Raw genomic sequence first — 230,686 nt, 5'->3', positions numbered from 1 at the left:
CGCTGCAATTGATGGCGATGAATGGCTTATCACTTCTTAAGCTTACCCCATGAATGGATTGAGCGAACAGTTCTTTTCCCGTTCCGCTCTCCCCAGTGATTAGCAGGCTGATATCAAGCGCTGCAGCTCTTTTAGCAATGGATATGGTTTGATTCATTTGCGGATCATTACTTATTATATCGGTAAATTGATAACGATTAGTTTTTAAACCATCAATCAATTTTTGTTTTTTTAACCTTACGATCACGGAGGATTGATGTTCTATATTTTTGCCAAGGGTTTGAACCAGGAATTCCTGGTCTTTAATTGAAACCTTCTGTTCTAAAACAAGTGGGTCTGTTCCTGATATTATATTCGATACTGGTTTTTCCAATGTGCCGATAACATGTGACGCCGCTATATTGAGATCTGTAACTTTTCCCTCTTTATCAAGGGTAATTAACGGATCAGGGTATGAATCATATATATAATAAAGGTTTTTCTCCCTTTTTTGTGTATGTGACAATAAGAGTGCTTGTTTGATGCTATCAGCCACCCTCTGAACTAAACTGATGGAAAAAGGATGATAATTCTGTTGATGACTGCTTAAATTCAAAACACCAAGCAGATGCCCCTCAGGGTGATAAATGGGCGATGCGGCACAAGTAAGGAAATGGTTATCCTGATGAAAGTGTTGACTGCCATGAATTAGTACAGGGTTTTTCTCTACTATGGCTGTTCCTATCGCATTTGTTCCTTTTGATTCCTCTAGCCAATTGGCCCCTTTTCTCAGGGAAACATTATCTGCATGTCGAATGAAAGCTGGATCCCCAACTGTTTGGATGATATATCCTTCAGGAGCAGCAAGTAATAAAATGGACTCCAAACCATTAATCGAGCGATAAACTTCTTCTAAAATGGGAGAAGAATGGTACAGGAGTTCCGCATATCGATCGTGGTATTCGGCCAACTCGAATGCACCAAGCATATCTTCCTTATCCATCATGCTTGGCTGAAGTCCCTTCGAAATGCACCGCTGCCATGATTCTTGAATAAATGCCGGTACGGTTCCTTTATCCGCGCTTATATTAACAGACATTGAATAATCCTCCCGTATGTATAATCCAGTAAATCGGCTACTGTTTTTTATTCAATTTCATTAATGAAACTCTATGTAATCCAAAGTTTCAGAGCATTTAGGGTTCGTTCATTCAGTTTAATTATAACAGAAAATTCAGATATCCACCAAAATGAAAACGCATTATGCCAACTACTAAACTTTTTTGTTCCATATCGGTACAACTTCCTGTTCCAATATGGAACAGTTTGCTACCTTCCCATGTCCCCCCAGCATCTTCTTTAGCTGGTTTCATTGGTTTTTTGTTATGGCATAAGTCTTGCATAATTACATGTCGAGAAATAGATTCCTTATGATAAGGGGGGAAAGAATTCAAGTAATCCAGTTTTTAAAGATATTCAGACTTGCTGCAAGTCAGCCAATGAGAATGGTATCAAAAACATAAGATTATGCCTGGTCCTTTTACTTAGAGGAACGCCATTGTCCGAACAAATATCGAACTTAAAATCCAAATGAAAAGGGGTATTATACATGGAACAAACTATTAAGCTAAATCCAAGAGTGCAAGAATTCTTGAAGGGCACTAAAAAGCTTTTGATTAATGGGGAATTGGTGGAAGCTGCTTCAGGAAAAACCTTTGAGACCCTCGATCCTTCAAACGGCAAGGTTTTAGCGGTTGTGAGTGAAGCAGGTCCGGAAGATGTAGATAAAGCAGTCAAAGCAGCCCGTAACGCTTTCGACAATGGTCCATGGAAAAAAATGAGTGCATCGGAACGCAGTCGCCTCATTTATAAATTAGCAGACCTCATGGAGGAACATAAAGAAGCGTTAGCACAATTGGATACCCTGGATAATGGCAAGCCGATTGGCGAAACCACCAATGCCGATGTCCCCCTTGCAATCGATCACTTCCGTTATTATGCTGGATGGACCACTAAGATAGTGGGACAAACAATACCTGTTGCTGGGAATTACTTCAATTATACCCGTCATGAAGCAGTCGGGGTGGTAGGGCAGATCATCCCTTGGAATTTCCCTTTACTTATGGCCGCATGGAAATTAGGCGCAGCCCTTGCAACCGGATGTACGATCGTTTTAAAACCAGCGGAGCAAACCCCGCTTTCAGCATTATATTTAGGTCAATTGGCGCTTGAAGCAGGTTTTCCTCCTGGCGTTCTCAATGTCATACCTGGATTTGGTGAAACAGCAGGGTCACCGCTTGTAGACCATCCAGATGTAGATAAAATTGCCTTTACCGGTTCAACCTCAGTAGGGAAAATGATCATGCGCCAAGCTTCGGGAACCGTGAAAAAAATCTCGTTGGAATTAGGCGGGAAATCACCTAATATCATTCTACCGGATGCAGATATGAGTAAAGCCATTCCTGGAGCTTTAATGGGCATCATGTTTAATCAAGGACAAGTTTGCTGTGCCGGTTCCCGCCTGTACATTCAAAAGAAATCCTATGATAACGTGGTAGCTGACTTAGTGTCCCATGCAAAAAACATTAAACAAGGAGCCGGTCTTGATCCATCTACCCAGATAGGGCCTTTGGTATCCAGTGAACAAATGGAAAGAGTGGGCGGTTATATTGAAAAAGGAAAGTCTGAAGGAGCTGAAGTGGTTACCGGGGGCAATTACGGACAAGGAGAGGGTTATTTTGTAACTCCTACAATATTTGCAGGCGTTGAAGATGAAATGACAATCGCTAAAGAAGAAATCTTCGGTCCTGTTGTAGCTGCGATGCCTTTTGACGATTTGGATGATGTGATAAACCGTGCAAATAACTCAGAATATGGATTGGCTGCAGGTTTATGGACACAGGATGTAAAAAAAGCCCATTATGTGGCTAATGAATTAAAAGCAGGTACAGTTTGGGTAAACTGCTATAACGCATTTGATGCAGCTTCTCCATTTGGCGGTTATAAACAAAGTGGAATCGGTCGGGAAATGGGCAGTTATGCTTTGGATAATTATACGGAAGTCAAAAGTGTATGGATTAACTTAAACTAATAAATAGAGTGAACGCTCCATATGCTCATTTGGCTTAGATATCATGATTGAAGTGCATGTTATCGTTTCCCAATTCGCAAAAAGGATGTACCAAAGTGCGGACTTTGGTACATCCTTTTTCTTGTTTTGTACTTATATGGCATAGACAAAAAGAAGAGACCTTTCCTTTCGAAAGGTCTCTTTGTATCGATTATCGATTATCGATTATCCATTACGTTCGATTTGCATTTTTTCTCTGTTTGCTTTTTCTTTTTCGATATTTTTCTGTCTTGAAATCCCGGCTACCAGGATTCCAATCACCACTATTGCTTCAAATCCATATTTAAGGAAGGGATTTGCAAAGTAGTCGTGCATGAAAGGTTCAGCTACAATCATTTTAGCAGCTGTCCAGCCTAGTATTCCCGCACCAATTATTATGATGAATGGGAAGCGTTCGATCAGTTTCAGGATCAAAGTACTTCCATACATCACTACTGGAATTGATACAAGTAAACCGATTACCACTAAAGTGAAGTTACCATGAGAAGCACCTGCAACAGCTAGGACATTGTCCAATCCCATCAATGCATCTGCAATAATGATGGTTTTTATAGCAGCCCACATAGAGTCTGCAGGCTTCACATCATGTTCTTCTTCATCGATAAGGAGCTTATAAGCAATCCATACAAGAAGTAATCCCCCTATTAAATGCAGTCCTGGCACCTCTAATAGCCAAACAACCAGCAGCGTTGCGATGATCCTTATCACTATTGCCCCGACCGCTCCCCATATTATCACCTTTTTTTGCTGTTCTTTTGGAAGCTTTCTTGCAGCCAATCCAATAAGGATCGCATTATCACCGGCTAGAACCAAATCTATCATAATGATCGCTAAAAGTCCTGAAATGAATTCACCTGTTAAAAAATCCAACACAAACTCCTCCTTTTTACAAAAATAAAGAGACCTCTGCCATAAATGGCAAAGGTCTCGCTAAGCACTAAATGAATTAGGCCAATAAAGCCGGTGGGATTCCCACGTAATGACGACTTTATTTCAGGTTATCCCTGACGCTACTCCCCTTCACGGGAATAAAGAATATGTAATTCTTTTAATATCTTTCCATTAGGAAACTACCAAGAAAAAATATCACTAATTCAGTATACCAAAAATACAAATAAAATAAAGAAAAAAATAATAGATAGTAATGATATTCATGAACTTAACCTTGTCCAAATCCTTTCAACTGATAATTTCAGTCAATCATCCCTTCTAGATATTGGCATAATTCGTTTCCAAGGTTCGGGATATCGCTCAAATCCTTCCCCCATAGATATTGATTACTTAACGTTGCCGCTACCAATTGTCTAAGCGGGATTTCTTCCCTCTCATAACGAAGCCATTGTTCCCTGAAAAATTCAATTGTCTTTATATCATCTTTAACGACATAGACTTTACCCGCAAAGCTTTTACCAATATAACTCCCCTTGGTTTCGTTAACTCTATAAAATCGGATCAGGCCCGAAAAACCTCTTACGATACAGTCGGGCAGCCTGCCTTTCGCCTTATGATATTCCTCCAAGGTAGGCAGGAGACGAGCCTTGAACTTCGAAATACTGTTCAGCGAAATATCGGCCAGGAGGTGATGTACAAAAGGATTCTTAAATCGCTCAAGAACACTTTCCCCATATTGCATCATCTCATTTTGATCAAAAGGTAATGAAGGAATTATTTCCTTTTCGATGGCTTTGCTCAGAAATTGGTTGAAATCCGGATGATCGATTGCCTGTTTTACTTCTTCCAATCCAGATAAAATGCCTAAAGGAGCCAACAAGGTATGTGAACCATTAAGTATCCGTACCTTCCTCATTTGATAAGGTGTCAAATCTTTTACCCAATGCACATTCAATCCGGATTGTTGTAAAGGAAGACGTTGATCAATACAAGGGTCACCTTCAATAGCCCATAAATGGTAGGGTTCTGCCGTATTTAGCAGAGTATCCTTATATCCCAATGCCGCAAATAGGTTTTCCGACTCATTGGCCGGGAATCCTGTAACGATACGGTCTACAAGCGAGTTTAGGAAGAGGTTGTCCCGGTCGACCCACTCAATGAATGACTTTGGTAAATCCCAATCCCTGCTATGCTTAAGAACATATTGCTTCAATGTATCACCATTTCTCTCTAAAAGCTCACATGGAAGCATGATCAGTCCTTTTTTCGCATCCCCGTTGAAATGCAGATAACGATGATACAATAAAGCAGTCAGCTTTCCTGGAAAAGATTCAATCGGCTTTCCTTCTTCCAAAGGAATCGGCTGGTATTTGAGCCCTGCTTCAGTCGTGTTGGAAACTACAAATTCCAATTCAGGATTTTCTGATAGTGCTAAAAATTCCATCCATTCTTCATATGGATCAATTACCTTTGAAAAAACGGAAATGATCTCTGTATGTTCCACTTTCCCGCCTTGGTGAAAACCACGTAACATTAATGTATACAGTCCATCTTGCCGCTTTACTTCCTCTATTTTCCCTTTACCGGCGGGGCGGGGCTGGGTAACTGCAATACTTCCCATGAAATGACCTTGTTTATTACATTCATGAATCATCCAATCAAAGAAGCCTCGAAGAAAATTCCCCTCCCCAATCTGCAATACTTTTATGGGAAGTTCCATCATATGTGAATATTGGACAGCGTTTGTATCTTTACTCAGACGCTTCAGTTGACTTTTATTTATGTTCATGATCAAGGAACTCCTTTCTAATAGAAATATCCAATTCGGTTATGGTTGCCTTATGACAGCATACCTAATGCTCATATTTCGACAATGGCCTTGATCACTTTAGCTTCAGGAGTCAACCAACCTTCAAACTGATTGATCATTTCATCCAAATGTGTGCGGTGTGTAATATACTGGCTCATATCCAACAAATCATTTTTCAGCGTATTCACGACATAATCAAAGTCATCCCTTGTTGCATTACGGCTTCCCATTAATGTAAGCTCTTTACTGTGGAATTCAGGATCATTAAAGGAAATATCCGCTTTAACTAAACCTACATAAATCAATCTTCCGCCGTGAGCAGGATATTTAAATGAATCCATCATTGATTTTGCATTACCTGTCGCATCAAATACCACGCTTGGCATATCTCCATTCGTCAATTGGGCTAATTTCTCCATTGGATTCTCCAAAACGTTCAAAGTATAATCGGCATTTGCCCATTTGCCAGCAAATGCAAGGCGTTCATCATTTACATCCATTGCGATTACCTTCGCACCCTGGTCTTTAGCGAATGCCATGACTCCCAAGCCAATTGGTCCAGCACCAATTACAAGTGCAAATTCCCCTTTATGAATAGCAGCGCGCCTAACTGCGTGAGCCCCGATACTTAAAGGCTCTATCATTGCGGATTGGTCAAGTGTGAGACCCTCGGTTTTCACCAAATGATTATAAGGAACCGTAATCCACTCACTCATGCCGCCTTCAGCATGTACACCCAACACTTTCATATCCGTACAGCAGTTCGTTTTCCCACTTCTGCAAGCCAGGCATTCTCCACATTCCATATAGGGGATTATCGATACTTGATCCCCGACATTAAGCCCAGATTCATTTTCCGGCATCGACTCAATATAACCGGATAATTCATGGCCAAGTATTCGAGGATAGCTAAAAAAGGGTTGATTGCCTCCATAGGCATGAATATCTGTACCGCATATACCTATGCGCCGCACACGAATCAAAGCTTCCCCTGAGTTTGGTACGGGTTTTTCCGACTGTATCATCTTAAATTCAAAAGGTTGTTCACAAACGATACTTTTCACTGATTAACACTCCTTTTAATAACTTGATAGAAATTGTGTATGTATTAGAGAATGACTCCTTCTTTAAAGATGCTTATCTCCCTATATCCGAATTTTTCATTATTCGTTTTCTTTTTACCGGATGAAAGCTCAAGAATGTAGTGGAATAAATCGTCCTTTAATTCATCGATCTTTTGACCTTCTATCAATCGCCCGGCATTATAATCAATCCAGTGCTTTTTACGATCGGCTAAATCCGAATTCGTAGCTATTTTTACAGTTGGCACCGGTCCCCCAAATGGCGTTCCTCTTCCCGTAGTGAATAGAACGATATGTGCGCCGGCTGCTGCCAAAGCCGTCACCGAAATCAGGTCATTTCCAGGAGAATTGATTAAATTCAAACCATGCTTCACCACTCGTTGTCCATATGGGCTTACATCCACTACAGTGGCATGGCCACCTTTTTGCGTGCATCCAAGTGATTTTTCCTCCAGTGTACTTATGCCGCCCTCCTTGTTTCCAGGTGAAGGGTTTTCATAAATTTCCTGATCATGGCGAATGAAATACTGTTTGAAATCATTAATAAGGCCAACGATTTTCTTAAAGGTTTCTTCATCCCTTGCCCTGTTCATCAATATTGTTTCCGCTCCAAACATCTCAGGAACCTCTGTCAATATCGTGGTCCCGCCATTTTCTACTATTAAGTCGGAAACCGCACCAACCAATGGATTAGCGGTAATGCCTGAAAAACCATCGGAACCCCCGCACTTCAAGCCTATTTTCAACTTTGAAACCGGTACGGTCTGGCGTACGAACCCTTCCGCATATTCCACTAATTCCCCCATTAAACGTAAGCCGCTCTCCAATTCATCTTGAACCTCCTGGGCTTTTAAAAATTTAATCCGATTAGGAGGAAATTCGCCTATGGCTTCTTTAAATGATTCGATTTGATTGTTCTCACACCCTAATCCTACAACTAAAACCCCTGCTGCATTTGGATGTTGAGCCAAGGCTGCCAATAGTTTCCGCGTATGGGTCAAATCATCTCCCAATTGAGAACAACCGTAGGGATGGGAAAAGTGATGAACCCCATCGATTTGACGATCTTTAAACTGCTCATTGCCCATTTCAGCGAGAAGTTCACATGTTTTATTGATGCAACCTACCGTATTGATGATCCAGATTTCATTCCGGATACCCACTTCCCCATTTTCACGGATATATCCTTGGAAGGTATGATTCTGACTTGGCTCTTTTGTATCTTGAATGCTAGGTTGATAGGAATAATTCAATATACCATGTAAACCGGATGTTAGATTATGGGTGTGAACCCAATCGCCAATGGAGATATCTTCTTTAGCTTTTCCGATCGAGTAGCCAAATTTGATTACGTCCTCCCCTCTTTTAACCGGTTTCACTAACATCTTATGCCCTTTAGGAATGTCGTCATTTGCCTTGATATGAATCATTCCCCTGTCTTCTGTTTGAATCTGGAGGCTCTGTCCTTTATGAATCCCCTCCAAGGAAATAACAACGTCATCATTTGAATGCGATTGAACAAATTTATTCATTTTGTCCCTCCTTATCATGAGTAAGACGTTCAGAACCAAACGTCACTCCATTCCGAAAGCCCTTTCATTTTTTTCTTGAATTTTTTATTTTTTAAATCTATTTTAATTTTAACATCAATTTATGTAATATAAATTGCGTATTTTGCTATAAATATACTTATTCTTGTTGTATTATACTTTCAGGAGATGAACAAATGAAAAAAATCCATAATGCATTAAACCATGATTTACTTTTCCCATTTTCTTTTGTCTATCAAGATACGAAAAGTCCCCAGAATGAATTGTCCGATCATATGCATGACTATTATGAAATTGTTTATGTTTATAATGGTAAAGGGACCTTTTTTATCGGTGATGTGTTTTATGATATGCAGCAAGGGGATGTATTCCTGATCCCGAATAATACCATTCATAGGGCATTACCGAATAAGGACGACCCTGTCACCTCCACCATTATCTTTTTCAGTCCCACATTAATATATAAAGATGTGGTTGATGATTCTTTTTCATATTTACATTTGTTTGATCTTACAAAAAAGAGTAAGAATTATAAAATATCATTGCCGCAAAAGAAACAAATAAAGATGGAGGAACAGCTACAGCTCATCCTGCAAGAAACAACTAGCCAATCAATGGGCTCGAGGCATGCTTGTATGCTGATCGTTCACCAGATCATACTTGATCTATACCGTACCCGGATAAATGGCAAAGAAGATTTATCCGAGGGCAGCTATAGTTCAGAATGGATCAAAGATATTTTAATCTATATCAATGAACATATTGATGAACCATTAACACTGACGGCACTTGCACAAAAAGCTTTGGTCAGTCCCGCTCACTTCAGCAGGGTTTTTAAGGAAACGACTGGAATTGGCTTAATCGTGTATCTAAACACGAAAAGAATCATCAAGGCAAAGGAACTTTTGCTGGAAACGAATCACACCATTGCCCATATTGCTGAAATGTGTGGTTTTGAAAGCATGCCCCAATTTTATCGTACCTTTAAGAAATACAATGAAAAGACACCAGCTACATTTCGAAAAGAAAATCGGATCCGCTAGGCATGCCTATTAAACATAAAAAATGGAAGTGTCTTCCCTTTGGGAGACACTTCCATTCTAACAATCTATTACGCAGGCTTTACTATCGGTCGTACAAAACGGATGACTGCTAGCGACGCAACGATGGCCAATCCACCAGCAAGCAAGAATGCAACTGTGTATGTGCCTGAGGAATCGACAATGTATCCTGTTAACGTCGGTCCGATGATTCCTGCTGTATTTGCCAAGAAATGCATAAAACCTCCAACAGATCCAACATTACCAGGGTCTACGACATCGTTGACGATTGCCCAGTAAATGGCACCAGTCAAATATAGGAAGAAGACGGAAAGTGCTACAAGCGTTACCGCACTGAACGTCGTGGATACAAGTCCGGCAAAACCGATACATACTGCCGATAAGAACAAACATGTTACAAGCACCAGTTTACGTGAGAATAAAACACCCTTTTGAGCGAATTTTTTAAAGAAGAAATCCGACACGAATCCACCCAAAGCAAGTCCGATGAATCCAAAAATCCAAGGAATCACTGTAATGATACTCATATTTTCCACACTTAGGCCGCGTGCATCCACCAAATAGCTTGGGAACCAAGTTAAGAAAAAGAAGAGAATATAGTTGTAGGAAAAAAAGGCTAGAGCTGTAAATAAAACCGTTTTTTGTTTTAAATAAAAGGTGAACTTCACCTTTTCTTCCGATGTTGCCGCTACATAAGATTTTCCTGTATGTTTCTGTTCCTTTGACTCTTCTGGTTTTTCTTTAACGAACTTCCACCAGCAAACCGCCCATATAAGACCAATCACCATTATAGCAATGAAAGAAACTCTCCATCCATATGAGATGGCAATGAATCCAACTATCGGACCTGCGATGGCGCCACCAAGCGGCGTCCCGCTATTCGTCAAACCAACGACAGATGCCCGTTGATTTGCCGGGAACCAGTTATTGACCATTTTATTGATGGTTGCCGAAAGAGGGCCTTCGCCCATCCCAAACAGGATGCGGATGACTATCATACTGGCAAAACCGACAGCCAGCACAAGTGCACCGCTGAATAAAGACCAAACGATCATCGCCACGAAAAGTGTAAGCTTTGCACCCCATTTATCGGACGCCATGCCTCCAAGGAAGTTAAATACGGCATAACCAACTGAAAAGCTACTAAAGATAATTCCCATCTGTGTTGCTGTTAAGGATAAATCATCTTGGATGAACGGAGCTGCAATGGACAGTGCAGATCGGTCCAGATAATTTATTACCCCTGCCAAGAACAAGAAAACGATAACCATTCCTCTACCATTTGAAAACATAAAGTACCCCCCTATACGTTTCTGTAAATGCAGCAGCATTTTTGGAAACGTTTCCATTTAATAACCAAGAGTAAAGCCTATATGAGCTAACTAAATCGGTTTAGAATCCCCGTAAAAAAAGCGCTTTCTTTTTCACAGGAATTCTTACATCCGGTTCTAGCAAGAATTCCTTGAAAGCAAAGTCGGTTTCAAGCGATGGACGCTTGTATCCTCTTTTCCTGTTTTATTGATTTGACTAAGCAGTAACTCTGCTGCCAAGTTGGCCATTTCAATGGCTGGCTGATTAACCGTTGTGATGGTCGGTGTATAGAAACTTGCATACGGAACATCATCGATTCCTATGACTGCTATGTCATCAGGTATATTGATTTCGTGTTGTTTCATATAACGCAATACTTCATTAAGTACGATATCATTACCTGCCAATATGGCTTGAGGCGGCTTTTCCAATTCGAAAAATTCTGAAAGTGCAACCGGAATTTCATCTGCATTCACTGTTTTTATATAATCAGAATTGAATGGTATCCCATGTGACGCGAGCGAATCCTTGTAACCTTGGATCCGTTCGATTCGAGGACTGATATCGCGTATTATTGAAGTCGTTATGATTGCAATGTTTTCAAAACCCTTTTCAATAAACCGATCGATCGCTAACTTGGAAGCAAGATGATTATCGAGCATGACTGTAGCGATATCCAATTCTTCGATCGTCCTATCCATGAAAACAATCGGGAATTGATCACTCTTCATACGTTGATATAAATCAAGATTGTCCCCTGTGGGGAAAATGATGATCCCATCCACTTGTTTAGCTCTTAGCATTTCAATATAATTCTTTTCCTTTTCAGGATTGTCATCTGCATTGCATACGATAATGTGGAACCCTTGTTCATAAAAGTAGTTTTCTATAGCTCTAATAACTTGCGTTGAAAACGTGTGAAGGATATTGGCAACCACTACCCCAACGGTAAAAGTGGATTTTTGTTTTAAACTGCGCGCTATTATATTAGGCTGATAGTTTAACTCTTCTATTGTTTCTTCAATTTTTTTCCTTGTTTTTTCACTCATATATTCATAGCGTTTGTTCAGGTATTGGGAAACTGTGCTTTTTGATACTTTCGCGTGATTGGCGACATCAGTAATTGTAATGGTTTTCATTTCATTCATTCCTGTCGTGTGATTTCAATTCTCTGCCTAATACCAAAATGGCTTATATATAAGGAATATTCTATTATAATAAGTAAAGCTTTACAATCACCTTCTGATGCAGAAAAAAGACAATTTCCCAACCCGTGGAGCTAATTTAATCACGTTAACTTGTTCGCCTTTTTATTGGACCTGGCTTCAGACGCCCGAGTATGCCATGAAGCCCCCATCGACCGGTACCGTAATTCCTGTGACAAAGCCCGAATAGGATTCATCAACGAGCCAAAGCAAGGTACCAAGTAAATCTTCAGGCTGCCCGAAACGCTTCATGGGTGTTGAAGTAATGATTTTATCAGACCTTGCCGTCAGGCTGCCATCTTCATTAAGCAAAAGATTCCGATTTTGCTTCGTCAAAAAGAATCCTGGAGCAATGGCATTCACCCGTAAACCTTCCTCGGCAAAATGAACAGCCATCCACATGGTAAAATTATTTATCGAAGCTTTGGCGGCACTATATGCTGGTACTTTAGTCATTGGAGCGTAGGCGCTCATGGAAGATACATTTACGATAACTGGTGCTTCCACTTGCAATAATTCTTTTCCAAAAACCTGACTTGCCAAAAATGTACCGGTGAAATTACTGGCAAAAACTTGGGAGAAACCATCTTCATCCAGATCAAAAAATGATTTTCCTTCTGCTTCTTCCCCATATTTCTCTGGAGCTGTAATGGCATCAGGATGATTGCCGCCCGCTCCATTTATTAATAGATCCACTCTTCCGAATGTTTCTATTATTTTCCCTCTCGCATCCTCCAATGAGGTTCTATTCAAAACATCTGCCGCGATTGATATCGCAGTCCCCCCTGCTTGTTCAATGAGTTCGACCACTTCTTGACCTTTTTCTGCCGTTCTGTTCAATATAGCTATCTTGACACCATGACGGGCCAATTCAACAGCCATTTTGGAACATAAAACACCGCTGCCACCAGTGATCACTGCCACCCTGTTCGTTAAGTTTTCATGGATGGGAATCATGATTCCCCACCTGATTTACCAGCTTCATATGCATCCCATAATCCGAGCAAATACATGATTCCCAATGCTCGGTCATATAAACCGTAACCTGGGCGGCAATCTTCACCCCATATATGGCGGCCATGATCCGGTCTGACATAACCAGTATAATTTTGCTTATTCAATTCTTCCACGACGCCCTGTATATTGATGGATCCATCCTGGGTATGATGGGATGTTTCCACAAAGTCGCCATTTTCATAAATCTTCACATTTCTTATATGGGAGAAAGGCGAACGGTTTGCATACTTTTTAGCCACCTGGACCATATCATTTTCAGGGTTTGCCCCCATCGAGCCTGTACACATGGTAAACGCATTCGATGGTGAATCCGAAATCGAGATCAGTTTTTCATAGCTCGACTCTCCGGTGATGATTCTTGGAAGGCCAAAAATGGACCATGGCGGATCATCCGGATGAATAGCCATTTTAATGCCGCAAGCCTCGGCAACAGGTAATATTTCTTTTAGGAATATTTCAAGATTCGCCCATAGTTGCTCTTCGTCCACAGTTTTGTAAGCTTCGAATAATTCAGAGATTTGATCCATCTTTTCTGGTTCCCAACCTGGTAAAGTTAAATCTGAGGCTTCCGTTACCGTACGAATTAAATCTTGTGGATCTAACGTATCCACTTTCGCCTTTTCATAAAACAGGGCAGTTGAGCCATCTTCCAAAGGATGGAACATTTCAGTACGAGTCCAATCAAAGATCGGCATGAAGTTATAACAAATGACTTTCACTCCAGCTTCCGAAAGATTCCGGATCGTCTCTTTGTATTTCTCTATATATATCATGCGATCTTCGTTACCCAATTTAATCGATTCATGGACATTTACACTTTCTACGACATCCGTGTGAAAACCAAATGATTGGATATACTCGATTTCTTTTTTAATTTCTTCCTTTTCCCATACCTCGCCAACAGGTTTTTGGTGTAGTGCCCAGACAATCCCTTTCACTCCGGGAATCTGTTTAATGTGCTCCAATGTAACAGTATCATTGTCTTTCCCGTACCATCTAAATGTAATGTTCATCATGCACCTCCATCATTCCGCAATTTTCTGCATGTATTTTCTGCTTAATTCCACTGCGGCCTCAAAGCCGCCATTCTGATAGGCTTTATTCAAGTCACTGCCGATCCCGATTGCTACCGCGCCTGCATTAAGCCAGTCCTTCATGTTCTCTAAATTAATTCCGCCGGTTGGCATGATCCTTACATTGGGCAGTGGACCATTAACCGACTTGATGAAAGAAGGTTCGAAATGGTTTGCCGGAAATAACTTTAAAACATCACAACCTGCTTCCAATGATGTAGCCATTTCTCTAATTGTCATGCATCCGGGCATATAGGGAATGCCGTATCGATTACAAAGTTCGGCTACGCCATTGACAAAATAGGGACTGACGATAAAATTGGCGCCAGCTAAAATCGCATGTCGTGCCGTTTCAGAATCAAGTACGGAGCCTGCCCCTAAGAGTGCTTCCGTATTTTGCAGTTCTTTGAAAGCTTCTTCAATTCCCTGTGTTGTATAAGTCAATTCGATTGCCTGAACACCGCCTTCCACAGCTGCTTTAGAAAGCTGTACCGCCTCTTTTGCATCCTGTCCCCGGATAACAGCTACAACTTTCGTTTCCGTTATTTGATGTATGATTGAGTGTTTATCCATGATCCCTACCCCCTTAATTAAAAGCGATGATCGCTTTTCGAACTTGTTCGGGATGATTTTCAACAAAATTAAATGCTTCCTGGATATCATCGAGCGAAAATGTATGGGTAACTAAACCTTCATGTCTGAGTTTGCCTTCATTCAAAAGTTTTACCACTTTTGGAAACTGGTCGGTTTGCAATCTAGAGCCTTTCACAGATACTTCCTTTTTAGTGATTGGCAGCTGGGAAACCGCTGAAGGGCGTTCATCAAAACCGAGTACGACAATCCGCCCCGCCGTTGACACGACATCGAAGGACAATTCAAATGTCATCGGCAAGCACACTGCATCAATGACGACGTTGGCCCCTTCGCCATTCGTCCATTCTTCCACTCGTTTTTGAACATCTTCCTTTCCCGCATGGACGGTGATATCAGCGCCGCTTTCTTTAGCGAATTCCAAACGCTCATCACTTAAATCCGTGATCATCACTGATGCTCCTTGAAGCTTTGCCATCTTTAATATGCAAATTCCAATAGGCCCAGCTCCCTGGATTAGCACGGTTTCCCCTTCATCCACTTCGCCTCTCCAAACGGCCTGTGCGCCGATTGTGTATGGCTCCGCCAATACTATTTCATCCCAAGCTAAAGCGGAATCCACAACATGTAATTGTTTCTCGGGAAGGACGAACCATTCCCTCAACCCACCATCTTCATGCACACCAAAAACGGAAAGTTTTCCACAAACATTTTGGCGACCTTTACGGCAGGCGTAACACTCCCCGCAATAACTGATGGGCTCAATAACAACGTGGTCCCCAACTTTTATGCCCGAAACGCCTTGACCTATCTCCACAACTTCTCCCGCTACTTCATGCCCAACGACCCGCGGCAGCGTAGCAAGAGGATTGGTACCATGGTAAATATGCATATCCGATCCGCAAATCCCGACTCTTTTTACTTTTACAAGGACATCCGTCGAGTTCGAAATGCGTGGTTTTTCCACTTCTTGAATGATAAGTTCATGAGCTTTCCGTACTTGAACCGCTTTCATTTCTCCACCTGCTTTGTAAGAAATTCGTAAACACTTGATGCTATCGTAATACCTTGTTTCATGTTTTTTTCTTCATTGATTTGTTCAATCTCTCCCGGTACATATACGCGATCGAACCCTGGAGCAGGTTCAACCTGTTGCAGTTCTTCGATCATTCGATCCATTTGCTCTAAGAATATATCTGAATCCGTAAAGAACGAAGGATTAATTACACAAAAATAATGTCCAAGCTTCCGTTTCTTATCAAGATCTTCATACATTTTCCCAATGTGCGGGCCAAATGCCGCACCGGCCAATAATCCAGAAAACACATCTACAATTACGGATAAACCATAGCCTTTCGGGCCTCCGAAAGTGGAAAGGGAAACGACTTTATTCGGATCTGTGACATTAGCTCCATTTTCATCCACTCCCCATCCTTCAGGGATTTCCTTTCCTTCCTCTCGTGCCTGGAGGATTTTCCCCAGTGCAACATTGGATGTTGCCATATCAAGGATAAAGGGTTTCTTCGTTTTGGCAGGAACTCCGTAAGCGATTGGATTGGTGCCAAGAAATGATGTTTTTCCCCCGAACGGGACCACAATTTTATCGGTATGTGACATTGCGATTCCAATCAACTTTGCATCTGCGGCTTTTTGAACGAAATAGCTTAGTGCTCCGCAATGGCTGCTATTAAAAACAGTCACCATGCCCACGCCATTATCTCTAGCCATTTCGATCGCATGGTCCATGGCCACGTCACCTATCACATGACCAAATCCATCATCTCCATCAACCACACCGGTAACGGGCCCTGTCTTTTGGAAGGAAATCTGTGCATCGGGATTTATGCCTCCTGCCAGTAACCGGTTCACATAATGCTCTGTTCGTAAAACGCCATGAGAATTGACATTTCTGAGATCTGCATGAACCAATACTTCCGCGATTTTCCCGGCATTTTCTTCATTTAAACCCACTTTGGTCAGCTGTTGTATGACTAATCGTTTTGCTTCCTCGGCTTGAATCGTTACTGTTGCCATTTCCTTCCCTCGTTTCTTTCAGTCATCTATCTTTCTATAACGGCCTCATTCTGTATGAAAGGCATTACTTCATCCAAATATGGTAATCCTTCATTGTCCCCTGCAACAGTTGTGACAAGAGCTCCTACACCATTTGCGAATGTCAATCTTTCATCAATGGATAAGCCATGAAGATATCCGTAAATATAACCGGCATCATAACCATCTCCCGCTCCAACAGTGTCCAGGGGCATAACAGGGAAGGCTTCTTTTTCATGCCATTCATTTTTGGTATGAAGTTTTGAACCATGTTTCCCGTCCTTGATGACAAGCTGATCAATATCATTCACCTTCGCGAATTTTGCCAAAGATTCTTTAGAGTCAGTCCCGATGATCAACCTTATTTCATCTAAACCTGTAAGCAAAATATCAATATATGGAAAAATATCATAATAAACTGATCTTGCTTCCTCGATGGACCATAGCTTTAAGCGAATATTCGGATCAAAAGAAACAGGTATATTTTTTTGTTTTGCAATGTCCATTACCCTCTTGGCAATATCCACATTTTTGGGATCTATAGCCAAAAATACTCCAGTAAGGTGGACTATATCAATCTCTTCAAACATCTTTTCTGTTATATCTTCCGGTTTTAAAGTTAAAATGGGAGATTGATAGCGGTAATAAAATGTCTTTCCGGAACCATCTTCCCGGATTTCTTTAAAGTTAAGGGATGTTGGATATCCATTTACAAAGGCAACATCACTCATGTCCACGCCTTCCCCACGAGCGAAATTATAGATAACTCTGCCGAACTCGTCCTTGCCTAAACGGCTTATCCATTTTGCCCGCATGCCTAGCCTTGCACAGCCAATTGCAAAATTCAGTTCAGCGCCTCCTACTTTTCGCTCAAAACGGGTTACGAATCTTAAAGGTCCTGTTTCTTCCGGATTTAGCGTAATCATGGCGTCGCCCAGCGTTAAAACACCATATTTTGATGACAATACAGTACCTCCTTCTTTCGAACAATCACAAATAAAAAGAAAAACATTTGATCATATCACTTTCATTATGCTTCATTGCTAAATCGATTTAGTTAATTACTAAACCGGTTTGGTAAATCATAAGGAAATTGTAAATGAAAACCCTACCAAAAACAATAGAAAAGTTTGATAATTTGTAATTTTATTTTTATTTGAATATATTTCAGCTAAATTCATGATAAAAACCCATATTAAGGTAAAGTGGAAGGGGGTATTTCTTTCCTATTTTTTAATGATTTAGAGTTTCTGGTTTTTCATCCTCGGGCTTTCAATCAAATTTTACTCTTTGCTATTAATTTAGTGAAAGTTGTATAATATATCAATTGTTAAATAAGTTTGAAAGGTTGTTTGGAATGAGTTTTTTGAAAATATACATCTTACTTACCGGAATAATGATCACGTGGGGGTTAAATGTCTCAGTTATTAAAATTTTAGTTGCGCATACGCAGCCCGTAACAATCACTTCTTTGAGAATTTTCACTGCTTCTCTTATCGTCATTATTATTCTTTTCTTCTTTGGATTAATACGTCTTCCTAAAAAAAGTGAACTTCTTTACGTTTTTGGAGGAGCACTTTTGAGTGTCGTTTTTCATCATTATTTTTTAGCTGAGGGATTGACGAAGACTTCCGCCTCAAATGCTGGACTGATTTTGGGCATGGGGCCAATATTGACTGTCATCTTGACCATGATATTCTTTCGTAAAAAGCCCACTTTAATCCGGCTTCTTGGCTTTATATGCGGTGCGCTAGGCGTGAGTTTTACCGTTATGGCAGGAAGTGGAGGACTTCATTCTATTAATCTGGGAGATGTGGATATTTTACTTTCCATTCTTTCACAGGCACTGAGTTTCATACTCATTAATAAAGCCTCAAAAACTATGGATCCACGATTACTAACCGGCTACATGATGCTTATCGGGTCTTTTATTCTTTTTGCCATCAGCTTATGGAAGGAACCAGAGGGCTTATCTTCACTGGCAACGGCACCGCCATCCATCTGGGGAGCTTTTTTGTTCTCTGCTATTTTTGCCACTGCCCTCGGGCACATGAGCTATAATTATGCCATTGGTAAGGTAGGCGCAGCCGAATCATCGATATTTCTTAACTTAAACACCTTATTCTCTTTGTTAGGGGCAGCATTTTTCCTTAATGAAGCCATAGTTCCTGCACATTTCATTGGACTTATATTCATTGTTTCAGGAGTATTGCTTGGCTCCGGTGCAATAGAAATATGGATTCTTCAACGGAAAAATAAACGCATATCTGCCTAACGGCTACAGCAAAACCTGGTTTTCGTGCTTTATAAAAATAGAGACCCTATGACACTACCATCCCTTTTAAAAATGGCTTAGCAGTGTCATAGGGTCTTATTATTTATTGTTCATCCTCTCTCCATCTACAGATAATAATTAACCTTGAAACATACTTGCAGAATAATAATTGGGGATTCATACCCGTTACAATATACCCGGAAATTTGCATGGACATGTCCATTGAAGTGTGCCCATTAAGACAAGCCTTTTTGTCAGTTGTGGCCCTTTTCTTTCTGAGAAACCTCCTTGAAGACATATTGTCTACTTAATATTGGTTTTGATGAATCAATAAAAATAAAAGAGACTGTCCATGGGTTACAGACAGCCTGAGATTTCAGTCAGCTTATAAAGTAAATCAATTAGCCCAGAGCGCAAACAAGCCTTCTGTTACACCCAATTTGTATATATAATAAAGTCCGAATGAAAAACTTATAGCTCCCGCCAGTTTGATGAAGATTCGGTTTAAAACGATGTCCTTTCCATTCAAAGCAAACGGTATGCCTAGTAAAGTTGTAAAGCACAGCATGCCAATAATTGTGCCCGCGCCAAATATAATTATATAGATGGATCCTTCGCCTATACCGGTTACGGTCGACATCGTTAAAATGACCATTGCGGCACTGCCTGCGAGACCATGGACGAACCCAATTAAAGCAGACACCAAAAAAGGACGAAATCTATCTTTGTCGTTCGTGATATTAGGGCGAGCTTTAAATAAGCTTTTCGCCCCTAGCATAACAAGCATAATGCCAACACCGAATTCCAGCGTCATGCTTAACGACTCTGGAATTTCCCCTTTCATCCAAATAAACAGCATACCTATAAGAAACAGCGTACATGTATGGCCTATTCCCCAATACACCCCCGTTAGAGTGGAACGCGATAATTTTTTCGTATTTCCTGCCGTGGTTGCTACCGCAATAACATGATCCGGCTCTAATGAATGCTTTATCCCCAATAGGAATCCAAATGTAAGAATCGACACCAAACTCATTTCTCTACCACCCCCCCGAGACACTTCCATACTTCTTCATACACCTTTTTAAGAGGTATATTGTTCTGTACGGCAATTTTACGGCAATCTTCATATTCCGGTGCCTGCTGCAAGGTCAATCCCTCATGGATCCCTCTCTTCATCGTCACTTCCCCCCATTGAGTATTCACATTGAAAAAAGAGCGCTCAAGCCGGTGCACGGTAAGAGGATAGTAGCGTATACCGAGAGTCGTCGTTTCAGCAAATAATATCTTCTTCATTTTCGAAATCACCTGCTGTGAACAGAGAAGTTGCAATAACACCCCCGGTCGATTTTTTTTCATAAAGATTGGTGTATAAAATACATCATTTGCTCCTGATTCAAACAACAAATCCATTACATGACCAAGCCATTCACCGGAAATATCATCTAGATTCACTTCCATTTTTACCATTTGTTCATCAAGATGCTCATGATCAGGTGGGCGCTTCATTGGATCTCCCCTATAATAATGCGTAGGACGTTCGGATGATTTTCGAATGTTTTTGTTCCCGCACCATAGCCAATCGATTCGACGGTCATGGGTGGAAGCGAGCCGAAATTTTCAGCTAAAACCGCAGCGATGGCCGCACCGGTCGGCGTTGCTAATTCAGAACGAATATCGTTTGAGGCAATCGGTACCCCCTTTAATATTTCAAGAGTGGCAGGTGCAGGAACAGGATATATGCCGTGATCAATATGTATATGTCCAGATCCCGTGGGAATGGCTGATGACTGAACTGATTCAATACCTAGCTGATCGATTAAAATTGCAGCCCCGATTATATCTATTATTGAGTCTACCGCTCCTACCTCGTGAAAGTGAACTTTATCAAGAGGAAGCCCGTGTATGTGCCCTTCCGCTTCACCAATCTTCTTAAAAATGGCGAGTGACATGTTTGTTACGGATTCATTAAAGTTCGCCTCATTGATAGCTTCTACAATTTGTTTGTAGGTCCGGCTGCCATGATGATTGTGAGGTACATGGCTATGGTTGTGTTCATGTCCATGACTGTGGCTGTGTCCATGACTGTTTTCATGTCCATGGCTGTGGCTGTGTTCATGTGTTTGCTCTGATTTACTGGTAAGAATGACATCAAATTTAGTACTCGTAATGCCATTTTTGACGACCTTCCCCCATGACAGATTATATTCTTCATCTATGTTCAGCTTTTTTAACTCTTCTTCCATTTGTACAGGGTCTGCGCCTGCATCAATCAACGCGCCAATAACCATATCTCCGCTTATGCCGGAAAAGCAGTCAAAATATAAAGTCCTCATCACAATTGACCTCCTTTTTATGTACAAGTTTGTATATAATCGCTGCATTGTAGGCTGCACCAAATCCATTATCTATGTTCACAACACTTACACCCGATGCGCATGAATTTAGCATCGATAAAAGTGCCGATAAACCGTTAAAATTAGCACCGTAACCAATACTTGTCGGCACAGCAATAATTGGATTCGTGACAAGGCCTCCTAACACACTTGGAAGTGCCCCTTCCATCCCCGCGACACAAACTGATACGGTAGCCCCTCGTATCTCGTCAATATTATCAAGGAGGCGGTGCAGACCAGCAACACCTACATCGTATATACGCCTGACTGGAATACCTAGAGTTTCGGCCGTCACGGCAGCTTCTTCAGCAACGGACAAATCCGATGTCCCGGCGCACACAATTGCAATATATGAACCAACTGATTTCGGCTTTTCTTTAACCCAAGCAAGTGTCCGTGCCATATCGTTGTACTCAAAATCACTACATTCTTTTTGTACAAATACTGCTTTTTCCCGAGAAATACGAGTCACAAGCACAGAATCATTCCTTGTTCGCAGTGATTGTACAATCGTTAAGATTTGTTCAGCTGTTTTCCCTTCTCCAAACACAATTTCGGGAAAGCCTTGTCTCCTTTTACGATGATGATCGATTTTTACAAACCCTAAATTTTCATAGGATGCAAGTTTTCCCTTCGCTTCCGCAACTGTCAATGAACCCTTTTGAACCTGCTCCAAAATATCGTCAATCATAACATTTCTTCCTTTTTAAGCGCCATATTCATACTTCCGCTTGTATAGCCCGTGAGATCCATTGATACATACTTATAACCAAATTGCTTCAGCCGTTTCGTGATCGCCACATGGTATTGAAGCACTCGCGGCATATCAGCGGGTTCAACTTCAATTCGGGCAGTATCCTCATTCGTCCTGACTCTTACCTGATGAATATCCAGTGATTTTATGTACGCCTCTGATTTATCCACTTTGGTCAATTTTTCCTTCGTAATGATATCGCCATATGCTATTCGTGAGGATAGGCAAGCAAATGAAGGTTTATCCCAGGTTGGCAAACCGGCTTGCTTGGACAATACTCTTATTTCTTCTTTGAATAAATCGGCTTCTAGAAGAGGTCCCCTGATTCCTTTTTCTTTAGCTGCTTTCATGCCTGGACGAAATTCATTAGCATCATCAGCGATAACTCCATAAATAATATTATTAAATTCATATTCTTCAAGAATAGGGAGCAGGTGGTCAAATAAACTACTTTTACAAAAGTAACAGCGATTCTGATTGTTTTCTTTATATCCAGGAATGGCCAACTCCGAAGTTTGAATGACACGATGGTTGGCACCAATCCATTTTGTTAGCATAATGGCTTCTTTCAACTCACTCGACGGATAGGTTTCCGAATCTGCTGTAATGGCTAACACATTATCATAACCCAGAGTATCAATAGCGACTTTTAGCAAAAACGTGCTATCCACCCCTCCTGAAAAAGCGACCACAACCGACTCCATTTTTTGGAGAATACCCTGCAGATTACTGTACTTTTCTAGTAACATAGCTCTTTTCCCCTTTCTGGTTTGTCTTAATTTATCTACTGTCCGCCAGCAATAACACCCTTGATGGAAATTTAACGGATACATCAAATTGGTAGGAAGGAGGAAATAACATACAGTCATACTTTCATTTCCAGCGCCTATTGAACTGATATTAATATAAGCGTCGGACTGCTTTAGCTTTTTTGTACGATAGCCGAGAATTTTTTTGCCGTTTCTGCCAGCCTGGTGTAATCTTCACCTGTAATCAATTTCGCAGGATTGATCAATGAACCGCCAAGTCCCGCCGCGATGGCACCTGCCTTAAAAAATGAAGCGAGGTTGTCAAGGTTGACACCGCCAGTTGGCATTAGAGGGATGTGAGGAAGCGGCCCATTAAGATTTTTAAAGTAACTAACACCCAATGCAGCTACGGGGAAAACTTTGATAATGTCAGCTCCATGCTCATAAGCAGTCAATATTTCGGTTGGTGTGAGCGCACCTGGGATGCTAATAACGCCATAGCGCTTCGCCATTTTAATCGTTTTTACATTGACGGTTGGAGAAAAGATAAATTCCGCCCCTGCCATTATGACCGCACGGGCCGTTTCAGGATCCAATACTGTACCGGCACCTGCTATGATATCATCACCAAACTCCGCTTTTACTCTTTCAATCAAATGGCAAACTTTAGGTGTTTCTACTGTAATTTCGAGTGTTCGGATGCCTCCTTCTTTCAGGGCTCGTGCGATTGGTATAATTTGATCGGGGCGTGCACCGCGAATGACGGCGACCAGCTTCCCATGTTTAAGCTCTTCTAGTTTAGTCATTTTTTCCACCTTTCTACCTTGTCACATCATCTGCGCCGCCACTCATGAACAATTCGAGATCGGCACGGACCGGCAAACCCTCAACATCGCCATTTACCATCGTTGCCATTGCACCCATGGCATTTCCACGCCTTGCAGCTTCATCTAGCGGCAGTCCATCAAGCAGTCCGGAAAGTACACCGGATGCAAAAGCATCCCCAGCACCGATGGGATCAACGACCCGTTCCACATAAAATCCAGGAACGTATGTTTTCGGAACAGACGGGGCGGAAATTAAAGAGCCTTCTTTGCCCAATTTCAGCAAAACTGTTTCGACTCCGAGTTGATGAAAATGATCGACAAATTTCTCCGGAGTATGGGAACCGAATAAAAATTCGGCTTCGGCCACTCCAGGCATGACGATGTCACTTTCCGAGGCGTACTTCGTTATGAAGTGACGTGCTTCATTTTCATCACCCCATATTTTCAAGCGAATATTCGGATCAAAGACGATTTTTGTTCCGGTTTCTTTAGCAATGCGGATCGCTTTATCCAAGAGCGACTGACACGAATTCCCGAGTGCAGGAGTAATCCCGGTAATATGGAGATAAGCGGCGTCTTGAATGGCAAGATCAGATAGTAATTCAGGCGTCATTTTACTTGCTGCCGAATCTTTCCGATAATAATAAACTCGAGTATCATTTAGCCGTCTTAATTCTTTAAAAAAGACTCCGGTAGGCGCATCAGGGTCTCGCGTCACATACGAAACATCAACGCCTTCACCGCGAATAAACGATTGCATGGCATCACCAAATTCATCCTCGCCAAGCCGGCTTATCCAACGCGACCTATGACCTAGGCGGCTTAATCCGATCGCGACATTGGATTCCGCACCGCCAAACTTCATCGAAAAAGATCTGGCGTGGCGAAGCGGCCCTTCTTCATTCGGGGTAAACAAAGTCATTGTTTCTCCGATAGTTACAACATCCATGTCATCATCTTCTTTCTCTCTTGTCAGGCTTTTACGTAGTTAGAAAGTGTGCCGATCCTCTCAATACTGACGTTCATCCGGTCACCGTTTTTCAACCAGATTTTCGGATTCCGTCCCATTCCAACGCCAGGTGGCGTGCCTGTTGCAATCAAATCACCTGGCTTTAGTGTCATGGACTGTGATAAAAATGATATGATTTTCGGAACCGTAAAAATTAGGTTGCTTGTATTTGAATCCTGCATAATTTCACCGTTTAATTCAAGCGAAATCGCTAAATTGTGAGGATCACCCACTTCATCTTGTGTAACGACAACAGGACCAAATGGAGCAAATGTGTCCGCCGTTTTGCCTCTTGACCACTGGCCGTCCTGAAATTGCAAATCTCGGGCGCTGATATCATTCATGATCGTGTAGCCAAAGACGTAGTCATCTGCCTCTTCTTCTGACACATGTTTAGCTTCTCTACCAATGACAAACGCAAGCTCTGCTTCAAAGTCGACCTCGGTTGAATTAATCGGGATTTCAATCGCATCATTATGTCCGGCAATGGCATTAGCATATTTTGAAAAAATGACCGGTGATTCAGGAGGTTCCATCCCGGTTTCCTTGCAATGATCAAAATAGTTAAGTCCTACGCAAATGATTTTATCCGGCTTTGCGATTGGCGGCAGGATCTTTACTTCTGACAGTTTGAATATTGCATCGTCATTTACCCGTTGCTCGATTAACTGTTCAGCACGTGAACGCAACTCGCTGCCTCGTTCTATGAATTTTTTCATGCAAGCAGGAAATTCTTCTGGACCGAGGGCCGTTAAGCTAATAATTTGATCATCTTTAACAAGACCGATGTGCTGTTCGGTTTGCACGGAAAAAGTTGTTATTTTCATATTTTTCCCCTTTCTTAAGTTAATGCGTATGGTGTTTTTTCTCCTTTTAAGACCTGAACGATATTTCTTGCTGCTTTTTGACGAAGTTCAACCATCGCTTCCTCAGAATACCAGGCGCTGTGCGGCGTAATGATGACATTTTCCATTGTGAGTAGCGGGCTATCGATTCGGACCGGCTCATTTTCTGTCACATCAAGTGCAGCACCTGCAATTATCCCTTTTTCAAGTGCATAGGAAAGTGCTTTTTCATCGATTATCGGTCCACGTGCCGTGTTAATGATGACCGCATTACTCTTCATTTCTTTAAGGCGCTCCTCATTGATCAGGTGGTATGTATCATCAATTAAGGGCACATGGATCGACAAATAATCGGCTTCGCCTATAATTTCATCGAGATCCATTTTTTGAACCCCGACAGCAGCCATGTCTGCCGCCGATACGAAAGGGTCATAAGCAGCAGTTTTAAAGCCGAGCGGTTTCACCTTTTCAATGAAACGGCGCGGAATCCGGCCAAAGCCTAGAACCCCAACCGTTTGTTCGTTAAAACGATGAATCGGGACACACACTTTAAAGTCCCAGTTACCTTTTTTCACTTCCTTGTTTAACAGTGTCACTTTCCGCGCCGACGAAAGTAAAAGTGCCAATGCATGATTCGATACTTCTTCCATGCCATAATCCGGTACATTGGCGACAGTAATCCCCTTTTCTTTAGCCGCATGGAGATCAATTGTATTGACGCCAACACCATAACGGGAAATGATTTTCGTGTTTTCAAGCGACTCAATGACTCGGCGTGAGATAGGAGCATATTGATTTAAAATTGCATCCACTTCTTTTGCCTGCTCCATTACTTCTTCTTCAGTTTTGCATTGCGCTTTGATGAATTCGATTTCAAGACCGCTTTCTTGAAAAATCGCTTCTTCATATTTCAAATGTTCAAATTCGTAATCCGTTAATAAAATTTTAAAGGACATTTGGGCTCAACTCCTTTTTAGTAATAAATACGTAAATATCAGAGGGGTTCCCTCACGTTAATCTCATTATTTAACTGCTGCCCTTTCAATTTTCGCAATTCCGAGTCCTTTTGCACCGAGTTTCGATGTTTTTGCTTCTGGATAGTATCGTTCGATCATTTGAATACCAATTGCTGCACGGCGTACACGTTCTTGAGCGAGTGAGATGTTCGTACTTTCCCATTGTTTTCCTGAAGGGTATACATCTGGGTGATTACGAAGACCAAATTTGATGTAAACTGGCGCCAATACACGGATTATTTCCGGTATTTCATAATAGCGAAGAAAGCCTCCAAAGGTATCCGGAACTTCAACGTATAAATCAATTGGAATGTCTATTGATTGTCGGATCGCTGCAAGTTTAGACAGCGTTAATGCAGGTGGCACGTTGTAGGTATCCGCTCCGATGTCTTCCATTAATTTAACGGATACTGGATTGGCTGAACCCATTTGAACCGATACTTTAACAACAAAGTCTTCCGGAAGCTGTCCATATTTTTTCATTTCTTTCGTTAAAAGTAGGAGTCCTTCATCCGCAACTAACGCACCGCGAAGACCAAGTGCAGCTCCTCTTTTCAAGTCTTCCATGGCATAAACAAGCTGGTCGGATCCTTCATGGCGGATTCCCTGAGATTTACCTCCTGGCGTAATAGGTCCCGCACTGACATCCCATGAACCCCTGGGACCGACAAACAAACTGAGCTCCATGCCGCGCTCTGCTGTCATTTCACACATTTCTTTAATTTCTTCATCCGTTTGAAGCATGATGCCGCTGCCCTGAGATATTCGGTGAATAGTCAAACCGAGTCGGTCAATTTCTTTCAATGTTTCTTTTAGGGCAGCTGGACCTTCTACACTTGGTAGTTCAATGCGGTATTGAGCTCCATCTGGAAATGTTTTCGTCGATGTAGGAAGTTCTTTAAGATCAGTAGATGGGTAGCCTAATTGTTCGAGCAAGTCGCGTGATTCTTTCATTTTTGGACGCCTTCTTTCATATCTATATTTTTTAAGAGAGCAGCTACTTTGTCACTCAAATCAGCAGGGTATACATCGCATGGTGCACGGTGTCCAGCCGCAACGTCAAACCAGCGCTGATGAACGGCTTCTTTCATGGCTGTAAAAAATGTCGGACCGTAATTGTACACATCCATCAGTTTTGAAATCACTTGATGATTTTTCTGTGCTTCAGCGAGATCCCCTTTATGATACGATTCATATAAATGAACGGATATTTCCGGGGCAAAGACAGCGCTTCCATTAATGCTCCCAGCTGCACCAATCATTTGAGCCGGAAGCAAATGCTCGTCAAACGCAGAGAAGACTCTGAAATCACTGCGAACTTCCTTCACTTCCGCCAGCACTTGACGAAGGTGGCCGAAATCACTGACCGTCTCTTTAATACCCGCAATGTTTGAATGATCTTGGGCTAATTTTTTAATCAATTCGATTGATAAATTTTGTCCTGTCAAGAGCGGGATGTTATAAATGAAAACTTGCAGATTAGTATGATTCGCTACGCTGGAAAAATGTCGATATAATTGCTCGTCAGACAGCTTCCAGTAATATGGGTTGACTACGAGAATGCCGTTCGCTCCATGCTCTTCTGCATAAGAAGTCAGTTCATGCACCTCTTTTAAAGCAGTATGCCCGACTCCGACCATAACTGGCACTCGTCCGTTAATGTGCTTTATCATTTCGCGTACATATAATTTTCTTTCTTCTGTTGTAAGTGATGAGAACTCACCTGAACTTCCCATCAACAAAATACCGTCAATATTCCGTGAGATTAATAGGTCGATATACCTTCTGTTCAGCTCCATATCCAGGTTTCCCGTTTCATCAAATAAGGTGACTACCGGTGGAATTATGCCATGAAAGTCCATTATTTTCCCTCCTTTAATTACCATTCAGCGATACTTCCGTCTTCATTACGCCAAATTGGATTTTTCCAATCATGTCCGGTTTCTGCTGCCTGCTTCACTTTTTCTTCATCAATTTCCACTCCAAGTCCCGGTTTATCCGGAATGTTCACATAACCATTTTCATAATCGAATAATTCTGGATTTTTTATATAATCGAGAATGTCCATGCCTTCGTTGTAATGAATACCAAGGCTTTGCTCCTGAATAATGAAATTCGGTGTCGTTGCGTCCAAATGAATGGATGAAGCAAGAGTCATCGGACCGAGCGGGCAGTGCGGCGCAATCGCTACATCATACGCTTCTGCCATTGCGGCAATTTTTTTTCCTTCTAAAATACCACCTGTATGAGACAAATCCGGTTGAATTATATCGACATAACCATCTTGAAGTAGCTGTTTAAAGCCCCAGCGAGTATACATTCTTTCTCCCGTCGCAATCGGACACGTAGTATGCCAGGCAATCTCACGAAGTGCTTCATTGTTTTCCGGGAGCACCGGTTCTTCAATGAACATTGGACGATATGGTTCGAGTTCTTTCACAATCACCTTTGCCATCGTTTTATGAATCCTCCCGTGAAAATCCACACCGATGCCAAAGTCGCTGCCAACCGCTTCCCTGATTGAAGCAACGCGTTCGATGACCGCTTCTACTTTCGAAAAGCTATCTATGTAATTCATTTCTTCTGATGCGTTCATTTTGACAGCAAGGAAGCCCTCTTTCTGTTTTTCTATTGCGGCTGCAACGACATCCACCGGTCGATCTCCTCCGACCCATGAGTACACTTTAATTTTTTGACGTGCTTTGCCGCCGAGCATTTGGTATACAGGAATATCGAAGTATTTTCCTTTTATATCCCATAGTGCCTGCTCAATACCGGAAATGGCACTCATTAAAATTGGGCCACCGCGGTAAAATCCACCTCGATAAAGCGTTTGCCAGATATCTTCAATGTCGTTCGGATTTCTCCCGATCAAATAATCAGTCAGTTCGTTAACTGCTGCTTTAACAGTTTCAGCACGGCCTTCCACGACAGGCTCTCCCCATCCGGAAATTCCTTCATCCGTATCGATTTTTAAAAACAGCCAGCGGGGCGGAACTTTGTATAAAGAAATTTTTATGATTTTCATCAAGCACCTCGCAATGTTTTTTTTTGAAGAAAGAGAGATTTTCAAACATGGAAACCTCCCTTGCACTTGTTAAGAACCTTTAATAAAAACCGTTTTTATGGCTGTATAAAATTCTTTCGCCGCTTCACCTTGCTCTCGCGAACCCGTGCTTGATGCTTTCATGCCTCCAAATGGGGCTTGCAACTCTACGCCAGCGCTTTCTGCGTTAATGCGGACAAGACCTGCTTCAATTTCATCAATGAATTCCAAAATTGAACTAATATTTGATGTGAAGATTGATGCACTCAATCCGTACTTCGTATTATTTGCCAAGTCAATCGCTTCGACCAGATCGGTTGCTTTCATAAGCGCAATAACTGGTCCAAAAATTTCTGCCTGTGCAATCTCCATTTCGGACGTCACGTCTTCAAAAATCGCTGGTGTGATGAAAAAGCCCCTATCATAGTCTCCGCCAGTTAATATCTCCCCGCCATGTATGAGTTTTGCGCCCTCCTGCTTGCCTTTTTCAATGTACTCTGTCACCGTTTTGAACTGGCTTTCGCTTGCACATGGGCCCATCCAAATACCCTCTTGAAGACCGTTGCCTACTGTAATTTTCGCTGCTGCCTTTACCAGTTTTTGTTTGAATTCATCATAGACGGACGATTCAACGACAACACGACTTGAAGCTGTGCATTTCTGGCCGGAAGAACGAAATCCACCGCTGATGACCGCCTCGACAGCTTGGTCGATGTTTGCATCTTTCGTTACGATGACTGGATTCTTGCCACCCATTTCAAGCTGATATTTTATCCCGCGGGCGGAAGCTGATTTTGCGACGCTCTGACCGACACTTTCAGAACCGGTAAATGTGATCGCATTTAAAAGCGGATGATCTATGAGTCCTTGACCGATGATCGACCCCTTACCGGTAATGAAGTTCACTACGCCTTCCGGGAAGCCTGCTTTTGTGAAACATTCCATCACTTTCGCTGCAGTAACGGCTCCCTCCGTAGCCGGTTTCCATACGATTGAGTTGCCATATACAAGAGCAGGAGCCATTTTCCAGATGGGAATTGCAACCGGGAAGTTCCATGGTGTGATTATCCCGACAACACCAAGTGGACTGCGTTTCGTAAACATTAGGGCATCTTTATCGGATGATGGAATAACATCGCCGTCTTTCCGCATCCCTTCCCCAGCATAGTAACGCAGGATTGCAACACCCCGTGCCGTTTCACCTTTTGCTTCCGGTAACGTTTTACCCATTTCTCGAGTCATGGTTTCGGCAATTTCATCTAGATTTTCTTCCAATATATTGGCCGTTTTGAAAAGAATTTGTCCACGTGCAGACTGCCCGAGCCTGCGCCAATCCCTCTTTGCTTTATGCGCAGAAGCTACAGCTTTGTTCAAGTCATCTTCCGTTGAACTTTGAACATAGCCAACCGGTTCTTTGTCCGCAGGATTAATGCTTTCGATTGTATTTCCAGAAGATGCATTCACCCACTCATTATTAATGAAATTTTTATATGTTTTCGTTGCAAATGTAGTTGATATCATAATCTTTAGCTCCTTTTTCGTTTTAGAATGTCGGTCCAATTCTCCATATACCAAAGTCATGCTGCTTTAATATCTCAGCTTTTGTTAGTTTACCGTTAGAAACATGTTGAATTTCTTCCATGATGCGCCTGCCCACTTCATCTACGGTTTCTAAACCATCGACGATCGTACCGGCATTTAAATCCATATTTTCATTCATCCTGTCGAACATTGGGGTATTAGTTGAGATTTTTATGACGGGTGAAATAGGAGAACCCGTTGGTGTGCCTCTTCCACTTGTAAAGAGAACGATTTGGGCACCGCCTGCGACCATTCCCGTTAATTGCTCAATGTCGTGGCCAGGCGTATCCATCCATACAAGCCCTTTTTTTGTGGGTACCTGGGCATAATCAATGACCTCTTCCAGTCTGGTTGTGCCTGATTTTGTCGCTGCCCCCAGAGATTTTTCTTCGAGTGAGCTGAGACCTCCCTCAATGTTTCCCGGACTCGGATTTCCGGTGCGGATATCTACGCCCATTTGAATCGAGCGGTCTTCCATCATTTTAATAACCGCATAAGCTTTTTTGGCTACCTGGTCGTTTGCCGCCCGGTTAGCAATCAAATGCTCTGCACCGATGAGTTCAGTCGTTTCCGCTAATATTGCGGTTCCCCCCTGCTGAACAACCAAATCGCTTGTACGTCCGACTGCCGGGTTAGCCGATAAGCCGGAGCATGCATCCGACCCACCGCATTCTGTGCCGACAATCAGCTCGCTAAAATCACATAATTCCCGCTGCATCATCGAGGCATCCTGGACCATTTTGACCGCAATTTTAGCTACTTCGGCAATGGTTTGAAGAGTGCCGCCATGTTCCTGAATCGATACCGTTTCCACTGGTTTACCGCATTTGGCAATTTCATCTCCAATACGGTGCGCCTGATGTGTTTCACAGCCAAGTCCGAGTACTATGACACCATATACATTTGGATTCATGCCCATTCCCGCATAGGTTCTGGCCGTTTGATCATAATCAGAGCCAACTTGCGCACAGCCATGCTGATGAATGAATGTGACGGTTCCGCTCACCAATTCTGTGACTCGCTGAGCTGTTTGAGTTGCGCATGTTATCGTTGGCAAGATCAGTACATGATTCCGGACACCGACGCGGCCATCCGGACGGCGGTAGCCCCAAAACTCCATTTTTTCATTCAGCAATTTTGTCACCCCTTCCCCTCTTTCCTTCTAAATTGTGTACGTGAACATGTGCACCAGCGGGAATATAAGCAGAGGCTGCACCTATGACCTCGCCATATTTAATTATGTCCGCTCCTTGTTCGATGGCTTTGACTGCGAACTTATGCCCAAAACTGATCGGCTCAATAATGGGGACGACAAGTTCTTCAATGCCTGTCTTCACAACTACTGATGTGTTTTCAGGGATTTCGGATAAAGCGACAGCTACACTATCTTTCATACTTAAGTAAAGTGTTTTATACTCGCTCATTTTGTCACCCCTTAAATTGTTTGAACGGCTTTACTTTGGATAACCGGGTTGTTCAATACTCCAATCCCTGGTATTTCGATTTCGATTCGGTCATCGCCTTTCAATGTAAATTCATTTGGCGGAACCACGCATGTACCTGTAAGTAAAACTGATCCGTCAAAAACAGTGTTATCTAAGACTAAATAGTCGACAAGTTCTTCCAATTTTCGTTTCAGTTGGTTTACTTTCGCTTCACCTTCAAATACTTTTTCTTCATTTCGATAAATACGGCACATGATTTTAAGCTCATATGGATCCGGAACAGCCTCTTTTAACAAGATGGCCGGTCCAATGGAGCAAGAATTTTTCCATACCTTTGCCTGTGGAAGATAAAGCGGATTTTCACCTTCAATATCTCGGCAGCTCATGTCATTACCTGCGATATATCCGAGTACCGTTCCCTCTTTATCGATGACCAAACCAAGCTCCGGCTCCGGAATTTGCCATTTTGAATCTGAACGCAAGTATACCGGATCATTCGGGCCCACGGTTCTTGCTGCAGTCGATTTAAAGAAAATCTCAGGACGCACTGCATCATAAACTTTGTCATAGAATGTTTGGCGGTCCAGCTTTCCTTGCGTAGCTTCGTAGTTACGTGCTTCCTTGCTTTTTTTATAGGTAACACCAGATGCCCATACTTCCGGTGCGTCGATAGGAGTTGTTAATTGAAGACCTTCCAATGGCTGCTGTTCCCCTTCATCGGCAATTTGTTTTACAATGTCAAACGCTGTTCTGTTATCATGACGTGCCGTTGTAATCAACGACATAAAATCCGTAAATGGAAGGTCCACCACATTGTTTTCGTTTGTCACGGCAGCAAGTTGTTTCTTATTTTCTTTTACATAGCGAATAATTCTCATTTTCTAGTTCCTCCTAAAATGGCAGGCCTCATTTATATTTTTTGATATTCATAACCGAGCTCCTGCGAAATTTTACTGCTGCATTCCTTTAAGAGACGTACATAATACTCATGTGTTTCTTCATTTACTTTAGAAGCAGGCATCGATACACTCATTGCAGCGATTACCTTGCCTGAATAATCTTTTATCGGTACAGCAAGACAGAAAATGCCCGGTTCGTTTTCCTCATTATCCATTGAATAGCCATTAATGCGTGCTTTTTCGATTTCCGCTAAAAACTGGTCCTTGGATCTAATCGATCTTTCGGTCGGTCCAGTATAATCATAGCCGTCCAAGAGCAAATCCAGTTCACTGTCCGTTTTGGTTGCAACAAGAGATTTGCCAACTGCACTCGTATGAATCGGAACACGCCGGCCAATACGGGAATAGAGGACCGTTACCCCAGTGCCCTCCACTTTATCGACATAGACACCTTCCTGCCCGTCTAATATGACAAGGTGCAGCGTTAAATTCGTTGTTGCTGAAAGCCATTCAAGGTGTTTTCTTGCTACGTTGCGCAAATCGAGATGGGTCACAACAACGCTTCCCCTCTCCAATAGCTTTAATCCTAGCGAGTATTTTCCATTTTCTTCGCCTTGTGAAATATAGTGATGCTCCTGTAAGGTTTTTAATAGTGAATGAACCGTACTTTTATGTAAATTCATTCGTTTGCTTATCTCTGTGATAGTTAGTTCACGCTCACGCTCATCAAATAAATCCAATATTTTCAAGGCACGCTCCACCGATTGGATGATAGGCATCGTTCCTCACTCCTTTTATCATTCTGTCTACCTTTATCTTATCGGATTTATGACGAGCATTCCTCACTTTATTTCTACTTTTTTTTCCTGGATTATAATATCTTGTTCATAATCAAGTACCGCATCCTCAATGACAGCGATTGGAACAACACCATTTGCTGCATCTGTATGTCCAAACATCCTGTTGCTGGCCGCAACCATTTTTTGTCTAACTTTCATCCGCTGCTTGCGTTCAGCTGCCAATGATTGTCTTTCTTCTTTAAAATGATCCGCAAAATCATGAATAACCTTTCCAGAATGAAGTTGAGTAGAATCGACAAAATCAATCCGTCGATCACGAAGCTGAAGGTGAATTACATCCCCTGATTTAAGTAAACCAATGCCGCCGTCTTCATACGCTTCCGGTGTCATATGTCCTATGGCAGCACCATATGTGACTCCTGAATAACGGCCGTCGCTAATGATTGTAGCGATTTTTTTCATAACACGATTTGCATTGATGTGTTGCATTGGTGTAAACATTTCCGGCATTCCGAATGCAACTGGCCCCTGCCCTGAGATAATAACCGCAATTTTCAATGTGCCTTCTTCAACCATCCTGTCAAATAACTCCCCATAAGTAGCGGTTTTTAGAAGAGACCATTCCGGCTCATTGTTGTATTTAAGAGATTCTAGCAATAGATTATGTTCGAAAAGCTTTTGCTCTTTTATTTTTGAAAGCAGATTTGAATCGAGCAGGCTTTTATTTGCATCATCTTCATTTTCGTAATAAAGGACAAATGCAAGCTTATCATCGAATTGGTCAAGCTGTGGTGTCGGCATTCCGCTGATTTTTACAACGGCGCTTTCAAAGAAGTTTCCTTTTAATACATCAACACCGCTGAATCCGCGGCGTGGATTGGATAAAATGACCTGATTTTTCTTTACATTAACCGCTTTTAGGCTACTTGTGATCGAAAGACGTTCTTTCCAAGTTTTTGCTGCGACAGTCGGCGCATCCTGATCCATTGGTACACCATTCTCAATAAGTTCATGAAAAAGTGTTTCCATTCCTCTGCTTTTCCCGCTGCAACACTGCATCGCAAGTGAATAAATGTCCCTTCCTTCTGTCAAACTGTAATCAAATAAGTCAGGAATTGGATGTGAATGATGAATGCGGTCAAGGTCCCATAAACTGAATTTGAATCCTGCATAAAGCATGCCTGCGACAATATGCATCATTAAGTTAGTAGAACCACCCGAAGCGCTGTGAATACGGATTGCATTTTTTATGTTCGCAGCGACAATGTTGGCCACGCCGTAGCGCTCTTCGTTTATCATGCCGGCAAAGCTATCAAGCACCGAGTTAATCTGGCGTTGTGTTGGTGGATCGGTTAACAGCTCCACGGCTGGATGAACGAGACCCATGCCTGCCACTAAATGACGTGAACTATTCCCTGTACCATTGAAGGCACATACACCTCCCTGCCCGTCACATGTTGCTACAGCAAGTCTCATTTCAAAGTATTTATGCTGTTCCTTCGTCAATATTCCTCGTTCATAGGCCCGTTCAAAAACGCCCTGAAATGCAGTATTCGATGAACATTGCAATATATATGCCATCGTATCTCGTAAATCAACGGCTACATCAGTAGCTCCTTTACTTTCCGCTTTTTTCGCAAGAGTTTCCAATTCTTCAATCACGTCAGCTGGAATCGAACCGCCTTCCAATACGTGAGCAGGTGCGAATGTTGCGAAAAAGGGTGCTTCACCACGGTTTCGGCGAACACGATCAACATGTGCGAGTGCACTTACAACACCAAGAGGCTGCTTATCACACCCTTGAATGACGAATGCACCATGATAACTGTGAGCTTCTAGCTGATTGACAACCATTTGTGCAACCGCGTTTCGGCTCTGGAGAGAGTAACTCATTCCTTGATTGTTTTGCGCAGTGCCATCACACATCACCGGTGTCGAGAAATGAAACGGCACGCCGCCGTTTTGCCAGATGCGGATTGCTGCCCGTGCTGACGTTTGGTAATCCATTATATGGGCCGGATGATCGGACGAACCACCGATTATTGCAATACGCGGGGCATTCCTCTCGAGCCGCATATAAATTTCTTCAAGCGTCCAATCAGGCTTGCCCCCTTCATATGTGGGGCCAAGCGTCAGCTTCGAACGGTCCAACAGACCCGCAACCGTAATGGGTTCATTTGCTTTTCCCTGTACATTATCGCGGTAAGGGTTTATTTCGTTATCAATTAGTGGATATAGGTGTGTCATTTCAGCACTCCTTTTCTGATTTCAATGAATTCTTCCATTCTCTAAAAATACTAAAGAAGGTTTTTAGTCTAGTGCCAATTCTTCTGGTTCTGACAGGATTTCTAAATTTTTGTTTTTTAAAGCTTCTTCCATCATGCTTTCAGAAATCCAAATTTCACCGATTTCGAGCGTATTTTTTATTCTTACCACTCTCACCTTATTCAAATTGAAGGCATTGCACGTTTTGATAGCAGCTTTAACAGCTAATTCCTGCGTATCTAAAAACATCGGGAGCTTTACTACATCTGTCACTGTGCTTGTGAGTGCATTGGCATAGCCTTTTTCCCATTCGATTTCATTCATGACTGCCTTCGTCGTCATATCAGCCATGCCGATGCCATTTGCATTACCGTGAGTTTTTTCAGTAAGTCCAAGTACAACGGTCCGTGTAACCTCTGGCCCCCCGGTAGCATATGGAGTGGCGAAGTTACCCGTAATATTCGGATCCATTCCATCCCCCGAAATATCCTTTCCGAGTTCATTTACAATAAGTACGTCGATCGAATCGAAATTGATTTTTGGCATCAATGATTTTGCTTCAAGCAATAGTCCCGGTTCCGCTTCCTCCAGTTCCTCTGCTGGGACTGCGACGATTTTCGCTGGTTTATCATAGGCATTTTCAATAGTCGCAAGACCAAATATGATGGGAGCTTTTGTCAAGGAAATCTTCGCCATCTCAGGGACATGTTCCGCCATATACTTAAAGCTGTATGCATGTGCAGCTTCGGCTCCCTTTTGCTTGCCTAAACCGATTGTAATCATTTTCATAAGTCCGCTTTCAACCGGTCCACGAAATGCCGTATGTGGTTTAATCCGATTAATGACTATGATTTTATCAGATTCATATGCAAGCTTATCAATATAGACAGGGAGCCCATTTGGCAATTCATCCAGTTTAATAACTTCCATCGATGACAGTATTGGCGCTTTAACCGCTTCTTCTGAAATACCCAACTGAAGCAACACATCGATTTGGCCTTCCGCTGTGGCACCCCCATGACTTCCCATTGCAGGGACTATAAAAGGATTGCCGCCAGCCTCCATAACGGCAGCTACCGTTTCTCTTACTAATATAGGAAGGTCCGCTACCCCTCTGCTTCCTACTGCAATTGCCACACTGTCATCTTCATTTATTCTTGATAAGACACCTGCTTCTTTTATCGCCTTCTTCACCTCACCAGCTACATCAGCGATTTGAGGTGTACGAAATTTCTGCCTCACTTTGACCATTTTCGGTAATTGGATTTCACGTAAAAGTTCAGAGATAATATCCATTTTCTATCCTCCAAAACAGTCATGATTATTTACCGCGTACTTTTTCAACTTCGCTCATCATTTCCTCTACAAGATCCGGCCCGAATTTCTGAGCATATTCGTCCGTCACTGGTTGAATGGCTTTCTTCATTTTTTCAATTTCTTCCGGCTCTACTTCATTGATTTTCATTCCTTCTTCTTTTAGATACTTAAGTGCCTTTTCATTTTCTTTTTGGTTAACTTCCCGTTGATACTTTCCAGCCTCTTGTGCAGCCTCACTCATGATTTCTTGCTCTTGTTCTGATAGGTCATCCCAGAACTTTTTACTTACAAGGAATACAAATGGTGTATAAACATGATTTGTAAGACTTAAGTATTCTTGCACTTCATTATATTTTTGCGTTTGAATTGTTGCGAGTGGATTCTCCTGACCATCAACAGTGCCTGTTTCCAGTGCAGTAAATACTTCTGAGAAGGCCATCGGCGATGGATTCGCCCCTAACTTTGAAAATGCATCTAAATGCACTTCATTTTGCATGGTACGAAGTTTAAGCCCTTTGAAATCTTCAGCCGTTTTAACAGGGTGTTTACTGTTGGTTAAGTTTCGGAAACCATTTTCCCAGTATCCCAAACCTACTAAATCATGTTCCGGTAATTTATCCAAAAGTTTTTTACCTACTGCACCATCAAGTACTGTATAAGCTTCCTCTTCATTATTAAAGACAAATGGGAAGTCATAAATTCCAAATTCCTTAATCATACCAACAAGTGGTGAGGTTGAAGGAACAGTTACTTCCTGTAAGCCACCTTGAAGAGCTTCTGTCATTTTCTGATCATCTCCGAGGGTGGCATCAAAAAAGTTTTGGACTTTCATTTTCCCCCCGCTTTTTTCTTCAACCAGTTCTTTAAATTTCTCCATTCCTTTTCCTTGTGGATGCATTTTACTATTTCCGATCCCTGCTTTGATTGTTCTTTCCTGTATACCGTCAGCTGAAGCGCTTTCATTTTGTCCGCTTCCACAAGCGCTTAATAGTAGTAATGAAGGCAGTAAAACTCCAACCGCCAAACGTTTGAACAAATTATTCATTTTCATTTTCCTCCTATAAAATAAGATGAATTCCAGCATACAGACCCAAATACTTGTTTAATTCCGTTAGGAGGTAAACCATTCTAGAGGAACCAGCACTAAGGAAGGAAACAAAATCAACAAGATCAATACAATCACTTCAACGAGCAAGAAAGGCCAAATCCCCTTCATGATATCTTCCATACTGATCTTACTTATGCCGCACATGACATTTAATACGGTTCCGACCGGTGGTGTAAGTAAACCGATGGCGTTATTCAGGATAAACAGGACACCAAAGTAAACTGGATCAATACCTGCAGCGACCACCAATGGCATCAATACAGGTGTTAGAATAAGGATTGTCGGCGTCATATCCATAGCAGTTCCAACTACGATGACCAATAAGTTTATCATTATTAACAGAAGGAATGGATGATCCATAAATGGCTCCAGCAATCCAATCACCTGACCAGGTAAATCGGCTACAGTTATCAGCCAGGATGACACGAGTGCTGCGGCGACCAGAAACATGACAACACTCGTCATTTTTCCTGCATGAACAAAGACCTCATACAAATCTTTCACTTTCATTTCTCGATAGATTACAAGACCGACAAATATGGCGTAGACTGCAGCCACCACTGCCGCTTCAGTCGGTGTGAATAAACCGAATTTCAATCCACCAATGATAATGATGGGCAGGAATAGAGCCCAAACGCCTTGACGAAGAGAAATAAGAATTTCTTTTGTTGAAGCTCGGGGGTTAACGGCGACTTTATCTTTTCGTGCAACAATGGCCCAGGTAACCGTAAGTCCAACCGCTAGTAAAATACCAGGAACGATTCCTGCCATAAACAGCTTTGTAATGGACACACCACTTGCGACACCGAAAATGATAAAGCCAATACTTGGCGGAATGATCGGGGCAATGATACCACCGGATGCAATCAACCCACTTGACCGGTTCACATCATAACCTGACTTCACCATCATTGGAATTAATATAGCCCCAAGCGCTGCTGTATCGGCAACAGCAGATCCTGATAAACTTGCAAACAACACACTCGCAATAATCGCAACATAGCCAAGGCCTCCCTTGATATGGCCAACCAAGTTCATTGCCATCTCAACGATACGCCGTGATAATCCGCCCCTATTCATCGCCTCCCCTGCAAGCATAAAGAACGGTATGGCCATTAGAGGGAAGTTATCAGCGCCACTGATTAGATTTTGTGCGATTATTTGACTATCAAAAATACCAAGGAAGTACATTAACACTACACTACTCACAAGTAAGGCAAAGGCAATAGGTATTCCAAGTCCCATGGCTCCCAGTAAAGATCCGACAAATACACCTATCATCCCTGTTTCTCCTCCTTGACAATCCTAATACCTGAAGCAAATTCATCAGTATGGAGAGAAATTAGCTCTTCTGACTCACTTATCATCACCAATTCTTCGTCTTTAATTTTATTGAAGAAAATCCGATACAAATTGAAAATGATCATACTGCCCATTGAAACACTCACAAGAATACCTGTCCCATATACAAATGCCAGTGGCATGCCTGTGGCTGGTGCAGTACTATCTATGTTTATCAATGTCATTTTCCAGCTGCCATCCAGGATCAGGAATAGAACGAATAACATCATCAAATCACTAATAACAAGAACCACTTTTTTCATCTTATTCGGGAGCCGTTTAATGACCATGTCGACACCTAAGTGTTCTTTGTTTTTGAAAGCTCCGATGGCGCCGAGGAACGTCAACCAAATAAAGAGATACCTTGACATTTCTTCTGACCAGGTAATCCCTGAATTAAAGAAATAACGAAGTACTACATTACCAAACACGAGTACGACCATAATTGCTAAAGCTGCTGCCATAATAATGTTCAACGAATTTTCTAGGGTTCTGGAAATTTTATTCACCTATACATCTCCCCCTTCCTATCTAAAGCGCCTGCTTCATTCTGCTTTTATTTTTCCGACAAGCTCCTCGGCCCAGTCATTTTCCTCAAAAACTTCATCATAAACAGGTTGAGATGCTTTTAACATTTTTTGTGAAAAGTCTTCGTCAGGCTTAGTGAATTTGATTCCATTATCCTTAAGATATGCTTTGTCATCTTCATAACTTTTTTCCATCAAATCAAACTCATATGCTGCCGACTCTTTTGCTGCTTTTTGAATGATGGTTTGTTGCTCCTTTGTCAGCCCTTTATAGAATTTGCTATTGATAATGTAAATATTGGGACTGAACATATGCTTGGATTCTAGTACATCACTTTGAACTTCATTCCACCCCGAGGATCTCAGCGTGGCAATGGGATTATCTTGAGCATCCACTACCTTTTGTTCAAGTGCGGTGAAAACTTCTGAAATTGGTAATGGACTAACGTTTGCCCCCAATGATTCACCTAGTTTTATGTAATTCGGAATGTTCGGCATTCTGAGTCGAAGTCCATCAAAATCTTTCATACTCTTAATTGGACGATTACTCGAAAACATCCTAAATCCATTTGCACTCCATGCGAGCGGTGTCACTCCATGTTTTGGATCAAGCTCTTCTGTCAATTCTTCTCCGATAGGTCCATTCAATACCTTCTTTACATGATCATAATCCCTAAATAGGAAGGGCCATTCCGGAACACCCATTTTTGGAAGGTCCGACTGCATAATTAGTCCTGGAACACCCATTTCAATCGTTCCGTTTCTGACGCCGTCATAAAATTCTTTTTCTGCACCTAAAGTACTGTTCGCATAAATCCGAACCTCTAGTTCACCATTACTCTCTTTTTCCACTATTTTTTCGAATTTTTCTCTCAAGGCAATGTTTTGAGGATGATTTTCAGCAAAATAATTTGCCACTTTTATCGTTTTCTTTTCAACGCCAGATCCACTGGCCTTTTCTCCCTCACCTCCACCACATCCTGATAAAAGTAATGCTGCTGCAAGAGTTAAGCTTGTGGAGAATACAAAAGGCTTTCTTTTTTTCAATAAAAACCCTCCCAAAAGTTATTTTGTAAGCGTTATCATTTATGACTGATTTTAAGAACTTCTCCTCACCCTTGTATAAGCCAAAGTTAAATTGTTTTATATTATAAAACTCCGTTTTTGTTTTATTCGGAGTAAGGAAAACACTTCACTTCTAGTTGCGTTTCAAGTAGATTCATGACTCTTTAAACAATTACTTTTAATAACATGAAGGTTAATTTGTTCTATAATATAAAACTCAGTTTTTAAATTTGAAATCTTACGTTGATTATAAGCTTCCATTTTTACTAATGTCAAACCATTTTTTGAATTTTATAACAATTTAACAAATCCTCTATTTTTCACTAATTAATAATTAGAGAATCAAGATTTATAGAATTAGAATGGGAAAGATGAATTTTTCTATACTAAGATATCTATAGGATAGAGAATCGAACATAACAATAAGGTTTACCTTAAAATACATTCCTCTACTTTTAATTGAGCTTTTAAGTCGGGAATTTTATTTTTCCTGCTGAAAAATCTGTCTTTAAGAATTTATTTTTCTTGTTTGACCTTGCGCTTCATAAAAGTGGTAATCGTTTGTATATTTTAACCCGTGTCTTTCCTACAAAAGTTATTTTCCATTTTTAAAGATTTATACTTTTTTCTCTTTTGAAAAATTACAATCCATTACTTATATTGAGATCATTTCATTATGAACCTCTTTCCAACAGGTTAAAGACATAAAAACTCCACCCGAAGCTTTTAAAGTCTCATTAAATATATTCAATTATTACCGATATATAAAACATGGTTAATATATAACACGGGGAAGGAATAAACAAAGATGAATAAACTCAGTACGAAAATAGGTTTTGTTCTTTTAACAGGCATGATCATTACATTAATTGGAAGTTTACTATTGATGTATAAAAGTACAAATGATACGGTTGAGAAAACAATCGCTATGAGCAGCTTAGACATCGCAAGCAACATCGCTCAAGGAATAAATCCAACATCTTATGCTGATTTTTTAATTAATCAATCCGAAACCTCTACATATTGGGAGATACGCGAACAGTTAGACGATTATAAACAAAAAACTGGAGCATTATATGTATATACATTGGGGATTAACGAAAGTAGCGAAAAAGTACATATTCTTATAGATGGAATGGGGAAGGAAGATAAAAAAGCATCTCCCATTTTAACCCCTACAACCGTAACTTCATATCAGGATGTAGAAAGCGTCATGAGGGGAAAGGTTTCTACCACTTCCATCGTTCATGATCCTGAATATGGTGACTATTTATCCGTTTTTGTTCCCATAAAGAAAGGAGACAAGGTCATTGGAATACTAGGAGTGGATATTGATGCCAGTAAAGTCGATGCTACGACCGGCAAGGTACTGGGTGGCATCCTTCCCCTGATGATAATAATCAATGTAATCCTAATGGCAATCGTTGTGGGTGCATTAATATGGTTCTTGACTAGAAAGTTAAGCCCCCTTCTCAAGGTCAGCATGGCTGCAAAGGAAATCTCAAATGGAAATTTATTTTCAGCCAATAAACTGATTAGCAACACAAGGGTTAAGGGAAACGACGAAATCAAGGTTTTAGTGAAATCCTTTGAAGAAATGATCACCAATACAACTATGATCGTCAACTCCATGAAAAGCTCGTCATTCCAGCTATTGGAATCATCAAATGATATCGAACACAAAATCAAAGAAATGGATACTTCCACACAATATATCGTTAAAGGCATTCAGCAAGTTGCAGGAGCTGCGGAAGTACAATTGCACAGAAGTGAAGAATCCTCGAGGGTCATCGAGGAAATGACCATAGGGATACAAAAAATTGCCGAAGCTTCTTCAGAAGTCAGCGAACAGACAAATCATGTTTCAGCTAGAATGTCCATTGGAAATAAAGATATAAATGAACTCTCAAATCAAATTCTGCAAGTAAAAGATGTTATGCTGCAAACAAGTTCAGAAATAAAGAAATTGGACGAACAAGCAAATGAGATTGTGAATATTGTACATTTAATTACGGGTATTGCCGAGCAAACAAACCTGCTGTCATTAAATGCGGCAATTGAAGCTGCTAGAGCCGGTGAACAGGGTAAAGGTTTTGCGGTGGTATCGAACGAGGTACGGAAATTGGCAGTAGGCACGAAGGAATCTGCGATCAATATACAAGAGTCCCTACTTCATTTTAAATCCATCATAAATGAATCAGTGAAAATGATGGAAACTGGAACTAAAGAGGTAGAGGAAGGGACAAAATTTGTCCTGAATACAAGAGAAACATTTAAACAGACCATAAAATCTTTTGAGCATGTTAGTGATCAGATTCAAGAAATATCCGCCATTACAGAGCAAATGGCAGCAAGTTCTCAAGAAATCAATGCTTCGATAGAAGATTTTGCAGGGTTAACAAGGGAAACGGCAGTGGCTTCAAAGCAAGTGGCACAATCAACCGATCAACAAGCGAAATCCATGGAGGACATCTCCTTCTCAACCTCTTCGATGGCAAAGCTCGCTAATGACCTGGAAACATCTGTTGAACAGTTTAACGCGTAATAAGCTTGAACTACATTCTATTACTATATCAAGAAAGGGATTTTGCTATTAATGCAAAATCCCTTTTTTATTTACTTTGTTGATTTTAGTTTCAAATCACCATCATAAGGTATATGTTCAACTGTTATCGTTATATCTTTGCCCTCTTTATCTTTACCGATTCGTTTATAAGTGAATTTATTTTCATTGAGCTCCGTAAGTTCAAGAACTGCACCATACTTATTTTCCCCTTGTGAAACATGGGCTCTAATCTTATTTCCATGAACAACATCGTAATAGCCGTAATCACCACGGCTTTCACCGGTTTTAGCATCAAAAAATTCATACTTATTTGTTTTATCATCATATTTTGCCAGACCTAAATAATTCGAGTTATAGCTTGAAACATCATTTCCCTTTTCATCCAATGCCACTGTACCTTTCCATGTGGTGCTTGATAAAATTTTGTCTCCATCAACGTCTGTAACTACATCTCCTGTGTAAGTTTCCAAATTTTTGTCTGGATCAGTAAAGGAAAGTTCTGTTTCAGTATAAGGAATATGATCGACAAACACTTCTACGTCGTTACCATTTGCATCTTTGCCCATTCTTTTATAAGTAAACATATCCTTATTCAGTTCTGTTATTTCAACAACGGCTTGGTAACCCATTGATTCTGAAATTAATACTCGAATCTTGCCATTCGTGATAAAGAAAGTTCCTTTATCACCTCGACTTTTTTTAGTATTTTTATCAAAAAATTCATATCTCGATGCTTCATCGTCATATTTAGCTAGACCAATGAAACTTGCATTCTCCTTTGTTAAGTCATTATTATTTTTATCATAAACTTTTGTTCCTTGCCAATTCGTGCTAGTAAGAATTTTATTCATTTCCTCTCCGGCGGTTAACTTATTTTCTTGTTTCCTTTGATTTGCAGTTTGTTCCTGCTTCTGAGCATTTTTATTGTCTTGTGCGTTTGTGTTACATCCTGTTATGGCCAATGTTAACCCAAGTAGTATAGCTGATGAAATTTTTGCTTTTTTATTCATTTTTTCGTCTCCTCATCATATTGTGGTTTTTTTGTAGTGCAATTGACATTACAAATTGAAAGTATAGCGATCTGGTTATTTTGCTCCTGCCGTAAGTAAAATTTGTTCGATTTCCTTAAACCCTTTCTCGCGGGCATGTTGTAAAGGTGTCATACTACTATTATCGGGGATGTTGACATCTGCCCCATGATCTATTAGCAATTGCACTGTTTGCTGCTGGTTCCCGTCACCATCATTTAAAATGATAGCTTCTAGTAAAGCGGTCCAACCGAGATCATTCACATGATTCACATCAATATCAGTTTTTGTAAGAAGCTCTTTAATAACCTCTACATAACCATGTTCAGAAGCAGGGATTAAAGCCGTTCCTCCATAACGGTTGGTTATAGTGGGGTCTGCACCCGCTTCAATCGCAAGTTTAAGTATTTCTACATAACCTTCAGCACCGGCATACAAGAAGGGGCTATTTTTCATGTCATCCTGCATGTTGACGTCTGCACCCGCTTCAATAAGGATTTTTGCCGTCTCTACATCATTGTTATAAGTCGCAATCATAGTGGCGGTTCGCCCTTCTGAGTCCTGTGTATTTATATCTGCACCTTGCTCAATCAAGCTTCTTATTCTTTCCGTTTCTTTACGTTCTACAGCTTGAATCAATTGTTCATTCATTCCCTTTCCTGTCTCCTTTTCTTGTTTATTTAGCTCTACTTCATTATCCAAGACACAGCCTTGAAGGATGAAAAGGCTTCCGATGACAATCGTTAGCCGTCTCCACATGAAACACACCATCCTTTCCCTGTTTGTACTTCATAGACGCAAAAGGATTTCCCGTCATTCTTATGTAGCAAATTGACATGTTCTTTAGGGTCCATGATGATTTTTTTCTCCCTTTTATTTTTAGCTGCTTACTTATTCCGTCTTCATAATGTTAATGCTTAACCTTAAACTCCCTCTAAACAATTTCTTAAAAAATGATTAACTTATTAATAAATTTTCTTAATGTTTATAAAAAAAAACCGCCACCTTCGTGACGGGTCCTTAACATGCTATTTAAACATTAAAGCGATACCCCGCTCCCCAAACGGTTTCCAAAAATTTAGGATGTGCAGGATTTCTTTCAATTTTTTCACGTAGCTTCCTGATATGGACGGTGACAGTCGAAACATCTGCAGCCGATTCCAATCCCCAAATATTTTCATAAAGCTGCTCTTTACTTAGTACTTGATTCGGGTGCATGACAAAAAACACTAAAGTATCGAATTCCTTTGTTGTAAACGGGACCACTTCTCCGTTTATGTGAACTCTGCGTGCTGACTTATCTATTGAAATTCCATGAACATAGATTGAATTAGATTTGGGGTGACTTCCTGATAAACGTTCATACCGCGCTATATGCGCTTTCACCCTTGCAACTAGTTCACCTGGACTAAATGGCTTTGTAATATAATCATCTGCCCCTAGACCAAGCCCCCGAATTTTATCGATATCTTCCTTTTTGGCGGATACAAGCAAAATCGGGATATTCTTGACAGCACGTATTTGTTTACATATCTCAAACCCATTCAACCCTGGAAGCATGATATCCAAAATGATTAAATGATAATTTCCTTGAAGGGCCTGTTGGAGACCTGCATCACCAGTATGTTGAATATCGACACTAAAATCATTAATTTCCAAATAGTCCCTTTGCAATTCAGCAATACTGACTTCGTCTTCAATAAGTAATATCTTTTTCACATTTCCTCACCTTTCTTTATGGAAAAAAAGACGCTTGTACCTTTTCCTATCTCGCTAGTAGCCCAAATATCTCCACCATGTTCGCCGATAATTTTTTTTGCAATCGCAAGTCCTAAACCACTTCCACCTGTCCGAGAATTTCTAGATTCCTCAGCCCGATAAAAGCGGTTAAATATATAAGGCAAAGCAGAAGATTCTATTCCATAGCCATTATCTGTTACTTGTACAACAACATCATATAGTCCTTCATGCAGAGAAATGGAAATGTGTTTTTCATCTTTATTCATATACTTTACACAATTGCTGATCAGGTTGGCCAATACACGTTTCAGTTTCTCTCTATCCGCCGTCACGTATATTGGCTTATTCACCTGATGAAGTTCAATCTGGATCCCTAGTTGAAGTAAATCCAGTTGAAGTTCATCTACGTAGTCTTTTAAATACTTATCTAATCTGACCGTTTCAAAAGTGAATGGTTCTTTTTTCAAATCCAACTTGGAAAATAAAAATAATTCATCTATCAATGAATCCATATCTCTTGCTTTTAGGTATACAGTCGATAAATACTTGTCCATTTTCTGTGGGGTGTTTGCTACTCCGTCTTTAATCCCCTCAACATATCCCATAATCGAAGTGATCGGTGTCTTCAAATCATGAGAAATATTGGAGAGAAGCTCTTTGCGATTTTCCTCATACTGAAGCTGAATGTTTACGGACTCTTTTAATTTTTTTCTCATTTCCTCAAACGCTCTATTCAATTGTCCGATTTCATCATTTGAAGTCGCTTTAATTTCAAAGTTTAAATCTCCTGATTTTATCCGCTCTGTGCCTTCTTTAAGAATTGAGATCGGTTTGATGATGCTACGTGAAACTAAATAATTTAAAAGTCCAATAATCATTACAAACAGTAATAACAATAAAGTGAACAAAATGGGAAAGAGCTCTCGAGTCAGCTCGGCATATGAACTTGCCTTTCTCAATACAAAAATACTTCCTTCACTTTTATCCGAAAAATAATAATCAAACTTCACATAAGTGAAAAAAGAGTCTTTCATTTTGATTGTGTCCCGCGTATTGATGTTCGTTTCTTCGAACTTAGGAAGTGATTGTATCAAGCCTAGCTTATCTAGTGTTTGGGACGCATACTCAATGTTTTTGCCTTTTCTAACGACAATCTTAATATCTCCATGTTCAATCTTCTTCAGCTGTTCTTCGTTTAGAAGCTGCTCAGGGTTATTTTTTGCCAAAAGCTTCAAATCGAGAAACACACTTTCCTCGACTGCAGTCAAAGGTTTTTGGAGATAAGATTTTTTGTATAAATGCTCTATCGCTTTTACATCACCTGTTATCGCAAAAATAAGTAAAAATCCAGCTGCTAAAAACAAAGTGATGGAAATAAGAATTACGCCAACGTAGGACAACAGAAACCTCATTTTAATTGACAAATATTTTCACCCCGTATCGATCTCTCGTTTATTCTTTTATAGAAAAGTTGTTTATCTGCTGTTCTTGCATAAAAAAATGTTTCCCACACTACCTTTTCTTAGTATTAAAAAAAACATATCACACAAATCTTAAAATTTTCTAAAATACACAGAAAAAATCCTATTCTATTGTAGATCTATATTTTTTTATTTGAAAAACTGGAATCTGAAAACCGCTCCTTTTCCGCCGACTGTCTGCGAAACCTCCTAGACGCAAGCATCCAGCAGGGTCCAGCTAGCGAGTTATTAGGCAGGGGTGTCGAATATTTCTTCAATCTTTTGAGGTTTTTAAAACAATAAGAACCATGAAGAGCGAGTGTATCTATTTAAGAAACGTTCCAACTTGATTTCAGAAATCCGCTCCCTTTCCGCCGACTGTCTGCCAAGCCTCCTCGACGCAAGCGTCTGTGGGGTCTCGGCTTAGCTTGTTTTTTGTTAAAATATTTTTTAAACCTACCTTTTATAATAATGATATTATTCATAAATTATCCAAGAATTATATAAAGCTGCACTTCAGTATTTATAATTAATTACTATCCATTCAATTTGATGTTTTATCTTCACAAAGATACGAAATTAATTAGGCGAAACCTTTATCAAGTACACGGAAAAGACCATTAAGGTTTATTAGTTTACTATTTGTCCAGAGTTTGTGAGACATAGAGAAAAAGCGAACTTCCCCTTAAGGAAAGTCCGCTTTTTACAAATTTCAAGAAAAGTTCACCTGTTCTTCTCATTAATTTGGTGAAACGATCATTTGGTCATCCAATCTAATATCGTCAATCGACCAAAACCAATTATTTTTAGCATTATGCATTCTCCATTGTAATTTCATAGAGGCAGCATCTTCAGGAACCTTAATCGATTTAACTTCATACTTATTCAAAACATGTCCATTTTTATTATCCGAAGCAGCTTTATTGTCATAAACAAGGACTTGTTGTTTTTCCCCATTATCAAAGACAGCAGTTACTTCAGCTGTTTGCGTTCCTTCTTGTTTATAGTGGGATGCAAATCCTAGGTATAGATCTTTTGCACCATCAACTTTTACAGAAGGTGAAGTTAAAGTACTATCAAAAAACCCTTTTGCTGCTGGTGAACCGTTATCATCCCATTCATCAGGATCCGCTACTGCTATAACTCCTTGACCAAGTTCAAATTTGTTACGCTCCTGGTCTTCTGCTTTTGTCCAAAAGTCCTTTGTTGTGAAGCTCCAACCTTGCCACTCTTCTGTACCAGCTGGCATATTCGAGCTATTTGTAACCGACCAGCCATTAGGAGCTGTATGGCTCCACCCGAGAATGGAACTTGGAATGTTTTCATTCACTGCTGGTTTTAATGCAGACTCTAATTGGTCAAAACTTTCTCCAAGCATCATGTTGACGAATACATTTATATTCTTGGAGCCATTTATTTGGCCTCCTCCGTAAGCAGTAATCTTGAATTGTGAAGAACCCGAAACCTCCTTGCTAGGTGTAGCTTTTATTGGCAACATTTTTTCTTCAGTTCCTGATAGCTCAAACTCAAGTTCATTGTGCTCCACACTCCAACCTTCAGGTGCATCAACTTTAATTTTCCCTTTCACACTTTCCCTTCCATAATTTTTCATCTTCACTTGGAGTGCAGTCGATTCACCTTCCGTTACTAAAGAAGGAGAAGCTTGTACCGAGACCATTTCCAGGGCTTTTGTCTGACCATCAGCCAGTAACACCCTTTTACTGCTATTGTTAAATGAATCTAGTGCTTGTACCTTAATTTCATAATCAGTACCTGGCTTAAGTCCAGCAACAGGGAACTCTAAATTCTTTGGCACAGGATCATAATAGAATTCAGAAAATGCGGTGAAATCTGCGTCCAGCTCCCCTGTTTCCTTGTTTTTGGCTGTAATGTGATAAGAATGTACGAGTACGTTATCTTTTGCCTGTGGAAATGTTACATTTAAACTTCTTAGTGTCGATTTTTCTTCTGCAATCGAAGCCTTGTCTTTAACTGCAAAAACCGGTGGTAACTGATCTCGATCGTCTGTATATTTAAATTTATTTTTTTTAGAAGGATTCTTTATTACCCATGGTTTTCCTGTCCAATCGTCTTTATGAAAGTCACGTTTTTTAATGACAACTTCATTATTATAAACTTCTACAATCATTCCTTGACTAATAACCCGATATCCTTCTGGATGGAACCCTTGAAGTTTGCCTGGCTCCAATTCCAAATAACTTACAGAAGAAGTGCCAACTGACGTAAAGTCTTTTTGATGAATCGTTCTAGGGTCTTCGAGTGGATAATGAGAATGGCCTGAAAATGTGATAACCTGTGGATGTTTCTTTAAAGTATCATATAAAAGTTCTTTATTTTCCTGAGTTCCCCACAAGTCACTTCCATACACAGTGTCTTTAATGTGTTGATGAAGAAAAACAAAGATTGGTTGGTCCGGATTCTCTTTTTCTGCTGCAGCTAACTTTTCACCTAGCCAGTTAATTTGATTAACAGAATATAAACCATGCGTATTACCATTTTCTGGACTTAACGTAATGAAATCATATCCATTTACTTTTTTATGATAGTAAAGAGAATCCATTCCTGTTTTCTCGAGAAAACGATCTTGTGCCTTTTCAACGGAAAGTCCATTCCAATAATCATGGTTCCCCATTGTAAACATAGATTGGATATCACCTTGTTTCTTCTCATTATAAATGGAGAAGAACTTATCATATTCAGTAGCGTATCCATAGTCCGTTAAATCCCCAACGACAACAAAAGCATCCTGTCTAGGCGCAGCTTTATTTAATTGATCCATGGCTGTTCTGAACTTGTTCATATCAGCTGTTGATCCATCATCAATATGTACATCACTGATTACTGGAAAAACGAGCTCTGGTTTACGTTTATTATCTGAATTTGAAGATTCCGAGAATGCTTGTACACTTGATAAAGAAGTTGTTAATCCTACCGTTACAACTGTCAGCATTGCTGCAAATTTATTTTTCCCTTTCAAAATCAATACCTCCTATTTATCGTTTAGCTAATTATGTATTTTTTTAACAGATCGACAAATATCCTCCTTGTTTATCAATTTTTATGGTGTTTACCAATTAAAATAGTAACTTTACATTATTAATAAAATATAAGACCAATGTAATTTATATATTAATAAAGCCAAAAAAAGGACTAAGGCCAGTATTCGTTCCATTCACTTTTGTCTCGTTTTTGGTATTGATTTGACTTTTCTTAATGGGAATGGGGTACTATCCCTTAACTAGGTAGTTACCCGTAAAATGGTAATATTTATACAGATGGTAAATGATTCCATAGTACATAGAAATACCAATTTTCATATGGTAAAGTCTAGAAGAAGGAAAGGAGAGAGGTTATTATAAAAAAATTATTAAATATTGTGATGGTAATAACTCTTGTCTTTGGACTGTTTTTTGCGATTGCACCGATGAATAAAGCATTTGCCTTGTCCTACGATTATACAAACCCTTATTCAACAGGTTGTGCTTCTAAAAGCCCAATCACCTATGAAACAGAATATATCTATAAAAACGGTGTGAAAATTGGATATGTGCAGCTAAAAGGAAGTGCGTATTGTCATACGGCGTGGGGTTACTTAAAGTTTTATTCGTCTGCTCCTTATGATTATTATGCAAATGTTTGGGTGGACAGTTTTAATGGCACGACTAAGAGAGCATTTACAAGTTGTGCTAGTTCCGGTGGAAACGGATGGATAATGAAAGGTCAGACGTCCTGTTATACTGCACAATTATGGAATTTAGATCCGTATAATGCTTTGGCCAAAGCAGGTATTTATTCTTCAAGTGGGGCTCTAATTATTTCTGCGAACACCGGTCGTTATTAAGTTATTAATGCAAACTTCCTGTTAAAGACTTTCTCGGTGTAATGCCATTGTTGCCATCTTTCCCATTTTGCCTACTATGAAAAGTCCATTTCGCAGTTCAATGCGTGATCAATTTTTTTTGTTAACAACCCCATGAATCTTAATGGCTTTTTTCATTTCATCTCATGAATTTGGAACGAGATACGTATGCTGTTTATACATATCCCGTTCCAATCCTGAATCAATGGAGTTCTACTTACAATTGAAGCGATCGTTTTCTTGCTTCCCACGTCACGGATTTTCATATTTTGCTGTCCTCCCCACCTTGATCATTATTCTAAGTATTCATAAGTTAAATACCAATTCCTTCTATAAGTTAAATCTATTGTAAAAACTGACTATAAAAGGTTGAAACTTTTGAAATTAAATAATACTAAAAAAGATGAATCCAGCCCTATACCGTATCCATTTCCTTTGATTATCCATGTATTCAAAAAAATATTTCTAAATTGGCCTTGCAATAGAAAGGATTCCTTGTTATATTACAGTCAATTAAATATTTTCTTACTTCATACTTTTGAAGTGAGGATAGAGGAGCAAAGACCATTAGTACACATTTTGAGGAGAATGAGATCCTATGACTATTGTGGAAAGGGGAATTTGCCGAAGCGGAAAGAATCTCATGTTCTTGAAGCTGGTTCTGCTATTGAATAAATACAGGACTGTCATATAGGAAACTATATGGAGGGCTATCTTACGCGCTGAAACGATTTTTTTGATAAATATTGTTTCTACTGCAGCAGCGAACCCTCGTTGTTGCTTTTTTGCGTTTACTCCTGAATGGCCCTAACCACCTCTGAATTTTTTAAAAAATATTATACAAAAGGGTGTGTAGTTATGAATTTTGGCCAAGTTTTAACCGCAATGGTTACCCCGTTTAATCATAATAATGAGGTTGATTTTAACGCTACGAGAACTTTAGTAAACTATTTAATTGCTAATGGTTCTGATGGATTAGTTGTAGCTGGTACAACTGGAGAGTCTCCTACATTAACAACAGAAGAGAAACTAGATTTATTCAAAATTGTTGTTGAAGTTGTTGATGGAAGAGTTCCAGTCATAGCTGGAACTGGCTCAAATAACACGAAAGCTTCTATCAACTTAACTAAGCAAGCAGAGGCAGCAGGAGTCGACGGAATAATGCTCGTTACCCCATACTATAACAAGCCGTCTCAAGAAGGATTATTTCAGCACTTTAAGGCTATTGCCCAATCAACATCTTTACCGGTAATGCTCTATAATATTCCAGGACGAAGTGTTGTAAACATGTCAGTAGAGACGATTGTTAACCTCTCAAAAATTAACAATATTGTGGCAGTAAAAGAGGCAAGTGGTGACTTAGATGCCATGGCACAAATCATTAGCAAAACAACTGGTGATTTCACATTGTACAGCGGCGATGATGGGTTAACATTACCGGTTCTAGCCATCGGTGGAACAGGCATTGTTTCGGTATCTTCACATATAATTGGAAATGAAATGCAAGAAATGATAAATAGCTTTAAAAATGGCGATGTCCATGGTGCTGCTTCTACACATCGTAACCTTCTTCCAATTATGAAAGCATTATTTGCGGCACCAAGCCCAACACCGGTAAAATCAGCATTAAATATGCGAGGGTTAAATGTTGGAGGTGTCCGCTTACCACTGGTCCCTTTAAACAATGAAGAAAAATTAGCACTACAAATAGCTCTACAACCTAGTAACGAAGAAGCTGTTTTGTTAAATAAATAAAGATAATGATTCATTCAGCTATACTTTAATACCGATTTTCTAATTAAAGACCATAATAAACGGGATAAAATTTTAAAAAGCAGTGCAACTCATAAAGAGTGCACTGCTTTTTAATCGATGCACGGCTCAGTGCTTAAACTAGTTGAGCAATATAATGATTTTATAAGATTAAGGGCAAAAAGCAGAATTTCCATTTTCAAGAAAAAAAACACATGGTGTTTACAGTAGGAATAATAAATTTCAAATTTCTATAGCAATGATTTTATCGGGATAGATCATAAGCTTGTATTTTTAGTGATGTTGATATGTAATTATTGAAAGACAGAGTGTACCTTCTCAATTTTCTTGAAGTGATAAGAAAAATCTTAAATGACTGGTTCATTAGGATCCAATCTATAATAGCTTTGACGTCCACATTAAATATTTAAAATGAGAGAAGGATATTTTCATGAATGAAATATAATCGCATTTAAAGTTCTACTTAGAAATGGATTTATATTTACTAATATAACTTGATAATGAATAAATAGCCTACGTCTCTCTTTAGAAATGGCTATTTTTTTTGACAAAATTTTTTATCCAAACCCTTTTATTTCATGGTCTGAAGTTGATGTTCTTCATTTTGATCCTTGCTGAAGACTTGTATGTTTCCAAATTTAAGGACTTCATTTTTTTATTCCTTCTTCTACCTTTTCTCTCTCACTTGTCTATCAAAAAGCGTTCGTAAAAGTGTACTTTTACGAACGGGACTTTTCTTCCCATATAGGTAAAACAGTTGAATATTTAATTTCTCTGAGAGCTAGGCTAGTTTGAATTTTTGTAATGCCTAGTTTATTTAACTTTCTAATAAATATTTCTAAATCCTTCCGATCTTTGTTAGCCACTTTTAGAAGATAATCATACTCACCTGTTAAACAATGACACTCTAATACTTCTGACATAGAAGCTAATGCCTTTTCCAAAACTTCCAGTTCTTCAGCTTGATGTATATTCGTACTAATAAAAATGAAACATAATAAATCAAAACCTAGCTTCTCCTGGTTTAAAATTGCTACTTGTGCATTAATAAATCCTTCATTTTCCAAACGTTTTATCCTTGAATGTATAGCTGGTGGAGATAACTTGACACGCTTTGCAAGCTCAGTATTACTTAACTGTGCATCCTTTTGCAGTAAATCTAAAATTTGAATATCAACATTATCTAGAACCTTGCTTACGATAGATTCCACTTATAGTCACTCCTTTTACAAATGTTCCAAAAACGGTATCATCTAATAGCCAAAACTTAATTTAATTCTGTATATCAGCCATATTTTTTAATATTATTTTAAGTTTCTTCTATTATACAAAATAACATATCAACTAACGAACTAAAATGTTAAAATTATTAGTAATTAATTATGAAAATTGAAATGTCATTGTGCACAATGGCTTCGATCTTTTTTCACTTAAACTGTGAAAGATGAAAAGGAGCAAAATGAAATGCAATATTATTATTTTTCGTTATTACTTTTAACAAGTTTGTTATGGGGTGGAAACTTTGTCGTTGGAAAGTCGCTTGTCGAACATGCTTCTCCGATGACGTTGACGACTTTAAGGTGGATTATTGCTATTAGTTGTCTTTTGCCATTTGTATGGTGGAAAGAAAGAAAGATATTTCCCCCTCGTAGTGCAATCCTTCCATTATTTTTGATGGGGATTACAGGTGTGTTTCTATTTAATCTATTACAATTTATAGCGTTAGAGAAAACTTCCGCCACTAATGTTGGGTTAATATCAACATTAAACATGATTTCAATTGCTATTTTTTCATTTTTCTTTTTAAAAGAAAGAATTAATATTCTACAAATGTTTTCTATGTTTTTTTCGCTTATTGGCGTAATACTTGTACTTTCAAAAGGAAATATTGATCTATTCCTTTCATTACGATTTAATACAGGTGATTTATATATGATGGCTGCTGTATGCGTTTGGGGAATATATTCCGTTTGTAGCAAATGGGCAATGATAACAACAACACCCATGATGTCTACATTATATTCTGGTATATTTGGACTTATAGTTCTTCTTCCGTTTAATTTTTCTACTTTTACAGTGTCTAATATAAATACTTCTTTCATACAATCTATTTTATATACAGGCGTTATCTCAACTGTAGCATGTATGGTACTTTGGAACATTGGTGTACAAAAATTAGGTACAACAACATCAGGTATTTTCTTGAATTTCAATCCTATTTTTACTGCAATTTTAGCCTTTCTATTATTAGGTGAAAAAATGACGTGGGTACAAGGAATTGGTAGTGGTATTGTGATTATAGGTTGTTATTTGTTCTCGTATTTTAAAGCAAAGGTGATTTTCAAAAAGAATTCTAGACAATCGCAGATTCAAGCATGATTTTTTTTCAAAGTCTAAAAACATAATATCTCTCGTGATTAATTTTCTATATATACAAAAAAGGCCTGATCCAAGGTGGATACAGGCTCATTTGTTCAAAAACTTTCCGGATAAGGAATTAATAAAAAAGTGCTAATTTTAACATCTTACATGCTTGCGTTTAAAACCAAGCTTTCCTTTATCGACTTCTTTTTGAATACTTTCGTAAGCATTTAGAAAGCTGCTTTTTTTCTTGTCCCGTTTGACTTCTACTATTCCTATTGCCTTTGCGGTCTCGACTGCCTTTTCATGGAGTGGCAAATATGAAATCCCCACGGTGTATAGAAAATTATTCATAGCGGATTTCGTTCGTTCTGGCGAATCGTGAATCGTATTTTTCACAAGGTCAAGCATATTGGAAATCTTGCTTTCTGAAAATTCAACGTCTAGTCGATTCCCTAAAAGCCAACAGTAGCAACTCCAGCCCGCTGACATTCTCAGCATGGCCCTCCTATTTGCAAAAACGGGTCCATTGTCGTAAAAGCGGGGGATAATAGGTTCGTGAAATAGGCATATTCAAAATGGAGCTGCTCCTGAATAAGCTTTAATTCTGCTTGGACTTCTTCATTTAAGGCATATTCCAGCTGACCAATCACCAGTAATCGCTGGGCTTTATCCCGGACAAGAACAGGCTCTTCCGGCAGATTAATATGTAACGCAGAAACCCCCGATTCTTTCACCGTAACATTTTGGTCCTTTTGCGAAATATACTTGCTCAATTCAACTAAAAAGTGCGGCGAATTCACCAGAGTATATTGTTCGCTTATATTATTTACTTCCTGGGAAGGTTCTTTTTTATGAAGACCTCTATATTCGGCAGGTGTTAGATTGTACATTTCCTTAAAAGCCTTGTTAAAAGCTTTCACATTTGGAAAACCATTATTTAACGAGACTTTCATGATGGTATGATCGGTATATAACAGCTCATGAACAGCTGATTTCAAACGGATTTGTTTTACATATTGTGAAAAGCTGACACCAACAGCCTGCTTGAAATAACGGGACAAATAGTATAGGGATAAAATATTGCCGTTTGGCAATCTCTTCAAAAGACATTTGTTTACGATAATTTTTTTCAATAAAAGTAAGGATGTCCCTAATTCTTTCATCCTTCATTTCAATAAATCGATTCTGCCCGAGATGTGTGGTTTTGAAATTTCGGATAAGGAGTGTAACTAACTTGTAAATCAGACTGTTGATTTCAAGTTCACTTCCATCCTGCTCTTGGTAATGTGCGATCAAAATTTCAGCCAAGAGTTGACGGATCTGATCAATTAGAAGATATAGCCCATTATCCTCTTTGGATGAATGGCAGTCGAAATAACACACATGAATATCCTGATAAAGCTGCTCGATGGAATTTAGGGAATTTGCAGCAATAGTACTACATTATCTTCATGCCCCTTAACGGTATGAACCTCATTAGCATTAATTTTTAGCAGGAGATCATTTTCCGCCAAATGCCTGGAATCTTGATTGACGATAACTTCAACTTCTCCCCGAATTACGAAAAGAATTTCTATTCCTAAATGGATATGCTGTGAGTGATGGCGAATATTTTGCAAACTGATTTGATAAGAATCTCCTATTACTGGTTCAGACATGAACATTCACCTTTTTTACTGGGATTTTACCACTGCCCATCAAGCTTTAGCAAATCATTATCATACGCTATTTTATATGTAAATGTGATGGTAAGTAAGGTTTTTAATTCTATTAGTAAGGAAAAGCCGCAACTCCCCGCTTATTGAAGTAAAGCAGTTATCAAATTAGTGAGGGACTATAATACAGTCAGAAATTAAGCACCGGTTTAGTTAATATATTAATTTTTCAAAACCAGTGCTTTGGATATTGTCTTGTTTGAAATAAGTTATTATAAATCATCGATATAAAAACTAATAATAAGGTACCTAATACAATTGAAAACAGGAATCCCCAACCAGCTTGGGAATTAATAGAAACAAGGGCACTTGCCGCTGCGGGGGGGTGAACAGTCTTTGTACAAGTCATTATAATCAATACAATAGCCAATGTTAGACCGATAATGAGCAGGCTTTTACCAAAGATGCTCCAAATGATAAGAGCTGATGTAGTAGAGATAATATGTCCTCCAATAACATTACGTGGTTGAGACAAGAGACTTTTATGCGCACCAAAAACAATAACACAGCTCGCCCCAAGAGGAGCTAATGCCATAGGATATCCTAAATGGACAGCTATAAAACTAATAATGATAATAGCAATGAGACCACCTATAGCTGATACAAAGGAATCCATATAATCAATTCTGTCTTTTTCTCTAGCTTCGCCCTTCATTTTCTTTAAATATGCTGTTAAACCTATATTTTGTTGATTGCTCCAACTTTTTTCAAGACTCTTTTCGAATTCCATAAATTATGTTTTCCTCGCGTTTTCTAAGTAAGTCGACAAGTCGACAGGGTTTTTACATATTGTTATCTTACAGGAAAACAATGAATTTTAAAATATATATCTGAATTTTCATTTTTTGTTTTCCATAAAACAGGTAACAATTTCCCTTATGTCTGTGAGCATGGCGCTTAGGGTTCCTAGTACTTTGTTAATTCATTTAGGCTTTACCGTTATTAAAGAGTATAGATTAGTATCAAACGAAACATCATTTTGGTACATATAATCTCTCAATATCCCTTCTTTTTTGAAGCCTAAATTTGTCAGCAACTTATTGGATGCTTTATTTTCAATAAAAACAATTGCTCCAATACGCGTTAAGTCAAGCTCTTTAAAACCATAGGAAATCACCTTACGGACAGCTTCTGTTGCATAACCGCTGCCCCAATAATTTGGGAAAAGTGCATAGCTCAGTTCTGCTCTCTTATGTTCATGGAACCATTCTTGAAATCCAATCGTTCCAATAATGCCATCCTTTCCTTTCAATTCAATTCCCCATTTAATTCCGCGCTTTTCATCGAAATTCTTTGAAAAATTCCTAATGATTTGCTTCACCTGATCTGTATTTGTTAATGGAGGTTGCCCATAGTATCGTAATACATCTGGATTGGAAAAACATTTTAATAAATCTAATGCATCCCCTTCAGCCAATTCTCTTAACACCAACCGTTTTGTCTCTAATATTGGAAACATTTTCCACTCCCTTTGCTAAAACCAGTTCTGTTTCTTTCCAGAGGCACACCTCAATAACACCGTACGTACTACCTTGACATATATCAGACTTCCATTTTAAAAAAAGGTCAACCAGTATACACCGGCTAACCTTATAATTAACGCATCCCTTAGCTTTATAACAGCTTGATTACTTATCCTATTTCATTTATTAGGATTTGCCGTTATGTTCCATAGTTATGACGACATTTCCCTTCTTGTGTCCTTTCTCTACATATTTATGGGCTTGAACCATTTCTTCAAACGCAAAATATCTGTCAATGACCACTTCTAACTTCCCCGCTTCAACAAGTTCTTTGAGGAAGTTTAGAGCTTCGGGGGGTTCAGGTGAATTTTGACTCAATATCAGCTTCTTGCCGGTTGTCAATTTAGTCCATAGCATTCGAACACCGGGTAACGGCTTGGCGATATTTAGATAAGTTCCGTCCTTCTTCAGCGATTTCATACAAGCTAAAAACGGACTCTTGTTTACCGCTTCAAAAATAACATCGTAGGTCTCACCATTTTCCGGGCAGGAAGCCAAACAGAGAGGGGAACTGTAAAGCTTCGTGACCGAATATCCCCCATTGTTACCGTTGTCGCTTTTACTTTTACCAGTATTTCATTTTCCTTAGGAGAAGGTTTTTCTACCTCTTTCAGATGAAGAACGTCGGGGGGACCGTACTTGGTGTACGATTGCTTTCATTAATCCTCCTCCAATTCGTCATATTCACTTAATATCTACGAATCTTCAAAAACTGTACTTGAACTATACTGCTCCGCCAGTTTAAAATACTAAATCTAAACGCGTTTACAATAGCTTACTCGCCTTCATTTACCTTCATGCCTCTAATAAGAACTTCGGCCACTTCAGGACGTGTAAACTCAAGTGGCGGGACAAGGCCGTTCCGGAGCATTTCCCTGACTTTGGTCCCGCTTAATATAAACCTATCTTCATCTTTATGGGGACATGTTTTCAGGGAAGCCATATTCAAACATTTTTTGCAGTAAAAGCTATGTTCAAAGAAAAGAGGTTTTATGCCAATTTTCAGCGGATCAAACTGGCTAAAGATTTCTTGGGCATCATATGTGCCATAATAATTGCCTACACCCGCATGATCTCGGCCGACAATAAAATGCGTGCACCCATAATTCTTTCGGACAATTGCATGAAATACTGCTTCCCTGGGCCCTGCATAGCGCATTGCTGCTGGGTATATGGCAAGTAAAACCCTATCCATTGGATAGTAGCCTTTTAGTAAGGCTTGATAGCTTTCCATCCGAACATCCGCAGGTATATCATCTTTTTTCGTTTCACCGACAAGAGGATGCAATAATAGTCCATCAACGGTTTCCAATGCTGTTTTTTGCAAGTATTCATGTGCACGGTGTACTGGGTTCCTCGTTTGAAAACCGACAACAGTATTCCAACCTAAATCCGTGAACATCTTTCTCGTTTCGGAAGGGCTCATATGAAATTTCCCGAATGGCTCATGCGATGACCTATTTATTAAATAAATTGGTCCGGCAACATAGATATCCCCTTGTCCAAACAGCTTTTTAACCCCAGGGTGATTGGGATCGTCTGTTTTGTATACGAGTTTTGCTTCCTCCAGTTTATCGTATTCAAACGTTTCTTCCACCTGTATGATACCAGCAAGTTCCCCGTCATCACTGTATAAAGCGACCTCATCGCCGATGTTCAGCCGACTTGCCTCTTCCTTCGTGACAGGAAGAGTGATCGGTATCGTCCATGGCAAGCCATTTGCCAGATGCATATCTTTGATGACACTTCGGTAATCCTCTTTTCCCATGAATCCTACAAGCGGGCTGAACGCTCCGTTTGAAATCATTTCCAGATCGGAAACATTCCATTTCGAGAGGGTCAGGGACGATAAGGATTTACACTTTTCCAAGTATTCCACACGGTCATTTCCTGATAATTCACGTTGAATCAGTTTCCCGCCATGTGGATCGATACTGGTTCTTTGAACCTTCATTTATAACCCCTCAATCATTTGATTTGGTTTGTTTCATATTCATTTTTCCAAATTCGGCCATGTCGATGTTAAAGACCATTATCCTTTAAATAGTTCATGACCTGCTGTACACATTCTTCAATGGTGTATTGACTGGTTTCAATTAGTATCTCCGGATTTTCCGGTTCTTCATATGGAGCCGAAACGCCTGTGAAGGAGGTGATTTCCCCACTTCTAGCTTTCTTGTACAATCCTTTGGGATCCCTTTTTTCGCAGGCTTCGATGGGACACTTTACATAAATCTCAATAAACTCATCCTGTTGTACTTTTTTTCTTACTTCCTCCCTGTCACTCGCATAAGGCGAAATGAAAGTGGCCAACACTACTATTCCGCTATCCACAAATAGTTTGGAGACCTCTCCGATTCGCCTTATATTCTCTTTACGGTCACCAGAGCTGAAACCAAGGTCTTCATTTAATCCATTCCGTAGATTGTCTCCATCCAAAATATATGTCGAAATTCCCATCGCATGCAGTCTTCCCTCGACCATATTGGCGATGGTGGACTTACCTGACCCTGATAAACCAGTAAACCAAAGAATATAGCTTTTATGTCCGTTCTGAGCTTGCCTAAGCTCTTTCGTAATGGAAAAAGGATGTTGATGGATATTCTCTTGTTTACTCACACTATCTCCCCTTTAATCTTTATGGAACCCCTTTTTGTTGTTCCGGATGACAAATACCAAAGAACCTGCCCACCCGATCAATATCAGCATATATATGACGGTGACCCAATGATCCTGAAGAGACCATGTGGCAAGCAGCGTTCGAGCATTCGTCAAAATGATAAAACCCCCGACAAGGACTCCCAATAAATAAGATGGCAATTTCGTAACGATCCATGCAGCAATCGGGGCAGCAATAATCCCTCCTACCATCAGGGAGGTTACCCAAAACCAGTTCACTTCCTGCCAACCTAATGCAATGAGAAACCCTAGCGTTGCGGAAACAGCAATTGCAAACTCACTAGTGTCAACTGTACCGACCACTTTTCTGGCAGGAACACCTTCTTGTGACAATAGGACAGGAGTTGTGATAGGACCCCAACCGCCCCCACCCGTTGCATCTGCGAAGCCCGCTATCAACCCCAAGGTGATCGATTTTTTTCTTGTAAGATTAATTGATTTCTTTTCACTTTTTGTCTTAGACGTTCTTAAAAAGCGGAAAAGCACATACACACCAAGAATCAGCAGAAAAATCGAAATGTATGGCTTTATCAGATCACCCGGTAAGTTACTTAAAAAACACGCTCCTGCAAATGCCCCAACTGATCCAGGTATGATTAATTTGAAAAGGGCCTGGCGGTCGACATTCCCGAACTTCATATGAGAAATGCCTGATGCGGCCGTTGTCACGACTTCTGAAAGATGAACGGATGCAGAGGCCACTGCCGGTGCGATTCCGAATGTCAGCAACATCGATGTGGATGTAACCCCATATGCCATACCTAATGACCCATCGATCAGCTGAGCCAGAAATCCGATAAACGCAAATATAATGAGTTTTCTCATTTTCTCCTCCTACAAAGCATTCCATTTTTTATAACGTACCTGTTGTCCCTTGTTCTGTATCAACCAATGAATTTACGCTCGTCCACTGTCGATCAACGCAATGAAGTCCTTCCTGACAAAAGCTTTAATGCATGACAGTCCCTATTATTAAGGAAAATGAATGATTTCTATAAGGTATGCAAAGAGCTTTATGTATGTTATAGACTCATATATGAAATTGGAAAATTCATTTGTCCACCCTCCGAGGTTCCTTGATGAAAGCCAGGCTCCTCCAACAACTAAAGAAGCCCCTGTTTTATAAAAACAGGGACCTCCTTTACATCTTGCTCACCTATTGTTGTTTCCTAAGTTCATTTACCAATAATTGTTTCATTTTGGCATGATGTCGATTAACCACCAGCCTATTTTCCATTTTAATGCGGCCTTCATGCTTTTTAGAGCCCATTTCTGTATGAATCCTATATAGTAATAGCGGTTGAGGCACAAAGTGAAATTTGAAATTTTGCAGGATCCGCAACCATAAATCATAATCGTGTGTGTATAGAAGCGACTCATCAAATATTCCGATGAGCTCAAATACCTTTCTGTGAATCATGACCGAGCAGCCATTAATAATATTTCCTCTGATCATTGCTTTAATAAGTTCAAGCTGATTAGGTGGGTATATCCCTATAATCGGAGTAATGATTTCGCCATTATCATCAATGCAGTAATAACTGGTATAACTGAATCGTGCATCTTCCCTTACCATTGCTTCCAACTGGATCTCTGTCTTTTCAGGGTAAAAGATATCATCGGAACTAAGCCAGCATACATAATCACCTGTTGCATTTTTGATGCCGGTATTCAATGCACTGGCCGTTCCCCCATTTTCCTTTTTGATATAAATTATTTTATCCAGAAACGGAACGATTTTTTCTGAATATAATGTAGAACCATCATTGACTACGATAATCTCAATATTTTTGTAGGTTTGGTTGAACAAGCTCTCCAAAGCTTTATCGATATATGGACAATTATAGAATGGAACAACAATCGATACTTTAGCCATCTATGAACCGCCTTTCAATTGATTACCATGTATTTTTTTAGCATCAAGGGCTATCCGTTTTAATAAGAATCATTCATTTTCATATTAATATTCATATTCATTACACACTTATTAAGATATGAACTATTCCCAATCGAGCCATCCCAAATTAAAACGGCTATAAATCCAATTAGTTAATCATACGTATATTACATGGCTCTTTTTCACATCCATTCAAAATGGATCGATTTGTGATAATTGTTTCCTTGAAAGGTAAAGTCCATCCTAAATATCAGACCTGTTGCTCCATTATTTTTGAGGAGGGGAAAAATGAATATATTGTTTGTTTTTTATGTTCCAAGCGGTGGAGTGGAAACATTAAATCGGCAACGATTCGCCGCCCTGAAAAAATACGGTATCGATGCCCATTATCTATATTATGAAAACAGAAGGAATTTCTTGAATGACCACAGTGCCCCTACATTTATTACGAACGATGATGCTGAAATCAAAAAAATATTGGAAGATGGAGATTATTCCGCTATCGTTGTCGTTTCAGATTTCAATACTTTACCGAGATTCAGGTCTATGGGGTATAAAGGAAAGATGATTATCGAAATCCAGGGTTACGGTCCAAAAAGTGTGGCAAGATCGGCACTTTCAAATGCCATCCCAGATGTCAATGCCCATGCAGATGGATTCCTTAACCCAAAGACTCCTCATATCATGCAATTATTGGATGAACTTTACCCAACGTTTCCAAAGTTCAGTTTTAATAATTGTTTTGATACAAGTCAATTCTGCTACAAGCCAGTACCTTTAGATGGCTATAGAAAAGTGGCTTGGATAGGAAGGATTGAAGATAATAAAAATTGGAGTGAATTCCTCAAGATCGGTTATCAACTAATTAACAATCATAATCCGAAAATACAATTACTTATGTTCGAAGATCCCACGTTAAGTGACCCTAACGAAAGAGATAAATTCAATGAATTAATAAAACGGTTAGATTTAAGCTCAAAGCTTACTCTGCACGCAAATGTCCCAAATTCCCAAATGGCTGATTTTTTCTCTGAAATTGGGGATTCCGGAGGCTTTTTATGTTCCACTTCAAAAGTGGAAGGAGCCCCTTACGCACTCCTTGAAGCGATGAGTTGCAGATGCCCTGTGCTGACGACGGATTCAGATGGGGTAAGGAGCTCAATCATTCATAATCGAACGGGAAAGTTTTACTCTTTAGGAAATATTGATAATGCAGTCAGAGAGGCAAAGGATTTAATGAATAACCAGACAAGGAGGGAAAGCATCCGGTCAAATGCCCTTGAGCACGTCAAAACTCATTTTAGTCCTGATTTGTATGCTGAAAACTTCATCAATATGCTGGAGTCCTTAGGAATAGATTCCAAGTGAAAAGAAACCGCCGGAATTTTTTCATTCCGGCGGTTTCTTTTTTTTATAGGGGACTTTCATATTAGAAACTAGTTTAAGGCGCTCTGTTCCAGTTTGAACTTTTCCAATTGCTTTTGCTCGTCTACTGTAAGTGATTGAAGTTTTATATAAAGAAGTTGCTTAGCAAAATCATATAGTTCCAAATCCAATGCGTTATATTTTTTAATCAAGTTTATTAACTCTGATGGCACTTCCTCTTTTGCCAATCGATTTTTTGTAATATTTTTTCTAGTATAATGGATGTCTCCCCAGGCATATTCCTTTTTCAGGCAAAAAAGTGTTTCATTGAACAACTCAGTGACTCCCACCACAGCAAATGTCTTTAGGTTTTCCTTTGCTTTTTCAATGTCAGGAATCTCCTGGCTGCCGCATACCATCAATGTTTGTAAATTGGGTGCTTCAGGCCCTTTGACTACAAACTCCTCCAAAGTCATGTCTTTTACCATTTCATAGCCAGGATAATCCTTTAAAAAATAATAGGAAGAAATGACACGGTCTACCGGGTCACGTAACATCGTAAAATAATTGAATGGCCTTGAAAACTCCTGATGTATCCCATAGAAATAATGACCTGTAACCGCTTTGATATTCCTCTTTTCCGCTTCCGTTAATTCGTCCATTTTCATCACCTTCATTTGGAAAGAGTCATGATCAAATATTTCGTTAAGCTTGTATTGTTTTTTAAATATTTCATCTAAAGTCGTTCCCCCTGTTTTGGGGATATGCATAAATATATCGAGACCTACAGACATAAATGATTCCCTCCATTTATTGTTATAAATATAGCGTGCTATAAATTCTCCACAATTTTTCTAAGAATTGGCCGGTAATGGGTTTCAATCGTAAGAATATCTTTTAACATTTCAGGCTGGAATCTGCTTGTACCCGATTCCTCATGCTGTCTGAATTTCGTTAAGACTTCATCTAGATAATATATCTTATAGCCGTTTACTAATAGCCTAAGCCACATTTCATAATCATGTGTATAGCGATGATAAGAATTAAAGTAACCGACTTTCTCAAAAATGACTTTCTTTATAATAACAGTACAACCATTTATTGCATTATAAAGTAAAAAAGTATGATACACTTCCTTTATGTCTGTAAAGCGTTTTCCATTCCAAGGAATTAACAATTGGTCTTTGTTATCAATACAATCATAATTTGTAAAACTTGCTTCTGCTTGATGGCTAATCATAAAAGATATTTGTTTAGAAATCTTTTCAGGCAGAAAATAATCATCCGAGCTTAACCATGCGATATATTCCCCCGTAGCAGCACGTATCCCATGATTCAATGCCGTAGCAGTTCCCCCGTTCTCTTTTCTTAAATAACGGATTTGCTCCAGGAACGGCTCGATTTTTTCTGTAAAAATTGTCGAACCGTCATCGACGACAATGACCTCTATATTCTTATATGTTTGATCAAGCGCACTTTGAATGGCTTGATCTATATAGGAACAATTATAAAATGGAATAATGATTGATACTTTCGGCTCCATTGCCTACCCTCCTTAAAACATTCTACATAAAGTATTTTTCCAACTGCCTACAATTGATTTCAGCACTTTTCCATTAATTCACGATGAAAGGCAAGGATGTCCATTAAAGATGATTCAAGTGGGATATTTGGCTTCCATCCTAAATTCACTAGCTTAATAGGATCGATTGCCGAATTATTTTTGATTAAATCTTTTCGTTGTGAATTGATCTTGATATCACCTTTTGTTACCGACCTATAGCCTTCTATGATTTCTTCTAAAGAACGATTATAACCTGAAGCAACATCATACGTTTCACCAGGCTGCCCCCTTCTCAAAAGAAGGTCATAAGCTCTCACTGCATCTCTTACATCCAGAAAATCACGTTGGACTTTCGGATTATCGACCTCTAGAACCTTATCCGTTCCCTTCTTTTCCATCTCTACAATTTTTTTTGCAAAAATGGAACAAACCCCATTGGATAATCCAGGTCCAATTAGATTGGATGGTTTTGCAATGATGATGTCCATGTCATATAAAACCGCCCATGAATGTGCTATAAGTACTTGAAGTGTTTTACTTAAACTATAAGGATGGGGAATGGAAGAGATCGAACCAGGATCAATTTGAAGAGCTGAGCCAACTATCACCATTTTACAGGTCGGATTTTCTTTGCGAATTGCATCAATTAAATATGCAGTGGACATGGTATTTGCCTCCAGTGTCGATACGGGTTCCGACCATGACTCCCCAACGTGGTTTTGTCCGGCTAAATGAAGAAGGTACTGAGGTTTGGTCCTTTTTATGAGGTTGTTTACATCGTTTCCATTTGTCAGATCACAGCATTCTGCATGTATCTTACCTTCGAAATTCATCTTCTTTCTTGAAACCGCCGTAATATCAAATCCTGATTTCAGGAAGTGTGCGCATGCATGCCGTCCTGTAAACCCACTAGCCCCCGTGATCATTAATTTCCCTTTTTGATTCATTGATTTCTCATCCAATCATTATTGATATTAATAACCGCTTTAATTAACTCAAGGTTATCCGGATATTCATTAAAAAAAGGCTCCCGGATATAATGGTATTCATCTGACACACTTGGTCAGCATGAAAGTCGCTCGTAACACATCAAAACGTTATAGTTCTAAAATCACCATTAGCAGTTATTTACGAATCCATTGTAATCATAAACACAGTCTCTTTATTACACTATGTTTAAACCCCTTTATTGCTATGGGCTACTCTCTCCTTCTATTAACAAAAGGGCAAATTCTGCTGATTTATTAATTATTAAAATATCGTTAAAGGATAATTTTCCACTCAAATGGATCACATTAGTCCCAATGTGAATGTTTAGTCAGTCTCGATATGTTGTTGATGCATACAATAATAACGAAAACAAACGAGCTACCGTATTCTTAGTATCTGGCAAATGGCATTAATGCCCTAACGCCGGGTTTGGCTGCCAAAATTTTAAGAAATGGTAATGTGAAAAATTGACGGAACCGTAACCACCCCGGCGGCAGATTATGCGGAAATGTTCGAAACAACAGATGGGAATCCTATCGATTTCGGATACTTCGTTACGCTGTCAGAAAATAAAGTTCTTATAGCAAATGGTCAAGATGACTAAATACTGGGAATTTCACAAAACCTGCCTTCTTAGCAGATAGCGGGGAGCTTCGATGGAAACACAAGTACTTGACTACAGAATGGGGTGAAATTTTGTATAAAAAAACCATAATTCCTTCTGTATTAGACACTGGGGGTAAAGAGTCGTGCCGAAACTGACAGAACTTAGGCCAGTATTAAATCCTGAATGGAATGCTACCCTCGAATATCAACCTCGCAGTAGCCGACCTGAATGGGTTTGCCATAGGACTATTAGGGAAACTGTTAGTTAGAGATGATGGTAGTTGCGAAGTTAATGGCTACTGTATGCCAAATGATGAAGGAATAGCGACAAAAGCTAGACAAGGATATCGGGTACTTGATCGCACAGGCACAAATCAAATATTGGTATTGTTTAATTCAGTACTGATAAATAATTCCAATAATGTTGAGGATTATAAGAAGTTAGCTAGTTTGAAAGAACAAGGCTACCTTACTGAAGAAGAATTTCTAATCGAAAAACAAAAGCTATTAAACTCATGAGAATCTGATTTCTATTGTTTGCATACTAATAAGCACCATGAAACTACTCGTATTCATTTACTCTAACCCTGCCGGGCAGATTTAGTATTTTTGATGGAATGCCCTTTATCGTATGATATGCATCCCGCTAATCAGGATTTGGAGTGATTATGGGCTGATTACAATTCATGGGAAATTTAGTAAATACAAGACTATTAAATAATATAATTGAAAAAATTTAATCTTTTTTAAAATAAATTGATAACTTGTCCACTACAAAAACATAAAACATTAATATACTGAGGTATCCCTTCAGAAAGAGGTGTTAATTATGGGAAAATTTTTAGACGCTCAGATTTCGCAGAACATTAGTTTAAGTGGAGGAATTGCCATTCCAGTGTCCTCCACTCCCGCGCTTTTCGGGACATTGGGCCTAAACACATCAGGTGCTGGACCTAACCTTCGTGTTCAATTCACGGCTACTGTTGCCCTTAGCTCTTTAGCTGCTGTAATAGTCCCCGTCACCATCCAAATTTACAGAGGCGTAGGACCAGGACGTGTTCTTGTATATTCAGCTATAGAAACAGCACCAGCTGCAGGCGCCTTATTAGTTGCATCTAGAAATATAATCACTGTAAACGGTGCTGACTATAGACCACCTAATCCAGGGTCTTTGGTTTATCAAGCGTTTATTAGTATACCTGGCGGGATACCAATTGCACCAACTCGTACAGGCCCTGAAAGTTTTAACGTGGCTGCATTCTCCGACTAATTACGTACGTTAAAAGGATATCAAGCCAAAATATTCACCAAATATGTCTGGTCATTCTTAAGAAAACAGTAATTAGAATTAAGCAGTGAGCACAACAGTTTCAAAAAGTGCTCACTGTTTATTTCCAGTTGAAAATATACATATCACTTGAAAACAGAAATAAAAGCTATTTCCAGGATTTTGCCTATCAGGAATATTGGAATAAGAAGACACCCGTCTATAACATAAGTTTATCTCCTGAATACTTATATAAAAACGAATTTGGAATGATTAATTTCTAAGTACTAACGGATGGGAGATATATTCATGAAAATACTACTTGCCACTTTTTGGATGACTCCACATGTGGGTGGCGTATGGAACTATATGCAGCAATTAAAAGAAAAGCTTGATTCTTTTGGACATGAGGTCGACTTATTAGGTTATGGGGAAGGCTATAAATATGTTCACATTATTAATGAAAATCGAAGGATAGAAAAAGATAAACTGATTCCTCTAAGTACAGCAAAATTATTAGAACAAAACTACTCATCTAAATATGCAGACCCAGTGGTCAAATATTATGAGCTTCTTTGTTATTTTTATGAGTTAGGTGTTCGAAATTTAGGATTGGAAAAATATGATTTAATTCATACACAAGATGTTTTTTCAACAGTTTGCATAAATCGGATAAAACCCAAAACGACAGCATTAGTCGCAACCCTTCATGGCTGCGTTGCTCATGAGATGAAGCATTATGTCACCCACGTTCATAAAACCCCAACATCAAACCTAGCCTGCGGATATTTTGATAAACTCGAATTTGACGGGGCTACGTCTGCTGAAATTACAATCGTGGCAAATGAATGGATGAAGAATACTTTAACGAGGGAGTTTCACGTACCTGCAAAACAACTTAAAGTGTACCACTATGGTTACGAAACTGAATCCTTCCTTAAACGAATGAATGAAATAACCGACATCCAACGCCCAACTGATAAGAAAGTGATTATCTATACAGGTCGCCTGAATGAGTATAAAGGTGTGCATCATTTGATAGGCGCACTCTCGGAATTAAAAAGAACAAGAGATGATTGGGTTTGCTGGATTGTTGGGGATGGTCCCAAAGAATTGGAGTTGAAAAACAAAAGCAAAGCGGAGGGCTTGGAAAGTGATGTAATCTTTATGGGAAGGCGGGATGATGTTCCTTATTTATTATCTCTTTCGGATATCTTCGTTCTTCCAACATTGATGGAAAATCAGCCGTTGTCTGTAATAGAAGCGCAAATTTCCGGAAAAGCAGTCATTGCCAGTGATGTGGGAGGAGTACCAGAAATCATCGAACATGGAATTACAGGTGTATTATCACCTGCGGGGGATGAACAGATGTTAACCATGCATATCAATTATTTATTGGAGAATGAGTCCTATATGAAAACCCTTGGTTTAAATGCCCAAAAATGGGGGCTGGAACATTGGTCACCCGATAAAGCCGTTCAAAAGGTGCTAGGTGTATATGAAAATGCACTTTGCAAAAAGAGAAATAAATGATGTCTACAGGAAAGAAGTGCTGACCACTTATTGCGTCAGCACTTCTTTCCTTTTTCCTTTCTTTTTTGGCAATGCTAGGTACCTGTTTAAGCCATTATTGACCGAATAACATACAATACTAAAAACATAAAAAGGAGTATGATGCATGAAGGCTATCGTGACAGGAGGAGCTGGGTTCATCGGTTCCCATCTCGTTGAAGAACTTATCTTAAATGGTGCCGAGGTACATGTATTGGATAACATGATATCCGGACACAAAGAATATGTACATCCAAATGCCATCATCCATACTGAAGATATATGCAGTGAGGCAGCTGTCCAAATCATCGCGAGGGAAAAGCCGGATGTCGTTTTCCATTTGGCTGCACAAGCTGATGTGAGCCGTTCCATACTTGAACCCCAATATGATGCTGATGTGAACATTAATGGAACAATTAATATTCTTCGGGCTTGTCATGAATCTTCTGTAAGTAAACTGATCTTTTCTTCAACCTCAGGAGTTTATGGCAATTTACAGAAAGAACTGATTGCAGAAGATGACCCGACAGGACCCATTTCATATTATGGTTTATCAAAACTGACTGCCGAATCTTATATCCGCCTGTTTCATCAGTTATATGGGCTCCCCTATACGATTCTCCGTTATGGAAACGTTTATGGGCCGAGACAAACAGCAAAAGGTGAAGGCGGAGTCGTCGCAGTCTTTTTGGAAAAACTCAAAAAAGGGATTCCTTTAAGCATTCACGGTGATGGTGAACAAACTCGTGATTTTATATATGTGAAAGATATAGTGCATGCTAACATCGCTTCGGTGAATCGTGGTAATCAAGAAACGATCCAGGTCAGCACTGCACAGAAAACATCAGTAAATCAACTATTGGAAATGCTAACACAAATTCATGGTTCAAAAGTGAGTACACTCCATTCAGCCGCAAGAACAGGAGATATCAAACACAGCTGCCTTGATAACAGGAAAGCACGGCAATCGCTGAATTGGTATCCAAAGACTGATATTTTCAAAGGGTTATCCGAAACCTATTCCTTCTCGAGTAAGAAGTAGTTACAATGATATCCCCCATGCTCCCCTTTAAAACCGCTACCACATCGTGTATGTATCTCTACCTTTACACCTCATACCGCTGCTACATTCAAAATTAAAGACGCGCTAAAAAAGGTTACGTTTTCAATCTATCATTTCTCCCGAAAACCTAAATTTTCGGGAGAATATTAGTGATCATTTTCTGGACCGTTTATAAAAAGGATTCCATAGAAAACGATGTTTTCTTAAAATCCTTCGTATAGTATTCATAAGTTAAACTATTTCTAAAGTATTACTCTATTTATTAATCCTCAACAAAATGATAGCGCTTTCATAAAGAAAAAACGTTTCACCTTTACACTCAAAAAACTCAACGACTTTCGTTACTTATATTCCCCTCGGCTCTATATAATATCAACTTTACATTTTTGTTTTAAAGAAAAAGACCCCTCGGATAGTAAACTTTTTACATTGTTTGGATCAAACTGTTCTCATCCAAAGCGATGCGAAGTTTCCTACACGAAGAGATCTTTACATAACATGACCATTTTCAGCCTGTACGAAATCTAGTTTTTTGGTCGACGAATGGATTACACCATTCAACCAATCGACTTGTTTTCTTCCTTTTTCTTCATCCAATCTCTTAATTCCACCAACATTTCTTCGTAAGTAGGCAGTTTGTATTGAAAATCATTTCTTGTATTTTTAATGGTTCGATCTAAATTAATAAATGAATCCGGAATAATTTCCAAATCATTTTTCTCAAAGATTTCAGAAATCAATTTTAATAAGGCAAACTTTGAGATTTTCTCCTCTGAGCCTAAATGATATAACCCAGTAATGTTCTTTTGGATCATCGTGTCCAGTGCCTTAGCAAGCTCAAGAGTCGTTACACCATTCCAGAGCACTTTTTCGTATCCTTTTATTTCTCCCTTTTGCTTCATGAACCAAAGCAATAAACCAATACCATTTTCTTTTAGTTCAGGGCCTATTATGGAGGTTCGTATAGTCAAATGTTTTTCACTGATGATTTCTCCCAAATGTTTTGATTGGCCATAAATCGTGGAACTGTCGGGTACATCATCCTCAGTATAATCTCCTTTTGTCCCTGAAAATACACAATCTGTACTGATATGAATCAATCTTCCATTATTGCGTTCAGTCAATTTAACGAGCTGATGGGGAAAAACACTATTAACCTGAAAAGCGAGTTTCGTATTATCACTAGCATGCTCATTTAAAATGCCGATACAATTAATCGTAATGTCAGGTTTAACTTTATCCATGATTTCCTCTAAACTCGTTACATCGGTTACATCCAGATATAGTCCCTTTTTATCATTCGGATCCCTTGACGTATAGGTCACCTGATACTTCGGGTCCTGTGTGAAATACTCCTTTATGACATGGCCTGCCATCCCTTGTCCACCAAGGACTAGTACCTTCATGTTAAATAAAGCCCCCATTCTTTAACATTTCCTCAATCTGTGCTTTATCCATAAGTCCTGTGCCAGAGTTATAGTCTTCTAAACTAACCGGCTGGTATTTTGAGTAATGTTCTTTTATCCCATCTATGTGAATGGCTGGCAATATGACATAATACTCATCGTCATAGGCAATGGCCGTTGTGCTTTCATATTCTGAAAGCAGGATCTCATGGAGTTTTTCACCAGGGCGGATGCCCAGGACTTCTACACCTACATTTGTTTTCCCGGATGCTTCTATCAGCACTTCAGCTAAGTCAATAATTTTACAAGATGGCATTTTCATCACGAATATTTCTCCGCCAATGCTTTCAAAGGTTGCCTTAAATACCAATTTAATAGCTTCTTCAATGGTTAGAAAGAATCTTGTCATATTTAAGTCCGTTATGCCGATTCTTCCCTTTTCTTTTATTTGCTTTTTGAATACATGAATGACACTTCCATTTGTGCCCAGCACGTTTCCGCCCCTGATACAAACAAATCTTGTTTTTGTGTTTAATGTATTAGCGTGTATGATCAGTCTTTCAGCCATTGCCTTTGATAGACCATAAAAATTGGATGGATTCGAAGCTTTGTCTGTAGATATGTTCACTACAGAATGAACATTACAGCTTATAGCTGCCTCTATTACATTCTGTGTTCCAATTACGTTCGTCTTTAAAGCTTCAATGGGTTGATCTTCACATACAGGAACATGCTTTAAAGCTGCCAAGTGGAAGATATAATCAACGCCTTGGCATGCTTCCAATAATGCTTCCTTCTCTTTAACATCCCCGATTATGAACTGCAATTTCGGGTTATTATCAAACTCTTGCTTCATTGTAAATTGATTGGACTCATTTCTTGAAAAAATCCTTATTTCACGAGGTTCAAAATCCAGTAGTTGTCTTACCAATTCATATCCCCATGAGCCTGTACCGCCTGTTACCAAAATTGTTCGATTCTTAATCAATTTCATGGCCTCCCAGTATTATTTTAAGCACTTTATCTGAAACGTTTTTATGGTCGTAGCCTTCTGGAAAAGTCCAGTCTTTTTGCTGGTTAACCATAATCTTCACACAATTGACGATTTGTTTAGCATTAATTCCCGATAACATATTGCTGCCCGACTCAATTGTTTCAGGCCTTTCCGTTGTTTTTCGTATCGTAACTGCAGGAACATGGAACAAGCAGCATTCCTCTTGAACGGTTCCACTATCTGTAAGCACACAAAAAGCGCTTTTTTCAAGCTTAACGAAATCGAAGAAACCAAATGGCTCATGAAATTCAATTAATGGGTGCACTTCTAATTTGGGACTGAGTTCAATACGGGATTTTGTCCGGGGATGTAAGCTGCATATGATTCTCTTTTGATAGGTTTCGGCAACCATATTAATGCCTTTCATAATTTCCATCAAACGGTCTTCATAGTCAACATTTTCGGCTCGATGGGCAGTTACGAGGAAATAATCTTCCTTATTCAAATTCAATTTGTCCAAAATTCCACTTTGCTCGATCTCATTGTTGTAATGGTTCAAAACCTCGTAAATTGGGTTTCCCGATAAATATATCCTTTTGCTTGGGATACCTTCATTCAAAAGATTCTCTTTACTTTGAGGAGTGTAAGGTAAATTCAGGCTTGATACAGCATCAATGATCTTTCGATTTTTCTCCTCTGGCACTTCCAGGTCAAAACAACGGTTCCCTGCTTCCATATGAATGACGGGGATGCCCATCCGCTCTGCTAAGATGGAGCTGAGCCCAGAGTTTGTATCCCCCAACACTAATACTTTGTCAGGCTTTTCTTTTAATATGATTGTTTCTAAATTCTTATAAATGGCTGCTAACTGCTCGCCGAGGGTTTGCTGTTGATTCAACAAGACATAATCAGGGGTTCTAACCTGTAGCTGTTGGAAGAATATTTCACTTAAGGATGAGGTGAAATTTTGTCCAGTGTGCACTAGAATATGTGAATCGGCATACTGATCCAATTTCTTGATTATTAGACTTAATCTGATGATTTCAGGTCGAGTCCCTAAGATCGTCATTACTTTCACGATTTACACTCCTTACTATTTTCTGGTATATGGCCTCTCCGTCTACCCTTTATTGTATGCACTGCCAATCCTATTGATATAGGCTAACCTATTAGATTTCGGTCTATTTAAACAAATAACCGCCTTTGTAAACTGCACTTCCGACCCTGGCCTAGGGCCATTTATAGACTTTTTTTCATAAAAAAAGACATGGAACAAACTCCAGGTCATTTTTGGTAGAACATCTGCCTCAATACCCAATTATATAAAGTAATGCTGAAGCATTATCTTCCTTTGGGAAAGGTAAATGTTTCATCCATTTTTCAATTCCCTTGTTTATTACCCTTTGAAATTGAATTGCTCCAACCTATTAAAAAAGCTATATGTCCTTGTGAGGACATATAGCTTTTTATCATTTTTGGAATTGTAATTGATGCAGATTGGCAAAAATGCCCCCCTGCTTAAGTAAGTCATCGTGACCGCCCTCTTCAGCAATTCCTTCTTCCGTAACAACCACGATTTTGTCAGCGTTTCGAATGGTTGCCAATCGGTGTGCGATGATCAATGTAGTTCTGTTTTCAGCTAGTTCTGTAAGAGCCTGCTGAATTATTCTTTCCGTCTCAGTATCGAGTGCAGAGGTTGCCTCATCGAGTATTAATATTGGCGGATTCTTCAAAAACATCCTTGCTATTGCAATTCGTTGTTTCTGTCCTCCGGATAATTTCAAGCCCCGTTCACCTATTTGAGTCTCATAGCCTTCTGGAAGTCCTTCAATGAAAGTCTCTAAATGGGCTTTCCTAGCGGCTTCTTGAATTTGTTCATCCGATGCATCAAGCATTCCGTACGCAATGTTCTCTTTTACTGTTCCAGTGAAAAGAAACACGTCTTGCTGGACTATGCCAATTTGTGAGCGCAATGACTTTTTCGTCATCTCACGAATATCAATTCCATCAATGGATATTGAACCGGCCTTAACATCATAAAATCTTGGGATCAATGAACATATTGTCGTTTTCCCAGCTCCTGAAGGCCCGACAAAAGCAATGGTCTCACCAGCTTTGATTGTAAGATCAATACCTTTTAAAACTGGCTTTTTGTCTTCATAGTTAAAAGAAACATCTTTAAAGGAAATATCCCCTAAAAGGGTGGTTACCTCTATTGCATCCTTTTTATCGACGACATCAGGCGCGACATCCAGAAGTTCCGTAAAACGCTTAAAGCCGGCCATCCCTTTTGGATAGAGTTCCATCAATGCACTGATTTTGTCGATCGGCTTAAACAATACGTTAACATATAAGACGAATGCAACCAGTTCACCATAAGAGAGCTGCCCATGAAAAGTTAGCCAAGCTCCAATCACCAACACGGCAAGGGTCATAAACCTCGTCATCATGTAAATGCCCGATAAGCTAAAGGACATAACCTTATATCCAAGAAGTTTCGCTTTACGGAATCTGCGATTATTAGTAGCAAATCTTTTCATTTCATATGTTTCATTAGTAAAGGATTGTACAACCCTCACTCCTGAGACGCTATCTTCCACACGGGCATTTACATCTGCAACTTCTGTATACATTTTCTTCCAGGCTTTATTCATCTTTAAATTACTTATGACAATTAATAAAACGAGGAACGGTAAAATACAAACCGATACGAGTGCCAATTTCACATTGATTGTCAACATAATCCAAAATGCGCCTATAAAAGTCATGAAGGCAATGAATAAATCCTCGGGACCATGGTGAGCAAGTTCACCAATATCGAAAAGATCATTGGTTATGCGGCTCATGATATGGCCAGTTTTCGTGTTATCAAAAAAACGAAAAGATTGTTTCTGCACATGCTCAAATAATTCTTCACGCATATCAGTCTCGATATTGATACCCAATTTGTGACCCCAATACCCTACGATGAACTGTAAGAAGGTACTAATGATATAAAGGAGGAACAAACCTGCACTTACCGAAACAATTGCAGACCAGTCGTCGCCAGGCAGCAGTGTATCTATAAACCACTGAACAGCTAGCGGAAATGCAAGTTCAAGTACAGCAACGACCACTGCACTGAAGAAGTCAATAATGAATAACCGCTTATGCGGCAGGTAATATGAAGCAAAACGTCGAATCATCAAATTTTTCTCCTTTTTTACATATATTAAGGAGTATAATTCCATATTCAACATTCAGCAAGCATTTCAGAAACCGCATGTTCATATTATGGTAAAATCATCTATATAAATCAGCCCAACCCGGCTCATACATTCTATTAAATTAAGGAGTGAATCCAGTGTAAAAAGTAACCATTCTAAATATCCATGAACATTATTTTCGTAAAAGGATGGTATTCATGAAAAACACATCGTTTCGATGCCTTTGGATCGGTCAGGCGTTTGCAAATCTAGGGGATATATTTTATGTAGTCGGGTTGATTTCACTATTATATACTGGATCTGCTTTTTATTTGAGTTTGCTTCCGTTCACTACAACGATATTTCGGTTTATCAGCAGTTTACTCTCCCCCCTTGTCATTGACAGGTTTCCTTTAAAGAGGATCCTTGTACAATCTCAATGGTGGAAAACTATCTTACTCGTTGGCCTCGGAATCTATATAACAAGTTTTAATCATGGTTTTTCTGTTGCCGTCATTTTCTTCATTGCCTCCATTTCATTATTGGATGGAGTCGCTGCCCCGGTCAGCGCAGCTTTGGTTCCTCAATTAGTTCCAAAAGAAGAACGGATGAAAGCGAATGGTTTCTTGAATGTTATCACCCAGACCATCTTTGTAGCAGGATGGCCATTAGGTTCTGTCTTATTGATAAGTACCAACAGCAGTTTCATTATTTGGCTTACGGTCTTGCTTTTTGCCGTTTCAACAATCTATACAGTGAGAATCGAAGTCTCAGAACGAACGCTGGACTCTGTTGCTCCGTCAAACTGGGGTTCTATTAAATCAGGATGGGTTGTGATTCGCCAAACCCCAACTATCCGTACACTCATTTCCATTGATTTTATAACTACTTTAGCTTCAAGCGTGTGGGTGGCTGCCGTTATCTATCTATATGTAGAACAGAACCTGCAACTAGGTGAGGAGTGGTGGGGATATATTAACACAAGCTACTTTGTCGGCATGATATTCAGCGGATTGATCGTCATCCGTTTTGCCAAGTTACTAGAAAGACATATAGGATTCTTCATCACTGTCGGGCTATTTCTCAGTTCAATGCTAACCCTGCTTTTTGGAACTACCAGTATTCCTGCTTTGGCTTTGCTGCTGGCATGCCTGTACGGTCTCCCGGAACAAATCCGGGAAGTGATCTACACCAAGCTATTCCAAGACCATGCTTCGGAAAAGACTCTTGCAAAAATTCATGCCGTTTGGGGAGCGGTCATCAATCTTACATTTGCCGTCTCTGTCTTACTATTAGGCTATATAACGGAAACATACAGTGTGAAAACAACGTTCCAATTTTCTTCCACCCTGATTATACTTGCCTTTCTTTATGCAATTTTTAAAAAGAAAGACTTACAGGAAAAAAAACGTGAGCATTCGATGCCAAATCAATCATCAAATATTCCTAGATGATGCATTCCATTCGGTTAACCGTTAAAGTAAAGGAGCCTTGGTTTTCCATGGCTCCTTTTTTTTAAGGCCCGTCGAACAATATTGTCTCTCTTTAAAATCTTGCTCGGTGTGATTGGCTTGCCCCTGATAAACGTTGCACAACCAAACGAAGGGGGAAAATATATAACACTCATTCTATTTGATAATCCAGATATTCTTATCTATAAACTCCCAATTCTGAGGGAATTCCAAACCAATCTGCCAATAAGTTGCACCTATCAGTTCATATGCATCAATCATTTCATACTTTGCGCTTATCGATCGAATATCTTCAAACCAAACCACATGATTCGAATTTTCTCTTTGATAAGCATAGTTAGGTGAAGCCGCAGACGTGTCAAAAGTTATTTCAGCGCCAGTTGCAATGGCAAGATTTTGGGCATTTTGAGCTGATAAAGCTTTCGTCTCGTGGCTTGGTACTACCCAATCGTATCCATACATAGGAAATGCCGACTGCAATTTATATTCAGGAATATTCGTCAAAGCATAACGAAGAACCTCGCCCATCCACCAAAGTGGGGAAATGGGTTCAGGCGGGCCAGTAGGATATCCATAATCAATGGTCATCACGGCAACAAGGTCGGCTGCCTCTCCGATCCCCCGATAATCATGGCCGCCTACAATTCGATTTTCAGGATTATCCGCTGTTTTTGCGTGTACGTTCACATGAAGGATCAGTTCGTTCAACCCCTCCTTTAATTCTTTTAAAAAAAGCACATAATCGGAACGCCGAGCAGGTGGAATGAATTCGATGTCCATACTGACACCCCCATACCCTTTCTCCCTAACGAAATTCAGCATACTATTGATTAAATTCGCTCTGTATACTGTACTAGCAAGGACATCACCCGCCAAATCAGCATCAAAATCACCATCTTGAAAGTTCCGGATCATCAGTAGCGGCTTCACCCCAGTTTGCTCGCATTTCGCGATAAGCGGGAGATCATCACCATCAACGTAAGCATTTCCTTCCCTTGTAAACGAATAAGCTACAATGGCTAAATATGATAATTTATCACCATTCTCCTCAAGTGTTTCAAATACTGTTCCACCTGAAGTAGGAAAGGCAAACCCCAGCGTAATCAATTGATTTTTGTAAAGAGACGGAATTAAAATTTCCGTGCCGACTTTAAGCGAGTTTGCAACGATTCCTGGATTGGCTTCCATGATTGCCGCTGCACTCGTTCCAAAACGACTGCCGATTCCAGTAAGGGTATCCTGACTTTTAATTAGATACCTTCGATTCACCGCTTTTTCATCAGGTATATACAATGCCAGGCCAGGAACCAAAGCAGTTGATTCCAAACCGTTGACTTCAATTAACCTCGATGGTTCAATTTTATTTTTTCTGGCAATTTCCCAAAGGCTGTCACCTTTTTTCACAATAATGATCGTCATTCATAACCCTCCAAACTCCCTCCAAAAAAGTTTATGTTATTCAGGTAATTGGATAGAACGAATTATCATATTTCCTTGATGTTATCCTGTTTTTTTATATAATAAAGGATCACTAAAAAAAGAGGCTGTCCAAAGGGACAACCCCACGCTATTTTCGTTTCACATGCTTCCATTCATTAAAGAAAATTCTTAATATCGTAGAACTTCCCATTCTCCAAATCTTCCGATTCAAGTAGCTGCAAAAGTTTATCTGCCACAAATTCAGGGCTTCTTAACATGCCCTTCTCTTTATATTCATGAAATTTGTCTCGATCGGAAAAGTCCCGTTCGTCTGCTGACCGGATTGTCCCTTGCATCTCCGTATCCATTACTCCAGGTGAAAAAGATATGAGAGACGTAGGGAAAGACGCTTTATCCTGCTCCACCCCTGCAACCCGTGTAAACATCTCTAGCCCAGCCTTAGTACTGCAATAGGCTGCCCATCCATGATATGGATTTTTTGCTGCACCTGATGATATGTTCACCATTACCTTCTTTCTGTTCCAGTCCTTTGTCTGTTTAATGAATTCATCAGCCAATACGATGGGTGCCATGAAATTCACCCGCATGCTTGTTTCCAAATTCACCATACCAAGCTTTCCTACCGGCTTTATCGGTTCAATAACGCCTGCATTATTAATGAAGCAAATGTCACTTGTATCATCGACAGCAGCAAGAATTTCATTGACTAAGGAAGGTAACTTTTCAGTTTCATTCAAGTCCATCGAAATAAATGTAAGTTTCTTCCCTGATCGGTCAGCCAGCCGCTGCATTTCAGTATTGGCTGTACGGGAAACTAAAATGCAATGATCACTCGTATGCAAACATCCTTTGGCGATGGCAGCACCTAAACCTTTTGAAGCTCCTGTGATTATAAACGTTTTCACGGCTTTTCCCCCTTTTATGGATATAAACTATTGTACCAAAATCGAGTTCGGAAGTGGCTCACCACAAACCATGATTTTAATATAAGACATAGTTATACTCTATGGTTTTTTACTGTATTATGATATCAAGCTCCGTACTTGTTTTAAAATTGTAGACAGCCTCAATTTTTGAGTTTGTAGACTAAAGAAGTTCCATCTAAATTAAAGCAAAGTTGATGGGAACGGAAGGTGCGAGACTCCTGCGGGAAAAGCGAGTGCCTAGAGAGGTAATCAACGATTTTTGCAAACTCAATTAATAACAATTTTGTCTACAACTGAAAGGGAGCGGATTTCTGGACAACTGTAACATAAAAAAAACTGCAGGCAAACTCCATTTCTCGAATTTGTCTACAGCCTGAGCAAACCAAGTAGTAATGGTCCGTTTAGTTTAAACTTTATAATATTGGTGATACCAGCCTTGCAATGGACTCTTTAAAACGAATCCACTTTGAACGCTTTTCAAACTCTTCAATTGTAAGCTGCCTGCATACTTCGACATCCTTATAAAAAATCCTTGTCAGTGTTTCGGCCATTCCTTCATCATAAATGAAGGCATTGACTTCAAAGTTCAATTTAAAACTACGGACATCAATGTTAGCTGTCCCCACCGAGGAGACCTCTTCGTCCACCACGATCATCTTAGCATGAATAAAACCGTTATCATAGATGTATATCTTAGCTCCCGCTCTTAATAACTGCCCTGCATTGAAAGTTGTTGCCCAATAAACGAAAAGGTGATCAGGTTTATTCGGAATCATGATTTTCACATCTAACCCTGATAAGCTGGCAATCCTGAGTGCATCCAATAAACTTGCATCCGGTATGAAGTAAGGTGTTTGAATGAGAATCGATTTTTTTGCTGAAGAAATTAATTTAATATAGCCATTTTTAATTTGTTCCCATTCAGAATCCGGCCCACTTGTCACTATTTGCAAATCTATATTTCCTTGAGGCTTTACAATAGGGAAATAATGAGGCTGATACGTTATATCATGGTGCTTTGATGCCTGATTCCAATCCAGGATGAAACGGGTTTGAATGGCTTTGACAGCCGATCCCTTTATCCGAAGGTGTGTATCACGCCAAAAACCGAATTTTGGATTAAGCCCTAAATACTCATCTCCAACATTAAAGCCTCCAACATACCCAATTTTCCCATCTATGATGACGAGCTTTCGATGGTTACGGAAATTCAGGCGTAAATTTATAAATTTTAATTTGGATGGAAAGAATGCCTCCACTCGTCCTCCAGCCTGCCTAAATTCCCTGAAGAAACGTTGAGTCATCCCTCTGGAACCCAGCTCGTCATATAACAGCCGAACTTTGACGCCTTCATTCGCTTTTTTAGTCAAAGCTTCAATGAATCGTTTACCCAGGCCGTCCCTTTGAATGATGTAATATTGTATATGTATATGGTTTTCGGCCGCTTCAATATCTTTAAAAAGCTGGTCAAACTTATTTTTCCCTTCCGTAAAAATATCGACTTGATTATCTTCAGTAAGCACGGCATCATTATTCCGGAGATGCATATAAATCAAATCACGATAATTACTTGAAGAAGCATTTCGAAAAGGGAAATGATCCGTTGAAAGCTCTTCCATCTGTTTATCAAGGATTTCTTCAATCCCGATCTTCTTCTTGTCCTCCCATTGGAATAAGTGTGCGTGCCTTAAACTTGTTCCGAAAAGGAGATATAAAATAAAACCGGCTACAGGCAGAAAATATAACACCAATAACCAAGCCCAGGTCGTGCTCGCTTCCCTTCTTTCAAAAAATATGACAATCGTGGCAAATAAAATATTTAGAATGATGACGAGGCCGAGCAAAACCGATGTAACATGCGTAAATTCCATAGCATACCCTCACTCAATTTTTATCCCTTTAAGGATACCATGCAAATTCTTTATATCAAAGGATTTGCTTATCAGAAATGAAAACAGAGAATTCACAAAAATGGACCTCTTCCTGTAGAGGCCCATTTAAAAAAATACATCCACCCCGGACACTGAAATTTCTCAGATTGGTCAGGTTGTCTTATAATCATTGTCCTAAAAATTCCAATTAACAATAATATAATTGCTTACCGGCTTTTCACTAATAAATTCACAGCTTCTTTAACTAGCTCTTCGGGATTCTTTTCTCCGGATTCATTAGCCTCGCGGACGCATTCTACAAGATTGGAACTTACTATTACCCCAATTGTCCTATCGATTGCAGATCTAGTGGCAGATAACTGCGTTACTACATCTCTGCAATCTTTGTTTTCCTCCATCATCTTCAATATCCCACGAAGCTGTCCTTCAATTCGCTTCACTCTATTTTTAACCTGCTTATCATACTCCATGTGAGGCCTCCTACCCTGCCTATTACTTATGAATCGTATCTAGACATCCATTACAAAACCCATTCAGTTGAACAAAGGCTTTATAAAGAATATTACAATTTATAATACATACCACTAAGGTATAATTGTCAAGTGCCAATATCCAATAATAAGCTCCAATATGTAATTTCTATTTTTGTACAAGGAGACTTTGTGCAACTGCCTCAGAAAACTCGATCGTCATTTGGGGAACGTAGGTTTTTAACAAAGCATTGACTATTGGGGCTTTGGCACCTTTTGCCGTAATCGACAGGCAGCCAGTCATTTTAGCCTGTCCAAATCCGTACTGTTCCGCTAAAAAATAGCCATGCCCATCAAATTTTTCATTTAATCCCTTAAGTTTAAATGTTACCTTATCAGGTTCAATCCATTCTAATATATTCACTTCAAGTTTAATTTTCTTCTTCATTAATCCCAAATCGCTTTTAAACTCCCAAATAAGTGTTTCCTCATTTATCATCTCATGATTGATATATCCTGGGACAAGAGGTGCCCAACGGTCAATGACACTGACAAATCCCCATACTGTTTTTATTGAAACAGGTAAAATGATACTATGTACACCTTCTGACAAAGCAAATCCCCCTTAATCATTCTACTTACATCTTTTTAATGTATGGCTGAACAATAATGAATAGAACGGTAAGATTAGATTCTTAAACAAAATTCTCCCGGTGGTAGCAAAGAATCGCCCCTCTGCAATATAGGGACGATTCTTTTTTGACTTATTAATCTGACGCAAATTCAACCGTATACATATTCAATCTTGGATCTGGGTTAATCCAGGCGCTTTCAAACACGAAGACCACTTTATAATTTGCGTAATCGGTATAAGTGACATAGTACATCCCTTCTTGCTCCACTTCACTTACTGGTTCACCAATCAATTCCTTCAGCATGGATAAATGGATGGTTTGCAATTCCGGATCAAAATCATCAATGGCGGTAATCGTCTTTCTGCCTGTTGAACCGTCATAGATGAATCGGACATTACGGCTCCAGCAATTGGCTGCAACGGTACTTAAATCTTCCGGTGAACCCCAGGCTTTCTCCACTTTCTTCAACGAATCACCTACAGAAAATGGTCCACTGCTAATGGATTGTTGGGATTCGTAGGCTAAACCCATGATCTGCCTAATCAAAAGGTCTGGCGTGGTTTGCGATGATATTGGATCTGATGAAGCAAATGCAGCCTGCCCACTAAACATGAGAAATGCGAGCATTAGAAATGTAACGCTTCGGATAAAACGATTCACTTCTTTCAAAGTATCCTCCTTTTCCACCTGGAAATGACTGATTAAATTAGATTAAATATCTTAAAAAAACTGAAAAATTGCCATTCCATTTGGTTTTACCTTTACCATTAATATTCAACGGAACTTTGGACACATACCATCCGTTCAAAAAAAAATCTTTAAAAGTAATATTAATACGGATTAAGCCGCTTCAAGTGAGCCACATTTTTTAATGTAAATCTCCTGATATAAAACTGGTCCTAAAAAAGACTTAGGCAGTTAACTTGATGGTGCCTTCTTTATCCGAACGGGCAAAAAAAATGTTGACAGCGTTTTCTTATGAAGATAGTATAATTATTACAAGTTAACGATGGTGGAGATTTGGAGACTCATGCTTTAATAGGACCTTTTAAACATAAAGGGTTGCTATTTTGGTATGAGTTTTTTTATGTGTCATCATCAATACTTTACTTAATTAGGCTCAAAAATATCATATTAAGGAGGAATTGGATGCTCAAATTTTTTAAGCCAGCTCTACCGGTTGAAAGATTACCTGAAGGAAAAATTGATTCTGAATATAAGAAACTAAGATTACAAGTTTTCATCGGTATCTTCATTGGTTATGCAGCGTATTATCTAATTCGTAAAAACTTTTCCATGGCAATGCCATATTTAAAGGAGGAAGGCTTTTCAACTGGAGAGCTGGGTCTTGCATTATCAGCCATTTCGATTTCATATGGGATAAGTAAGTTTGTAATGGGAACTGTGTCAGACCGAAGCAATGCAAGGTATTTCTTGCCAGTAGGTTTGATACTTGCTGGAATCGTCAGCTTACTTATGGGTCTTGTTCCATTTTTCACATCATCCGTTACGATTATGTTTATCATGTTATTCATTAATGGATGGTTTCAAGGAATGGGCTGGCCTCCATCAGGCAGAGTGCTCGTTCACTGGTTCAGTGTGAGTGAAAGAGGAGGGAAAACGGCAATATGGAATGTTGCCCACAACGTGGGTGGTGGCTTAATGGCACCATTGGCGATTGCAGGTGTCTCCATCTTTGCAACAATAATGGGTCCTTCATATGCAGGTTATGAAGGGATTTTTATACTACCTGCTCTAGTTGCCATATTAATAGCAATCATTTCATTTTTCTTAATACGTGATACACCACAATCAGTTGGATTACCACCGATTGAAGAGTATCGTAATGATTTTCCAAATAAAATGAAAAAAACGTTTGAAACAGAATTGACTACAAAAGAGATATTATTTAAATATGTATTGAATAATAAATGGGTCTGGGCGATTGCGATTGCAAACATCTTTGTTTATTTCGTCCGTTATGGGGTACTTGATTGGGCACCAACCTATTTAAGCGAAGAAAAAGGCTTTAACATGGACGAGTCCAGTACGGCTTATTTCTTATACGAATGGGCAGGCATTCCGGGAACTTTATTATGCGGTTATATCTCGGATAAGGTTTTTAAAGGACGTCGTGGACCGGCGGGGGTTGTCTTTATGCTAGGAGTATTAATCGCAGTCCTTGTATACTGGTTTAACCCTGCAGGCAACCCAATGATCGATATTATTTCCCTAATTGCGATTGGGTTCTTAATTTATGGACCTGTAATGTTAATAGGTCTGCAAGCACTGGATTTAGTTCCTAAAAAAGCTGCAGGCACTGCAGCAGGACTGACTGGCTTATTTGGTTATTTAGGTGGATCTGTAGCGGCTAATGCTATTATGGGATATGTAGTTGACTTTGCAGGCTGGAATGCAGGGTTTACTTTAATAACAATTTCTTGTGTTCTGGCAGTAGTGGTATTTGCGTTTACATGGAATGTTCGTGGACAGGAAGTTGTAAAGGGCTAATACAGGCATATTATTGAGCTAAAACTTCCCCATCCCCCTTAGATATTCTAAGGGAGATGGGTTTTTTATGAATAGTTAAATGCTTACAAGATTAGATCGACGATCAAAAATAACCGAATATTCAGTTTTTAATACCCGCAAGAAGTTGACAAACTGTCGGGTAACATTTCATATGTATATTATTAATGACTATGCCTTAAAACCAACGGTTCTAAAGGCATAGTCATTATATCAAAAATCAGATAGATTAATGCTTTCTACTAATATACTGGTTATTGCCGATCAAAAAGGGAAGCTCCCGCTATGCCGGGCTTTGTCATCTCATAAGGATTTAGAATCAGATCCAATTCTTCCTCTGTCAGTACATCATATTGTAAACAAAGTTCGCGAACTGATTTGCCTTTTAATATCGCTTCCCGCGCAATACGTGAAACCACTTCGTATCCAAGGTGCGGATTGACTGCTGTAATCACTCCAACACTTTGTTCGACATAATCTTTTAAATGTTGCTCATTTGCTTCAATGCCTTCTAAACAATAATCTGTAAAGACATTGAAAGCATTGTTCATAATGCTGATTGACTGCAATAAGTTGAATACAAGCACAGGCTCCATTACATTCAATTCTAGTTGTCCTGCTTCTGATGCTAAGCAAATCGTATTATCGTTCCCGATCACTTGGAAAGCGACTTGGTTAATCAATTCTGGCATTACTGGATTTACTTTTCCTGGCATGATGGATGAACCTGGTTGACGAGCTGGAAGTGTGATTTCCCCTAATCCCGCTCTTGGTCCTGAAGCCATCAAACGTAAATCATTTGCAATTTTAGACATATTCATCATACATACTTTCAATGAAGCTGACACTTCAGTATAAGCATCCGTATTTTGAGTTGCATCTACTAAATGTTCTGCTCCTACAAGCGGCAAGTTACTGATCTCAGCTAAATATGTAACAACATTTTCAATGTAACGCGGATCTGCGTTCAATCCCGTTCCCACTGCTGTTGCTCCCATATTCACTTCATATAAATGTTGACGTGATTGACTGATTCGTTTTATATCGCGATCCAACACACGACTGTAAGCCTCAAATTCTTGACCGAGGCGAATTGGCACTGCGTCCTGAAGATGTGTGCGTCCCATTTTGATAACATGATCAAATTGTTTTGCTTTATTCTTTAAGACCGTACTCATCTTGGTCATCGTTTGCAACAATTGCTCTAAAAGCCGTAGTGTTGATAAATGAATGGCAGTAGGGAATACGTCATTGGTTGATTGCGACATGTTAACATGGCTATTTGGACTAACATGTACATAATCACCTTTATTGTGTCCCATAAGTTCTAACGCACGGTTGGCAACGATTTCATTAATGTTCATATTCATTGATGTCCCCGCGCCGCCTTGAATTGGGTCAACGATGAAATATTCATGCCACTTTCCATCAATCACTTCTTCAGAAGCTTTGACGATAGCGCTTCCAATACCATCATATAACCGTTTGGTATCCATATTTGCTAAAGCGGCCGCTTTTTTAATCATCGCTAGTGCACGAATCATTTCTTCATTGACTTTGTAACCGGTAATCGGAAAATTTTCTACTGCGCGTAGAGTTTGTATTCCATAATAAACATCTGCCGGAATTTCCTTTTCCCCAAGAAAGTCTTTCTCGATTCGGTATGTTCTCTCTTCTATCAACATTTCCTCTTGCCCCTTTGTTTGTTCTAGAATGTGATGTCCTCTGCAATCGGTGTTTCCATCATTTCCTTCACTTTTTTAGGATCCCGTGTCTTGGCTAAAATCCACATCAACTTAGGAATGATGGCTTCTGTATTCATATTTCTCGAACGAATGATGACATTCTTGTTCACTTTTCGTCCCACTTCGTAAATATCCATATCTTCCCCTTCTTCTAAACATTGGGTAGTAATGACTACGGATATTCCACATTGTACTAACTCATTCAATTTCTCTAAAATATTTCTTCCTTGAAAGGGAATACCACCGCTTCCATAACTTTCAATTACGATTCCCCGACATTGATTTTTCAGGAAATCGAAGAATTCAGGCTTAATACCGGGATGCAGCTTGACCAAAGCAACATCAGTACATAGGGAAGCATCTAACTTAGCTTCCTTATTCTTTGGTGAATGAACTGGCTTTAGATACTCAATTTTATCTTTGAGTATGGTAGCAATATAAGGATAGTTAATACTTTCAAACGAATCATAGCTTTTCGTTCTCAATTTAATGGCCCTCGTACCCTGGATGACTCTACCATCAAAAACAACATATACTCCGCCAATATCTTCACAAGCAAACCGGATCGCATCAGAGATATTTCTTTTGGCATCTGTCTTTTTAAAGGCAATTGGGACCTGAGAACCTGTAATGACGATTGGTTTCCCTAAATCTTGTAACATATATGAGAGCGCAGCTGAAGTGTAAGCCATTGTATCTGTTCCATGGGTAATCACAAAGCCATCGTAATCATGGTAGTGCTCATGGATGGATTGTGCCATTTCTGTCCAATCTTCCGGCTGCATATTTGTACTATCAATATTCATCAAAGGCTTACTATCAATCTTGCATAGTAAATCCAATCCCGGTAGGTGACCTAAAATTTCGTCAGCTTTCATCTCTGGAACCAGTCCATTTTTTCCTTCTAACGATGCAATTGTACCACCTGTAGTAATCAACATCAACTTCTTGATTTTTGACTTCAACTTCTCCAATTTACTACCCCCTATATAGCCTCCCTGTTTTACAATCATTCTTATCATTTCAGAAAAGGATGTTTCGCTGCAAATGTACATGTTTCGCGTACACCACATGTTATTATAGTCATGTTTCATAGTGAAATCAAGCTAAAATTATTCATTACGCGTACACTTATTTCAGTTTAATGTTATAATGGATTTATATAAAAGGAGAGTAATAAGAATGATTTTAAATAGATTGACTACATTAAGGAAGGCCAAAAGATGGTCTTTGCAATATACCGCTGACAGACTTGGAATCGCCAAGAGTACCTATGCAGGTTACGAATCGGGCCACCGCCGCCCTTCATTAGAAACGATTAATTTATTGGCAGGCCTATATGATACATCCACTGATTACATTCTAGGTCGAGTAGATCATCCAGCTAAAGATCTTACCACAGAATCACCTCAAGTCATGGAATTAACGGATTTACCAAATATGGAGCTTGTTGTTGATGGAATCTCTCTTTCTGAAGAGGAGACGATTCAATTCATCGCTTTTATTAGAGCAAAACGAGAAGTGGAAATAAATCGCGATAAACAAAATGAAACATAGCAGAAATTGGATCAAGACTTGTATATGGGGAACGAACCGTACTTCATCAGGTTCTTATACCTGGCAGATTTATATCTAAAGCTGTAAAAATTCCAGGGTTATAACCAGTTAGGATAAGTCGGTTCTGATAAATTAATTTCGCCCTTTTTAGACGTTACCCTTAATTATTTCTGGATGACAATGCAGATTATACTTACTAACCCGTCTTAGTGACTTGAGACTAATGATGCCCCGAGCTGAAAAATTTAAGTTTTATTATTTATATAGAAGAAAGTCGGCTTATTATTTAGCTTACTTCCTTTTCCAACAAGGTATGATAAATATCTGTTCCCCTCTTGATTTATTAGTAATGAAAGAAAAAACCATAGCAAAAGCTCATGGTTTTCCCCCCCCATATATACATGAAATATCAATATATTAAGGCATCTCGTCTTCTTTTTCCCGATTTTTAAAAGCTTCATGTGTGACAATATCCTCGATTTGTTCATACTGCCGGCTGTGTTCCTTCTCTTCGCTAATTCTATTATTAGGTAAATTTCCTGGATGGCCTTTTTCTTTGTGATTAAAATTTTTACCACGGCTCATACTCATTTCTCTCCTTTCTATTCATTGTTTTTTTAGTTTTCCCAAGCAAACAAATATTATGATTTAATTTCTCCTATTACTGTTTTTGCAGCGGTTTCTTTTTCAGCCTAAGAGATAAGATAACTCGAGTTTGAATAATGAGCTCAAAAAGAACAGGAACCGCCTGATTATGACGCTTCCTGTTCCTTTTAGTTAGGGTCTATTTGCTACCTACATACCTTATAACAGTACAAAGGCTAGGAGGATACCACCACGGAAGGTCGCCACTTTCTTGAAATGTCTTCAATATGATGTGGTGCCGTTCTGCAGCACCCTCCAATTAAACGCGCCCCTTCATGGTGCCATTCTTCAGATTTCAGGTCGAGCCTGTTACATGATTCTTGACCATGCCATGTTTTAGTTTCTGGATTATATGTTTCACCTGAATTCGGATAAACAATGATTGGTTTATCCGTGTTTGCACGCAATACCTGGATGGCTTCCGTGATACATGATACTGGCGCACAGTTGATGCCGATTGCTGCAATTTGCTCACTGTCCCCAAACAATCTTGTACACTCCTCGAGTAATGTACCGTCACTTATCGCTTTTTCATTTTTCAATGAAAAGGACAGCCAAGCATACACTTCTGGATAATCCTTCAATAATGAATATAATACTTTTGCTTCTTGCAGGGAAGGAATCGTTTCAAAAGCTAAAAGGTCAGCTCCTGCTTCAATCAACGCTGATATTCGTGAGCGATGAAAAGCCGTTAAAGTTTCATCCGAAACACCATAGTTTCCTACATACTCTGAACCATCCGCAAGATAAGCCCCATAAGGGCCAACAGATGCAGCAACCAATGGCTTAGGCCTAAGCGTTTGATTTTCTTCCTTCCAAAAATCATCTCTTGCTTTTCTTGCGAGTAAAACCGTTTTCCGGATTAGCTCCAAAGCCTCTTTTTCTTGTATTCCGCGGAGGGCGAAACCTTCAACAGTGGCTTGGTAGCTAGCCGTAATCGCACAGTCCGCTCCAGCACGAAAATAGTCAGAATGCACTTGATAAATCACTTCTGGATTTTCAAGTAATACACGTGCAGACCAGAGCGGGTCGTCCAAATCACATCCATGCCCCTCTAGCTCTGTAGCTAAAGCTCCGTCCAAAATCATGACTGAATGATCTCGTAAAATAGCGTCAATAGGGTTAGTTTTATTGTTCATGATCTACTCCTCTTTTCTTTATGGTTTTGTGTCATATAATAACTTCCATAGCAAAACAAAATAAATGGAATGCCACAATATAGTGCAATTCGTTGTGTAGGATCAAATGCAATGCCTATGCAAGAAGCCAGGCATAGCATAAAAGAAACGATTGGTACGAGTGGATATAATGGCGTTCGATAAGCCAAGTCATTTACTGAATTTCCTTCTTTTATATATCGTCTGCGAAATAGAAACTGTGACACGCTAATACTCATCCAAACTACAACCACGGCTAGTCCAGAAATGGATACAAGCACTATGTAAACAGTATCCGGTGCAATAATACTCGAGAACAGGGCTAAACAGCCGCCCAACATACTGAATAGGACTGCATTTATCGGAACTCCCCGTTTTGTCAATTTTGCAAATATTGGTGATATAGTTTCCTTATCTGCAAGTGACCAAAGCATTCTGGATGATGCATACAATCCTGAGTTTGCAGCAGACAAAATGGCAGTTAATATAACAAAGTTCATAATATCCGCTGCATATGGCACACCAATCCGTTCAAGAACTGCCACAAAGGGGCTTTCTAATACGCTTGCATCCGAAATAGGCAATAATGCGGATAATACAACGATGGTTCCTACAAAAAAGATAATCAATCTCCATAATGTCATACGGATTGCCTTTGGTATCGTTTTTTCTGGATTCACAGTCTCTCCAGCTGCAATTCCGATTAATTCAGTTCCAGAGAATGCGAAATTCACCGCAAGCATCGTCATTATAATGGCAAAAGCACCATTCGGAAATAAACCTTCACTTGTAAAATTGGAGAACGGAGCGGATTGTGAATGAATTATTGGAATGAAACCTAGCATTGCTGCTGCTCCCAAAATAATAAAAATCACAATGGCAAATACCTTTATAGACGCAAACCAGAATTCGGATTCAGCGAAAAATTTAACGGTCCACGCATTTAATGCCAAGACCAATATGGCAAATAGTGCACTCCATATCCAGACATTGATTGATGGAAACCATCTCTGCATCAACAAACCTGCAGCCGTGAATTCCGAACCTAGTGCAACAGTCCAAGTTAGCCAATACAACCAAGCTACTGTATACCCTGTCCCAGGACCTATGTATTTAGCTGAGTAGCTATGAAACGCACCTGTCTCGGGCATATGTACTGCCAGTTCACCTAGACATAGCATGACTAGATAAACCACTAATGCCCCAATCAGATACGAAAGGATGGTGCCGAATGGGCCAGCCTGTTGAATCGTATAACCCGAACTTAAGAATAAACCTGTTCCAATCACCCCGCCAAGCGATAGCATTATTATATGCCTTGCCTGCATTTCCCTTTGAAAATCATGCTTCCTTTTGTTCTCCATTCTTACTCTCCTTTATCTTGCATCCAGAAAAAACGAAAACGCACTCTAAAAAAGAGTGCGTTACTGACAAATAAACACGTACGGTCTTATCTATCAAGGTTTCACCCCCTGGAATTAGCACAGTGTCATTGCAGACCTGTTGCTGAGGTTTCATAGGGCCAGTCCCTCCACCTCTCTGGATAAGAAATTATTTTTTTATAACTTTATCAATCTATGAATAAATTGTCAAGTTTTGTTTCGGTTTGTAAAGACTTCCTTTAAAGTCCAAACGATCATCGATCTTTGGCATAGATATGAACTTGTTTTTGGAACAGTCGCTTACAGTATTAGAATTGCAGATAATGCTAACCGGGAATAATTTAAAAAAATGACGACACCTTAAAAGATGACGCCATTTTTCTTTCTTATTCCTTAAGGTCGTTCAATTTCAAATAATTCCCCTAGTTTTGTATAAGTATGACCCGCTAATCTTGCTACAGGTTTTAGCCCATTCTGGTCAATTCGGCCATTATGGTAAATATCCTGCTCTATATGATAGCAGACTATTTTCCCTATCAATAAATCACAACCAGGTTTATTCTTGGAGCCTGCCAATGGTATCGCATGCTCTAATATACATTCAAAGCGTACCTTCGCTTCTTGCAATCCTGGTACCGATACCTTATCACTAACCGCCTGAGTGAAATTGGTAAGACCCAATTCACTTTCGTCAGACGGAAGTTCCTTGGCCGTTCGATTTGCATCAGCAACATTATCTTCATCAGTGATATGAACAACGAATTCACCTGTTTGAATTGCATTTCGGGCCGTGTCCTTTGAAACTCCTTCTTTCCGTTGAACAGAAATGGAAATCATCGGAGGATTGGAACTGACTATGTTAAAAAAACTGAACGGCGCTATATTGATTGTACCGGTTTCGGATTGTGTCGTAACCAGGGCTATTGGTCTCGGTATGATGCTTCCAGTCAAAAACTTATAATTTTCCCGTTCAGTAAGACTTTCAGGATTAACTGAAATCATCTTCATCCCTCTCATTCTTATAAAAAGTTCTTTTGAAACCATGAACTTGCTGCATCAACCTCTGAACGTGTTAACTGATGACCGTAATTTTCCCAGTGAACATCCACCGCAGCACCAGCTTGCAGTAAAAGTTGATTAAGTTCATCAGTTTCTGCTGCCGGGCAAATCGGATCGTTTTTACCTGCAGCAATGAATACAGGTATATCCGATAGGGACGGCAAAGCAATCCCGCGTCTAGGCACCATTGGATGATGAAGAATCGCTCCTTTTAAAGCCCCTTCGAAATGGAACATCAAACTTGCTGCTATGTTTGCACCATTAGAATAACCTAATGCCACCACTCTGTCACGATCGAAGTCATATTGTCCGGACGCTGATTCCAAGAAGTCATAAAGCTCCTTCGTACGGAAAATCAAATCTTCTTCATCAAAAACTCCTTCAGCCAGCCGGCGGAAATAACGGGGCATTCCGTTTTCAAGTACATTTCCCCGTACGCTGAGTACGGATGATCCCGGTGAAACCATTTCCGATAATGGCAAAAGATCCGTTTCCGTTCCTCCAGTGCCATGTAAAAGCAAAAGCAACGGTGCATCTGGATTACTTCCTTTTTGAAAAATATGCTTCATCATTTATCCTCCTCTAGTACCCTCGGCACTGCCGGCAGTAACGTTTTCTCCATGATTTCCCTTTTTTCTTCAAGCCATGGCGGCAGCATTAATTTACTACCCATCTTTTCCTTCGTTTCATCATGAGCAAAGCCAGGTGGATCTGTGGCAACTTCAAAGAGTATGCCTCCATCTTCCCTGAAATAAATGGCATCGAAGTATTGACGGTCTTTAAAGGGGGTCACGCCATAGCCATGGTTTGCGATATGCTCCCTCCATTCTTTATGATCTTCATTATCGCTTGCACGCCATGCAAGATGATGGACAGTTCCCACTCCGATTTTCCCATTTGGCAAAACCGTTTTTTTAACATCTATCAAATTTCCGATGTCCGATGTGGATTTAAAGCGGATGAAATCGCCCTCTTCCCCCATCTTTTGCAACCCCATCACTTCCTCTAATAGTTCCATCGTTTTTATCGGTTTCGACGTCAATAATACAGCACCGCCGAATCCCTTGATCGCCTTTTCAGCTGGTACACCGCCGAATGACCACTCGCTATTTTTACCTTCTTTACGCTCAACCAGTTCAAGTTGCAAACCATGTGGGTCCTGAAATCCCAGATAATCCTCGCCGAAGCGTGAGATCTTTTCAAAGTCGATATTAAATTTACCCAAGCGCGTTTCCCAGAAGCCCATTGAACCTTCCGGAACGGCATATGTTGTAATCCCCACTTGTCCGGAGCCAATTGTCCCTCGGTATGCCCCAGGCCAAGGAAAGAAAGTAATGATAGTGCCCGGTGAACCTGAATCATCTCCGAAATATAAATGATAGGTGCCTGGATCATCAAAATTAACGGTTTTCTTCACCATACGCATCCCCAGCACTCCAGCATAAAAATCCACATTCTCTTGAGGATTGCCTACAATTGCGGTTATATGATGTATTCCTGCATTTTGCTTTTGCATGCCGATTACTTCCTTTCCCGTTGATTAATTTGTTGATTTTGTATTCAGTGGTTTTAAATTCGATTCAATATCCTTTCTTTTTGATTCTAAAAATGGCGGCAGGGCAAGGTTCTCACCTAGGTGCTGCTCTGCTTCATCCACTGCAAAACCAGGTCCATCAGTAGCTAGTTCAAATAATATGCCATTCGGCTCCCTAAAATAAAGTGAACGAAAATAAAAGCGGTCCACATATCCAGAGTTCACGAATTTTGATTCACTAATTTTTTCTATCCATTTTCTCAGCTCTTCTTCATTATCAACCCGAAAGGCAACATGATGTACTCCACCCCTCCCCAACCTTTCCCGAGGAATGTCATTCCTTTCTTCAATATGAAGTTCCGCTCCTGTTCCTCCCTCACCTGTCTCGTAAACGACAATTGGATTTTGCCCCCTAATTGAAGATGGATATGTGCCTGATTTCCTGAACCCCAATACCTCGGAAAGAACACTTTCTGTTTGTTCAATATTAGGTACAGTAAGTTTTACCGGTCCTAATCCAAGGATGGAAAACTCTTTCGGTACCGGGCTTCCATCCCATGGTGATCCTCCTTGAACGCCGTTATTATCCTGATCGGAAACCAGAAGTAGCCTCTGCCCTTCAGGATCTTTAAAAGAAAGCACCTTCCTTTCAAAACGGCTCGATATTTCATCATGCTCAACATTGAATTCCACAAACCGTTTTTTCCAATATCCTAGAGCTTCATCATCTCTCACCCTTAAAGAAATTTCTGAAATGCTATTGTTTCCCTCATGAGTGCGGGCAGCATTGGGAATTTCAAAAAACGTCAATTCCGTACCCGGAGAACCGATTTGATCTCCATAAAATAAGTGATACACACGAACATCATCTTGATTCACCGTTTTTTTGATTAATCGCATTCCTAAGACTTTTGTGTAGAAATCAAAGTTATTTCCCGCTTTAGCTGTAATGGCCGAAACATGATGTAATCCTTTTAATTCCATCCTTACCACTCCTATCTTTATAAATCTCCCCTTACGGAGATGAATTAATCCGTAAATAATATCTCGAATTCAAGGTATTTAACCGAACATATAATACTTTTAATACAAATATCTTGATTTAAAGATAAATGACAGCGGTAAATTTGTCAACCATTTTCATTCAAATAATTTCACCCTTATACACTTTTCATAAAATAATAAAATCAGGTCAAAATAAGTCGGTATAATGAATGGAGGTATGATATATGGCTAAAGATTTTTTTAGCGCAATTGAAGATAGACGCTCTTATTATTCCCTTAGCAAGGAACGTGTTGTCCCTAATAAAAGGATTAAAGAAGTTATCGATCATGCCGTTCAATATTCCCCTTCCGCTTTCAATTCCCAAAGTGCAAGAGTGATTGTTTTAACTGGTCAAAGCCACGACCAATTATGGGATATCACGAAGAACACATTAAGAAAAGCTGTCGGTGACAAAGATTTTGAAAAAACGGAAGAAAAAATGAAGTCATTTATAAATGGTTATGGTACGGTTTTATTCTTTGAAGACCAGGCCATTATAACAAGGCTTCAAGAACAATTCAAAACGTATGCCGAAAACTTTCCGATTTGGTCGAACCAATCCTCTGCCATTTTACAATTTGTCGTATGGACTTCCTTGGAAATTGAGGGGTTTGGTGCAAGCCTTCAGCATTATAATCCTTTAATCGATGACGAAGTGAGAAAGACATGGGATATATCCCGCGATTGGAAACTCATCGCTCAGATGCCCTTTGGAAAACCCACTGCAGAGCCGGGCGATAAAGACTTCTCACCACTTGAAGAACGAGTGAAATATTATCAATGAGACAATAGGGGCTGGCTCTACATACCGAGCCAGCCCTTTCATTTATTTCACTTTAGTAATCCGGAAATGTTGCAAAAAATCTTGAAAATACAATGCAGCAAAGCCTATATATACTACAACCGGCATGATTTTGATTTCCTCACTGACGTTAAACACGTACATTTCACTTCCCCCCAGTAACCTATTGAATTGGTGAAGAACGCCCTGGTAGCCATTCCTTCAAATAATATGGGAGTTCACCGGAATATTGTTTAGCAGCATGTCCACTTTTCAGTAGGCTATATGTCTTATCCTTACATGTTAAATGCTCCATTACCGGATAAATCATTTCCTGTGGGACCAATCGATCATACTTACTTGCAATGACCAAAACATTAGCATCAATTTTCGATAGCTTCGCTTTTTTCCCCCTTACCTTAAAACCACCATTAACTAAGCGATTTTTTATCAAGAGGTCTTTGGTTATTTGTTTGGCAGCTGCGCCGGATAACGGCACATGCCCATTGGCCCACGCATTGAAGCGGCGCCAATTCTTAACGTATTCCTCATCATCCGCTTGATTCAATAACGATAAATACGGTGATATATAGATAGGTGATGTAATTAAACGGATTCCATATTTAACAGCACTGGCTGGAATTGTTTGATAAATATCAATCGTTTCATCGAAATTCGCGGTACCTTCTTTTAATGCTTCCTGCCACTGATCAAAAAATTCTGAGGCACTGAAATCTACCGGTGTAACGGAGAGAATCAAATTTTTGATTGGCTCGTCTGCAATGGCAGCATATATTGCGGCTATTGTACCGCCGAGGCAAAATCCCATTACTGTAATTTCTGATGCCCCAGAGTGGCGTAATGCACGCTGCACTCCTTTTTGAATATAATCGGCGATATAATCTTCGATCGATATTTCGCCATCTTCAAAACCTGGACTTCCAAAATCAAGCAAATATACATCAAAACCTTCATTTACAAAAGCTTCTATTAAACTATTCCCTGGGGACAGATCAAGAATCAAAGGTGTATTGATTAGTGAATATATAAGAAAAACCGGCACATCATATTTTTTTTGTGCCGACGGATAATACCAAAGCGATGATTTGTTTTTTTTCCACACCGATATTTTAGGCGTCAGTCCCATTTTAGGCATCGGCTGATTTGGAATATCCAAAAAATGTTTCCACTTAGGTATGGTTTTGGATTGATTTTTCGGCACTTTCCGTTTAGACATTTGAATTCCCCTGTCTAAAAGAATCAAACTCAGGCAACTGTGAACTTATCAATAAGGAATCATTTAAGAAATTCGATATCCTTTTTTTACTCCCTTCCATTTCAATGGAATTCCAATTTGACTTCTGTTTCTTACTTCGGGATGAAAAAGCATTGCGTTTATTGCGAACTGAAGAATTACCTCTGACGTTCCCGCCCCTATCCTCAACAAGTGTAGAGAGCAAATCTTCTAACCTATCAATTTTATCTTCGAGCTGGATCACTAATTTCGCGATTCCCGCCACATCTTTTTTTGTTGGGTAATTCATGATGATGGACATTCTTTCCGAGGCTTCCTGCATTCTATTTATTCTTGGAATCTGCATTTGGGCATTGTCGCTTACTGCTTCTATTAACTCACGATTATTTAGCAAATCCTGAATTTTCCCATTAAGCTGTTGTTCTTTTTGTGCGCCTAGTAATTTAAGCCCTTTATAAAAATTTGATTTTTCCGCCATATATTTCTTCCTTCCTTTCTCCTCCGTTTACACTAATGCCGATATCCCACCGTCAATGATCAAAACATGACCAACCATATAGTCAGAAGCCTGTGAGGCTAAAAATACGGCAGCTCCCTTTAAATCATTTTCATCGCCAAACCTGCCAGCCGGAGTTTTACCTAATATGTCATAGTTGGATTTTCCAAGAATTTCCTTTGTGATTTTAGTCGGGAAAAATCCAGGTGCAATTGCATTGACTTGGATGCCGTATCTAGCAAGTTTAACTCCTAAATCCTTCGTCATTGTAATGATGGCACCCTTACTGGTGTTATAAGCTATCGTATCCAATAACTCGGGAAACGTCCCGCCAAGACCCGTCACAGATGCAATATTTATTATTTTTCCGGAATTTTGCTTCTTCATGACCTTCGCAACAGCCTGTGAAAACAGGAATGTACCTGTAACATTGACATTCAATACTTTTTCCCACTTATCCTTAGGAAGATCCAAAAGAGGACCTGACCAGGAGGTACCGCTATTATTGACAAGAATATCAATCGTGCCAAATTGTGCAACCGTTTCCTGGACGACATGGTCGATGGCACTTTCATCCGTGATATCACATTCAAAGGCAACGGCATTAACACCCATCAGTTGCAAATCATCACATACCTCCTTACATACAGGAAGATTTCGTGAAGCAATGACTATATTTGCACCAGCCTCCCCCAACGCCATGGCGATCTGTTTGCCCAGTCCTCTGCCGCCGCCGGTAATGATAGCCGTTTTATTAGTCAAATCGAACATATTTCTCAATGTAGTCAACTTTTCAGCCCTTCCTTAATGAAGTATTATTTATATAAAACCGTCTATATCATTATAGAAAAGCCTATCCAATATTGTGCTTAAAATAGCCTGATGCCTCTGCCTTTGTTTCATCAACAGTATCCTTTATATCAATATTGCCTATCCGTTCGACCGCTAAGGTCGGCTTTGAATTGGCATACTGAAAACTTAACTTGACCCACTGCTGTATGATTACTCCTCGAGTGAGCAAAATCGAATACTTAACCTGTTTAATCGTTTACACTATAGAAATGGTAAGGAGGTAAAAAAATGACGATACATCAGTTTCATTTAACCGCAGAGTGGCCAGGCGGCAGAAATGATATCGGCACAATTCATTCAGGGAATCTTCTAACACAGATAAGTATTCCTACTGAAATGGAGGGACCAGGGATCGGCACTAATCCCGATGAAATGCTGCTTGGGGCGGCATCGACCTGCTATATCATTACTTTTGCTGCCATGTTAGAGCGAGCCCATATAGAAAAGGTGAGCTTGACCATGCAATCGGAAGCGTTAGTGGATGTTACGAATGGTGTATTCACCTACAAGAAAATCATTCATCGCCCTGAACTTATATTAGTACCGGGCACTTCAGAAAAAGTGGTTGAAAAAGCGAGGAAACTTGCTGAAAAAGCTGAAGCTTCATGTATGATCTCCAGGGCGATCAAAGGGAATGTAGCGGTGGAATTGAATGCGGCAATTTCCATAGCACAGTAACCTTGAACAAAAAAAGTGCCTAACCCTATATCGGTTTAGGCACTTTTTGAACTATTGAATGGCGTTCATTTTATTTTCAACCTCGCGGCACACTTCATCAGCCGTTAAACCATTTGCTTCAATGATAGACGCTTTTAATGAAGTATCGCTTATACCCATTACATTACTTTCCAAACCTGTTACCACACAACAATCCACGTTTTTTGCGTCAGCTTCTTGTTTAATCTCCACAACATCAAAACCTTTTTCACGAAGTGCTTCCTGAATATTCGTTAATGATTCTTCAACACCGATTTTTGACATCAACACACACCTCCTCTACCTTCTAACCTGTCCTTTTCACCTTCAATATATGTATAAGATGCAAAGGAAAAAGGGAAAGTAATATCGAGGTGATAAACATGAATGGAAAAAACAAGAAAGATGCTTCACAAACCCGTTTAGGGTCTTCTCAGGTAGAGGGGCAAGGTACCACTACGAAAGAAACCGGGTCCTTCACTCAACCCTCTTCACTTAAAAAGCAAAAGCGTTCTTGATAAGAATCCTAAAACAACCATGGAATTCCGTCTTCATGATACGCAAAAAAAAACGCTTGGTTTATCCGCCAAGCGTTTTCCACTGCATGACCCTGTGTTGCTTTAGTTTGACGATCAGGACTTCCCTTATATATTTTGCTTTCTGATTTCCCGTTGGATCTTTAGATCATTCAATCGATCCCCATCAATTGTTTTTGGATCCAGTTTTGCTTTATCGGCCCCAGCCGGGTTTAAATCACTTGCCCTTAAATTATTATTGCGAGCTGCTTGCTCGTTCCATTTGGTCATCTTGGTCTCCTCCTCAGTCCTTATCCTTCCCAATCCTAATAATATTCATGAATACACCCCATCCTTTATTGCCAAGATACTAATGGAGGTGGTTTAATTGGAACCAAACAGACCCGGCAATAAGAATGTACCGGATTTTAAAGAGTTGAACGACCGTATCATCAGAGAAGCATCACAGAGTCCCCGTTTAGTGATTAAAACAAATTTGGATGCAAAGAATGTAAAAGATGAGAACCCTTATTCCAATCGAATTAACAGTGAAGGATTTGCTGATTTTTTTGAGGAATAAAACAAACCACTTTGTACAATTAGGACGTTGATTTCCACTCCAGGCACTCGCTTTCCGCGGGCGGTCCGGGAGCCTCCTCGGCGCCTTTGCGCCTGCGGGGTCTCCCCGGGACTCGCTTTTCCCGCAGGAGTCTCGCACCTTCCGTTCCAATCAACTTTGTTTTAAATTTAGATAAAATCCCTTTTGTCTACAAACTGAAACCGGCTTAATAAGCCGGTTAATTTTAAAAATATTTTTTCTTCCAAAAAATGAATGCCGTCGTCCCCGCCAATGTTATGGCAATTAATAATGTAAATATGAATGCAAACCGATTATGTTCAAATGGCAGTTCCACATTCATTCCGTAGAAACTTGCCACCATCGTCGGCAGCGTCAATATAATGGTCACGGAAGTTAGAAACTTCATGGCATTATTGACATTATTGGAAATGATCGAAGCGAATGCATCCATCATACCGCTAAGAATGGATAGATACACTTCTGCCATTTCAACTGCCTGAGCATTTTCGATGATTACATCCTCAAGCAATTCTTTATCTTCTTCATACATTTTCAAATAATTAAAACGGAGAATCTTATCAAGTACTACCCGATTGGATTTTAATGATGTCGTAAAATAAACCAAGCTTTTTTCCAAAGCCAGGAAAGTGTATAATTCTTTATTTTTCATGGACTGATGCAATTCACGTTCCGCTTCATTAGTCATCTTGTTGATTTGCTTCAGGTAACGTAAATAATAGGATGAAATCTCAAATAGTAATTGTAAGGCAAACCTTGTTTTCTTATTGGTGAAAAATCCTTTTATCTTATTGTTTTTGAAATTCGCCAATATCGGTGTTTCTTTCAAAGATACCGTAATGAAACAGTCTTTGGTAAAAATCATCCCTATAGGTATTGTTTCAAAAATCGGTAAGTTGGCTTCGTCCCTGGTCAAATATGGGAAATCGACAATAATTAAAACATTATCATCCTCTTTTTCAATTCGAGGCCTTTCCTCATCATCCAACGGATCTTTCATGAAATTGATCGGTAACTTCAAAGTCGTGCATATATAATCTATTTCAGCTTCTGTGGGCGCGACAATGTTCACCCAGGAACCTTTTGTCATTTCCTCGATCTTGTTTAGGTGTCGGTTTTCATCCGTCTTGTAGATTTCAATCATTTCTTGACCTCCTCTTCTATAGAGAAAGCCTTATTTACCTTCTTCGAGTAGATACTCAGGGAGAATAACAGTCTCGACTTCTAGCATCATATTGGCTTCCTCTTGCTTTCTGGGTTCAGGATCATAAGAACTGCTGCTCACTCGTATCCACTTCCTTTCGATTCTTTAATCTTAATCCTTATTCTTTTAAAGCACAATAACGAATTTAATACCTTGGTTCCCTGTTTTGAATTCGCAATTGTCAGTTTTTAACGCTTGAAAAATATAATAAAAACTACCACAAAAAAACACTTGGGTTTCCCCAAGCGTCTGATAACTTTATCCATGTTTAGCCTTATTATAATAGTGAACACCATACATGGCGCCTTCATCTACCATTTTATTGTCGTCATGATCATATGGATCAGGGTGACCTGCCTTTTCAATTACAGGATCCAGCTCTGAAGCCGTCCTATTCCAAAAGCCTACTGTTTTTGCTTTTGCATTGGACCATATATCCTTCACTTTTCCTCTGTTCGTTTTATTCGATAAAAATGAGACTCCGGCAACTCCGACTCCTAGTAATACCACGTTTCTTCCTAATGCCATCATTACCTTCCCCCTTATTTATTGGCTTGCTATATATATACCCAACGCCAATTAATGTAAACCTTTATTTATATGGAGGAATTTGATAAAAGAAATTAGGTTTCATTATTTCATTATTATATGGCTGATGAAAAACGTGGGTTGTGGCTGGAGAAACCGGCGGAATTAACCAGGTCCAGTCCCCAGTAACTTTCCGGTTACAAGTGGTTTCTTTTTCTTCGAATTTCTTGAATTGTTTAGCTGCTGTATGGTGATCAACAATGCTGACTCCGTGTTTTTTATACGAATGAAGGACTGCTTCATTCAGTTCGATAAGGGCTCGATCTTTCCATAAACTTGAATCACGTTTAATATCCAAGCCCATCCTCTCCCCGATTGCCGGTAGCATGTTGTAGCGTTCTTCATCAGCAAGGTTCCTGGCACCGATTTCCGTTCCCATGTACCACCCATTAAATGGTGCAGCTGAATACGTAATACCGCCAATTTCCAGCCTCATGCCAGATATGATTGGAACTGCATACCATTTGATTTGAAGTTCTTTGAACCATGTCAGTTCAGGGTGGGTGATTTGAACTTCTTTAACGAGGCTTTTAGGTATATCATGTAAACTAGGTGGTTTTCCGTCCAATTGGACTACTAGGGGTAAAATATCGAAACGTCCGAATTTCCCTTCCCATCCCAATGCCATACATTGCTTGGTGAATGCTATTGAACTTGAATCGCCGACTACGCCATGTTCCGTCTCATACCCTGCATACCGAATAAGCTGATGATTCCAAATATCCACTTTTCGATCATGATCTTTTTGTTTGAAAATTGTAATCACAGGTCTGATGCTCCCATTATTCGTTGCATATTCGATATGCTCAAAGAGAGCCGATACAATTTCTTCTTCGCTTTGAATCATCCTTTTATCAATCACCCTCAGCGACTCCCAAAAAAAGCGCCCTATGCAACGATTGCTATTACGCCAAGCTAATTTAGCACCATAAACCAATTCTTCATATGTATGTTCATATCTGCCTGTTTCATCTATTTCCTTTTTGATTTGTTCAATCCTGCCATCCATGTCCTCTTCCGTTTTCGATAATTCCGGATAACTTGTCCTAATAAAGGATACGGCCTCTTGCAGTAAATCACTCATCTTTCCCACGAACCCTTCCATTTGTAAAACTTTGACTTCAATATTAAAATAACATATTTTTCACGGTATCCCTAAAGAACACATTTTTTAAAAGTGCATTTTTTTAAAAATGTGGCAATTACGAGGCGAAATTCTTTTCATGATACTTAAAGTAAGCTCATAAATTTCTTATACTTTAACATCTCTAGTAACTAAATAATTATCGGTAAAGTTGTTACATATGAGGTAAATGCATTATAATATATTAATAATGAGGTGATAAGATGAATAATACGACACTTTGTCCACGATTTGAAAAAGGAATGCAAATCTTGAGTAAACGCTGGACTGGATTGATTGTCAATCAATTACTTAATGGCCCTCAACGGTTTTGTAATATTGAATCTGCATTCCCGATAAGCGGCAGGATTCTTTCCGAACGTTTAAAGGACTTGGAAATTGAAGGTATTGTTAAAAGGGACGTATATCCAGAGACACCGGTCAGGATTGAATATTCTTTAACTGAAAAAGGCAAGGCTCTTGCACCGGTTATGAACGAAATTCAAAATTGGGCACAAGAATGGCTCGAACCAATACAGGAACAATGATACAGGCATTAACTGAAAAGGAGGAAGCTCCGCCAGCTGGCGGACTTCCTCCTTTTTTGTTTAAGCGCCAGCGACTAGTGGTATATTTTTTACAGATAGAATAACACTAGGATTATTCCAAATTTATGGGCGGTGAATTCATGAAACAAGCAGATTGCATTATTATTGGTGGAGGTATAGCCGGTATTCAGGCAGCTATACAGCTCGGAAGATATAAACATGATATTATCGTCATTGATTCTGCTCAAGGCCGCTCTTCCATTGCCAAGGCTTACCATAACATTCTTGGATGGCCGGATGGGGTAAGCGGGAAACAATTAAGGACGCTTGGCAGACAGCACGCTGAAAAATTCGGTGTCGAATTCTTGGATGATACAGTGACATCTCTTGAAAAAAAACAGGACAAGTTTTTTATCCAAACAAAGAATGACAGGGAATATCAAGCAAAAATGATTTTTCTCGGTACCGGCATTACCGATAACATTCCTCCAATCAAAAACATCTATCCAACTCTTGGGACATCCACATATATATGCCCTGACTGTGATGGGTATGAGATCATGGATAAGCAAACCGTTGTTCTTGGAGGCGGAAATACGGGTGCGGGCATGGCCCTTACACTTTTATATTGGTCAAAAGATATCATTTACGTAAATCATTTGAAATCAAAAATTGATGATGATTATAGGGAAAAATTAAAGAAAAATCAGATTCCCGTAATCGAAGAAGAAGTTTGTGAGGTTCATGTCGACGACAAACAGCAGCTAACGGGCATACAATTAGTCTCCGGTAAAATAATCGAGGCTGAAAAAGCATTCACGGCGTTTAAAGGGAACAAACTAAATAATGACCTAGCTCTAAAATTAGGTGTGGAAGTCAATGAAAACAAACATGTCGTGATTCATCCCCGGACTAAAGAAACGAATATTAAAGGAGTCTGGGCAGGCGGTGACCTCGTTGCCCATTCAGAACAAGTCACTATTTCAATGGGGGATGGCACCCAAGCAGCGATATGGATTCATAAGAGGCTGTTAGGCCAGCCACTTCCTTACGATTGACAGCATAACGGAAAATTAAAAGGCGGCCTGTTCACCAGGCCGCCTAAAACATTGGTATTTATAAGCTTTTCCACGTCAGACATTCAATACACATCTACATTCGATTCCTTCCCTTAAAAACTTTAACCAAAATGAGAATGACCGCGATGATAAGCAAGATATGTATAAAGCCTGCAGCCACTTTAAAGACTAAACCAAGAACCCATAATAATATTATTACACCAATAATCGTCCAAATCATGATACTCCCCCTTTCTTCCCATTCTTTAAGGGTTTTTATTAATAAAAAGTTACATTAAAATATTTGCATACATTTAAATTACCCATATCTTTCTTTAACAAACCCTTACCTATTTTTTTACATAAAACTGTAAATGCTGTAAATGATAATAAAGAAATAAGGAATCTTCCATAAAGAAAAACATTTACAAGGAAGAGACTTTCAGGTTTTAAATGTTCTACAGTTCTTCATGAGGCAAAAAAACAAAAGAAGGAGTCGTTCATTCATGAAAAAGTTTTTAGTCATCTGTTTAACAGCCTGTTCCCTATTCATAGTCAACCTGAATCACTCAGCTGCAGAGGAAAATAAAGCACAAACGGAACGTGTACAATTCACTGATGCTCAAAAATCTGAAATCGCCAAGATCCAAAAGCAAATACTCGCTGACAAAAAGATATTGATCCAAAAATATGTCGAGTATGGTGCGCTTTCAAAAGAAGAGGCCGATAAAATGGTTGCACATTTTGAAAAACATTATAAAATGATGGAAGAACATAATTTCCAAATACCGCAGCACCGCCCACATACACGACACATGCATAAGTAATTGTAAGTTTTTTGCCTATATATCCTGATGATCCGACCTGATGAAGAGGCCGGATTTTTTTCATTTCTTTCGTCCTTGATAAATAAACCTTACGCGTTTACCATTTACTAAAGGATTTATATTTCTCTTTAGCGAAATACATAACTATGAGAAATGAAAGGGTGAAAAGGATGAACAAAATAGGTATAACAGCAAGAGACTTATTTCACTTGAAATCAGTGACCGATCCAAAGCTATCACCGGATGGCAGTATGGCGGTTTATGTCCAAACCAGAATCGATGAAAAAACGGAAAGATACATTTCCAATCTGTTTATGTTCAGCCTGATTACGAATGAAACAAAGCAATGGACGTTTGGGGATAATCGTGATACATCACCAGCCTGGTCCCCCGACGGCAAGCATATCGCCTTTATATCAGACAGATCAGGGAAAAAACAAGTCCACATTATTGGGAGCATTGGTGGGGAAGCTCGCCAGTTGACCCATTTCGTTAACGGCGCATCAAAACCTATTTGGTCTCCTTGTTCCACCAAGTTGCTGCTTTCTACCGGGTTAAAGGAAGACGAAAACCTTAATACTGTTAAGGAAAATGATTTGACCAAGGAAGTAAATAGGTATGACCGAATTAAATATAAATGGGATGGAAGAGGCTATTTTGATCAGTTATATCAGCAGCTGGTTATAGTGGACATTTTTAAGGGAGAATCCACATTGCTAACGGAAAACAATGTTGATCATCAACCAAATGCATGGTCCCCAGACGGACAGCATATTGCTTACATAAGCGGGGATGCAGAAAGAAGTGATGATGAACTTTTTTCCGATATTTTCATCATGGACCTTGAAACGAAATCTTTAGAGAAGATAACGGATAGTACAGGTTTCTTTAGAGATCCGAAATGGTCTCCAAATGGCGAATATCTATCTTTCATTGGCCATAATAAAGAATTTGCCGGGGCCACCTTTTCAAATATCTGGTTATATTCCATTATCGATCAAACGACTCAGTGTTTGACCGATGGATGGGACGTCCAAATAGGCGATTCCGCAATTGGGGATTTCCAAATCGGAGCCGTCGACCCAGGTATTTTGTGGACTAACGATAGCCAAGGTTTTTACTTTTTAATAAGTGATTACGGAAATACTGGAGTATATTATGGTTCGATTGAAGGAGCCATGTATCCATCAATCCTTGACCCGCAGCATATATACGGCCTGACTATAGATCCCGAAAGCCACCGTGCTGTCGTGGCCATCAGTACACCTGTTCATCCCGGCGATCTTTTCGCTTATAACCTTACCAATGGCGATAAGGAACAAATCAGTTTTGTTAATGAGGATTTTTTGAAGGATAAACATTTGTCCACGGCTGAACCAATTACATTCCAATCCGTTGATGGACTTACCATCCACGGCTGGATCATGAGACCGACCGATTTTGATGGTAATCAAAAATATCCGCTCATTTTAGAAATCCACGGCGGTCCGCATATGATGTATGCCAATACCTATGTTCATGAATTCCAGACCTTGGCTAATGAAGGGTATACTGTATTGTTCACTAACCCGCGCGGGAGTGTAGGGTATGGCCAAGACTTCGTAAATGCCTGCCGGGGCGATTATGGAGGCATGGATTATAAAGACTTAATGGCTGGAGTTGATCACGTTTTAGCTACGTATGATTTTATAGACCATGAAGATTTAGGGGTATCCGGAGGAAGTTATGGAGGGTTCATGACAAATTGGATCATCGGACATACCAACCGCTTCAAGGCCGCTGTTACTCAGCGTTGCATTAGTAACTGGCTAAGTTTTTATGGAGTCAGCGACATCGGCTATTATTTTACAGAGTGGGAAGTTGGCGGCGATATCGTTAACTCTGCCGAAAAATTATGGCAGCACTCTCCATTAAAATATGTTTCCGATGTGAATACCCCTTTACTTTTACTTCACGGTGATAAGGACTTCCGCTGTCCCATTGAACAGAGCGAACAATTTTTTGTCGCCTTAAAACGTCAAAATAAAGAAGCGGTACTTGTTTCCTTCCCAGATGAAACTCATGAAGTATCCCGAAGCGGATCTCCAAAAATGCGCTTGCAACATGTTGAGGAAATCAAAGGATGGTTTAATAAATATCTTTAAAAACAAAAACTCTGTTAGCAAAAGCTAACAGAGTTTTTGTTTTTTAGTGTTGAATTTGGTCTCTGTCTTCGGAAATTGAACTTAAAGCATTTCCCGCAATTGAATTTGTCTGTTGGTGTACAGCAAGATCACCTAATGCCACGACTCCGACCAGCTTGTCATTCTCAAGGATAGGGAGCCTTCTGATTTGTTCGGTAGCCATTAACTCCTCAGCTTCCTCCACTGACATATCAGGCGTACCTGTTACAAGATTGGTGGAAATGACATCGGTAATTCTAGTCGAATTCGGCTTTTTCTCGGCAACACAGCGAATGACGATATCCCTGTCTGTAATAACACCAATTAAATGGTTATTCTCCAATACAGGAATGACACCAACATCATCATTCTTCATTTTGACTGCTGCTTCATATATGTTATCTTCCGCAGTGCAACAGTCAACGTCTGTTGTCATGATATCTCTTAAATTAGTCACGGAAATCCCTCCATTTTTCATAAGTTGCTTGTTTATTTTTGACTTCTGAAGAGAAATTATTCATGAAACTTCGTCACTCTTCATTCCACATATTTCCCGTGATCCGGTTTAGCTAATGAATCGAATTCCTTTGCAAGCTTCGCTAAACCCATTTCAAGTTCTTTCCCTTCAACAGGATAACCATGTCCCGTTATGGCAACAGTCGGCTTCAGACTTTCCAATAACCTTACCGATTCTTTGGCAGCCACCCAATCGGTTGTCAAATACCGCGGTGGGCCTGCTATTTCCTTCTCCTGAGTGATAACCTTGTATAGGGAATCTTGCCTGACATTCACAAAAGCATCTCCAGCAATCAAACTTCGGTCACTTTCACGGAAGAGTGATATATGTCCTTTCGAATGGCCAGGGGTGTGAACCCATTTCCAATCGTGAAGCCCGGGAACACTATGATCATCAGGCAATGGCTGAACTTTTTCATCAAGGTTTATTCCCTCATTCGGAAATACCCATGAAATTTTAGCGACCATTCCCCCTTCAACAGTAGGATCAGGTTCGGGGTAATTTTCCTGTCCCGTTAAATAAGGCATTTCTTTAATGTGGGCATAGACAGGAGCATCCCAATACTCCATTAACTCAATCAGTGCACCAACATGATCGAAATGTCCATGTGTCAAAATAATCGCGGCAGGTGGATTTTGCGGTCCGTATATTTCTTCAGCAGTTTTCTTTATTACCTCTGCTGAACGCGGCATCCCTGCATCTATCAATACCCATTTATCATCTTTGGGTGACCCTATAAAAATTACATTAACGATTTGGACAGACAGACAATATATATCCTCATTTATGATCTGTACATCTCCACTGGAAACTGAAGTCATTGGCATGAATTTTTTATTCAAATGATTATCATCCATTTATAATCCTCCTAATTTGAACATACTGTTTTTTTAAAGGATACCCTGTACGAGAAAATAAAAAACAACCTATAATTTATATAGGCTGTTTCAGACAGTAAGAAAGATTCGAAAGCGAGTTTGCCTACAGTTCTTTAAAAAAGTTGCAGATGATTTCAAATCCGCTCCCTTTCCGCCCCACCTTTTGTAGGCGTTGATTTCCACTCCAGGCACTCGCTTTCCGGGGGCGGTCCGGAAGCCTCCTCGGCGTCTTTGCGCCTGTGGTGTCTCCCTTGGACACGCTTTTCCCGCAGGTGTCTCGCACCATCCGTTCCAATCAACTTAGCTTTAAAATCCCTTTCCGCCGACTGTCTTCCAAACCTCCTCTCCGCAAGCATCTAGCGGGTCTCGACTAGCCAGTTATTCGGCAGGAGTGTCTCAAATTTCTTCAATCCCAATGAGTTTTCAGTTCATATAAACGGTAAAAATACATGAGGATAACCAGGTCTTGTTTTAAATTCATGGTAATCTTCCCTTGATTAAATCGTGAAAAGGATTCGAAATGAGACCATTCCGAACACCATTAGGTGGAGTTTGTCTACAGTTTTTTTATTTTAAAAGGTTACAGTTGATTCCAGCCTGACTTTTTTCGTCAGTCACGGTACCTTTTTTCGGCCGATCATGCAGTTTTTCGGCCTTCACAGCACTTTTTTCAACCGTCCACGCAGTTATTCGACCTTCACTTCATTAAATCCGCTCCCTTTCCGCCGACTGTGTGCCAAGCATCTATCGGGGTCTCGCCTAGCCAGTTAAACCGAGTCTTCTTTTAAAATTATGGTTCGGGGTGCGACATTCCCGAACCATCTATGTCAACAAACTGATGAAACAACCTATAATTCATTTTCTCAGTATACATCCCGCCGGGTAAATACTGTAAAAGATACGATTAAAGCAAGCGCCCACCAAACGAGCAGAGTAATGACGGAGGATAGTAAAGTCATCCCTTCAATCGGTGGAGCCGTCCCGCTAATGTAAGCGGTCAATTTCAAATTCACCATAAAGAAATATTTCGCTGATTCCCATGATGAAACCATATTGTTCAATATAGCCCCGGAAATCAATGCAGCCAGCATGATGCCCATGCCTGCAGGGGTGCTTCTCACTAAAACCGAAAGCATGAAAGAAAGGGTACCTACAACAACTGCCACCAGCCAGACAAGTCCCAAGTCCATCAATAGGAATTTCCATTGTTCCACTAACCTTACTTGACTGACATCCACGTCTGCCCCATTCAATTCGAATCCGGTTATTACAGGGGCCCCCCATCCTTGATATCCGAAAACGATACCTGATAATAGGTAAGATAATAAGGCTGTCATCGCCACGATAATCGAAACCGATAATAATAATGTTACATATTTGCTCAATAAGATTTTCCAGCGCTCCACTGGCCGGGTCAACAAAAGCTTGATCGTCCCTTGACTGCTTTCGGAGGAAACCATATCACTAGCCACAATCATGATCAACAGCGGAATGAACAAATCGATTGCATTTTCCAAAAACATGCGTGTAAAGGTGGCTGCGCCTGGTTCTGAGGGGTTGATATCATGATCTAGATAATATTGCTGCTGCTTCAGACTTACTTGCAGCTGTTCACGCCACTCATCGAGCATCCTATTCGAGCCCAATCGATTTTGAGTATCAATGATTTGCTGCTGAAGAGCTGCACGCCAATCATCGGTTCCCAACTTCTCCCGCTGCTCTTCCACTTGTTTGTATTGGGCATATGTAAACATCAGCACTAAAATCCCCACGATGATACCGATTATGATTAACCGTTTCTTTGCCAACAACTTCATCATTTCATTTTGGATCAAGTTATTCAATGCCTGCACCTCCGACACCGGTAACTTGCAAAAACAATTCTTCCAATCCCGGGAGCTTACGATTCATTTCATGCACCCTCACCCCTGCTTGGTTAAGTGCAGCATTCCATTCGGGTGTTTTGAGTTCATCATAGGCTGTAATGATATATTTTTGATCTAAGGTAATTTCGGTGAAGCCGCTAAGAATTTCCGCTCCCTTTTGTATAGGTTCCACCCGCCAAAATATCCGCTCCTGCGTGGATAATAAGCTTTCCACCGTATCCGTTTTGATAATTCCCCCCCCTTTAATAATTGCGACCCGGTCACAAAGTTGCTGTATTTCACCTAATAAGTGTGAAGAAACCAGAACGCTCATACCTTCTTCTTCAGCCAACTTTCTGATGAATTGCCGCATTTCACGGATTCCGGCAGGATCTAGACCATTGGTCGGTTCATCCAAAATCAACAGCTTAGGGCTGTTCAGCATTGCCTGTGCGATTCCTAAGCGTTGCCTCATACCTAACGAATAGGTCTTCACTTTATCGTGAATTCTCGCTTGCAGACCGACGAGTTCAACAACCTCGATCATTCTTGTTTCATCAACTTCAGGTAACATTCTTGCAAAGTGGAGCAAATTATTCCACCCGCTCAAAAAAGGATACAACTCTGGATTTTCAACGATGCAGCCCATTTGCTTCATAGCCTTCGTAAATTCCTGACGAACATCATACCCGCATATATGGATGGAACCTGAGGATGGCTTAATCAAACCGACCAACATGCGTATCGTCGTCGTCTTGCCTGCTCCATTCGGTCCTAAAAAGCCGAAAACCTCACCTTCATTTAGCTCAAAATCTATTCCTTTAATAATTTCCCTTTTGCCAATCCTTTTTCTCAAGTCCCTGACAGACAATGTCACCTGTTTCATCGTTCCACATCCTCCCATTTTATTAAAGGAGCAACTCTATCAGCAATTAAACGGTACCCCTTCTTATTAGGGTGAAATTTATCCGAATACAAATACTCATTTACCGACAATTGAAATAAATCAAATGTTGGAACGAAAATTGCATTTTGATAAAGAGCCACGACTTCTGCCGTTTCATTATTCCAGTCACGAACAATGCGGTTCGTATCAAAGTCTTCATCCAAATCTATAAACGGATTATACAGCCCAAGCAATAAAATGGTAGCTGCATCATTGACTTTATTGATATCTTTAAAAATTTCATGTAAATTTCCCAAGAAATTCTTTTGTGATACAGATATAGCTTCACGATCATATTCAAGCAGGGTCTGGCCTTTTTGAAATAAATCGTTACCCCCGATTGTAACTAAAATAACATCAGCTGCCTGGATTTGGCGCTTCACTTCCGGTTGTTTCACTTGCTGCACCAATTCTTTAGACACTTGTCCATTAATTCCGAGGTTATGAATGATTGGCTTTCTATTGTACTCACTCTTCAAATCTTCAACAACAAGTCCAACGTAGCCTTTCCCTGTTTCATCACCTGTGCCACGTGTCAATGAATCGCCTAATGCCACTACCGTAAAATCATCAGGAAGATCATTTTTAATGGGGGTTTCTTCAATTACTTCTCTATCGGAAGTTCCTTTTCCGTAATGGTCAGTAATCGCCCATCCAAGGCAAAATAAAAAAAACAGGCCGATAAGAGCTGATACGATGGTAGCAGCCAACACTTTTGGTTTGCTCAAAACACTCACCCTTCCATTCATTCTCTACCTTCCATTAAATCATATTATTTCCAAAAACAAAAAACTGATTGTTCTGGTTAAAAATTCCAATCAATAAAAGCATTTCCTTTTTAAAAGTACTAATAAAAAAAGGCGGAAAGGGATTACAAAAGGGGTTCTATCTAATTTTTTATAACAAAGTTGATTGGAGCAAGTGCCCTACGTTCCAATCAACGTTTAAATTGTACAAACCCTTAAAATACTCTTAATCGAGTTTGTCTACAGTCTGAGGGATTAAATGAATCCTATCGTCTTTTCTGCTTGATCATTTAGCAGGCCTTCTCTAAAACTTGTATAGAGAAAAATAAAAAAAACCTCTTCACCATGAAAGGTAAAGAGGTTTCTCGCTATATTTTCCATCATTTTTCTATTGTACCTATGGGTTTTCCCAATACTTTTAATTTTATATCTAACCTCATGAGCCATATTGTAAGCAGCATCCCGATCAGCGTGAGTAAACCATAAAATAAATAGACAGCATATATTCCTGATTTCTCCAAGATTATCCCGCCGCTGAAGGTACTGAACCAGTTACCCAATCCATTGCCAATGGCGGAATAAAGCGTTATTGCTGTTACTGTTATTCGTGCAGGGACAACTTCCCTGATATATTGTAAAGCTGCAGGAATGAATAAGCCAAGTGAAAACCCTTGAATGATCGAAGTCACATATACGGTAGCCAAACTTGGTTCGGTAAAGTACAAAACCCAGCGGACCAATGAGGCCGTTCCAGCCAATAAGGTAATTGGCAGCAGGCCTATTTTATGAATCCAGGTACCTGCGATTCTCATAAATGGGATTTCCGATAATACAGCTAAAAGGAACGCAATGCCAATTCCTGTATATGTCCCTCCCCTTGCCTCTACAAACAAACCATAGTATACATTATTTGCAAGATTAGGACCAAATAGCAGGAACGTTATGGCAAGAAAGATAAGAAATCGTTTCATGGTGATCAATTCTTTCATTCCACCGAAAAGCTTCACCTTCCCCCCAGGTGGCTCTTCAGGCAAACGAAGAGCAAGACTAGCCGCAATCAAAAGACCGAAGAAAAAGGCATAAAATATCACTGAGGGACCCATGAAGGATTCAGATAACCTTCCCATTACAAAAACGGCCACACCGTAACCAAGTGATCCGAATAAACGGATTTTCCCATAATTCGATTTGATTTTTGTTGTATATTGAAGGGTGATGCTATCTGAAACCGGTATTATCGCACTTTGAAAGATTGCCAAAGCGATTGCGACGGATACTATAAGTAAATAGTGCTCGAACAGTAAGTAGCCTAAACCGAATACACCAGCAAGCAACGATGTCATTGCCAATATTTTTGCTGGTCTCCCGCTCCAATCACAGACAATTCCCCAAAAAGGTTGAAAAACGATCATCACTATCGGTCCAACAGACATGATCGTACCTATTTCAATACCGGACAAACCAGCCTCATTGGCCAAATAAACGCTTAATAGCGGTGTTAAACTTCCTACTGCAAAAAAAGAAAATAGGTAAAATACCTTCAAGCTAATAATATTGACATGCTTTTGTTTATCCAAATCCAGTTCCCCCACGCAGACAGCTTCTATAAAGTTGTTGATTTAATTCATTGCTTCCTAATATGGATATTAAATAGGGAGCACGATATTAAAGACTGTGCCTTTATTGACCTCGCTCTCGACAAAGACATTTCCGAAATGGCTTTCTATGATTTTAAAGCTGATCATTAGACCTAACCCATTACCAGTTTTTTTCGTTGTGAAAAATGGTTCTCCCAGTCTCTTAAGCTGCTCTGGAGGCATCCCAATTCCTGTGTCGGTAATGGATATATGCACTTTATCCTCTTTAAGTTCAGTCATGACTTTTATGAACCCACCGTCAGGCATAGCTTCCATACCATTTTTAATGAAGTTCAATATGACTTGTTTTAATCGATTCTCATCACAACGAACGAGGATTTCTTCTTCATTGAAATCCGAAATCAGCGTGATGTTCTTCTTCCTGGCTTCAAAATCCGTCAAAGATACGACGTTTTGAATGATCGGCACAAGATTCTTCGATTCCAATATCAAGGCCTGTGGTTTGGCCAATTGCAAGAACTCTTCAACTATCTCATTCACACGATTGATTTCGTCCATGATTATTTCCAGATATTCTTGTTTATTTTCGTCCATTTCATCTAATTGCAAAAATTCCGTATACCCTTTCATGGAGGTCAGCGGATTCCGTATTTCATGTGCCACTCCAGCAGCAAGCTGACCGACAGCGGCTAATTTATCCTGCCGATGGAGCATCTCTTCCGATTGTTTACGCTCAGTTATATCATATCTAAGTGCCAGAAACTGAAATGGCTTTCCTTCTTCGCTGAAAAATGGAACAATCGTTGTATCGACCCAATAAAAACTGCCGTCTTTCGCCTTGTTTCTAATTTCACCCTTCCAAACTTTCCGATCATGGACGGTCTTCCACATATGTTCAAAGAATTCCTTTGAGTGGTACCCAGAATTAACTATCTTATGTGTATGGCCTATCAATTCACCTCTCCCATAACCAGAAACCTCGGAGAACTTATCATTCACCTCGATAATGACTCCTTTATCATCGGTAATCGCCACAATCAAGGATTGGTTGATTGCATATTGCATATCCTCCAGTTCCTTGATTGACCCCTTTAGTGCATTTTCTGCTTTTTTACGACTGGAAATATCTGAACGGATGGAAATATATTGATATGGCTTACCTTTTTTCATAAATGGAACGATAGTTGTATCCACCCAATAAACATTACCATCTTTAGCCCGGTTGCATATTTCACCATGCCATGTATTCCCTTGGCTGATCGTTAGCCATAGGTCAGCGAAAAATTCTTTTGTATGATAACCAGAATTGATGATGGAATGATTTTCCCCTATTAGTTCATGTTTTTCATATTGTGATATTTCCAGGAATTTTTCGTTAACATATGTAATGATTCCTTTTGCATCCGTGATGGCGACGATCGCCGATTGATCTAAAGCATAACGGATATCGCTCACAGTATTGTCGCTTTTTGCCAACCGCCGGCCTACGATCGTACTTGAAGCGATCAAGCTGGCAAGGATGAATAATGAAACGAAGCATGTAAGATAAAGCATAAATGGGGTGAGTGGAACAAATTCACCCGTTTCATTTTTCGCGTTCATCGGTAACACTCTTAAAAAAAGATAATAGCCTTCAATGATTGCCCCGCTCATCATGAGAGTACTGATTGGCTTTAGCGAGGATTGACTTAATTTATTAAAATAAAATAATATTGCAAGTGCTGCTACAAATAAACTAAAGATACTGAAAAGCGTACTGAAGACCGACAATGGGCTAAAGTGCAAAGAATGGTTTAAAGAAGATGTTCCCATTATATAATTGGATAAAATGGCCATCGTAAACATGAAGCCGCAAAAAACGATTTGCAACACTTGTGTTTTATACGATATGGCCAATAACCCAACTCCTGCGAGAGCTATCGCCAATGCTAATGAAAAAATTATTGTAGCAATGTTGTATGCTGCCATTCCTGAATTATCTAGGGTGAATATGACCACAAAATTAAGCGTCCAAATAGCCACTCCCATAGAGCAGCTGCTCCCAATATACACCAGGCGTTTAAATTTCTCTATCGTCAGTAATGTTGTCAGTAAATCCAAGGCCGTATAACACGCCATTATTATCAAAAGTACTGCAATCATAAAGAGGATAGGGTTTGATGCCACAATTGATTGTTCCATTTTTTTACTTGACCACCTCAAACGTTCTATTCTCCTATATTGTAATGGAAATCCATAGTACCTCAAAGGTTTTTTATTTCCTTTCACCTATATATTTACACACTGACTCTTTCGGTGCACCCCATATCTCAAGAAAATGCTGGATTCCTTCATAAAATCATAAAAATTAGAAATACTATTGTTTTGTAAGGAGTAGAATAGGAATACATGGTATTGACAAGCATTATCAACCCTGCTTCTTCATTGCAGGACATTATCAATAACAAAAATAATTATTCGGGAATATATTAATCAAGAATCTTAATTTCTTTATTAAATTATACCTATAGGTTTATAATTAAATAGAACCTATATAGAGAGAAGGAGTGGGGGGCATGATTATGTCAGACCTGGCAGGTGCAAGTACAACAGAAATTATGCATAAGAAGACCCAGCATAAAAAATTAACACTGAGACAAATTTTACAGAGAGGTCTACTAATTACAATCGGTGCGGTTTTGATGGCTGTCGGCCTCGAGATTTTTTTAGTGCCGAATAACGTAATCGACGGGGGCATAACGGGTATATCGATTATGTTATCTTACATTACTGGATGGAAGCTCGGAATCTTTCTATTCATTTTGAATCTTCCTTTCTTTTTTATCGGTTATAAACAAATCGGCAAAACCTTCGCATTATCTACCCTTTATGGAATTTTAGTCCTTTCCATTACCACTACATTGCTTCATCATGTACCGGCTTTCACTCAAGATATCCTCCTAGCGTCCGCTTTCGGCGGAATGATTCTTGGCATTGGTGTTGGAATGGTCATTCGATATGGCGGCTCATTGGATGGGACAGAAATACTTGCCATACTCGCTAGCAAGAAGCTCCCTTTTTCCGTTGGGGAGATCGTCATGTTTTTTAATTTATTCATCCTTGGCAGCGCGGGCTTCGTATTCTCGTGGGATCGTGCCATGTATTCGATCATAGCTTACTTCGTGGCATATAAAACGATGGATATCGTCATAGCAGGTTTGGACGAATCCAAGTTTGTTTGGATTATCAGTGATGAATTTAATGATATCGGTGATGCCATCATGAATCGCCTTGGACGGGGCGTAACCTTTTTAGCTGGTGAAGGTGCTTATTCTGGTGATGATAAAAAAGTCATCTTCTGTGTAATAAACAGGCTTGAGGAAGCTAAACTCAAAGAGATAGTCAAAAGTTTCGATCCATCTGCATTTCTTGCCGTTGGGGATATCGCGGAAGTTCGAGGCGGCCGATTCAAGAAAAAAGATATCCACTAATCATTTACCTGCTTTTTGCTTGATCCAATTTGCAAAAAGATAAAAAAAGCTGAAGGGAGAATCCCCTTCAGCTTTTTTTATGACCTTAATAGTTTCTTGGATTGTTGATTGCTTGAAGCATTCTGGTGCCGGGTTTCATCTCGCTGCTACATAACGGACAAACATGTTCATCATTACTTGTAAAGTTATCGCGAATCCAACCTTTGCAATCTTCTGATGTACATTCCCACACCTTTGTTTCTTCAGGAATGATTTCTTCCGTATTATTTCTTCTATACATGTATCTCACTCCTTAGAATTGAATTGACTCCGTGCTGCATAACAGATCACAAGCCATAAAGATAAAAGAAGAATAGATGGCGTTTAATCTAAATAGTGAGTAAATACCCATTCGCAAATCTAAGTATGATCATCGTTCTTTCAACCAAACTTTTTGAATGGTAAGAACTTGAGATTACGACATGAATTTTTCATATCTCAGTAATCATTATATCATATATATGCTTTATATATTTGAGGAAAGATTCTAAAAAAGAAAGTAGTCCCCAAAATGAAACACAGTCCCTGACTTACCCTTCAAGATAATCGAGACTGCGATGTTTAAGAATCCATTCCATATGGTTCTTCCTGCTCGTTCGATGGAACATCGAGCATGAGAGTAATTTTTAATGCCAAAACCTAAAACAATGAAAGCCCTGCCTCTCTCCCATCCATACGGTTCCTAGACCGTGCCTGCGAGAATCAGATAAAAGCTTGTAAGTACATGTTTATTAATTAAAACCGTCCGTAATTCCAATTGGGTAGATTAAATTCCAAAAGACAAATGGTACATAGAAGTAAGTTAATGAAGAACAGAAATGGATCGAGGAAAATACTTGGTGATTACATGTATTTCTTTTTTCTAGATATGTTTAACTTGATTCTACTTCATCATGAAAATGATGAAAAATTATTTTATTAATAAAAATGTTACTTTAAATTACCCTCCAGTGCTTTCTTTTCATAACACTGAAATTTAATGATACCACACATATTTTTATATGTAAAGCATTAATCCAGAATAAAACCACTCCGCCCTACTTCTTTTAAAATAAAAAATAAAGAGGCTAAGATTCACCTCTTTTATTTAAACGCATTATACTCATTTTCAATTTTAGGAAGTTCCCTGACTTCCTCAACTAATTGACTTCCACACATTGGGCAATCATAGTTTTCCGAGGCAAAGTCTTTTCTCATCCAACCATTACAATCTGCTGATCCGCACGCATATACTATCGTATCTTCCATAACGATTTCTGGTTCCTCTGAATTCTTTTTACCAAAATACATGAGCAACCTCCTCTTTTTTATATAAAGACTCTGATTAAAGGCGCGAATTTTCACCTTTTTATCATTCCTAGTATACGCATTAAACCATATTCTTATTTATTCAATGAAGAAATTATCCAAAAAACCTTAACACCTTTCGTTTTCCAGACCTGCTTTAACCAAGATCGCTTTAATCATAAAGTAGGAAATATGCTCAGGCAGGGCTTCTTTTAGTGGTTTCAATTTTTCAGAATCCAATTGTTTCGCAGTTTCCAAAACAAGATCAAATTCTTTCTCCAAGAAAATCTCATGCCATTTGATATCCAAGTGTTCTTCTGCACACTTTAATAAATGATTTTCAATTGAAATGGCAGACAGTCCTCTCAATGTCCCTATTTCCTTGATTGATTTGCCTTCCTGATATAAGCGATAGCTTTCTAAGTGAGATGGTTTAGTAGCTCGCTTTACCGTTTCCTTTGTAACCATAGTATTCGTTTCTAATTCAGGATGTGCCTGTACATACTGGGAAATCCCTTGTAAAAACACGGCTCCGAAGCGTTCGAATTTCTGCATCCCCACCCCTTTAACTTCCAGGAATTCCTCTTCCGTCCTCGGCAGTTTGACGGCCATATCTTTCAAGGATGCATCGGAAAAAATAATGAATGGAGGTACATTTTCCTTACTTGCCAATTCTTTTCTTAACTGTCTCAACTCTTCAAACAACCCATGATCCGCACTGATGCTGCTTACTTTTTTTATTTCCTTACGCAGTACTTTTTTCTGTCCCAATAGAACTTCCCTGCCAGCATTGGTAACTTTAAGTACCGGAAACTGGCCGCCCGTCATTTCGATATACTGTTTTGCTGTAAGGAAATCAATGAAATCACCTACATCCTTCGCTGATTGATCATTGATGATTCCATAGGTTGAGAGCTTCTGGAATCCGAACTCTTCAATTTTCTTATTGCGTGATCCCGTAAGCACTTGGGAAATCATCGTTTTACCGAATCGCTCACCCATTCTCAACATGCATGAAAGGACCATCTGTGCCTGTGTAGTTACATCAACAGAGTCACGCTTATCTGTACAATTTTCGCAATGACCGCAATCTTCAGGGTTTTCTTCTCCAAAGTATTGCAGAATGAAGGCTTGCAAGCACCCTTCGGTAAAACAATAATCCTTCATTCTGTTCAATTTCTTCAATTCCTGGGCTTGCCACTCCTGCGAGGGATTTGATTGATCAATCAAGAAACGCTGTATCTGCATATCCTGAGGGGAATATAAAAGGATACATTCACTATCCAAACCATCCCTCCCTGCACGGCCCGCTTCCTGGTAATAACTCTCCATGTTCTTTGGAGTTTGGTAATGGATGACGTATCTAACATTCGATTTATCGATTCCCATACCAAAGGCAGATGTCGCTACCATCAAGGGTATGTCATCACGAATGAATTGATCTTGCTGTTCCGAACGGTCTTGTTCATTCATGCCAGCATGGTATCGACCTGTTTTGAACCCCGCTTTTATAAGCTTCTCATACAAGGAATCGACTTCTTTCCTAGTGGCTGCATAGATGATACCCGATTCATTTTTGTTTTTCTCTAAATAGCGCATTAGAAACCGGCCGCGATTTTCTTCTTTCACTACGGAAAAGAACAGGTTATCTCTGGAAAATCCCGTTGATATTGTATGCTGCTCTGATATTCCGAGCGACTGACATATATCGTCCGTCACATGCGGTGTGGCTGTTGCGGTTAATGCCAGTACCGTCGGGGCTGATGGCATGTTTTTCAATAAGGTTTTGATTTTTAAATAGCTTGGTCTGAAGTCATGACCCCATTGAGATATACAGTGGGCCTCATCGATGGCTACCAATGAAATATCCACATTAAATAGATCCTGTTGAAATGCAGGATTTTCCAATCGTTCTGGCGCCAAATAAACCAACTTATATCTTCCGTGTTTAATATCGTTCATTCTATTGGATGATTCCAACCCAGAAATGGAGCTATTAAGAAATGTGGCATCAATCCCAGTTTGTTCGAGGGCATCTACTTGGTCCTTCATCAAGGAAATTAGTGGGGATATAACGAGTGTTACACCTGGTAACAGAAGGGCTGGAATTTGGTAACATATTGATTTACCTCCGCCGGTAGGCATGATTCCCGCCGTGTTTATTCCTCCCAACACCTGTTCGATAATCTGTTCCTGACCTTTTCGGAATGACTCATAACCAAAGTATTCTTGTAAATATTCACGTGCTTTTTCCATCAATTTACTATTCCTCCTATTTACCTTCTAAGGATTTATAAGGATCTATTTCTTCCATTGTACCTGCTTTTCACGACAACCTAAAGGACAAAAAAAGCAGACACATCATGTCTGTGTCTGCTTTTTCAATATATAAACATGTTTTGCATGGTTAAATTAATTCAGGATTTGCACTTTAACGTTTTTAACGCCCCAATTCACGGCATCCTGTTCGTTTGGAACAAATATGTCCACTCTATTCCCTTTGATGGCACTGCCTGTATCGGCTGCCGTTGCGTAGCCATAACCTTCAACATAAACCTTTGATCCTAGTGGAATGACTGAAGGGTCCACAGCAATCACCTTTGCATCAGGATTAGCTTTCAAGTCCACTCCTGTGGCTGTTGTTCCGCTGCAGCCTTGACAATCAGCCGTATAGGCTGTTGCACTAACAGTAATCTCTTTTCCAGATTCTGCTTGATCTTGGGATTCATTGTTTGTGTCTGCTGGTTCCGATTGTTCAACTGGTTCCGATTGTTCAACTGGTTCCGATTGTTCAACCGGCTTTGTTTGTTCTGCTGGTTCGGATTGCTCTGCTTGTGCAGCTTGCTCTGATTTCTGTGCAGGCTCTACACTTGCAGCTTCGACTTTGTTAGCTGCCGGTTTAATGACCAGTTCTTGACCAGGATGGATTGTATCTGAATTTAAACCGTTCCAAGATTTAATATCATTTACCGCTACATCATATTTGTGTGCAATTCCCGATAATGTGTCCGCTGACTTTACTTTATAATGCTCTTCTTGAGAAATATGTATGGTTTCTCCGGCATAAATCGTGTCTGAAGACAAATCGTTCCAAGACTTAATATCTTCTATTGATACTTTATATGTTTGAGATATCCCCCATAATGTGTCTCCATCTTTCACTTTGACATCCTCTGCTTGTACCGGAATTGTAAATGCACCGGATATTGCAGCGGCTGCCGCTAACGATAAGATTGATTTTTTCATATGTTGTTACCTCCTTGTGAGCTGCTTTATAAGCTACGAGTTAAATCTTAACATAGTTTTTTTCTATACAAAGAACAAACAGATAAAGAATAGATGACAAACATCACAGTAAGATAACGAGACCATAACAAGATTTTATAATATTCTGAAAAAACATTATTTTCCAGATAATTTCCTTTCCAGACCAGGGGAGTCATATTATGCAATACCCAGGCATAAAAATTAAAGGCTATATCTTTACAAAGGAGGTATTTTTTTGACTCGCGAAAAGACTTTTACCTTAGTTAAGTCATATAAACCTTTCCATAGTAAATTCGATCCGTGCCCGCCTATTGGGAGAAAGTACTACAGAACACCTCCTAATTTGTATATTAATTTTCAACCGCCGAATTTGGAGCAGTTCACACCGGAGGAAGCTTTGAAATACGGTACACTTTGGAAATTCTTTTATGATTTTTATGATAATCCATATCGGGAAAGGGAGACATAAATGAATAAGAAACTGGATGATGAATATTATCAGTTGCTTGAACAAATACAGGCTGCCGATTTCGTACTTGTCGAGTTGACTCTTTATTTGGATACACATCCTAACGATCAGCAAGCATTACAGCAATTCAATCAATTTCATGAATACTCCAAACAATTGAAATCGGTTTTTGAGCCTAAATATGGTCCATTATTGGGTTTTGGAAACAGTCCAGGCGGTGAAAATAAATGGGAATGGGGCCAAGGCCCTTGGCCATGGCAGGTATAAGGAGAGATATCTATGTGGGTTTATGAAAAGAAGCTGCAATATCCAGTTAAAGTAAGAGACTGTAATCCTCGATTGGCAAAATATTTAATAGAACAATACGGAGGTGCTGATGGCGAGTTGGCTGCAGCACTCCGATACTTAAATCAACGATATACAATACCTGATAAAGTGATTGGCCTGCTGACGGATATCGGAACTGAGGAATTTGCCCATCTGGAAATGATCGCCACGATGATTTATAAGCTAACAAAAGATGCCACACCTCAGCAGATGGCTGCCGCCGGGCTAGGGGACCATTATGTTAATCATGATAGTGCCCTTTATTATCATGATGCTGCCGGGAATCCATGGACCGCCACTTATATCCAAGCAAAAGGCGACCCCATTGCAGATTTATATGAAGACATCGCAGCTGAAGAGAAGGCCAGAGCAACTTATCAGTGGTTGATCGACATCTCGGATGATCCTGATATCAATGATTCACTCAGGTTTTTGCGTGAGAGGGAAATTATTCATTCGATGAGATTCAGGGAAGCTGTGGAGATTTTAAAAGAAGAAAAAGGTAAAAAGAAGTTTTTTTAATGAAATTCACAAGAAAAAAGACAGCGGAGAAAATCCGCTGCCTTTTTCATTTACGGTCCGAAGAATATGTCCATCCATCTTCCTGGTAAATCTTTTGTTCCTTCATCAGTTTACCGAGAGCACGCTTGAACGCTCCCTTGCTTAAACCGAAGTGAAACTTGATATCATCAGGTGGCGTTTTGTCACCATAAGGCATTGCACCGCCGCGATTCATTAAATAAGTGAAAATGACATCAGCATCCTCCCCCATTAAATCTTGTTTAAAGGGGATTAATGAAACGTTAAGCGTTCCATCTTCTTTACTATCAATGACGCGCCCTTCAACTAATTCACCAAGGCGGGGCTCCTCCTTGCGTTCACTTTCATGAATGAAACAGCGGTATCCTTCTTCTGAAATAAAGAAAGACCCAACCATAAGCAAACGATAAACATTCCCCTTAACACTGGTGTTACGGACTCCTTTTAAAGGAGCTGTCACTGCAATCTCCTGAATTACATCTTCCGTTGCAAGTTTACCAAACAGACGGTCATGACGATCTGTCTTCAGGGATACATATAGACGATCACCAACCTCCGGCCATAAACGATCAATATTCGGAAGGTCGTCCAGGGATACAAGAATATCTTTGGAAAGACCGATGTCCACAAATACACCCAGTTTCCTTTTCACATTGACAACTTCCGCCCAGCCATACTGATCAATCTGGATTTCGGGTATCTTCATAGTCGCTGTTAGCCTTGCTTGTTTGTCATGGTAGATGAACACAGTTACTTCATCGCCAAGCTCAAGTTCCGTTCCTTCACTCATTTCATTATGATGAAGTAAGACATCTTCTGAACCATCCGTTAAAAACCATCCGAAATCAGCCTTACGTTCCACTTCTAACTCTACAGCCATGCCGGCCTGAATTTTTTGCATGTATAAAAATCCTCCTGTAACTTACCTTTACCTACAATTGTACCCAATTATTTATATTTCCAACATATTTGAATTTATCATTTTTTTGTTGATCTGTATACCTATTACGGTTTTTTATTTTTTAACCCTTTTTTCTTCATGGGAATGCCTGCGGAACCAGAATATGCCCTTGTTTACCGTTACTTAATAAAGTATGCATGATCACTTTGGATAATTGGCTCGGTTTATACGGTTTAACTAAATAATCCTTTGCTCCCAAGGAAATTCCCTTCTCCCTTTCGTCAAGTGCGATCGATACAAAAACGGGAATCTCATTCAAGTCAGCGGAACCTTTTAATTCCCACAAGATCGTCCAGCCGCCCATCTCTCCCTCTTCAAGAAGGATACCCAGTACAATGGCATCAGGAGGTGAGCTTTTTAGCTTTTGAAATGCCTTTCTACCACTTTTGAAATAACTGACGTGGAAGCCACGGTCCATCAATTCATATTCTAACAGTTCCGCTAAGTTAATATCATCTTCAATGACCATAATTTCATGGCTCAGTTTTCTTGACTGTCCATCATTGTTATAAATAAAATGTTGCAACCCGTCATTAAAGAGACTACTTGCCCAGATAGGCTTTTAGTAAAGTAAGGATTCAGTTTCATGCAAAATGACCTCTATTTTTTCTATTAATTTTAACGGACTAAATGGTTTGGCCATGAAATAATCCGCACCAGCTTCCAATATCCTTTCTTGTTCAAATTGTTGGCTTTTTGCAGATAACATCAAGATTTTCCCTTGGTTTTTGATTTCAGAGGACTGGATTTTTTCAATGATTTCCAATCCGGTATATCCAGGCATCATTTAATCAAGAATTATAAGATCATACGTATTGCTTTCGAGAAGCTGTACGGCCTCCATTCCATCCGCTGCTTCGTCAACCTCATAGTCTTCATCCTCTAAAGTGTCAACCACGAGCATTCGTAACACTTCCTCATCCTCCGCTAATAAAATACGCTTCATCATTCATCCTCCTAATTAACCTTCTATCGAATGGTGCCTTAACTCCTGGAATGGTTAGACGCCATTCTGCAAATAGAATTCCATCAATACATAACTGAAAATCCGTAGCCATTAATTAACTTCGTCAATAGACGCTCTATTCTAGCCTGGAGTTCCCTAATGCTAAATGGTTACGTTACATAATCATCTGCACCAAGTTTCAATGCATTTGCAATATCATCCGTACTTTTTCTTCCAGTTAGCATTAAAACGGTGAAAAACTCAGCATTACTGCTTTGTTTCACTTTCTGAAGCACTTCAATTCCATCCATGATAGGCATCACTCCATCCAGGATTAAAAAATGCGCTACATCTTCTTTGGCTCGATTGGATTTCAAAAAAGATGGACCATCTTCATACACTGCGATATTCAAATCAAAATGAGGAATCTGAAGCAAATGCAAGGCTTTAGTTAAGATGGTGCGGATAATGATATCATCATCGATAACGGACACATTGAGCGATTTCTTGTTATTTCCCACTTTTTGCATGCTTTCAACTCTTCCACGGCCTGAGCGTTTCGCTTCATATAAAGAAGTGTCAGCTTCCTCCAAAGCCTCCTTGGGCGTAACATTTTCATGTTCGAAGCTTCGTAATTTGTGCCGTAATTTCAGTACTATCCATTTTTTCAACCTCTAACTCCATTTAGGATTTGTCATAAAGTTTACTTATTTACCTGACTATCTTCTAAACCCGCGATTTCAAACTCTGGTATTTCGGTGATATAATTTAATGATCAACTGAAAGGAAAAAGAAATCATTCATGACAAAAAAATTGTATTACACGTCCACCAAGACTTCCCAATGGGATACCAAAATTCGGGAGACCGTTGAAGAAAATGGCTTTTACTATATCACACTTGAAGAAACCGCTTTTTATCCCGAAGGGGGCGGTCAGCCTGCAGATACTGGTAAAATAGAAGGAATCACCGTTCTTGACGTTATAAAAGACAATGATGGAAAGATTCTTCATAAGATGGAGAGACGGCCAGATTCAGAGATCGTTCACTGTGAAATTGATTGGTCCCGCCGCTTCGATCATATGCAACAGCATAGCGGCCAGCATTTACTCTCGGCTGTCTGCCGGGAACTGTTCGACTCTAATACGGTCAGCTTTCACCTTGGGAAGGAATATTTAACGATCGATATAATGACAGGATTTCAATGGACTGAAGTACATACGGCTGCTGCTGAAAAGCTAGTTAATCAATATATTATCGAGAATCGCGAAATTCTTATCTATTACGTGACGAACGAGCAATTACAGACGCTTCCTGTCGTCAAAATGCCTAAAGTTTCAGAGAATATCCGTATTGTTGAGATAGAAGGGATTGAATATAACCCTTGCGGTGGAACCCATGTAGGGCGTACCGGTGAAATTGGCTTAATAAAAATTTTCAAAACGGAGAAGCAGAAAGAACATACCCGTCTCTACTTTAAGTGCGGTTTCAGGGCATTGAACGATTATTCCGAAAGCCTGGGAATTCTTTTGGCATTATCGAATAGATTCAATACCGGGCGTACAGAGATTCTGAATAGGGTGGAGAAACTGGAAAATGACTATAGGCAGCTGTTATCGGCAAATGAAAACTTAAAACTTGAAAATGCAAATTTCCTTGCCGACTCCCTGCTTGCAGAAAATGGAGGAGGATTCATCTCTCGTATTTTCGAAGATAGCTCAATGAAAGAACTGATTTACCTTGCAGGTACGATTGCAAAAAAGGAAAAGGTTACCGTATTATTAGCATCACGTAAGGAGCAAAAGGTCATCCTTTCACACAGTGGAGATACCCCCTTTCATTGCGGACAATATTTTAAAGCGGAACTGGGCTCGTATAACGGAAAAGGCGGAGGGAACGAACAGACTGCACAAGCAGGTTTTGCGTCACAAAATGACTTTATCGCTTTTTACCAATACACAGTTGAAAAATTAGGCCATAATCCTGGTGTATAAAACCGATCCGTAATGATGGCATACGTGATGAACATGGAGATCATGACTTCTCGGAATGAGAAAAGAGAGGACAAATAAAGTCCTCTCTCTTTTTATTCTTCCATTTTCAATTTCCCTAACCCGTGTTCTTCAATATGTAGATGATATTTTTCCTCGAGCTCCATGAGACGGATAAACGCTTCCTCCTGATTATATTCATGGTTTTCCGACTCCTCGCCAAACTCTTTTCTAGCCAAATGATAGGCAAGCTTATCCCTGAACACTCCTTCTTCATACTCATTTATGACTGTTTGAAGTTGATCCTCCAATTCCCGGCTCAAATCATAAATTTCATATTCCTTCTCAAACTGTACTCCTTCCATGCCGAAATCTTTGGCAAAGGAATTGAGATACTGTTCCATCTCACTAAATTCTTCTTTATTATCTTCAGTATCGGAAGCAACCCAATATCCGTACTGAACCATTTTGAATAATGTTTCATACTGTTTCTTGGTAAAATTGATTTTCATTGTCGATACTCCTTTTCCTGTTTCCTTACAACAAAAAGAATAAACCGCAATGGAACGAAAGTCCAATGCGGTTTATCTCAATCCAGTATTTCCGTTACAGAAAAATACGCTGCTTTTTCCGTATCTACTACATAATGGCAATCGCCTTTAACTAAATTATAATAACGATGCTTTTGGATGTTTGAAATCATTTGAGTTGAGTCATCGCCTTCTACCTCATGTTCTAGTTCTTTGCCGCCCGGAAAATAAAAACCAACTTTCAATTTCATCTTTCTCATCCTTCCCTTCGTCTGGTTGAATCACTCTTTTATTTCATATCCTTTCTCATGCAGTTATAAACATAAATAAAATGCTTATTCACTTTTTCCATGATATTCTAGGGAAAAATACGAAAATCAGAAGGTGTTTTTATGAAGATAAGGAAAGCCATGGAACAAGATGTAAGTGGGATAGCAAATGTACATATAAACAGCTGGAAAACGACTTATAAAGGAATCCTCCCAGATCAATATCTGTCTTCCATGAATCTGGAAGCCAAAAAGAAAAACTGGTTAAGAAATTTAAAGATGCTGCATAATGCCACCTTTGTAGCGGAAAACGCCAATGGGGAAATCATCGGTTTCGCTGCCGGCGGCCCTGAACAAACGAATGATCCGCATATTCAAGGCGAAGTATATGCCATTTACTTTTTACAAGAATATCAACGACAGGGACTCGGCCGAAAAATGATAAAAGCGGTCATACATGAGCTTATGAAAATGGAACACCAGAATTTAATAATATGGGCATTAAAGGATAATCCTTCATGCGGTTTTTACAGAGCACTTGGCGGTCAAGTGATAGCTGAAAAAAACGTTAAAATGGCAGGCATCGAGCTTATCGAAGTCGGCTTCGGGTGGGAAGATATTCAGGATATCCTTTTGCATTTGTAAGCATTAGGAGGGTGGTTACTCTCCACCCTCCCCCTCTCATTTCTCGATAAGGAAGGCCTTTTTCTCATTACCTAAAAAATAAAGCCGGTGCAATGGCCTTGTCATTGTTACGTACAGCAATTTGATATCAAGTTCATTTCCATGGCAATACATTTCTTCGAGGGATATTGCAAATACGACATCGAATTCGAGACCCTTGGCTTGATAGGATGGCACAATCAACGTTTTATCTTTTGGGATGTTTCCCGCTTCATCTATTAAATGAAAGCCTTGATGGAATCCACTTAGTTTCTCGTTTGCCAGTTTGCAATCTTTCATCGTTTTGGCAATAACGGCAAACGTTTTAAAACCTTCTCCTTTAAGGGTTGCGATAAGTTCGATCAGCTCTTCTTCCCAACCTTCCTTTTCAATGGAAATGAATTCTGGATCCTTGCCATGACGGACTACAGGTTCAACTTCCGGGAAATCGTATGTTAACAACTGAAGTATTTCATTAGCTTTTTTCATTATTTCAACAGTTGTTCTGTAGCTTTTTTGTAATTCAGTATAAGTCGCCCGAGGGAAAATACGACTGTGAACCTCTTCCCATGTTTGAAGTCCGCGGTATGAATGGATGCCTTGTGCAAGATCGCCTACAAGTGTGAACATATCGGTATCCACTGCCGTCTTTAGTGCCTGTAACTGCATGAAGCTATAATCCTGTGCCTCATCAATGACGACATTTTTTGCTTTGTTTTCTTTATCGACACCAAAAAGCCGCTCATGAAGATATAATAATGCTCCTAGGTCCTCCATCTCGTAACTTTTATCAGAAAAATGTTTTTGATTATACTCACATAAAGCATTGGCATCTTCTACAGTAAGTTTACCGTTACTGTAGGAGGCCAGCCGCTCCGGATCTTGATATAATTCCTGGTAGTATTGGAGAAGGTCCTTATCTTTGAATTGCTTAAAATAGCCTTTTACGGAAAATCGGATTGCCTTTTTGATCTGCCCGATCCTTTCCTCTTTTTTATCGAGGCATTTTGTAACAAATTCCTTGCGTATGACTGGATCGATATTTTTATAGAGAGCCTTCTCAATTTTGGCTTCATAAAAATCAACAGCACGTTCAAGCATTATTTTCTTTTTCAATTTCACTTCATTTTGTAAAATGGCCTTCAGTTTGTCCAGCCTGCTGTATAACGGTAAATACCAATAATCCTCTTCCAATAACCTAATGAACTTCTTGGCGGAATAGAGGCGATATTTATCACAATAAAAATCAGCATCCGGATGAAAACCCCTGAAAATATCCTTTACATATTCGTCCAATATATATTTAAAGGCAGGGGAGCCCTTCAGACCTGATATCCAGACGGCTGAATTAATTTCTTCATCATCCTTTTCCAGCAATCGAGTTAATTTATCATCCGCGATAAGCTTCACTTGCTTTCCTATCGCTGCCTGAACATATTCCGAAAATGTGAATTGTTTTACCTTTTCGACACCCAATTCAGGTAAAGCTTCAGATATGTAATCAATGAAAACCCGGCTCGGAGCAAGAATCATTAATTGACGCGGATCGAACAAGTCTTTATAGTGATAAATGAAATAAGATATCCTATGTAAAGCAATTGTGGTTTTACCACTGCCCGCTGCGCCCTGAACAATGATAGGTTTATTCAAATCTGCCCGAATGATTTTATTTTGTTCTTCCTGGATCGTGGTAATGATATCTGTCAATCGATTGCTTGAACTTTTGGAAAGGGATTCCTGCAACAATTCATCCGTTGTTGTCAAATCAATGTCCCTTATCTCCTCCAGGACACCTTCTTCTATCATTAGCTGTCTTTTTAAAGTGATGTTCCCGCTGAATGTCTCCCCTTCCGCTTCATATTCTATTTCACCAATCCGTCCCTCATAATATAGATTTGCAATCGGTGAACGCCAATCGACGATGATCTGTTCCTGGCTTTCCCTCTGATAAAGCGATGTTTTTCCGAAATAAAGGACTTCGCCTCTATCACCGTCATTCCTTTCAAAATCCACTCTTGCAAAGTAGGGTTTTTTACTTGCTTTGCGTAAACTTTCAAGTTCGGTTTTGGACATCTCAAAAAAGTTGGCCGTCGTCAGCAGCTGTGAATATAAGGCTGATTCAGACCAATCGGCATCGCCAAAAGCTTCTTGCATATTCCTCTGAAATTGATCTTTGCTTGTTTCTGATGTTTTGATGACTACATCGATATAACGTTTCGTAAAATCCAGCCGCTGTCGTTCCTGTTCAAAATCAGGGTGATTACCCAATAAAATCACTTCCCCTTCCTTGTGTATTTTTCAAACTTATTAAAATGCCGATGCTAATACGAAATGGACATTTATACTATCAGAAAAGCCAATGGTTGACAAATCTGGAGACATAGAATTATATAGTTGAAATTTACCATCCCTTATATTTCATATAATTCGAAGAATACACTATATATTCCAGATTGATTTTAGCTATAATATGTTGACTTACGAACTGCTATTGTCATCAATTCTTAACATAAATTACGCTAATTTAATGTTTTATTGGAAACTCACATTATATACTTAAATTACAATTACATAATTTTTTAAGAAAGTGGGTCCTGTCATGGAAATAAATGAAAGACAACCAATGCTATCCCCTAAATTAATCCATGAACTTGAAATTTTATCATCCAAAACAAATATGCCTGTTTCTGAATTATTGGAAATATCTGTTGTATCGCTGCTAGAAAAAGTGAATAATACCAAAGAACTCAATGTTGGACTTAATAATAAGGAAATGATTTTAAGAAATAAAATCATCATTAATCAAAATAAAGAGGTTTTGAATAACAAAAGCACTTGACCATTAGGTTAAGTGCTTTTTGCTTCCTAATTGCCACTGTATTAATGGAATAGATATTCTATCATGGTTTCCAATGTAATATTTATACCTTAAATTGTAATTTACCCGCCAAAAAATCGTATCGGATTTTAAATTGTAGATTTGCATAAAAAAAAGCAGCTATTACACTGCTAATCAATTAATCATGGTTTATTTGATGTCACGTACGTACCTGCTATGAAATCATGTATCGCTCTATGATCTTTTCTAATGCCAACCATGAACGCACTGACAATAAACCCTATCCCAAATGTAATGGCATAAACCAAAGCAGCAACTAAATACCTCAATAGCATTGTACCTATGCCTAATTTTTTTCCGTCCACCCTTACTATGCGTATTCCCATAATCCTTTTACCCACTGTATAGCCATACCATAATATCGGGACAATCAGCATGTAAAGAAAGTTGAAAAACGTTGAAAAGTTTTCATTTTCCCAATCACCGGTAATTAACCCGAAAATAATCGCTAATGGAAAAGACACTATTATGCCATCCAAAAATCCTGCAAAAAGACGTTTCCAAAAGCCTACTGAATCGCTCATATATATCCTCCTTTTGCGTTAGTTACAGTTACCTATATTACCAATAATAAGGTTGGTTCGTAATAGGTCTTTACACCCACAATTTTCTTTAACAAAAAAATAAAACTTACATTATAGGTGACAATTTATAAACAAAATTAAATCTTTGTGTAATTTTTGCTTATAAACGTTTGTTTTTGCTAATCTGCCTTTAATTTTCCTAAGAAATAAGATACAATTTAAATGATGCACAGTTTAAAACATACAAGATCGTAAACTGCTGTTTGTATGAATCAGCGTAAAACTAATGAAACAAAGTGTTGGACACGTTGAAACAAAAGTATTTTGGAGGAATGTAAATAAATGATTACAGTAAATAATGTTGGTTTACGTTATGGCGATCGTAAACTGTTTGAAGATGTTAATATAAAATTCACTCCTGGTAACTGTTATGGCCTGATTGGTGCGAATGGTGCGGGTAAATCCACTTTCTTAAAAATCCTTTCCGGTGAAATTGAAGCTCAATCCGGTGATGTCCATATGGGGCCAGGCGAACGCCTTGCCGTTCTAAAGCAGGATCACTTCGCTTATGAAGAGGAAGAAGTTCTAAAAGTCGTCATTATGGGACATGAAAGATTATATGAAGTCATGCAAGAAAAAGATGCCATTTATATGAAGGAAAACTTCACGGACGAAGACGGAATGAAAGCGGCCGAGCTTGAAGGGGAATTTGCCGAATTAAACGGCTGGGAAGCTGAACCTGAAGCTTCAATCCTCTTAAAAGGCCTTGGCATCTCGGAAGACCTGCATACGAAGAAAATGGCTGAATTGAACGGTGGCGACAAAGTTAAAGTATTGCTTGCCCAGGCATTATTCGGTAAACCGGATGTTCTTTTACTGGATGAGCCTACCAACCACTTGGACTTAAAAGCGATCAAATGGCTGGAAGAATTCTTAATCAACTTTGAAAACACTGTTATCGTAGTTTCTCATGACCGTTACTTCCTTAACAAAGTTTGTACACATATCGCGGATCTTGATTTCGGTAAAATCAAAGTTTATATCGGTAACTATGACTTCTGGTATGAATCAAGCCAGCTTGCCCTTAAACTGACTCAAGATGCCAATAAGAAAAAAGAAGAAAAAATCAAAGAGCTTCAAAATTTCATCGCGCGTTTCAGTGCCAATGCATCGAAATCGAGCCAGGCGACATCCCGTAAGAAATTATTGGACAAAATCAGCTTGGATGATATCGAGCCTTCTTCACGCCGCTATCCATATGTCGGCTTTACTCCTGAACGTGAAATCGGGAACGACCTGCTTCGTGTAGATGGAATCTCGAAAACGATCGATGGCGTAAAAATATTGGATAATGTCAGCTTCACGATGAATAAAGGCGACAAGATTGCATTTGTCGGTAAAGATGAGATTGCTAAAACAACAATGTTCAAAATCTTGGCAGGTGAAATTGAACCGGATAGCGGCTCATTCAAATGGGGCGTTACGACCTCTCAGGCATACTTCCCTAAGGATAATGCTGAATTCTTTGAAGGTGTCGATTTAAATCTTGTCGATTGGCTCCGTCAATATTCTCCTAATGACCAGAGTGAAAGCTTCCTGCGCGGTTTCTTGGGCAGAATGTTATTCTCTGGCGATGAAGTCACGAAAAAGGCAAGTGTACTTTCTGGGGGCGAAAAAGTCCGCTGTATGCTTTCCAAAATGATGTTAAGCGGTTCGAACGTCCTAATGCTTGATGAACCTACTAACCATCTGGACTTAGAGTCGATTACGGCATTGAACAACGGTTTGATCAGCTTTAAAGGATCTATGATCTTCTCTTCTCATGATCATCAGTTCATCCAAACTATAGCGAACCGAATCATTGAACTTACTCCAAAAGGTACAGTCGATAAGCAAATGAGTTATGATGAGTACCTTGAAAATGGCGAATTGCAAAAACAAGTGGCTGAAATGTACAAATAATGCTTTTTGAAAGCACATCCTTATTGGATGTGCTTTTTTCGTTCCCGATTCTTTCTGCCTGCATTTATTTCATACCTTTAATGCATTGAAGGTATAAAAAACACGCTGCAATAAATATAATAATATTCCCTTAAAGATGATCACTGAATAATTTCATCGATAAAAAGGTATATTGGTAAGGAAGGAGTGAGTTAGAATTGGATGGTCATACAGTGAAAAATATTTTTGATGATACAGGATACCTTTTTTTATATGATAAATTCAGTTATCATTTTTATATATCCGGATTGTTCGATGTAGTGGAACAAGAAAAAGTAATCTCGGATTTTTTAAATTCTTATGGCTTCGATGATAAAAATCCTCTCTTTTTTGACGACTTTTCCTTTTACTTTAATTGCTTTCATTATTCCCACCAAAAACAAAGAATGATGAATTACTTGAAAACCGAGTATGACGAACATATTTGTTAAGCATAAAAGGCTAGTTAAAATGATCCTGCCTTTATTTAAACGCGAGCTATTCAAAAAAGGTAAGAGCAAATAAGTGCTCTTACCTTTCTTCATTTTATTCTTCACTGTTCCTCTTCCTTTGCTTCTACCTCTGCTACCCTTTTAATAAATATTATTCGATACCCTGTACTGTTTGAAACAACCTCTAAGAAGTAAGAGCCTAACCCGTATCCCACGTCGTTCAGGTGAAACGGCATTCATCGCAATGGTTTGATACGCAGGTACTAAAATCTGTGTCCTACTCCCATGAAGACAGCAGCTACTTATAAAAAATCTAGTTTATATTTAGTCTTTTTTATATCCTGAAACTTATATATTTGGATACCATTACCAATATAGCATTCTATCGTATTTAAATTCTCCAGCGTTACTCTATTCTCAAATAAAAAATCGATTCATGAGCCGTATGTGATGACGGCATGATTTACCTTTTCTTCACTTTTACTCTTCCTTCGCTGCTGCTATATTCATGTTCACTTTTGCACCAAACCCTTTTTTATAAGCCGCCAATCAATATCCCTCCAGTTCATTTTACTTATTGTCATAGTAGTATCGCTATTTGTTGTTAACAACTCGATAAATTTCATCAAACACTCTTATGTTTTGGAGGGACTCGCAAAGGCGGAGAATACCCCTAGAACAATATATAAATAACCAGTTATCCGATTCTGCAACTTAGAATTTACTTCACTACCCAGAATCCGCTTTCTAATACTTGCTGCAAGAACTGCATACAGACCATCACTAATAAAAGCTAGGATAATAAATATAATTCCTAAAAGTAAAAATTGTATTGTGACTGATCCGGCAGAAGGTGATATGAATTGCGGGAAGAAGGCTAAAAAAAAGAGTGCTGTCTTAGGATTCATTATTTCTACGAGCACTGATTCGTAAAATATCTTTAATAACTTTTTGCGAGGGGCTTTTGGTATTTCTGAAGTCGTTCGATCAGATGTAGAAAATAAAGTCCTACACCCCAGATAGATAAGATAAGCAGCACCCAAGTATTTAACGATATTAAAGGCTGTTGCTGATGTCATAAGGATTGCAGAAACTCCTATTGCTCCAGCTAAAACGTGAACAGAACCACCAAGAGATACACCAAGAACTGATACTATGCCCGCTTTCTTCCCTTGATCTATACTTCTTGCCATAATATACAACACAGCCGGTCCAGGTATTATTAACAATGTAGCAGCAGTAATTACAAATAGCCAAATATTTGAAAACTCCATAAAAAGCAACTCCTTGTTGTATTTTTGCATATGATTTATTGGGCTCCTCCTTGATGGTGAAAGCAAGGTTACACTTTTTTAAGGGTCGCTTTCATCAAGGAGGAGATTTGTTACTCATTTAGAAAAGGAATCTGTTCCAAGAGCTCTTGTCTGTAGGGAATGGTTTTGACTTACCTTTGCTTTCCTTAAAAAATGATAAACACCATTTTTGCTTTCAGGGGTGCCGCCAGCAAACCCTAGTAATATGCCAATCATTCAATTAATCCTTTCCGTTGCTCACGCATCCATTGCGCAACCTGAATTTCCCCTTGTTCATTTGATTTTTCAAGCTCTGTAATAATCGCTTTGTAATCGGTGTCATTACGATTTTGACTCATTTTGGCTGCAGCTTGAATAGATGTGATTTCAATTTCAAAGCCGACTATTCCTTTCATTTCACTCTTAAGCAACTCTGGATCAAACGTTTCCCAGGTCCGACCATTTTCTCGGTGAGACTCATAGTGATTAAGCATAGTATCCAAGGAGGAAATCAGCTCGTCTTCAGTGATTACACGTGCTGATCCATACGCATGTACAGCTAGATAGTCCCATGTAGGAACCTCTTCGCACTGATACCAACTTGATGAAATGTAAGCGTGCTGCCCTTGAAAAATCAGTAACACATCACTATTATTGTCTATAGTTTTTTTCTGCATGTTTCCGTATGCAATGTGCCCAGTCGCATAGATTTTCCCTTCACCTTCCCGAATTTCCAAAGGAATATGCGTAGCTATGGGACGATGTTCATAAACAGTAATCAATAAGGCAAACGGGTTAGACTTCATAATTTGAACTGCCTCTTCATTTTTCATACGATATTGCTTAGGAATGTACACAATAATCATCCTTTCAACCTGTATTTGAGCTTTTAAACATATAAGCATTAAAAATAAATATCCGATAAAAAAATAATATTATACAATTTGACATGAAAAAAGGTACAATAATAAACAAATATACATGTCAGAGGGATTGAAAATGAATAATACCATTTTTACTTTTAATGATAACTCCCCAAAATACAAACAAATCTACGAGAAATTCAAATCATATATTGAACAAGGAGACATTTTGGCGAATGAACAATTACCCTCCATTCGTCAACTTGCAGATTCCTTACATGTAAGCCGCAATACAACTTTACTGGCATATGAACAACTTGTTGCTGAAGGGTATATTCGCGGAGAGGGCAGAAAAGGTTATTTTGCAAATGAGTTAGAACCGCTAATATTTCAGGAGCCATTAATTTCTTATAATAAAAAGCAGACTGAGTCCAAGAAACCTCCGGTAGTTAATTTCAGGGCAGGTGCCGTTGATCAAACACATTTCCCACTGAAAATTTGGAGGAGAATTGCTAATCAAGTATTAACATTGCAGGATAGCTTTCGATACGGGGAACCATTTGGGGAAGAATGCCTGCGCGAACAAATCTCCACATATTTATTCCAATCACGCGGAGTGAAAACAAATGCAAATGCAATTATTATCGGAAGCAGTACCCAACAAATGCTTGTATACCTTGGACATATACTGAAGGATGAATTCCAGAGTATTATAGTTGAAGACCCTGGTTACGACGGTGCTAGGGAAGCTTTTCAATTCCATCGTTTTATGTTGGAAACTTTGCCTGTTTATGAAACAGGTGCTGAACTTTCACAATTAGAACAAATGAAATCACGATTAATCTATGTAACCCCTTCCCATCAAAGTCCAATTGGAGTAAGCATGTCTATTCAACAACGGCAAATGCTTATTCATTGGGTTAACAAGATACGTGGATATATTATCGAAGACGATTATGATAGTGAATTTCGCTATACACAAAAACCATTTCCTGCTCTTGCCTCCATTGATTCAGCAAGAGTCATTTATTTAGGGAATTTCTCGAAGTCCTTTCTTCCAGGAATTCGTTTAAGTTATATGGTCTTGCCACAGCCATTATTAAATCGTTTTAAAAATCAGTTTCTTCATTTTGAAGCTACTACCTCCCTGCTTAGCCAGCTTACAATGGCTAAACTTATGGAAGAGGGAGAATGGAGTCGACATATTAAAAGAATGCGCCTTGTTTATAAAAGAAAAATGCAGCACTTAGTATCCGCATTAAAAGAGCAATTCGCTCAAAATATATCAATTATTGGTGAACAATCTGGTTTGTATGTATTAGTCAAAGTACATCTGAAGCATTCAGAAGAATGGTTAATTCAACAAGCTTCCTTTCATGGCGTTACGGTGTATCCTACGTCCGTCTACTTCATTAAAAATAACAACGACGGACCAATGGTTAAACTAGGTTTCAGTAATCTTTCTGCCAATGAAATTGATGTCGGTGTGAAACTCTTAAAGAAGGCATGGTTAAAAGAATAACTCCACAATTCTTTGAACAAACGAATTGTAGCTTTATTTGGAATGTTTGGTGTTGCAATGATAAATAATCTCTTCATAGGGCCCTTAATTTGAAATCTCTAGCCTTATTAGTTATTGGATTTGGAGCGAGCTTCACATTTTTATCCTATGCAATGGAAACACTTCCTATGGGACACTTATGGAATATGGACCGGAATTGGTGCATTACGCGGCAATATTTAGAATGATTTTATAAGGAGAATCTATAGATTGGAAGAGCAAGTATTTATCGGGAAGGTCGGCATGAAATGTAACGGGGACTATCGTTAATTTTTGTTGCGGCATAGGAAAAGCACCTCCTTTAATTGATGCAAGTATCGTGCCAGGAGCTGCTACGTATTTAATATGCGCTGTTTGAATGGCGGATTACCTTTAACCGTAGTTTACGAGTCACTATCTAACTGTTTAAGCTTAAAGATAAGTTATCCTCTATCCTCCAAAACTCAGTTCGAGTGAGTGGCTAACTCTTAATCGGCGGAAATCCAACCTAGCAGCCGAATCGTTGTGAAATTATCGAAACCAAATCAACCTACTCAACACTTTAACACACTAAATGGAAACTTCAGCTTGTGGGGTCCTGACCTCAATTTTGTATTTTGTTTGGGAAGTATAATTTTCGCCTGCTAAAAGAAGAATATCTCCAAAATCTTCAAACTCAATCGCTCCTGGAGCAGCTTGGGTTTCAAACGTTATTCCGCCGTGTTGAATTAATTTTTCTCCGTGCATAAGTGGCACACCTTTCACAAAGTTTGCAGTGTAAATGACAACCGCAGGCTCTTCTGTGTATACCTCGACTGTTATTTTCTGGTCAGGACTAATTAATTTGGCTGCAGTTTGATGAAGTCCTGAGCACGTAAGGAAGAATGGATGATCGATTCCTTGAACCTTTTTAACTTCTGCGTCAATTGCTTCAAAGGTTGATTTTAATTTCTTGGGTGTTCGAAAATCATAAGGCGTGCCAATTGTGCTTCGCTTTTCCCCAGTTACCGTGGTATCGTCATTTACTGGTGCAAATTCTTCAGAAAAGATTTGTAATAAATGATCATCGATTGGATTGCTGGGATGCCCTGTTAAGTTAAAATAGACGTGATTGGTCGGATTAAAAATTGTGTCTTTATCACTATTTGCTTGATAGCTGACTGACCAAATATTTAAGTTGTCTAATGTATAAGTCACACTTACTTTCAAATTCCCCGGAAAACCATTCTCGCCATCAGGTGAGTGGGTTGAAAAGATGATCGATGCACTTTCGTCCGTCTCCTTCACTTCATAATCCCAGATTTTTTCATCGAATCCAGGGTTGCCACCGTGTAATGTATTCCCTAATTGATTTACAGATGTTTGGTAACGTGATTCACCAATTGAAAATTCGCCATTTTTTATTCTTCCAGCGACTCTTCCTATTGTTGCTCCATAATATGTTTCTTTTTTGTAATCCTCAATCGAGTCAAATCCCAATACGATATTATTACGACACGTTTCCGTTAGGACGAACAGATTGACGATTCTTGCCCCAAAGTTTGTAACTTCCATTCTTACTCCATGATCATTTTCTATTGTAAACAGCAAGACTTCATTTCCAAACGAGCTTTGTGATGTTTTCATTTTTTCGGCTCCTTCCCTATTAAATTCCTTCATATAAATAAAAGCTAAAACACCATGAATTGCACAAAAAGTTCAGCAAACATTTTAATAGTTGAAAAGCCGAAGTAGCAACTTCGGCCTTAAGGAAGGGAATCATATGAGTAAATCAACATGTTCATGATGTGTGTGTAGATCATAATTACAGAAGTATTTTCCCTTTTGACCCCCTGATTTAAAATACATGCTTAACTCTCCTATTTAGGTATAGCTTCTTTGAATTCTGTTCCAAATCTCATAGGTCTAATTTAAGCACTTTTTCCCTTAGCTTGTTTACTTTCTCCAATTTTTTCAATTTCCTCCAAAGTATGACCACGAGTTTCAGGAACGCATGTCCGGATAAATAAAACACCAAGTAAACAAATAGCACCAAAGATTGCAAAAACAGCTTCTTGAGACATCGAAGCGGTCATGATTGGAAATAGCAATCCAACCAAGAAAGAACCAATCCAGTTAAATGATGAAGCTAATCCTGATGCACGCCCGCGAATTACCAGCGGGAAAATTTCTCCAACTATGACCCAAGTTAAAGGAGCCCACGTGAATGAATAAAGTGCTACATAGATACTTAAAAAAACAACCATCATCAGCGGATTTGCATTAGGAATTAATAAATTCAATATTGCCGGCAAAATAAAGGATAGCCCCATAATAGTTCCGCCTATTGTTAATAAAGTACGGCGATTAAATTTATCAGCAATCATAAGGAATATTAATGAACCTAGTACGAGAATAACCCCTTGAATAATTGGCCACATCAATACTGAGCTTGCTTCATGCCCCGTTGCTTTTTCCACAATCATAGGAATATAATAAAAAATTGCGTTTGCGCCCTGGAATTGTTGAAACGCAGCAACACCCACACCAGCAATTACTAAATAACGGTATTTATTACTTAAAAGTGTACCCCATGATGCTTTTTGATTTACCTTTGCTTCCTCTTTAACAGTTTCTTGAATTTGTATTATTTCAGAGTCAATTTGTTCTTTGTTAGAGCGAATAAAGCCCAACACCTTACGAGCTTCATCAATTTTATTGTTCTTAATTAAAAAACGTGGTGATTCGGGTAACCTTGACACTCCAATAAATAAGATCAAAGCAGGTACGGCAGCCAAACTAAGCATCAACCGCCATGCCATAGTTCCTGGTAAGTCTTTCAATAAATAAGCGACAATGTATGAAAGCAACATTCCAGAGACAATCATTGTTTGATTAATTCCTGACAGACGTCCACGTAAACGTGCAGGCGCCATTTCCGACATATAGGCTGGGACCAACGCAGAAGCAGCACCTACAGCCAACCCTAATAAAATCCGGGCAACAATCATAAAAAGGAGCCCATTATGAGGGGATATTCCTGCCAAAATGGAGCCAACAGCAAAAATGATAGAAGATATTAAAATCATTTTGCGCCGTCCTAAACGATCGGAAAGTTGTCCGGCCAGGGCACCTCCAAAAATAGCTCCAAACATCAACGAAGAGGTAATCCAGCCAATAGCACCAGGGTTGTTTTGAAGGTTCCAATCATGTTGCAGAAAAGGCAAAGCACCCGTCATAACGCCGATATCATAACCGAAGAGAATGCCTCCAAAAGCCCCAAAAAAATAAATGAATCCACTTGAGATTTTCTTTCCATTAACCATAAAAATTCCCTCCTCAAGGTTTTAAAATTATTTTTTTAAAAAATCCCACTACTAAAAATATTGATAGCTTTGAAAGAAAATAATACTAGTGTTTTCAAACTACAAATACATGCTAGTAGATTCATCCTAAAAGTTATTTATTAAGATGAATTCTTGGTAGTCATTGCGCTATTAAAACGCTTTCATCTTTTTCCGGAAAACCATGAACACGCTTACGAATAAAGGGATCATACTAATGGTTACTATTTCCAGACCTCTGGAGTACCTATTTTTTCCCTCCTAGGAAGCAGAGCCTCCTTGGAGGGGAGAGACATTACTTAATAACTACGTATTCCAAGCCAACAAGTTTTGCATAGGTTATGATTTGGTCTGTTGTTAAGTTCAATGAAACAACTGTATGGTGACCGCCACCATTCTCCAGCCAAGCTTTCACTCCATCTTGGAAGTTTGGCTTCACTTCCCAAAGCACACGGGCCACTGGAAGGTTTGGTGCTGGAATGGTTGGCTCAAATGCAGAAACTTCATTAATCAAAAGTTTATAGTTTGTACCAAAGTCAGCCACGGAAACAACGACGCCGTCTCCTGCTTTGCCGTCGAATACTAAACGTGCTGGATCTTCACGATCACCTATACCTAATGGAGATACGACGATTTTTGGTTTGTTACTTGCTAATGATGGGTCGACTTCAAGCATATGTGATTGAAGGATTGATTCCTGTCCAGCAGCTAATTCATATGTGTAATCTTCCATAAAGCCAGTTGATTGGTTATGGCTCATCACTTTCAGTAAGCGATCAAGTGCTGCCGTCTTCCAATCTCCTTCACCCGCAAAGCCATATCCTTGTGCCATCAAACGTTGGACGGCAAGACCAGGAAGTTGTTTCATCCCATATAAATCTTCGAAGTTCGTTGTAAAGGCCGTATAACCACCATCATCAAGGAAACGTTTAATCGCAATTTCATAGCTTACCTGTACCTTTACGCTTTTTTCCCAATCTTCCCTACTGTAGGTACCATAATCAAATTCATAAAGGCCTTCGTATTCTGCAAATAAAGCATCAATTTCTTCATCAGTAACCGCATTTACATATTGAACAAGGTCCCCGATTCCAAAATAGTCAACTGTCCACCCAAATTGGATTTGCGCTTCAACCTTATCCCCTTCGGTTACTCCAACGTTTCGCATGTTGTCTCCAAAGCGAGCGATCTTAATGTTGAAGCTTTCGTTATAAGCAACCGCTACGTCCATCCATCGTGCAATTTGCTGTTGCACTTCAGGGCGCTCCCAATAACCTACAACAACTTTATTTTGTTTTTTCAAACGGGCATTGATAAAACCATATTCACGGTCACCATGGGCGGATTGGTTTAGGTTCATAAAGTCCATATCAATCGTTGACCAAGGAATACTTTCATTGAATTGTGTAGCTAAATGAAGCAATGGTTTTTGTAATAATTTTGTTCCACGAATCCACATTTTTGCAGGTGAGAAAGTATGCATCCAAGTGATGACACCGGCAACTTCGTTACGATAATTGACTTCTTTCATGATGCTTGTGATTTTATCTGCACTAACCGCTAAATCTTGCAATACAAGTGGATAAGGTAAAATACCGCTTACATTTAATGCATCAGTTATCGATTGTGCATGCGCCTTGACCTCTGCTAGCGCTTCTTCCCCATATAGATGTTGTGATCCTACGACGAACCAAAATTCCTTTTTATCTGTTGTTAACATAATGAACCTCTTTTCTTAATTCTAATAGTTTGATAATTTGATAGAGTTTATCTTAATTTTGACCGTAATAAGCATATTTTCCATGTTTTCGTAAATAGTGTTTATCCAAAATATTTTGTGGTAATTCCTTTGCAAAATGATTTAATTCCCTTGTGAATAAATTCATTTTCGAAACTTCATCCAACACCACACTATTCATTACGGCGGATTTTGCATCTTTGCCCCAAGTAAACGGACCATGACCATGAAGTAAGACACCAGGAACGGCTAAAATATCTAACCCACGCTCTTCAAATGTTTCGATGATTAACTTCCCAGTCTCCACTTCGTACCCACGATCAATCTCCTCTTGTGTTAGGTAGCGGGCACATGGGACGGATCCGTAAAAAGTGTCTGCATGAGTGGTCCCCATCGCTGGAACATCAAGGCCTGCTTGAGCCCAGATTGTCGCCCAAGTTGAATGAGTATGTACAATGCCCCCGATTTCTTGGTAATACTTATAAAGTACTGCGTGAGTCGCTGTATCTGATGAAGGCCTCAACTCTCCTTCAACAATATTGCCATCTAAATCAACAACGACCATATCACTGGCTTTCATCGTTTCGTAATCAACACCACTAGGTTTGATAACAAATAAACCACTTTCACGATCAATGGCACTTGCATTTCCCCATGTATATTTCACGAGTCCATATTTAGGCAAGTCCAAATTTGCTTGAAATACCTCTTCTTTCAGTTGTTCTAACACGTCAATCCCTCCAGTTTTCCACTCATAACATCAAATTGTCTACAGCGGCCTGCTCAATCACTAAACCCTTCCTGTATCTTTCAATAAATGCTTCAAATCCTTTAACATCTACTTGATCAGGATAAATTTCTTGCCCATCAACCTCTTCGAATACTTTTTTGTCGAGGAAGTCTTCTAAACTTTCTTTTTGATCTTTATTCATCATGTAAGATGCAAGAATCGCCATTCCCCACGCTCCGCCTTCTCCTGCTGTTGACATAACTGATACTGGAGTATTCATTGCAGCGGCAACAATTTTTTGTCCAACAAGAGGGGTTTTAAATAAACCACCGTGAGCCAAAATACGATCAATTGCAACATTTTCTTCCTTTGTCAAAATACCCATCCCGATTTTCAAAGCACCGAAAGCAGTAAAAAGGTGAGTCCGCATGAAGTTTGCTAAATTGAAATGACTCTCAGGCGAGCGAACAAATAATGGTCGCCCTTTTTCTAATCCTGTGATATTTTCACCTGAGAAATAACCGTAGCTAAGCAAACCGCCACCATCTGGATCCGCTTCCAAAGCCTTATTCAACATCACTTCAAATAATTTATTTGTATCAACCTTCTGTCCCATTGCCTCAGAAAATTCACGGAACAATCCCAGCCAAGCATTGAGATCACTTGAACAGTTATTCGCGTGTACCATTCCAACTGGACTTCCGTTTGGTGTAGTTACCAAATCAATTTCTGCATATACTTTTGAAAGTTCTTTCTCTAGTACAATCATGGCAAAAACGGAAGTGCCTACTGAGACGTTGCCGGTACGTTTCCTCACACTATTCGTAGCAACCATTCCAGTTCCAGCATCGCCTTCTGGTGGGCAAATGGGGGTGCCTGGTTGTAAATTTCTTGATCTATCCAGGATTTTCGCTCCAATTTCGGTTAATTCACCCGCTTGCTCGCCTGAAATGTATACTTTAGGCAGAATCTCTTTTAGCCCCCAAGGATAACCTTTCGTCGCAATTAAATCGTCAAACTGCTTGACCATCGATTCATTGTAATCTTGCGTTGATTCATCAATCGGGAACATGCCTGAAGCATCTCCAATGCCAATTGCTTTATTACCAGTCAATAACCAGTGAATGTATCCAGCCAAAGTGGTAATACAATCAATGCGAGGCAAATGTTTTTCTTCATTTAATATTGCTTGATAAAGGTGAGCAATACTCCATCGTTCAGGGATATTAAATTGAAATTGATTAGTTAATTCTTTTGCTGCAACACCAGTTGTTGAGTTACGCCAAGTTCGAAACGGAACAAGCAGCTCCCCTGTAATGTCAAAAGCCATATACCCATGCATCATTGCAGAAAATCCAATAGAACCTATTATTCGAATTGTAATTCCGTAATTTCGTTCAACTTCTTGCTTCATTTCACTATAAGCTGTTTGCAGACCAGTGATTATATCCACTAAGTTGTACGTCCAAATTCCATCTTCCAAGAGGTTCTCCCACTCATAACTTCCAGATGCGATTGTTTCATAACGATTATCAATCAACACAGCTTTAATACGCGTGGATCCAAATTCGATTCCAAGTGAAGTTTCTCCCTTGGTAATCGCTTGTTTAATTTTCAATATATTCGTTTGCACGTTAATCCCCCTTCTGACAGCGCTTTCAACGAAAGGAGGCGCTTAAATTTAGTAACAATCATATTATATTTTTTGTACGTACATTTGTCAACTATAAATATTATTTATACTTACAACTTTCAAGAGAAATCCTCCATCCTCACTTTAAAATTAGTAATAAAGGAATTTAAATGACATAAAACCTAAATGGTAAATAGGGCGAATTTAATTTATGCAAAAATCATAGGTGATTTGTTTTAATTGATTCAAAATTATGTTAAAATATGTCCGCACAAATATTTTATACAACTTAATTAGAATGTAAACAACTATGAAAGAAGTGAGGTTTAATGAAACCAAAGTATCAGGTAATCATTGATGATTTAAAAAATAAAATCCTTACAGGTGAATATAGTGTAGGGGAACAAATTCCCACTGAAACCGCCATGCAAGAAATGTACAACGTTAGCCGGCACACTGTACGAAAGTCCATTTTAGAATTATCGAACGAGGGATTCTTAAGAAGTGAAAAAGGATCTGGCACATATGTTAGTAACCAATATCAATCAAAATCTGGTGGCAATTCCAAAAATAAAACGATCGGTGTAATCACGACCTACATTTCTGATTACATTTTCCCTTCTATTATCCGCGGAATTGAAAGAAGATTGAATGAAGATAATTATTCGTTACTATTAGCAAGTACAAATAATGATGTCGAACAAGAAAAAAAAGCCTTGGAAATGATGTTGTCATTTGGCGTGGATGGTTTGATTATTGAACCTACAAAAAGCAATCTATACAATCCCAACATCGCTTACTACCTATTGTTTAAGGAACAAGAGGTTCCATTCACCATGATTAACGCTTATTATGAAGAATTAGAGGTTCCTTTCTTTTGCCTAGATGATGTGCAGTCAAGCTACCTCGCTACAAAAGAATTGATTTCGAAAGGACACTCCCAAATTGGTCTCATTTCGAAAATGGATGATTTACAAGGAAAGTATCGAATGAAGGGATATATAAAAGCACTTGGAGAAGCCAAATTACGCTTTCAACCAGAGCAATTGCTTTCGTATACTACAGAAACGAAGCTAGACCTATACACGAACTTGAAAGGGTTCCTAAATGAAAATAGAGACGTGTTGACTGCCATTGTTTGCTATAACGACGAGGTAGGGTTGGAAGTAGCGAATGTATGCAGACAACTTGATATTTCTATTCCCGAACAATTATCAATTATTGGCCAGGACAATTCTTATATTGCGAAAAATGCTAATATCCAACTAACGACATTGACACACCCACAAGAACAAATGGGACATGATGCAGCTGATTGGGTCATTAAGAAATTACAAGGAAAGAAGGATTTACCAAACGAAACCTATTATCAACCAGTGTTAATTGAAGGCGAAACTGTCAAAGAGTTAGAAATACAATAATCTTAGTGTGTGACCTATGTGGAGTAGTCAAATGATGTAAACCATTCAGATAAATAAGTACACCGCATTTTGCGGTGTTTTTTATATATACATACAAATAAAGCACCTAAAAGTTGCATAACTAAACCTGTAATACTCCACATAAATAGCCAGAAAACAAAAGGACAATGAGGCATACTATAATGAGTATGGTTTTTCATACTTAATATGGTAGTAAAGTTATCAAAAGATAAAACAAAAATTGGAAACCTTCATTCTCCAAAAGCTCCCTGTGGCGAACAGTCAGAGGTTCTTTCCCTTTTAGAATGATCCGTTGAAGCTCTTTTGGGAATCCCCCTTGGGGTTGACCTAAATACTTTTTTAAATCCTATTCACCACATTCCATAGAAATAGAACCATATTTTTTTTGGGTCACCGCCACCACTTTTAAAGTTCGAAATTAAAAAGAAGTAAAAACCTTTAATCTAGCTGGGAATACAGCCTTATCAATGAATGAAAAAATCATATTGATAAATAAACGAGAGGATATAGATAAATAAAGAAAAAGCTGCCTTATAGATAGCTCCGATCTTCAGCTAACGCACCTATAGTTTAAGTAGAAAGCTTCACAATCTTTCTTCCACCTAATAAAATCCAATCCCTGAAATTTATAGGTATATTATAAAAAGACGCCTTCTTATTAAAGAAAAGCGCCCTATAATGGAATAATTTAGATTTATCCTCGTTTCTAAAAACCCCCTTTTTTCTAGTTCAACTAACGCAGTTTAAGAACCACTATATTTTCTTGTTTTTGAAAAGTTAAAAATTCTCATCAACAAGCATTTCATACTCAAAGCCCAAATAATCCGGTAAACCGGAATTGAAAACATCGGTTAACCGAAAGGAATATAGTCTATGTTAGGATTCAAGTCTTTTGACACAGCTACATCCATTCTTTTTGGAGTAGAGGCCATATGATCAAAAGAACAGGTTGATTTAAGGAATCACTCTGTCCAAAATCAGAGAGAATTTGTCCATCAGTTCTGTTTCTTCTTGTTTTACATATGGATTGTATAAGGCTCTCCGAATCTTACGTTTTTAAGGAGGTATCGTCCCATGGTAAGCATAGAAGGACTAACCGGGCGTGTGATCCTGCAAGGCTCACCCGGCTATGACGAAGCAAGACAAAATTATAACGGCCGCTTTAACAAATTCCCCAAAGTGATCGTTTACTGTGAGGTTACACAGGACGTTGTCAACGCGATCCAATGGGCACGTAAGCAACAGCTTCCTTTTCGCGTACGCAGCGGCGGACATAGCTATGAAGCATTTTCCCTCGTAGACGGCGGTCTCGTCATTGATGTCAGCGGGCTGCTAAAGCTGCAAATCAATAAAGAGGGCGGCACGGCGCAGATCGGCGCGGGGTTCCGTTTGCTACCTTTGTACGAAGCGCTTTGGAAAGAAAGAGTAACCATCCCATCCGGGACGTGTCCGACGATCGGTGTATCCGGAATAACGCTCGGAGGAGGATACGGGTTGTTGTCCAGGCTATTGGGAATGACCTGCGATAACGTTCTCGAGGTGGAAATGGTTACAGCCCAAGGCAAGATTATCCGTGCCAATGACAGTCAGCACAGCAACCTGTTTTGGGCTTGCCGTGGTGGGGGAGACGGCAGCTTTGGTGTGATCACATCCTTTACCTTTCGTGTGCATCCGATCGAGAATGTCACTCGTTACAGAATAACATGGGACTTTGCCGATCTCGAAAAAGTGGTGCGTTATTGGCAGACGTGGGCTCCCCATACCGATGCACGTCTGACATCCCTGCTATTAGTTCCTGCGCAAAACCAGGGCGATATCCGTTCCAGCGGCGTATTTGTCGGCTCTGAACAAGAGCTCAGGCAGATTATTCGTCCTCTGCAAGATGCGACTCAGCCCAAGACCGCTGAGTTCCACTCCACTACTTGGATTGAAGCAGCCCGCCTGTTTGCAGGACGACAGGTAAAGCAAGACAAATTTAAACATTCTTCCGCCTATGCCTACGAACCTCTGTCAGATGCGGCACTTGGCGTTTTGATCCATAACTTGCAAACCGCCCCCGGCACAGCTAATGTGATCGCGTTTGACTCCTATGGTGGTTCGATTAGCCAAGTACCCACAAATGCAATGGCATTCGTACACCGCAAAGCCTTGTTCGTGATCCAATACCAATCGTATTGGGTGAAGGATGCGGAAGCAGATAAAAATATCCAATGGATTGAGCAATTCCGTAAATCCATGCTCCCCTATACTCGCGGCGCATTTCGCGACTACTGCGACTCCATGATTCCTGATTGGGCTAATGCATACTTCGGAGAAAACTTAGCTAGACTGAAGAAGGTTAAACAAATGTACGATCCTGAGAATCTATTCCACTTCGAACAAAGCATTCCAAAATAAAAAATATTAAAAACTGATTAAAAGTAGGCGATAGTGATTTGGTTTTAATGTAGGCGCCGAATATGACGGCTTTCACTAAGATTCTCAACTTCATTATAGAAATGAGTATTTATAGCTCTAGACATTTTTATATCTGCTTCTTATCAAGCGACATTATTCAACGAACGATTCTTCCATTAAACTGCTTAAGATAGTTAAATAGTCCCTTCCGTTTCAATTTCAAGAATCAATTCAATAATTTCTTATTAATCAAATTTTTGAGGGAGAGATGTATTTTGTTATTATCAAAAGGGTGCCGCCTCTTGAAGACAGTCAGAGCATATTAGGGCATGAGAAAAGTGAAACTACCAGAATAAAGCACAGTTATGTGGAAGCTTAGACAAGAATTTTATAGGAAGTATTTTTAGTAATTACTTAACGATGATAGCAACGTTAAAAAGGCGTTGCTGTATTTCTTGAATTCTTCCCATTAGCTTAAGTACATTCCTTCAAAAAGTCATTTTCACCGAAGAATAAAGGAAAGAGTTGAGTTTTGCCGCATCCTTTAATCGTTATCACTTAAGAAAAATCCTTCAGAGTGTGCTCAGCATAACTTATAGGGGAGGTGTTGAAATTGGCAATTTACGAATGGGGAGTTGACTCAGCTGAGAATGTAACGGAAGACTTATTTCAATGTGTTATACGTAATTTTGGATATCCTAAATTTTGGGGAAGATACCTGTTAAGAGTTCCTGGTGCTTCGGAAGGGTTAACAAAACAGGAAATCTCATTTATTCGAAGTAAAGGTGTAAAATTATTACCCATTTATAATTCTTTTCAAGATGCAAAAGGATATAGACAGGGAAGAGTAGCTGCAAATAATGCAGTATTTAATGCTCGAAAACTCGGAATACCAAAAGGTGTCCCATTATTTGCGAATGTTGAACGATTTTTTCAAGTTGATAATGAATGGATTCAAGGTTGGACGGAAGCAATGTTTACAAGTGGATATAAAAGTGGTATTTACAATGATCCAGTGGTGGGTGGTTTTAATAAAGCCTTTTGTAATGCAGCAAAAGAAAATGAAAAGGTAAAAATACAAAATATATTATGGAGTGCTGAACCAGAGTTGCACCCAAGTGGTCCTCGGAATCCCCCTAATTATAAACCGAAGGCCCCTAATTGTGGTGGAAACGTATGGGCTTGGCAATACAGTCGAAAAGTAACTCAGTGTCCAATTGATACTAATTTAGCTAATAGTAGCTTAGTAAATATTCTATGGTCATAAAAATACCCCGTTTTTTCAGCAGGGTATTTTGTATTTCATATTTATCAATTTCACAATACAAAAAAATAAATGTCGTCATTTCAGACATATACTCAGCAGTTCAACAATCGCGGCCGATTGTTGAATATCATTACTGATATCTTGGGAGTTCAGGTGGGAGGTCCGTACTTTCTTCTAAGTGAATTTCAGTTCCTCCTTCACCAGTTTGAAATACTAAATGTCTGGTTGGTCCATTACTCGAGATGGATATTGTCCTTTTTACGGATACCACCACCTATATCAAGAGGTTGTGATGCATAACAACACTATCTCAATCGAAACTCATATGTAATTTAATCGAAAGCCTGTATAAAAGTGGAACCCTCTCTGCGCATAAGTAAATAAAACAACGCTCTCTAGTCTAGTTGTCACAACTCTACTTGTTTGCAAAACATCGTGATCCATGTATCTTTCTCTGTTTAATTCACTGATCACATTAACACAGACAATCATAGGCACCAGGTGAAGTAAACAACGAAACAAGGCTTGAAATGTCTAAACTTACACTAACGTTTCGACATGCAGGGTCATGTAGGTACATATAGATTAAGTGTTATCCAAGCCATTGAAACATCTTAACTTAAATAAAGCAAAAATAGATTTTTTTTTAATAATAACTAGACTTTCAGCGGTACTTATTATAAATCGGCTAAGTGTTAAGATCCATATCCCTCTCAAAACTTATGTGTTCGTGGATTAAATAATAATCAAGTCGACACCTATTTCCTGTAATCTTTGCAATTTGCATCATTCATTGAAAGCTTTCCTATTAAACCTCTAGCTTCAATCTAGACTGGGCACTTTATCATAAATATCCAAAAAATCAGTCCCTGTCCCCTCCATTCTTCTTAAATAAATTTCTAGGTTCTTGTTTTTATCAAGGAAACAATAGTAATCAACTATTGTTATATTCGCTTCATTATTACGTTTTTAATAAAAATTTTACCATTCCTAAAGTAAATAGTTTGAATTAAAGATAAATATTATATAGTTTAAAAAACAAGTCAAGCATCAATATAAATACAATTAAATGGAAAATATAATGGAATATGCATTTAAATATACTTTTCACCTATTTTGATTATTTATATCGTGCTGGAGTTACTTTTAAATATACCTTAAATGGATCCATCGGATTGGCAACAGGAAAGAAAGCCATAATCCTTAACGCCAGAGAGGGGGGTATTCAGAGCCACCTGCGAGTCACAAAGAAATGGCGGTTACTTTTGTCGAAAACACACTTCACTTTTTAGGTATTTACGAAATAAAAAAAGTTATTATTGAAGGAAATAATCAATTCCCAGATAAAACAGACGAAATAATTAAAAATGGTCTTGATGAAGGAAATAAGTTGCCCATTTTCTAATTAATTAGGCAAGTTAAAAACCACCAATTTATTAGTCCAGGCTTTCTGATTTAGAATTTTTTAAATCAGACCTGTCCTCTTACCCTTCTTACAGAAAAACTGCGCAATATAATCAGCGCAGGATTTTTCTGTAATTATTCCCGGTTCTTGTTTTATGTTTATATCACTCTTCTTTGAATCAGAAATTCCTTGACTAAGTAGGCCGATTGAGGAAAGTGTAATCCTACTTGCCAGGCTCCAAGCCCCCTTAATCGATAATCGACAACCAATTGCAGCTTTTGAGCACGGGCTCTGGAGTCTTCGAACCAAACGATATGTCTTGTACCCGCTTCGTCCCGATAGCTAAAGAAAGGCTGCTGATCTGCAATGGAATATTGAATAGGAACTTGATATTTCATAGCGGTCTCAATAGCAATAGATACAGATACAGCACGTGCACTTAAAGCGGTTCCATTTGACATCGTCCAGTCATATCCGTACCGCGGGACACCAAGAATGATTTTATCTCCCCTCATAAATCTTAAAGCATATTCGATGGTTTTCCTTATTTCTTGTATAGGAGCAACAGGACCCGGTTGACTGCTCGCTTCATGCCAGTCATAGGCCATGATAAAAACAAAGTCAACAGCAGCCCCTATGCCTCCGTAATCATATCCCTTTAACCAAGGGACGTCATCACTTGTTTTCGCTGGGATGGCCACAGAAGTATAATATCCTTCAGGCTTTAGTCGATCTCGTAACGCTCGTAAGAATCCGCTATACAAATCCCTTTCTCCTTCACGGATTCTTTCAAAGTCAATATTCACCCCGGCGTAATTTTTTGTCTTCACCAAATTGTAAATATTATTAATAACTCGTTGCCTTACCTCCGGATTATTTAATACTTGCTTGGTTAATTCAGGACTGAATCCAGTCTCCGTTAAATTTGTAATGACTGCAAGTGGGGCAACGTTTTTTCCCCTTAAAAGCTTAATAAGTTGTTGATCATCAAGTGTACTTAAGCTTCCATCTTCAAGAATATGATGTTCAAATATACCAAAATAGGTATTGATAGAAGCAAATGTCTCAACATTGGCTATATTGTTTTCGGGGGTAGAAGGCGTGAGATAACTCAGTCCTTCTGCTTCATACCTTATTCTTGGCGGCAAATAGATATTCATGTCAACCATCAATACATCGGATTGTAATCCATTATATAAACGGATCGTTTCAATTGGGACCAAAGCCATTTGAGAAATCGTGTATAACGAATCTTCTGGCTGGACAATATACATATTTGTCGGAATAAGTAAGTCCTGCCCTGGTACTAATCGATCTGTTTTTAAACCATTTATGATTCTTATACTATCCATATTAATTCGATATTTCATCGCGATGGAAAATAAGGTGTCTCCCGTTTTAACAATGTAAATAAACATATGGCACCTCTTTCATCTTTCTTTATCTCAAATTAAACCTCATAATCCCCACATTATGTCTTTAAGAAAATCGCAAAAGAATGACAATTTCACTTTATAACAAAAATTATATGCAGATGTTTTTTTAAAAATGATAATAAGCAGCTTGCGGAAGCAATTCAACAGAAAAGTTTTTATGGATCCAGCCATCGTTTTTAAAAATCATTGGTATTGACAACTTATGATGGAAATGACTTATCGCCAAAACGCTATTAAAACATAAAGAAAATATTGATAAAAACGTAATTAACTAGGCTAATAATTAGAATTCGCTTCTAAATCAAGCGAATACAAATTTATTAATTTGGGGAAAGTATGTATGCCTTATATTTAGTTAAAGGAGGAATATAAAATGACTGATCTCTATTCCCGTATTTCGAAGGAGGATGCCGCCGTTCTTTTTGTTGACCATCAGACCGGCCTTATCTCCGGACTCGTGCGTGACTACGGTGTTGATGAGTTTAAGAACAATGTCCTGGCTCTGGCTAATACCGCCAAATTTTTCAATCTCCCCGTCATTCTTACCACGAGCTTCGAGAATGGCCCGAACGGTCCACTAATGCAGGAGCTCATCGAGCTTTTCCCAAATGCGCCAAAGATCTCTCGTCCAGGGCAAATTAATGCCTGGGACAACGAGGATTTTGTCAAGGCTATCGAGGCGACTGGCAAAAAGCAACTTATCATTGCCGGTGTGGTTACTGATGTCTGCGTTGCTTTCCCAGCACTTTCCGCATTGAAAGCGGGTTATGAAGCATTTGTCGTTACCGATGCTTCCGGAACATTCAGCCAACAGGTGGCGAACGCCGCGCTAATGCGAATGGCACATGCTGGCGTGCAACTTATGAACTGGTTTAGCGTGGCGTCAGAATTACAACGCGATTGGCGTAACGATAGCGAAGGTTTTGGCGCTTTACTTGCCAGCCTACTTCCGGGCTATCAAAATGTAATCGGGAGTTATATGGGAGCTCAGAACGATCTTAACTAGTAGAAAAACTAAATTCTCAATTTTTTCATATGACACTGAAAAAAAGCTGGCCGGTAAGGGTACCGGTTAGCTCTTCCAATACTATTGCCTTTTTATAGATTTCGAAATCGTTACTTTAAGTTTTGTTGCACTTGCCACATCTTCCACTTTTTTGCCGTCCTGCCCAACTGTTACGGATTGCCGTAAGGGTTTCTACCAGCCCTAAAGATGGATTGGTCTATGTAGTCTGGTGCAACAACAATCACACCAGTTCTGATGCAAGACCTTCAAAACACTAGCAATCGACTGACTCACGCCATATAAATAAGCTTATAAAAATAACGCCTATTATGATTGTAATAATTACTTGATTAGCCCCCCAACCAATACTCCCAGCTAAGGAAAGCCACGCTCCTCCACCATTTCTACCGAATCACGAAAACTTAAGTTGAACTGTAGGTACCATCGTACTGTTAACAAAATAATGTCAGGCTGATAGTGCCCATTTGAACAAATCTTCTTTTTTCAGAACACACAGCTTTTTTTTTGAAGATATCGTTTTGTTTTTTCGTCAGTGAGCATTTTATGATTGGAGTCAATCTTTTCAAGTACGTGCGAAATTAGTATTTTTTAAAAGAAGAACATGAGCTTGCACAGCTTCTAATGTTTGTCTGATTTGCATTTGAGCAAAGGCAGTGCCAAATCCCCCGGGAGTGGCTCTAATTACACCTACTGGTTTTCTATGTAGTACTGAAGACTTAGACTTAGGAGGTCTAGAAGCCCAATCCAACGCGTTTTTCAACACGCCCGGAATACCTGAGTTATACTCCGGACTTACAATTATAATTCCGCTCAACTTCTTGAATTGAAATTTTAAATGTTGTTATCGTTTCTGGATCTCCTCCAACTTCTAAATCCTCATTAAATAAGGGGAGATCTTTAAGTTCTATCCAACGAAATTCTATGAAATCATCCAGCTCTGGCAATGCCTCAGCTATGATCCGATTATAAGATTCTTTTCTTAAGCTGCCGCAAATAAGTCCAATTGTTTTGATCATAGCGATTACCCCTTTTTTCAAATCATTTTCTCCCAGCTTTAAATTTCAAAATTTAATCTCTATAGGGACCCATGAGTAGTAATTGGATAAAGGTTTCCATTTAAAGCAAATGAAACTCTACCTGTTTCCTCAGATACTACCAGTACAAGGGCATCACTTCGTTCAGTTAAACCTAAAGCAGAGCGATGTCGTGTACCAAGTTTTTTATCAGCTGTATATCTGTCTGAAAGCGGCAGGACATTTGCTGCAGAATCGATTTGATTGTGTCTTACCAATACAGCACCATCATGGAGTGGATTTCCAGGAAAAAAAATTGATTCTAATAAAGAATGGGTTAACTCTGCTCCTATTGAAATACCCGGTTGAATCAAAGATTCAAGAGAATCTTCCCGTTGAATCACAATTAATCCACCATGTCTCAGATTCGACATATTTTGTACGCAAATTGATAATTCCGGATATTTGTCCGTAAACGGAGACAAATAACAGTTTAAATAAAAAGTGGCAGCTTTCATTTCAATGTACACAAATTTTTCTTTAATTTTTTCAAAGTTTCCAAGAAGACAATTGTTTTCATTACCCATTGCTTCTAAGTTATTCTGTAATGCCGTTATTACTTGACGAATATCCTCTTTTAATATTTGTTTCATTGGTGAAAAATCGCAACTTCCATTATTCACAGAAACGCACCTCCATTTAACTCTCTTTTTTCGATATATCATCACCAACATTGCTCGCAAAAAGTTCAGTCTAATTTTTAATAATATTTTTATCGGTTTCACGACTTGTTCAATCTATAATTTAAATGTACTTAAAGTTTGTCTACATAAGAATTATTTATTCATCTATTGTAAAAAGCATGTTCGGCAAAATGAGGTATCCATTTTTTTATTCATCTTTAACATCTATCAGTATTTTTTCATGTTTTAGGGGCAAGGTAAGACAATAACTATTTTAAAGACCATTGAAATTTATCATTATATATGAGGTGGTATAAAATGCCTTACGTTACGGTATTTGACCGAGGAACTTTTGAAGTTGAAATGGGAAAAAAGTTAGTTCTAGCATTGGAAGATAACGAAATAAATATTCTTCACCGCTGTGGAGGGCAGGCAAAATGTACGACTTGCAGAGTAGAAATATTGACAGGTGATTTTTTTGAGGTAACCCATAAAGAAAAAAAGGCCTTTGAGGAAAAGGGAATTGAAGATCATTTGCGTTTATCCTGTCAAATTTTCGTGAATGGAGACATAACCATTCGCCCGATAATGACTGTAGAAAACTCTCGAATTGACGCTGGTCCAAGGCCAGCTGACTAAATTTAGCATATATATAAGTGAACAATTTTCAAATCATAACATCAAATATAAACTGCCCATTAACTCGCTCCTTTAGAGTAAGGTTTTTAATAAGAGAATTGCACATTCATAAAGCCACCAAATTGGTGGTTTTCTTATACGTCTATCAAACCTGTTCGTATTATAAGGTCAGGCAGATATTTAAAAAGTACCCTATAGAGTAGACACTTAATGAATGTCTACTCTATAGGGTACTTTTTGTATAATAAAAAAATGGGGAATTCAGAGGTAAATTAAATATCAATAACAATGTCACCAGGGGTCTCAACCGCAACATCATTTAACTTGCGCTATCTTTATGCAAAGCATTCGAAGCTTTGTTAAAGTAGGTATTATCTAATTTGAAACCAATAAAGTTCCGATTTAGATTTATAGCAGCCTGTCCTGTTGATCCTGAACTCATAAAACAATCTAATTCTGTTTCACCATTTATGAGTTGCAATGATTTTTTTAAGAACAATAACTGGCTTTTGACGAGGATGAACTCTTACTTTCCACTAACTATAGGAGCTTCATAATATGAATTAAACGTTCTTTTTGTCCATTTAGTATAGGAAAAAAATATTCTCATGAGCTTGACAAATAATTTACTTTCGCATTAATGGGGAACGGATTGGTTTTTTCCCAAATTCCTATTTTTGTAGTTTCAACTTCAGCTTTTTGCAACTTTTAATATATCACTTATTTTAACCTGGAATTAGTACTCTTTTAAATACTAATGGCTTCGATGATAAAAATCCCCTCTTTTTTGACGACTTTTCCTTTTACTTTAATTGCTATCATTATTTCCACCCAAAACAAAGGATGATGAATTTTTTGAAAACCGACTATGACGAACATATTTGTTACGTATAAAAGATCAAAAAAATGATCATGCCTTTTATAAGCAAAAACTATTCAAAAAAAGGTAAGAGCATATAAGTGCTCTTGCCTCCCTTAAATTTTCCCCTGTTATTCTTCCTTGCTTGCTGCCATATTCATGTTCGCTTTGACATTCTCCTGGCTGATCGTGGTAAATGGTAAATTGCGCTTTCCTGAGAAATTCTCAAGCAAGTCTTTGACATCAATTCCCGAAGATGCTTTTAATGACTCCTGAAATGATGCCATTAAATCCGTTGCATATCCAGTCACTTTATTAGCCCCGCCATTCACTCCGCTTCCGCCTGTATCCACTACAGTGATCTTGTCTATATTACTAAGCGGGCTTGCCACTTGTTTTGCATACTCCGGAAGCATTTTCAAAATCATGTCCATTACGGCCGCTTGCCCGAACTGTTCAAAAGCTTCAGCGATTTTCTGCTTGGCTTCTGCCTCCGCTACCCCTTTTAACCTGATGATTTCCGCTTCAGTCGTACCTTGTGCCCTTTGTGCGTCCGCTTTAGCAAGACCGTCCATACGAAAAAGCTCTAAAAGGAGGAACCAGATCGGTTTTTGTATAAGGAATTTTTTAGTTCTAAACTAAATCACGGGAATAACCTATGGGATAAGAAGTATTTAATCGCAACAGCAGGTAAACAGCTGGATAAAATGATTCAAAATTATATGCATGGAAACCTCTGCCGGCCCCTTAGTTGCATAACAAAAAGGTTGCTTCAGCAACCTGAAGTAGAACCGTTAGCTAAATAACTAAAACTAGTACATATTAATTTTTGTTCTTTAAAACAGCATTTCACGAAAGCACCTAACGCACCAGTTATCTCAATAAGAGGTACCTCCAACAGTTTATTAGGTGTGTGAAGAAGGTTTTGGATTTGGTGGAGGTTTCTTCTTTATAATCTTTTGGTTATACTCTTTATCATTGACCAGGCAATTGTTCCTGATACATACGCACATTTTAAGAGATGTCCTCTCTCTGCCCTCTCATTTTCATCTTCTTTTGCATTTCATAAGTATAGATATTTGCTGCACGAATTCATCATGTGCTGGCTGCAGCGTTCGTTTTCTATTTGCCAGCTGCTGGGATTAACAAGATATATGGAGATGAGCTTATGAATTTAATAGATTTAAAAGGGAGCTATGATGCTATTTATAGTTTAGGTCATAATTGTTTAGCTGGCATTCAGCTTAGAAAAAACAATCTAAGGCCATTTGCAGGAGTATTGGATTGGGTGGGTTCTCCTTCTCTACCGGATGTAACCCGGCTGCTACAGAATCAATTTGCTGGTTTCCTCGAAAAACCTAATTTGGAATTTCGGGGCTACGCTTCTGATAAGGATTTGCTGGTGTCAGATAATGCTTATAAAATATATTTCAATCATGATTTTAAAACGGATGTAAATACCCCTACTAATCTAGCCGCATATCCTGAGGTTAAGCAAAAATATGACCGGCGTGCAGCACGTTTTAAAGACAAAATGGCTAACGGCCAGCGTCTGCTTTTTATTAGAACACAGGGAACGTTAGAAGAAATTACAGAACTTGAGAAGGTGTTATCGCAGGTTGTTAAACATGATTTCCGGATCCTCGTTGTAAATCATACAAATGTTAAAGGAATTGTTGAAAGAAGTTGGCCATTGCAACGAGTCTGTGTAGTCGAACTACCAGATACGGGCTTTGACACCGATGATATGTTTCATATTAATGATGCCCTGTGGAAGACTTTATTATCTGGCATAAACGTAACAGTTTAAATACTGTACCAATATAAAAGGAAAAAACAGCTACGTTGCTTTTTCCTTTTTTCTAGTCTTGTAACGCTGTTCTATATTTCTTGAACCTGGTTTTCCGTTAATTTCGCAACCAATTTTAATTTAAGGAGTTAGAAATTTTCCATAATTGTCACGTCACCTGACATTTTTCTCGTTTTTTTTGTATATTGCCAATTGTTCATTCGGTTTTTGGCGATCCAGATAAAATGGAATGAGGACTGTTGTTAGTAGCTGCACTCCGTTTATAAAATAGGCGAGAGCTCAAAGAAAAGGTGTATTCTGTTACAGCAGAATGCGCCTTTTCTATTACTAAGTTACTTTTTTTCTTGAACTCTTTTTCTAAAATTCCCTGTAAAAATTCCCTTTTTCTCCCCCTTTTATTAATGCAGCTTTTCGCAAATTCTTTATAAAAATGTTCTGGTACCTCATCACTTAAACGCTTTCACCCTACGGGTGTCGTTCCCCAAAATATAACTCCCTCCTTTCGTTCATTATCGTACGTTCGTACGACTTATAATCTAAGAGTGTTAGCCCCCCAAATATAATCAATCCATATAAATAGACTGTTTCTAATGGACCCCCAAATAACTCCATCTTTTTCATCCTTTAAATTCGACTTTTCAAAGCCGCTTACTACTTTAAGGACCAAGGAAAAGCGTTTTACCAACAATGATAATAAACGGTTATAACCCCCTCCATTTAATTTACTTACCATTCATGCGAATGACGCATTCAAAAAGTTTCATTTATTTTAAAAGACCATTATTGAAAAAAATTCATAATATCATTGACAGTGTTTACTTAACATATTAAAATTCTTTATATGTTAACTCGTTACACAACTAGGTTTACATTAGGGGGAAGCACGATGAAGGAACGTCATGAGAAGTTAAGAATGATGATGGTTACAGCTTTATTTGCAGCACTTATAGGAATACTTGCCCAAATTACAATTCCACTGCCCATAGTACCGATTACAGGACAGACACTAGCTGTTGGATTGGCCGCTACGATACTGGGTTCACGTTATGGAACCTCTTCCGTTTTATTATACTTGTTCATAGGAGCAGCGGGAGTACCAGTATTCGCTGAAATGTCAGGAGGGCTAGCTAAGATATTCGGTCCGACTGGCGGTTATTTATTATCCTATATCCCGACAGTGTATATAACGGGTTTGATATTGGAAAAAACGCGTTTCTCAGTTGCGATGGCTTTCCTTGCAAATACAATCGGGATGATAGTTACTTTGGTCATCGGTACGGTTTGGTTAAAATATATGAGTTCATTATCTTGGCCAGTGGCATTTGCCAGCGGTTTCGCTCCATTTATAATCGTAGGCGTTTTAAAGGCATTCCTTGCATCTTGGCTTGGCATTACAATCCGTTCAAGGTTAGCGTCGGCTAATATGCTTCCAAAAAAAAATGCACCACTTTCCCAATGATGGGTAAACGAAAGAGAGGGTACCGCTAGTGGTACCCTCTCTTTCGTCTATATTCAAATTCCGGAACACTACATAAAAAAAAGACTCTTAAAAAGAATCTTTTTTACAAGTATTTATTGCGGTCCTATCCCCATAAGTCCGAATATGAATAGCAAATGTATATTATCCCCTTTGCTAACCGTAATCATTTTACTATAGTAACAGTAATTTGACAACTATTGAGGACACAATGAACATGCTACCATTTTATTACATAGGAAAGAATACAGTAACGGATTTTGTTACTTATTATTCACTTGATATTCCTTTTTCGTACCATCATCGAAAACGACCTCTAAATCGAATTCTTGATAGTCATCTTTCAAATTAAAAGCTTTTGTCACTTCTTGAATGACTTCCTCATCTGATGAATCTTTGGTGAATGTCAATTTTTCTAAAATCGGGGTCAATTCTTTCATTGCTTCATCACCGTGAACTTCATGTTTGTTAAGTTTGTCCTCGATCGAAGCTTCTGTTTGAGCTCCCATGGTATCATATTCAGCTTCGTATTCGTTATCATTGCCTGTATAATCCACTTCTAATTGAAAATCCTTATAAGTGAAAGGCAGTTTTTCATTATTATCCGTTCCTGTTTCAGGATTATTTTCCGCTTGATTTTCATTTTCCTGAACCGGCGGGTTTTTCACTTCATCGTTTTCTTCGCCGCATCCAGCCAAAACAAGCATAGCCGCAAACGGGACCGATAATATTTTGATTGATCTTCTCATTAGTTTTTTTCCTCCTTTAGTTTGTATACGTTATTTATTTCCTGATAGGGGGCATTTAAAACCTTAAGAATCTCTCAGATACATCAAATCAACCAAGTGATCATTGTGGAAGGATATAAAACAATACCGCAAAAAAGTGTGTGACAGACCCCCCAAGCACGAATACATGCCAAACCGCGTGATGAAACGGAAAACCGCGCCAAACATAAAAGATGGCTCCAAACGTATAAAGCAATCCCCCTGCAATCAATAACTGGATACCAGCTGAAGGCATCGTTGCTGTAAGTGGTCCCCAAACGATAACGATCATCCACCCCATTGCAATATAGAGAATCGTCGAAAGGAAGAGGAATCTTTTCACATAGAAAGCTTTGAAGACGACGCCAATGATTGCAACTCCCCAAATTATACCTAGCAGTGTCCACCCGAGTGACCCTTGGATCACAAGAAGCATGATGGGCGTGTATGTCCCAGCAATGAATATATATATGGCTGAATGATCAAAGATTTCAAATATATCCTTCGTTTTGCCCTCTGGAAAACTATGCACTAAAGTGGAAGAAACATATAAAAGAAGCATGGAAACACCATAAATGACTGAAATGACTACATGCCAAGGCGATCCTGTTTGGGCTGAGAATATGATTAAAAACACAAGTGCGGCAATACTTAACAAAACGCCAATACCGTGGGTTATCGCATTGACCACTTCTTCTTTTTTTGTATAAACATGTGTATTAGCCATGTTACAGCTCCTTAATTCCGGCTTAATTTTTTTGTATTCACCTAAAGTATACACCAGATCTTCCAAGCAATATAGAAAAGTGAATATTAACTTGATTAATACCCACTAATTAGATTATCATCTAATTAGATGATAATCTAATTAAAAAAGGGGGATAAATGTGCAATTAGAAAAATTGGTCGCTTTCCACAAAACGATTGGTGATGTAACCAGGATTAGGATTATATCCATCCTGGCAAATGGCCCAAAACACGGACAGGCACTTGCAGGAATATTAAAATTGACGGCCCCGACCATTTCACACCATTTAACGAAATTGAAAGACATTAATTTAGTGAAGGATCGCAGGGAAAAAAATACGGTATATTATTTTTTGAATGAAGATGTACTGAAGCATTATTCGTCAGCATTACCTAAAATGGTTTCAACTAAGGGGGATTCTAATAAAATGGATAATCAAAAGCTGAATTTAGAACACAAAAAGATCCTTGAAAACTTCTTTACGCCAGATGGCCGGCTAAAAACAATACCAGCACAAAGGAAAAAGAAAATGATCATCCTTCATCATATTGGCAGCCTTCTGGAAAAGGGACGTAAATATCCAGAAAAAGAACTGAATGAATTCATACAGTCATTCCATGATGATTATGCAACGATAAGGCGTGAACTTATTATCGGAAGCATCATGTACCGTGAAAACAGCATTTATGAGCTGAATCCCCGCGAGATTTGGGCTGACATCGTTTAACGGAAGGATTCTAAAATAAAAACCGGCCTCCCATTTGGAAAGCCGGTTTTTGAGATGCAGTTTATATGGCAAAATGGTGACCGCCGATGATTTTGATTACCTCTAATTGTTTCATCCATTCGCTGTCCGAAATGCTAGGATTCCAAAAATACAATGCATCATTTGTATAGCCATGAATCGCCAATGCTTCATTGACAGCTTTCTTGGCATCATCTCCTGCTGGTTTATTTATACTGCCATCACCAACAGGCGAGAATTGGTTTTTTTGATAGATGACTTCCCTTACCGTATCAGGAAATTCATCGCTATCAAGGCGATTCAAAACAACTCCTGCCACCTCGACCTTACCTCTGTATGGTTCCCCTTTGGCTTCTGCATGTACAAGTCTTGCTAATAATTCTTTATCTTTTTCATTCATTACATGTGGAATAATCAATGTTTTACCGGGCTCGGCAACATTATTTACATTATGATTGACTTCTTTCAACTTACCGATTGGAACACCGTGCTGCTTCGCAATATCCCATATCGATTCACCTTGTTTAATGACATGTTTGGTTGCTCCATCCGAAGCTTTACTGGTCGTTCCCTTAGGAAAAGCTATCCCAAGTATGATGACACTTAGAGTCATTATCACAGTTATTAATACTGATAATTTCATCTTGTAACCTCCTCGTTAAGCATCTTCCTAGGATAACAGACCATATGATAGAAAACAGTGCTAAATTTTTTCCAAGGAAATGAAGGAAAAATTTTCACGGGTCTATTAACTTTGAAATTTTAATGATTCCCATTCTTCCCGTAGCATTCCCATTCTGATTGAATCGTAATAATAACCATCATGATAACGGCATTTTCTCATCCTTCCCTCTACTTGCATGCCCACCTTTTCTCCAACTGCGATCATACGTTCATTACCTGACCATGTCGTCAGACCAACCCGCTCAATCTCCATTTTTTCGAATAAATAGCCTATGAATAACATTAACGCTTCTGTTCCGTAACCGCCGTTCCAATACTGGGGCTCAAAAATCGTAATTCCGATTTCAAGCCAGCGTGAAGGTTCATGTTCCCAGTAATATACAACAGATCCTATTATTTGATCGTTTTTTTCCATTAATAACTCGGAGTAAGCCCCCATTTTCTCATCATAGGTTTTATGCTTCAGTTCTTTATCGATATACGTCGGGAAATCAATGAGTACTAGAGGATAATAAGGTGCATCCCACTTTTTCCATTCTGGATCGGCTTTTCCATATTTCAGGCTCCATAAACGTTTTAAATCGGTTTGTTTAACATTCCTCAATATTACTTTGCTTCCTTCAATCCAAACATCGTCCAATCCGCTTCCCCCCACTTCATCCTTGCTGTACCTTCCACTTTACCGGTCGACACATAATTTTATAAAATATTGCCTTTCTCTGGGACCATCGAATTCACAAAAATATACACCCTGCCATGTACCAAGGATTAAGCTCCCTTTATGGATGATCACCTGCTGTGAAGAACCAACCGTACTTGATTTCAAATGGGCAGCCGTGTTTCCTTCCATATGTAAATCCAATGTATGGTTCCATGGGTATTGCTCATCCAGTCTTCTTAGCATATCCTTTTTGACATCGGGATCAGCATTTTCATTAATCGTGATTCCTGCTGTCGTATGTGGACAATATATAAGAGCTATCCCCTCTTGAATCCCATTTTCATTAATGAAGGTCTGTACTTCTGTCGTAACATCAATCATATCATCCCTTTTCGTCGTTTTTAAGCTGTTTTTCTTCAGCATGTACGTTCACTCCTTCTGTCATTTTATTTCTCCTTTACCCATAAACATTACATTCATGCTTTCATAAACAATTCAAAATTAAAACATAAGAAAATCTTATCAATAGCAATTTAAAAAAATAATCTATTCTTATTGATTTTTTTAAAAAATTGGATATATAAGGAATTTGGAGGAGTGGTAAGATGAGCTTCATTTTTAAGTCAATCGACCATTACCAATTAGCATCTCCAAAAAATACCGAGGACCAATCAAGGAAGTTTTTCACTGAGATATTAATGTTCAAAGAAGTGAATAAGCCTCGATCATTAAGGTCCAATGGCGGGTTATGGTTTGAATCGGGATCGATCAAAATTCATATCGGAACGGAGGATAATTTCATTCCCGCGAGAAAAGCCCATCCAGCACTTGAAGTTGAAAATCTTAATGACTTTAAACAACATCTAATTACTAAGCATATTTCTTTTACAGTAGACGAGAGGTTGCCTCGGGCGAACCTCATATATTTAGCCGATCCCTTCGGCAACCGAATCGAAATTTTGGAATGGATATAATAAAAAGCGGGTCCATTTATCTCGGACCCGCTTTTGTAGTAAATTTATTTTTGTTTCTTTTTCCAGAATCCCAATATTAAAGCGGTAATGAGGGCTCCTATTAAAATCGCCAGCAAATAGCGGAAAGGATGGTTGACTAGAGGGATGACAAATATTCCCCCATGTGGCGCTGGCAAAGTTACATTAAAAGCCATTGACAGGGCTCCTGCCGTCGCTGCCCCAACAACACTGCTGACGATAACGCGCAATGGATCCGCCGCCGCAAAAGGAATGGCACCCTCTGTGATGAATGAAGCACCCATGAAGTAATTAGTGAAACCGGACTTCCTTTCCATTTCACTGAATTTACTTTTAAAGAATGTAGTTGCAAATGCAATTCCCAGGGGAGGAACCATTCCACCAGCCATTACTGCAGCATGCGGACCGAAACTTGATGCCTCAATGGCTGCAATCCCAAAAGTGAATGCTGCTTTATTTAAAGGGCCGCCCATATCCACAGCCATCATACCCCCAAGAATCAAGCCTAGGAATATTGCGTTCGTTCCGGATAAGCCCTGCAGCCAATTGGTCAGGCCCGTGTTAATTGCTGTTACTGGTTCATTTATAAGAAATATCATGATAAACCCTGTAATTAACATTCCGAATACAGGATAGAGTAAAACCGGTTTAATGCCATCGAGTGTTTGCGGTAACTTGGAAAACAATTTTCTTAAAAGTAAGACGACATAACCTGCAAGGAAACCGGCGATCAGTCCGCCAAGAAAACCGGCATTAGCCTGTGCTGCCAATAATCCCCCTACCATACCAGGAGCAAAACCTGGACGGTCGGCAATACTTGAAGCAATGAATCCAGCCAGGACAGGGATAAGTAAGAAGAAGGCACCATTTCCCCCGCCAATATCACTTAATGCTTTGGCAATGGGATTATACTCCGGATTTGCCGGATCGGCTGCCTCGATCCCGAAAAAGAAAGAAAGCGCAATCAGGATTCCGCCCCCGACGACAAAAGGCAGCATATTACTTACGCCATTCATTAAGTGCTTGTAAATCCCCAATCCTCCTTTAGCTGAATCACCTTCATCACTTTTATCATTTCCAGTTCCTTTGTAAACAGGTGCATCCTGATTCACGGCTCTGGTTAACAGCTCCTCGGTCTTCCGGATTCCATGGGCAACAGGGACAATAATGACATGTTTTCCATTAAAACGATCCATTTCCACCTGCTTATCCGCTGCGACGATAATTGCATCCGCCTCATCAATCTCTGCGGCGGTTAAACCATTTTTGATTCCTGTGGAACCATTTGTTTCCACTTTGAAATCGATTCCCATTTCCTTCGCTTTGGCCTTTAACGCATCGGCAGCCATATAAGTATGGGCAATTCCTGTTGGACAAGCTGTAACGGCAAGGATTTTACCTCCTTTATTGTTACCACTGGCACCATTACTTGATTGCTCCTCTTCACTTTCTTCTTCATAAGCCTCCATTTCCTTTTGATTGATTATCTCCAACACTTCCTCACCAGAAGAAGCAGAAATCAAGCGGGATCTGAATTTATCATCCATCAGTAAAGAAGAAAGCCGGGAAAGGGTTTCCAAGTGATCTGCATTCGCTCCTTCACTTGCTGCAATCATAAAGAACAAATGAGCTGGCTGCCCATCAAGCGATTCATAATCCACACCACTGACCGATTTGCCGAAACAGATGGCTGGTATCCTTACAGCATTTGTTTTTGCGTGCGGTATGGCTATCCCTTCACCAATCCCTGTTGTGCTTTGCTCTTCACGTTTTAAGATGGCAGCTTTGAAACCCTCCACATCGTTTAGCCTGCCTGCCTCGGCTAACTTTCCTGATAGTTCATCAATGACTGCTTGCTTTGTAACACTTTGCAAATCTATTATGATTGTATCCAATTTTAACAAGTCTGTAATTTTCATAGAGTCAGCCTCCTGTTAGTTGATTGATGGCAATTTGCGGTAATAACTCTTCAATTTTATCCAGTGTACCGAGATCGGATGAAAAGGCTGTAGCACTTCCTGCGGCAAGACTGAAGCGGAAAGCGGATAAAATATCCCCTGTCCTTTCATATGTCCCGATGAAACCTGCGACCATGGAATCACCGGCACCCACTGAGTTGATGACGTTCCCTTTTGGAACATTTGCGGAATATGACTCTCCACCGGTGCAAAGCACGGCCCCCTGTCCCGCCATTGAAACAATAACATTTTGTGCTCCTGCTTCAACCAATTTAGCGCCATATTCTCTAGCATCATCAACCGTTCTTATTTCGGTGGAAAAAAGCTCACCCAGTTCATGGTGATTGGGCTTTATTAAAAATGGCCGGTGTGGAAGGACATTCAGTAATCCCTTGCCACTCGTATCCACCACCACTTTAATGCCGTTATCGGAACATGACCTTGCCATGGCTTCGTATACATCCGATGGAACGCTTGGTGGGATGCTTCCTGACAAAATGAGGATATCATTATTATTCAACTGTTCAATCTGACTAAATAATTGTTGATAATTCCCTTTTGAAATGACCGGCCCTTGGCTATTAATTTCGGTCTCCAGCCCTGTCTTCAATTTGATGTTTATTCTTGTATCTCCAGCTATCTCTGTAAAGTCCGTGAAAATCTCTTCCTGTCTTAAAAACCTTTTTACAAATTCACCTGTTTGTCCACCGATGAATCCTAACGCTGTCGTACTATTGCCAAGCCTTTTAAGCACTCGGGAAACATTGATCCCTTTCCCTCCAGGGAATTTTGCATCATAACTGGTTCGATTCACCTTGCCCATTTGAAAACTTTCCACCTCGACAAGGTAATCGATGGATGGGTTGAGTGTCACTGTATAAATCATTAAATGGTCACGACCTTTACCTTTGGATTTTTATCGAGTTGAGCAACAGCCTCTTCATCATTGCTGTCAGTAAGGATTATGGCATCGCTTACATCTGCCACCTTAGCGAAAGTAGCTTCATTCAGTTTTGAACTGTCAGCAAGCACATAAGTTTCGTTAGAGAGGCGTAATGCCATCTTCTTCAGTAGAGCTTCTTCCGGGTCGGGCGTTGTGAAACCCAGATCTTGATGGATGCCGTTCATTCCCAAGAAACATTTATCAAAACGGTATTCATTCAAAAACTGTACAGCATTACTTCCTATAACCGCATTTGTCGAAAATTTAATCGTTCCGCCAACTAACACTGTTTTGATTTCCAATTCGATGAGTTTTGGAATATGCATAAGACCATTTGTCAGCACCGTTATATTTTTATCCTTTAAATAAGGAATCATTTCCGCAGTTGTCGTGCCTGCATCAAGATATATACAATCATTTTTCTCTATGAATGAAGCCGCCAGCTTTGCTATAAGTTGTTTTTCAGCTCTTGCTTTGTTTTGCTTTTCCATAGTTGTTGGTTCAAGGCCTTTTCTTTGAAGTAAAGAGGCCCCGCCATGCACGCGTTTCAAGAGCTTCATTTCTTCGAGTTGTACTAAATCTCTCCGAATGGTCGACTCCGAGGCTTGTAGCTGATCTACAAGCTCCTGCAGCTTTACCGTTCCTTGTTCTTTAAGAATCGATAAGATGAACTGGTGCCTTTCAGTTGTCAACAATTCGCCCACCTCACTTTAATATCATCATCATATATGAAAACGAAGGAATAATCAATCACAAACGTTTAAAAATACTCAAATTCATTCAAAAATACCTTCAAAAACATTCAATTTCAATTGAGATAACCTTTCTTGAACCCCATTATCTCTTTTTCTATGAAAATATCCTTTCAGTTCTTCACACAAAAAACCCCCATGTCATGATGACAGGGGGGTTTCTTATTATTTTATTAGCCTTGAAGTAAAAGTTGTTCTGGATCTTCCAGCATATCTTTGATAGCCACTAAGAAACCAACAGCTTCTTTTCCGTCAACGATACGGTGATCATAAGATAATGCAAGGTACATCATTGGTCTGTTTTCGATTTGATCTCCAACAGCGATTGGACGAGTCTTGATTGTATGCATGCCCAAGATCCCAACTTGAGGGGCATTCAAGATCGGTGTTGATAATAGGGAACCGAAAGTCCCTCCATTTGTGATGGTAAATGTACCACCTGATAAATCTGAAAGTCCCAGTTTGTTGTTACGCGCTTTAACAGCTAAATCCGAAATGTTCTTCTCGATTTCAGCAAAGCTTTTGCGGTCAGCATCCCTTACTACCGGAACAACAAGACCTTCATCAGTGGATACAGCTACACCGATATCATAAAAGTTCTTTTTCAGGATATGGTCGCCTTGGATTTCAGCATTCAATAACGGATATTTTTTCAATGCGCCAATGACCGCTTTAGTGAAGAATGACATGAAACCAAGTTTAACGTCATTTGTTTTCACGAAAGAATCCTTATGGCGGTTACGCAATTCCATGACTGCAGAAAGATCGACTTCGTTAAAAGTAGTAAGCATGGCTGCTTCGGATTGTACTTGAACTAGACGTTTGGCAATGGTTTGACGACGGCGTGTCATCTTAACCACTTCAATGCGGTCATCATTCACTTCAACAGGAGCGGCTGCTTGTTTAGCAGGAGCTTGTTTTGGAGCTGCCGCAGGTGCCGCAGGTGCTGCAGGTGCATTACTTGCTGCTTCTACGTCTTGTACACGTACACGACCTAGTGGGTCGGCTACAGGCACTTGAGTCAAGTCAATTCCTTTTTCACGAGCCAATTTCCTTGCAGCTGGTGAAGCAATAACTTGTTGAGTGGATGATGCTTCTTTCGCTTCTGCTTTAGGAGCCTCTTTAGCAGGAGCCGCTTGTTCAGCCTTAGCTGGTTCTGCTTTAGCTTCTTCAACCTTAGGAGCTTCCGCTTTTGGAGCGGCTGCAGCTGATCCATTTTCATCAACGATGGCGATAGCCTGTCCAACTTGGACAGTATCGCCTTCTTCCGCTAAATGTTCCGAAAGTGTACCAGTATAATCTGAAATGATTTCCACGTTCACTTTATCCGTTTCAAGTTCAAGGACATATTCTCCTTTTTCAACGTGATCACCGGGTTGTTTTAACCATTGCGCAATAGATCCTTCAGAAATTGATTCTGCTAATTCAGGTACTTTTACTTCAGCCATTTTATTTCTCCCCCTCATTATTGCGTGTAATTGCTTGAGTCATAATCCGTTGTTGTTCATTTTTATGGACAAGTGGATCTCCCTCAGCCGGGCTTGATCTGCGCTTCCTTCCTATATATGTTACTGAAAGATTGCCAGGAGCCGCTGCATTTAGGCGAGGTTCAACAAATGTCCAAGCACCCATGTTTTTAGGTTCTTCTTGAGCCCAGAAGATTTCTTTAAGATTTGTATATTTTTTAAGGGCTTCTTGAACTCCAGTGAATGGGAATGGATAAATTTCTTCGATACTGATGATTTGCAACCAATCCGTATTTTTTTCAGTTGCCGCTTTTTCACGAAGTTCAACCGCCAATTTACCTGTTGCAAAAACAATGCGTTCAACCGATTTAGGTTTTTTGCCCAAAGCTTTGGTTTCTACGAATGATTCAAATGCGCCTTCACTGAATTCTTCTGTTGTAGAAGCCATCACTTGATTACGAAGCATACTCTTCGGTGTCATGATGACAAGCGGACGTACTTGTTCTTGATCCAAAATCTTAGCTTGTCTTCTAAGGATATGGAAGTATTGAGCTGCCGAACTTAAGTTAGCAACTGTCCAGTTGTTTTCAGCTGCTAATTGAAGGAAGCGTTCCAGTCGTGCACTTGAGTGCTCTGGCCCTTGTCCTTCATAACCGTGTGGAAGCAGCATGACAAGACCTGATTTTTGACCCCATTTAGCACGGCCAGCCGCAATGAATTGGTCAAAGATCACTTGTGCTGTATTAGCGAAGTCACCGAATTGGCCTTCCCATAATACAAGTGTCTCAGGTGCAAAAACATTATAACCATATTCATAAGCCAGAACTGCCGTTTCCGTAAGCGGGCTGTTATGAACAGCGAATGAAGCTTTGGCAGTTTCAAGTGTGTGAAGTGGTGAATATGTTTTTCCATTAACACTATCATGTAACATGATATTACGTTGTGCGAATGTTCCACGCTCTGAATCTTGTCCTGTCAAACGGATTGGCGTGCCGTCACTTAAAATCGAAGCAAAAGCCAATGTCTCGGCATGTGCCCAATCGATTTTTCCTTCAGGACCAAAGGAATCCAAGCGACGTGATAAAATCTTTCCTAATTTTTTATTAGGGGTGAATCCTTCCGGCCACTTAACAAGCTCTTCGTTAATTGTAACAAGTTCTTGTTTCGGAACTGCCGTTTCAATGGCTGGAAGTCCTTTTTCAATAATCCCAGGAGGATTACACTCTTTGGAAGCTTCCGGTTTATTTCCGGAAATTTTCGCATATGCATCTGCAAGCCTTGTATCCACTTGCTCAGCAATCGCTTTAACTTCAGCTTCAGTGAACTCGCCGGATTCAATAAGTTTTTTCCCATAAAGCTCTTTAACGGTTGGATGCTTATGGATTAATGCATACATTTCAGGTTGAGTCACCAATGGCTCATCCATTTCGTTATGGCCGAAACGTCTGTAACCGATCAGGTCGATCAAGAAATCCTTGTTGTATTTTTCACGATATAGGTTAGCAAGGTTCACAGCAGCCATACATGCTTCTGGATCATCTGCATTTACATGCACGATCGGCACTTCAAAGCCTTTTGCCAAATCACTAGCATATAAGGTTGAACGTGAATCTTCACTTTCCGTTGTAAAACCGATCATGTTATTGGCGATGATATGGATGGCGCCGCCAACTTGATAACCGCGTAAACGGCTTAAGTTAAACGTTTCAGGTACAATTCCTTCACCTGGGAATGCAGCATCACCATGAATCAGGATTGCAAGGGATTTGGAAATGTCTTGCACCGGGAATCCTTTTTCTGTACGGTCTTCTTGAGCCGCACGAGAATACCCTTCCACGATTGGACCGACTACTTCCAAGTGACTTGGGTTATTGGCAAGTGTAATCCTTGCTTTTTGTATATTAGCTTTAGTAATCTGTTTATCCAGACCCAAATGATATTTAACATCACCTGTCCATCCATTGTTAATGCCTGTCGAACCTTCGGAAGGAACCAAATCTTTATTCGGTGAATGTTGGAATTCAGAGAAAATGACCTCATACGGCTTTCCTAATACATGTGCAAGCACATTCAAACGTCCTCGGTGAGCCATGGCGATATTCACATTACCCGTTCCGTTTTGGACAGTTTGTGAAATCATTTCATCTAAAATCGGAACCAAAGCATCCAGTCCTTCAATAGAGAAACGTTTTTGCCCTACATATGTGCGGTGAAGGAATTTCTCGAAACCTTCTACTTCATTCAATCGTTTAAGTAATAATTCTCTTTTCTCTTTTCCCACTTCCGGGAACATGTTTCCGGATTCGACCATATCAGTAAGCCATTGCTTTTCATCCAAGTCATTAACATGATGAAATTCAAAGGCTATCGTTTTTGTATAGAGTTGTTTTAGGTATTGTACGGCTTCGTATCCGTCTTTCACGTCTTCAGGTGATTCCGGACAAATTAAGTCAGCCGGTATTTTCCTTAAATCATCTGCAGTCAAGCCGTATTTTTCAAAGTGAATTTGTTCAGTGTCCAGAGCTTCTTCTTTTAAAGGATAAATATTTGCAGCAAGATGCCCGTATGCACGGATATTTTCAGCTAAATTAACTGCAGACATAATTTTCTTCATTGGAAGAACTTCTCCAGTTTGTACAGTTGATGCACTTACAGTCGTTGTTTCTGCCGATACATCGAATGAAGGAGGACCTGCTACTTCAAAAAAGTTTTTCAGTTCCGGATCCACTTCTTCCGGGTTGGCTAGAAATAAATCGTATTGCTCCATGACATACCCAAGGTTTGGACCCGAAAAAGCTTTCCATTGGTCTAATACCTTAGAATCATTGATGGTCATTTTGTAAACCCCCAAATTTTTCTCATAATTTTTTTCATTACGTTTTATCCATCCCCAAATTTCTTTCTTCTAAATTTTCCCCAAATATATGATATATATAAGATATATAATAAATAACTTTGGTTATTGAATAATAAAATTTTAAAGGATAAAACGTTTTCAGATGTTATATTAACATGTTTTTGTCGAAATATCCAAAGGTTAAACCACTTTATACAACCTTTTTTCAACTATATTTCTGCTTAATTCGTCAAAAATCGCTTTTAACTGTCTTTTTTGCTCATTTAAGTCTTTTTTTCGCTAAAAAAAGATTTTTGTATTTTTGTATAATGATTATTTTTCAGGTAAATTTAACTAGTTTGAAAACCCTTTCACCTCACTCAAACTTCCAAGCTGTTAAACTCAGATTGCCATATTGAAAGCTCCTGTGCAGAAGAGCCGCTTTTTTGTTGTCATCCCCTAAGCCCATTGCGATGACCAATGGAATGAAATGCTCTTTGGAAGGCACAGCCTCTGTACTGTAAGGCGCGATTTTTTCATGATTGAACAAAGATTGCAAATCCCATTTCATGATTTTCTCTTCGATCCAGTTTTCAAATTCGATTGCCCATCCTTCTGCAACAGTCATATCTTTCTGAATATGGGTGAAATTATGGACAATTCCACCACTTCCTATGATCAGGACATTACTTTCCTTTAATTCACTCAACGCTTTCCCAATTTCATACTGCTTGTCCAATGGCAGCGAAGGACTAATGGACATAGATACGGTCGGGATATCAGCTTCGGGATACATGATATGCAAAAGCCCCCATGCCCCATGATCCAGGGGGCGCCTTTCATCAAGTTCCCCCAATACACCTATCCTGGACAATAAGGTTAAAATTCGATCTGAAAGTTCAAGGCATCCCCTGGCAGGATAAGTAATCTGAAATATTTCTTCAGGATATCCTGCAAAATCATAAATGACTTCATGCTTCCCCACTGCAGAAATCATTTGATCTTCATTTGCCCAATGTGCTGACAAAATAACGATGGCAGCAGGTTTCTTCATAGTTTGCATATACTCCTTCAAAAAAGAGGTGTAGCTATTCTTTTCCAAAGCTAATAGTGGTGTTCCATGTGATAAAAACAATGATGGCATCATAGAAACGATAAATCCTTTCGAAATGTAATCTCTATACCCTATACCTTAATTTACTATAGTTAAACAATGTGTTCATCAATTAAATTGCATTTTTGGGGTTGTCTCATCAATAGTATCAAAGGTATACCCTTCTTTTTTTAAGGATTCAATTATATCAGGCAATGCTTTCACTGTATTTTTCATACTATTGATATCATGCAATAAGATATTAACATGCTTTTGATTTTTCGTCCCTTTTTGTACAGCAGTAATGATTTGTCGTTCACTTATTGACGGACTGAAGCCATCTGTCGAGTCAATGGACCAATCAAAGTATATATACCCTTTTTCATTTAGTTGTTGAAGGATTCCATTGATGATGGGTTTAGTGGCTGCCTGATGCCGCAGACGATTATTCGAGCCGCCAGGAAGGCGCACAATTCGGCTTTTTATCCCATACTCCTTTTGCAGCATGGTTTCAAGCCTATTCAAGTCTTGAAAGAAACCCTCAGTCGATCGATAAATGATGGAATAATCATGTGTATATGAATGAAGGGCAATCGAATGACCGCGGGAAATCATCTCCTGATAGCATCCCTTTGCGTATGGCTCTTCGTTGCCTTTAACGAAAAATGTGGCTTTAACATGATAGCGGTCCAAAATATCCAATATATCCATTGTATTCAAAGATGGTCCGTCATCGAATGTCAAATAGGCGATTTTCTGTTTTTCCTTACTTTTTAGGAGCGGTGTCATCTCTTCAGGAACCATTGCATGCACTTGAATGTTTTGCACAGCCACAAGAAACAAAATAAAAATGAAAGAACCCGCCATGGAAAGAAATAATTTAAGCTTCCTCTTCATAGGTGTTGCATCCCCTTCCTTTTGACCATTAAGATGTACCAATATAGGGGTTTCATGCGCAACAAGGCAGCGGTAAAAAATACCGCTGCCTTATAATATGAATTATCGATCGACATTAAAGTAACGAGCTTCAGGATGTGCAAAAACAATGGCGGAAACGGAAGCCTCTGGTTCCATCATGCATCCTTCAGTCAATTCCACGCCAATATCTTGTGGTTGTAACAGGCGGAATAGCTTCTCCTGGTCTTCCAGATTAGGACAAGCAGGATAACCAAAAGAAAACCTTTGTCCGGTGTACTTAGCGGCAAATCGCTCTTTCATGGACATTTCAATCGGATCGCTTATGCCTAAATCATCCCGCATTAATTGATGAATCCTTTCCGCGAACCCTTCAGCTGTTTCGAGAGCAAGTGATTGAAGGGCGTGATTTTTCAAGAAATCACCTTCAAGCTTAAGTTTTTCTGCCCATTTTCTGATTCCTTTTCCGGCAGTGACCAGGAAGAAACCAACATAATCCATTTGCCCGGAGGAGACCGGTTTCGCGAAGTCCGCTAAACAAAGATGCGGATTCGTATCTTGCCTTGGGAAGTCAAAAGTTTCCAAAACCTCCTGATGATTGTCCGGGTTGTATACCAATAGCTTATCTCCTTCGCTTTGAGCAGGGAAAAATTGATAAACTGCATGCAAGCCATAATCCGGTTCCGTCTTAAGGAATTCAATCAATTCATCAACGAGATCATTGAGCTGCACCGCTTTTTCATTCCCTTGCTTAAGCAATTCGGACACTTTACCTTTTAACCCCAAATGATGACCAATCAGCATTTGCCTATTAATATATGGCTGTATGACATCCAATGGATAGTTTTTCAGGACGTGACGCTTGATGTCACGCGGTATTTGAACAGGAACATCGCTTAAAGGGGCAGCTGTGGACTGCTTACGGACAGGCTTTTCCAGCGTGGCGGCAATGGCCGCATTCGCTTTCGACCTTTCTCTTTTCTCGACTAACTCTTCCAAGTACACCACTTTTTTGTCAGAGTCATGTAAAATATTCGTTACAGCCAAACCATCCATAGCATCTTTGGAATATAAAACCGGTCCTTCATATTCAGGTGATATTTTAAAATCGGTAAATTTACGTGATAATGCTGCCCCTCCCACTAATATTGGGGTATCTATTCCCGCTTGCCTTAAATCCTGAGCGGTTAAAACCATTTGCTGTGCAGATTTGACAAGTAACCCAGATAGGCCAATGATGGTTGGCTCATGTTTTCGAACCTCTTCAATGATTTGTTGCGGTGCCACCTTGATCCCTAAATCAATGACTTCATAGCCATTATTGGATAGGATGATATCCACTAGGTTTTTCCCGATATCATGCACATCTCCCTTGACAGTCGCCAAAAGGATTTTCCCTTTCTTAGCGCTATCTTCAGAGTTTTCCATAAGTGGTTCAAGGTGAGATACAGCCGCCTTCATCGCTTCAGCACTTTGAAGTACCTCTGCGACAATAAGTTGGTTGTCATTAAACAACCGCCCCACCTCACTCATGCCATCCATCAATGGTCCATTGATGATTTCCAATGGGGTATCACCGCGCTCAATCGCTTCATTTAAATCATCAACCAATCCTTCTTTCGTTCCTTCGATAATATAGTTACCTAGACGTTCGTCCAATGGCAGGATCACACCATTATCCTTCTTCTCCGCTTTTTTTCCACGATAAAATTCGGTAAAAATCGCTAAAGTTTCAGTTGAAGTCTCAAACAGGAGTGCCTCTGCCAGTTTCACTTCCTCTTCCGGAATCAGTGCGAAACGTTCAAGTTTTTCTGTATTCACGATGGCATAATCGAGTCCCGCTTTTGTACAATGGTAAAGGAAAACTGCATTTAATATTTCCCTTCCCCTCGCTGGCAGACCGAAAGAAACGTTGGAAATGCCAAGTATCGTTAGGCATTCTGGAAACTTTTCTTTAATCGCCTTTATTCCATTCACCGTCTCTAAAGCAGATCCGATATATTGTTCATCTCCTGTGCCTACAGGAAATACAAGCGGATCAAAGATGATGTCACTTTTGTTTAGACCGTACTTATTGACGAGCAGATCCACAGACCGTGTTGCCACTTCCAATTTCCGTTCAGCATCGACGGCCATCCCGATTTCATCAATGGTTCCTACGACAACGGCAGCACCATATTGATGGACTAAGGGTATTATTTTTTCAAAACGCTCTTCACCATCTTCAAGGTTTATGGAATTAATGATCGATTTTCCTTGTGAATGTTTTAATGCTTGTTCAAGTACAACTTCATCCGTAGTATCGATGACCAATGGGACTTTCACTTTTTTGACGACCTCTTCTACGAATTCCTTCATATCGCCAAGCTCATCCCCATCAGGATCAGCAAGACAAATATCAATGACATGGGCGCCTTTTTTCACCTGGTTACGTGCAATTTCGGCTGCTGGCTCGTAATGCTTGCCGCGTATCAGCTCCTTGAATTTTCGGGAACCGATAACATTCGTCCTTTCACCTACGAATAAAGGACGCATTGAATCATCATAAATGAGCGGTTCTATGCCTGATACGGCATGGCCATGGGCAGTTTCCGTAATTGTACGGGGCTTCATGCCTTCGAGGACCCTGGAAAGTTCTTTAATATGCTCTGGTGTCGTACCACAACATCCGCCAATGATATTGACCCATCCCTTTTCGGCAAATTGCTTCATTTTCTCTGCCAGGGAAGTAGGTGACTCATGATAGTGGCCTTCTTCATCAGGGAGCCCGGCATTCGGATAACAACTGATGGCGCTATTCGATATATCGGCAAGTGTCCTGATATGGTCTATCATGAATTCCGGCCCTGTTGCACAATTAAGGCCGACTGCTACTGGTTTCATATGTTCAACCGATAAATAAAAAGCTTCTATGGACTGGCCGGCAAGTGTCGTGCCCATCGGTTCGATTGTTCCTGATATGATGACAGGCACATCTTTTCCTGTTTTTTCAAATGCTGCTTTGATTCCAGAAAAGGCAGCCTTGACATTAAGCATATCCTGACAGGTTTCCACCAACAGCAAGTCTACACCGCCATCCAAGAGACCCAGTGCCTGTTCTTCATAAGAATCGGTTAAAATATCAAAAGTCGTTCCGCCCGTAACGGAAAGCGTTTTTGTAGTGGGGCCCATCGATCCAGCTACATACCTTGGCCATTCCTCATTGGAATACTTTTCACAAGCTTTAACGGCAAGCTCGGCTGAAATTTTATTTAGCTTGTAGGCGATCGTGCTTATTTGGTATTCCTCAAGAACGATGCTGGTCGCTCCAAAGGTATTTGTTTCAATGATATCTGCGCCCGCTGCTAAATATTTTTCATGAATGGATTGGATGATTTCCGGTTGCGTCAGTGATAAATATTCATTGCAGCCCTCGAATTGTTCCCCGCCAAAATCGTCTGCTGTCAAATTCTCCGCTTGAAGCATGGTTCCCATCGCCCCATCAAGTAGGAGAATCTTAGAATTTAACTGATCTTGAATCGCTTTTTTATTCATGTACTGCCACCTCTGATGTCTGTTTACTATCGACTTTTCTAATATATTTCGTAAGTTCCGCGGTCATTTCATAGCGAAGGAACGGAGTGATTAAATATATGCCCTTGAATTTTTCCCTTGCCGCGTCCACCAGTTCCCGCGCGATATTAACCCCTTCCATCCTTGACTTTACAGGGTCATCCCCCGCTAAAGCCATAGCCCTTCTTACGTTATCAGGCAATTTGATGCCTGGGATCTCATTATGGATGAATTCTGCGTTCCGGGTGCTTGTCAAGGGCATGATACCGATGAAAATCGGGGTTTCTAAATGTTTTGTAGCTTCATGTACTTCTTCGATTTGCTCCACCGAATAAATTGGCTGTGTCAAAAATGATTGAGCACCGCAGGAAATCTTCTTTTCCATTCTCAGTACGGCTTTATCCAGATATTTCACATTGGGATTAAACGCTGCCGCAATTTTAAAATTCGCCCGTTGACCCAAACTTTGACCGGAATAGGAAAGGCCTTCATTAAATTGTTTGACCATGCTTATAAGGTCAAAGGAAGATAAATCATAAACCGAGGTGGCACCCGGGAAGTCCCCTATTTTTGAAGGATCTCCGGTGATGATCAATAATTCATTCAGCCCCACCGTCTGCAGTCCCATTAAATGTGACTGCAGGCCAATCAAATTTCGATCACGGCATGTTATATGCACCATCGGATTAATATTCAATTGGTTCTTCAGTAAATTAGCCAGTGCATCATTCGATATCCTTGGTGAGGCAAGTGAATTATCCGCTAATGTAATGGAATCGACCCCTGCTTTTTTCAAAACCTCAGCACCGGTCATGAAACTCTCTATTCCCAGCTTTTTCGGTGGATCAAGTTCAACTAGGATCGTCCTTTCCGTCTTGGCCTTTTCGTACAATGGAAGTTCCAATTCTCTTTCGTTCACTTCAATTATTTCTATTTCACGGGATTTCGTAACTTTCTCTTTTACAGGAGCAAAACTTCCAATCGCATTCTTTACAGCTTGAATATGCAGTGGCGTCGTTCCGCAGCACCCGCCTATAATAGCGGCACCTTGCTCACGAAGTTCCAGGGCACTTGAACCGAAATATTCAGGCACGGCTTTATAGACGAGCCTTCCATCCACATAATCCGGAAGGCTGGCATTAGGGTATATGGCAATCGATGCTTGCTTTGGCAAACTCACTTCTTCCAAGGCCCGGATCATATGATGTGGACCAAGACGGCAATTCACCCCAACAACATCGGCACCCAATTGCTCGAGTTTTTGAAAGGCTTCATTTAAATGGATTCCATTTTGGAGATTACCCAGTTCATGCATCGAAACATTTGCGATGATCGGCAGTCCAGTTTCATTTTTAACGATTTGCAGGACGGTTTCCAGTTCCTCCAGGTCATAAAATGTTTCCAAGAGAATTCCATCAGGGTTTTCCATCAACAGACTGTATAGCTGTTCACGAAAACCCCGTTTAATCTCTTCCATGCTTAAATCCGATTTCCTGATACTCCGCTGTGCCCCTATGGTACCGAAGACATACGCCTTTCCTTTTGCCGCTTTTTTAGCAAGAATGACTCCCTGGCGGTTGATTCTGCTAACTTCATCTTCAAGTCCATACCGTTTCAATTTGTTGAAATTGGCTCCGTATGTATTCGATTGAAGAATATCTGCACCAGCCTCCAGATAGGCACGGTGGATGGACTCTATTTGATCAGGATTCGTGCAGTTTAATTCCTCATAACATTGATCGATGCCATTTGAGTATAATAAGGTCCCCATTGCCCCTTCCCCAACCAGCATTCTTTCTTTCACTTCTTTACGAAAATTCATCATTACACCCTCTCTCAAAAACAGTCCTGTTTTTGTCGTATTTTATGAGTATGAGAGAAAAGGAAAAAAAAACCTTCTCAAAGAAGAAGGTTTTTTGAAACATTCTCCTCATCTATCAAGCTCTGCTTGCTGGATTTAGCACCTTTGCCTAAGCTGGTTGCTGAGGTTTCTTCGGGCCAGTCCCTCCACCTCTCTCGATAAGATCCATTTATATAATTTTCACAAGATTTCAAAATTAGATTATATTTAATTTACATTAATAATCTGTCAATTTCAATACCTGATCGACATTTTTTTCACTTTTGCAAAAATGATTCAATCTTTTGCAGCTTGAACCCTCTTCAAGATTCTTCCTTTCCAGTCTTCCGCTAACGAGTCTAGAGTTAGTAAAGCCTTAGCGCCTTCCAGCCCATCTCGTTTGTGGAGGATTACCTCTGCTGCATAATGAACTGAAATTTTTTCTTGCAAACGATCTATTAGCACGATTTCGTTTTGTTTATTTATCGTTCCTTCTTGAAGCACTCTTGCAAAATAACCAGTGAAACTCGTTTTCAGCACGAGTTCCAAAAACTTAGGTTCTTGATTGAAGTGGGAAATGGTTGAACAAGGTATCCTCCCCTGGTTAATTTGAACAATCACTTCGCCTATTTGATAAATATCGCCGATATACGTTGCTTCTTCCCTCATCCCCGCTACGGTTAAATTTTCACCGAATGCTGGGATATCCAGCTTTTTAGAGAATTTTTCATTCCATAATGAATAATGTTCAAAGGGGTAAAAGCACAAAGCCCGATCAGGACCTCCATGGAACTTTACATTACCTACCCCATCACCAATTATGCCCGATTTAGACACTGTCACATTATCCTGTGCTTGTTTATCCATGGCTGAAAAGATATCGACATGCGAAAAATTTTCATGTTTCGGCTTCCCCGCATGAAGTGATTTTATTTTTCCATTTTCCATTTTGCATCTTCCATTCATATTTAATTTATATCATCCAATATGTATAAATTATACTAAAAATCCATTATATTCAGTAGCTTTTATAAGTATATGAAGTGAAAAAGCCACATGATCCGTTAAATGGGCGAAATATCATTGATTTCCAGAAAAATTCATAGGTTTGTTTCAGTAATTTTGTTGCTATTTCAGAATTAAATATGGTAGAATATGAACACAATATATAGTCGATAACTACAACCGTTCGCCTATATGTTGATTTTTCACGATTGAATTCCTCATTGTCGCTCTTTAGGGAGCGAATTTTTTTGCCTTCATTACCATCCATCATTTTCTTTTAATTCGATTCATATCCCCAAATCGTGATTCACTTACCTATTTGCAATTTCCTTCCCTATGTAAATCCCTTCCTGTAAAGTCACTTTCATTCCCTTATAAGAAGCCTGATTCCTTGCTAAAACAAGCAGAAAGCCGAGCGACACCGTATGTCTTCCGCTCAGCTTCCTGTTTAAGCTTGTTTCTTTTTTTTCGGTGCCGCTTTCTTTCGGGTTGTCTTTTTCTTTTCCGGTTCATCATGTTTCGTACGGTCAATGGATGCCTGTAATGCCTCCATTAAATCGGTTACATTGTTGGAAACTGGTTCTTTTGTTTTGGCTGTAATCGTCGTCTGTCCCGTTTTCTTTGATTCAATCAATTCAAGTAACGCGGTTCGATAGTCATCGGTGTATTTTGTCGGATCGAAAGTAGTCGTTAATTGATCTATCAATAATACGGCAGTATCGATTTCTTTTTTTACAATGGTATCATTGGCTGGGATATTCGGAACATCCGCTGTGGAACGGACTTCATCCGGATAATGAATCGTTTCCATCACCAAGGTATTATCAACGACTCGGATTACCGCCATTTGTTCTTTAGAGCGAATGATGATTTTCGCTAATCCCACCTTATTCGATTCCTTGAGGGCCTGCCTCAAAAGGGAATAAGCTTTTATCCCTCCATCATTAGGGGACATGTAGTAACTCCGATTGAAATAAATGGGATCTATTTCTTCAATTTTAACGAAATCCACGATTTCCACGGCTTTTTCTTCGTTTTGTTTTTTCAGTTGCTCCAGTTCATTGTCTTCCAATACAACAAATTTTCCCTTTGTATACTCAAAAGCGCGGACTATATCATCCTTCCCCACTTCTTTCTGGCATACCGGACAAACTTTTTCGTATTTAATCGGTGAATGACATTCCTTATGCAACGTCCTTAAAGAAATATCCTTATCCTCCGTTGCAGCATGAAGTTTGATCGGAATGTTCACCAAACCGAATGATATGCTCCCCTTCCACATCGTATGCATATTCGTCACCTCATAACTTATTTTTAAAGAGAAGAACAATTTTATTATTCCCCTTTGTTCAAAAAAAAACGAAAAAACAATTGCCAACTCTAACACTTCGTTTTTTTGGCAAAATAATGTTAATCATTATTTGCGGAGGTGATACAAAATGAAACCGATGCTGCCAACCTATTACCCCGAAGCCCCCAACTCCAAGGATTGGCGTTATGAAGTCAAATATGACGGCTTTAGGGCTATTTTAACGATTGACTCCGATACCATAAGCATTTCGAGTCGGAACGAGAAGGAATTATCACCACAGTTCCCAGAAATCATTGCTTACATCAAAGAACTGGACCTGGAAGAATATCTCCCGCTACAGTTAGATGGAGAATTGGTCTGGCTTACCAATGAAGCGAAAGCGGACTTTTTTCAAATACAGTGGCGAGGACGCCTTGGTAAACAATCCTTAATATCTGAAAAAGCCCGCTTTTCCCCATGCCGGTTTATAGCGTTTGACCTGCTTCGCATCAACGGAAAAGACTTAGCAGCTAAACCTATGGAAGAACGTAGGGAAATAATGTTGAATATGGGGGTAAAACTTGGCTTTCCTATTCCGCCTGATCCCAACGATACGGCTTTAATACAATTAATAGAAAGTTTTGAGGTTTTGGATAGTGCCTTGAATAAGGTCACCCTATTAGATGGCGAAGGGGTTGTCGCCAAGGAAATTCGAGGTACTTGGCAAGAAGGAAAACGTACTACATCTTGGATTAAGGTGAAAAACTGGAAGACCGTTTCTTGTTTCATTACAGCATTACACAAGGAAAATGGTTACGTTTCCCTTGCAGTTTTCAAAGAAGGTGCCGTAACGAAAATCGGAAGCGTTAAAAATGGACTGAGTGCTCAAGATAAAAGTATATTGCATCAATTGATCAAGCAAAATGCATCAGACGAAGACGCACAATTTTTTTATATCCATCCATCCATTTGCATAGAAGTTCAATTCTTACACGTATATGAGGAAAATGAATTGCGTGAACCTCAGTTTTCGCAATGGCTTTTACAAACGACTCCCGATGAATGTACCTGGGAGAAATTTGTGCTAGGCCAATACACATTTCCAGATACGGTACAAATAACTTCCAGGGATAAACCGCTTTGGATAACAGAAGGTAAACAGGTGGTAAAAGTCGAATACCTTCATTATTTACGGGAGGTTTCAGCTTTCTTCTTACCCTTCTTGAGGGATAAACTGCTTACGACGATCCGCTATCCTCATGGCACTTTGGATAAAGAAAGATTTTTCCAGAAAAACAAACCTGATTATGCGCCGGCCTTTATTAAAACGTTCATGGATGAGGATATCGAATACATGCTGTGTAACGATATTGAAACGCTTCTTTGGTTTGGTAATCAGCTTGCATTAGAATTCCATGCCCCATTTCAGAAAGCGGGTAAAACAAGACCCGACGAAATCGTCCTGGACTTGGATCCCCCTTCCATCGAATTTTTCTCCTTTGCGATAAAGGCCGCACAGGAAATTAAAAAAGTGATGGAATCATTAAGAATTAAAGCTTTTGTAAAAACTTCAGGTAACAAAGGACTGCAAATTCACATCCCACTGCCTGAAGACAGATTTACTTATCAGGAGACACGCATATTCACCGACTTTCTCGGTGACTACTTAACAAGTTCCAACCCAAATGATTTTACAACGGAAAGAATGAAAATAAATCGGCACAATCGACTTTACTTGGACTTTGTGCAGCATAGTGAAGGAAAAACCATCATCCAGCCTTATTCCCCACGGGGAAATTCTTTTGCGGGTGTGGCTACACCTTTGTTTTGGGAGGAAGTGGACGAAAACCTCCAGTTAAAGAACTATACGATTGAAACCATCCCAAACAGAATAAAAAGGGATGGATGTGCTTTTATGGATTACAGACTTGTCGATAATGGACCAGCCTTTTTGGAAGTTTTGTCGTTCCTAAAACAAAAAAAGACCAACAACTAGTTGGACTTGGGGTTCGCAATGGTCTTATTCCGAACCATGATTAAGAACAGGTTATACTTTATGGTTATATATTGTTTTATGAAAACTCATTGAATTGAAGAAATTTGCGACACTCCTGCCGAATAACTGGCTAGCCGAGACCCCGCAGCCGCTTTCTTTGATGCGGCTTGGCAGACAGTCGGCGGAAAGGGAGCGGATTTCTGAAATCAACTGCAACGTTTTTAAATAAGAAAACTGCAGGCAAACTCGCTTTTCTTCGAGTTTGCCTGCAGTTTGAAGATTTCTTTATAATTTTGCTTTCAAATAACTTTGCACTTCATCCTGAAGCTTGGCATATAAGCTTGTTTCCAATTCAAAATCCTCTTTTTCAAGCATTTCAAATTTTTCAGGCTGATCTAAGTCTATTTCAATCGATACCTTGAATTCATAGGTTGCGTTCCCGATTAAATCAATTGAATACTTTTGGCTTTCTTCATCATGATGGACGACGCATTTAACTTTTCCGCCGTTATTGTAGACAGATATTTCACTTTCCAATACGTTTAAACCAACAGAGCATGTTACAAGGCTTGAAGCCGACATCGCCGTTCCACATGCATTCGTGAAGCCTACTCCCCGTTCGAATGTCCGCACATAAATGCTCCCTGGTTCCAGCTCTTTCACAAAGCTGACATTGACACCATCAGGGAAAAGTTCATTCGGTTGATTGACCTTTGTTGAAAGTTCTTCCTGCAAATCACTTTGTAAAACATCACTATCGACGAGTGTGATCAAATGTGGATTAGGAACCGCCAATGCCGAAAATAGCAGGGTATCATGAAGTTCCGGCAATGGTTCGTTTTGCAGCTGTTCTTTATCCAATACAAGAGGTAGATCCTTCACATTAAAACTTACTGGTGAAATTTCCACCTTGAAAGTCGGAATGCCCTCATAAATATCTTCCGTTTTTTCCACGAGTAGATCCGCCTTCATGGTTTCCACGATCATTTTATCTAACCCCAGAACATCGTTCGCGTAACGTGCAACACAGCGAAGTCCGTTGCCGCACATCGAGGCTTCCGATCCATCCGCATTAAAGACACGCATCCGGCAATCGGCATGTTCACTTTTCATTACGAACAAAATACCATCCGCTCCAAGCTTCTCCCTATTGCATAGGGCCTTCGCGAAATTTTTCCGCTCTTCTTCAGTAAACGTCAGGGTTGTAGTCAATTCATCAATGATTAAGAAATCATTTCCAGAACCATGGCTTTTTAAACCTTCAATAATCATTCTGTCACATCCTCTAATATGCTGCTTGTCATTTTTCATTTTTTAATATTCTATATCATAGCATTTTCAAGATGGATGTGTCATCGCGTAAATTACATTAAATCCATTTTTTCCGACGAAAAAACCAATAAGAAGAGCGGTTGGAATAAGAATTACCTCATTCCAACCGCTCTTTTGATTTATTAATCGATCATACCAATGATGAAATAGACGATGAACATTCCGGCACTCACGTACATCGGGGCTGACACTTCTCTTGCTTTTCCGGTTACAAGCTTCAAGAATGGGTACAGGATGAAACCGAATGCCATTCCATCGGCAATACTGTATGTGAAAGGAATGATCGTGATGATCATGATTGCAGGTATGCTCTCGGTTAAATCACTGAAATTCAGCTTTTTTATGTTTCCGAGCATCAAAATGCCAATGATAATCAAGATGGGGGCAATGGCGCTATCAGGGATTACTTTAATCACCGGTATAAATAACAGTGATAGAATGAATAGCACGCCCGTCACCACTGAAGTAAAACCAGTCCTGCCTCCTGATGCGATTCCAGCTGCCGTTTCTACTGTTGCAACGGTAGGACTCGAACCGAATAAGCCTGATAATAGAACGGACACACTTGTCGCCTGCAGCGACTTTTTATAGGCATCCTGGCGGTTGATACTGTCTACATGCCCGTGTACAAGACCAATATTTTCAAAAACAAGAACCATCGTCATCGCAAATACACTTATCCAGAATTCAATCCGGTTTACTTCCAAGAACGATAATGAAAAGAAAAGATCGCCGTAGGAAGCTGTGTCTATGCCTGAAAAATGGATTTCCGATAGTTGAACCGTCCCGAACCAATAGGCAATGAGGCTGCCTGCCAGGATGGTAATCATGAAATTACCGGGGACATTCTTGATGAACAGCGTGATTGCCAGTAAAAAGGTCAACACCGTTGCACACACCGCTGGATCGCTTAAATCTCCGAGTGCGACGATTGATGATGAACCTCCTGTGATTATCCCGCCCTTTTCAAGACCGATTAACATCAAGAATAAGCCAAGACCGACAGATATGGCTTCTTTTATCGAACTTGGAATCGAATCACTGATTAACTTAGAGTATTTTGTAAAAGCGATGATTACAAAAATTACCCCTGAGATAAACACAGCACCAAGAGCCGATTGCCAAGATAGACCCATTCCTTGAACCATGGTATAAGCAAATAGGGCATTTACGCCCATTCCTGGAACGAGAAGAATTGGGACATTCGCCCAAAGTCCAATCATGACACAGCTTAAAGCAGATAAAAGAATCGTGGCGATCACTGCACCATTAATCGGTATGCCCGCTTCCGATAAAATCAGGGAATTCACGATGAGAATATAGACTATCGTAAAATAGCCGACCACTCCAGCAAGGATTTCACGCTTTCCATTCGTTCCATAGTCGGAAAAATGAAAAAACGTTTCCAAGTTTAATTTCTTCATGTTGTATCCTTATTAAATTTATCCCTCGCCCACCCGTTTGTATTAGTGACAAACTACACTTGGCGATTTTAACAAAAAAAAGGATAAAAATAAATAGTAATGATAAAAATTTGAAAAAAACTGTCGGAAATGAACCCGACAGCCTCGATGTATATATTATTTTTGTCCTTCAGAATACCCATCGACTACCAATTCCAGCTTCCCTGTATCAGGCGAAATGATTAGACCATGCACTGGAATATTTTTAGGGATCAAAGGATGTCCTTTAATCACTTCCACACTGTTCTTACAACTTTCATATACATCATCAAATCCGCGAAGCCAACTGCGGATATCGATTCCTGCAGCTCCCAGTGTATCGATGGTGCTCTTTGGTATATCACGTTCGATCATCTTGTCTACTACAGAATCGGCATCGACTGACGCCATCCCGCAGTCATGGTGAGGTATGACCAATACTTCATCTGCCTTTAGCTCATAAATAGCAACAAGGATACTCCGCATGACACTTCCGAATGGGTGGGAGACGATTGCCCCGGCAGTCTTCAGGATTTTGACATCGCCATTTTTGACATTCAAGGATTTTGGCAATAGTTCAACGAGCCGAGTGTCCATACAGCTTATGATGACCATACGTTTTTCAGGAAACTTATCCGTCCTATACTTAACATATTCACCTTTTTCTACAAACTGTTCATTATAATCAAGAATCTCATTAAGTAAACTCATATTTACCACCTTTTTAAATGTATTTAATCTATGTATTCCACTATGATTATATCAAATATCTAAAAGATTTGCTAAAGGGTAACCCTAGTCAATTTGAACGATGATTCAGAGTGGCTGCACAGAAACCAAAGACGATGATTTTAGGAATTACAGCAACATTTGATGAAAAAGAAAGTATGGGTGTATTTGTCTTGAATCGTTTCCCCCACTCCAAAGGCATCCAGCCTTCTTGGTATGAAACGATCTTTTCCCCGTCTTTTGTGACAATCTCGAAAGAATTCACGCTCCCCGGCGTTTCGATGGGCATCCATTCCGTACCGTCTTCCTTATAGATCATTCCATTGATTTTCACGAATGACCGATTTTCTTGATACGATCCTATAATGCCGCCCTGATCATCCATGATCGTCATTTTATTGAAAAGCCCCCTTTTGATATGGTACTTAGCCAGCAAACGCCCTTCATGGTCCACCAGTTCATATCGCTTGGTCATGAGCATCGACAAGAAATTGGGTATCATCCACATGAACCACTTCATATTCAAATCCCGTATCTCGCCCATTAGTGACCCATCAGGCGCAAAAAGGAGCAGGCGCAATGTCGGTGCTGGCATAAAAGTCAATAAAACATGTTCATTTTTTAATAACCCGGTATTCGTCCCCACGAGTTCATCAGGCAATTCCTTCATTCTATTTTCATATATACGATGACTGACAAATTGGGCAATGCTAAATAAAATAAAAGGAGACGTGATCAATAATATATTGCCCGATATCATCGAAAAAATATGGCAAATGAAAAATACAAATGCCAAAAGAAGAGATATCCAAGATGCATGAAAATTAGAGTTACTCGTTTTTTGATAATATTCACGTATATTCATATCCCGCTCTGCTCCTCACTCCTTACAAGAAAGATTGCCGCCTTAAGGGCGGCCATTGGCTAGCAGTACCACAATCCGCCCGGCATCCACTTCCTAAAAGTGCATGGAAGCAGTTATCATAATACTTTATTCGCGTTAATATGATCTATTCCCTTTTTTAATTAATGGCAATTCCCAACACGGTTCATATAAAAAATGACTCCGAATTGAACGGAATCCTATTGTAGACACAATGGGGTTCTGCCTAATTTTAAAACAAGACTAGTTTATACATAATGTTTTTTTTACTGTATTCCTTATTGGATTGAAGAAATTTGCGACACTCCTGCCGAATTACTGGCTAGCCGAGACACCGCAGCCGCCAGGCGAGGAGGCTTGGCAGGCAGTCGGCGGAAAGAGAGCGGATTTCTGAAATCCACTGAAACATGTTCTAAATAAAAAAACTGCAGTCAAACTCGCTTTTCTTCGAGTTTGTCTATAGTCTGAAAGAATTCCGAATTGAATGGAATCCTCCTTTTACATCATTCTATAATATCCTGAAAATCAACGGGAACCTGTAATCCGTTCCTTCATAAGCCCTAACGGCAGCAATGATGGTGAATACGACTAAAGCTATCCCGATAACCGGCAATAGCAAGAATCCAACCAATACTATAGTGAGTATCCCTGCGACTATTGAATATACGGTGTAGGAAATGAAAAAATTCAAATATTCCCTTCCGTGATAATCCACAAATTGTGACGAGTCCTTCTTCAATATCCAAATCACCAAAGGACCGATAAATGCTGTAAAAAAGCTGATCACATAAATAAGGGCAGCAAACACTCTTTCATCTTTAGTAGGCATAGTGTCTTCTCTCCTTTCTCATATGAATAATACGAATCAAATGAAAAATAGTTTCATTTTTCCTTTCATTTTATTCGAAAAAAGGTAAAATTGGACTGCTTTTTCTTGATAAAGCCAATAAAATCCGGACATGTTCATCATTCTTGTGCATACAGTTTAAATAATGGATTGTCCTATCCCCTCTCTAGAATGGAGTGATGTTTTTTTGCTGAATGAATTTCAAGCCTTCATCCTTGGGATCATTCAAGGCTTGACTGAGTTTTTACCTATTTCAAGTACGGGACATTTATATTTAGGTCGGCATATTTTCCATCTTGACGAGGCCGGCATTTTTCTGGATACCATGCTCCACATCGGAACATTGCTGGCGTTATTGGTCGTCTATAAGAATGAAATAATTGCCATTTTGAAAAATCCTTTCTCCAAAATGACCCTGCTTCTCATTGCTGGGACGATTCCTGCAGTGATTGCCGGCATTTTACTCGGGGATTGGTTTGATGGCCTTTCAAAAACAGGTGTCACCATAGGCTGGGAATTTTTAGCGACCGGACTGATTTTATGGGTCGCGGACGGAGTGAAAAAAGGGGCCAAATCCCTAAATGAAATTTCCATTAAAGATGCGCTGATTATCGGTACCTTCCAAGCTGCTGCCATCATGCCTGCTCTTTCGCGCTCCGGCCTAACAATTGCCGCCGGCCTCTTCTGCAGATTGGATAGGGCCACCGCAGCCTATTTTTCCTTTTTGCTTTCAATTCCTGCCATTACGGGGGGCATCGTATTTCAGATGAAACCGATTTTTACTGGAGATGTAGAACGGCTTCCACTCACTGCTCTTTTCGTCGGAACCCTGGCCGCAGCAATCTTTGGTTATATAGCCGTAGTATGGATGATCGATTTCTTAAAAAAGCGTTCACTGAAAATATTCTCCATTTATGTGTGGGCCCTCGGCGCAATCATTTTATTCATGCAATTCACAGGTAAATTTTAAAGAAAAAAGCGGGCGAAAAAACCAGTTTTTCAAGGAAAAATGCAGGCGTTTGCCTGACGATTTCACCCTTCAAGAAAAAGTTGAAATTTGACGAAAAAAAAAGGCAAAAAACCTATTCCCAAACCGTTTTTTTTTTAGTATTATACCTTCGTAAGGTTCTTTAGATTTGCATATTTTCTGACAATAAAAATAGGGAAGGCAAATGGTGCGCCACCGGTTTCCGGTTCTAGTGGGTTCGATTCCCACCCCGAAATTTTTTGATGAACGACTTAAAAAATTTCGAGGGTGGGCAGCGACTACGCATAAGAACTGCCCTCAAACGGAGGGACGGAAATGTTAAAAAAGAGAGATTTCACAGATTGTTTTTCTCTTTATGAACAAATGACGCATCCAGATGTCTTCCCTTTCGTGCGCCATAAGGTAGATTCATATGAAGAATATGTTTTCATCACTAAGCAAACGATCGAAGCCGAAGATGCTGGGCAACTCATTTCACGAACAATCTTGGATGAATGGGAAAATCCCATCGGTTGTATTTCTTTATACGATATTGAAAATGGTGCAGGTTTCTTAGGCACATGGCTTGGCAAACCATATCATGGAAAAGGGTATAATGCCATTGCAAAAGACGCTTTCTTCAAAGAGCTTTTTTTCGAGCTGGGTTTGGAAACGGTCTTCATGCGTATTCGAAAAAAAAATATCCGCTCTATAAAAGCCGCAGAAAAGCTTCCCTATGCCGTCAATGCCAACGAAACAAGAAAATCCCTTTATGATCAGATCAATCATGAAGGCGATATCTACGATTTGTATGAAATCCCTAAAGATTTATACACCTTTCATATCCTTAGACAGCATGATGATGACGAACAGCAGTTACTTGAAGCATAAACCCAGTTACTTGAAGCATAAACCGAAGAACATTTCAATATGGCTTTGTTTATCTTTTCATATAATGGCCGGAGCTTCCAAACCTGGAAAGCTCTTTTTTCCATTTACATAGGATGTTTAAGATAGATTGCTGCAAATCCCTATTCTTTTTAGGGATATTTTTTTATAATGAATACAATTGACCAATTCATCAATATATTCAAAGCGTCATTGAAAGGACTTAATCATGAAAAAAACATTGGCTTTTATCGTGCAGCTTATCTTCCTGCTCATCATTTGCAAGCTCGGCTATTATTTAGCCAATTTACTTCAATTACCCATACCAGGCAACGTCATCGGCATGATTCTGTTATTCGGTTTATTACAGACGAAGGTTATAAAAGTCGAATGGATTGAACTCACTTCAGGATTTTTGGTAAAGCACCTAGCCTTTTTCTTCATCCCCATTTCAATCAGTTTAATGACAATGGGATGGCTTTTCATTAAATTCGGTTTGCCATTGGCACTTACATTGGGAGTCAGCCTGATATTTGGATTCATCGTTTCAGCTTGGACTGTTCAGAAGCTATCCCATAGAGGAGAGGTTAAGCAGCATGACAGAGCTCATCACAACATATAGCATCTTGATAACCATCCTTGCCTATTTCATTGGAAGGAAAATATATGCTAAACATCCATCACCTTTTACGACGCCCGTATTTTTCAGTACGGTTACAATAATTCTCGTACTGCTGATCAGCGGTTTGGACTTCGAAGATTATTCACCGGGAAAAGACATCATCACCTATTTCCTGGGACCGGCTACCGTTGCTTTGGCCGTACCACTTTATAAAAATAAAAAGATAATCGTTAAATATGCAATGCCGGCAATTAGCGGCATGATATTTGGTCTTATGGTTACATTGATCATTGCCTTCGCCATCGCTAAAGCATTTACTCTTCCGCAATTCATACTCCAAGGATTGGCGGTTAAATCCATTACAGTGCCCATCGCTGTTGAAATCACAGAACTTTATGGCGGAAATTCCAATATATCAGCAGCCTTTGTCATTTTGACTGGGGTACTGGGTACGATGATCGCTCCAAAAATGATGGATAAACTAAACATCACGATGCCCTTCGCTCGTGGTATCGCTTATGGTACGATCGCTCATGGTCTTGGAACTGCTCAAGCTGCCCAGGAAAGTGAGTTCACCGGGGCTGTCGCAGGTGCGGCAATGGCTATCGCAGGTATCCTCATTTCCAGTTTTTTTCCTTTTATAAGTAATTTTCTATAAAATAAAAAGAACCGTATCGTCAATGACGTTGCGGTTCTTTTTTATGATTTATCTTTTTTGCAGATCGTCGTATAAACGCCTAAGAATATAGGTTTTATACAGCTCCAGCTTTTTTTTCTCAATTGGATGATAGCTTATCCCTGCAGCTTTCAGCTGCTGAATGAACCATCCTTTGGAATATTCATAAGCCATTCTACCCCCTCCTCTGTTCGAAAAAGATATGCTGCATAGAGGGGATTGATACTTATTTTTTTGCAGCCATTACTTGAAGTAATAATTCATACATTTCAGCTGCCGTTTTGAATGGGCGTTTTTGACGCATTCTTTCCTGATATTCATCCGATTGTTCCAATAAATCCGCTAATGTAGCATTAAAAATCCGGTCATTTAACTCTTCTTCTTGAATGACTTTACAAAAGCCCTGTTTTTCAAAGCTTGACGCATTCAGGATTTGATCTCCGCGGGATGCATTGGCACTTAGAGGGATAAGCAGCATCGGCTTTTGCAAACCAAGGAATTCAAAGATTGAATTTGAACCTGCCCTTGACACAACGACATCAGCAGCCGCCAAAAGATCGAATAATTCTTCATGTACGAATTCAAAAGGAGCATATCCCCTTTGTTTCAATTCCGTTTTCACATTTCCCTTCCCGCAAATGTGTATAATCTGGTAATCCTTTAATAAGGCATCTAGGTTATCTGTTATCATATTATTGATTTTAACGGCCCCAAGGCTACCGCCCATAACGAGTAACACCGGTTTGTTATTCGTGAATCCACAGAATGCCTTACCAGCAGAAGCGCTTCCCTTAAAAATCCCATCGCGCAATACAGCGCCTAGATACATGGCCTTTTCTTTCGGAAGGTCTTTTTCCGTTTCCTGGAAAGTGGTGAAAATTTTAGATGCAAGTGGCATGGCAATCTTATTAGCCAGACCAGGCGTATAATCCGATTCATGTATCGCAATCGGTATTCTCAGCATCCTGCCTGCCAAAACGACTGGAACCGAAACGAATCCACCTTTAGAAAAAATGAAATCCGGCTTGGTCTTTTTTAATATTTTTCGTGCATCAAAAATTCCTTTTATGACCCGGAAAGGGTCTTTCATATTTTCAACAGATAGATAACGTCGGAATTTACCAACGGAAATCGTTTCATAACGGACCTCGGGAAATTCCGTTTCGATGATGTTTTTTTCAATGCCTTTTTTTGAACCAATATAAGTAACATCCCACTCATGCTTTAAAAACTCCGGGATGATTGCAGCATTAACAGATACATGACCGGCAGAACCGCCTCCGGTAAATACTATTTTCTTAGTCAATATTTCCACCTTCCAAACTTAAAAAATCACTTTGCATCCATATTACCATATATCCTTGCCATTAATAACTTGAAAAAGTATTCAGTGAACCGCAAAATCCCCGTGAGGAATGTAATCATCGATTATTTTTCCTTTTTCAGCATGAATATATTATAATCTTAGTATTCTACAATACTACAAGATACATTGGAGGAGTAATAAATTGCAAGAAGTTTCTGAATCACTCGATCAATTTGATGGAATCGAAGCCTGGACCAAATTAGGAATTTCCATTGGAATTTTTCTAATCTTCCTTTTGCTTCGGAAAGTATTTACTACATATATATTCAAGTTCTTTCTACGAATTGCAGAAAAACGCAAAGTAGAATTTGCCGCCAACTTAATGCTCGCTATAGAACAGCCGGTAAGATGGCTTATCGTTTTAATTGGTGTTATTATTTCACTGCACTATTTTCCGATCGACTCACCTTCGGTTGAATTAAGATCGAAAATATACAGATCGTTTTTTGTCTTCTTATTCTTTTGGACGATTTTCAATATCAGTTCGATCTTAACCATTTTATTTCCGAAATTAGTAGGTAAATTCGGGCTTGAAGTCGATCAAATCGTCATGCCGTTCTTTACGAAAATCATAAAATTAATCATCATTGCTTTTGGTGCCTCCATCATTGCTGAAGAATGGGGATTTAATGTCGATGGATTCGTTGCAGGGCTTGGATTGGGTGGATTGGCTTTCGCTCTTGCCGCTAAAGATACAGTCAGCAATTTCTTTGGAGGGATCGTCATCGTTACCGAAAAACCTTTTACCATAGGAGATTGGGTCAAAACTCCAAGTGTGGAGGGAACCATTGAAGACATCACATTCCGAAGCACCAAAGTTCGGACTTTTGCCCAAGCTTTAGTTACAGTCCCAAATGCGACCCTTTCGAATGAACCGATCATCAACTGGTCCAAGATGGGAAAAAGACAGATTGCCTTCCATTTAGGTGTGAATGTCACGACACCAAAAGAAAAATTGGAAAATGTCATTAAAGACATAGAAAGAATGCTGATTGATCATCCTGAAGTCCATCCGGAAACGATTTTGGTTAAATTTGATGAGTTCAGTCATTCCGGTTTCAATCTTTACCTTTATTTCTTCACGAAAGCGACGGACTTTGGAGGATATTTATCAATCAAAGAAGATGTGAACTTTAAAATAATGGAGATATTGGAACAGGAAGATGTACAAATTGCCATTCCGTCCCAAACCTTCATTCTTCAAAAAGACTCAAATATGGAAGCCATGAATGATTTTGAATCCATGCGAGACTGACAAAAAGACTTGCCCAAAACGGCAAGTCTCAGACTGTAGACAAAACGGCAAGTCTCAGACTGTAGACAAACTCGATGAAAATCGAGTTTGTCTACAGTTTTTTTTAGGGGTTTGTAAAATTTGAACGTTGATTTCCACTCCAGGCACTCGCTTTCCGCGGGCGGTCCGGGAGTCTCCCCTGGACGCGCTTTTCCTGCAGGAGTCTCGCACACCCGCTCCAATCAACTTTGTTTTAACTTTTATATAAACCCTTTTGCCTAAAGTCTTTATTGTTTTAGTATAGACTATTTAAAACTTGAGGTGATGAGGATGCTTTCTAAACATGATTCTATTCAGCGAGATCAACTTGAAATGATTACTTTAGATCAACTGGTGCCAGCAAACCATTTGGTTCGTAAATGGAGGCTGCCATTGACTTCTCTTTCATTTAGAAAGTAGGACGCCCAAGTATTAATCCAGCTAAATAAGTTAAACTGACCTTCATTCAATATACCTTCAGTATTCGTTCAATACGTAAAACATTTGAAAGAAGGTTGAAACAAATATAATATGGCTTACCGTTGGTTCTTTGCCTCAGCAGCTGGCATTAAGATACGGCAGAAATGTTCAAACAGGTCTGTATCTTTAAAGCGTCGTTTAATTTTTCCCGAACATTGAGAAATGAGGCACTTTATCATGAATACCATATCGCACTGACTTTCACATGTGTGGAATCCATGAATACTTGCTCTGCACTTATTAACTTAAATAAGCGAAAATTCAAAGGGAATTTCAAAAGGGGTTCGGAATTTTTTAATTCCGAACCCTTTTTGTCTACAAACTGTGACTTGCCCAAAACGGCAAGTCTTTTTTAGCTTCAAATAAAAACTCTTAAAACATCACATGCTTATGTGATATAATTCTTTCATTGTGTTGAAAATTCCAAATATTGATATTGAGGTACTTTAATGAATCAGACTTATACTAAATCACAAAAGATCCGCCTGTTATTTTATATATTGATACCTATCCTGATAACCCAAATCAGCATGTATGCCATGACCTTTTTTGATGTGATGATGTCGGGACAATACAGCACTCAGGACGTTGCTGGCGTCTCCATCGGCAGTTCGCTATGGACACCCGTGTACACGGGGCTGAGCGGGATATTGATTGCCTTAACGCCGGTGGTTTCACAGCTGGTCGGTTCCAGGCAGTCTAAATCCGTTTCCTATTCCGTGATGCAGGCCATTTATTTAGCTGTCGCTTTAGCCTTGTTCATATTAATCATTGGGGCGTTTTCTTTGAACCCCGTATTGAATGCCATGGACCTTGAAGATAGTGTACACATGGTTGCTCATGATTATTTGATCGCACTTTCACTCGGTATCATTCCTTTATTCATTTATAATGCGTTAAGGGCCTTCATTGATGCTCTGGGGCAGACCAGGATTTCCATGATCATCACCTTATGTGCACTTCCGGTAAATGTCCTTTTTAATTACCTGTTAATCTACGGGAAGTTTGGATTCCCCGAACTTGGCGGTGTCGGTTCCGGGTACGCCACTGCCATTACTTATTGGTCAATTGCCCTGGTTGCCATCCTTGTTGTAATAAAAATCAACCCGTTTTCGACATATAAGGTTTTCAATGAATTTTTCCGGGTTTCCTGGAAAGAATGGCGGGCTTTATTATTGATTGGGGTACCCATCGGGCTGGCTATCTTTTTTGAAACAAGCATTTTCTCGGCCGTCACCCTTTTGATGAGTAAGTATGATACCGTGACAATTGCTTCGCATCAGATTGCCATGAATTTTGCGTCCCTGCTTTATATGATACCGCTAAGTATATCCATGGCTTTGACGATCGTCATTGGATTTGAAATTGGGGCAACCCGTTATAAAGATGCAAAAGTGTATAGCTGGATTGGCATATCGATGGCCTTGACGATGTCGCTCGTTTTGTCGACCATCCTATTCCTCTTCCGTGAACCTGTGGCTTCTTTATACACAAAAGATCATGAGGTAATGATGCTGACTTCACATTTTTTAATATATGCCATCTTCTTTCAGATATCGGATGCCCTCCAGGCACCCATTCAGGGTATATTGCGTGGATATAAAGATGTTAATGTCACATTTGCGATGTCACTGGTCTCCTACTGGATTCTCGGGCTTCCCATTGGCTATTTTTTTGCAAAGTATACCGATATGGGAGCCTTTGGGTATTGGATCGGCTTAATTACCGGCTTGGCTCTCGGAGCTATAGGCTTGGCGGCTCGCTTACGGTTCATACAGCAAGTGAAATATAAAAAAATGGCGTGAAAAAAGAGTGGGGCTGGATTACCGGCCTCACCCTTTTTCATTCTCACGCTAGGCTTTATATATTTTCCCAAGAACATCCTTACCGCCTGTTACCGGTATGATGCTGCCGGTAATGAAATCTGACTCCTCATCACAAAGAAACGTGACGACCCTCGCTATATCTTCGCCTGTACCCGGTCTGCCGACTGGAACCGTACCATCCTTTTTTGCCCTCGCGCCCCTGATTTCCCCCTCTTTCCAATCACCTACGATATCACCAGGACAGACCATATTCACGGTGATGCCATGTGTAGCTTCTTCGGCAGCTAAAGTTCTTGTCAAGGAGGTCAAGCCGCTCTTTGCAGCTGCAAAAGCAGAACGATAAATCCAGCCTGGTGCAGTTTCACACCGTTCAAACCCTAATGTAATGACTCTGCCCCAGTTTCTACTTCGCATTTGCGGAATAAGTTCCTTCGCAAAATAGAAAAAACCATTTAAATTCCCATCCATGATGTACTTCCATTCATCACTGCCATATTCAGTCATGTGTTTACGATCATGCATATATGGCCCTGCGTTATGAACGAAGATATCAACATGGCCAAAGGCCTCCAAAATCTTTTGTAAAATATTGCGGCAATCTTCTTCACTTGACGAGTCACCTTGAATCGCAAGTGCCTTAACATGGTATTTTTCCTGTAATTCATCCACTAATGCTAAAGCTGCCTTTTTACTTTTTCGATAAGTAATGATAATGGACATTCCATTATCCGCGAGTGAAAATGCCATCCTTTTGCCGATTCCCGTTGCTCCACCAGTAATAAAAGCTACTTTTTCATCCACAGGCCTACCCTCTTTATCTAATGGATTTTACTTAATTATACATAAGTTTATTCCATTTTCTATAATTTAGTAATTTTATAAAAGAACCTATGGGCTTTAGCTGCATAAAATATAACAAATAAACCTGTCAGACCATAAGCAGGAGAGAGGAATTCAATATGTTTCCCTGGAATTCACTTTTTTCTTTTAAGAATAACCCGAACCAAAAGGACTTTTTGAAAAATATGCAGCAAAGTGACGTACAATCATTCATTGAAAAAGTATTCTCACAAGTCATCCCTGACAATATGCAAAGTATGATGAACCAAAATGATGGTCGCTCACAAAAAGAAAATGCCAGATCTGAACATCCTTTACATGCCGAAGTATTTGAAACTCACTTATATGTCTTTGTAAGAATACCCATAGAAAATGAATCTTGGCTAAAGAAAATGAAACTTTACCATACTTCTAACCAATCCATCATCGAGGGGATTCCTGAAGAGTCGGATCGACATGTCATAACACTCCCCGCACTTGTTAAGAAAAAAGGGGCTTCAGCCCAGTATAAAGAATCAACATTGGAAATACGTCTTCAGAAAAGTTTCAACACACAGTATTCAGAAATCGATGTATCCGAGATTTAAGTTGCTATACATGGACCTCACTGATGATAAGGTGCTGTTCCTGTTAGTTCTTGGTCCAATCCTTTTAGAATCCGCTAAACTTCATTTCTGGAATGGCATGATCCATACTCATAAAAAAAAGCGCACCCCATATAATGGGATGCGCTTTTCTACTAATCTATTATTTTCCGATGAATTGTTGAGTCCAGTAGTTACCAGATTCTACGTAACCTACTCCGATATGAGTAAAGCTTGAGTTCATGATGTTTTCACGGTGTCCTTGGCTATTCATCCAAGCTTGTACCACTTCTTCAGGTGTTTGTTGACCTTGTGCGATGTTTTCGCCAGCTGTTTTATAGCTGATTCCGAATTGTTTCATCATATCGAATGGTGAGCCGTAAGTTGGGCTATTGTGATCAAAGTAGTTTTTATCTTTCATGTCTTGAGACTTGATACGTGCAACTTTGCTCAACTCAGTGTCGATTTTAAGAGCTGCCAAACCTTGTTTTTCACGTTCTGCATTAGTTAATTTAACAACTTCTTGTTCAAAAGCGCTTAATTCAGAGCTTGTCTCTTGTTTTTCATCAGTTGATTTTTCAGGTGTTACTTCAGGTGTTTCAGGTTTTGCTTCAGGTTTTGCTTGGTTCGTTGTTCCAGCTTCTTGACCTGGTGTTTGAACTGGTGTTTGAACTGGCTTTTGAACTGGTGTTTGTTGTGCCTGCGCTGCAGGTAAAGTGATATTGTATTTAGCTAGGTATTGGTTAAGGACTTTTTGCATATCCTCTTTATTAATAGATTTATAAGTTACTTGTTTAACAGTATCACAGTTGGCTGCTTCAGCTTGGTTAGCTCCTACTCCTGTGAATATAATAGCTGCAGCCGCTGCTGCTGACATAAACATTTTCTTTTTCATTCGTATTTCCTCCTGTGATGTTCGTTTTGTGTTGTGCTTTGCTTCTGGAATTATCATAACATGCACTTTTTGTAATAAATGCACCATTAATTTCCATCGAATTTAACAGGATACGAAAGAGAAAATATTATTATCCTAGTTTCAGAGAAAACTTGTAAGAATGCTTTACCTATCTATGTTTCTTTCGTTGGTATATATACTCATATTTTTCCAGCCCTTACTTGTCAATGGTAGTTACATAGAACCATTTCCATTGAATACTAATAACTTTTTGTTGACATATCGTATTTAACCAACACAATATGACTTTCATTACTTTTATGTTACAAATTTTTCGATTTAACTTCGACACTCCGTCTTTTGTCTAGATTATTTCTACCCTATTGCCTTGAGCCATTTTTCAAAAAAAAAAAAAAAAAAAACAATCCGGATTCACTCCCGAATTGTTTTGGTTTTGATGGTCATTCATCATTTCATTTCTTCATCGTCCATTTCGTCCATTTCCTTTTTCCCGCCATTTTGTTCAGGAGTGCTTGGTTTCCCTATGACGAATTCTTTCTTTGGCATGTTGTGCATATCCCTTGCCGTTACATGGGCATATACATAATAGGTTCCTTCTTCATCAAAAGTCTTTTCCAATTCATATATGCCATTTCCTTTATGTTTTACTGCAATCTTGTCATGGTCATCGCTATTCGCAAGCCAAATTTCAAAACTGACATCATCCGCATCTGTCACGACTTCGTCCCCATAAGTCACTTTTGCCTGAAATTTCACAGGCTCATTCACTTTACCCTGAATTGGATCGACAGCTAAATCGACATTTAACATTTTCGGAATTTCCTCTTCCTTGCCGCATCCGGCCAAAAAAATTAATGTCATGCAAAATAACACGATTTTTTTCATTTTTGAACGTATCCCCTTTTTATGAATTCCATTCTTCTTTTATAACCGGTAGGATGACCCTGACTTTTGTTCCCCTTTTTTCCTTGCTTTCTATTTCGATTTTACCATTTTGCAATTCCACCAATTTCTTGACAATGGACAGTCCAAGCCCTGAACCGCCATCAAAACGGCTGCGTGCTTTGTTCACTCGGTAAAAACGATTCATGATATGTGGCAGATCCGCTTCCGGGATCCCGTTACCCGTGTCAGTAATCAGCAGTTCGCAATCATCTTTATGCTGAATTAGGGTAATATGGATCGACCCTCCAGGATCCGTGTACTGAATGGCATTATCAAAAATGTTATGCAGGATCTGTTCCATCCTTCCTTCATCCCCAAAAATAATCGGGTCTGGATCCAGATCCAGCTGTAAGTCAAATTGCTTTTCTTTTATTATCGGTTCATATTTCACAAGTACGTCTTCTATGAATTGGGCATAGGCAATCGGGGTTTTATTTAACAAGAATGGATCACTATCCATTTTTGTTAAGTCCATCAGATCTCCCACAAGCCGCTGCAGCCTAAGGGCCTCCCTTGAAATGAGATGAAGGTATTTCCGTTGTTCTTCATCATTTTTCACGACGCCATCCAATATGGCCTGCGTGTATCCCTTTACGTAACTAAGCGGGGTTCTGAGCTCGTGTGCAACATTTTCTAGAAATTCTTTTTTTCTTTCTTCTTCCAAATGGATGGAATTGGCCATATCATTAAAGGCTATTGCCAGTTTACCTATTTCATCATGGCTCCTTACATGGACCTGTATGTCATAATTCCCCTCTGAAACACGATGGGCTGCAGTCTCTATTTCCTTAATCGGACTGATTAGCCTTTTCAACCATTTTGTAGTAAAAAATATCGCGACTATCAAGAATAATAGTACCGCTGCCAACCATTTTGCTGCAAATTCCTTTAGCAAGACCGTAATGGAATCTACTGGAATATATGTATAGATGATACCTTCGAGGCGATCTTCGTCAATAAGGGGGATGATCGCCGCTACAATGTTCTTTTCAAACCTTTTCTCATATCCCTCTTTTTCAACGGCTTTCCCATCTAAAAGCATTTCCCGTTCTTCTTCAGAAATAAGGGTATCATAATTGATTTCAAAAGGCAGACAGGCACTCAATTCCCTGGGATTGTTGACGACAAAGACCTCGCTGTCATTCTTACTGTTAAACCATTCAACTTTTTCCTTGAAGTCATCACTGATTTCTCCGCCGGTATAATCCGCCCCTAGCAATGATGCTTCATTGACTAAATCTGTTTTAAGCTTCTCCACATATAGATTTTTATAATAATATTGAGAAAGTGAGTAAGCGAACAAAACGGAAAGGATGATGGCGGTGATGATGGTGAGCCATAATTTAAATGAGAGGGTTCGCCATTTATTGATCATTTCTTTTCCTCTATCTTATAACCGATTCCCCAGACGGTTTGAATGTAATCGGCCGCTCTTAATTTCATTCGTAACGTTTTGATATGGGTATCCACGGTACGTAAAGATCCTCCATACTCCCCGCTCCATACATTTTCAAGCAGTTGTTCACGGCTGAGCGCCTGGCCTTTATGACGCATAAGAAATAACAGCAATTCGAATTCTTTCAAGGTTAAATTGATTGCCTTCCCTTCAACCAATACCGTTCTGGATTGTAAGTTCAAGCTAATTTTACCGAATCGGACATGGTTTTGATTCTCTTCATTCAATGATAATTTCCCTGTCCTTCGCAATACAGCTTCAACCCTAGCGACCAACTCTCCTGGATTGAACGGCTTGACGATATAATCGTCGCCGCCAAGCTTCAGCCCTTTCACCTTATCCCATTCTTCACCTTTCGCACTGACAAATATCACAGGGATCTCCCAATTTTCACGAATTTCTTCACAAACGGAGAAACCGTCCATACCTGGCATCATGATATCCAATAGGATTAAATCCACTTCCTCTGTTTCAACCATCCTTATAGCTTCTTTTCCATTCGCAGCTTGAAGGCATCGATAACCTGAGTTCAGCAAATACATTTCAACTAGATTTCGCATATCTTCTTCATCATCCACGACTAAAATGTTGTAAGCATGCATGTCATCTACTCCCTCAACATCAATTGGAACGGACCTTCGCCGACTTTTATCGTTTTTTTAACATCGACTGTTTCAGCATCCATTACATACACTTCATCACTATCATATCCCGCCACGACCACATCTTCATTGAAGTTCGCCATTTCAAAGGGGTTGACGCCGACCACTTTGCTTTTCACTTCCTCATATTGATCATTCAATTTATATAAGGAGCTTGTACCATGACTAAGGACAAATATACCTTCAGCATTCTCCAGGAACTTTATCGGCATGGTGGGGGCCTTCAGCTTCTTCTTCAATTCTCCTGTTTTTGCCGAATAAATATATAGATCATCTTCCACTTGGTCCCCATCACCGTGTCCTCCGATCCATATTTCATCCTTTTCTTCCCTTAATAATGTGCCGGTGCTGGAACTATGTACGGGAAATTCGAAATCGACTTTTTTCGTTTCAAGATTTATCACTGAACATTTGGTATCACCAAAATTAATAACATACAAACGATTCGCTTGCTCTCCTTGAAGAACGGTCAAGGGGCTTTTACCAACCTTGACAATATCCTGTTCCTCCCCATCAGCATTTAAAAAATAAATGGAATGATTCGCTTGATTGACCGCCACGATGCTTTTTCCATCACGTAACAACTGCATATTGACGATTCCTTTCCCAATTCCCCAACTGTTTATCAGTTTTCCTGCTGATAAAGAGTAAACTTGGACATTCTTCATCTCCTTTCCATAAAGCAGGATAGTATCTTTATCTGCCAGGAGCAGGGCACCGGTAAATGGTTCTGAAATATCCCATTTTGCAAATGGATGATAGTTTTCATCTATAAAAGTCAGAGAAGTATCCTTGATATTGACAGTCGCCAGAAAAGATTCACTTTTATTGATTTTAGTAAATGCATTACCGCTATTACACCCAGTAAGCATTACGATGGCAAGAAAAAGCCCAATGCCCCACTTCATATTTTAAGCTCCTTATTCATTAAATATCTATTTTTTTAAAATTTTAACAATGATTTGTGAAAAAAGTATGAAGCGGAAAAGAATATTTGCTAACAACATCCGTATCACAATCGGAAATCATAATCTTTCCAATTCAGTGATATAAAGCATGACGATCGCATTTTTCATTTCTTCCGAAAGCGAAGATTCCATCACGCGTTTAATGCAGAGGTAAAATTTCTCCAATACTGTTTTTCGGGCACGGGGATGGGCATTTTCATCCAAGAGCTCACGGCGGATGAGTTCCGACAAAACTTCCCTTCCACCTCCATCGGTCACCTTACGATTGTTCCATATGCTTAAATAAGCCACCAGTAATTCTTCTTGCCTGATATTTTCTTTCATAGTATCCCTTCCATCCATTACTAATTCATACATATTATTGATCAAGTTCGTAAAGACTATCTTAATAATACGATCACGCTTTTTAAAATTCAAAAAAGGAGTGAGTACAGTGTCTCAAGTATACCGCTGTCCGAATTGCCGGACAAATAAATCTCGCTTCAATCTCATTCAGCAAGTAGCAACCCCCGTTAAAAAGGATCCGCAATCCGGTGAGATTGTTGAACAATATTCGAACGATTCCCTTCAGCCGTTCCATCTAGCATATAATGGTCCTGAAGTTCGGGTGCAATGTGCTGCTTGCGGATTAATAGAAGACGAAAAGACATTTGCCGCCTTTGGAATGCAAGAATAAAAATGGTCAGACCCACAAATGGGTCTGACCATTTTTTCAATCTTTTCCCACCGACATCTTAGCCCGGTCTATGGCAATTGGAATGGCTTTTCCATCCTCATATCCTTCATCCAATAATGCATTCGCGATCTCTATAGCCTTTTCCCTGACTTCTTTATCTAGATTCTTCATCGAATTTGGGTAATCGTTCTTATTCCATGGCATTAATACCGCCTCCTTGATAAGAAAGTCTTCTTATATGTTTCCCTTCATTTATGGGCGGTAAACGTTTATCGGGCCGCTCTCGCTTCCAAAGCTTTCAACTGACCGATCAACATTTCCTCATCCAACTTTTCCCCGATCATGACGATATTCAATGGCATTTTCATCATTTCATTCATATACATCGGCATTCCGTAGGAGTATTGAAATAAATGGGGGTATTGTGAATGTGTAAAGGAAATGTATCCTTTCATTCTATATACCGTTTCCGGCAGGGACCTGAGCCACTCTTCAAAGTCGGTTTGTGCCACGGCACCTTCAAATGTATGAACGACTGCAGTTAAATGCAAATGGTCATGTACATCAAGCTTTTGATGGCCATTTTGCCGATTTCTTTGCATTCCTTGCAATGATTTCAAGGAAACGTCTGCATACTCCGTCAATAAACATACAGCATCCGTATTCAGCGCCTGTATCGTATATATCAGTTGTGCAGCCTCCATCTCACTTACTAAATCCGCTTTATTCAATAATATGAAATCGGCATGGTGGATTTGCTCGGCCAGCAGCTGTCGAAGCTGCGGAGACAGTTCCTCGCGATCGCGCCACCTTAATAAATCGACCACCGTGATAATCCCTTTATACTCCAGCCTTTTGGCGAAAATCGGCGACATGATGCCATCCAATACTTCAACTGGATGAGCAGCGCCCGTCGTTTCAATATAAACCGCATCCAGGTCATTTTCGGTTAGCAATCCATGAAGCTGAACCTCCAGTTTATCTTGAATTGTGCAACAGATGCACCCGTCAAACAACTCCTTCAGAGGCACTCCATCACCAATGAGTCCGCTGTCAACCGATACACTGCCAAGCTCATTTAAAAGCACGGCCACTTTTCTGCCCGCGTCACTTTCCTGCTTTAATATATTTCGAAGAAGCGTCGTTTTCCCGCTGCCGAGAAAGCCGCCCAATATGTATACTTCGGTTGTTTTCATTCTTATCTGCTCCTATAATCCGGTTAAATTCGATTCGGTTAAATTTTATCATACTTATCTTACTAACGCACTTGCCGGATCCAAATAAAAAAACCAGCCCTTAAGCTGGTTTCAGACATAGACAAATTCGAAGAAAAGCGAGTTCGGCTTCAGTTTTTTATTTAAAAACGCTCCAGTCGATTTCAGAAATCCGCTCCCTTTCCGCCGACTGTCTGCCAAGCCTCCTCGACGCAAGCGTCTGTGGGGTCTCGGCTAGCCAGTTTTTCGGCAGGAGTGTCGCAAATTTCTTCCATCCAATAAGGATTACAGTAAAAAACCATTAAGGATAATCTGATTGTTTTTTAAAATCATGGTTGGGGATGAGACCATTCCGATTTCCCTTTTGTCGACAAATTGAAACCAGCCTGGAAGCTGGTTTTTCAACATTGATTCATGCTTGAACTTCGTCTTTTTCGTAAATCGGCACCCAACCTGCAGCTGTAACGAAAATGCGGACAGCAACAGTTTTCCTATCCTCTGCAAGCGTGAAATAGTGTCTTGTTGATTCTGGTACACTAATAAGATCTCCTGGATTAAGGCGCACATCAAACCACTGTTTATCTTTGCCTTCAATGGCAAAGATACTCGTTCCGCCTGCTATGAAACGCACTTCATCATCCTCATGGTGATGTTCCTGCTTAAAGTTTTCAAGCATTTGATCCAAGTTCGGATTCGCATCGGATAATGTGATGATATCATGCGCTTTATATCCTCTTCTTTCGGAGATTTCCGCTATCTCTGATTGGAATGCTACAAGGATTTCCTCCTTGTCAGCATCTGTTAGATCGTATTTTTCCACGAGATGGGCCGGTAATTTAGAAATGTCCCATTGCTCATAAATAACCCCTTGTGTTTCTAAAAATCCTTTTACCTGTTCACCGTTTTCAATAACCTCGTTTGTTTCATGGAATCTGATTGTCGCCATCATTCATTCCTCCTCTATGAGTGTTTATCTTAAAGACCCTGCAAACGCCTTTTGTTGATTAAGCAACAGTTGATATTGAAATAAAAATTCGCAAGCTTCAAGTATTCTCTTTGCTTCGAGTCCGCTTTTACCCCAAACCGTAATACCATGATTGCGGATCAGCACTGCGCCAGAGTCTTCTTCGACATGTGGCTCGAACTTATCGGATAACAGCGGAATGTCAGCATGATTATATATGATTGGAATCCGAAGTTCCGAATCTTCATCCCACCGACCGGTCGCTTTAATGATTTCATGATTACGAAAAGAAACTTGGCCTTCATCTCCGTACAATTCGGATATCACATTATTTTCAACTGTATGGACATGGAGTACACAGTTCGCATTCGTTTTCCGGTAAATGACTGTATGAAGTAAAGTTTCGGCCGATGGTCTTAGGTTCGTTTCTTCAACTGGCTTTCCTTTTAAATCCACCAGTAAAAAGTCCGAATCCGATTGCTTCCTTTTATCCTTACCGCTTGCCGTAATATAAAAGTAAGGGTTTTTGGGCTCCCGAATGGACAAGTTCCCGCTAGTTCCCATAAACCAATCCCTTTCGGCCAGTTCAGCTTTAATATCTGCCAGCTCCTGCCATTCTTTAGAATGATCGTTCACGCTTTAACCACCTCCTGCTGCTTTAAAATATCAATTACATCAAAAAACGTTTCAAAGCCTTGATGTGGAATCCCTTCCCTATCGCATTTTTCAAGCAGTATGTCACGGGCTATGACAAAATCGGCCTGTTTTGCAGCTTCAAAATCCGTTATTGAATCTCCAATAACGAATTTAAAATCTTCCGCACCCGCAATTTCCCTCATAATGGATGGCTTGCAGCAACCGCAATCATTATTACATTGATCATCACAAGCATGTGGCCACTCAATATAAATCTTTTCCTTATCAAAAAATGCATGGTTGCAATAAACGGACTCTGTTGGCAAGATATCATTTAAAAGCGGTGCAATGAAAAAATCCATGCCCCCGCTTACAATATATAAAGGAATGTTGGCTTGTTTCGTATACTCAACGAATTCATTAAACCCTGGACGAATGCCGGCCGTCTTTCTTACATATTGGATGATGTCATCCTTCAAGCCGCTATCAAGCAGGGAAAACATATCCCCTACTCCTGAAGATATACTGATTTTTTGCTGAAGGACACCATCTTTCAACGCTTCCCATTCCGGAGGCGCAAATTTCTTCATGATGGAAATGATATTATCCGTGTTGGTGATCGTTCCGTCAAAATCACAAAAGATGATCGGTTTCATTATTTCTTATAGGCCTCCCCATAACACAAGAGCTTTTTTTAGTGTTTCATCCTCAGCAGCCGCTTCAGATAGGTCCTTTCCTGCCAGTACGGCTTCCACAGCAGAACGGAAAGCCTTTGCCCCGCCCTCTGCTCCATCAGGATGCCCGTGAATTCCACCTCCGGCATTAATCACACTATCGATTCCAAAATCCTTGATTAGGTCCGGAACCATGCCCGGATGAATGCCAGCAGAAGGAACAGGGAAGGCTTTTTTCCATGAAAGTTCATCTTTTGTCAGAGCTTCAGCAATCGCCAAGGTCTCCTTTTTTTCAAGTGCGACACTTCCATAAGGGGATGGGAACAAGGATAAATCCGCACCTGATAACCTTACTAATTTACCAAGCAATAATGGATAGCCGACCCCATAAAATGATGAAGCTGCCAATGCCCCGCTATATGCGGGGTGCGCCATGATCGGCAGCTTGATACGATCATGTTCACTCAAGGCCTGCAATACATCCAAACCATATGTATGAACGTTGAACAACAAGGCATCTGCCCCTGCATCAGCCGCTTGCTCTGCCTTATCCAATAATTCAAATGTTTTCCCTGATAGATTGACAGCATATAAAGTTCGGTGGCCAGTGGTTTCATAGACATCATTCAATATTCTTTTTCCCGTTTTTATTCTATCGAAAAATGGAGTCAGTTCCTGGTCGAAGAGGATCTCATCATCTTTAACCAGGTCGACACCTCCTAATGCTTGTTGCCTCAGTTGCTCATTATGGAATGTCAGGTCTCTTCCTAATACACCTTTAAAGATGCTCATCACCAGGGGCCGGTTAAATACGCCAACCTTTTTCCTAATGCCTTCAATGCCAAATTGCGGCCCGGGAAAGGCTTTTTGAATATCACCGACAAAATCCAGGTCGATAAGTTTTATTTCTCCGTCCAATGAAAGTTTGCCGAAGACCGTCGTGAGGATTGCAGGTAAATCATTGGAGAAATTCCTTGCCGGATAGGCAATTTTAATAAGCGAACGGTATATTTTACGATTAAAGTAGCTGTTTGCCCTCTCTTCTTCAGAAAGTGGTGTCACCGATACGACGCGTCCCTTATGTTTTTCCAGTTGTTTCTGGACCAAATGGGGCAGGTCCGTCCATGTCCCGACAGTCAATCCTAAGGCAATGCTCTCTGCTTTTTTCTCATGATTTCCCTTAGAATCATGAATTAAATAAGTAGCGACTATCTCGCTCATTTGATCACTCCTATATCACGTTAGTAAACTCTCGATGTCATTAACCTGAAATGGTCTCAAAATGGCAAAAGCCCCTTCATAAAGAAGAGGCTTTAAAAAGCCATCTTCTTATCTCCCAGCCATTGGCTGCAAGAATTAGCACCGTGCCTTGTGGATTTCAAGAAAAATCCGGCGAAGAATTCCGCCCCATTTTACAATGGAATTACGGTCGGTTGCTGGGCTTCATAGGGCTAGTCCCTCCACCTGCTCAAAATAAGAAAACGCTGATATATAAATTTGCATCCAAGTATCGAAAGATTAAGAATTTATTTTGTATTCTGACAGGTAATCCCTACTTTGTCAATAAGTTTTAACTATTTAAGAGTGAATTAATCGGATATATCATTGTAGTTAAAATAATTTTAATTTACTTATCCGTTCCACAGCCTCTTTCAGCCGTTCTTCCGAAGTCAGCAGCCCTACCCTGACGTATCCTTCGCCAAATTCACCAAATCCATTCCCTGCGGCAACAGCTACGTGGGCATGCGTTAATAAATAATCTGCAAAACTCTCGGAAGTAAAACCTTTAGGTACCTTGAGCCAGGCAAAAAATGATGCCGCAGGAGCTTTGACATCCCAGCCGATTGCCCTCAATCCCTCAATGAAAACATTCCTTCGCCCCTCGTACATCTGCACTAACTGCTCTACACAGCTCTGCGAGTCAAGCAAAGCGCTTGCCGCAGCTTCTTGTATCGCCGGGAAGAGACTCACATAAAGATGGTCTTGTAATAGTTCAAGAGCTTCTATGACACTCTTATTCCCCACTGCAAAGCCGACTCTCCACCCTGCCATATTGTATGTTTTCGATAGTGTGTATATTTCTATTCCTATTTCCTTCGCTCCATCTGACTGAAGAAAGCTTATCGGTTTTTTTCCGTCGAATCCTATCGCCCCATAAGCGAAGTCGTGGACCACACAAATTGAATGCTCTTTTGCAAAGGAGACGGTCTCATCAAAGAAACTTTCAGTTGCAGAAGCACCTGTGGGATTGTTCGGATAGTTCAAGAACATCATTTTGGCTTTATCAAGTACTTCTTTATGTATGTCACTGTATTTTGGAAGAAAATCATTTTCTTCTGTCAAGGGCATGAATTCGGTCTTTGCCTGGGCTAAAACAACACCGGAAAGATAATCCGGATAGCCGGGATCCGGAACAAGGATCGTATCACCCGGATTCAATAAACACTGCGGCAGTTCGACTAGACCTGCCTTTCCCCCGAAGAGAATCGCCACTTCACTTTTCGGATCCAGCTTGACACCGTATTCACGTTCATAAAAGACGGCAGCAGCATCTTTTAAATATTGATGCCCCCGGAATGGCGAATATTTATGATTAATCGTTTTTTCAGCGGCAGACTGCAAACTTTTCACGATATGGTCTGGTGTCGGCTGATCAGGGTTTCCCTGACCTAAATTAATGACATCATGTCCTTGCTCCGTGATGGCATTGACTTTTGCGACTAGTGAGGCAAAAAACTGCTTGGGCAGGTCCTGAAGCTGTCCGGATTTTTCGAATTGCACCATTTATACACCTTCTCTGAAATTTCTTGAAATTCTAGTCACAAATGATATATGTTTATCATAGTCTTGTAAAGCATTTTTTACATGTGGGGGTTTTAAACGATGAAGTGGAAAATAGCTTGTATTCAAATGGATATAGCATTCGGGCAACCGGATATCAATTTTCAGGTTGCGGAACAATGGTTGGAAAAAGCAGCACGGTCAGAACCCGATATCGTCATTTTACCAGAGCTTTGGACAACCGGATACGACTTAAGCAGGTTAAATGAGATTGCTGATCAAGAGGCGGAAAAAACGATTGAATTTCTTAAAACACAGGCAAGGAAACACGAAATTCACATCGTAGGCGGTTCCATTGCGAAAAAAACGAGCAAAGGAATCTATAACACCATGATCATCATCGATAAACAGGGAAATCTCATAAAAGAATATGATAAGCTTCACTTATTTCAGTTAATGGATGAACATCATTTCCTGAAGCCAGGAGAAAAAGATGGTTTATTTACTCTTGATGAAAAAATATGTGCTGGTTTCATTTGTTATGACATCCGATTCCCTGAATGGCAGCGTGCCCATACCGCTAAAGGTGCCGAAGTTCTATTCGTTACGGCTGAATGGCCAAAGCCGAGACTCGATCACTGGAGAGCCTTATTGATTAGCCGCGCCATCGAGAACCAAGCCTATGTTGTAGCCGTTAATCGCTCAGGCTCTGATGTCAATAATATATTTGCCGGTCATTCCTTGATCATTGATCCTTGGGGGAATATCATAAGTGAAGCCGGAGAAGGAAACGAACTCCTGACAGGCACCTTGGACTTCAATAAAGTTACGGAAGCACGTAACAAAATACCTGTATTCGAAGATCGCCGTCCTGATTTTTATTAATTTACCCATTGACAAACTATTTAAAAAGTTGATATTATTTTCCCGAAGATTAAAATTTCAGAAAACATTTACTCTTATCAAGAGCAGGCTGAGGGATAAAGGCCCTATGAAGCCCAGCAACCGACTGTAATACCATTGTGAAATGGGGCGGATTCACCGCCGGATTTTAAAATCCACAGAGCACGGTGCTAATTCCACCAGAATTCATATTCTGGAAGATAAGAGGTCCGAAGCCAAAACTTCTGCCTCTTTCTATATGAAAGAGGCTTTTTTATTCTTATTTTGAATCCGGAGGGAAAAAGAATGACTCAAAACCATTCAAATTTTAAGAGATTGACAAACGAAACAGCTATAACCCTTGCAAAAAAACTTGGGTTGGTCAATGCAGATGCAAGTTTAACATGTAAAGAAATCGGCGATGGAAACTTAAATTATGTTTTTCATATTACAGACACAGTCACAAATAAAGGAATTATAATTAAACAAGCGGTCCCTTATGCCAAGGTACTGGGCGAAAGCTGGCCGCTGACATTGAAAAGAGCTGCCATTGAAGCGAATGCGCTGATTCATTTCAGAAGTTATTGCCCAGAATTCGTACCGCAAGTCTATTATTCTGATGAACAGCTTGCCATCACGGTCATGGAGGATTTATCGCACTTGAAAATCGTTAGAACAGGATTGATCGAAGGCGATTCATATCCATTGCTTTCACAGCATATTGGTGAATATGTTGCGAAAACGGCATTTTATACATCCGATTATCATTTAGAACCCTCTGCGAAAAAGGAAGTGGCCCGACATTTCACGAATCCCGAACTCTGCAAAATCACTGAGGTCTTTATTTTCACAGATCCATTTTTTGAGGAACTCCCGGGAGATTTCGAGGTGGAATTGACTGATGCCGCCAAAAATATATGGAATGATAAAGAAGTGATCCTTGAGGTCGCTAAACTGAAACAAAGCTTTGAAACCGAGCAGGAAGCTTTGCTTCATGGAGATTTACATACTGGAAGTATATTTGCAAGTGAAACTGAAACAAAGGTAATCGATCCGGAATTCGCTTTTTATGGTCCAGTTGGTTTTGACCTTGGTCAATACACCGCCAACCTCCTCTTTCAGGCAGTCACACGTAATAGCGCTGGAAAGGAAGAGATTTTCACACACCTTAATGAATTTTGGAAGGCCTTTGAAGAAACTTATTCCGAATTATGGGAAGGCCAAAATAAAAGCCCATTTCGCCATGTGAAAGGTTATCTGCCTTATTTACTGACAAAATTCAAAAAAGATGCATTCGGCTTTGCCGGCTGTGAACTGATTCGGCGAACCATCGGACTTTCCCATGTTGCCGATTTAAATGTCATCGAAGATAAAGAATCAAGGATCGCTGCCAAAACGGCAACATTGGAAATTGGTGCTTTTTTAATTAAAAAACGGGAAGAATTGGATGTTCCAGCTGTCATTGAAGCGTTGAAGCAACGTACACTGACATCTTATTCAACCATTTAAAAGGAGACCTGCACATGACTGCACTAGCACCATTACCTTATTCGGTACAATGGGCTGATACCCATATTACATTATTAAATCAACAAGCCCTTCCTTCCATAACTGAATTTATTGAACTTCATTCTGTTGATGATGTATATGACAGCATTTTGACATTAAAAGTTCGCGGGGCCCCAGCAATTGGACTGACGGCAGCATTTGGTGTTGCACTTGGTGCGAAACAGGAAACAACCGCTGAATTAGCGGAATTCAAGAAAAATGTAGCGAGGCATATTGAAAAACTCGCCTCTTCACGGCCAACTGCTGTCAACCTTTTTTGGGCGTTAAGGAGGATGGAAAATACTCTGCAAGCTGCGCAAAGCATTTCAACTGCCAAGGAAGCACTTGTATCGGAGGCTAAAGCCATCTTTGCTGAAGATGAAGAAATGTGCAGGAAAATCGGGGAACATGGTTTATCCTTATTCACTAGAGGAGATTCCATTCTAACGCATTGCAACGCTGGGGGAATTGCCACGGCTCGGTATGGCACAGCCTTGGCTCCCTTCCACCTGGCTAAAGAAAAGGACTTTCAGCTAAAAGTGTATGCATGTGAAACCAGGCCTGTCCTGCAAGGGGCGCGTTTGACTGCTTGGGAATTGATGCAAGCGGGGGTTGATGTCACATTAATTTCTGATAATATGGCTGCCCATACGATTCACCAGAAAGGAATAAACGGAATCATCGTCGGTGCCGACAGAATTGCGGCTAATGGAGATACAGCCAATAAAATCGGGACATTGGGATTGGCCATATTAGCCAAGCACTTTGGTATCCCTTTTTACGTGGCCGCTCCATCAACCACATTCGACCTTACTCTCGAGTCCGGCACTTCCATCCCGATCGAAGAACGGAATGAAGCGGAAATCACCTTCATTCAAGGTGTTAGGATCGCTCCTGAAAACGTGAAGACTTTCAATCCAGCCTTTGACGTTACACCGAATCATCTAATTACAAGCATCATTACCGAAAATGGCATCATAACACCGGATTTCATTAAAAACATTCCACTTTTTGTTAAATGATCCATGTTGCTTTATTGATGATAAAAAACGAGAAGGATTTCGTATCCCTCTCGTTTTTGTGATTATTCTTGCGAGGTCCATAATACAATTTTTATTTTTTTGAAAAGAACTCCTGAAGTGCCTTCTTATTTTTAGTGTAGTCCATTTCCAAAACGGCTCCGGACTGGGGGTATATTTCATCTTTAAAGCTTCCTTCCACTGGAACCCTTAAGGTTTCGACGGTGTCCGGTGTATGGAAGACGGCTTTTGGACCCATTTCCATTATTGTTTTCAGTCCAATATCTGTATCCAAGTACGAGAGTCCTTGTTCAATTATACTAGGAAGGGCTGCCATCCCTTCGAAGGATGAGATTTGATTTATAAACGCTGTTTTTAATTGAACCATTACTTCTTGTTGACGCTCAACCCTTCCAAAATCACTTTCATTGTCATGTCTAAAACGGACATATTTCAATATTTCCTCCCCATGTAGAACATTTTTACCGACGCTTGCTTGAATGCTCATATCATCAATGATTTCCTGGTCCACATTCACCGCTACCCCCTCAGGTGCAAGTAAATCGACCATCTTCACGAATCCCTGAAAGTCAATTACCGCTACATGATCGACCTTGACACCGAAGTTTTCCTGTATGGTTTTCTTGAGAAGTTCCCTTCCACCATAATAATAAGCTGCATTTATTTTGTTATATCCTGTTTTATTCCCGGGGATTTTCACATAACTATCACGCATAATCGAAGCCAGTTTCAGTTTTTCCTGCTCAGGAAAGTATTTTGCCAGTATAATCGCATCTGATCGAGATTTTTCCTCTCCCCTTGTATCAACACCAATTAACAGAAATGTTTTCACACTTTCCTGGTCCTCTTCTTTGGTTAGTTTTTTTTCCGTACCTGCATTTCCATTTTGTTTGGGTAAAGGGGCATAAGTGCAGCCTGCCAGAATCAAGATCAATAGATATATGAACAATACCTTTTCTTTCATTACCTCACCTCATCGGAAAATTACCCCTATTCTCTGCCTAATATTGGAATCTTATGCATTAAACGACAAAAAAAGCCTGCCAACGATAATCGCTGACAGACTTTTCGGGCTAAATCATTTATTGATTTCTTTCTTTAATACTTCTACCGCCTTTTTCACTTGTGTGTCATTCTTCAGGATTTTCTCCTGGATGGCCTGCATCAATTTCACGGTAGTATCACCTTTAATGGTGCCAGTTTCTTTAATTTTTTGTTCCCTTTGGAATGCTGTGACAGCATTCGTTGTTGCTTCATCAAAGAATCCATCTATCTTACCCGGATCATGGCCTTCTTCCTTCAGCATCTCTTCAGCTGCTTTCACTTCACTCGAAGAATCGGATGCTTTCAATTCCTTGTCAGGCGAAATGTACGGAAGGCTGGCATAATCAGGAAGCTTCACAGTAATATCCGGCTTGATCCCTTTTTTATGAATCCAATTGCCTTCAGGAGTCAACCATTTAGCTGCCGTATATTTGAAGTTAGATCCATCTTCAAAGTCTTCGGCAGTCTGCACTGTCCCTTTCCCAAATGACTTGACACCAATCAATGGAATGTCCGCAGATTCACTGACAGCCGCTGCAACGATTTCAGAAGCACTGGCACTTCCGTCATCAATCAACACGACTACCGGGATTTTCAGTTCTCCATCATTCTCCGATTTATAGACTTGTTTTTTCCCGCTGCGCTCCTCAACTTGAAGGACCACTTCCCCTTTAGGTATGAACAGGCTTGCCATTTCTATCGCTTGGTCAAGCAGTCCCCCCGGGTTTCCCCGCAAATCCAATACGAGACCCTTCATATCCTTCTTGGACATTTCTTCAAGCGCCGTTTTCAGCTCTTGCACTGTATGTTCGGAAAAACTGGTCACTTGAATCTTCGCAACTCCATCATCAAGCATTTCCGCATAAACCGTCTCAATCGGAATTGTGTCCCGTTTAATGGTGAGCTCAATCGGTTCCGACTCACCAGCTCTTGAGATGGATAGATCCACTTTCGTACCCTTCTCGCCCCTGATTTTCAGGACGGCTTCAGAAGAGCTTAGCCCTTCAACGCTTTTACCGTCCACACTTAAAATGATATCATTCGGCTTTACCCCCGCTTTTTCTGCTGGGGACCCTTTTATCGGTGAGACGACCATGATTTGTCCATCCTGCTCCTGAATCTCGGCACCGATTCCTTCAAAAGATGAAGAGATGCTTTCATGGAAACTCGATGCTTCCTTTTTATCCATATAAGCAGAGTAGGGATCATCCAATGATTTGATCATTCCATTAATTGCGCCGTCAACCAGCTTTTCTTCATCAACCTCTTCATAATAGTTATCTTTTATCTTATCATATGTAGTATACAGCTTTTCAAATTCCGCATGCTTATCCGGTGCTAATGACTCTACTTTTTCATCTCCAAAGGTCAAGGCTATTGTAGTAATCCCTGCAGTTAGAAATATGACTAAGAAAATCCCCATAATGAACGTAAACTTCTTTATTTTAATGAATTTCCCTGCCTCTTTTGGCTGTTCTTGATTTTCTTCTTCCACTAAGCCTCACCACTTTCATTCTTCATGACGATATAAACGATTTCTTTCTATTTTAACAGCTTTCATGACAATCGAAAAATAATTGTTATCAAAAATAACAACTTATGACCATATGTATTACTTACCCCTTCACAAACGTTAAATCATAGAGAAAGCTCCATGGACTACAGGCATCTATTGACATTACAAAAATGGGGCTACCAAGGAATAACTGAGCCTGTATCCAACTGTCATTATACAGCTTCACTTATTCCTAGTCACCCGCCTGTCATTTACATCCAATTATCAGTCCTGGATAGCTGCTTCCAATGCCACTTCAACCATTTCGTTAAAGGTTGACTGGCGCTCATCCGCCGACGTTTCCTCACCAGTTAATATGTGATCGGAAATGGTTAATACAGATAATGCTTGGCGGCCAAATTTAGCTGCAAGCGTGTATAGCGCTGCTGATTCCATTTCTATTGCAAGGATTTGGTATTTTGCCCATTTTTCCAAATCACTATTATCGTTATAAAACTGATCGGCCGTAAATACATTACCGACCTTCAATTGCAAGCCCTTAGCCGTGCCGGCGTCATAAGCTTTTCTTAGTAATTCGAAATCCGCCGTTGGGGCAAAGTCCACCCCGCCGAAAGTCATTCGGTTCATTTGGGAATCGGTGGAAGCACTCATGGCAAGGATAACATCCCTGACTTTTACATCCTTCTGAATCGCTCCTGCAGTTCCCACACGAATCAGCTTCTGGACATTATAGCTATTCATCAATTCATTCACGTAAATCGAAATGGATGGGACACCCATGCCTGTACCTTGTACAGAAATTCGTTTCCCTTTATATGTCCCTGTATATCCAAACATGTTACGAACTTCATTATAAAGTTTAGCATCCTCTAAAAATGTTTCAGCAATATATTTTGCACGCAACGGGTCCCCAGGAAGTAAGACCGTTTCCGCAATTTCATTTTCTTTTGCACCAATATGTACACTCATACGACTATGTCCTCCTTAACTTGTGGTTGAAATGATATTCAAAAACTACTATACCATATCAACCACAAGTTAGGAAAATCGAACCTTATCCTAGAACTTGAAAAAGATAAGGAAACTGGAAGTCATGAAAAGACTTTGGCACCCTTCCTTTAAACCGCAACAAAACGGCGGAGGTCCGCCGTCTTTTTTTAAGGTTAATAAAATTAAGGGATAGGAAGCTGTTAACCGTCTTATGACAGGTTACTCATCGACTTCTTCATCAATTATGCACTTTTCAAGAAGATATTCGAATGTGATGTCAGCAAGATCTTCAACTTCAGCTTCTGTTGGAAGATAGCCCCGTCTTATCAATTCTTGAAAAAAGAATTCCGCTATCTCTTCTGTATCAATAAAAACCTCAATTTCTCGCAAATCATCGCCCCCTTATTTAAAGGTCTATGAATGTGTAGAGACAAATATACCAGTAAGGCATCCCATTATGGAAAATCATTTGAAGGGCCTATATTTATCATGATCCATCCGTGTTCAATTTGAATGGAAGCTTCTATAGGGAATTTTGAAATTTCCCTTTAAAAATTCAGGATACCTTTCACTTCGTTTGCTTCTTTTTATGATCTGGATAAATTTCCTCTGCCGCTTTTTCAATTTTAGCAAGGGCGATCTTCATGATGTGACGATATTCGTCATCGCCAAAATGTTCGTAGAGCTTACAATAATCATTATATAAATCCAACAGTCCATCAATCATTTCCTTTTTTTCATTTTTTGTCATTGTCATTTCTCGCTCACCTTTACCAGGGTTGTTTTGTTTAGCAATGATAGCAAGCTCATTTTTCTTTTTAGGAAGTAGCAGACCCAACTTTTTAATGATTCCATCTGCACGTTTAGCATCGGCTATCAAAGTCAGTTCTTCCTCATGCGCTTCAAGCCATTCACCATCAGAGATTCTGGATAACTCATAGATTACATCCTCCCAGGCATTTTCCTTATAGCGCCAAATTTCCGTTCGATAGCCGATAATCTTGAAATAATCCTGTTCATACCCATCCACCTGGACCAAGTCACCTAATAAATATTTATATTCAATATCGATTTGTTCTTTTTGATAAAGGATTTCACCTTCATATTCATTTATCGATTGCAATGTTTTTTCGATATAAAGACCTTCACTATAGTTCACTTCATACACATAAGCACCATCGAGAAATTTCACATCGGTTATATTCCCGACTGTCCCATACATTGTAATTACGACTGTATCGCCTAATTTAAATTTCGGCTGTTTTTTTTTGCCCATAAGAGACATCCCCCAATATGGTCCTTATCGTTTGATTAGTAAATTATATGCACAAACAAACATGGAGGTTAATGGAAATGAGAGGGCATTTTGCTCATTTAGCTAAGTAAACGGCCCATTTATTAAATGGCATTACAACAAAAAACCGCCTCATTTCATGAGACGGTTCGTAGTGGGAATGATGAGCGTCACTTTCGTTCCTTCGTTGCTGACGCTTTCAATTTGGAATTTCCCTTTTAATTCCTCCATTATCTGAATGCACGTCGCCACACCTAATCCGTTTCCATCCGGTTTGGTGGTATAAAAGGGCATGCCGATATTTTTTAAATTCTCGGGACTGATGCCTTTCCCATCATCGCTGATCACTAATCTTACATAATGGGACACGGAAGTATGACGCAATTCAATCTGCCCCCTTGCTTCGATGGCTTCACAAGAATTATTCAAGACATTCAAGAGAACCTGCCTTAACCGGTTCCTGTCTGAATAAACAACGACAGAGTGTGTCACTTCATTAATTAGTCTTACATGAGAACTCGGAATTGAAGGAATATAGGTATCTGTTATTTCTTCAAGGAAATCCTTTAAATCGATTTTCTCCCATTCCAGTTGATGCGGTTTTGCCAAATCAAGAAGTTGTGTCACGAATACATTAACCCGATCCACTTCATGAAGCATGACATCACTATATTTTTCTATTAATGTTTTATCATGATCCTGGCTCTTCAATAATTGGAAAAAGCCCTTTATTGTCGTCAGCGGGTTCCTGATTTCATGTGCGACACCGGCAGCAAGCTGGCCGACATATTTCAGTTTTTCCGTACGGACGATTTCCTTCTCGCGATCTTCTATCGTTTCCATCATTCTTAGAAAGGCAAGGTTCAATTTTTCCATTTCCTCGAAGCTTCTTTTATCGGAAATGATGAATTCCTTTCCTCCAATGAAATCTTCTGTCGCTTCGACAAGTTCTTGAACTGGCCGCACAAGGGTCTTTGTCAGTAAATAGACAGCCAGAATGATAGAAACAAAAACGATGCTGTAGATTGTCAGATACCATGTTAAAAGGTCATTCAAAGGCTGAAACACTAGTCTCTTATCTGCACCCACAACAACAAACCATTTATTCTCCGTTTTTGCAATCGTATGAACAGGCTGGATGGAATATATTTTTTCCCCGTTCTCTGCACTGTACAATTCATCCGATAACGAAGCTTCCATCAGCTTACCTTTCGTTAATCCCATTTCTTTCAATGCAGAATCCTGCATGACTCCATGCGGGTCTTTTTTCGAGATCATGATGCCTTCTTGATTGATCATGAAAAAGTTCACTGGGTATTTATCGCTAATTTCATTAGCCTTTTTCTCCATCAGCTCCCAAAGTCCTTCCAATCGGAAAGCTGGAGATACGACACCGATCATTTTCCCTGCATTATCATATACCGGCGCACTCAGAGCTATTATCGGTTCTGAGAAAGCCCGGGTTTTATAAACGTCAGAAAGGAATTCATGACCTTCTATGGCCTCTTTGAACCATATTCTCTGCGCGAGGTTGTCCCCGATCATTTTATTGGATGTATCTGCAATGACATTGCCTTCCATATCCAAAAGCAAGACACCGTAATAATTTCCTTTTGCATCGATAAACTTTTTTAGTTCCTCTGACTTCTCTTCTTTAGAATGGCCAGGATTGATGATTACCGAATTTGCGCTCATTAACTTCACATCACTGATCCGTTCGTTCAAATAGCTATATGTTTCATTTACAATATTCAGTGAACCTGCATTCAGAGCGTTTTTTGCTTCCTTCTCAAGCAGGGACCGTTGTGATCCATAGGATATGATCCCCAATATCAGAAGAGGAACACTTGCAATAAGTAATGAATAAAGCAAAATTCGGGTTTGAAGGCTTTTAAGCATCCTTCCGATCCTCCCTATTCCTGATCTCCTAATAAGAGCCCTTCTTCTATTTGGACATACTGTTCCCATGCTTGATCGAATAGTGACATACTATCGAGATAGTCTGCATTCAATTCTAAATAACTGCTCAGTTCATTATAATCAGTCGATTGTTTTGGGAAGCCATGATCCTCATAGGCATGATTGGCAAATTTAGTGATTGCATCAATTTCCTTCGGTTGTCGAAATTTCATTAAATATAAATAAAATGGTCTCATGATGTTGAGCCCCCCCTAAAATAACTATGATTTCTGCTTTAATATATCGGAAACTTTCGCTTCCGTCCACTTTTTTAAAAAGAATTTGGTCTATTCTTCCTCACTTTATAGAAATTCACGATTTTTCAACAAAAATTGCATTCATTTTCTTACGGAATTATACTTAAATATCGTATTCCCTACATTAACCCCGTCCTTTTAAGACTGAAAATCTTTTTTATTTTACGTTTTTCATGATTCGACAAAGGAACGAAGTGCTTCATTCTTGCTTAACCCGCTCTTTCAAACAAATGCACTTCAAAACCTTATTATTTCATTTTCTGAAAAGGAAAATCCCCTTCATCTAAGATGGAAATAGTGGTTTACACTAATTCTGTCCAAATGGGGGGATTTATACATTCATATATGGAAACGTAAATGCATCCTACCGCTAAAAGTCAAAGTAATTACGTTTCAACAGCCTTTTCATGTTCATTAGCTCACTGTATGTCGTTTGTTTTTCAAGCTGTTTCGAATCAATTAAAAATAGTTGATTTTCAATTTCCTTCACTATTTCATCACTTTGAAAAAGCGCATCGCAACTCTCACAATGAGATGAAGGGGTCTCCGTAATTTCAACTGCCCTCGTACCATCCGGCAGTTCCCAATACACAGTCCCATTTACTGATGCAAGCTTCCCTTTCTCACACCATGGACACGTCTCCATGCTATTCATCTCCCTTAGGCGTGCTCTTTTTTTGCTGTGCCTGGAATTTCTTTTCTTTTAACAAATCCCGCTTTTCACGTTGGTTTTTCAATGAAGCATGCTCTGGGTTGGTCACGTAATTTTCACGTCGATTCATTCGCTTCAGTCCTTCAGGCACTAAATTGAATTGCTTGTCGTTCATTAAACCAGATACACCTATATCTGATTGTTTTTCTTCCATATCAGGATATACCCCTTTGAAGTACTCATCTGCAAGTCCTGGTGTATATTGCTCAGGTTCGGGATAAGTGGTTATCACACCTTCAAAATTGCGCAGCACCGTTTTTGTTGGAGATTGTGAAAGGATATAATTCGGCTGCAGCGTGATTTTCCCTCCCCCTCCTGGAGCATCGACGACGAAGGTAGGTACAGCATACCCGGATGTATGGCCTCGGAGCCCCTCGATGATTTCAATGCCTTTAGAAATGGGAGCCCTGAAGTGACCGATGCCTTCCGACAGATCGCACTGATAAATATAGTAAGGGCGGACACGAATCTTAACAAGATCATGCATCAGCTTTTTCATGATTGCGACACTGTCATTGATCCCCGCTAAAATAACTGCCTGGTTGCCCACAGGTACACCTGCATCGGCAAGCATCTCACATGCTTTCTTTGACTCCTCGGTAATTTCTATTGAGGTATTGAAATGAGTATTCAGCCAAACCGGATGGTATTTTTTTAAAATGGCACATAAATTTTCAGTGATTCTTTGAGGAAAAACAACAGGAGCCCGCGTACCTATCCTGATTATCTCAACATGAGGAATTTCCCTCAAGTTTTTGAGGATATATTCAAGGATCGTATCATTGATCAATAATCCGTCCCCGCCTGAAATAAGGACATCCCGAACTGCCGGTGTGTCACGTATATAACCGATTGCAGCGTCCAATTGTTTTTTTGGCACGCCCATACCAATTTGTCCTGAAAAGCGTCTTCTCGTGCAATAACGGCAATACATGGAGCACTGATTCGTCACCAAAAAAAGAACGCGATCCGGATATCTATGGGTCAGTCCCGGCACTGGGGAGTCCTCATCCTCATGAAGGGGGTCTTCCATGTCATATTTGGTTTTATGCATTTCTTCCGAGATTGGGACCGATTGCATTCTGATTGGACACCTTGGGTCATCTTTATTCATTAACGAAGCATAGTATGGGGTGATATTCAATGGAATGGTTTTTGTGGAAATCCTCACACCTTCCTCTTCATCCTGAGTCAGGTTTATCACTTTCTTCAAATCATCAACAGTTCGGATCGTGTTCGTAAGCTGCCACAGCCAGTTGTTCCATTGTTCTTCGGTTACATCTTTCCATAGCTCTATATCTTTCCAATTGCGATCTGGCTTATATAAGTCAAATAACATGGTTATACCTCCTGAGTTATGATAGTAGTATTAAATGCAAGAAGGGTGCCAAAATGACCCAATAATTCGAAGGCCCATAAAAAAAACCGGACTGCAGGCTGCATCCGGATTTTTTCCATTCACATATGCTTTTTAATTTTATATTGCAAGGTCTGTCTTGGAATTTGCAATAGCTTCGATGCCTGGAAAACGTTACCGTTCGTTTGAAGAAGGGCCTCGGTAATCAATTTTGTTTCCATCTCAATCATGGCCTCACGAAGCGGAAGTATTTTTTCAGATGGGGTGCGCTTTTTTAAAGACTGGGGCAAATCTGCAAGGTTCAAAACATCATTCTCCGTATGGTTCATCATGAATTCTACGGAATGTTTAAGCTCCCTTACATTTCCAGGCCAATGATATTCCCGAAAAAAAACCTTTGTCTGCTCATCCATGCCTTTTATGGACAATCCTAATTTACTGTTAAATATTGATATGAAATGTTCAGTAAGAAGCTCTATATCATCAATCCGCTCCCTTAGCGGAGGCAGCTCGTAGCTCAATACGTTCAATCGGTAAAATAAATCGGGTCTTAGCCTGTTATCCGATACCGCCTTTTTCGGATCTATATTCATCGCTGCCATGATCCTCACATCCACCTGTACACTCTTTGTACCTCCTATCCTCCTTATGAACCCATCTTCGAGCACACGCAGAAGCTTTGCCTGCAAGTCAATCGGCATCGATTGCAATTCATCCAAAAACAACGTTCCGCCATTGGCCAATTCAAACAGTCCCTGGCGTTCCACTGCACCAGTGTAGCTTCCTTTAGCCGTACCGAATAGAAGCGATTCCAATAAATTTTCTGGTAAGGCCGCACAATTTTGCGCGATGAATGGTTCTTTACTGCGGCTCGAACCCTGGTGTATGCTTTGAACAAAAAGCTCTTTTCCTACACCGCTTTCCCCATAAACCAACACCGATGAGGAGGAGCGGACAGCCTTTTTCCCTTGTGAGATCAGACCTTTAAATCCAGCATCAATAGTCAGGATTTCTGTGAAAGAATATAATCCGCCGGTTCCGGGCGTTTTCCTTTCAGGACTTTTGATCGTCTTGATCGAGCTTTCCAGGTCTGCTAACCTTTCAGATAATTGCTTCAAGCTTGAATAATCCTTGGCAATCTCTATAGCACCTATCATAAACCCATCTACATATATGGGGAGCGTCGTGTTTAACGTCTCAATGATTCGCCCATGTGCATTTACATACGATTGGCTATAGTTGTAGATTGGTTTTTCAGATTTAATGACCCGCAGCAATGTCGATGATTTGTGATTCAAAGAAGGGAAGGCTTCAAGCAAAGGTTTCCCAAGCACCTCACTTCTTTTCATCCCATCATGATTGGCCGCCACTTCGTTATAAAAGATGGTCTGTCCTTTTGGATCTATCACATGAATGCCTTCATCAATGGTTTCTAATATTGCTTCCAATACTTCACTTGTATTAAAAAATTCACTTGGCAAGATATCCCTCCTCAAGACCTTCTTGCTAGATGTATATGAGGAAATGCCAAAAACTTGTCATGTACTGCCTAAAATTGAGCATTCAAGTGAAATTTTTCACCCAAAGGTTCATGTCTTCCAGTTTATCGAAGATGTAACAGTTATTGGCCAAACGTCCGCGGTACGAGTATCCATGCTGATGCAATGCAGCATTCATGCCGAATGAGAGCGACCTGGCAATCGAATAAATACAATAAATCCCATGTGAAATAAGATATTCTTCAAGCGCGGAAATCAAGTGTTTCATCAAGCCGTACTGCCGATGTTCCGGCAATGTCGCACAATCGGTGATTTCTGCATTATGGTAAAAGGAATCAATTTCTGCTGAAGCAGCACTGACAATCCTGTCTTCATGGACATAAATATAAAAAACCGTTCCCTTTTCCATGCACTTTTTTACATATACCGGATCATTCATCGGTGTGGGATACACTTCGAAAACCTCCCCATACAATCGGGCCAGCTGAGGTGCATCGGTAACTTCCGCTTTACGGCCTTGATAGGCTGACGGCGGATTATCTAAACCGGATTTTACCGGCAGCCTCTGTACATCGGTAAGGATTTGATCTTCCTTTTCCCATTCTGCACTGTTGCGCCTTGCATTCCGGTTATATTTAACAAGGAAGAAACAATCGCTTCCCAAAAAGAATTTATCGATGCTTCCTTCATATAGAAAGCCCTGAGCAAGCAATGCCAGAACGTTTTCCTTGCGTGACTTAAAGATGATTTTTTCCGCTGAAATGTCTTTAGCCACCTTTAAAGATTCCTCCACGCATTCTTGAAAATGACCTAAATAATCATCAATCCTGATTCGCTTATTAAAATGGTCAATCGTAATATGTATGGTGCACCTTGGCTTTTGAATCCTTTTCTCAATGATTCCAGCCTCCATTTGTCCCGCTCCCTTCAAAACTTCGAAATTGTTGCGAAAGGCCTGACCCTTCCTGGAATCAGACCTCCGGAAAAATGATTATTCCTGGTCCACCCCACACCATTCCATCATGGTCAATGCAATGATTTCCGCAACCTCCATCATTTTATCCACCTCTATATATTCGTTCGAATCATGGGCCATCTTCGTTTCCCCTGGTCCAAACACAACTACGGGGGTAGAG

214 protein-coding genes, 11 pseudogenes and 5 riboswitches (2 of these 230 only partly in view) are annotated in these 230,686 nt (G+C 39.7%); of the genes and pseudogenes, 58 read left to right on the top strand and 167 right to left on the bottom strand.

All coding sequences use genetic code 11. The features are described from left to right. Positions 1 to 1,078, bottom strand: the 5' portion of a protein-coding gene (locus tag ACIQZD_RS18715) for a sigma-54-dependent Fis family transcriptional regulator (protein ID WP_402905301.1). The gene continues 755 nt to the left of window position 1, outside the view; only the first 1,078 of its 1,833 coding nucleotides appear in the window; the start codon lies at positions 1,076 to 1,078; its stop codon lies beyond the left edge, outside the window. A gap of 510 nt (positions 1,079 to 1,588) precedes the next feature. Here ACIQZD_RS18715 and ACIQZD_RS18710 point away from each other — a divergent pair. After that, the gene (locus tag ACIQZD_RS18710) at positions 1,589 to 3,070 is read left to right on the top strand and encodes an aldehyde dehydrogenase family protein (protein ID WP_137017626.1); all 1,482 of its coding nucleotides are present in this window, start codon (positions 1,589 to 1,591) and stop codon (positions 3,068 to 3,070) included. 204 nt (positions 3,071 to 3,274) lie between these two features. On the opposite strand, the gene ACIQZD_RS18705 is transcribed toward ACIQZD_RS18710, so the two are convergent. The 4 genes from ACIQZD_RS18705 to ACIQZD_RS18690 form a co-directional block, all read right to left on the bottom strand. Then, on the bottom strand, positions 3,275 to 3,979 hold the full coding sequence (locus ACIQZD_RS18705) for a TerC family protein (protein WP_402905298.1): 705 nt from the start codon (positions 3,977 to 3,979) through the stop codon (positions 3,275 to 3,277). 322 nt (positions 3,980 to 4,301) lie between these two features. Further along, positions 4,302 to 5,789, bottom strand: coding sequence for a tagaturonate reductase (locus tag ACIQZD_RS18700; RefSeq protein ID WP_402905296.1), 1,488 nt, complete (start codon positions 5,787 to 5,789; stop codon positions 4,302 to 4,304). A gap of 71 nt (positions 5,790 to 5,860) precedes the next feature. Next, positions 5,861 to 6,874 (bottom strand): zinc-binding alcohol dehydrogenase family protein, encoded by a 1,014-nt coding sequence (locus ACIQZD_RS18695; RefSeq protein ID WP_402905294.1) that lies wholly within the window; start codon positions 6,872 to 6,874, stop codon positions 5,861 to 5,863. A gap of 44 nt (positions 6,875 to 6,918) precedes the next feature. After that, positions 6,919 to 8,424: a UxaA family hydrolase gene (locus ACIQZD_RS18690; protein ID WP_402905292.1), complete on the bottom strand. Its 1,506-nt coding sequence runs from the start codon at positions 8,422 to 8,424 to the stop codon at positions 6,919 to 6,921. A gap of 194 nt (positions 8,425 to 8,618) precedes the next feature. Here ACIQZD_RS18690 and ACIQZD_RS18685 point away from each other — a divergent pair, with 194 nt between their 5' ends. Next, positions 8,619 to 9,485: a helix-turn-helix domain-containing protein gene (locus tag ACIQZD_RS18685; RefSeq protein WP_402905290.1), complete on the top strand. Its 867-nt coding sequence runs from the start codon at positions 8,619 to 8,621 to the stop codon at positions 9,483 to 9,485. Positions 9,486 to 9,553: 68 nt separating this feature from the next. Here ACIQZD_RS18685 and ACIQZD_RS18680 read toward each other — a convergent pair whose 3' ends face one another. The 8 genes from ACIQZD_RS18680 to ACIQZD_RS18645 form a co-directional block, all read right to left on the bottom strand. Next, on the bottom strand, positions 9,554 to 10,795 hold the full coding sequence (locus ACIQZD_RS18680) for an MFS transporter (protein WP_402905288.1): 1,242 nt from the start codon (positions 10,793 to 10,795) through the stop codon (positions 9,554 to 9,556). 156 nt (positions 10,796 to 10,951) lie between these two features. Beyond that, positions 10,952 to 11,953, bottom strand: a complete 1,002-nt coding sequence (locus ACIQZD_RS18675; RefSeq protein ID WP_402905286.1) for a LacI family DNA-binding transcriptional regulator — start codon at positions 11,951 to 11,953, stop codon at positions 10,952 to 10,954. Between the two features lie 186 nt (positions 11,954 to 12,139). Next, positions 12,140 to 12,976: an SDR family oxidoreductase gene (locus ACIQZD_RS18670; protein WP_402905284.1), complete on the bottom strand. Its 837-nt coding sequence runs from the start codon at positions 12,974 to 12,976 to the stop codon at positions 12,140 to 12,142. Beyond that, positions 12,973 to 14,049, bottom strand: coding sequence for a mannonate dehydratase (gene uxuA, locus ACIQZD_RS18665; RefSeq protein ID WP_402905282.1), 1,077 nt, complete (start codon positions 14,047 to 14,049; stop codon positions 12,973 to 12,975). The genes ACIQZD_RS18670 and uxuA overlap by 4 nt, the downstream gene beginning before the upstream one ends. 12 nt (positions 14,050 to 14,061) lie before the next feature. Further along, entirely contained in the window at positions 14,062 to 14,682 is a 621-nt protein-coding gene (locus ACIQZD_RS18660) for a bifunctional 2-keto-4-hydroxyglutarate aldolase/2-keto-3-deoxy-6-phosphogluconate aldolase (RefSeq protein WP_402905280.1), read from the bottom strand. A 13-nt stretch (positions 14,683 to 14,695) separates the two neighbouring features. Further along, on the bottom strand, positions 14,696 to 15,715 hold the full coding sequence (locus ACIQZD_RS18655) for a zinc-binding alcohol dehydrogenase family protein (protein ID WP_402905278.1): 1,020 nt from the start codon (positions 15,713 to 15,715) through the stop codon (positions 14,696 to 14,698). Continuing rightward, complete coding sequence (gene allD / locus ACIQZD_RS18650; protein WP_402905276.1) at positions 15,712 to 16,734, bottom strand: ureidoglycolate dehydrogenase; 1,023 nt, start codon at positions 16,732 to 16,734, stop codon at positions 15,712 to 15,714. Before allD ends, ACIQZD_RS18655 begins: the two co-directional genes overlap by 4 nt. A gap of 26 nt (positions 16,735 to 16,760) precedes the next feature. After that, the gene (locus tag ACIQZD_RS18645; protein WP_402905274.1) at positions 16,761 to 17,717 is read right to left on the bottom strand and encodes a sugar kinase; all 957 of its coding nucleotides are present in this window, start codon (positions 17,715 to 17,717) and stop codon (positions 16,761 to 16,763) included. Between the two features lie 392 nt (positions 17,718 to 18,109). Here ACIQZD_RS18645 and ACIQZD_RS18640 point away from each other — a divergent pair, with 392 nt between their 5' ends. Then, on the top strand, positions 18,110 to 19,027 hold the full coding sequence (locus ACIQZD_RS18640; protein ID WP_101225455.1) for a DMT family transporter: 918 nt from the start codon (positions 18,110 to 18,112) through the stop codon (positions 19,025 to 19,027). A 397-nt stretch (positions 19,028 to 19,424) separates the two neighbouring features. Here ACIQZD_RS18640 and ACIQZD_RS18635 read toward each other — a convergent pair whose 3' ends face one another. From ACIQZD_RS18635 to ACIQZD_RS18525, 23 genes are all read right to left on the bottom strand, one after another. Then, positions 19,425 to 20,063: an urease accessory protein UreH gene (locus ACIQZD_RS18635; protein ID WP_402905271.1), complete on the bottom strand. Its 639-nt coding sequence runs from the start codon at positions 20,061 to 20,063 to the stop codon at positions 19,425 to 19,427. Further along, a complete protein-coding gene (gene larC2 / locus ACIQZD_RS18630) occupies positions 20,060 to 20,536 on the bottom strand; it encodes a nickel pincer cofactor biosynthesis protein LarC2 (RefSeq protein WP_402905270.1) in 477 nt (158 codons plus the stop codon). The genes ACIQZD_RS18635 and larC2 overlap by 4 nt, the downstream gene beginning before the upstream one ends. Next, positions 20,533 to 21,363 carry a nickel pincer cofactor biosynthesis protein LarC gene (gene larC / locus ACIQZD_RS18625; RefSeq protein ID WP_402905268.1) on the bottom strand — a complete coding sequence of 277 codons (831 nt, stop codon included), beginning with the start codon at positions 21,361 to 21,363 and terminating at the stop codon, positions 20,533 to 20,535. The genes larC2 and larC overlap by 4 nt, the downstream gene beginning before the upstream one ends. Further along, positions 21,344 to 22,114 (bottom strand): nickel pincer cofactor biosynthesis protein LarB, encoded by a 771-nt coding sequence (gene larB, locus ACIQZD_RS18620; RefSeq protein WP_402905266.1) that lies wholly within the window; start codon positions 22,112 to 22,114, stop codon positions 21,344 to 21,346. Before larB ends, larC begins: the two co-directional genes overlap by 20 nt. Beyond that, positions 22,111 to 22,926 (bottom strand): ATP-dependent sacrificial sulfur transferase LarE, encoded by an 816-nt coding sequence (gene larE, locus ACIQZD_RS18615; RefSeq protein WP_402905264.1) that lies wholly within the window; start codon positions 22,924 to 22,926, stop codon positions 22,111 to 22,113. The genes larB and larE overlap by 4 nt, the downstream gene beginning before the upstream one ends. 173 nt (positions 22,927 to 23,099) lie before the next feature. Beyond that, positions 23,100 to 23,732, bottom strand: coding sequence for a bifunctional 4-hydroxy-2-oxoglutarate aldolase/2-dehydro-3-deoxy-phosphogluconate aldolase (locus ACIQZD_RS18610; RefSeq protein ID WP_402905262.1), 633 nt, complete (start codon positions 23,730 to 23,732; stop codon positions 23,100 to 23,102). Positions 23,733 to 23,745: 13 nt separating this feature from the next. Beyond that, positions 23,746 to 24,702: a sugar kinase gene (locus ACIQZD_RS18605; RefSeq protein ID WP_402905260.1), complete on the bottom strand. Its 957-nt coding sequence runs from the start codon at positions 24,700 to 24,702 to the stop codon at positions 23,746 to 23,748. Between the two features lie 23 nt (positions 24,703 to 24,725). Further along, the gene (locus ACIQZD_RS18600; RefSeq protein ID WP_402905258.1) at positions 24,726 to 25,589 is read right to left on the bottom strand and encodes a fumarylacetoacetate hydrolase family protein; all 864 of its coding nucleotides are present in this window, start codon (positions 25,587 to 25,589) and stop codon (positions 24,726 to 24,728) included. A gap of 14 nt (positions 25,590 to 25,603) precedes the next feature. Further along, complete coding sequence (locus ACIQZD_RS18595) at positions 25,604 to 26,563, bottom strand: C-terminal binding protein (RefSeq protein WP_402905256.1); 960 nt, start codon at positions 26,561 to 26,563, stop codon at positions 25,604 to 25,606. 66 nt (positions 26,564 to 26,629) lie between these two features. Next, the gene (locus ACIQZD_RS18590) at positions 26,630 to 27,577 is read right to left on the bottom strand and encodes a U32 family peptidase (RefSeq protein WP_402905254.1); all 948 of its coding nucleotides are present in this window, start codon (positions 27,575 to 27,577) and stop codon (positions 26,630 to 26,632) included. Then, positions 27,574 to 28,485, bottom strand: a complete 912-nt coding sequence (locus tag ACIQZD_RS18585; protein ID WP_402905252.1) for a dihydrodipicolinate synthase family protein — start codon at positions 28,483 to 28,485, stop codon at positions 27,574 to 27,576. The genes ACIQZD_RS18590 and ACIQZD_RS18585 overlap by 4 nt, the downstream gene beginning before the upstream one ends. A 17-nt stretch (positions 28,486 to 28,502) precedes the next feature. Beyond that, a complete protein-coding gene (gene dgoD / locus ACIQZD_RS18580; RefSeq protein WP_402905250.1) occupies positions 28,503 to 29,651 on the bottom strand; it encodes a galactonate dehydratase in 1,149 nt (382 codons plus the stop codon). A gap of 69 nt (positions 29,652 to 29,720) precedes the next feature. Further along, positions 29,721 to 31,190, bottom strand: a complete 1,470-nt coding sequence (gene gucD, locus ACIQZD_RS18575) for an alpha-ketoglutaric semialdehyde dehydrogenase GucD (RefSeq protein ID WP_402905248.1) — start codon at positions 31,188 to 31,190, stop codon at positions 29,721 to 29,723. Positions 31,191 to 31,212: 22 nt separating this feature from the next. Then, positions 31,213 to 32,370, bottom strand: coding sequence for a UxaA family hydrolase (locus ACIQZD_RS18570; protein WP_402905626.1), 1,158 nt, complete (start codon positions 32,368 to 32,370; stop codon positions 31,213 to 31,215). A 4-nt stretch (positions 32,371 to 32,374) separates the two neighbouring features. Further along, positions 32,375 to 32,674, bottom strand: a complete 300-nt coding sequence (locus ACIQZD_RS18565; protein ID WP_402905246.1) for a UxaA family hydrolase — start codon at positions 32,672 to 32,674, stop codon at positions 32,375 to 32,377. A gap of 11 nt (positions 32,675 to 32,685) precedes the next feature. Further along, positions 32,686 to 33,573, bottom strand: a complete 888-nt coding sequence (locus ACIQZD_RS18560) for a fumarylacetoacetate hydrolase family protein (protein WP_402905244.1) — start codon at positions 33,571 to 33,573, stop codon at positions 32,686 to 32,688. 32 nt (positions 33,574 to 33,605) lie between these two features. Next, complete coding sequence (locus ACIQZD_RS18555; protein WP_137017597.1) at positions 33,606 to 34,373, bottom strand: IclR family transcriptional regulator; 768 nt, start codon at positions 34,371 to 34,373, stop codon at positions 33,606 to 33,608. 63 nt (positions 34,374 to 34,436) lie between these two features. Then, positions 34,437 to 36,641: a dihydroxy-acid dehydratase domain-containing protein gene (locus tag ACIQZD_RS18550; protein ID WP_402905240.1), complete on the bottom strand. Its 2,205-nt coding sequence runs from the start codon at positions 36,639 to 36,641 to the stop codon at positions 34,437 to 34,439. Positions 36,642 to 36,704: 63 nt separating this feature from the next. Then, positions 36,705 to 37,955: a nickel pincer cofactor-dependent isomerase, group 22 gene (locus ACIQZD_RS18545; RefSeq protein ID WP_402905238.1), complete on the bottom strand. Its 1,251-nt coding sequence runs from the start codon at positions 37,953 to 37,955 to the stop codon at positions 36,705 to 36,707. A 25-nt stretch (positions 37,956 to 37,980) separates the two neighbouring features. Next, the gene (locus ACIQZD_RS18540) at positions 37,981 to 39,027 is read right to left on the bottom strand and encodes a TRAP transporter substrate-binding protein (RefSeq protein ID WP_402905236.1); all 1,047 of its coding nucleotides are present in this window, start codon (positions 39,025 to 39,027) and stop codon (positions 37,981 to 37,983) included. 60 nt (positions 39,028 to 39,087) lie between these two features. Continuing rightward, positions 39,088 to 40,365, bottom strand: a complete 1,278-nt coding sequence (locus ACIQZD_RS18535; RefSeq protein WP_402905234.1) for a TRAP transporter large permease — start codon at positions 40,363 to 40,365, stop codon at positions 39,088 to 39,090. Beyond that, a complete protein-coding gene (locus ACIQZD_RS18530; protein ID WP_402905232.1) occupies positions 40,362 to 40,934 on the bottom strand; it encodes a TRAP transporter small permease in 573 nt (190 codons plus the stop codon). The genes ACIQZD_RS18535 and ACIQZD_RS18530 overlap by 4 nt, the downstream gene beginning before the upstream one ends. A 36-nt stretch (positions 40,935 to 40,970) precedes the next feature. Further along, positions 40,971 to 41,999 carry a TRAP transporter substrate-binding protein gene (locus tag ACIQZD_RS18525; RefSeq protein ID WP_402905230.1) on the bottom strand — a complete coding sequence of 343 codons (1,029 nt, stop codon included), beginning with the start codon at positions 41,997 to 41,999 and terminating at the stop codon, positions 40,971 to 40,973. An 826-nt stretch (positions 42,000 to 42,825) separates the two neighbouring features. On the opposite strand from ACIQZD_RS18525, the gene ACIQZD_RS18520 reads away from it, so the two are divergent. Continuing rightward, positions 42,826 to 44,562 (top strand): methyl-accepting chemotaxis protein, encoded by a 1,737-nt coding sequence (locus tag ACIQZD_RS18520; RefSeq protein ID WP_402905228.1) that lies wholly within the window; start codon positions 42,826 to 42,828, stop codon positions 44,560 to 44,562. Between the two features lie 71 nt (positions 44,563 to 44,633). Here the strand turns inward: ACIQZD_RS18520 and ACIQZD_RS18515 are convergent, their stop codons facing one another. The 5 genes from ACIQZD_RS18515 to ACIQZD_RS18495 form a co-directional block, all read right to left on the bottom strand. Beyond that, positions 44,634 to 45,593: a DUF4822 domain-containing protein gene (locus tag ACIQZD_RS18515; protein ID WP_402905226.1), complete on the bottom strand. Its 960-nt coding sequence runs from the start codon at positions 45,591 to 45,593 to the stop codon at positions 44,634 to 44,636. Between the two features lie 75 nt (positions 45,594 to 45,668). Further along, the gene (locus ACIQZD_RS18510) at positions 45,669 to 46,370 is read right to left on the bottom strand and encodes an ankyrin repeat domain-containing protein (RefSeq protein WP_402905224.1); all 702 of its coding nucleotides are present in this window, start codon (positions 46,368 to 46,370) and stop codon (positions 45,669 to 45,671) included. 273 nt (positions 46,371 to 46,643) lie between these two features. After that, complete coding sequence (locus tag ACIQZD_RS18505) at positions 46,644 to 47,330, bottom strand: response regulator transcription factor (RefSeq protein WP_402905222.1); 687 nt, start codon at positions 47,328 to 47,330, stop codon at positions 46,644 to 46,646. Beyond that, positions 47,327 to 48,775 (bottom strand): sensor histidine kinase, encoded by a 1,449-nt coding sequence (locus tag ACIQZD_RS18500; RefSeq protein WP_402905220.1) that lies wholly within the window; start codon positions 48,773 to 48,775, stop codon positions 47,327 to 47,329. The genes ACIQZD_RS18505 and ACIQZD_RS18500 overlap by 4 nt, the downstream gene beginning before the upstream one ends. 775 nt (positions 48,776 to 49,550) lie before the next feature. Further along, positions 49,551 to 51,809: a metallophosphoesterase gene (locus ACIQZD_RS18495; protein WP_402905218.1), complete on the bottom strand. Its 2,259-nt coding sequence runs from the start codon at positions 51,807 to 51,809 to the stop codon at positions 49,551 to 49,553. A 447-nt stretch (positions 51,810 to 52,256) separates the two neighbouring features. Between ACIQZD_RS18495 and ACIQZD_RS18490 the strand changes: the two genes are divergently transcribed. Beyond that, positions 52,257 to 52,673: a DUF2690 domain-containing protein gene (locus ACIQZD_RS18490; RefSeq protein WP_402905216.1), complete on the top strand. Its 417-nt coding sequence runs from the start codon at positions 52,257 to 52,259 to the stop codon at positions 52,671 to 52,673. Positions 52,674 to 52,825: 152 nt separating this feature from the next. On the opposite strand, the gene ACIQZD_RS18485 is transcribed toward ACIQZD_RS18490, so the two are convergent. Further along, positions 52,826 to 52,957 carry a hypothetical protein gene (locus ACIQZD_RS18485; RefSeq protein WP_402905214.1) on the bottom strand — a complete coding sequence of 44 codons (132 nt, stop codon included), beginning with the start codon at positions 52,955 to 52,957 and terminating at the stop codon, positions 52,826 to 52,828. 276 nt (positions 52,958 to 53,233) lie between these two features. Next, a riboswitch (Lysine riboswitch) is annotated at positions 53,234 to 53,412 on the top strand. A gap of 137 nt (positions 53,413 to 53,549) precedes the next feature. Between ACIQZD_RS18485 and dapA the strand changes: the two genes are divergently transcribed. Further along, positions 53,550 to 54,446, top strand: a complete 897-nt coding sequence (dapA, locus tag ACIQZD_RS18480) for a 4-hydroxy-tetrahydrodipicolinate synthase (RefSeq protein ID WP_402905212.1) — start codon at positions 53,550 to 53,552, stop codon at positions 54,444 to 54,446. 737 nt (positions 54,447 to 55,183) lie between these two features. Here the strand turns inward: dapA and ACIQZD_RS18475 are convergent. Beyond that, on the bottom strand, positions 55,184 to 55,675 hold the full coding sequence (locus ACIQZD_RS18475) for an Lrp/AsnC family transcriptional regulator (RefSeq protein WP_402905210.1): 492 nt from the start codon (positions 55,673 to 55,675) through the stop codon (positions 55,184 to 55,186). 253 nt (positions 55,676 to 55,928) lie between these two features. Between ACIQZD_RS18475 and ACIQZD_RS18470 the strand changes: the two genes are divergently transcribed. After that, complete coding sequence (locus ACIQZD_RS18470) at positions 55,929 to 56,843, top strand: DMT family transporter (RefSeq protein WP_402905208.1); 915 nt, start codon at positions 55,929 to 55,931, stop codon at positions 56,841 to 56,843. A 138-nt stretch (positions 56,844 to 56,981) separates the two neighbouring features. On the opposite strand, the pseudogene ACIQZD_RS18465 reads toward ACIQZD_RS18470, so the two are convergent. The 10 genes and pseudogenes from ACIQZD_RS18465 to ACIQZD_RS18420 form a co-directional block, all read right to left on the bottom strand. Beyond that, a pseudogene (locus tag ACIQZD_RS18465) lies at positions 56,982 to 57,323 on the bottom strand (DNA alkylation repair protein); the annotation flags it as partial. Continuing rightward, positions 57,320 to 57,991, bottom strand: a complete 672-nt coding sequence (locus tag ACIQZD_RS18460; RefSeq protein WP_402905206.1) for a helix-turn-helix transcriptional regulator — start codon at positions 57,989 to 57,991, stop codon at positions 57,320 to 57,322. The pseudogene ACIQZD_RS18465 and the gene ACIQZD_RS18460, both read right to left, overlap by 4 nt. A 252-nt stretch (positions 57,992 to 58,243) precedes the next feature. Then, on the bottom strand, positions 58,244 to 58,486 hold the full coding sequence (locus ACIQZD_RS18455; RefSeq protein ID WP_402905204.1) for a cupin domain-containing protein: 243 nt from the start codon (positions 58,484 to 58,486) through the stop codon (positions 58,244 to 58,246). Positions 58,487 to 58,712: 226 nt separating this feature from the next. Then, the gene (locus ACIQZD_RS18450) at positions 58,713 to 59,273 is read right to left on the bottom strand and encodes an HPP family protein (protein WP_402905202.1); all 561 of its coding nucleotides are present in this window, start codon (positions 59,271 to 59,273) and stop codon (positions 58,713 to 58,715) included. A gap of 192 nt (positions 59,274 to 59,465) precedes the next feature. Next, on the bottom strand, positions 59,466 to 60,002 hold the full coding sequence (locus tag ACIQZD_RS18445; RefSeq protein ID WP_402905200.1) for a GNAT family N-acetyltransferase: 537 nt from the start codon (positions 60,000 to 60,002) through the stop codon (positions 59,466 to 59,468). 190 nt (positions 60,003 to 60,192) lie between these two features. Continuing rightward, positions 60,193 to 60,680 (bottom strand): annotated as a pseudogene (locus ACIQZD_RS18440) (zinc-binding dehydrogenase). Positions 60,681 to 60,841: 161 nt separating this feature from the next. Then, positions 60,842 to 62,020 carry a sulfate adenylyltransferase gene (gene sat / locus ACIQZD_RS18435; protein WP_402905198.1) on the bottom strand — a complete coding sequence of 393 codons (1,179 nt, stop codon included), beginning with the start codon at positions 62,018 to 62,020 and terminating at the stop codon, positions 60,842 to 60,844. Positions 62,021 to 62,088: 68 nt separating this feature from the next. Beyond that, positions 62,089 to 62,685 carry an adenylyl-sulfate kinase gene (cysC, locus tag ACIQZD_RS18430; protein WP_402905196.1) on the bottom strand — a complete coding sequence of 199 codons (597 nt, stop codon included), beginning with the start codon at positions 62,683 to 62,685 and terminating at the stop codon, positions 62,089 to 62,091. Positions 62,686 to 62,697: 12 nt separating this feature from the next. Then, on the bottom strand, positions 62,698 to 63,570 hold the full coding sequence (locus ACIQZD_RS18425) for a sulfite exporter TauE/SafE family protein (RefSeq protein WP_402905194.1): 873 nt from the start codon (positions 63,568 to 63,570) through the stop codon (positions 62,698 to 62,700). 331 nt (positions 63,571 to 63,901) lie between these two features. Beyond that, positions 63,902 to 64,621 (bottom strand): glycosyltransferase family 2 protein, encoded by a 720-nt coding sequence (locus ACIQZD_RS18420; protein WP_402905192.1) that lies wholly within the window; start codon positions 64,619 to 64,621, stop codon positions 63,902 to 63,904. Positions 64,622 to 64,930: 309 nt separating this feature from the next. On the opposite strand from ACIQZD_RS18420, the gene ACIQZD_RS18415 reads away from it, so the two are divergent. Then, a complete protein-coding gene (locus ACIQZD_RS18415) occupies positions 64,931 to 66,010 on the top strand; it encodes a glycosyltransferase family 4 protein (protein ID WP_402905190.1) in 1,080 nt (359 codons plus the stop codon). A gap of 68 nt (positions 66,011 to 66,078) precedes the next feature. Here ACIQZD_RS18415 and ACIQZD_RS18410 read toward each other — a convergent pair whose 3' ends face one another. Genes ACIQZD_RS18410 through ACIQZD_RS18400 form a run of 3 tightly spaced genes read right to left on the bottom strand, consistent with a single transcriptional unit; the run spans position 66,079 to position 68,518 of the window. After that, positions 66,079 to 66,801 (bottom strand): sulfotransferase family 2 domain-containing protein, encoded by a 723-nt coding sequence (locus ACIQZD_RS18410; RefSeq protein ID WP_402905188.1) that lies wholly within the window; start codon positions 66,799 to 66,801, stop codon positions 66,079 to 66,081. A 38-nt stretch (positions 66,802 to 66,839) separates the two neighbouring features. After that, the gene (locus tag ACIQZD_RS18405; protein ID WP_402905186.1) at positions 66,840 to 67,550 is read right to left on the bottom strand and encodes a glycosyltransferase; all 711 of its coding nucleotides are present in this window, start codon (positions 67,548 to 67,550) and stop codon (positions 66,840 to 66,842) included. Positions 67,551 to 67,609: 59 nt separating this feature from the next. Further along, complete coding sequence (locus ACIQZD_RS18400; RefSeq protein ID WP_402905184.1) at positions 67,610 to 68,518, bottom strand: NAD-dependent epimerase/dehydratase family protein; 909 nt, start codon at positions 68,516 to 68,518, stop codon at positions 67,610 to 67,612. 551 nt (positions 68,519 to 69,069) lie between these two features. Here ACIQZD_RS18400 and ACIQZD_RS18395 point away from each other — a divergent pair. The 5 genes from ACIQZD_RS18395 (at position 69,070) to ACIQZD_RS18375 (ending at position 73,027) form a co-directional block, all read left to right on the top strand. Then, positions 69,070 to 69,165 (top strand): hypothetical protein, encoded by a 96-nt coding sequence (locus ACIQZD_RS18395; protein WP_402905182.1) that lies wholly within the window; start codon positions 69,070 to 69,072, stop codon positions 69,163 to 69,165. 305 nt (positions 69,166 to 69,470) lie between these two features. Continuing rightward, positions 69,471 to 69,686 (top strand): SHOCT domain-containing protein, encoded by a 216-nt coding sequence (locus ACIQZD_RS18390; protein WP_402905180.1) that lies wholly within the window; start codon positions 69,471 to 69,473, stop codon positions 69,684 to 69,686. A gap of 310 nt (positions 69,687 to 69,996) precedes the next feature. After that, positions 69,997 to 70,437: a hypothetical protein gene (locus ACIQZD_RS18385; RefSeq protein ID WP_402905178.1), complete on the top strand. Its 441-nt coding sequence runs from the start codon at positions 69,997 to 69,999 to the stop codon at positions 70,435 to 70,437. A gap of 306 nt (positions 70,438 to 70,743) precedes the next feature. Continuing rightward, complete coding sequence (locus ACIQZD_RS18380; RefSeq protein WP_402905176.1) at positions 70,744 to 71,967, top strand: glycosyltransferase family 4 protein; 1,224 nt, start codon at positions 70,744 to 70,746, stop codon at positions 71,965 to 71,967. Positions 71,968 to 72,112: 145 nt separating this feature from the next. Then, complete coding sequence (locus ACIQZD_RS18375) at positions 72,113 to 73,027, top strand: NAD-dependent epimerase/dehydratase family protein (RefSeq protein WP_402905174.1); 915 nt, start codon at positions 72,113 to 72,115, stop codon at positions 73,025 to 73,027. A gap of 578 nt (positions 73,028 to 73,605) precedes the next feature. On the opposite strand, the gene ACIQZD_RS18370 is transcribed toward ACIQZD_RS18375, so the two are convergent. From ACIQZD_RS18370 to ACIQZD_RS18355, 4 genes are all read right to left on the bottom strand, one after another. After that, complete coding sequence (locus ACIQZD_RS18370) at positions 73,606 to 74,454, bottom strand: dTDP-4-dehydrorhamnose reductase family protein (RefSeq protein WP_402905172.1); 849 nt, start codon at positions 74,452 to 74,454, stop codon at positions 73,606 to 73,608. Position 74,455: 1 nt separating this feature from the next. Beyond that, a complete protein-coding gene (locus ACIQZD_RS18365) occupies positions 74,456 to 75,442 on the bottom strand; it encodes a polysaccharide biosynthesis protein (RefSeq protein WP_402905170.1) in 987 nt (328 codons plus the stop codon). Further along, a complete protein-coding gene (wecB, locus tag ACIQZD_RS18360) occupies positions 75,435 to 76,526 on the bottom strand; it encodes a non-hydrolyzing UDP-N-acetylglucosamine 2-epimerase (RefSeq protein ID WP_402905168.1) in 1,092 nt (363 codons plus the stop codon). Before wecB ends, ACIQZD_RS18365 begins: the two co-directional genes overlap by 8 nt. A 391-nt stretch (positions 76,527 to 76,917) precedes the next feature. Next, positions 76,918 to 78,633 carry an ABC transporter ATP-binding protein gene (locus ACIQZD_RS18355; protein WP_230302836.1) on the bottom strand — a complete coding sequence of 572 codons (1,716 nt, stop codon included), beginning with the start codon at positions 78,631 to 78,633 and terminating at the stop codon, positions 76,918 to 76,920. 218 nt (positions 78,634 to 78,851) lie between these two features. Here ACIQZD_RS18355 and ACIQZD_RS18350 point away from each other — a divergent pair, with 218 nt between their 5' ends. Further along, positions 78,852 to 80,087 (top strand): MFS transporter, encoded by a 1,236-nt coding sequence (locus ACIQZD_RS18350; RefSeq protein WP_402905165.1) that lies wholly within the window; start codon positions 78,852 to 78,854, stop codon positions 80,085 to 80,087. A 174-nt stretch (positions 80,088 to 80,261) separates the two neighbouring features. Here ACIQZD_RS18350 and ACIQZD_RS18345 read toward each other — a convergent pair whose 3' ends face one another. The 6 genes from ACIQZD_RS18345 to ACIQZD_RS18320 all read right to left on the bottom strand — a co-directional run bounded on the left by ACIQZD_RS18345 (position 80,262) and on the right by ACIQZD_RS18320 (position 86,128). Next, positions 80,262 to 81,524 (bottom strand): glycosyl hydrolase family 18 protein, encoded by a 1,263-nt coding sequence (locus tag ACIQZD_RS18345; RefSeq protein WP_402905163.1) that lies wholly within the window; start codon positions 81,522 to 81,524, stop codon positions 80,262 to 80,264. 176 nt (positions 81,525 to 81,700) lie between these two features. Beyond that, positions 81,701 to 82,450: a (S)-benzoin forming benzil reductase gene (locus tag ACIQZD_RS18340; protein WP_402905161.1), complete on the bottom strand. Its 750-nt coding sequence runs from the start codon at positions 82,448 to 82,450 to the stop codon at positions 81,701 to 81,703. Between the two features lie 434 nt (positions 82,451 to 82,884). Continuing rightward, entirely contained in the window at positions 82,885 to 84,342 is a 1,458-nt protein-coding gene (gene cls / locus ACIQZD_RS18335) for a cardiolipin synthase (protein WP_402905159.1), read from the bottom strand. 227 nt (positions 84,343 to 84,569) lie between these two features. Then, positions 84,570 to 84,833: a metal-sensitive transcriptional regulator gene (locus ACIQZD_RS18330; protein WP_054395644.1), complete on the bottom strand. Its 264-nt coding sequence runs from the start codon at positions 84,831 to 84,833 to the stop codon at positions 84,570 to 84,572. Positions 84,834 to 85,002: 169 nt separating this feature from the next. Continuing rightward, positions 85,003 to 85,446, bottom strand: coding sequence for an SRPBCC family protein (locus tag ACIQZD_RS18325; protein WP_402905157.1), 444 nt, complete (start codon positions 85,444 to 85,446; stop codon positions 85,003 to 85,005). A gap of 154 nt (positions 85,447 to 85,600) precedes the next feature. Continuing rightward, positions 85,601 to 86,128, bottom strand: coding sequence for a DUF4309 domain-containing protein (locus tag ACIQZD_RS18320; RefSeq protein ID WP_402905624.1), 528 nt, complete (start codon positions 86,126 to 86,128; stop codon positions 85,601 to 85,603). A 489-nt stretch (positions 86,129 to 86,617) separates the two neighbouring features. Between ACIQZD_RS18320 and glpT the strand changes: the two genes are divergently transcribed. Further along, positions 86,618 to 87,979 (top strand): glycerol-3-phosphate transporter, encoded by a 1,362-nt coding sequence (gene glpT / locus ACIQZD_RS18315; protein WP_402905155.1) that lies wholly within the window; start codon positions 86,618 to 86,620, stop codon positions 87,977 to 87,979. Positions 87,980 to 88,251: 272 nt separating this feature from the next. On the opposite strand, the gene aspA is transcribed toward glpT, so the two are convergent. Beyond that, positions 88,252 to 89,682 carry an aspartate ammonia-lyase gene (gene aspA, locus ACIQZD_RS18310; protein ID WP_137017492.1) on the bottom strand — a complete coding sequence of 477 codons (1,431 nt, stop codon included), beginning with the start codon at positions 89,680 to 89,682 and terminating at the stop codon, positions 88,252 to 88,254. 23 nt (positions 89,683 to 89,705) lie between these two features. After that, positions 89,706 to 90,695, bottom strand: coding sequence for an asparaginase (locus ACIQZD_RS18305; protein WP_402905622.1), 990 nt, complete (start codon positions 90,693 to 90,695; stop codon positions 89,706 to 89,708). A 229-nt stretch (positions 90,696 to 90,924) separates the two neighbouring features. On the opposite strand from ACIQZD_RS18305, the gene ACIQZD_RS18300 reads away from it, so the two are divergent. Further along, complete coding sequence (locus ACIQZD_RS18300) at positions 90,925 to 91,299, top strand: helix-turn-helix domain-containing protein (RefSeq protein ID WP_402905152.1); 375 nt, start codon at positions 90,925 to 90,927, stop codon at positions 91,297 to 91,299. Positions 91,300 to 91,716: 417 nt separating this feature from the next. On the opposite strand, the gene ACIQZD_RS18295 is transcribed toward ACIQZD_RS18300, so the two are convergent. The 7 genes from ACIQZD_RS18295 to ACIQZD_RS18265 all read right to left on the bottom strand — a co-directional run bounded on the left by ACIQZD_RS18295 (position 91,717) and on the right by ACIQZD_RS18265 (position 98,060). After that, positions 91,717 to 91,884, bottom strand: a complete 168-nt coding sequence (locus tag ACIQZD_RS18295; protein WP_162878727.1) for a hypothetical protein — start codon at positions 91,882 to 91,884, stop codon at positions 91,717 to 91,719. A 236-nt stretch (positions 91,885 to 92,120) separates the two neighbouring features. Next, positions 92,121 to 93,083, bottom strand: coding sequence for a homocysteine S-methyltransferase (gene mmuM / locus ACIQZD_RS18290; RefSeq protein ID WP_402905150.1), 963 nt, complete (start codon positions 93,081 to 93,083; stop codon positions 92,121 to 92,123). Continuing rightward, positions 93,080 to 94,465, bottom strand: a complete 1,386-nt coding sequence (mmuP, locus tag ACIQZD_RS18285; RefSeq protein ID WP_402905148.1) for an S-methylmethionine permease — start codon at positions 94,463 to 94,465, stop codon at positions 93,080 to 93,082. The genes mmuM and mmuP overlap by 4 nt, the downstream gene beginning before the upstream one ends. Positions 94,466 to 94,548: 83 nt before the next feature. After that, positions 94,549 to 94,651: riboswitch (SAM riboswitch) on the bottom strand. 225 nt (positions 94,652 to 94,876) lie between these two features. After that, entirely contained in the window at positions 94,877 to 95,485 is a 609-nt protein-coding gene (locus tag ACIQZD_RS18280; RefSeq protein WP_402905146.1) for a flavin reductase family protein, read from the bottom strand. A gap of 17 nt (positions 95,486 to 95,502) precedes the next feature. Next, positions 95,503 to 96,111, bottom strand: a complete 609-nt coding sequence (locus tag ACIQZD_RS18275; protein WP_402905620.1) for an alpha/beta hydrolase — start codon at positions 96,109 to 96,111, stop codon at positions 95,503 to 95,505. Then, complete coding sequence (locus ACIQZD_RS18270) at positions 96,111 to 97,058, bottom strand: ring-cleaving dioxygenase (protein ID WP_402905144.1); 948 nt, start codon at positions 97,056 to 97,058, stop codon at positions 96,111 to 96,113. The genes ACIQZD_RS18275 and ACIQZD_RS18270 overlap by 1 nt, the downstream gene beginning before the upstream one ends. A gap of 24 nt (positions 97,059 to 97,082) precedes the next feature. Further along, positions 97,083 to 98,060, bottom strand: a complete 978-nt coding sequence (locus tag ACIQZD_RS18265; RefSeq protein ID WP_402905142.1) for a ring-cleaving dioxygenase — start codon at positions 98,058 to 98,060, stop codon at positions 97,083 to 97,085. Positions 98,061 to 98,305: 245 nt separating this feature from the next. On the opposite strand from ACIQZD_RS18265, the gene ACIQZD_RS18260 reads away from it, so the two are divergent. Continuing rightward, a complete protein-coding gene (locus ACIQZD_RS18260) occupies positions 98,306 to 98,905 on the top strand; it encodes a nitroreductase family protein (protein WP_402905140.1) in 600 nt (199 codons plus the stop codon). A 181-nt stretch (positions 98,906 to 99,086) separates the two neighbouring features. Here the strand turns inward: ACIQZD_RS18260 and ACIQZD_RS18255 are convergent, their stop codons facing one another. From ACIQZD_RS18255 to ACIQZD_RS18245, 3 genes are read right to left on the bottom strand one after another with little or no spacing between them, the layout of a single operon-like run. Further along, positions 99,087 to 100,139 carry an alpha/beta fold hydrolase gene (locus tag ACIQZD_RS18255; protein WP_402905138.1) on the bottom strand — a complete coding sequence of 351 codons (1,053 nt, stop codon included), beginning with the start codon at positions 100,137 to 100,139 and terminating at the stop codon, positions 99,087 to 99,089. Next, a complete protein-coding gene (locus ACIQZD_RS18250) occupies positions 100,132 to 100,635 on the bottom strand; it encodes a hypothetical protein (protein ID WP_402905136.1) in 504 nt (167 codons plus the stop codon). The genes ACIQZD_RS18255 and ACIQZD_RS18250 overlap by 8 nt, the downstream gene beginning before the upstream one ends. A 27-nt stretch (positions 100,636 to 100,662) precedes the next feature. Further along, positions 100,663 to 101,424 carry an SDR family oxidoreductase gene (locus ACIQZD_RS18245; protein ID WP_402905618.1) on the bottom strand — a complete coding sequence of 254 codons (762 nt, stop codon included), beginning with the start codon at positions 101,422 to 101,424 and terminating at the stop codon, positions 100,663 to 100,665. A gap of 309 nt (positions 101,425 to 101,733) precedes the next feature. Here ACIQZD_RS18245 and ACIQZD_RS18240 point away from each other — a divergent pair, with 309 nt between their 5' ends. After that, complete coding sequence (locus tag ACIQZD_RS18240) at positions 101,734 to 102,183, top strand: OsmC family protein (protein ID WP_402905134.1); 450 nt, start codon at positions 101,734 to 101,736, stop codon at positions 102,181 to 102,183. Positions 102,184 to 102,234: 51 nt separating this feature from the next. Here the strand turns inward: ACIQZD_RS18240 and ACIQZD_RS18235 are convergent, their stop codons facing one another. After that, positions 102,235 to 102,486 (bottom strand): YkuS family protein, encoded by a 252-nt coding sequence (locus tag ACIQZD_RS18235; protein ID WP_137017480.1) that lies wholly within the window; start codon positions 102,484 to 102,486, stop codon positions 102,235 to 102,237. Positions 102,487 to 102,584: 98 nt separating this feature from the next. On the opposite strand from ACIQZD_RS18235, the gene ACIQZD_RS18230 reads away from it, so the two are divergent. Further along, a complete protein-coding gene (locus ACIQZD_RS18230) occupies positions 102,585 to 102,719 on the top strand; it encodes a YuzL family protein (RefSeq protein WP_101225105.1) in 135 nt (44 codons plus the stop codon). A 126-nt stretch (positions 102,720 to 102,845) separates the two neighbouring features. Here ACIQZD_RS18230 and ACIQZD_RS18225 read toward each other — a convergent pair whose 3' ends face one another. Then, positions 102,846 to 103,007: a hypothetical protein gene (locus ACIQZD_RS18225; RefSeq protein ID WP_352922855.1), complete on the bottom strand. Its 162-nt coding sequence runs from the start codon at positions 103,005 to 103,007 to the stop codon at positions 102,846 to 102,848. Between the two features lie 97 nt (positions 103,008 to 103,104). Here ACIQZD_RS18225 and ACIQZD_RS18220 point away from each other — a divergent pair, with 97 nt between their 5' ends. Beyond that, a complete protein-coding gene (locus ACIQZD_RS18220; protein ID WP_402905131.1) occupies positions 103,105 to 103,296 on the top strand; it encodes a hypothetical protein in 192 nt (63 codons plus the stop codon). Positions 103,297 to 103,519: 223 nt separating this feature from the next. On the opposite strand, the gene ACIQZD_RS18215 is transcribed toward ACIQZD_RS18220, so the two are convergent. From ACIQZD_RS18215 to ACIQZD_RS18205, 3 genes are all read right to left on the bottom strand, one after another. Then, the gene (locus tag ACIQZD_RS18215; RefSeq protein ID WP_402905129.1) at positions 103,520 to 104,458 is read right to left on the bottom strand and encodes a magnesium transporter CorA family protein; all 939 of its coding nucleotides are present in this window, start codon (positions 104,456 to 104,458) and stop codon (positions 103,520 to 103,522) included. Positions 104,459 to 104,776: 318 nt separating this feature from the next. Continuing rightward, on the bottom strand, positions 104,777 to 105,049 hold the full coding sequence (locus tag ACIQZD_RS18210; RefSeq protein WP_402905127.1) for a hypothetical protein: 273 nt from the start codon (positions 105,047 to 105,049) through the stop codon (positions 104,777 to 104,779). Between the two features lie 61 nt (positions 105,050 to 105,110). Next, positions 105,111 to 106,190, bottom strand: coding sequence for a nitric oxide synthase oxygenase (locus ACIQZD_RS18205; protein ID WP_402905126.1), 1,080 nt, complete (start codon positions 106,188 to 106,190; stop codon positions 105,111 to 105,113). Positions 106,191 to 106,453: 263 nt separating this feature from the next. On the opposite strand from ACIQZD_RS18205, the gene catR reads away from it, so the two are divergent. Continuing rightward, entirely contained in the window at positions 106,454 to 106,777 is a 324-nt protein-coding gene (gene catR / locus ACIQZD_RS18200; protein WP_101225109.1) for a catDE operon transcriptional regulator CatR, read from the top strand. A 140-nt stretch (positions 106,778 to 106,917) separates the two neighbouring features. Continuing rightward, complete coding sequence (locus tag ACIQZD_RS18195; protein ID WP_402905123.1) at positions 106,918 to 107,835, top strand: NAD(P)/FAD-dependent oxidoreductase; 918 nt, start codon at positions 106,918 to 106,920, stop codon at positions 107,833 to 107,835. Positions 107,836 to 107,929: 94 nt separating this feature from the next. Here the strand turns inward: ACIQZD_RS18195 and ACIQZD_RS18190 are convergent, their stop codons facing one another. Beyond that, positions 107,930 to 108,076 (bottom strand): lmo0937 family membrane protein, encoded by a 147-nt coding sequence (locus ACIQZD_RS18190; RefSeq protein ID WP_106027466.1) that lies wholly within the window; start codon positions 108,074 to 108,076, stop codon positions 107,930 to 107,932. 265 nt (positions 108,077 to 108,341) lie between these two features. On the opposite strand from ACIQZD_RS18190, the gene ACIQZD_RS18185 reads away from it, so the two are divergent. Both ACIQZD_RS18185 and ACIQZD_RS18180 read left to right on the top strand, forming a co-directional pair. Then, positions 108,342 to 108,662 (top strand): DUF2680 domain-containing protein, encoded by a 321-nt coding sequence (locus ACIQZD_RS18185; protein ID WP_402905121.1) that lies wholly within the window; start codon positions 108,342 to 108,344, stop codon positions 108,660 to 108,662. Positions 108,663 to 108,832: 170 nt separating this feature from the next. Next, positions 108,833 to 110,806 carry a S9 family peptidase gene (locus ACIQZD_RS18180; RefSeq protein WP_402905119.1) on the top strand — a complete coding sequence of 658 codons (1,974 nt, stop codon included), beginning with the start codon at positions 108,833 to 108,835 and terminating at the stop codon, positions 110,804 to 110,806. Between the two features lie 43 nt (positions 110,807 to 110,849). Here the strand turns inward: ACIQZD_RS18180 and ACIQZD_RS18175 are convergent, their stop codons facing one another. From ACIQZD_RS18175 to ACIQZD_RS18145, 7 genes are all read right to left on the bottom strand, one after another. Then, entirely contained in the window at positions 110,850 to 111,281 is a 432-nt protein-coding gene (locus tag ACIQZD_RS18175) for a CBS domain-containing protein (RefSeq protein ID WP_402905117.1), read from the bottom strand. Between the two features lie 80 nt (positions 111,282 to 111,361). Beyond that, complete coding sequence (locus ACIQZD_RS18170) at positions 111,362 to 112,198, bottom strand: MBL fold metallo-hydrolase (protein ID WP_402905115.1); 837 nt, start codon at positions 112,196 to 112,198, stop codon at positions 111,362 to 111,364. Positions 112,199 to 113,082: 884 nt separating this feature from the next. Then, positions 113,083 to 114,063: an ABC transporter permease gene (locus ACIQZD_RS18165; protein ID WP_137017470.1), complete on the bottom strand. Its 981-nt coding sequence runs from the start codon at positions 114,061 to 114,063 to the stop codon at positions 113,083 to 113,085. Then, positions 114,056 to 114,970, bottom strand: a complete 915-nt coding sequence (locus tag ACIQZD_RS18160; RefSeq protein ID WP_402905113.1) for an ABC transporter ATP-binding protein — start codon at positions 114,968 to 114,970, stop codon at positions 114,056 to 114,058. Before ACIQZD_RS18160 ends, ACIQZD_RS18165 begins: the two co-directional genes overlap by 8 nt. Beyond that, positions 114,967 to 115,758: an SGNH/GDSL hydrolase family protein gene (locus ACIQZD_RS18155; RefSeq protein WP_402905111.1), complete on the bottom strand. Its 792-nt coding sequence runs from the start codon at positions 115,756 to 115,758 to the stop codon at positions 114,967 to 114,969. Before ACIQZD_RS18155 ends, ACIQZD_RS18160 begins: the two co-directional genes overlap by 4 nt. A gap of 398 nt (positions 115,759 to 116,156) precedes the next feature. Further along, on the bottom strand, positions 116,157 to 117,353 hold the full coding sequence (locus tag ACIQZD_RS18150; protein ID WP_402905110.1) for an MFS transporter: 1,197 nt from the start codon (positions 117,351 to 117,353) through the stop codon (positions 116,157 to 116,159). 69 nt (positions 117,354 to 117,422) lie between these two features. After that, on the bottom strand, positions 117,423 to 119,555 hold the full coding sequence (locus ACIQZD_RS18145; protein WP_402905108.1) for a PAS domain S-box protein: 2,133 nt from the start codon (positions 119,553 to 119,555) through the stop codon (positions 117,423 to 117,425). Between the two features lie 374 nt (positions 119,556 to 119,929). Here ACIQZD_RS18145 and ACIQZD_RS18140 point away from each other — a divergent pair, with 374 nt between their 5' ends. Next, entirely contained in the window at positions 119,930 to 120,844 is a 915-nt protein-coding gene (locus ACIQZD_RS18140) for a YitT family protein (protein WP_241663242.1), read from the top strand. 85 nt (positions 120,845 to 120,929) lie between these two features. Here the strand turns inward: ACIQZD_RS18140 and ACIQZD_RS18135 are convergent, their stop codons facing one another. The 4 genes from ACIQZD_RS18135 to ACIQZD_RS18120 all read right to left on the bottom strand — a co-directional run bounded on the left by ACIQZD_RS18135 (position 120,930) and on the right by ACIQZD_RS18120 (position 125,416). Further along, entirely contained in the window at positions 120,930 to 121,124 is a 195-nt protein-coding gene (locus tag ACIQZD_RS18135; protein ID WP_034307294.1) for a cold-shock protein, read from the bottom strand. An 842-nt stretch (positions 121,125 to 121,966) separates the two neighbouring features. Further along, positions 121,967 to 122,173, bottom strand: a complete 207-nt coding sequence (locus tag ACIQZD_RS18130) for a cold-inducible protein YdjO-related protein (RefSeq protein WP_061463486.1) — start codon at positions 122,171 to 122,173, stop codon at positions 121,967 to 121,969. Positions 122,174 to 122,299: 126 nt separating this feature from the next. Beyond that, positions 122,300 to 124,426 (bottom strand): DNA helicase RecQ, encoded by a 2,127-nt coding sequence (gene recQ, locus ACIQZD_RS18125; protein WP_402905616.1) that lies wholly within the window; start codon positions 124,424 to 124,426, stop codon positions 122,300 to 122,302. Positions 124,427 to 124,582: 156 nt separating this feature from the next. After that, positions 124,583 to 125,416 (bottom strand): 3D domain-containing protein, encoded by an 834-nt coding sequence (locus tag ACIQZD_RS18120; protein ID WP_402905105.1) that lies wholly within the window; start codon positions 125,414 to 125,416, stop codon positions 124,583 to 124,585. A 256-nt stretch (positions 125,417 to 125,672) separates the two neighbouring features. On the opposite strand from ACIQZD_RS18120, the gene ACIQZD_RS18115 reads away from it, so the two are divergent. From ACIQZD_RS18115 to cotJC, 3 genes are read left to right on the top strand one after another with little or no spacing between them, the layout of a single operon-like run. Next, on the top strand, positions 125,673 to 125,906 hold the full coding sequence (locus tag ACIQZD_RS18115) for a spore coat associated protein CotJA (RefSeq protein ID WP_063234475.1): 234 nt from the start codon (positions 125,673 to 125,675) through the stop codon (positions 125,904 to 125,906). Then, entirely contained in the window at positions 125,907 to 126,173 is a 267-nt protein-coding gene (locus ACIQZD_RS18110) for a spore coat protein CotJB (protein WP_063234474.1), read from the top strand. Positions 126,174 to 126,185: 12 nt separating this feature from the next. After that, entirely contained in the window at positions 126,186 to 126,755 is a 570-nt protein-coding gene (gene cotJC / locus ACIQZD_RS18105) for a spore coat protein CotJC (RefSeq protein ID WP_350299040.1), read from the top strand. Between the two features lie 46 nt (positions 126,756 to 126,801). Here the strand turns inward: cotJC and ACIQZD_RS18100 are convergent, their stop codons facing one another. The 4 genes and pseudogenes from ACIQZD_RS18100 to ACIQZD_RS18085 form a co-directional block, all read right to left on the bottom strand. Continuing rightward, positions 126,802 to 127,674 carry a CvfB family protein gene (locus ACIQZD_RS18100; protein ID WP_402905102.1) on the bottom strand — a complete coding sequence of 291 codons (873 nt, stop codon included), beginning with the start codon at positions 127,672 to 127,674 and terminating at the stop codon, positions 126,802 to 126,804. A 136-nt stretch (positions 127,675 to 127,810) separates the two neighbouring features. Further along, positions 127,811 to 128,203, bottom strand: a complete 393-nt coding sequence (locus tag ACIQZD_RS18095) for a response regulator transcription factor (protein WP_402905100.1) — start codon at positions 128,201 to 128,203, stop codon at positions 127,811 to 127,813. A gap of 93 nt (positions 128,204 to 128,296) precedes the next feature. Continuing rightward, positions 128,297 to 128,680 (bottom strand): annotated as a pseudogene (locus ACIQZD_RS18090) (response regulator transcription factor). Positions 128,681 to 128,850: 170 nt separating this feature from the next. Then, on the bottom strand, positions 128,851 to 129,351 hold the full coding sequence (locus ACIQZD_RS18085) for a response regulator (RefSeq protein WP_402905098.1): 501 nt from the start codon (positions 129,349 to 129,351) through the stop codon (positions 128,851 to 128,853). Positions 129,352 to 129,482: 131 nt separating this feature from the next. Between ACIQZD_RS18085 and ACIQZD_RS18080 the strand changes: the two genes are divergently transcribed. Then, entirely contained in the window at positions 129,483 to 130,673 is a 1,191-nt protein-coding gene (locus ACIQZD_RS18080; protein ID WP_402905096.1) for an alanyl-tRNA editing protein, read from the top strand. Between the two features lie 92 nt (positions 130,674 to 130,765). On the opposite strand, the gene ACIQZD_RS18075 is transcribed toward ACIQZD_RS18080, so the two are convergent. Next, positions 130,766 to 131,182: a hypothetical protein gene (locus ACIQZD_RS18075; protein WP_402905094.1), complete on the bottom strand. Its 417-nt coding sequence runs from the start codon at positions 131,180 to 131,182 to the stop codon at positions 130,766 to 130,768. 77 nt (positions 131,183 to 131,259) lie between these two features. Beyond that, entirely contained in the window at positions 131,260 to 131,451 is a 192-nt protein-coding gene (locus ACIQZD_RS18070) for a hypothetical protein (protein WP_034307314.1), read from the bottom strand. A gap of 141 nt (positions 131,452 to 131,592) precedes the next feature. Between ACIQZD_RS18070 and ACIQZD_RS18065 the strand changes: the two genes are divergently transcribed. Beyond that, positions 131,593 to 132,114 (top strand): GNAT family N-acetyltransferase, encoded by a 522-nt coding sequence (locus ACIQZD_RS18065; RefSeq protein ID WP_402905092.1) that lies wholly within the window; start codon positions 131,593 to 131,595, stop codon positions 132,112 to 132,114. Positions 132,115 to 132,150: 36 nt separating this feature from the next. Here the strand turns inward: ACIQZD_RS18065 and ACIQZD_RS18060 are convergent, their stop codons facing one another. Beyond that, positions 132,151 to 134,409 carry a HelD family protein gene (locus ACIQZD_RS18060; RefSeq protein WP_402905090.1) on the bottom strand — a complete coding sequence of 753 codons (2,259 nt, stop codon included), beginning with the start codon at positions 134,407 to 134,409 and terminating at the stop codon, positions 132,151 to 132,153. Between the two features lie 322 nt (positions 134,410 to 134,731). On the opposite strand from ACIQZD_RS18060, the gene ACIQZD_RS18055 reads away from it, so the two are divergent. Continuing rightward, entirely contained in the window at positions 134,732 to 134,971 is a 240-nt protein-coding gene (locus ACIQZD_RS18055; protein WP_137020786.1) for a hypothetical protein, read from the top strand. A gap of 182 nt (positions 134,972 to 135,153) precedes the next feature. Here the strand turns inward: ACIQZD_RS18055 and ACIQZD_RS18050 are convergent, their stop codons facing one another. Next, positions 135,154 to 135,555, bottom strand: a complete 402-nt coding sequence (locus ACIQZD_RS18050) for an RDD family protein (RefSeq protein ID WP_402905087.1) — start codon at positions 135,553 to 135,555, stop codon at positions 135,154 to 135,156. Between the two features lie 342 nt (positions 135,556 to 135,897). Here ACIQZD_RS18050 and ACIQZD_RS18045 point away from each other — a divergent pair, with 342 nt between their 5' ends. Together ACIQZD_RS18045 and ACIQZD_RS18040 are read left to right on the top strand one after the other, a co-directional pair. Next, complete coding sequence (locus ACIQZD_RS18045) at positions 135,898 to 137,517, top strand: ABC-F family ATP-binding cassette domain-containing protein (protein ID WP_402905085.1); 1,620 nt, start codon at positions 135,898 to 135,900, stop codon at positions 137,515 to 137,517. Between the two features lie 197 nt (positions 137,518 to 137,714). Continuing rightward, positions 137,715 to 137,987, top strand: coding sequence for a hypothetical protein (locus ACIQZD_RS18040; protein ID WP_402905084.1), 273 nt, complete (start codon positions 137,715 to 137,717; stop codon positions 137,985 to 137,987). Positions 137,988 to 138,622: 635 nt separating this feature from the next. Here the strand turns inward: ACIQZD_RS18040 and ACIQZD_RS18035 are convergent. Together ACIQZD_RS18035 and ACIQZD_RS18030 are read right to left on the bottom strand one after the other, a co-directional pair. Beyond that, a complete protein-coding gene (locus ACIQZD_RS18035; protein WP_402905082.1) occupies positions 138,623 to 139,261 on the bottom strand; it encodes a LysE family translocator in 639 nt (212 codons plus the stop codon). A gap of 251 nt (positions 139,262 to 139,512) precedes the next feature. Continuing rightward, positions 139,513 to 140,145 carry an FMN-binding negative transcriptional regulator gene (locus ACIQZD_RS18030; protein WP_402905080.1) on the bottom strand — a complete coding sequence of 211 codons (633 nt, stop codon included), beginning with the start codon at positions 140,143 to 140,145 and terminating at the stop codon, positions 139,513 to 139,515. Between the two features lie 133 nt (positions 140,146 to 140,278). On the opposite strand from ACIQZD_RS18030, the gene pdxR reads away from it, so the two are divergent. After that, positions 140,279 to 141,664, top strand: coding sequence for a MocR-like pyridoxine biosynthesis transcription factor PdxR (gene pdxR, locus ACIQZD_RS18025; RefSeq protein ID WP_402905078.1), 1,386 nt, complete (start codon positions 140,279 to 140,281; stop codon positions 141,662 to 141,664). 42 nt (positions 141,665 to 141,706) lie between these two features. Further along, positions 141,707 to 141,883 (top strand): annotated as a pseudogene (locus ACIQZD_RS18020) (SMR family transporter); the annotation flags it as partial. Between the two features lie 369 nt (positions 141,884 to 142,252). Here ACIQZD_RS18020 and ACIQZD_RS18015 read toward each other — a convergent pair. From ACIQZD_RS18015 to ACIQZD_RS17995, 5 genes are all read right to left on the bottom strand, one after another. Further along, a complete protein-coding gene (locus ACIQZD_RS18015) occupies positions 142,253 to 143,308 on the bottom strand; it encodes an aldose epimerase family protein (protein WP_402905076.1) in 1,056 nt (351 codons plus the stop codon). Positions 143,309 to 143,592: 284 nt separating this feature from the next. Continuing rightward, positions 143,593 to 144,987 (bottom strand): sugar porter family MFS transporter, encoded by a 1,395-nt coding sequence (locus ACIQZD_RS18010; protein WP_402905074.1) that lies wholly within the window; start codon positions 144,985 to 144,987, stop codon positions 143,593 to 143,595. Positions 144,988 to 145,300: 313 nt separating this feature from the next. Then, the gene (gene araA / locus ACIQZD_RS18005) at positions 145,301 to 146,725 is read right to left on the bottom strand and encodes an L-arabinose isomerase (RefSeq protein WP_402905072.1); all 1,425 of its coding nucleotides are present in this window, start codon (positions 146,723 to 146,725) and stop codon (positions 145,301 to 145,303) included. A gap of 52 nt (positions 146,726 to 146,777) precedes the next feature. Next, positions 146,778 to 147,473: an L-ribulose-5-phosphate 4-epimerase gene (locus ACIQZD_RS18000; RefSeq protein WP_402905070.1), complete on the bottom strand. Its 696-nt coding sequence runs from the start codon at positions 147,471 to 147,473 to the stop codon at positions 146,778 to 146,780. A 22-nt stretch (positions 147,474 to 147,495) separates the two neighbouring features. Next, a complete protein-coding gene (locus ACIQZD_RS17995) occupies positions 147,496 to 149,106 on the bottom strand; it encodes a xylulokinase (RefSeq protein WP_402905068.1) in 1,611 nt (536 codons plus the stop codon). Between the two features lie 329 nt (positions 149,107 to 149,435). Between ACIQZD_RS17995 and ACIQZD_RS17990 the strand changes: the two genes are divergently transcribed. Beyond that, positions 149,436 to 150,527: a GntR family transcriptional regulator gene (locus ACIQZD_RS17990; RefSeq protein ID WP_402905066.1), complete on the top strand. Its 1,092-nt coding sequence runs from the start codon at positions 149,436 to 149,438 to the stop codon at positions 150,525 to 150,527. A 235-nt stretch (positions 150,528 to 150,762) separates the two neighbouring features. Here the strand turns inward: ACIQZD_RS17990 and ACIQZD_RS17985 are convergent. Then, positions 150,763 to 150,879, bottom strand: a pseudogene (locus ACIQZD_RS17985) (hypothetical protein); the annotation flags it as partial. A 743-nt stretch (positions 150,880 to 151,622) separates the two neighbouring features. On the opposite strand from ACIQZD_RS17985, the gene ACIQZD_RS17980 reads away from it, so the two are divergent. Both ACIQZD_RS17980 and ACIQZD_RS17975 read left to right on the top strand, forming a co-directional pair. Next, positions 151,623 to 152,945 (top strand): FAD-binding oxidoreductase, encoded by a 1,323-nt coding sequence (locus ACIQZD_RS17980; protein WP_402905064.1) that lies wholly within the window; start codon positions 151,623 to 151,625, stop codon positions 152,943 to 152,945. A gap of 613 nt (positions 152,946 to 153,558) precedes the next feature. Beyond that, positions 153,559 to 154,212 (top strand): glycoside hydrolase domain-containing protein, encoded by a 654-nt coding sequence (locus ACIQZD_RS17975; RefSeq protein WP_402905062.1) that lies wholly within the window; start codon positions 153,559 to 153,561, stop codon positions 154,210 to 154,212. A gap of 142 nt (positions 154,213 to 154,354) precedes the next feature. On the opposite strand, the pseudogene ACIQZD_RS17970 reads toward ACIQZD_RS17975, so the two are convergent. Beyond that, positions 154,355 to 154,470: pseudogene (locus ACIQZD_RS17970) on the bottom strand (ring-cleaving dioxygenase); the annotation flags it as partial. Between the two features lie 994 nt (positions 154,471 to 155,464). Between ACIQZD_RS17970 and ACIQZD_RS17960 the strand changes: the two are divergent. Continuing rightward, on the top strand, positions 155,465 to 155,617 hold the full coding sequence (locus ACIQZD_RS17960) for an NADPH-dependent FMN reductase family protein (RefSeq protein ID WP_402905653.1): 153 nt from the start codon (positions 155,465 to 155,467) through the stop codon (positions 155,615 to 155,617). Positions 155,618 to 155,775: 158 nt separating this feature from the next. On the opposite strand, the gene ACIQZD_RS17955 is transcribed toward ACIQZD_RS17960, so the two are convergent. After that, complete coding sequence (locus ACIQZD_RS17955) at positions 155,776 to 157,035, bottom strand: glycosyl hydrolase family 18 protein (protein ID WP_402905058.1); 1,260 nt, start codon at positions 157,033 to 157,035, stop codon at positions 155,776 to 155,778. Between the two features lie 391 nt (positions 157,036 to 157,426). On the opposite strand from ACIQZD_RS17955, the gene ycaC reads away from it, so the two are divergent. Next, positions 157,427 to 158,059, top strand: coding sequence for an isochorismate family cysteine hydrolase YcaC (ycaC, locus tag ACIQZD_RS17950; protein WP_402905056.1), 633 nt, complete (start codon positions 157,427 to 157,429; stop codon positions 158,057 to 158,059). A 384-nt stretch (positions 158,060 to 158,443) separates the two neighbouring features. Here ycaC and ACIQZD_RS17945 read toward each other — a convergent pair. From ACIQZD_RS17945 to cdaS, 3 genes and pseudogenes are all read right to left on the bottom strand, one after another. Beyond that, positions 158,444 to 158,567: pseudogene (locus ACIQZD_RS17945) on the bottom strand (IS6 family transposase); the annotation flags it as partial. After that, positions 158,564 to 159,096: pseudogene (locus ACIQZD_RS17940) on the bottom strand (NADPH-dependent FMN reductase). The pseudogenes ACIQZD_RS17945 and ACIQZD_RS17940, both read right to left, overlap by 4 nt. Before the next feature lie 59 nt (positions 159,097 to 159,155). Then, the gene (cdaS, locus tag ACIQZD_RS17935) at positions 159,156 to 159,776 is read right to left on the bottom strand and encodes a sporulation-specific diadenylate cyclase CdaS (protein ID WP_402905053.1); all 621 of its coding nucleotides are present in this window, start codon (positions 159,774 to 159,776) and stop codon (positions 159,156 to 159,158) included. A 318-nt stretch (positions 159,777 to 160,094) separates the two neighbouring features. Between cdaS and ACIQZD_RS17930 the strand changes: the two genes are divergently transcribed. Then, positions 160,095 to 160,415 (top strand): 2Fe-2S iron-sulfur cluster-binding protein, encoded by a 321-nt coding sequence (locus ACIQZD_RS17930; protein ID WP_402905051.1) that lies wholly within the window; start codon positions 160,095 to 160,097, stop codon positions 160,413 to 160,415. 319 nt (positions 160,416 to 160,734) lie between these two features. Here the strand turns inward: ACIQZD_RS17930 and ACIQZD_RS17925 are convergent, their stop codons facing one another. Both ACIQZD_RS17925 and ACIQZD_RS17920 read right to left on the bottom strand, forming a co-directional pair. Beyond that, positions 160,735 to 160,896: a DNA methyltransferase gene (locus tag ACIQZD_RS17925; RefSeq protein WP_402905614.1), complete on the bottom strand. Its 162-nt coding sequence runs from the start codon at positions 160,894 to 160,896 to the stop codon at positions 160,735 to 160,737. A gap of 509 nt (positions 160,897 to 161,405) precedes the next feature. Next, a pseudogene (locus ACIQZD_RS17920) lies at positions 161,406 to 161,861 on the bottom strand (flotillin domain-containing protein); the annotation flags it as partial. Positions 161,862 to 162,442: 581 nt separating this feature from the next. Here ACIQZD_RS17920 and ACIQZD_RS17915 point away from each other — a divergent pair. Both ACIQZD_RS17915 and ACIQZD_RS17910 read left to right on the top strand, forming a co-directional pair. Continuing rightward, the gene (locus ACIQZD_RS17915; protein WP_402905049.1) at positions 162,443 to 163,084 is read left to right on the top strand and encodes a DUF1796 family putative cysteine peptidase; all 642 of its coding nucleotides are present in this window, start codon (positions 162,443 to 162,445) and stop codon (positions 163,082 to 163,084) included. 886 nt (positions 163,085 to 163,970) lie between these two features. After that, on the top strand, positions 163,971 to 164,543 hold the full coding sequence (locus ACIQZD_RS17910) for a biotin transporter BioY (protein ID WP_230175713.1): 573 nt from the start codon (positions 163,971 to 163,973) through the stop codon (positions 164,541 to 164,543). 281 nt (positions 164,544 to 164,824) lie between these two features. On the opposite strand, the gene ACIQZD_RS17905 is transcribed toward ACIQZD_RS17910, so the two are convergent. Both ACIQZD_RS17905 and trhA read right to left on the bottom strand, forming a co-directional pair. After that, positions 164,825 to 165,310 (bottom strand): YusW family protein, encoded by a 486-nt coding sequence (locus tag ACIQZD_RS17905; protein ID WP_350299107.1) that lies wholly within the window; start codon positions 165,308 to 165,310, stop codon positions 164,825 to 164,827. 100 nt (positions 165,311 to 165,410) lie between these two features. Then, the gene (gene trhA, locus ACIQZD_RS17900; protein ID WP_402905045.1) at positions 165,411 to 166,055 is read right to left on the bottom strand and encodes a PAQR family membrane homeostasis protein TrhA; all 645 of its coding nucleotides are present in this window, start codon (positions 166,053 to 166,055) and stop codon (positions 165,411 to 165,413) included. A 160-nt stretch (positions 166,056 to 166,215) separates the two neighbouring features. On the opposite strand from trhA, the gene ACIQZD_RS17895 reads away from it, so the two are divergent. Further along, a complete protein-coding gene (locus ACIQZD_RS17895) occupies positions 166,216 to 166,803 on the top strand; it encodes a DUF2087 domain-containing protein (protein ID WP_402905043.1) in 588 nt (195 codons plus the stop codon). Positions 166,804 to 166,864: 61 nt separating this feature from the next. On the opposite strand, the gene ACIQZD_RS17890 is transcribed toward ACIQZD_RS17895, so the two are convergent. The 3 genes from ACIQZD_RS17890 to ACIQZD_RS17880 all read right to left on the bottom strand — a co-directional run bounded on the left by ACIQZD_RS17890 (position 166,865) and on the right by ACIQZD_RS17880 (position 168,589). Next, positions 166,865 to 167,464 carry a cell wall hydrolase gene (locus tag ACIQZD_RS17890; RefSeq protein WP_402905041.1) on the bottom strand — a complete coding sequence of 200 codons (600 nt, stop codon included), beginning with the start codon at positions 167,462 to 167,464 and terminating at the stop codon, positions 166,865 to 166,867. 105 nt (positions 167,465 to 167,569) lie between these two features. Beyond that, positions 167,570 to 168,145, bottom strand: coding sequence for a GNAT family N-acetyltransferase (locus tag ACIQZD_RS17885; protein ID WP_402905039.1), 576 nt, complete (start codon positions 168,143 to 168,145; stop codon positions 167,570 to 167,572). 39 nt (positions 168,146 to 168,184) lie between these two features. Then, complete coding sequence (locus tag ACIQZD_RS17880) at positions 168,185 to 168,589, bottom strand: secondary thiamine-phosphate synthase enzyme YjbQ (protein ID WP_402905036.1); 405 nt, start codon at positions 168,587 to 168,589, stop codon at positions 168,185 to 168,187. 182 nt (positions 168,590 to 168,771) lie between these two features. Between ACIQZD_RS17880 and ACIQZD_RS17875 the strand changes: the two genes are divergently transcribed. Continuing rightward, positions 168,772 to 169,140: a VOC family protein gene (locus ACIQZD_RS17875; RefSeq protein ID WP_402905034.1), complete on the top strand. Its 369-nt coding sequence runs from the start codon at positions 168,772 to 168,774 to the stop codon at positions 169,138 to 169,140. A gap of 44 nt (positions 169,141 to 169,184) precedes the next feature. Here ACIQZD_RS17875 and ACIQZD_RS17870 read toward each other — a convergent pair whose 3' ends face one another. The 11 genes from ACIQZD_RS17870 to ku all read right to left on the bottom strand — a co-directional run bounded on the left by ACIQZD_RS17870 (position 169,185) and on the right by ku (position 186,809). Then, a complete protein-coding gene (locus tag ACIQZD_RS17870) occupies positions 169,185 to 171,077 on the bottom strand; it encodes a PTS fructose transporter subunit IIABC (RefSeq protein ID WP_402905032.1) in 1,893 nt (630 codons plus the stop codon). 4 nt (positions 171,078 to 171,081) lie between these two features. Next, complete coding sequence (gene pfkB / locus ACIQZD_RS17865; RefSeq protein WP_402905030.1) at positions 171,082 to 172,002, bottom strand: 1-phosphofructokinase; 921 nt, start codon at positions 172,000 to 172,002, stop codon at positions 171,082 to 171,084. Continuing rightward, a complete protein-coding gene (locus ACIQZD_RS17860) occupies positions 172,002 to 172,754 on the bottom strand; it encodes a DeoR/GlpR family DNA-binding transcription regulator (protein WP_402905028.1) in 753 nt (250 codons plus the stop codon). The genes pfkB and ACIQZD_RS17860 overlap by 1 nt, the downstream gene beginning before the upstream one ends. A gap of 230 nt (positions 172,755 to 172,984) precedes the next feature. Beyond that, positions 172,985 to 174,259 carry a 2-oxoglutarate dehydrogenase complex dihydrolipoyllysine-residue succinyltransferase gene (odhB, locus tag ACIQZD_RS17855; RefSeq protein WP_402905026.1) on the bottom strand — a complete coding sequence of 425 codons (1,275 nt, stop codon included), beginning with the start codon at positions 174,257 to 174,259 and terminating at the stop codon, positions 172,985 to 172,987. Position 174,260: 1 nt separating this feature from the next. After that, entirely contained in the window at positions 174,261 to 177,113 is a 2,853-nt protein-coding gene (locus ACIQZD_RS17850) for a 2-oxoglutarate dehydrogenase E1 component (RefSeq protein WP_402905024.1), read from the bottom strand. A gap of 376 nt (positions 177,114 to 177,489) precedes the next feature. Continuing rightward, the gene (locus tag ACIQZD_RS17845) at positions 177,490 to 178,257 is read right to left on the bottom strand and encodes a dioxygenase family protein (RefSeq protein WP_402905612.1); all 768 of its coding nucleotides are present in this window, start codon (positions 178,255 to 178,257) and stop codon (positions 177,490 to 177,492) included. A 78-nt stretch (positions 178,258 to 178,335) separates the two neighbouring features. Then, the gene (locus tag ACIQZD_RS17840) at positions 178,336 to 179,103 is read right to left on the bottom strand and encodes a polysaccharide deacetylase family protein (RefSeq protein WP_402905022.1); all 768 of its coding nucleotides are present in this window, start codon (positions 179,101 to 179,103) and stop codon (positions 178,336 to 178,338) included. Between the two features lie 102 nt (positions 179,104 to 179,205). After that, positions 179,206 to 182,655 (bottom strand): methionine synthase, encoded by a 3,450-nt coding sequence (gene metH, locus ACIQZD_RS17835; protein WP_402905020.1) that lies wholly within the window; start codon positions 182,653 to 182,655, stop codon positions 179,206 to 179,208. Beyond that, complete coding sequence (locus ACIQZD_RS17830; protein WP_402905611.1) at positions 182,648 to 184,495, bottom strand: bifunctional homocysteine S-methyltransferase/methylenetetrahydrofolate reductase; 1,848 nt, start codon at positions 184,493 to 184,495, stop codon at positions 182,648 to 182,650. Before ACIQZD_RS17830 ends, metH begins: the two co-directional genes overlap by 8 nt. Positions 184,496 to 184,600: 105 nt before the next feature. Further along, a riboswitch (SAM riboswitch) is annotated at positions 184,601 to 184,699 on the bottom strand. 111 nt (positions 184,700 to 184,810) lie between these two features. After that, positions 184,811 to 185,461 (bottom strand): MOSC domain-containing protein, encoded by a 651-nt coding sequence (locus ACIQZD_RS17825; RefSeq protein WP_402905018.1) that lies wholly within the window; start codon positions 185,459 to 185,461, stop codon positions 184,811 to 184,813. A 505-nt stretch (positions 185,462 to 185,966) separates the two neighbouring features. Further along, on the bottom strand, positions 185,967 to 186,809 hold the full coding sequence (gene ku, locus ACIQZD_RS17820) for a non-homologous end joining protein Ku (RefSeq protein ID WP_063234429.1): 843 nt from the start codon (positions 186,807 to 186,809) through the stop codon (positions 185,967 to 185,969). Between the two features lie 148 nt (positions 186,810 to 186,957). Here ku and ligD point away from each other — a divergent pair, with 148 nt between their 5' ends. Then, positions 186,958 to 188,805 (top strand): DNA ligase D, encoded by a 1,848-nt coding sequence (gene ligD / locus ACIQZD_RS17815; RefSeq protein WP_402905016.1) that lies wholly within the window; start codon positions 186,958 to 186,960, stop codon positions 188,803 to 188,805. A gap of 285 nt (positions 188,806 to 189,090) precedes the next feature. Here ligD and dapF read toward each other — a convergent pair whose 3' ends face one another. The 5 genes from dapF to ACIQZD_RS17790 form a co-directional block, all read right to left on the bottom strand. After that, on the bottom strand, positions 189,091 to 190,077 hold the full coding sequence (gene dapF, locus ACIQZD_RS17810; RefSeq protein ID WP_402905014.1) for a diaminopimelate epimerase: 987 nt from the start codon (positions 190,075 to 190,077) through the stop codon (positions 189,091 to 189,093). 182 nt (positions 190,078 to 190,259) lie between these two features. After that, positions 190,260 to 191,561: an NCS2 family permease gene (locus ACIQZD_RS17805; RefSeq protein ID WP_402905012.1), complete on the bottom strand. Its 1,302-nt coding sequence runs from the start codon at positions 191,559 to 191,561 to the stop codon at positions 190,260 to 190,262. A 156-nt stretch (positions 191,562 to 191,717) separates the two neighbouring features. Continuing rightward, complete coding sequence (locus ACIQZD_RS17800) at positions 191,718 to 192,290, bottom strand: beta-class carbonic anhydrase (protein ID WP_137017716.1); 573 nt, start codon at positions 192,288 to 192,290, stop codon at positions 191,718 to 191,720. An 88-nt stretch (positions 192,291 to 192,378) separates the two neighbouring features. Beyond that, positions 192,379 to 193,173, bottom strand: a complete 795-nt coding sequence (locus ACIQZD_RS17795; RefSeq protein ID WP_402905009.1) for a hypothetical protein — start codon at positions 193,171 to 193,173, stop codon at positions 192,379 to 192,381. A gap of 526 nt (positions 193,174 to 193,699) precedes the next feature. After that, on the bottom strand, positions 193,700 to 194,020 hold the full coding sequence (locus tag ACIQZD_RS17790) for a DUF4870 domain-containing protein (protein ID WP_402905007.1): 321 nt from the start codon (positions 194,018 to 194,020) through the stop codon (positions 193,700 to 193,702). A 208-nt stretch (positions 194,021 to 194,228) separates the two neighbouring features. Between ACIQZD_RS17790 and ACIQZD_RS17785 the strand changes: the two genes are divergently transcribed. From ACIQZD_RS17785 to ACIQZD_RS17770, 4 genes are all read left to right on the top strand, one after another. Further along, on the top strand, positions 194,229 to 195,008 hold the full coding sequence (locus tag ACIQZD_RS17785; protein ID WP_402905609.1) for an undecaprenyl-diphosphate phosphatase: 780 nt from the start codon (positions 194,229 to 194,231) through the stop codon (positions 195,006 to 195,008). Positions 195,009 to 195,341: 333 nt separating this feature from the next. After that, positions 195,342 to 195,896 (top strand): GNAT family N-acetyltransferase, encoded by a 555-nt coding sequence (locus ACIQZD_RS17780; RefSeq protein WP_034307447.1) that lies wholly within the window; start codon positions 195,342 to 195,344, stop codon positions 195,894 to 195,896. Between the two features lie 226 nt (positions 195,897 to 196,122). Then, positions 196,123 to 196,515: a CidA/LrgA family protein gene (locus ACIQZD_RS17775; RefSeq protein ID WP_402905005.1), complete on the top strand. Its 393-nt coding sequence runs from the start codon at positions 196,123 to 196,125 to the stop codon at positions 196,513 to 196,515. After that, entirely contained in the window at positions 196,490 to 197,173 is a 684-nt protein-coding gene (locus tag ACIQZD_RS17770) for an LrgB family protein (protein ID WP_402905003.1), read from the top strand. The genes ACIQZD_RS17775 and ACIQZD_RS17770 overlap by 26 nt, the downstream gene beginning before the upstream one ends. Positions 197,174 to 197,221: 48 nt before the next feature. Here the strand turns inward: ACIQZD_RS17770 and ACIQZD_RS17765 are convergent, their stop codons facing one another. Continuing rightward, entirely contained in the window at positions 197,222 to 197,365 is a 144-nt protein-coding gene (locus ACIQZD_RS17765) for a DUF2639 domain-containing protein (RefSeq protein ID WP_101225224.1), read from the bottom strand. 52 nt (positions 197,366 to 197,417) lie between these two features. Beyond that, positions 197,418 to 198,506: an undecaprenyldiphospho-muramoylpentapeptide beta-N-acetylglucosaminyltransferase gene (locus tag ACIQZD_RS17760; RefSeq protein WP_402905001.1), complete on the bottom strand. Its 1,089-nt coding sequence runs from the start codon at positions 198,504 to 198,506 to the stop codon at positions 197,418 to 197,420. A gap of 193 nt (positions 198,507 to 198,699) precedes the next feature. On the opposite strand from ACIQZD_RS17760, the gene ACIQZD_RS17755 reads away from it, so the two are divergent. The 3 genes and pseudogenes from ACIQZD_RS17755 to ACIQZD_RS17745 all read left to right on the top strand — a co-directional run bounded on the left by ACIQZD_RS17755 (position 198,700) and on the right by ACIQZD_RS17745 (position 202,115). Then, positions 198,700 to 199,812, top strand: a complete 1,113-nt coding sequence (locus ACIQZD_RS17755; RefSeq protein WP_402904999.1) for a mechanosensitive ion channel family protein — start codon at positions 198,700 to 198,702, stop codon at positions 199,810 to 199,812. Between the two features lie 309 nt (positions 199,813 to 200,121). Then, positions 200,122 to 200,379 (top strand): annotated as a pseudogene (locus ACIQZD_RS17750) (transposase); the annotation flags it as partial. 380 nt (positions 200,380 to 200,759) lie between these two features. After that, a complete protein-coding gene (locus tag ACIQZD_RS17745) occupies positions 200,760 to 202,115 on the top strand; it encodes an MATE family efflux transporter (RefSeq protein WP_402904997.1) in 1,356 nt (451 codons plus the stop codon). Between the two features lie 48 nt (positions 202,116 to 202,163). On the opposite strand, the gene ACIQZD_RS17740 is transcribed toward ACIQZD_RS17745, so the two are convergent. Beyond that, the gene (locus tag ACIQZD_RS17740) at positions 202,164 to 202,937 is read right to left on the bottom strand and encodes an SDR family oxidoreductase (RefSeq protein WP_402904995.1); all 774 of its coding nucleotides are present in this window, start codon (positions 202,935 to 202,937) and stop codon (positions 202,164 to 202,166) included. A 158-nt stretch (positions 202,938 to 203,095) separates the two neighbouring features. Between ACIQZD_RS17740 and ACIQZD_RS17735 the strand changes: the two genes are divergently transcribed. Beyond that, entirely contained in the window at positions 203,096 to 203,563 is a 468-nt protein-coding gene (locus tag ACIQZD_RS17735) for an Hsp20/alpha crystallin family protein (protein ID WP_402904993.1), read from the top strand. A gap of 160 nt (positions 203,564 to 203,723) precedes the next feature. Here the strand turns inward: ACIQZD_RS17735 and ACIQZD_RS17730 are convergent, their stop codons facing one another. From ACIQZD_RS17730 to ACIQZD_RS17705, 6 genes are all read right to left on the bottom strand, one after another. Continuing rightward, positions 203,724 to 204,455 carry a CAP domain-containing protein gene (locus tag ACIQZD_RS17730; RefSeq protein WP_402904991.1) on the bottom strand — a complete coding sequence of 244 codons (732 nt, stop codon included), beginning with the start codon at positions 204,453 to 204,455 and terminating at the stop codon, positions 203,724 to 203,726. 468 nt (positions 204,456 to 204,923) lie between these two features. Further along, the gene (locus tag ACIQZD_RS17725) at positions 204,924 to 205,361 is read right to left on the bottom strand and encodes a FixH family protein (RefSeq protein WP_402904990.1); all 438 of its coding nucleotides are present in this window, start codon (positions 205,359 to 205,361) and stop codon (positions 204,924 to 204,926) included. 19 nt (positions 205,362 to 205,380) lie between these two features. After that, the gene (locus ACIQZD_RS17720) at positions 205,381 to 206,796 is read right to left on the bottom strand and encodes a sensor histidine kinase (protein ID WP_402904989.1); all 1,416 of its coding nucleotides are present in this window, start codon (positions 206,794 to 206,796) and stop codon (positions 205,381 to 205,383) included. Further along, positions 206,793 to 207,479 (bottom strand): response regulator transcription factor, encoded by a 687-nt coding sequence (locus tag ACIQZD_RS17715; RefSeq protein ID WP_402904987.1) that lies wholly within the window; start codon positions 207,477 to 207,479, stop codon positions 206,793 to 206,795. Before ACIQZD_RS17715 ends, ACIQZD_RS17720 begins: the two co-directional genes overlap by 4 nt. Positions 207,480 to 207,484: 5 nt before the next feature. Continuing rightward, positions 207,485 to 208,447, bottom strand: a complete 963-nt coding sequence (locus ACIQZD_RS17710; RefSeq protein WP_402904985.1) for a YncE family protein — start codon at positions 208,445 to 208,447, stop codon at positions 207,485 to 207,487. 117 nt (positions 208,448 to 208,564) lie between these two features. Further along, entirely contained in the window at positions 208,565 to 208,831 is a 267-nt protein-coding gene (locus ACIQZD_RS17705; protein WP_402904983.1) for a hypothetical protein, read from the bottom strand. Between the two features lie 109 nt (positions 208,832 to 208,940). Here ACIQZD_RS17705 and ACIQZD_RS17700 point away from each other — a divergent pair, with 109 nt between their 5' ends. Continuing rightward, entirely contained in the window at positions 208,941 to 209,183 is a 243-nt protein-coding gene (locus ACIQZD_RS17700) for a DNA alkylation repair protein (protein WP_101225235.1), read from the top strand. Positions 209,184 to 209,240: 57 nt separating this feature from the next. Here the strand turns inward: ACIQZD_RS17700 and ACIQZD_RS17695 are convergent. From ACIQZD_RS17695 to ACIQZD_RS17665, 7 genes and pseudogenes are all read right to left on the bottom strand, one after another. Continuing rightward, positions 209,241 to 209,387: pseudogene (locus ACIQZD_RS17695) on the bottom strand (DUF2188 domain-containing protein); the annotation flags it as partial. A 65-nt stretch (positions 209,388 to 209,452) separates the two neighbouring features. Continuing rightward, a complete protein-coding gene (locus ACIQZD_RS17690; RefSeq protein WP_402904980.1) occupies positions 209,453 to 210,379 on the bottom strand; it encodes a CobW family GTP-binding protein in 927 nt (308 codons plus the stop codon). Positions 210,380 to 210,809: 430 nt separating this feature from the next. Further along, positions 210,810 to 211,343, bottom strand: coding sequence for a cupin domain-containing protein (locus ACIQZD_RS17685; RefSeq protein WP_137023436.1), 534 nt, complete (start codon positions 211,341 to 211,343; stop codon positions 210,810 to 210,812). Between the two features lie 24 nt (positions 211,344 to 211,367). Then, positions 211,368 to 211,997: a methylthioribulose 1-phosphate dehydratase gene (locus tag ACIQZD_RS17680; protein WP_402904978.1), complete on the bottom strand. Its 630-nt coding sequence runs from the start codon at positions 211,995 to 211,997 to the stop codon at positions 211,368 to 211,370. After that, entirely contained in the window at positions 211,994 to 212,653 is a 660-nt protein-coding gene (locus ACIQZD_RS17675) for a 2-hydroxy-3-keto-5-methylthiopentenyl-1-phosphate phosphatase (RefSeq protein ID WP_402904976.1), read from the bottom strand. Before ACIQZD_RS17675 ends, ACIQZD_RS17680 begins: the two co-directional genes overlap by 4 nt. A 6-nt stretch (positions 212,654 to 212,659) precedes the next feature. Further along, on the bottom strand, positions 212,660 to 213,892 hold the full coding sequence (gene mtnW, locus ACIQZD_RS17670; RefSeq protein ID WP_402904974.1) for a 2,3-diketo-5-methylthiopentyl-1-phosphate enolase: 1,233 nt from the start codon (positions 213,890 to 213,892) through the stop codon (positions 212,660 to 212,662). Positions 213,893 to 213,997: 105 nt separating this feature from the next. Then, a riboswitch (SAM riboswitch) is annotated at positions 213,998 to 214,151 on the bottom strand. Positions 214,152 to 214,282: 131 nt separating this feature from the next. Further along, entirely contained in the window at positions 214,283 to 215,455 is a 1,173-nt protein-coding gene (locus tag ACIQZD_RS17665) for a pyridoxal phosphate-dependent aminotransferase (protein WP_402904972.1), read from the bottom strand. A gap of 99 nt (positions 215,456 to 215,554) precedes the next feature. Here ACIQZD_RS17665 and ACIQZD_RS17660 point away from each other — a divergent pair, with 99 nt between their 5' ends. The 3 genes from ACIQZD_RS17660 to mtnA all read left to right on the top strand — a co-directional run bounded on the left by ACIQZD_RS17660 (position 215,555) and on the right by mtnA (position 218,904). After that, positions 215,555 to 216,337, top strand: coding sequence for a carbon-nitrogen family hydrolase (locus ACIQZD_RS17660; protein ID WP_402904970.1), 783 nt, complete (start codon positions 215,555 to 215,557; stop codon positions 216,335 to 216,337). Positions 216,338 to 216,408: 71 nt separating this feature from the next. Further along, positions 216,409 to 216,562, top strand: a riboswitch (SAM riboswitch). Positions 216,563 to 216,640: 78 nt separating this feature from the next. After that, positions 216,641 to 217,843 carry an S-methyl-5-thioribose kinase gene (gene mtnK / locus ACIQZD_RS17655; RefSeq protein WP_402904968.1) on the top strand — a complete coding sequence of 401 codons (1,203 nt, stop codon included), beginning with the start codon at positions 216,641 to 216,643 and terminating at the stop codon, positions 217,841 to 217,843. Between the two features lie 14 nt (positions 217,844 to 217,857). After that, positions 217,858 to 218,904, top strand: a complete 1,047-nt coding sequence (gene mtnA / locus ACIQZD_RS17650; RefSeq protein ID WP_402904966.1) for an S-methyl-5-thioribose-1-phosphate isomerase — start codon at positions 217,858 to 217,860, stop codon at positions 218,902 to 218,904. Between the two features lie 91 nt (positions 218,905 to 218,995). On the opposite strand, the gene ACIQZD_RS17645 is transcribed toward mtnA, so the two are convergent. The 12 genes from ACIQZD_RS17645 to ACIQZD_RS17590 all read right to left on the bottom strand — a co-directional run. Then, on the bottom strand, positions 218,996 to 219,886 hold the full coding sequence (locus ACIQZD_RS17645) for an LCP family protein (RefSeq protein ID WP_402904964.1): 891 nt from the start codon (positions 219,884 to 219,886) through the stop codon (positions 218,996 to 218,998). Positions 219,887 to 220,000: 114 nt separating this feature from the next. Further along, positions 220,001 to 221,461, bottom strand: a complete 1,461-nt coding sequence (locus tag ACIQZD_RS17640; protein WP_402904962.1) for a lmo1851 family serine protease — start codon at positions 221,459 to 221,461, stop codon at positions 220,001 to 220,003. A gap of 285 nt (positions 221,462 to 221,746) precedes the next feature. Next, entirely contained in the window at positions 221,747 to 222,451 is a 705-nt protein-coding gene (gene deoD / locus ACIQZD_RS17635) for a purine-nucleoside phosphorylase (protein ID WP_230175687.1), read from the bottom strand. A 240-nt stretch (positions 222,452 to 222,691) separates the two neighbouring features. Further along, positions 222,692 to 222,862, bottom strand: coding sequence for a YozD family protein (locus ACIQZD_RS17630; RefSeq protein ID WP_064505166.1), 171 nt, complete (start codon positions 222,860 to 222,862; stop codon positions 222,692 to 222,694). A 178-nt stretch (positions 222,863 to 223,040) separates the two neighbouring features. Continuing rightward, positions 223,041 to 223,748, bottom strand: a complete 708-nt coding sequence (locus tag ACIQZD_RS17625; protein WP_214750321.1) for a hypothetical protein — start codon at positions 223,746 to 223,748, stop codon at positions 223,041 to 223,043. Positions 223,749 to 223,898: 150 nt separating this feature from the next. Beyond that, positions 223,899 to 225,665: an ATP-binding protein gene (locus ACIQZD_RS17620; protein WP_402904959.1), complete on the bottom strand. Its 1,767-nt coding sequence runs from the start codon at positions 225,663 to 225,665 to the stop codon at positions 223,899 to 223,901. A 14-nt stretch (positions 225,666 to 225,679) separates the two neighbouring features. Continuing rightward, entirely contained in the window at positions 225,680 to 225,922 is a 243-nt protein-coding gene (locus ACIQZD_RS17615) for a YozE family protein (RefSeq protein ID WP_101225334.1), read from the bottom strand. A gap of 430 nt (positions 225,923 to 226,352) precedes the next feature. Further along, the gene (locus ACIQZD_RS17610; RefSeq protein ID WP_241590380.1) at positions 226,353 to 226,628 is read right to left on the bottom strand and encodes a YokU family protein; all 276 of its coding nucleotides are present in this window, start codon (positions 226,626 to 226,628) and stop codon (positions 226,353 to 226,355) included. A gap of 1 nt (position 226,629) precedes the next feature. After that, positions 226,630 to 228,033 (bottom strand): lysine 2,3-aminomutase, encoded by a 1,404-nt coding sequence (kamA, locus tag ACIQZD_RS17605; RefSeq protein ID WP_402904956.1) that lies wholly within the window; start codon positions 228,031 to 228,033, stop codon positions 226,630 to 226,632. Positions 228,034 to 228,152: 119 nt separating this feature from the next. Then, complete coding sequence (locus ACIQZD_RS17600) at positions 228,153 to 229,532, bottom strand: sigma-54 interaction domain-containing protein (RefSeq protein ID WP_402904954.1); 1,380 nt, start codon at positions 229,530 to 229,532, stop codon at positions 228,153 to 228,155. A gap of 82 nt (positions 229,533 to 229,614) precedes the next feature. Continuing rightward, positions 229,615 to 230,463: a putative beta-lysine N-acetyltransferase gene (ablB, locus tag ACIQZD_RS17595; protein WP_402904952.1), complete on the bottom strand. Its 849-nt coding sequence runs from the start codon at positions 230,461 to 230,463 to the stop codon at positions 229,615 to 229,617. A gap of 78 nt (positions 230,464 to 230,541) precedes the next feature. Then, on the bottom strand, positions 230,542 to 230,686 hold the final stretch of the coding sequence (locus ACIQZD_RS17590; RefSeq protein ID WP_402904949.1) for a peptidase. The gene runs 1,127 nt beyond the window's last position; the window shows 145 of its 1,272 coding nt (coding positions 1,128-1,272); the start codon falls outside the window, past its right edge; its stop codon occupies positions 230,542 to 230,544.

This window comes from Peribacillus sp. NPDC096447 (genome assembly GCF_044762725.1).
In the GTDB taxonomy this organism is placed as follows: Bacteria; Bacillota; Bacilli; order Bacillales; family DSM-1321; genus Peribacillus.
The sequence above is the reverse complement of the archived record's forward strand: the minus strand, read 5'-3'. Positions and strand labels throughout refer to the sequence as shown.

What these genes read in the sequence shown, in the direction of transcription:
- ACIQZD_RS17710 (WP_402904985.1), bottom strand. Translation starts at nt 208,447, where the DNA reads ATGAAGTGGGGCATTGGGCTTTTTCTTGCCATCGTAATGCTTACTGGG.
- ACIQZD_RS18595 (WP_402905256.1), bottom strand. Translation starts at nt 26,563, where the DNA reads ATGTCCTTTAAAATTTTATTAACGGATTACGAATTTGAACATTTGAAA.
- ACIQZD_RS17730 (WP_402904991.1), bottom strand. Translation starts at nt 204,455, where the DNA reads ATGAAAAAGAAAATGTTTATGTCAGCAGCAGCGGCTGCAGCTATTATA.
- larC (WP_402905268.1), bottom strand. Translation starts at nt 21,363, where the DNA reads ATGAGGACTTTATATTTTGACTGCTTTTCCGGCATAAGCGGAGATATG.
- ACIQZD_RS18535 (WP_402905234.1), bottom strand. Translation starts at nt 40,365, where the DNA reads ATGATAGGTGTATTTGTCGGATCTTTACTGGGAGCCATGGGACTTGGA.
- trhA (WP_402905045.1), bottom strand. Translation starts at nt 166,055, where the DNA reads ATGGCTAATACACATGTTTATACAAAAAAAGAAGAAGTGGTCAATGCG.
- mmuM (WP_402905150.1), bottom strand. Translation starts at nt 93,083, where the DNA reads ATGAACAATAAAACTAACCCTATTGACGCTATTTTACGAGATCATTCA.
- ACIQZD_RS18370 (WP_402905172.1), bottom strand. Translation starts at nt 74,454, where the DNA reads ATGAAGGTACTAGTCCTTGGTGGACAAGGGATGGCAGGCCATGTCATA.
- ACIQZD_RS18255 (WP_402905138.1), bottom strand. Translation starts at nt 100,139, where the DNA reads ATGTCTAAACGGAAAGTGCCGAAAAATCAATCCAAAACCATACCTAAG.
- ACIQZD_RS18280 (WP_402905146.1), bottom strand. Translation starts at nt 95,485, where the DNA reads ATGATTTCAGTTAATCCTGAAAGTCTTACTGAACGGGAAAATTATAAG.
- mtnA (WP_402904966.1), top strand. Translation starts at nt 217,858, where the DNA reads ATGACTGCACTAGCACCATTACCTTATTCGGTACAATGGGCTGATACC.
- ACIQZD_RS18545 (WP_402905238.1), bottom strand. Translation starts at nt 37,955, where the DNA reads ATGGATATTATCTCTGAACTTTTACGTGAAATCCAATTACCGAAAATG.
- aspA (WP_137017492.1), bottom strand. Translation starts at nt 89,682, where the DNA reads ATGTTGATAGAAGAGAGAACATACCGAATCGAGAAAGACTTTCTTGGG.
- ACIQZD_RS18585 (WP_402905252.1), bottom strand. Translation starts at nt 28,485, where the DNA reads ATGGACTTTCATGGCATAATTCCACCGGTAGTCACCTTATTTGATGAA.
- ACIQZD_RS17780 (WP_034307447.1), top strand. Translation starts at nt 195,342, where the DNA reads ATGTTAAAAAAGAGAGATTTCACAGATTGTTTTTCTCTTTATGAACAA.
- araA (WP_402905072.1), bottom strand. Translation starts at nt 146,725, where the DNA reads ATGTTAACAACAGATAAAAAGGAATTTTGGTTCGTCGTAGGATCACAA.
- ACIQZD_RS18700 (WP_402905296.1), bottom strand. Translation starts at nt 5,789, where the DNA reads ATGAACATAAATAAAAGTCAACTGAAGCGTCTGAGTAAAGATACAAAC.
- ACIQZD_RS18145 (WP_402905108.1), bottom strand. Translation starts at nt 119,555, where the DNA reads ATGGAACAATCAATTGTGGCATCAAACCCTATCCTCTTTATGATTGCA.
- ACIQZD_RS17615 (WP_101225334.1), bottom strand. Translation starts at nt 225,922, where the DNA reads ATGAGACCATTTTATTTATATTTAATGAAATTTCGACAACCGAAGGAA.
- ACIQZD_RS18680 (WP_402905288.1), bottom strand. Translation starts at nt 10,795, where the DNA reads ATGTTTTCAAATGGTAGAGGAATGGTTATCGTTTTCTTGTTCTTGGCA.
- gucD (WP_402905248.1), bottom strand. Translation starts at nt 31,190, where the DNA reads ATGATATCAACTACATTTGCAACGAAAACATATAAAAATTTCATTAAT.
- ACIQZD_RS18415 (WP_402905190.1), top strand. Translation starts at nt 64,931, where the DNA reads ATGAATATATTGTTTGTTTTTTATGTTCCAAGCGGTGGAGTGGAAACA.
- ycaC (WP_402905056.1), top strand. Translation starts at nt 157,427, where the DNA reads ATGACTGATCTCTATTCCCGTATTTCGAAGGAGGATGCCGCCGTTCTT.
- ACIQZD_RS18395 (WP_402905182.1), top strand. Translation starts at nt 69,070, where the DNA reads ATGTTCGAAACAACAGATGGGAATCCTATCGATTTCGGATACTTCGTT.
- ACIQZD_RS18055 (WP_137020786.1), top strand. Translation starts at nt 134,732, where the DNA reads ATGGAAATAAATGAAAGACAACCAATGCTATCCCCTAAATTAATCCAT.
- ACIQZD_RS18710 (WP_137017626.1), top strand. Translation starts at nt 1,589, where the DNA reads ATGGAACAAACTATTAAGCTAAATCCAAGAGTGCAAGAATTCTTGAAG.
- odhB (WP_402905026.1), bottom strand. Translation starts at nt 174,259, where the DNA reads ATGGCTGAAGTAAAAGTACCTGAATTAGCAGAATCAATTTCTGAAGGA.
- ACIQZD_RS18540 (WP_402905236.1), bottom strand. Translation starts at nt 39,027, where the DNA reads ATGAAAATGAATAATTTGTTCAAACGTTTGGCGGTTGGAGTTTTACTG.
- ACIQZD_RS18120 (WP_402905105.1), bottom strand. Translation starts at nt 125,416, where the DNA reads ATGAAAAAATCAATCTTATCGTTAGCGGCAGCCGCTGCAATATCCGGT.
- dapA (WP_402905212.1), top strand. Translation starts at nt 53,550, where the DNA reads ATGAATTTTGGCCAAGTTTTAACCGCAATGGTTACCCCGTTTAATCAT.
- ACIQZD_RS17775 (WP_402905005.1), top strand. Translation starts at nt 196,123, where the DNA reads ATGAAAAAAACATTGGCTTTTATCGTGCAGCTTATCTTCCTGCTCATC.
- ACIQZD_RS18030 (WP_402905080.1), bottom strand. Translation starts at nt 140,145, where the DNA reads ATGATTATTGTGTACATTCCTAAGCAATATCGTATGAAAAATGAAGAG.
- ACIQZD_RS17795 (WP_402905009.1), bottom strand. Translation starts at nt 193,173, where the DNA reads ATGAATATACGTGAATATTATCAAAAAACGAGTAACTCTAATTTTCAT.
- ACIQZD_RS18510 (WP_402905224.1), bottom strand. Translation starts at nt 46,370, where the DNA reads ATGTGGAGACGGCTAACGATTGTCATCGGAAGCCTTTTCATCCTTCAA.
- ACIQZD_RS17690 (WP_402904980.1), bottom strand. Translation starts at nt 210,379, where the DNA reads ATGAAAACAACCGAAGTATACATATTGGGCGGCTTTCTCGGCAGCGGG.
- ACIQZD_RS17790 (WP_402905007.1), bottom strand. Translation starts at nt 194,020, where the DNA reads ATGCCTACTAAAGATGAAAGAGTGTTTGCTGCCCTTATTTATGTGATC.
- mtnK (WP_402904968.1), top strand. Translation starts at nt 216,641, where the DNA reads ATGACTCAAAACCATTCAAATTTTAAGAGATTGACAAACGAAACAGCT.
- ACIQZD_RS17665 (WP_402904972.1), bottom strand. Translation starts at nt 215,455, where the DNA reads ATGGTGCAATTCGAAAAATCCGGACAGCTTCAGGACCTGCCCAAGCAG.
- ACIQZD_RS18400 (WP_402905184.1), bottom strand. Translation starts at nt 68,518, where the DNA reads ATGAATCAAAAAGGGAAATTAATGATCACGGGGGCTAGTGGGTTTACA.
- ACIQZD_RS18660 (WP_402905280.1), bottom strand. Translation starts at nt 14,682, where the DNA reads ATGGATAAACACTCAATCATACATCAAATAACGGAAACGAAAGTTGTA.
- ACIQZD_RS18560 (WP_402905244.1), bottom strand. Translation starts at nt 33,573, where the DNA reads ATGAGAATTATTCGCTATGTAAAAGAAAATAAGAAACAACTTGCTGCC.
- ACIQZD_RS17735 (WP_402904993.1), top strand. Translation starts at nt 203,096, where the DNA reads ATGTTTCCCTGGAATTCACTTTTTTCTTTTAAGAATAACCCGAACCAA.
- ACIQZD_RS17745 (WP_402904997.1), top strand. Translation starts at nt 200,760, where the DNA reads ATGAATCAGACTTATACTAAATCACAAAAGATCCGCCTGTTATTTTAT.
- ACIQZD_RS18375 (WP_402905174.1), top strand. Translation starts at nt 72,113, where the DNA reads ATGAAGGCTATCGTGACAGGAGGAGCTGGGTTCATCGGTTCCCATCTC.
- ACIQZD_RS17800 (WP_137017716.1), bottom strand. Translation starts at nt 192,290, where the DNA reads ATGAGTTTACTTAATGAGATTCTTGATTATAATGAACAGTTTGTAGAA.
- pdxR (WP_402905078.1), top strand. Translation starts at nt 140,279, where the DNA reads ATGAATAATACCATTTTTACTTTTAATGATAACTCCCCAAAATACAAA.
- ACIQZD_RS18095 (WP_402905100.1), bottom strand. Translation starts at nt 128,203, where the DNA reads ATGGTCATTGAAGATGATATTAACTTAGCGGAACTGTTAGAATATGAA.
- ACIQZD_RS17660 (WP_402904970.1), top strand. Translation starts at nt 215,555, where the DNA reads ATGAAGTGGAAAATAGCTTGTATTCAAATGGATATAGCATTCGGGCAA.
- ACIQZD_RS17830 (WP_402905611.1), bottom strand. Translation starts at nt 184,495, where the DNA reads ATGAATTTTCGTAAAGAAGTGAAAGAAAGAATGCTGGTTGGGGAAGGG.
- ACIQZD_RS17825 (WP_402905018.1), bottom strand. Translation starts at nt 185,461, where the DNA reads ATGGAAAATGGAAAAATAAAATCACTTCATGCGGGGAAGCCGAAACAT.
- ablB (WP_402904952.1), bottom strand. Translation starts at nt 230,463, where the DNA reads ATGGAGGCTGGAATCATTGAGAAAAGGATTCAAAAGCCAAGGTGCACC.
- ACIQZD_RS18180 (WP_402905119.1), top strand. Translation starts at nt 108,833, where the DNA reads ATGAACAAAATAGGTATAACAGCAAGAGACTTATTTCACTTGAAATCA.
- ACIQZD_RS17620 (WP_402904959.1), bottom strand. Translation starts at nt 225,665, where the DNA reads ATGCTTAAAAGCCTTCAAACCCGAATTTTGCTTTATTCATTACTTATT.
- ACIQZD_RS17765 (WP_101225224.1), bottom strand. Translation starts at nt 197,365, where the DNA reads ATGGCTTATGAATATTCCAAAGGATGGTTCATTCAGCAGCTGAAAGCT.
- ACIQZD_RS18610 (WP_402905262.1), bottom strand. Translation starts at nt 23,732, where the DNA reads ATGACTAAACTAGAAGAGCTTAAACATGGGAAGCTGGTCGCCGTCATT.
- ACIQZD_RS18670 (WP_402905284.1), bottom strand. Translation starts at nt 12,976, where the DNA reads ATGATTCCCATCCATGAAAACTTAACGAACAGGGTGGCAGTGATCACT.
- ACIQZD_RS18050 (WP_402905087.1), bottom strand. Translation starts at nt 135,555, where the DNA reads ATGAGCGATTCAGTAGGCTTTTGGAAACGTCTTTTTGCAGGATTTTTG.
- ACIQZD_RS18380 (WP_402905176.1), top strand. Translation starts at nt 70,744, where the DNA reads ATGAAAATACTACTTGCCACTTTTTGGATGACTCCACATGTGGGTGGC.
- ACIQZD_RS18110 (WP_063234474.1), top strand. Translation starts at nt 125,907, where the DNA reads ATGAATAAGAAACTGGATGATGAATATTATCAGTTGCTTGAACAAATA.
- ACIQZD_RS18260 (WP_402905140.1), top strand. Translation starts at nt 98,306, where the DNA reads ATGGCTAAAGATTTTTTTAGCGCAATTGAAGATAGACGCTCTTATTAT.
- metH (WP_402905020.1), bottom strand. Translation starts at nt 182,655, where the DNA reads ATGAATAAAAAAGCGATTCAAGATCAGTTAAATTCTAAGATTCTCCTA.
- ACIQZD_RS17675 (WP_402904976.1), bottom strand. Translation starts at nt 212,653, where the DNA reads ATGAAACCGATCATCTTTTGTGATTTTGACGGAACGATCACCAACACG.
- sat (WP_402905198.1), bottom strand. Translation starts at nt 62,020, where the DNA reads ATGAAGGTTCAAAGAACCAGTATCGATCCACATGGCGGGAAACTGATT.
- ACIQZD_RS18230 (WP_101225105.1), top strand. Translation starts at nt 102,585, where the DNA reads ATGAATGGAAAAAACAAGAAAGATGCTTCACAAACCCGTTTAGGGTCT.
- ACIQZD_RS17955 (WP_402905058.1), bottom strand. Translation starts at nt 157,035, where the DNA reads ATGTTTATTTACATTGTTAAAACGGGAGACACCTTATTTTCCATCGCG.
- ACIQZD_RS18690 (WP_402905292.1), bottom strand. Translation starts at nt 8,424, where the DNA reads ATGAATAAATTTGTTCAATCGCATTCAAATGATGACGTTGTTATTTCC.
- ACIQZD_RS17685 (WP_137023436.1), bottom strand. Translation starts at nt 211,343, where the DNA reads ATGGCGACAATCAGATTCCATGAAACAAACGAGGTTATTGAAAACGGT.
- ACIQZD_RS18555 (WP_137017597.1), bottom strand. Translation starts at nt 34,373, where the DNA reads ATGCCTATCATCCAATCGGTGGAGCGTGCCTTGAAAATATTGGATTTA.
- ACIQZD_RS18100 (WP_402905102.1), bottom strand. Translation starts at nt 127,674, where the DNA reads ATGCAAAAAATTCAGGCCGGCATGGCTGTAGAGTTAGAAGTGGAACGT.
- ACIQZD_RS17915 (WP_402905049.1), top strand. Translation starts at nt 162,443, where the DNA reads ATGAATTTAATAGATTTAAAAGGGAGCTATGATGCTATTTATAGTTTA.
- ACIQZD_RS18015 (WP_402905076.1), bottom strand. Translation starts at nt 143,308, where the DNA reads ATGAAAACATCACAAAGCTCGTTTGGAAATGAAGTCTTGCTGTTTACA.
- ACIQZD_RS17890 (WP_402905041.1), bottom strand. Translation starts at nt 167,464, where the DNA reads ATGAAATTATCAGTATTAATAACTGTGATAATGACTCTAAGTGTCATC.
- ACIQZD_RS18420 (WP_402905192.1), bottom strand. Translation starts at nt 64,621, where the DNA reads ATGGCTAAAGTATCGATTGTTGTTCCATTCTATAATTGTCCATATATC.
- ACIQZD_RS18655 (WP_402905278.1), bottom strand. Translation starts at nt 15,715, where the DNA reads ATGAAAGCGGTTCAAGTACGGAAAGCTCATGAACTTATCATTCAAGAA.
- ligD (WP_402905016.1), top strand. Translation starts at nt 186,958, where the DNA reads ATGAAACCGATGCTGCCAACCTATTACCCCGAAGCCCCCAACTCCAAG.
- ACIQZD_RS18250 (WP_402905136.1), bottom strand. Translation starts at nt 100,635, where the DNA reads ATGGCGGAAAAATCAAATTTTTATAAAGGGCTTAAATTACTAGGCGCA.
- ACIQZD_RS18300 (WP_402905152.1), top strand. Translation starts at nt 90,925, where the DNA reads ATGATTTTAAATAGATTGACTACATTAAGGAAGGCCAAAAGATGGTCT.
- ACIQZD_RS18605 (WP_402905260.1), bottom strand. Translation starts at nt 24,702, where the DNA reads ATGGATGTTGTAACTATCGGAGAAACAATGACTTTGTTTACCCCGAAT.
- ACIQZD_RS17845 (WP_402905612.1), bottom strand. Translation starts at nt 178,257, where the DNA reads ATGCCATCATTGTTTTTATCACATGGAACACCACTATTAGCTTTGGAA.
- ACIQZD_RS17840 (WP_402905022.1), bottom strand. Translation starts at nt 179,103, where the DNA reads ATGAAGAGGAAGCTTAAATTATTTCTTTCCATGGCGGGTTCTTTCATT.
- ACIQZD_RS18205 (WP_402905126.1), bottom strand. Translation starts at nt 106,190, where the DNA reads ATGAGTGATTTACTGCAAGAGGCCGTATCCTTTATTAGGACAAGTTAT.
- cls (WP_402905159.1), bottom strand. Translation starts at nt 84,342, where the DNA reads ATGGAATTTACGCATGTTACATCGGTTTTGCTCGGCCTCGTCATCATT.
- ACIQZD_RS18065 (WP_402905092.1), top strand. Translation starts at nt 131,593, where the DNA reads ATGAAGATAAGGAAAGCCATGGAACAAGATGTAAGTGGGATAGCAAAT.
- ACIQZD_RS17875 (WP_402905034.1), top strand. Translation starts at nt 168,772, where the DNA reads ATGAGCTTCATTTTTAAGTCAATCGACCATTACCAATTAGCATCTCCA.
- ACIQZD_RS18640 (WP_101225455.1), top strand. Translation starts at nt 18,110, where the DNA reads ATGAGTTTTTTGAAAATATACATCTTACTTACCGGAATAATGATCACG.
- ACIQZD_RS18075 (WP_402905094.1), bottom strand. Translation starts at nt 131,182, where the DNA reads ATGAAAATCAATTTTACCAAGAAACAGTATGAAACATTATTCAAAATG.
- ACIQZD_RS18350 (WP_402905165.1), top strand. Translation starts at nt 78,852, where the DNA reads ATGAAAAACACATCGTTTCGATGCCTTTGGATCGGTCAGGCGTTTGCA.
- ACIQZD_RS18235 (WP_137017480.1), bottom strand. Translation starts at nt 102,486, where the DNA reads ATGTCAAAAATCGGTGTTGAAGAATCATTAACGAATATTCAGGAAGCA.
- glpT (WP_402905155.1), top strand. Translation starts at nt 86,618, where the DNA reads ATGCTCAAATTTTTTAAGCCAGCTCTACCGGTTGAAAGATTACCTGAA.
- ACIQZD_RS17930 (WP_402905051.1), top strand. Translation starts at nt 160,095, where the DNA reads ATGCCTTACGTTACGGTATTTGACCGAGGAACTTTTGAAGTTGAAATG.
- ACIQZD_RS17960 (WP_402905653.1), top strand. Translation starts at nt 155,465, where the DNA reads ATGGCGGTTACTTTTGTCGAAAACACACTTCACTTTTTAGGTATTTAC.
- uxuA (WP_402905282.1), bottom strand. Translation starts at nt 14,049, where the DNA reads ATGAACATTACATTTAGATGGTACGGGAAAGACAATGATACTGTTACA.
- ACIQZD_RS17980 (WP_402905064.1), top strand. Translation starts at nt 151,623, where the DNA reads ATGGTAAGCATAGAAGGACTAACCGGGCGTGTGATCCTGCAAGGCTCA.
- ACIQZD_RS18455 (WP_402905204.1), bottom strand. Translation starts at nt 58,486, where the DNA reads ATGTCTGAACCAGTAATAGGAGATTCTTATCAAATCAGTTTGCAAAAT.
- dgoD (WP_402905250.1), bottom strand. Translation starts at nt 29,651, where the DNA reads ATGAAAATCATAAAAATTTCTTTATACAAAGTTCCGCCCCGCTGGCTG.
- ACIQZD_RS17625 (WP_214750321.1), bottom strand. Translation starts at nt 223,748, where the DNA reads ATGGGCAAAAAAAAACAGCCGAAATTTAAATTAGGCGATACAGTCGTA.
- ACIQZD_RS18270 (WP_402905144.1), bottom strand. Translation starts at nt 97,058, where the DNA reads ATGCAAAAGCAAAATGCAGGAATACATCATATAACCGCAATTGTAGGC.
- ACIQZD_RS18160 (WP_402905113.1), bottom strand. Translation starts at nt 114,970, where the DNA reads ATGAAACAGGTGACATTGTCTGTCAGGGACTTGAGAAAAAGGATTGGC.
- pfkB (WP_402905030.1), bottom strand. Translation starts at nt 172,002, where the DNA reads ATGATTTATACAGTGACACTCAACCCATCCATCGATTACCTTGTCGAG.
- ACIQZD_RS18635 (WP_402905271.1), bottom strand. Translation starts at nt 20,063, where the DNA reads ATGAGTTTGGTGTCGATTCTTACATTTGGATTCCTATTGGGGATAAAG.
- ACIQZD_RS18345 (WP_402905163.1), bottom strand. Translation starts at nt 81,524, where the DNA reads ATGACGATCATTATTGTGAAAAAAGGTGACAGCCTTTGGGAAATTGCC.
- ACIQZD_RS18265 (WP_402905142.1), bottom strand. Translation starts at nt 98,060, where the DNA reads ATGGAATTAAAAGGATTACATCATGTTTCGGCCATTACAGCTAAAGCG.
- ACIQZD_RS18080 (WP_402905096.1), top strand. Translation starts at nt 129,483, where the DNA reads ATGACAAAAAAATTGTATTACACGTCCACCAAGACTTCCCAATGGGAT.
- ACIQZD_RS17990 (WP_402905066.1), top strand. Translation starts at nt 149,436, where the DNA reads ATGAAACCAAAGTATCAGGTAATCATTGATGATTTAAAAAATAAAATC.
- ACIQZD_RS17770 (WP_402905003.1), top strand. Translation starts at nt 196,490, where the DNA reads ATGACAGAGCTCATCACAACATATAGCATCTTGATAACCATCCTTGCC.
- ACIQZD_RS18570 (WP_402905626.1), bottom strand. Translation starts at nt 32,370, where the DNA reads ATGGAGTTTTGGGGCTACCGCCGTCCGGATGGCCGCGTCGGTGTCCGG.
- kamA (WP_402904956.1), bottom strand. Translation starts at nt 228,033, where the DNA reads ATGTTATTTGACTTATATAAGCCAGATCGCAATTGGAAAGATATAGAG.
- ACIQZD_RS17720 (WP_402904989.1), bottom strand. Translation starts at nt 206,796, where the DNA reads ATGATCAATAAATGGCGAACCCTCTCATTTAAATTATGGCTCACCATC.
- ACIQZD_RS18685 (WP_402905290.1), top strand. Translation starts at nt 8,619, where the DNA reads ATGAAAAAAATCCATAATGCATTAAACCATGATTTACTTTTCCCATTT.
- ACIQZD_RS17870 (WP_402905032.1), bottom strand. Translation starts at nt 171,077, where the DNA reads ATGAAAATTACAGACTTGTTAAAATTGGATACAATCATAATAGATTTG.
- ACIQZD_RS18210 (WP_402905127.1), bottom strand. Translation starts at nt 105,049, where the DNA reads ATGATGGCATTAGGAAGAAACGTGGTATTACTAGGAGTCGGAGTTGCC.
- ACIQZD_RS18275 (WP_402905620.1), bottom strand. Translation starts at nt 96,111, where the DNA reads ATGAAGCATATTTTTCAAAAAGGAAGTAATCCAGATGCACCGTTGCTT.
- recQ (WP_402905616.1), bottom strand. Translation starts at nt 124,426, where the DNA reads ATGGAAAAAGCACGTGAATATTTACAAGAATACTTTGGTTATGAGTCA.
- ACIQZD_RS17705 (WP_402904983.1), bottom strand. Translation starts at nt 208,831, where the DNA reads ATGAAAGAAAATATCAGGCAAGAAGAATTACTGGTGGCTTATTTAAGC.
- ACIQZD_RS18070 (WP_034307314.1), bottom strand. Translation starts at nt 131,451, where the DNA reads ATGAAATTGAAAGTTGGTTTTTATTTTCCGGGCGGCAAAGAACTAGAA.
- ACIQZD_RS18565 (WP_402905246.1), bottom strand. Translation starts at nt 32,674, where the DNA reads ATGAGCGAGTATAAAACACTTTACTTAAGTATGAAAGATAGTGTAGCT.
- ACIQZD_RS17725 (WP_402904990.1), bottom strand. Translation starts at nt 205,361, where the DNA reads ATGAAAAAAATCGTGTTATTTTGCATGACATTAATTTTTTTGGCCGGA.
- ACIQZD_RS18135 (WP_034307294.1), bottom strand. Translation starts at nt 121,124, where the DNA reads ATGTATAGAAGAAATAATACGGAAGAAATCATTCCTGAAGAAACAAAG.
- ACIQZD_RS18550 (WP_402905240.1), bottom strand. Translation starts at nt 36,641, where the DNA reads ATGACACACCTATATCCACTAATTGATAACGAAATAAACCCTTACCGC.
- ACIQZD_RS17715 (WP_402904987.1), bottom strand. Translation starts at nt 207,479, where the DNA reads ATGCATGCTTACAACATTTTAGTCGTGGATGATGAAGAAGATATGCGA.
- deoD (WP_230175687.1), bottom strand. Translation starts at nt 222,451, where the DNA reads ATGAGTGTACATATTGGTGCAAAAGAAAATGAAATTGCGGAAACGGTC.
- ACIQZD_RS17905 (WP_350299107.1), bottom strand. Translation starts at nt 165,310, where the DNA reads ATGAGAAGATCAATCAAAATATTATCGGTCCCGTTTGCGGCTATGCTT.
- ACIQZD_RS18190 (WP_106027466.1), bottom strand. Translation starts at nt 108,076, where the DNA reads ATGATTTGGACGATTATTGGTGTAATAATATTATTATGGGTTCTTGGT.
- ACIQZD_RS18460 (WP_402905206.1), bottom strand. Translation starts at nt 57,991, where the DNA reads ATGAAAGAATTAGGGACATCCTTACTTTTATTGAAAAAAATTATCGTA.
- ACIQZD_RS18405 (WP_402905186.1), bottom strand. Translation starts at nt 67,550, where the DNA reads ATGGAGCCGAAAGTATCAATCATTATTCCATTTTATAATTGTTCCTAT.
- ACIQZD_RS18140 (WP_241663242.1), top strand. Translation starts at nt 119,930, where the DNA reads ATGATTATGTCAGACCTGGCAGGTGCAAGTACAACAGAAATTATGCAT.
- ACIQZD_RS18035 (WP_402905082.1), bottom strand. Translation starts at nt 139,261, where the DNA reads ATGGAGTTTTCAAATATTTGGCTATTTGTAATTACTGCTGCTACATTG.
- ACIQZD_RS18240 (WP_402905134.1), top strand. Translation starts at nt 101,734, where the DNA reads ATGACGATACATCAGTTTCATTTAACCGCAGAGTGGCCAGGCGGCAGA.
- ACIQZD_RS18390 (WP_402905180.1), top strand. Translation starts at nt 69,471, where the DNA reads ATGCCAAATGATGAAGGAATAGCGACAAAAGCTAGACAAGGATATCGG.
- ACIQZD_RS18195 (WP_402905123.1), top strand. Translation starts at nt 106,918, where the DNA reads ATGAAACAAGCAGATTGCATTATTATTGGTGGAGGTATAGCCGGTATT.
- ACIQZD_RS18600 (WP_402905258.1), bottom strand. Translation starts at nt 25,589, where the DNA reads ATGAAAATAACAACTTTTTCCGTGCAAACCGAACAGCACATCGGTCTT.
- ACIQZD_RS18170 (WP_402905115.1), bottom strand. Translation starts at nt 112,198, where the DNA reads ATGGATGATAATCATTTGAATAAAAAATTCATGCCAATGACTTCAGTT.
- ACIQZD_RS18045 (WP_402905085.1), top strand. Translation starts at nt 135,898, where the DNA reads ATGATTACAGTAAATAATGTTGGTTTACGTTATGGCGATCGTAAACTG.
- ACIQZD_RS18010 (WP_402905074.1), bottom strand. Translation starts at nt 144,987, where the DNA reads ATGGTTAATGGAAAGAAAATCTCAAGTGGATTCATTTATTTTTTTGGG.
- larE (WP_402905264.1), bottom strand. Translation starts at nt 22,926, where the DNA reads ATGTTACTAGAAAAGTACAGTAATCTGCAGGGTATTCTCCAAAAAATG.
- ACIQZD_RS17850 (WP_402905024.1), bottom strand. Translation starts at nt 177,113, where the DNA reads ATGACCATCAATGATTCTAAGGTATTAGACCAATGGAAAGCTTTTTCG.
- ACIQZD_RS17910 (WP_230175713.1), top strand. Translation starts at nt 163,971, where the DNA reads ATGAAGGAACGTCATGAGAAGTTAAGAATGATGATGGTTACAGCTTTA.
- ACIQZD_RS18130 (WP_061463486.1), bottom strand. Translation starts at nt 122,173, where the DNA reads ATGTATTTTGGTAAAAAGAATTCAGAGGAACCAGAAATCGTTATGGAA.
- ACIQZD_RS18295 (WP_162878727.1), bottom strand. Translation starts at nt 91,884, where the DNA reads ATGAGCCGTGGTAAAAATTTTAATCACAAAGAAAAAGGCCATCCAGGA.
- mmuP (WP_402905148.1), bottom strand. Translation starts at nt 94,465, where the DNA reads ATGGAGAACAAAAGGAAGCATGATTTTCAAAGGGAAATGCAGGCAAGG.
- ACIQZD_RS17610 (WP_241590380.1), bottom strand. Translation starts at nt 226,628, where the DNA reads ATGGAGACGTGTCCATGGTGTGAGAAAGGGAAGCTTGCATCAGTAAAT.
- larB (WP_402905266.1), bottom strand. Translation starts at nt 22,114, where the DNA reads ATGATTGACGATATTTTGGAGCAGGTTCAAAAGGGTTCATTGACAGTT.
- larC2 (WP_402905270.1), bottom strand. Translation starts at nt 20,536, where the DNA reads ATGAAGCGCCCACCTGATCATGAGCATCTTGATGAACAAATGGTAAAA.
- ACIQZD_RS17805 (WP_402905012.1), bottom strand. Translation starts at nt 191,561, where the DNA reads ATGAAGAAATTAAACTTGGAAACGTTTTTTCATTTTTCCGACTATGGA.
- mtnW (WP_402904974.1), bottom strand. Translation starts at nt 213,892, where the DNA reads ATGAGCGAGATAGTCGCTACTTATTTAATTCATGATTCTAAGGGAAAT.
- ACIQZD_RS18215 (WP_402905129.1), bottom strand. Translation starts at nt 104,458, where the DNA reads ATGATTGAAATCTACAAGACGGATGAAAACCGACACCTAAACAAGATC.
- ACIQZD_RS17880 (WP_402905036.1), bottom strand. Translation starts at nt 168,589, where the DNA reads ATGCTGAAGAAAAACAGCTTAAAAACGACGAAAAGGGATGATATGATT.
- ACIQZD_RS18470 (WP_402905208.1), top strand. Translation starts at nt 55,929, where the DNA reads ATGCAATATTATTATTTTTCGTTATTACTTTTAACAAGTTTGTTATGG.
- ACIQZD_RS18490 (WP_402905216.1), top strand. Translation starts at nt 52,257, where the DNA reads ATGAATAAAGCATTTGCCTTGTCCTACGATTATACAAACCCTTATTCA.
- ACIQZD_RS18450 (WP_402905202.1), bottom strand. Translation starts at nt 59,273, where the DNA reads ATGGAATTCGAAAAGAGTCTTGAAAAAAGTTGGAGCAATCAACAAAAT.
- ACIQZD_RS18520 (WP_402905228.1), top strand. Translation starts at nt 42,826, where the DNA reads ATGAATAAACTCAGTACGAAAATAGGTTTTGTTCTTTTAACAGGCATG.
- ACIQZD_RS18485 (WP_402905214.1), bottom strand. Translation starts at nt 52,957, where the DNA reads ATGAAAATCCGTGACGTGGGAAGCAAGAAAACGATCGCTTCAATTGTA.
- ACIQZD_RS18355 (WP_230302836.1), bottom strand. Translation starts at nt 78,633, where the DNA reads ATGATTCGACGTTTTGCTTCATATTACCTGCCGCATAAGCGGTTATTC.
- ACIQZD_RS18590 (WP_402905254.1), bottom strand. Translation starts at nt 27,577, where the DNA reads ATGAAAGAATCACGCGACTTGCTCGAACAATTAGGCTACCCATCTACT.
- cotJC (WP_350299040.1), top strand. Translation starts at nt 126,186, where the DNA reads ATGTGGGTTTATGAAAAGAAGCTGCAATATCCAGTTAAAGTAAGAGAC.
- allD (WP_402905276.1), bottom strand. Translation starts at nt 16,734, where the DNA reads ATGGCAACAGTAACGATTCAAGCCGAGGAAGCAAAACGATTAGTCATA.
- ACIQZD_RS18225 (WP_352922855.1), bottom strand. Translation starts at nt 103,007, where the DNA reads ATGACCAAATGGAACGAGCAAGCAGCTCGCAATAATAATTTAAGGGCA.
- ACIQZD_RS18330 (WP_054395644.1), bottom strand. Translation starts at nt 84,833, where the DNA reads ATGGAGTATGATAAGCAGGTTAAAAATAGAGTGAAGCGAATTGAAGGA.
- ACIQZD_RS18445 (WP_402905200.1), bottom strand. Translation starts at nt 60,002, where the DNA reads ATGTTTCCAATATTAGAGACAAAACGGTTGGTGTTAAGAGAATTGGCT.
- dapF (WP_402905014.1), bottom strand. Translation starts at nt 190,077, where the DNA reads ATGATTATTGAAGGTTTAAAAAGCCATGGTTCTGGAAATGATTTCTTA.
- ACIQZD_RS17645 (WP_402904964.1), bottom strand. Translation starts at nt 219,886, where the DNA reads ATGAAAGAAAAGGTATTGTTCATATATCTATTGATCTTGATTCTGGCA.
- ku (WP_063234429.1), bottom strand. Translation starts at nt 186,809, where the DNA reads ATGCATACGATGTGGAAGGGGAGCATATCATTCGGTTTGGTGAACATT.
- ACIQZD_RS18410 (WP_402905188.1), bottom strand. Translation starts at nt 66,801, where the DNA reads ATGTCTGTAGGTCTCGATATATTTATGCATATCCCCAAAACAGGGGGA.
- ACIQZD_RS18675 (WP_402905286.1), bottom strand. Translation starts at nt 11,953, where the DNA reads ATGAAAACCATTACAATTACTGATGTCGCCAATCACGCGAAAGTATCA.
- catR (WP_101225109.1), top strand. Translation starts at nt 106,454, where the DNA reads ATGAATAATACGACACTTTGTCCACGATTTGAAAAAGGAATGCAAATC.
- ACIQZD_RS18385 (WP_402905178.1), top strand. Translation starts at nt 69,997, where the DNA reads ATGGGAAAATTTTTAGACGCTCAGATTTCGCAGAACATTAGTTTAAGT.
- ACIQZD_RS18515 (WP_402905226.1), bottom strand. Translation starts at nt 45,593, where the DNA reads ATGAATAAAAAAGCAAAAATTTCATCAGCTATACTACTTGGGTTAACA.
- ACIQZD_RS18245 (WP_402905618.1), bottom strand. Translation starts at nt 101,424, where the DNA reads ATGTTCGATTTGACTAATAAAACGGCTATCATTACCGGCGGCGGCAGA.
- ACIQZD_RS18425 (WP_402905194.1), bottom strand. Translation starts at nt 63,570, where the DNA reads ATGAGAAAACTCATTATATTTGCGTTTATCGGATTTCTGGCTCAGCTG.
- ACIQZD_RS18185 (WP_402905121.1), top strand. Translation starts at nt 108,342, where the DNA reads ATGAAAAAGTTTTTAGTCATCTGTTTAACAGCCTGTTCCCTATTCATA.